The sequence below is a fragment of the Paucisalibacillus algeriensis genome (assembly GCF_000577245.1).
Taxonomy (GTDB): Bacteria; Bacillota; Bacilli; order Bacillales; family Amphibacillaceae; genus Ornithinibacillus.
In genome coordinates this window covers 518295-717245 of the sequence record NZ_CBYO010000022.1, presented here as the reverse complement: position 1 = coordinate 717245, position 198951 = coordinate 518295, and the positions used below count along the sequence as shown (strand labels likewise).

At 35.9% G+C, this 198951-nt stretch carries 231 protein-coding genes, 2 pseudogenes and 1 other annotated feature (1 of these 234 cut by a window edge); of the genes and pseudogenes, 180 read left to right on the top strand and 53 right to left on the bottom strand.

The window, feature by feature from the left end:
• The coding region (locus tag TY11_RS20955) for a hypothetical protein (protein ID WP_231495890.1) at positions 1 to 214 on the top strand (214 nt) is incomplete at its 5' end.
• A gap of 85 nt (positions 215 to 299) precedes the next feature.
• Here the strand turns inward: TY11_RS20955 and TY11_RS19690 are convergent.
• Genes TY11_RS19690 through TY11_RS19680 form a run of 3 tightly spaced genes read right to left on the bottom strand, consistent with a single transcriptional unit; the run spans position 300 to position 2067 of the window.
• Positions 300 to 1004, bottom strand: coding sequence for a YfjL-like protein (locus TY11_RS19690; RefSeq protein WP_042150296.1), 705 nt, complete (start codon positions 1002 to 1004; stop codon positions 300 to 302).
• A complete protein-coding gene (locus tag TY11_RS19685) occupies positions 1004 to 1573 on the bottom strand; it encodes a zf-HC2 domain-containing protein (RefSeq protein WP_042150293.1) in 570 nt (189 codons plus the stop codon). Before TY11_RS19685 ends, TY11_RS19690 begins: the two co-directional genes overlap by 1 nt.
• A complete protein-coding gene (locus TY11_RS19680) occupies positions 1570 to 2067 on the bottom strand; it encodes an RNA polymerase sigma factor (RefSeq protein WP_042150291.1) in 498 nt (165 codons plus the stop codon). The genes TY11_RS19685 and TY11_RS19680 overlap by 4 nt, the downstream gene beginning before the upstream one ends.
• 677 nt (positions 2068 to 2744) lie before the next feature.
• Between TY11_RS19680 and TY11_RS19675 the strand changes: the two genes are divergently transcribed.
• Positions 2745 to 4031: a Na+/H+ antiporter NhaC family protein gene (locus TY11_RS19675; protein WP_042150288.1), complete on the top strand. Its 1287-nt coding sequence runs from the start codon at positions 2745 to 2747 to the stop codon at positions 4029 to 4031.
• A 570-nt stretch (positions 4032 to 4601) separates the two neighbouring features.
• A complete protein-coding gene (locus tag TY11_RS19670) occupies positions 4602 to 6119 on the top strand; it encodes a glycine betaine uptake BCCT transporter (RefSeq protein ID WP_042150522.1) in 1518 nt (505 codons plus the stop codon).
• Between the two features lie 120 nt (positions 6120 to 6239).
• Here the strand turns inward: TY11_RS19670 and TY11_RS19665 are convergent, their stop codons facing one another.
• Positions 6240 to 6605: a VOC family protein gene (locus TY11_RS19665; RefSeq protein WP_042150285.1), complete on the bottom strand. Its 366-nt coding sequence runs from the start codon at positions 6603 to 6605 to the stop codon at positions 6240 to 6242.
• A gap of 163 nt (positions 6606 to 6768) precedes the next feature.
• Here TY11_RS19665 and TY11_RS19660 point away from each other — a divergent pair, with 163 nt between their 5' ends.
• From TY11_RS19660 to TY11_RS19590, 16 genes are all read left to right on the top strand, one after another.
• A complete protein-coding gene (locus TY11_RS19660; protein WP_042150519.1) occupies positions 6769 to 7224 on the top strand; it encodes a membrane lipoprotein lipid attachment site-containing protein in 456 nt (151 codons plus the stop codon).
• 109 nt (positions 7225 to 7333) lie between these two features.
• Positions 7334 to 7759, top strand: a complete 426-nt coding sequence (locus TY11_RS19655; RefSeq protein WP_042150281.1) for an NUDIX hydrolase — start codon at positions 7334 to 7336, stop codon at positions 7757 to 7759.
• A gap of 128 nt (positions 7760 to 7887) precedes the next feature.
• Positions 7888 to 8412, top strand: coding sequence for a sigma-70 family RNA polymerase sigma factor (locus TY11_RS19650; protein ID WP_042150279.1), 525 nt, complete (start codon positions 7888 to 7890; stop codon positions 8410 to 8412).
• Complete coding sequence (locus tag TY11_RS19645; protein ID WP_042150277.1) at positions 8405 to 9820, top strand: DUF4179 domain-containing protein; 1416 nt, start codon at positions 8405 to 8407, stop codon at positions 9818 to 9820. Before TY11_RS19650 ends, TY11_RS19645 begins: the two co-directional genes overlap by 8 nt.
• 227 nt (positions 9821 to 10047) lie before the next feature.
• On the top strand, positions 10048 to 10278 hold the full coding sequence (locus TY11_RS19640; protein WP_042150274.1) for a DUF3953 domain-containing protein: 231 nt from the start codon (positions 10048 to 10050) through the stop codon (positions 10276 to 10278).
• Positions 10279 to 10412: 134 nt separating this feature from the next.
• Positions 10413 to 10688: a membrane protein gene (locus TY11_RS19635; RefSeq protein WP_042150516.1), complete on the top strand. Its 276-nt coding sequence runs from the start codon at positions 10413 to 10415 to the stop codon at positions 10686 to 10688.
• Between the two features lie 2 nt (positions 10689 to 10690).
• On the top strand, positions 10691 to 11386 hold the full coding sequence (locus TY11_RS19630) for a DUF5694 domain-containing protein (protein ID WP_231495889.1): 696 nt from the start codon (positions 10691 to 10693) through the stop codon (positions 11384 to 11386).
• 99 nt (positions 11387 to 11485) lie between these two features.
• Positions 11486 to 12469: a phosphotransferase enzyme family protein gene (locus tag TY11_RS19625; protein WP_042150268.1), complete on the top strand. Its 984-nt coding sequence runs from the start codon at positions 11486 to 11488 to the stop codon at positions 12467 to 12469.
• A gap of 82 nt (positions 12470 to 12551) precedes the next feature.
• Positions 12552 to 12746 carry a hypothetical protein gene (locus TY11_RS19620; protein ID WP_042150265.1) on the top strand — a complete coding sequence of 65 codons (195 nt, stop codon included), beginning with the start codon at positions 12552 to 12554 and terminating at the stop codon, positions 12744 to 12746.
• A 68-nt stretch (positions 12747 to 12814) separates the two neighbouring features.
• Positions 12815 to 13033 (top strand): hypothetical protein, encoded by a 219-nt coding sequence (locus TY11_RS19960; RefSeq protein ID WP_155982749.1) that lies wholly within the window; start codon positions 12815 to 12817, stop codon positions 13031 to 13033.
• Positions 13034 to 13072: 39 nt separating this feature from the next.
• On the top strand, positions 13073 to 13483 hold the full coding sequence (locus TY11_RS19955) for a hypothetical protein (protein WP_052345914.1): 411 nt from the start codon (positions 13073 to 13075) through the stop codon (positions 13481 to 13483).
• 90 nt (positions 13484 to 13573) lie between these two features.
• Complete coding sequence (locus TY11_RS20950) at positions 13574 to 14260, top strand: YhfM domain-containing protein (RefSeq protein WP_231495888.1); 687 nt, start codon at positions 13574 to 13576, stop codon at positions 14258 to 14260.
• A 289-nt stretch (positions 14261 to 14549) separates the two neighbouring features.
• Complete coding sequence (locus tag TY11_RS19605) at positions 14550 to 15095, top strand: nucleotidyltransferase domain-containing protein (protein ID WP_042150262.1); 546 nt, start codon at positions 14550 to 14552, stop codon at positions 15093 to 15095.
• A gap of 119 nt (positions 15096 to 15214) precedes the next feature.
• A complete protein-coding gene (locus TY11_RS19600; RefSeq protein ID WP_052345912.1) occupies positions 15215 to 15700 on the top strand; it encodes an immunoglobulin-like domain-containing protein in 486 nt (161 codons plus the stop codon).
• Between the two features lie 322 nt (positions 15701 to 16022).
• A complete protein-coding gene (locus TY11_RS19595) occupies positions 16023 to 16295 on the top strand; it encodes a DUF2277 domain-containing protein (protein WP_042150258.1) in 273 nt (90 codons plus the stop codon).
• A gap of 68 nt (positions 16296 to 16363) precedes the next feature.
• Positions 16364 to 16786, top strand: a complete 423-nt coding sequence (locus tag TY11_RS19590; protein ID WP_042150255.1) for a DUF1801 domain-containing protein — start codon at positions 16364 to 16366, stop codon at positions 16784 to 16786.
• Positions 16787 to 16950: 164 nt separating this feature from the next.
• Here TY11_RS19590 and TY11_RS20575 read toward each other — a convergent pair whose 3' ends face one another.
• The 3 genes from TY11_RS20575 to TY11_RS19575 form a co-directional block, all read right to left on the bottom strand.
• Positions 16951 to 17106 carry a hypothetical protein gene (locus TY11_RS20575; protein ID WP_155982748.1) on the bottom strand — a complete coding sequence of 52 codons (156 nt, stop codon included), beginning with the start codon at positions 17104 to 17106 and terminating at the stop codon, positions 16951 to 16953.
• 371 nt (positions 17107 to 17477) lie between these two features.
• The gene (locus tag TY11_RS19580) at positions 17478 to 17879 is read right to left on the bottom strand and encodes a DUF5367 family protein (RefSeq protein ID WP_042150249.1); all 402 of its coding nucleotides are present in this window, start codon (positions 17877 to 17879) and stop codon (positions 17478 to 17480) included.
• A complete protein-coding gene (locus tag TY11_RS19575; RefSeq protein WP_042150246.1) occupies positions 17879 to 18463 on the bottom strand; it encodes a TetR/AcrR family transcriptional regulator in 585 nt (194 codons plus the stop codon). The genes TY11_RS19580 and TY11_RS19575 overlap by 1 nt, the downstream gene beginning before the upstream one ends.
• 179 nt (positions 18464 to 18642) lie before the next feature.
• Here TY11_RS19575 and thiD point away from each other — a divergent pair, with 179 nt between their 5' ends.
• Positions 18643 to 19476, top strand: coding sequence for a bifunctional hydroxymethylpyrimidine kinase/phosphomethylpyrimidine kinase (thiD, locus tag TY11_RS19570; RefSeq protein WP_042150244.1), 834 nt, complete (start codon positions 18643 to 18645; stop codon positions 19474 to 19476).
• Positions 19477 to 19626: 150 nt separating this feature from the next.
• Here the strand turns inward: thiD and TY11_RS19565 are convergent, their stop codons facing one another.
• Positions 19627 to 19857, bottom strand: a complete 231-nt coding sequence (locus TY11_RS19565; RefSeq protein WP_042150241.1) for a hypothetical protein — start codon at positions 19855 to 19857, stop codon at positions 19627 to 19629.
• 215 nt (positions 19858 to 20072) lie between these two features.
• On the opposite strand from TY11_RS19565, the gene TY11_RS20750 reads away from it, so the two are divergent.
• Entirely contained in the window at positions 20073 to 20249 is a 177-nt protein-coding gene (locus TY11_RS20750) for a hypothetical protein (protein WP_197025133.1), read from the top strand.
• Between the two features lie 108 nt (positions 20250 to 20357).
• Here the strand turns inward: TY11_RS20750 and TY11_RS20570 are convergent, their stop codons facing one another.
• On the bottom strand, positions 20358 to 20519 hold the full coding sequence (locus TY11_RS20570) for a hypothetical protein (protein ID WP_155982747.1): 162 nt from the start codon (positions 20517 to 20519) through the stop codon (positions 20358 to 20360).
• Positions 20520 to 20673: 154 nt separating this feature from the next.
• Between TY11_RS20570 and TY11_RS19560 the strand changes: the two genes are divergently transcribed.
• From TY11_RS19560 to TY11_RS19530, 7 genes are all read left to right on the top strand, one after another.
• A complete protein-coding gene (locus TY11_RS19560) occupies positions 20674 to 21309 on the top strand; it encodes a LysE family translocator (RefSeq protein ID WP_042150239.1) in 636 nt (211 codons plus the stop codon).
• A gap of 45 nt (positions 21310 to 21354) precedes the next feature.
• The gene (locus TY11_RS19555) at positions 21355 to 21804 is read left to right on the top strand and encodes a GNAT family N-acetyltransferase (RefSeq protein ID WP_042150235.1); all 450 of its coding nucleotides are present in this window, start codon (positions 21355 to 21357) and stop codon (positions 21802 to 21804) included.
• A gap of 141 nt (positions 21805 to 21945) precedes the next feature.
• Positions 21946 to 22299, top strand: coding sequence for a P-loop nucleotide/nucleoside kinase family protein (locus tag TY11_RS19550; RefSeq protein ID WP_231495887.1), 354 nt, complete (start codon positions 21946 to 21948; stop codon positions 22297 to 22299).
• A 135-nt stretch (positions 22300 to 22434) separates the two neighbouring features.
• On the top strand, positions 22435 to 23379 hold the full coding sequence (locus TY11_RS19545; protein WP_042150232.1) for an MBL fold metallo-hydrolase: 945 nt from the start codon (positions 22435 to 22437) through the stop codon (positions 23377 to 23379).
• 90 nt (positions 23380 to 23469) lie between these two features.
• A complete protein-coding gene (locus TY11_RS19540; protein WP_042150231.1) occupies positions 23470 to 23682 on the top strand; it encodes a hypothetical protein in 213 nt (70 codons plus the stop codon).
• 12 nt (positions 23683 to 23694) lie between these two features.
• On the top strand, positions 23695 to 24345 hold the full coding sequence (locus TY11_RS19535; protein WP_042150229.1) for an HAD family hydrolase: 651 nt from the start codon (positions 23695 to 23697) through the stop codon (positions 24343 to 24345).
• Positions 24346 to 24367: 22 nt separating this feature from the next.
• On the top strand, positions 24368 to 24712 hold the full coding sequence (locus tag TY11_RS19530) for an ASCH domain-containing protein (protein ID WP_042150226.1): 345 nt from the start codon (positions 24368 to 24370) through the stop codon (positions 24710 to 24712).
• A 188-nt stretch (positions 24713 to 24900) separates the two neighbouring features.
• On the opposite strand, the gene lspA is transcribed toward TY11_RS19530, so the two are convergent.
• Both lspA and TY11_RS19520 read right to left on the bottom strand, forming a co-directional pair.
• Positions 24901 to 25389: a signal peptidase II gene (gene lspA, locus TY11_RS19525; RefSeq protein ID WP_042150223.1), complete on the bottom strand. Its 489-nt coding sequence runs from the start codon at positions 25387 to 25389 to the stop codon at positions 24901 to 24903.
• Between the two features lie 243 nt (positions 25390 to 25632).
• Complete coding sequence (locus tag TY11_RS19520) at positions 25633 to 27087, bottom strand: NADP-dependent glyceraldehyde-3-phosphate dehydrogenase (protein ID WP_042150220.1); 1455 nt, start codon at positions 27085 to 27087, stop codon at positions 25633 to 25635.
• A 284-nt stretch (positions 27088 to 27371) separates the two neighbouring features.
• Positions 27372 to 27634, top strand: a binding site (T-box leader).
• Between the two features lie 87 nt (positions 27635 to 27721).
• On the opposite strand from TY11_RS19520, the gene TY11_RS20945 reads away from it, so the two are divergent.
• Positions 27722 to 27907 (top strand): hypothetical protein, encoded by a 186-nt coding sequence (locus tag TY11_RS20945; protein ID WP_231495886.1) that lies wholly within the window; start codon positions 27722 to 27724, stop codon positions 27905 to 27907.
• A complete protein-coding gene (gene lysS / locus TY11_RS19515; protein ID WP_231495885.1) occupies positions 27907 to 29181 on the top strand; it encodes a lysine--tRNA ligase in 1275 nt (424 codons plus the stop codon). The genes TY11_RS20945 and lysS overlap by 1 nt, the downstream gene beginning before the upstream one ends.
• A 234-nt stretch (positions 29182 to 29415) precedes the next feature.
• Here lysS and TY11_RS19510 read toward each other — a convergent pair whose 3' ends face one another.
• Positions 29416 to 29682, bottom strand: coding sequence for a hypothetical protein (locus TY11_RS19510; RefSeq protein ID WP_042150217.1), 267 nt, complete (start codon positions 29680 to 29682; stop codon positions 29416 to 29418).
• Between the two features lie 312 nt (positions 29683 to 29994).
• Positions 29995 to 30138 (bottom strand): hypothetical protein, encoded by a 144-nt coding sequence (locus TY11_RS20565; protein WP_155982746.1) that lies wholly within the window; start codon positions 30136 to 30138, stop codon positions 29995 to 29997.
• 210 nt (positions 30139 to 30348) lie between these two features.
• On the opposite strand from TY11_RS20565, the gene TY11_RS19505 reads away from it, so the two are divergent.
• From TY11_RS19505 to TY11_RS19495, 3 genes are all read left to right on the top strand, one after another.
• Complete coding sequence (locus tag TY11_RS19505) at positions 30349 to 31197, top strand: patatin-like phospholipase family protein (RefSeq protein WP_042150215.1); 849 nt, start codon at positions 30349 to 30351, stop codon at positions 31195 to 31197.
• Positions 31198 to 31345: 148 nt separating this feature from the next.
• A complete protein-coding gene (locus tag TY11_RS21155; RefSeq protein WP_042150212.1) occupies positions 31346 to 31600 on the top strand; it encodes an acyl-CoA thioester hydrolase/BAAT C-terminal domain-containing protein in 255 nt (84 codons plus the stop codon).
• A gap of 273 nt (positions 31601 to 31873) precedes the next feature.
• Entirely contained in the window at positions 31874 to 32308 is a 435-nt protein-coding gene (locus TY11_RS19495) for a hypothetical protein (protein WP_042150210.1), read from the top strand.
• A 202-nt stretch (positions 32309 to 32510) separates the two neighbouring features.
• Here TY11_RS19495 and TY11_RS20940 read toward each other — a convergent pair.
• Both TY11_RS20940 and TY11_RS19490 read right to left on the bottom strand, forming a co-directional pair.
• Positions 32511 to 32980, bottom strand: a pseudogene (locus TY11_RS20940) (LysR substrate-binding domain-containing protein); the annotation flags it as partial.
• 95 nt (positions 32981 to 33075) lie between these two features.
• Positions 33076 to 33990 (bottom strand): class I SAM-dependent methyltransferase, encoded by a 915-nt coding sequence (locus TY11_RS19490; RefSeq protein ID WP_042150206.1) that lies wholly within the window; start codon positions 33988 to 33990, stop codon positions 33076 to 33078.
• Between the two features lie 447 nt (positions 33991 to 34437).
• On the opposite strand from TY11_RS19490, the gene lepB reads away from it, so the two are divergent.
• The 11 genes from lepB (at position 34438) to TY11_RS19440 (ending at position 43781) form a co-directional block, all read left to right on the top strand.
• Positions 34438 to 34983, top strand: coding sequence for a signal peptidase I (lepB, locus tag TY11_RS19485; RefSeq protein WP_042150203.1), 546 nt, complete (start codon positions 34438 to 34440; stop codon positions 34981 to 34983).
• A 64-nt stretch (positions 34984 to 35047) separates the two neighbouring features.
• Entirely contained in the window at positions 35048 to 35521 is a 474-nt protein-coding gene (locus tag TY11_RS19480) for a DinB family protein (RefSeq protein ID WP_042150201.1), read from the top strand.
• A gap of 173 nt (positions 35522 to 35694) precedes the next feature.
• Complete coding sequence (locus TY11_RS19475) at positions 35695 to 36390, top strand: Pr6Pr family membrane protein (RefSeq protein WP_042150198.1); 696 nt, start codon at positions 35695 to 35697, stop codon at positions 36388 to 36390.
• Between the two features lie 508 nt (positions 36391 to 36898).
• Complete coding sequence (locus TY11_RS19470; protein ID WP_042150195.1) at positions 36899 to 37510, top strand: FMN-binding negative transcriptional regulator; 612 nt, start codon at positions 36899 to 36901, stop codon at positions 37508 to 37510.
• Between the two features lie 120 nt (positions 37511 to 37630).
• Positions 37631 to 38038 carry a VOC family protein gene (locus TY11_RS19465; protein ID WP_042150192.1) on the top strand — a complete coding sequence of 136 codons (408 nt, stop codon included), beginning with the start codon at positions 37631 to 37633 and terminating at the stop codon, positions 38036 to 38038.
• A 272-nt stretch (positions 38039 to 38310) separates the two neighbouring features.
• Positions 38311 to 38901 (top strand): histidine phosphatase family protein, encoded by a 591-nt coding sequence (locus tag TY11_RS19460; RefSeq protein WP_042150189.1) that lies wholly within the window; start codon positions 38311 to 38313, stop codon positions 38899 to 38901.
• 107 nt (positions 38902 to 39008) lie between these two features.
• Positions 39009 to 39185 carry a hypothetical protein gene (locus TY11_RS20745; RefSeq protein ID WP_197025132.1) on the top strand — a complete coding sequence of 59 codons (177 nt, stop codon included), beginning with the start codon at positions 39009 to 39011 and terminating at the stop codon, positions 39183 to 39185.
• 475 nt (positions 39186 to 39660) lie between these two features.
• Positions 39661 to 40512 carry a DegV family protein gene (locus TY11_RS19455; RefSeq protein WP_042150186.1) on the top strand — a complete coding sequence of 284 codons (852 nt, stop codon included), beginning with the start codon at positions 39661 to 39663 and terminating at the stop codon, positions 40510 to 40512.
• Between the two features lie 45 nt (positions 40513 to 40557).
• Entirely contained in the window at positions 40558 to 41472 is a 915-nt protein-coding gene (locus tag TY11_RS19450) for a GNAT family N-acetyltransferase (RefSeq protein WP_042150184.1), read from the top strand.
• Positions 41473 to 41664: 192 nt separating this feature from the next.
• Positions 41665 to 42876, top strand: a complete 1212-nt coding sequence (locus TY11_RS19445; protein WP_042150181.1) for a DUF418 domain-containing protein — start codon at positions 41665 to 41667, stop codon at positions 42874 to 42876.
• A gap of 614 nt (positions 42877 to 43490) precedes the next feature.
• Entirely contained in the window at positions 43491 to 43781 is a 291-nt protein-coding gene (locus tag TY11_RS19440) for an RNA polymerase alpha subunit C-terminal domain-containing protein (RefSeq protein ID WP_042150179.1), read from the top strand.
• Between the two features lie 66 nt (positions 43782 to 43847).
• Here TY11_RS19440 and TY11_RS19435 read toward each other — a convergent pair whose 3' ends face one another.
• Positions 43848 to 44513: a VC0807 family protein gene (locus TY11_RS19435; RefSeq protein WP_042150177.1), complete on the bottom strand. Its 666-nt coding sequence runs from the start codon at positions 44511 to 44513 to the stop codon at positions 43848 to 43850.
• 274 nt (positions 44514 to 44787) lie between these two features.
• On the opposite strand from TY11_RS19435, the gene TY11_RS19430 reads away from it, so the two are divergent.
• The 6 genes from TY11_RS19430 to TY11_RS19405 all read left to right on the top strand — a co-directional run bounded on the left by TY11_RS19430 (position 44788) and on the right by TY11_RS19405 (position 47434).
• Entirely contained in the window at positions 44788 to 45171 is a 384-nt protein-coding gene (locus TY11_RS19430) for a hypothetical protein (RefSeq protein ID WP_052345911.1), read from the top strand.
• 74 nt (positions 45172 to 45245) lie between these two features.
• Positions 45246 to 45539, top strand: a complete 294-nt coding sequence (locus TY11_RS19425; RefSeq protein WP_042150173.1) for a hypothetical protein — start codon at positions 45246 to 45248, stop codon at positions 45537 to 45539.
• A gap of 36 nt (positions 45540 to 45575) precedes the next feature.
• Positions 45576 to 45800, top strand: coding sequence for a hypothetical protein (locus TY11_RS19420; protein ID WP_042150170.1), 225 nt, complete (start codon positions 45576 to 45578; stop codon positions 45798 to 45800).
• A gap of 40 nt (positions 45801 to 45840) precedes the next feature.
• Positions 45841 to 46074: a hypothetical protein gene (locus tag TY11_RS19415; RefSeq protein ID WP_042150166.1), complete on the top strand. Its 234-nt coding sequence runs from the start codon at positions 45841 to 45843 to the stop codon at positions 46072 to 46074.
• A 30-nt stretch (positions 46075 to 46104) separates the two neighbouring features.
• The gene (paiA, locus tag TY11_RS19410) at positions 46105 to 46623 is read left to right on the top strand and encodes a spermidine/spermine N(1)-acetyltransferase (protein ID WP_042150163.1); all 519 of its coding nucleotides are present in this window, start codon (positions 46105 to 46107) and stop codon (positions 46621 to 46623) included.
• Between the two features lie 103 nt (positions 46624 to 46726).
• On the top strand, positions 46727 to 47434 hold the full coding sequence (locus TY11_RS19405; RefSeq protein ID WP_042150160.1) for a DNA alkylation repair protein: 708 nt from the start codon (positions 46727 to 46729) through the stop codon (positions 47432 to 47434).
• Between the two features lie 96 nt (positions 47435 to 47530).
• Here the strand turns inward: TY11_RS19405 and TY11_RS19400 are convergent, their stop codons facing one another.
• Positions 47531 to 48466 carry a DUF4349 domain-containing protein gene (locus TY11_RS19400; protein ID WP_042150157.1) on the bottom strand — a complete coding sequence of 312 codons (936 nt, stop codon included), beginning with the start codon at positions 48464 to 48466 and terminating at the stop codon, positions 47531 to 47533.
• A 362-nt stretch (positions 48467 to 48828) separates the two neighbouring features.
• On the opposite strand from TY11_RS19400, the gene TY11_RS19395 reads away from it, so the two are divergent.
• The 16 genes from TY11_RS19395 (at position 48829) to glnA (ending at position 68050) form a co-directional block, all read left to right on the top strand.
• Positions 48829 to 52020: a DEAD/DEAH box helicase gene (locus TY11_RS19395; RefSeq protein ID WP_042150155.1), complete on the top strand. Its 3192-nt coding sequence runs from the start codon at positions 48829 to 48831 to the stop codon at positions 52018 to 52020.
• Between the two features lie 238 nt (positions 52021 to 52258).
• Positions 52259 to 53008, top strand: coding sequence for a DeoR/GlpR family DNA-binding transcription regulator (locus TY11_RS19390; RefSeq protein WP_042150151.1), 750 nt, complete (start codon positions 52259 to 52261; stop codon positions 53006 to 53008).
• Positions 53005 to 53922 carry a 1-phosphofructokinase gene (gene pfkB / locus TY11_RS19385; RefSeq protein ID WP_042150147.1) on the top strand — a complete coding sequence of 306 codons (918 nt, stop codon included), beginning with the start codon at positions 53005 to 53007 and terminating at the stop codon, positions 53920 to 53922. The genes TY11_RS19390 and pfkB overlap by 4 nt, the downstream gene beginning before the upstream one ends.
• A gap of 26 nt (positions 53923 to 53948) precedes the next feature.
• Positions 53949 to 55817, top strand: coding sequence for a PTS fructose transporter subunit IIABC (locus TY11_RS19380; protein ID WP_042150144.1), 1869 nt, complete (start codon positions 53949 to 53951; stop codon positions 55815 to 55817).
• A gap of 329 nt (positions 55818 to 56146) precedes the next feature.
• Entirely contained in the window at positions 56147 to 56278 is a 132-nt protein-coding gene (locus tag TY11_RS20320) for a YuzL family protein (RefSeq protein WP_081755998.1), read from the top strand.
• A 259-nt stretch (positions 56279 to 56537) separates the two neighbouring features.
• Complete coding sequence (locus tag TY11_RS19375; RefSeq protein ID WP_042150141.1) at positions 56538 to 57089, top strand: alpha/beta fold hydrolase; 552 nt, start codon at positions 56538 to 56540, stop codon at positions 57087 to 57089.
• A gap of 369 nt (positions 57090 to 57458) precedes the next feature.
• Entirely contained in the window at positions 57459 to 57788 is a 330-nt protein-coding gene (locus tag TY11_RS19370; protein ID WP_042150138.1) for a PadR family transcriptional regulator, read from the top strand.
• Positions 57785 to 58210, top strand: a complete 426-nt coding sequence (locus tag TY11_RS19365) for a permease prefix domain 1-containing protein (RefSeq protein ID WP_042150135.1) — start codon at positions 57785 to 57787, stop codon at positions 58208 to 58210. Before TY11_RS19370 ends, TY11_RS19365 begins: the two co-directional genes overlap by 4 nt.
• A 1-nt stretch (position 58211) precedes the next feature.
• Positions 58212 to 58844 (top strand): hypothetical protein, encoded by a 633-nt coding sequence (locus TY11_RS19360; protein WP_042150133.1) that lies wholly within the window; start codon positions 58212 to 58214, stop codon positions 58842 to 58844.
• A gap of 210 nt (positions 58845 to 59054) precedes the next feature.
• Positions 59055 to 59687 (top strand): TetR/AcrR family transcriptional regulator, encoded by a 633-nt coding sequence (locus TY11_RS19355; RefSeq protein WP_042150132.1) that lies wholly within the window; start codon positions 59055 to 59057, stop codon positions 59685 to 59687.
• Between the two features lie 57 nt (positions 59688 to 59744).
• A complete protein-coding gene (locus TY11_RS19350; protein ID WP_042150129.1) occupies positions 59745 to 62051 on the top strand; it encodes an ABC transporter permease in 2307 nt (768 codons plus the stop codon).
• 6 nt (positions 62052 to 62057) lie between these two features.
• A complete protein-coding gene (locus TY11_RS19345; protein WP_042150128.1) occupies positions 62058 to 62816 on the top strand; it encodes an ABC transporter ATP-binding protein in 759 nt (252 codons plus the stop codon).
• A gap of 175 nt (positions 62817 to 62991) precedes the next feature.
• Positions 62992 to 63510, top strand: a complete 519-nt coding sequence (locus TY11_RS19340) for a DinB family protein (protein ID WP_042150125.1) — start codon at positions 62992 to 62994, stop codon at positions 63508 to 63510.
• Positions 63511 to 63823: 313 nt separating this feature from the next.
• Complete coding sequence (locus TY11_RS19335) at positions 63824 to 64609, top strand: helix-turn-helix domain-containing protein (protein ID WP_042150123.1); 786 nt, start codon at positions 63824 to 63826, stop codon at positions 64607 to 64609.
• A gap of 185 nt (positions 64610 to 64794) precedes the next feature.
• Positions 64795 to 66645, top strand: a complete 1851-nt coding sequence (gene asnB / locus TY11_RS19330) for an asparagine synthase (glutamine-hydrolyzing) (protein WP_042150121.1) — start codon at positions 64795 to 64797, stop codon at positions 66643 to 66645.
• Positions 66646 to 66715: 70 nt separating this feature from the next.
• Positions 66716 to 68050: a type I glutamate--ammonia ligase gene (gene glnA, locus TY11_RS19325; RefSeq protein ID WP_042150118.1), complete on the top strand. Its 1335-nt coding sequence runs from the start codon at positions 66716 to 66718 to the stop codon at positions 68048 to 68050.
• 190 nt (positions 68051 to 68240) lie between these two features.
• Here the strand turns inward: glnA and TY11_RS19320 are convergent, their stop codons facing one another.
• The gene (locus tag TY11_RS19320; protein WP_042150115.1) at positions 68241 to 68477 is read right to left on the bottom strand and encodes a heavy-metal-associated domain-containing protein; all 237 of its coding nucleotides are present in this window, start codon (positions 68475 to 68477) and stop codon (positions 68241 to 68243) included.
• Positions 68478 to 68717: 240 nt separating this feature from the next.
• Here TY11_RS19320 and TY11_RS19315 point away from each other — a divergent pair, with 240 nt between their 5' ends.
• The gene (locus TY11_RS19315) at positions 68718 to 69305 is read left to right on the top strand and encodes a DeoR family transcriptional regulator (RefSeq protein WP_042150113.1); all 588 of its coding nucleotides are present in this window, start codon (positions 68718 to 68720) and stop codon (positions 69303 to 69305) included.
• A 23-nt stretch (positions 69306 to 69328) separates the two neighbouring features.
• Entirely contained in the window at positions 69329 to 70096 is a 768-nt protein-coding gene (locus TY11_RS19310) for a FixH family protein (RefSeq protein ID WP_042150111.1), read from the top strand.
• Positions 70097 to 70156: 60 nt separating this feature from the next.
• On the opposite strand, the gene TY11_RS19305 is transcribed toward TY11_RS19310, so the two are convergent.
• Positions 70157 to 70774, bottom strand: a complete 618-nt coding sequence (locus TY11_RS19305; protein WP_369797426.1) for a DUF3298 and DUF4163 domain-containing protein — start codon at positions 70772 to 70774, stop codon at positions 70157 to 70159.
• A gap of 171 nt (positions 70775 to 70945) precedes the next feature.
• On the opposite strand from TY11_RS19305, the gene TY11_RS19300 reads away from it, so the two are divergent.
• On the top strand, positions 70946 to 71437 hold the full coding sequence (locus TY11_RS19300; protein WP_197025131.1) for a CBO0543 family protein: 492 nt from the start codon (positions 70946 to 70948) through the stop codon (positions 71435 to 71437).
• 162 nt (positions 71438 to 71599) lie between these two features.
• On the opposite strand, the gene TY11_RS19295 is transcribed toward TY11_RS19300, so the two are convergent.
• Positions 71600 to 72151, bottom strand: a complete 552-nt coding sequence (locus tag TY11_RS19295) for an NADPH-dependent FMN reductase (protein WP_042150108.1) — start codon at positions 72149 to 72151, stop codon at positions 71600 to 71602.
• 27 nt (positions 72152 to 72178) lie between these two features.
• A complete protein-coding gene (locus tag TY11_RS21025) occupies positions 72179 to 72310 on the bottom strand; it encodes a hypothetical protein (protein WP_255342711.1) in 132 nt (43 codons plus the stop codon).
• Between the two features lie 158 nt (positions 72311 to 72468).
• Between TY11_RS21025 and TY11_RS19290 the strand changes: the two genes are divergently transcribed.
• Positions 72469 to 72762, top strand: coding sequence for a hypothetical protein (locus tag TY11_RS19290; protein ID WP_042150106.1), 294 nt, complete (start codon positions 72469 to 72471; stop codon positions 72760 to 72762).
• A 31-nt stretch (positions 72763 to 72793) separates the two neighbouring features.
• On the opposite strand, the gene TY11_RS19285 is transcribed toward TY11_RS19290, so the two are convergent.
• A complete protein-coding gene (locus TY11_RS19285) occupies positions 72794 to 73222 on the bottom strand; it encodes a ferritin-like domain-containing protein (RefSeq protein ID WP_197025130.1) in 429 nt (142 codons plus the stop codon).
• 165 nt (positions 73223 to 73387) lie between these two features.
• Here TY11_RS19285 and TY11_RS19280 point away from each other — a divergent pair, with 165 nt between their 5' ends.
• The 30 genes from TY11_RS19280 to TY11_RS19140 all read left to right on the top strand — a co-directional run bounded on the left by TY11_RS19280 (position 73388) and on the right by TY11_RS19140 (position 100309).
• Entirely contained in the window at positions 73388 to 74569 is a 1182-nt protein-coding gene (locus tag TY11_RS19280; protein ID WP_042150104.1) for a DUF4317 domain-containing protein, read from the top strand.
• A 147-nt stretch (positions 74570 to 74716) separates the two neighbouring features.
• Positions 74717 to 75055: a zinc ribbon domain-containing protein YjdM gene (locus TY11_RS19275; protein ID WP_042150102.1), complete on the top strand. Its 339-nt coding sequence runs from the start codon at positions 74717 to 74719 to the stop codon at positions 75053 to 75055.
• A 186-nt stretch (positions 75056 to 75241) separates the two neighbouring features.
• Positions 75242 to 76900: a ribonuclease J gene (locus TY11_RS19270; protein WP_042150100.1), complete on the top strand. Its 1659-nt coding sequence runs from the start codon at positions 75242 to 75244 to the stop codon at positions 76898 to 76900.
• A gap of 500 nt (positions 76901 to 77400) precedes the next feature.
• Positions 77401 to 79335, top strand: coding sequence for a ribosomal protection-like ABC-F family protein (gene abc-f, locus TY11_RS19265; RefSeq protein ID WP_042150098.1), 1935 nt, complete (start codon positions 77401 to 77403; stop codon positions 79333 to 79335).
• Between the two features lie 328 nt (positions 79336 to 79663).
• The gene (locus TY11_RS19260; RefSeq protein ID WP_042150097.1) at positions 79664 to 80059 is read left to right on the top strand and encodes a VOC family protein; all 396 of its coding nucleotides are present in this window, start codon (positions 79664 to 79666) and stop codon (positions 80057 to 80059) included.
• Between the two features lie 144 nt (positions 80060 to 80203).
• Positions 80204 to 80464: a hypothetical protein gene (locus tag TY11_RS19255; protein ID WP_042150096.1), complete on the top strand. Its 261-nt coding sequence runs from the start codon at positions 80204 to 80206 to the stop codon at positions 80462 to 80464.
• 18 nt (positions 80465 to 80482) lie between these two features.
• Positions 80483 to 81001 carry a VOC family protein gene (locus tag TY11_RS19250; RefSeq protein WP_042150496.1) on the top strand — a complete coding sequence of 173 codons (519 nt, stop codon included), beginning with the start codon at positions 80483 to 80485 and terminating at the stop codon, positions 80999 to 81001.
• A 56-nt stretch (positions 81002 to 81057) separates the two neighbouring features.
• The gene (locus TY11_RS19950; protein WP_052345910.1) at positions 81058 to 81264 is read left to right on the top strand and encodes a Ger(x)C family spore germination protein; all 207 of its coding nucleotides are present in this window, start codon (positions 81058 to 81060) and stop codon (positions 81262 to 81264) included.
• 43 nt (positions 81265 to 81307) lie between these two features.
• Positions 81308 to 81802 carry a Ger(x)C family spore germination C-terminal domain-containing protein gene (locus tag TY11_RS19945; protein ID WP_052345909.1) on the top strand — a complete coding sequence of 165 codons (495 nt, stop codon included), beginning with the start codon at positions 81308 to 81310 and terminating at the stop codon, positions 81800 to 81802.
• A 199-nt stretch (positions 81803 to 82001) separates the two neighbouring features.
• Complete coding sequence (locus TY11_RS19240; RefSeq protein ID WP_042150094.1) at positions 82002 to 83273, top strand: MFS transporter; 1272 nt, start codon at positions 82002 to 82004, stop codon at positions 83271 to 83273.
• A 362-nt stretch (positions 83274 to 83635) separates the two neighbouring features.
• Complete coding sequence (locus TY11_RS20740) at positions 83636 to 84289, top strand: hypothetical protein (RefSeq protein WP_042150093.1); 654 nt, start codon at positions 83636 to 83638, stop codon at positions 84287 to 84289.
• A complete protein-coding gene (locus TY11_RS19230) occupies positions 84289 to 85047 on the top strand; it encodes a cytochrome c biogenesis CcdA family protein (protein ID WP_042150092.1) in 759 nt (252 codons plus the stop codon). The genes TY11_RS20740 and TY11_RS19230 overlap by 1 nt, the downstream gene beginning before the upstream one ends.
• Before the next feature lie 18 nt (positions 85048 to 85065).
• On the top strand, positions 85066 to 85659 hold the full coding sequence (locus TY11_RS19225) for a peroxiredoxin family protein (protein ID WP_042150091.1): 594 nt from the start codon (positions 85066 to 85068) through the stop codon (positions 85657 to 85659).
• Positions 85660 to 85698: 39 nt separating this feature from the next.
• Positions 85699 to 86382: a response regulator transcription factor gene (locus TY11_RS19220; RefSeq protein ID WP_042150089.1), complete on the top strand. Its 684-nt coding sequence runs from the start codon at positions 85699 to 85701 to the stop codon at positions 86380 to 86382.
• Positions 86369 to 87454 (top strand): sensor histidine kinase, encoded by a 1086-nt coding sequence (locus tag TY11_RS19215; RefSeq protein ID WP_042150086.1) that lies wholly within the window; start codon positions 86369 to 86371, stop codon positions 87452 to 87454. The genes TY11_RS19220 and TY11_RS19215 overlap by 14 nt, the downstream gene beginning before the upstream one ends.
• 466 nt (positions 87455 to 87920) lie before the next feature.
• Entirely contained in the window at positions 87921 to 89618 is a 1698-nt protein-coding gene (locus TY11_RS19210; protein ID WP_042150084.1) for an FAD-dependent oxidoreductase, read from the top strand.
• Positions 89619 to 89726: 108 nt separating this feature from the next.
• A complete protein-coding gene (locus TY11_RS19205; protein WP_052345908.1) occupies positions 89727 to 90074 on the top strand; it encodes a hypothetical protein in 348 nt (115 codons plus the stop codon).
• 6 nt (positions 90075 to 90080) lie between these two features.
• Positions 90081 to 90341 (top strand): metal-sensitive transcriptional regulator, encoded by a 261-nt coding sequence (locus TY11_RS19200; protein WP_042150082.1) that lies wholly within the window; start codon positions 90081 to 90083, stop codon positions 90339 to 90341.
• A 96-nt stretch (positions 90342 to 90437) separates the two neighbouring features.
• Positions 90438 to 90734, top strand: a complete 297-nt coding sequence (locus TY11_RS19195) for a rhodanese-like domain-containing protein (RefSeq protein WP_042150081.1) — start codon at positions 90438 to 90440, stop codon at positions 90732 to 90734.
• Positions 90735 to 90772: 38 nt separating this feature from the next.
• Positions 90773 to 91132 carry a rhodanese-like domain-containing protein gene (locus tag TY11_RS19190; RefSeq protein ID WP_197025128.1) on the top strand — a complete coding sequence of 120 codons (360 nt, stop codon included), beginning with the start codon at positions 90773 to 90775 and terminating at the stop codon, positions 91130 to 91132.
• Between the two features lie 255 nt (positions 91133 to 91387).
• A complete protein-coding gene (locus tag TY11_RS19185) occupies positions 91388 to 91633 on the top strand; it encodes a glutaredoxin family protein (RefSeq protein WP_042150079.1) in 246 nt (81 codons plus the stop codon).
• Between the two features lie 27 nt (positions 91634 to 91660).
• Positions 91661 to 92218 (top strand): GNAT family N-acetyltransferase, encoded by a 558-nt coding sequence (locus TY11_RS19180; RefSeq protein ID WP_042150077.1) that lies wholly within the window; start codon positions 91661 to 91663, stop codon positions 92216 to 92218.
• 118 nt (positions 92219 to 92336) lie between these two features.
• Positions 92337 to 93818: an amidase gene (locus TY11_RS19175; protein ID WP_042150075.1), complete on the top strand. Its 1482-nt coding sequence runs from the start codon at positions 92337 to 92339 to the stop codon at positions 93816 to 93818.
• 124 nt (positions 93819 to 93942) lie between these two features.
• Positions 93943 to 94158: a hypothetical protein gene (locus TY11_RS19170; RefSeq protein WP_042150073.1), complete on the top strand. Its 216-nt coding sequence runs from the start codon at positions 93943 to 93945 to the stop codon at positions 94156 to 94158.
• 343 nt (positions 94159 to 94501) lie between these two features.
• Entirely contained in the window at positions 94502 to 95677 is a 1176-nt protein-coding gene (locus tag TY11_RS19165) for an MFS transporter (RefSeq protein ID WP_042150072.1), read from the top strand.
• A 105-nt stretch (positions 95678 to 95782) separates the two neighbouring features.
• Entirely contained in the window at positions 95783 to 96991 is a 1209-nt protein-coding gene (locus TY11_RS19160) for a DUF4085 family protein (protein WP_042150070.1), read from the top strand.
• Between the two features lie 12 nt (positions 96992 to 97003).
• Positions 97004 to 97948 (top strand): Gfo/Idh/MocA family protein, encoded by a 945-nt coding sequence (locus TY11_RS19155; protein ID WP_042150069.1) that lies wholly within the window; start codon positions 97004 to 97006, stop codon positions 97946 to 97948.
• A 289-nt stretch (positions 97949 to 98237) separates the two neighbouring features.
• Positions 98238 to 98657, top strand: a complete 420-nt coding sequence (locus tag TY11_RS19150; protein WP_042150067.1) for a YbaN family protein — start codon at positions 98238 to 98240, stop codon at positions 98655 to 98657.
• 157 nt (positions 98658 to 98814) lie between these two features.
• Positions 98815 to 99906: an ethanolamine utilization protein EutH gene (gene eutH / locus TY11_RS19145; RefSeq protein ID WP_042150065.1), complete on the top strand. Its 1092-nt coding sequence runs from the start codon at positions 98815 to 98817 to the stop codon at positions 99904 to 99906.
• A 148-nt stretch (positions 99907 to 100054) separates the two neighbouring features.
• Entirely contained in the window at positions 100055 to 100309 is a 255-nt protein-coding gene (locus TY11_RS19140; protein WP_042150063.1) for a GlsB/YeaQ/YmgE family stress response membrane protein, read from the top strand.
• A gap of 22 nt (positions 100310 to 100331) precedes the next feature.
• Here TY11_RS19140 and TY11_RS19135 read toward each other — a convergent pair whose 3' ends face one another.
• Positions 100332 to 101240, bottom strand: coding sequence for a helix-turn-helix domain-containing protein (locus TY11_RS19135; RefSeq protein ID WP_197025126.1), 909 nt, complete (start codon positions 101238 to 101240; stop codon positions 100332 to 100334).
• A gap of 123 nt (positions 101241 to 101363) precedes the next feature.
• Between TY11_RS19135 and TY11_RS19130 the strand changes: the two genes are divergently transcribed.
• Both TY11_RS19130 and TY11_RS19125 read left to right on the top strand, forming a co-directional pair.
• Positions 101364 to 102698 (top strand): amidohydrolase family protein, encoded by a 1335-nt coding sequence (locus TY11_RS19130; protein WP_042150059.1) that lies wholly within the window; start codon positions 101364 to 101366, stop codon positions 102696 to 102698.
• A gap of 575 nt (positions 102699 to 103273) precedes the next feature.
• The gene (locus TY11_RS19125) at positions 103274 to 104482 is read left to right on the top strand and encodes a MalY/PatB family protein (protein ID WP_042150057.1); all 1209 of its coding nucleotides are present in this window, start codon (positions 103274 to 103276) and stop codon (positions 104480 to 104482) included.
• A gap of 273 nt (positions 104483 to 104755) precedes the next feature.
• On the opposite strand, the gene TY11_RS19120 is transcribed toward TY11_RS19125, so the two are convergent.
• Complete coding sequence (locus tag TY11_RS19120) at positions 104756 to 106582, bottom strand: M4 family metallopeptidase (protein WP_042150055.1); 1827 nt, start codon at positions 106580 to 106582, stop codon at positions 104756 to 104758.
• A 218-nt stretch (positions 106583 to 106800) separates the two neighbouring features.
• On the opposite strand from TY11_RS19120, the gene sipW reads away from it, so the two are divergent.
• Together sipW and TY11_RS19110 are read left to right on the top strand one after the other, a co-directional pair.
• Positions 106801 to 107352 (top strand): signal peptidase I SipW, encoded by a 552-nt coding sequence (sipW, locus tag TY11_RS19115; protein WP_231495884.1) that lies wholly within the window; start codon positions 106801 to 106803, stop codon positions 107350 to 107352.
• A gap of 65 nt (positions 107353 to 107417) precedes the next feature.
• Positions 107418 to 108026 carry a TasA family protein gene (locus TY11_RS19110; RefSeq protein WP_042150051.1) on the top strand — a complete coding sequence of 203 codons (609 nt, stop codon included), beginning with the start codon at positions 107418 to 107420 and terminating at the stop codon, positions 108024 to 108026.
• Positions 108027 to 108070: 44 nt separating this feature from the next.
• On the opposite strand, the gene TY11_RS19105 is transcribed toward TY11_RS19110, so the two are convergent.
• Together TY11_RS19105 and TY11_RS19100 are read right to left on the bottom strand one after the other, a co-directional pair.
• Positions 108071 to 109309, bottom strand: a complete 1239-nt coding sequence (locus TY11_RS19105; RefSeq protein WP_042150049.1) for a helix-turn-helix domain-containing protein — start codon at positions 109307 to 109309, stop codon at positions 108071 to 108073.
• A 503-nt stretch (positions 109310 to 109812) separates the two neighbouring features.
• Entirely contained in the window at positions 109813 to 110958 is a 1146-nt protein-coding gene (locus TY11_RS19100; RefSeq protein WP_042150047.1) for a VanZ family protein, read from the bottom strand.
• 356 nt (positions 110959 to 111314) lie between these two features.
• On the opposite strand from TY11_RS19100, the gene TY11_RS19095 reads away from it, so the two are divergent.
• The 10 genes from TY11_RS19095 (at position 111315) to TY11_RS19050 (ending at position 118150) form a co-directional block, all read left to right on the top strand.
• Positions 111315 to 111755 (top strand): SRPBCC family protein, encoded by a 441-nt coding sequence (locus tag TY11_RS19095; RefSeq protein ID WP_042150044.1) that lies wholly within the window; start codon positions 111315 to 111317, stop codon positions 111753 to 111755.
• Between the two features lie 175 nt (positions 111756 to 111930).
• Positions 111931 to 112392: an HIT family protein gene (locus tag TY11_RS19090; RefSeq protein WP_042150042.1), complete on the top strand. Its 462-nt coding sequence runs from the start codon at positions 111931 to 111933 to the stop codon at positions 112390 to 112392.
• A gap of 1 nt (position 112393) precedes the next feature.
• Complete coding sequence (locus TY11_RS19085) at positions 112394 to 113218, top strand: PP2C family serine/threonine-protein phosphatase (protein WP_042150039.1); 825 nt, start codon at positions 112394 to 112396, stop codon at positions 113216 to 113218.
• Entirely contained in the window at positions 113215 to 113394 is a 180-nt protein-coding gene (locus tag TY11_RS19080; RefSeq protein WP_042150037.1) for a hypothetical protein, read from the top strand. The genes TY11_RS19085 and TY11_RS19080 overlap by 4 nt, the downstream gene beginning before the upstream one ends.
• 30 nt (positions 113395 to 113424) lie before the next feature.
• Positions 113425 to 114318, top strand: coding sequence for a macrolide 2'-phosphotransferase (locus TY11_RS19075; RefSeq protein WP_042150035.1), 894 nt, complete (start codon positions 113425 to 113427; stop codon positions 114316 to 114318).
• A gap of 668 nt (positions 114319 to 114986) precedes the next feature.
• Complete coding sequence (locus tag TY11_RS19070; protein WP_231495883.1) at positions 114987 to 115484, top strand: Dps family protein; 498 nt, start codon at positions 114987 to 114989, stop codon at positions 115482 to 115484.
• Positions 115485 to 115714: 230 nt separating this feature from the next.
• Positions 115715 to 116365: an SDR family oxidoreductase gene (locus TY11_RS19065; RefSeq protein ID WP_042150030.1), complete on the top strand. Its 651-nt coding sequence runs from the start codon at positions 115715 to 115717 to the stop codon at positions 116363 to 116365.
• A 198-nt stretch (positions 116366 to 116563) separates the two neighbouring features.
• Positions 116564 to 117277 (top strand): DinB family protein, encoded by a 714-nt coding sequence (locus TY11_RS19060; RefSeq protein ID WP_042150027.1) that lies wholly within the window; start codon positions 116564 to 116566, stop codon positions 117275 to 117277.
• A gap of 220 nt (positions 117278 to 117497) precedes the next feature.
• Positions 117498 to 117692, top strand: coding sequence for a helix-turn-helix transcriptional regulator (locus tag TY11_RS19055; protein ID WP_042150024.1), 195 nt, complete (start codon positions 117498 to 117500; stop codon positions 117690 to 117692).
• Between the two features lie 56 nt (positions 117693 to 117748).
• On the top strand, positions 117749 to 118150 hold the full coding sequence (locus tag TY11_RS19050) for a hypothetical protein (RefSeq protein WP_042150021.1): 402 nt from the start codon (positions 117749 to 117751) through the stop codon (positions 118148 to 118150).
• 241 nt (positions 118151 to 118391) lie between these two features.
• On the opposite strand, the gene TY11_RS19045 is transcribed toward TY11_RS19050, so the two are convergent.
• Complete coding sequence (locus TY11_RS19045; RefSeq protein WP_052345907.1) at positions 118392 to 119054, bottom strand: FusB/FusC family EF-G-binding protein; 663 nt, start codon at positions 119052 to 119054, stop codon at positions 118392 to 118394.
• Positions 119055 to 119421: 367 nt separating this feature from the next.
• Here TY11_RS19045 and TY11_RS19040 point away from each other — a divergent pair, with 367 nt between their 5' ends.
• From TY11_RS19040 to TY11_RS18995, 10 genes are all read left to right on the top strand, one after another.
• The gene (locus tag TY11_RS19040) at positions 119422 to 120285 is read left to right on the top strand and encodes a metallophosphoesterase (protein ID WP_231495882.1); all 864 of its coding nucleotides are present in this window, start codon (positions 119422 to 119424) and stop codon (positions 120283 to 120285) included.
• Between the two features lie 233 nt (positions 120286 to 120518).
• A complete protein-coding gene (locus TY11_RS19035) occupies positions 120519 to 120869 on the top strand; it encodes a lmo0954 family membrane protein (protein WP_042150017.1) in 351 nt (116 codons plus the stop codon).
• A gap of 217 nt (positions 120870 to 121086) precedes the next feature.
• Positions 121087 to 121722, top strand: a complete 636-nt coding sequence (locus tag TY11_RS19030; RefSeq protein ID WP_042150014.1) for a PspA/IM30 family protein — start codon at positions 121087 to 121089, stop codon at positions 121720 to 121722.
• 97 nt (positions 121723 to 121819) lie between these two features.
• Entirely contained in the window at positions 121820 to 122545 is a 726-nt protein-coding gene (gene liaF, locus TY11_RS19025; RefSeq protein WP_042150011.1) for a cell wall-active antibiotics response protein LiaF, read from the top strand.
• Positions 122542 to 123585, top strand: coding sequence for a sensor histidine kinase (locus TY11_RS19020; protein ID WP_042150009.1), 1044 nt, complete (start codon positions 122542 to 122544; stop codon positions 123583 to 123585). Before liaF ends, TY11_RS19020 begins: the two co-directional genes overlap by 4 nt.
• The gene (locus tag TY11_RS19015; protein ID WP_042150007.1) at positions 123578 to 124210 is read left to right on the top strand and encodes a response regulator; all 633 of its coding nucleotides are present in this window, start codon (positions 123578 to 123580) and stop codon (positions 124208 to 124210) included. The genes TY11_RS19020 and TY11_RS19015 overlap by 8 nt, the downstream gene beginning before the upstream one ends.
• Positions 124211 to 124288: 78 nt before the next feature.
• Complete coding sequence (locus TY11_RS19010) at positions 124289 to 124984, top strand: response regulator transcription factor (RefSeq protein ID WP_042150005.1); 696 nt, start codon at positions 124289 to 124291, stop codon at positions 124982 to 124984.
• Positions 124981 to 125985, top strand: a complete 1005-nt coding sequence (locus tag TY11_RS19005; protein WP_042150002.1) for a sensor histidine kinase — start codon at positions 124981 to 124983, stop codon at positions 125983 to 125985. Before TY11_RS19010 ends, TY11_RS19005 begins: the two co-directional genes overlap by 4 nt.
• Before the next feature lie 96 nt (positions 125986 to 126081).
• Entirely contained in the window at positions 126082 to 126843 is a 762-nt protein-coding gene (locus TY11_RS19000) for an ABC transporter ATP-binding protein (protein ID WP_042149999.1), read from the top strand.
• Entirely contained in the window at positions 126833 to 128779 is a 1947-nt protein-coding gene (locus TY11_RS18995; protein WP_042149995.1) for an ABC transporter permease, read from the top strand. The genes TY11_RS19000 and TY11_RS18995 overlap by 11 nt, the downstream gene beginning before the upstream one ends.
• A 111-nt stretch (positions 128780 to 128890) precedes the next feature.
• Here the strand turns inward: TY11_RS18995 and hpaB are convergent, their stop codons facing one another.
• Positions 128891 to 130327, bottom strand: coding sequence for a 4-hydroxyphenylacetate 3-monooxygenase, oxygenase component (hpaB, locus tag TY11_RS18990; RefSeq protein WP_042149993.1), 1437 nt, complete (start codon positions 130325 to 130327; stop codon positions 128891 to 128893).
• A gap of 270 nt (positions 130328 to 130597) precedes the next feature.
• On the opposite strand from hpaB, the gene TY11_RS18985 reads away from it, so the two are divergent.
• The 3 genes from TY11_RS18985 to TY11_RS18975 all read left to right on the top strand — a co-directional run bounded on the left by TY11_RS18985 (position 130598) and on the right by TY11_RS18975 (position 132671).
• Complete coding sequence (locus tag TY11_RS18985; RefSeq protein ID WP_042149990.1) at positions 130598 to 130849, top strand: hypothetical protein; 252 nt, start codon at positions 130598 to 130600, stop codon at positions 130847 to 130849.
• Positions 130850 to 130851: 2 nt separating this feature from the next.
• The gene (locus tag TY11_RS18980) at positions 130852 to 131604 is read left to right on the top strand and encodes an AAA family ATPase (protein ID WP_042149988.1); all 753 of its coding nucleotides are present in this window, start codon (positions 130852 to 130854) and stop codon (positions 131602 to 131604) included.
• Between the two features lie 89 nt (positions 131605 to 131693).
• Complete coding sequence (locus tag TY11_RS18975) at positions 131694 to 132671, top strand: D-2-hydroxyacid dehydrogenase (protein ID WP_042149985.1); 978 nt, start codon at positions 131694 to 131696, stop codon at positions 132669 to 132671.
• Between the two features lie 103 nt (positions 132672 to 132774).
• On the opposite strand, the gene TY11_RS18970 is transcribed toward TY11_RS18975, so the two are convergent.
• On the bottom strand, positions 132775 to 133179 hold the full coding sequence (locus TY11_RS18970) for a DUF4870 domain-containing protein (protein WP_081755994.1): 405 nt from the start codon (positions 133177 to 133179) through the stop codon (positions 132775 to 132777).
• 279 nt (positions 133180 to 133458) lie between these two features.
• Between TY11_RS18970 and TY11_RS18965 the strand changes: the two genes are divergently transcribed.
• The 7 genes from TY11_RS18965 to TY11_RS18935 all read left to right on the top strand — a co-directional run bounded on the left by TY11_RS18965 (position 133459) and on the right by TY11_RS18935 (position 137853).
• The gene (locus TY11_RS18965) at positions 133459 to 133947 is read left to right on the top strand and encodes a PH domain-containing protein (RefSeq protein ID WP_042149982.1); all 489 of its coding nucleotides are present in this window, start codon (positions 133459 to 133461) and stop codon (positions 133945 to 133947) included.
• Positions 133947 to 135461 (top strand): PH domain-containing protein, encoded by a 1515-nt coding sequence (locus TY11_RS18960; RefSeq protein ID WP_042149979.1) that lies wholly within the window; start codon positions 133947 to 133949, stop codon positions 135459 to 135461. Before TY11_RS18965 ends, TY11_RS18960 begins: the two co-directional genes overlap by 1 nt.
• Before the next feature lie 67 nt (positions 135462 to 135528).
• Positions 135529 to 135729, top strand: a complete 201-nt coding sequence (locus TY11_RS18955) for a DUF6199 family natural product biosynthesis protein (RefSeq protein WP_042149976.1) — start codon at positions 135529 to 135531, stop codon at positions 135727 to 135729.
• A 114-nt stretch (positions 135730 to 135843) separates the two neighbouring features.
• A complete protein-coding gene (locus TY11_RS18950) occupies positions 135844 to 136308 on the top strand; it encodes a GNAT family N-acetyltransferase (RefSeq protein ID WP_042149973.1) in 465 nt (154 codons plus the stop codon).
• Between the two features lie 25 nt (positions 136309 to 136333).
• A complete protein-coding gene (locus TY11_RS18945) occupies positions 136334 to 136894 on the top strand; it encodes a Rossmann-fold NAD(P)-binding domain-containing protein (protein ID WP_155982744.1) in 561 nt (186 codons plus the stop codon).
• Positions 136895 to 136911: 17 nt separating this feature from the next.
• Positions 136912 to 137373 (top strand): GNAT family N-acetyltransferase, encoded by a 462-nt coding sequence (locus tag TY11_RS18940; RefSeq protein WP_052345906.1) that lies wholly within the window; start codon positions 136912 to 136914, stop codon positions 137371 to 137373.
• A 51-nt stretch (positions 137374 to 137424) separates the two neighbouring features.
• On the top strand, positions 137425 to 137853 hold the full coding sequence (locus TY11_RS18935; protein ID WP_042149967.1) for an NUDIX hydrolase: 429 nt from the start codon (positions 137425 to 137427) through the stop codon (positions 137851 to 137853).
• A gap of 249 nt (positions 137854 to 138102) precedes the next feature.
• On the opposite strand, the gene TY11_RS18930 is transcribed toward TY11_RS18935, so the two are convergent.
• Positions 138103 to 138540, bottom strand: coding sequence for a cell wall hydrolase (locus TY11_RS18930; RefSeq protein WP_042149964.1), 438 nt, complete (start codon positions 138538 to 138540; stop codon positions 138103 to 138105).
• A 158-nt stretch (positions 138541 to 138698) separates the two neighbouring features.
• Here TY11_RS18930 and TY11_RS18925 point away from each other — a divergent pair, with 158 nt between their 5' ends.
• Genes TY11_RS18925 through TY11_RS18910 form a run of 4 tightly spaced genes read left to right on the top strand, consistent with a single transcriptional unit; the run spans position 138699 to position 140561 of the window.
• A complete protein-coding gene (locus TY11_RS18925; RefSeq protein WP_052345905.1) occupies positions 138699 to 139127 on the top strand; it encodes an NUDIX domain-containing protein in 429 nt (142 codons plus the stop codon).
• Positions 139128 to 139155: 28 nt separating this feature from the next.
• On the top strand, positions 139156 to 139608 hold the full coding sequence (locus tag TY11_RS18920) for a hypothetical protein (RefSeq protein ID WP_042149961.1): 453 nt from the start codon (positions 139156 to 139158) through the stop codon (positions 139606 to 139608).
• A gap of 12 nt (positions 139609 to 139620) precedes the next feature.
• Positions 139621 to 140076: a GNAT family N-acetyltransferase gene (locus TY11_RS18915; protein ID WP_042149958.1), complete on the top strand. Its 456-nt coding sequence runs from the start codon at positions 139621 to 139623 to the stop codon at positions 140074 to 140076.
• Positions 140077 to 140093: 17 nt separating this feature from the next.
• Positions 140094 to 140561 carry an NUDIX domain-containing protein gene (locus tag TY11_RS18910; RefSeq protein WP_042150478.1) on the top strand — a complete coding sequence of 156 codons (468 nt, stop codon included), beginning with the start codon at positions 140094 to 140096 and terminating at the stop codon, positions 140559 to 140561.
• A gap of 24 nt (positions 140562 to 140585) precedes the next feature.
• Here TY11_RS18910 and TY11_RS20560 read toward each other — a convergent pair whose 3' ends face one another.
• Entirely contained in the window at positions 140586 to 140729 is a 144-nt protein-coding gene (locus TY11_RS20560; protein WP_155982743.1) for a hypothetical protein, read from the bottom strand.
• Between the two features lie 187 nt (positions 140730 to 140916).
• Between TY11_RS20560 and TY11_RS18905 the strand changes: the two genes are divergently transcribed.
• From TY11_RS18905 to TY11_RS18850, 13 genes are all read left to right on the top strand, one after another.
• Positions 140917 to 141384, top strand: a complete 468-nt coding sequence (locus tag TY11_RS18905) for a hypothetical protein (protein ID WP_042149955.1) — start codon at positions 140917 to 140919, stop codon at positions 141382 to 141384.
• A 285-nt stretch (positions 141385 to 141669) separates the two neighbouring features.
• A complete protein-coding gene (locus tag TY11_RS18900; RefSeq protein WP_042149954.1) occupies positions 141670 to 141873 on the top strand; it encodes a DUF4177 domain-containing protein in 204 nt (67 codons plus the stop codon).
• The gene (locus tag TY11_RS18895) at positions 141870 to 142052 is read left to right on the top strand and encodes a hypothetical protein (protein WP_042149951.1); all 183 of its coding nucleotides are present in this window, start codon (positions 141870 to 141872) and stop codon (positions 142050 to 142052) included. The genes TY11_RS18900 and TY11_RS18895 overlap by 4 nt, the downstream gene beginning before the upstream one ends.
• 67 nt (positions 142053 to 142119) lie before the next feature.
• Complete coding sequence (locus tag TY11_RS18890) at positions 142120 to 142575, top strand: GNAT family N-acetyltransferase (RefSeq protein WP_042149948.1); 456 nt, start codon at positions 142120 to 142122, stop codon at positions 142573 to 142575.
• A gap of 31 nt (positions 142576 to 142606) precedes the next feature.
• On the top strand, positions 142607 to 143368 hold the full coding sequence (locus TY11_RS18885) for a class I SAM-dependent methyltransferase (RefSeq protein WP_042149945.1): 762 nt from the start codon (positions 142607 to 142609) through the stop codon (positions 143366 to 143368).
• A gap of 167 nt (positions 143369 to 143535) precedes the next feature.
• Entirely contained in the window at positions 143536 to 143712 is a 177-nt protein-coding gene (locus tag TY11_RS20555; protein WP_155982742.1) for a hypothetical protein, read from the top strand.
• Positions 143713 to 143761: 49 nt separating this feature from the next.
• On the top strand, positions 143762 to 144019 hold the full coding sequence (locus TY11_RS19935) for a hypothetical protein (protein WP_052345904.1): 258 nt from the start codon (positions 143762 to 143764) through the stop codon (positions 144017 to 144019).
• 154 nt (positions 144020 to 144173) lie between these two features.
• The gene (locus tag TY11_RS18875; RefSeq protein ID WP_042149942.1) at positions 144174 to 145073 is read left to right on the top strand and encodes a tetratricopeptide repeat protein; all 900 of its coding nucleotides are present in this window, start codon (positions 144174 to 144176) and stop codon (positions 145071 to 145073) included.
• Between the two features lie 279 nt (positions 145074 to 145352).
• A complete protein-coding gene (locus tag TY11_RS20735; protein WP_197025124.1) occupies positions 145353 to 145499 on the top strand; it encodes a hypothetical protein in 147 nt (48 codons plus the stop codon).
• Positions 145500 to 145722: 223 nt separating this feature from the next.
• The gene (locus TY11_RS18865; protein WP_042149935.1) at positions 145723 to 146178 is read left to right on the top strand and encodes an SRPBCC family protein; all 456 of its coding nucleotides are present in this window, start codon (positions 145723 to 145725) and stop codon (positions 146176 to 146178) included.
• A 20-nt stretch (positions 146179 to 146198) separates the two neighbouring features.
• On the top strand, positions 146199 to 146645 hold the full coding sequence (locus TY11_RS18860; RefSeq protein WP_042149931.1) for a GyrI-like domain-containing protein: 447 nt from the start codon (positions 146199 to 146201) through the stop codon (positions 146643 to 146645).
• A gap of 28 nt (positions 146646 to 146673) precedes the next feature.
• Positions 146674 to 147183, top strand: coding sequence for a GNAT family N-acetyltransferase (locus tag TY11_RS18855; RefSeq protein ID WP_042149928.1), 510 nt, complete (start codon positions 146674 to 146676; stop codon positions 147181 to 147183).
• Positions 147184 to 147617: 434 nt separating this feature from the next.
• Positions 147618 to 148442: a DUF817 domain-containing protein gene (locus TY11_RS18850; protein WP_042149925.1), complete on the top strand. Its 825-nt coding sequence runs from the start codon at positions 147618 to 147620 to the stop codon at positions 148440 to 148442.
• 110 nt (positions 148443 to 148552) lie between these two features.
• Here the strand turns inward: TY11_RS18850 and TY11_RS18845 are convergent, their stop codons facing one another.
• The 5 genes from TY11_RS18845 to TY11_RS18825 form a co-directional block, all read right to left on the bottom strand.
• Complete coding sequence (locus TY11_RS18845; RefSeq protein WP_369797425.1) at positions 148553 to 149116, bottom strand: DUF1259 domain-containing protein; 564 nt, start codon at positions 149114 to 149116, stop codon at positions 148553 to 148555.
• A 293-nt stretch (positions 149117 to 149409) separates the two neighbouring features.
• On the bottom strand, positions 149410 to 149892 hold the full coding sequence (locus tag TY11_RS18840) for a GNAT family N-acetyltransferase (RefSeq protein ID WP_042149922.1): 483 nt from the start codon (positions 149890 to 149892) through the stop codon (positions 149410 to 149412).
• 146 nt (positions 149893 to 150038) lie between these two features.
• Positions 150039 to 150431: a cupredoxin domain-containing protein gene (locus TY11_RS18835; protein ID WP_042149919.1), complete on the bottom strand. Its 393-nt coding sequence runs from the start codon at positions 150429 to 150431 to the stop codon at positions 150039 to 150041.
• 178 nt (positions 150432 to 150609) lie between these two features.
• Positions 150610 to 151488 carry a DMT family transporter gene (locus TY11_RS18830; protein ID WP_042149917.1) on the bottom strand — a complete coding sequence of 293 codons (879 nt, stop codon included), beginning with the start codon at positions 151486 to 151488 and terminating at the stop codon, positions 150610 to 150612.
• Between the two features lie 206 nt (positions 151489 to 151694).
• The gene (locus TY11_RS18825) at positions 151695 to 152006 is read right to left on the bottom strand and encodes a putative quinol monooxygenase (protein ID WP_042149914.1); all 312 of its coding nucleotides are present in this window, start codon (positions 152004 to 152006) and stop codon (positions 151695 to 151697) included.
• A 246-nt stretch (positions 152007 to 152252) separates the two neighbouring features.
• Here TY11_RS18825 and TY11_RS18820 point away from each other — a divergent pair, with 246 nt between their 5' ends.
• From TY11_RS18820 to TY11_RS18805, 4 genes are all read left to right on the top strand, one after another.
• Positions 152253 to 153593, top strand: coding sequence for an alkaline phosphatase (locus TY11_RS18820; RefSeq protein WP_042149911.1), 1341 nt, complete (start codon positions 152253 to 152255; stop codon positions 153591 to 153593).
• A 164-nt stretch (positions 153594 to 153757) separates the two neighbouring features.
• Positions 153758 to 155176 (top strand): M20 family metallopeptidase, encoded by a 1419-nt coding sequence (locus TY11_RS18815; protein WP_042149908.1) that lies wholly within the window; start codon positions 153758 to 153760, stop codon positions 155174 to 155176.
• 43 nt (positions 155177 to 155219) lie between these two features.
• On the top strand, positions 155220 to 156644 hold the full coding sequence (locus TY11_RS18810; RefSeq protein WP_042149905.1) for a YfcC family protein: 1425 nt from the start codon (positions 155220 to 155222) through the stop codon (positions 156642 to 156644).
• A 219-nt stretch (positions 156645 to 156863) separates the two neighbouring features.
• A complete protein-coding gene (locus TY11_RS18805) occupies positions 156864 to 157892 on the top strand; it encodes a serine hydrolase domain-containing protein (protein ID WP_042149900.1) in 1029 nt (342 codons plus the stop codon).
• A gap of 47 nt (positions 157893 to 157939) precedes the next feature.
• On the opposite strand, the gene TY11_RS18800 is transcribed toward TY11_RS18805, so the two are convergent.
• Complete coding sequence (locus tag TY11_RS18800; RefSeq protein WP_042149897.1) at positions 157940 to 158863, bottom strand: DsbA family protein; 924 nt, start codon at positions 158861 to 158863, stop codon at positions 157940 to 157942.
• 192 nt (positions 158864 to 159055) lie between these two features.
• On the opposite strand from TY11_RS18800, the gene TY11_RS18795 reads away from it, so the two are divergent.
• Positions 159056 to 159613 (top strand): TetR/AcrR family transcriptional regulator, encoded by a 558-nt coding sequence (locus TY11_RS18795; RefSeq protein WP_042149894.1) that lies wholly within the window; start codon positions 159056 to 159058, stop codon positions 159611 to 159613.
• 93 nt (positions 159614 to 159706) lie between these two features.
• On the opposite strand, the gene TY11_RS18790 is transcribed toward TY11_RS18795, so the two are convergent.
• From TY11_RS18790 to TY11_RS18770, 4 genes are all read right to left on the bottom strand, one after another.
• Positions 159707 to 160228: a CueP family metal-binding protein gene (locus TY11_RS18790; RefSeq protein WP_042149891.1), complete on the bottom strand. Its 522-nt coding sequence runs from the start codon at positions 160226 to 160228 to the stop codon at positions 159707 to 159709.
• A 98-nt stretch (positions 160229 to 160326) separates the two neighbouring features.
• The gene (locus TY11_RS18785) at positions 160327 to 161616 is read right to left on the bottom strand and encodes a S41 family peptidase (RefSeq protein ID WP_042149889.1); all 1290 of its coding nucleotides are present in this window, start codon (positions 161614 to 161616) and stop codon (positions 160327 to 160329) included.
• Positions 161617 to 162339: 723 nt separating this feature from the next.
• Complete coding sequence (locus TY11_RS18775; RefSeq protein ID WP_052345903.1) at positions 162340 to 163116, bottom strand: S1C family serine protease; 777 nt, start codon at positions 163114 to 163116, stop codon at positions 162340 to 162342.
• A gap of 20 nt (positions 163117 to 163136) precedes the next feature.
• Positions 163137 to 164396 (bottom strand): FxLYD domain-containing protein, encoded by a 1260-nt coding sequence (locus TY11_RS18770; RefSeq protein WP_155982741.1) that lies wholly within the window; start codon positions 164394 to 164396, stop codon positions 163137 to 163139.
• A gap of 258 nt (positions 164397 to 164654) precedes the next feature.
• Here TY11_RS18770 and TY11_RS18765 point away from each other — a divergent pair, with 258 nt between their 5' ends.
• Entirely contained in the window at positions 164655 to 165932 is a 1278-nt protein-coding gene (locus TY11_RS18765; protein WP_042149886.1) for a mechanosensitive ion channel family protein, read from the top strand.
• A 63-nt stretch (positions 165933 to 165995) separates the two neighbouring features.
• On the opposite strand, the gene TY11_RS18760 is transcribed toward TY11_RS18765, so the two are convergent.
• The 7 genes from TY11_RS18760 to TY11_RS18730 form a co-directional block, all read right to left on the bottom strand.
• Positions 165996 to 166358 carry a Na+/H+ antiporter subunit G gene (locus TY11_RS18760; RefSeq protein WP_042149874.1) on the bottom strand — a complete coding sequence of 121 codons (363 nt, stop codon included), beginning with the start codon at positions 166356 to 166358 and terminating at the stop codon, positions 165996 to 165998.
• A complete protein-coding gene (locus tag TY11_RS18755; protein ID WP_042149871.1) occupies positions 166342 to 166620 on the bottom strand; it encodes a Na(+)/H(+) antiporter subunit F1 in 279 nt (92 codons plus the stop codon). Before TY11_RS18755 ends, TY11_RS18760 begins: the two co-directional genes overlap by 17 nt.
• Entirely contained in the window at positions 166613 to 167098 is a 486-nt protein-coding gene (locus TY11_RS18750; protein ID WP_042149870.1) for a Na+/H+ antiporter subunit E, read from the bottom strand. The genes TY11_RS18755 and TY11_RS18750 overlap by 8 nt, the downstream gene beginning before the upstream one ends.
• A 119-nt stretch (positions 167099 to 167217) precedes the next feature.
• Positions 167218 to 168708: a Na+/H+ antiporter subunit D gene (locus tag TY11_RS18745; protein ID WP_042149868.1), complete on the bottom strand. Its 1491-nt coding sequence runs from the start codon at positions 168706 to 168708 to the stop codon at positions 167218 to 167220.
• The gene (locus TY11_RS18740; protein WP_042149866.1) at positions 168701 to 169039 is read right to left on the bottom strand and encodes a Na(+)/H(+) antiporter subunit C; all 339 of its coding nucleotides are present in this window, start codon (positions 169037 to 169039) and stop codon (positions 168701 to 168703) included. The genes TY11_RS18745 and TY11_RS18740 overlap by 8 nt, the downstream gene beginning before the upstream one ends.
• Entirely contained in the window at positions 169039 to 169470 is a 432-nt protein-coding gene (locus TY11_RS18735) for a Na(+)/H(+) antiporter subunit B (RefSeq protein WP_042149863.1), read from the bottom strand. The genes TY11_RS18740 and TY11_RS18735 overlap by 1 nt, the downstream gene beginning before the upstream one ends.
• Entirely contained in the window at positions 169460 to 171871 is a 2412-nt protein-coding gene (locus TY11_RS18730; protein ID WP_042149861.1) for a Na+/H+ antiporter subunit A, read from the bottom strand. Before TY11_RS18730 ends, TY11_RS18735 begins: the two co-directional genes overlap by 11 nt.
• A 195-nt stretch (positions 171872 to 172066) precedes the next feature.
• Here TY11_RS18730 and TY11_RS18725 point away from each other — a divergent pair, with 195 nt between their 5' ends.
• Positions 172067 to 172756: a universal stress protein gene (locus tag TY11_RS18725; protein WP_042149859.1), complete on the top strand. Its 690-nt coding sequence runs from the start codon at positions 172067 to 172069 to the stop codon at positions 172754 to 172756.
• Between the two features lie 30 nt (positions 172757 to 172786).
• Here TY11_RS18725 and TY11_RS18720 read toward each other — a convergent pair whose 3' ends face one another.
• Positions 172787 to 173350 carry a tyrosine-type recombinase/integrase gene (locus tag TY11_RS18720; protein ID WP_042149857.1) on the bottom strand — a complete coding sequence of 188 codons (564 nt, stop codon included), beginning with the start codon at positions 173348 to 173350 and terminating at the stop codon, positions 172787 to 172789.
• A 250-nt stretch (positions 173351 to 173600) separates the two neighbouring features.
• Here TY11_RS18720 and TY11_RS18715 point away from each other — a divergent pair, with 250 nt between their 5' ends.
• The 5 genes from TY11_RS18715 (at position 173601) to TY11_RS18695 (ending at position 177269) form a co-directional block, all read left to right on the top strand.
• Positions 173601 to 174191, top strand: a complete 591-nt coding sequence (locus tag TY11_RS18715; RefSeq protein WP_042149853.1) for a hypothetical protein — start codon at positions 173601 to 173603, stop codon at positions 174189 to 174191.
• 469 nt (positions 174192 to 174660) lie between these two features.
• Positions 174661 to 175647: an NAD(P)H-quinone oxidoreductase gene (locus TY11_RS18710; RefSeq protein WP_231495880.1), complete on the top strand. Its 987-nt coding sequence runs from the start codon at positions 174661 to 174663 to the stop codon at positions 175645 to 175647.
• A gap of 167 nt (positions 175648 to 175814) precedes the next feature.
• Complete coding sequence (locus tag TY11_RS18705; RefSeq protein ID WP_042149846.1) at positions 175815 to 176459, top strand: YczE/YyaS/YitT family protein; 645 nt, start codon at positions 175815 to 175817, stop codon at positions 176457 to 176459.
• A 177-nt stretch (positions 176460 to 176636) separates the two neighbouring features.
• On the top strand, positions 176637 to 176858 hold the full coding sequence (locus TY11_RS18700; protein WP_042149844.1) for a helix-turn-helix transcriptional regulator: 222 nt from the start codon (positions 176637 to 176639) through the stop codon (positions 176856 to 176858).
• Between the two features lie 3 nt (positions 176859 to 176861).
• Positions 176862 to 177269: a hypothetical protein gene (locus tag TY11_RS18695; RefSeq protein WP_042149841.1), complete on the top strand. Its 408-nt coding sequence runs from the start codon at positions 176862 to 176864 to the stop codon at positions 177267 to 177269.
• A 126-nt stretch (positions 177270 to 177395) separates the two neighbouring features.
• On the opposite strand, the gene TY11_RS18690 is transcribed toward TY11_RS18695, so the two are convergent.
• The 3 genes from TY11_RS18690 to TY11_RS18680 form a co-directional block, all read right to left on the bottom strand.
• The gene (locus tag TY11_RS18690; RefSeq protein WP_042149838.1) at positions 177396 to 179015 is read right to left on the bottom strand and encodes a hypothetical protein; all 1620 of its coding nucleotides are present in this window, start codon (positions 179013 to 179015) and stop codon (positions 177396 to 177398) included.
• Complete coding sequence (locus tag TY11_RS18685; RefSeq protein ID WP_042149834.1) at positions 179008 to 179799, bottom strand: ABC transporter ATP-binding protein; 792 nt, start codon at positions 179797 to 179799, stop codon at positions 179008 to 179010. The genes TY11_RS18690 and TY11_RS18685 overlap by 8 nt, the downstream gene beginning before the upstream one ends.
• A 126-nt stretch (positions 179800 to 179925) precedes the next feature.
• Complete coding sequence (locus TY11_RS18680; RefSeq protein ID WP_042149832.1) at positions 179926 to 180768, bottom strand: aldo/keto reductase; 843 nt, start codon at positions 180766 to 180768, stop codon at positions 179926 to 179928.
• Between the two features lie 659 nt (positions 180769 to 181427).
• Between TY11_RS18680 and TY11_RS18675 the strand changes: the two genes are divergently transcribed.
• The 9 genes from TY11_RS18675 (at position 181428) to galE (ending at position 190423) form a co-directional block, all read left to right on the top strand.
• The gene (locus TY11_RS18675; RefSeq protein WP_052345920.1) at positions 181428 to 182075 is read left to right on the top strand and encodes a sugar transferase; all 648 of its coding nucleotides are present in this window, start codon (positions 181428 to 181430) and stop codon (positions 182073 to 182075) included.
• A gap of 105 nt (positions 182076 to 182180) precedes the next feature.
• Positions 182181 to 183353, top strand: coding sequence for a glycosyltransferase family 4 protein (locus TY11_RS18670; protein WP_042149829.1), 1173 nt, complete (start codon positions 182181 to 182183; stop codon positions 183351 to 183353).
• A 32-nt stretch (positions 183354 to 183385) separates the two neighbouring features.
• Entirely contained in the window at positions 183386 to 184444 is a 1059-nt protein-coding gene (locus TY11_RS18665) for a polysaccharide deacetylase family protein (RefSeq protein ID WP_042149826.1), read from the top strand.
• On the top strand, positions 184386 to 185681 hold the full coding sequence (locus TY11_RS18660; protein WP_081755992.1) for an O-antigen ligase family protein: 1296 nt from the start codon (positions 184386 to 184388) through the stop codon (positions 185679 to 185681). The genes TY11_RS18665 and TY11_RS18660 overlap by 59 nt, the downstream gene beginning before the upstream one ends.
• A 17-nt stretch (positions 185682 to 185698) precedes the next feature.
• Positions 185699 to 186421: a YveK family protein gene (locus TY11_RS18655; protein WP_042149822.1), complete on the top strand. Its 723-nt coding sequence runs from the start codon at positions 185699 to 185701 to the stop codon at positions 186419 to 186421.
• The gene (locus TY11_RS18650; protein WP_042149820.1) at positions 186418 to 187095 is read left to right on the top strand and encodes a CpsD/CapB family tyrosine-protein kinase; all 678 of its coding nucleotides are present in this window, start codon (positions 186418 to 186420) and stop codon (positions 187093 to 187095) included. The genes TY11_RS18655 and TY11_RS18650 overlap by 4 nt, the downstream gene beginning before the upstream one ends.
• A gap of 19 nt (positions 187096 to 187114) precedes the next feature.
• Positions 187115 to 187957 (top strand): GNAT family N-acetyltransferase, encoded by an 843-nt coding sequence (locus TY11_RS18645; RefSeq protein WP_155982740.1) that lies wholly within the window; start codon positions 187115 to 187117, stop codon positions 187955 to 187957.
• A gap of 61 nt (positions 187958 to 188018) precedes the next feature.
• Positions 188019 to 189302, top strand: a complete 1284-nt coding sequence (locus tag TY11_RS18640; RefSeq protein ID WP_052345901.1) for a lipopolysaccharide biosynthesis protein — start codon at positions 188019 to 188021, stop codon at positions 189300 to 189302.
• Between the two features lie 65 nt (positions 189303 to 189367).
• Positions 189368 to 190423 (top strand): UDP-glucose 4-epimerase GalE, encoded by a 1056-nt coding sequence (gene galE / locus TY11_RS18635; protein WP_042149816.1) that lies wholly within the window; start codon positions 189368 to 189370, stop codon positions 190421 to 190423.
• A gap of 414 nt (positions 190424 to 190837) precedes the next feature.
• On the opposite strand, the gene TY11_RS18625 is transcribed toward galE, so the two are convergent.
• Positions 190838 to 191557 carry a hypothetical protein gene (locus TY11_RS18625; RefSeq protein WP_042149811.1) on the bottom strand — a complete coding sequence of 240 codons (720 nt, stop codon included), beginning with the start codon at positions 191555 to 191557 and terminating at the stop codon, positions 190838 to 190840.
• Positions 191558 to 191736: 179 nt separating this feature from the next.
• Between TY11_RS18625 and TY11_RS18620 the strand changes: the two genes are divergently transcribed.
• From TY11_RS18620 to TY11_RS18585, 8 genes and pseudogenes are all read left to right on the top strand, one after another.
• Positions 191737 to 192123, top strand: a complete 387-nt coding sequence (locus tag TY11_RS18620; RefSeq protein WP_042149808.1) for a hypothetical protein — start codon at positions 191737 to 191739, stop codon at positions 192121 to 192123.
• A 34-nt stretch (positions 192124 to 192157) separates the two neighbouring features.
• Complete coding sequence (locus TY11_RS18615) at positions 192158 to 193027, top strand: alpha/beta fold hydrolase (RefSeq protein ID WP_042149806.1); 870 nt, start codon at positions 192158 to 192160, stop codon at positions 193025 to 193027.
• 287 nt (positions 193028 to 193314) lie between these two features.
• Positions 193315 to 193743, top strand: a complete 429-nt coding sequence (locus tag TY11_RS18610) for a hypothetical protein (RefSeq protein ID WP_042149803.1) — start codon at positions 193315 to 193317, stop codon at positions 193741 to 193743.
• 279 nt (positions 193744 to 194022) lie between these two features.
• Positions 194023 to 195114 (top strand): DUF4097 family beta strand repeat-containing protein, encoded by a 1092-nt coding sequence (locus TY11_RS18605; protein ID WP_042149800.1) that lies wholly within the window; start codon positions 194023 to 194025, stop codon positions 195112 to 195114.
• A 17-nt stretch (positions 195115 to 195131) separates the two neighbouring features.
• A pseudogene (locus TY11_RS18600) lies at positions 195132 to 195506 on the top strand (gamma-glutamylcyclotransferase family protein).
• 275 nt (positions 195507 to 195781) lie between these two features.
• A complete protein-coding gene (locus tag TY11_RS18595; RefSeq protein ID WP_042149797.1) occupies positions 195782 to 196057 on the top strand; it encodes a DUF485 domain-containing protein in 276 nt (91 codons plus the stop codon).
• Positions 196054 to 197598 (top strand): solute symporter family protein, encoded by a 1545-nt coding sequence (locus TY11_RS18590; protein WP_042149794.1) that lies wholly within the window; start codon positions 196054 to 196056, stop codon positions 197596 to 197598. Before TY11_RS18595 ends, TY11_RS18590 begins: the two co-directional genes overlap by 4 nt.
• Positions 197595 to 198951, top strand: the 5' portion of a protein-coding gene (locus tag TY11_RS18585; RefSeq protein ID WP_042149791.1) for a LytS/YhcK type 5TM receptor domain-containing protein. Its footprint extends 413 nt past the window's final position; the window shows 1357 of its 1770 coding nt (coding positions 1-1357); its start codon is at positions 197595 to 197597; its stop codon lies beyond the right edge, outside the window. The genes TY11_RS18590 and TY11_RS18585 overlap by 4 nt, the downstream gene beginning before the upstream one ends.

Sequence of the window (198951 nt, the reverse complement as noted above, 5' to 3'; positions counted from 1 at the left end):
AGGCAAAATTAAAAGGCAAAAGTCCGGTCCACTACCGAACTTTTGCCCAACAAGCAGCTTAAAAATATATGTCCAACTTTTTGGGGTCACTTCAAGATTAAAAATTTCTGAGCGTTTTTATTATATTGTGGTGCTACTTGTTATTTGGGGTACTAAATCTATTGCGTTATTACTTTCTATCTGTAATTTTGTACTCCAAAAGCGAACCCGATAGTGTGATAAGGTTTGTGTCCTTTTGTTTGAGGTATTTGCTCATTAAATCATAAGAACCTTCCCTACGATTCTAATCAAAACATGTACTAATTATATTCCTCTACATCCTTTTCTTTGATGCTAGAATCACCTTCAAAGCCGACACCATATTTCACATAGGAGCCAAATGCTTTATCATTCAAGTTTGCATTAATGCTTACCCGGTCATACTCGTATCCATTTTCATTAAGTAACTGTTGTATAGTTTTTGCTTTTTCCACTATAGATTCCTTCGTTAATCCTTCAGCATCTATGGTTATATGGATATACATTGGCTTTTCTAGATTTAGCTCCTTATCCCATTTGGTGTCACTAGGATAGGTTTCTTTTAAGACCTCCACCATGACATCTACTTCGATAAGTTCAGGAATATCGGATTTCATGAGCATTCCCAATTCTGAATTAGCTTCTTGCTGCAGTTTTCTTATTAAGACCTGATCTAAGTTAGCATAATAAATCGAATCATAGGAAACCTTTGTACCTAAAATGCCTGTTACGGTGAAATCGTAGCTCTCTTGTGTTGTATCGCCAATTTTCTTCACTTCAAAGTTGTAACCACTATCCTTAAAATTGAAAAACGGCTTCTCTACATGGAACTTATCTTCCGGATATTCTTCCTCTAAATACTTGTTTAGCGTAATTTTCGCAATTTGTTTCGACAATGGATTTCCATTAAAAGCATTGGATATAATTAGTACAGGAAGTGTAATTACGATAATTAACAGAATGTACCACCATTTTTTCTTACGCATTACTTATCACCACTTTCTTTAAACTTGAAGAAGAGCCAGCCAACAATTGCTCCTAAGATTGCAAATAAAAAATGGATGCCTGCCATCAGAAATGAGCCATATATAGCATCAAATACCATCATGAAAAAATTATAATCCGATTCTGTATGCTGGAAGGTGCTATAAAGCATTGTTCCTAAAAACCATAAGAAGACAGGAAGGAAAGCAATCATAACCACCAATCGATACGTTCGATAAAATAAGAAGGTGACGAGTCCTAATATAAAATAAGGTAAAATAAAACCAAAGCTTTCATTTGCAATAACAGTTCGGATAGCTAGAAAAAAGGAGATTCCAACAAAAATTAATTGGTACAACGTTAATTTCGATGTTACCTTGGCCATCATTTTGTCGTGATCTACTACCGGTCTATCTGCATCATTCATTATTGGCTCACTAGAGATACTCGCTAGCGAGTTACAGGCTGAGCAATTATTTAAATGTTCTTCCACCCATTCTGTTGTTTCAGGTTTCAATAAACCTTCATGATATAACGGGAGTAAATCCTCAACGATTGGGCATTCCTTCATGCTTTTTTCGCCCCCATTTCTGTTTTGATTTTTACCTTTGCACGGTGAAAGGTTACACGCACATAGTTTTCGGTTTTTTCAACCAGTTGAGCAATTTCCTTAAAGGAAAGGTCTCCATAGATACGTAGAATGATAATTTCTTTCGGAAGGTCATCCAATACTTGGATTTGCGTCATGATTTCCCTTGCTTCTTCGCTCACGACATACAGATCTTCTAGAGTCTTTTGTTCCGTTTCTACTTCTTTCGTTAATTTTATTTCTAAATTTCTTTTATACCATTTGGATCGGTAGTACTTTTTTAATATATTTTTGGCGATTGCAAATAACCATGTTTGAATCGTGGCATAGCCTTGAAAAGAATGAATACTTTTCATAGCTTGATAGAATACTTCCTGTGTTAAGTCTTCTGCAACCACCTGATTCGCTGTTTTCATTAAAAAAAACGTTAGAATCTTTGGGTGGAGCTCCTTATAAATGTCCTCTAACTCCTGCATGTATGACCTTCCCCCCTTCCGGCATTTACTTAGTACCATGATAGTGCTTTTTGTTACAAAAGAAAATCAAGAAAAATAAATAAAAAGCACTTTAAGAATGGAGTAACAATTTGATTAGAAGTGATATTATTTGTGGACATTTGGATTGAATAATATCAATAGATGAAATACATTCTATTAACGAATTCCTAATTCAATTGGATTTCGTTAATAAAATACTCTCCTCTAATAAACTTACCATTTAGGCTGATGTTGTAGTCTACCAAAGCTAATAGAATTTAGAAATTGATTTGAAATCTCGTGTTCTAGGAGTGAATTCAAAATTAATGTTGGATAGAACTGGTGATGTTGCTATCAAGGAATGGGAAAATAAAATCCTGAACGGTGAAATGGAAGTACCACAAACTAAAGAAGAATTAGGAGATTATACTAATAAGTAAGGGCTAGACAAAATGTACGAAACATCCTTCTTTAATTATTTTATAAATTTTTATAAAAATGCAGCCGACATAACCTTTAGGATTTAGTTTGGGATTGTTTCCTTAAAGGTCAATACTATTGTATAATAATATCTTGTGAATTTTGTTCGTGAAACTTATGGACGGACCTTTGATTTCCTCATTGGGAAACAGTGGAACCGCACCAGGCTTCACCATTTTATTTTTGGAGGTGGAACAATGAAGAAAGGGAATCTATGGGCAATGACCCCATTTGCAGTTTTTCTATTTTTATTTATTGGATCAGGGGTTATTACGGGTGATTTTTATGCCTTCCCTGTCATTGTGGCCATTGTTATTTCTGGTGCTGTGGCTTTGGTGATGAATCTAAAAGAAACATTTGCTCGGAAGGTTGATATTTTTTGCCGGGGCGCAGGAAATGTAAATGTCATGTTGATGGTTGTTATTTTTCTATTGGCTGGGGCATTTTCTGAGGTAGCAAAGGGCATGGGGGCAGTAGACTCTACGGTTAACTTTGCGTTATCGGCTATTCCGCCAAACCTTCTTGTAGTAGGACTGTTCATTATTGCCTGCTTTATCTCGTTGTCTATGGGTACATCAATGGGAACGATTGTTGCACTTGCACCAATTGGGGTTGGAATCAGCGATCATACGGATCTTGCCATGGCTTTAGTAATGGCTGCAATCATTGGTGGATCCATGTTCGGTGATAATTTATCCTTTATTTCGGATACAACCATTACGGCTGTCCGTTCACAAGGTGCAGAAATGAAGGATAAATTTAAAATGAATTTTTGGATTGTTTTGCCGGCAGCTATAGTGACAGGCATTATTTTATGGGCAATTTCCATAGGAGAAACGTCACATGTGGAGCATCTAAGTTATAGTTGGATTAAAATTATTCCCTATATTTTAGTTATTATTTTTGCATTAGCGGGTATCAATGTTTTCCTTGTTCTGGCTTTAGGGATTGTTCTTGCAGGGGCTGTCGGCTTAGTGGATGGTAGTTACAGTTTAATGGGTCTTATGCAAAAGATTGGTGAAGGAATGGCAGGTATGTATGAAATTGCCTTTCTAGCAATATTAATAGCCGGAATGGTGGAGGTTATTAAATTTAACGGTGGAATTGACTTCCTGCTTCATATAGCGACACGAAGAATTAAATCGAAAAAGGGTGCTGAGTTTGGAATAGCAGGTCTTGTTGGCTTAACCGGTTTATCAACGGCCAATAATACAATCGCTATTTTAATTGCTGGTCCACTTGCGAAAAATATTGCCGGTCAGTATGGTATTGAATCGCGAAGGTCCGCCAGTCTATTAGATATTTTCTCTTGTTCGATCCAAGGCCTTCTGCCATACGGAGCTCAATTCCTGGCAGCCGCAAGCATAGCAAGTATTTCACCAGTGAGCATCTTGCAGTACTCTTATTATCCAATCTTAGTAGGAATCTGTGGAATAATAGCAATCCTGATTGGGTTCCCACAGTTTCAAAAAATGAAGAATTAAAAGTGTGCAATAATTGGTATGTCGTTCTGTTATGGAGAACAAAAACTAAAAATGTAAACTAATGGGGATACAAATCCGTAAATGAATCGGTATATCCTTTTTCTATTGGTAGCTGTTGAAAATCTTCTGTATTACTATTTATATCATTTTTAAATATTATTACGGATAACAGCTACTAATTCAGGTATTCCTTTTTAATGGAGAATTACTCTTTATATGTAATATTCTATCATTTATGTTACACTAGAATAGTTTTCATTACTATTTTTTCGACAATATTCTATAAGTATAATCTTATACCATGTACATATTGGGTCTTTATTATTATCCGTATCAGACTATTAAACTACTAATTTACCCATGGATTACCATTTGAAGGCTATTTGCTCCACTTATTTCATGTACCGTATTAGGGATTTTTGTTCCCATTTCCCCTTGATTAATTTCAAAATCAATCTTGTTTAATAAGAGAGAAGATATCTCTAATAATTGATTGTTTGTAGCGCTTCGAAATATGGAGAGTATTGTCTATTGCCTCACCATACATAGAAGGAAGGAATCGTTTTGTTTATGAGTAAAGTATCAAAAGTTTTTTGGATTTCATTAGCAATTGTTCTTGTTTTAGTCGTATTTGGTGTTATTTCGCCAAAAAATTTTGAAGTAATAACAGGTAATATAAAAGCTTTTATTACAACGTCATTTGGATGGTATTATCTTATATTAGTTACGATCATCGTCCTATTTTGTGTGTTTCTTATCTTTAGTCCTGTTGGGGCAATTAAACTTGGAAAACCTGATGATAAACCTGCATTTTCTAAAGTTTCTTGGTTTGCTATGTTGTTTAGTGCCGGTATGGGGATTGGACTTGTTTTCTGGGGTGCTGCTGAGCCGCTTTCCCACTTCATCGATCCACCACTTGCAGAAGGTGGAACAAATGCAGCAAATAAAGAAGCCATGAGGTATGTATTCTTTCACTGGGGAATTCATGCTTGGGCAATATATGCCATTGTGGCTCTAGCATTAGCCTATTTTAAATTCCGTAAAGGGGAACCAGGTCTTATTTCTGCCACATTAAAACCTGTATTAGGAAAGAGGATGATGGAGGGCCCGGTTGGAACGATTGTTGATGTACTAGCTGTACTTGCAACGATTGTTGGGGTTGCAACCACTTTAGGGTTCGGAGCAGCGCAAATTAATGGTGGGTTATCATTTTTATTAGGGATACCGAATAACTTTCTTGTACAATTAATCATTATTTTAATTGTTACCGTACTATTCCTCTTATCGGCAATGTCAGGATTAGGTAAAGGGATTAAATATTTAAGTAATACGAATATGGTTTTAGCGATTAGTTTATTTGTCTTAATGTTTTTTATCGGGCCAACCATCCTTACATTAGACATGTTTACCGACACGATTGGTGGATATATTCAAAACATCGCACAAATGAGCTTCCGCATTGCACCGCTAAATGAAGAGCATCGTGCTTGGATAAATGATTGGACAATATTTTATTGGGCATGGTGGATTGCATGGTCACCATTCGTTGGTATTTTCATTGCGCGTGTTTCCAAGGGGAGAACTGTTCGTGAATTTTTAATCGGTGTTTTATTACTTCCATCTTTAGTCAGCTTCTTATGGTTTGCGATATTTGGTACTGCCGCAATTGATGTACAGAGCGCTGGAAGTGTAGACTTAACACAATTTGCTACAGAAGAAGTATTATTTGCGACCTTTAGTGAATTTCCATGGACTATGATTCTTGCGGTTGTAGCAATAATACTTGTTTGCACCTTCTTTATTACATCGGCAGATTCAGCAACATTCGTACTAGGGATGCAAACAACCTATGGTTCGCTAACACCACCAAATTCTGTTAAATTTACCTGGGGAATTGCCCAATCTGCTGTAGCAGTCATTCTGTTATATAGTGGCGGGTTACAAGCACTCCAAAATGCATTAATTGGAGCGGCATTTCCATTTTCGATCATTATTGTCATTATGATGATGTCGCTTTATCGGGCGTTAACCAAAGAGAAAAAAGAACTTGGATTATATATAAAACCGAAGCCACAGGATAAGGGCTGACACATGGGGAAAGAGCAGCTTCATCATAAAGAAGCAGCTCCTTCCCTGTTCTTCTTTATACGGGATTGCTAATAGATTGAAGTGCTTCCTAGTTATATTTAAACAATCTGATATGATGGATTAAATCCCCTTCATCAAAAACTTATTTCCATCCTCATCACAAAAAATAGCACTCGTCCCCCAAGGTGCCTTGTTGAGTTCCTGTTCAAACTCTACTCCACTAGCTTTCATATTTTCATATGTTCCCTCGATATCCTCACATTCAAAGACAATGGAAACCTGAGGCATTTCATAACCGCCCCTCATGGATTTCGGATAGATGACTAGGCGACTCTGTGCGTTAGGTGGTGCAACCTCTAACCAGGTAGCATCTGGCCCCATCGGATGTTCCACAACAACCTCAAAACCTATCTTTTCTGTCCAAAATTGTTTCGCTTTTAGTTGATCATCTACATAGACACCAACAGTAGCAATATTTTTAATCAATCGTAACTCCTCCTTTAAATAATAGTACTGATATAGTTCTCTATTAGATTAACATTATCCTTTATAATCCGATAAGTTTTCAGAGGTGGAATGACTATAGAAGGCCAAGGTGAAACAATATGATAAGTAAAAACGTCTTACATTTTAAAGGGGAGAGTTTATGATGATGAAAAAGATATTATTTCTAACCATACTAATGGTAATTTTAGCAGGCTGTAATACATCTGGCTCTGATAACGGTGGCCAAAATGAAGATAAACCTCCACATGCATACATAGAAATAGATGGTGAAAGATATGACACCGTGCTTGGCACCTATTGCTGGAAGAATGGATGTGTGGATACGGCTGGTGCGAAGGACTTGTTAGAGGGTAAAAGTCCGATTCCGGTTGAAGCAGGGACGAAGGTGACGTTTTGGATGGATTATGAGCCAATGCCTAATGAAGTTCATCTAAATCAAACCAGTGAAACTGGAGAAGTGGAAGTATCCGTAACGGATCATACCTTTACTGTACCTGATGAAGAAGGGCTTTACTATTATGACTATGGTGTATGGTGGAGCGATGGTGATGTGTCTGATGGGGACGCATTTTATGCGTTTGCTTTGTTAGTTAAATAGTAAACTATTGACTTATAATTAAATAAAATTTATGAAAACTATGCTAAAATTGGTATATTATTGGCTAGATGTTGACCAATTAGAAAGACAGCTATAGGGGGAAAAGTTTATGGCAGTACCAAAGCATATTATTTCAGCAGCTACCATCGTATTGAATGACAAGAATGAAATTTTACTTATTAAAGGGCCACGTAGAGGATGGGAGATGCCTGGAGGTCAAGTGGAAGAGGGCGAGTCACTGAAGGATGCTGCAATTAGGGAAACCAAAGAGGAGTCGGGTATTGATATAGAAATCACCAAGTTTTGCGGTGTTTTTCAAAATGTAGAGCGGTCCATCTGTAATACATTATTTCTGGGGAAAGCAATCGGAGGAGTTCCAACGACGAGTTCGGAGAGTTTAGAAGTAGGATTTTTTCCGATTGAAGAAGCTCTAGAAATGGTTACCTTTAAAAATTTCAGGGATAGAATAGAACTTTGTTTAGATGAAGCGTCACAACCATTCCTTGTTGAATTTTATCCTACGAAAATTTCATAGAATAACCCATCTGTAACCACTAATCTTGTCTGGTGGTTACTTTTTTATGACACGATCTTAAACGTATGTATAAATTAATGGAACTTTTTCAACCCCCATAGCCGTCAAGTATAGGAAAGGAGGTCAATATGTATACAACACATGATGTGAAAAAAGCTGTTAAAGGGAATAAAAAAGCCTTGGAAAAGATAGTGCAAGGAGAGAAACATAGGCTTTATCGAATTGCTTTCTTGTACGTGAAAAATGAAAATGACGCGGTTGATATTGTTCAGGAAACTACATATAAGGCATTGATCTCAATTGGGAAGTTAAAAGATGTAAACCAAGTGTCTGGATGGTTAAAAAGAATAACCATAAATTGTGCGATTGACTTTCTAAGACGCCAAAAGAAGATTGTCCCATTTGAAAACGGATATATAGAAATAAGAGAGGATAGAAGTTTTCATTCTGAAGAGAAGCTAGACTTATATCATCTATTAGACTATTTAAATGAACGAGATAAAACCGTTATTATTCTTAAATACTATGAGGATTTGACCAATCGAGAAATTGCGGAAATATTGAACTGTCCAGAGGGCACGATTAAATCTTGTTTGCATCGTTCTCTTAAGTTATTAAAAGGAAGGATAGAGGAGGACTATATGAATGGGTAGTGAGATACGTCACTTTAAAGAGAAGGTAAATGCGATTCCAATCCCAGAACAGAAGTTGAATCATGCCATATCGAATACCATTTCTTCTTCAAAAAGAAATAGTAGAAAAACTAAAAGGGTGTCATATGTATTTGCAGCGGCTTCAACTATATTTGTACTATTATTCGGTTCTGCTTTTGTTTCTCCAGCTATGGCTAAATTTTTGATTCAAGTTCCGCTATTCGGAAGTGTACTTTCTTATTTTGATGTTGGTCTTGAGGAGGCTTCAAAAAATGGGCTGGTTACTAAAGTGGGAGCAACCTCCATAGATAAAGATATTCCTGTAACCATTACGGAGGTTTATTATGATAATTTTCGATTAGTAATAGGATACTCCGTGCCAATATCAGATCATGTGGATGATGTAGATGCGTTAGGTACCGAATTCAACATATTAATCGATGATAAAGAGGTCCTTGGTATGAGTGGACATGGTACCGTGAAAGATGATTTATTACTTGGAACGATAGAAACAACATCTAAACTACCTGAAAGTTTTACTTTAAAAGTCAACTTTAATGAGGTTTTGGATAAAAAAGGAAACTGGAACTTCGAACTGCCAGTGTCCAAGAATTCTAGCGCCTATGCCTATGATATAAATAAAATAAAAGAAACAGAACAGTATAAGTTTGAATTATTTAATATTCAATTAGCACCAAGTGGAACAAAGATTTATATGGAACTGGATACGCCTATTAATCAAGAAGTATACTATGACTTTCGCCTATATAATAGTAAAGGTGATAGTCTAGAATTCATTGATGAAGAAAAGAAAACTATTCCTCTGGTTAATTTTGATAAGGAAGTAGTGAAGACAAATGCATTATATGAGCCATTACATGATCATTTAATTACGTTAGTCCCTGTTTTTTATGAGAACGGTGATGAAATAGAAATGGAAGAACTTGCGATTGATGTTGATCTGAGTACAGTAAAGGGAAAAGAGATAAAGCATGATACGGATAGCTATGGCTTAAGAGAATACAAGGTCAATGAGGATACTTTTTATAGAGATTATATGCTTGATGAGGCTGCTGGTGCTTTAGGGATAGAACTTGGAGAGTATATGAAAGCAGACTTAATCATTTTAAGTTTTGGATTTATAGCAGATTTTCAAGAAGAATTGGAGACAACTGGCGAGAAAGTAATAGAACCTACCGCCTTAGTTAAAGAGGATCATTATTCAACTGGATTTATCATCTATAAAACAGAGGATGGAATTAATCATGTTTATACCGTTCGTAAAGAAGGCGGTACAAACGATGAACCGGATTTACAGGAAATTAAAGGGGATTGGGAGATAACAGATCACCAATCTATCCAAGGTAAGACCCTAGTAGAAATGAAGGAAATATATAATAAAAAATAAAAGGTAACAAGAAATAAACATACCAAAACGCTATTATCTATTTAGAAATAGCGTTTTTGGTGTATTAAGACGGATTGAAATAATGATATACAGATAAATAATTTAATAAATAAGAAACTTTATATTCAGTAATTTCGTATAAATGAATAGTTTCTCTGTGTTAGAATTTGTGCAAAGTATAGAAATTTAGAATGGACTGCGTGCGCTACTTAGGTGGAAAATAACTAATGAAAATTATAAAAATCATTTTAGCCATTGCGGTTATCACTTTATCTGTTTTTAGTTTAATCAATGATAGCATTAATTTAACTTCGATTTCATCATTTTTACTGGGAGTACTATTATTAACGATAGGGGCAGAAGAAATTAAGAAGGAAGATAAAACGGTTGGGTATCTATTGATTATCGTTGCTTTCTTCAATCTCTTTGTTTCGTTAAAGGCTCTATTTTTAAGCTAAAAGGAAGGATGAACTGAAAAATTACATATACAGTTTAGATTGGATTTCAATACCGGATGAAGTGCAAATGCGTGGTGTTGGGTTGATTGATTAAAGATAAAATACCTTCATGGTGGGAAAGTAGAGGTGGTCATATGAAGACGATGTTACAAGCATTTTTTGCTTCCATTTTCATTCATATCATATATATCGGCGGCATGATATTAGTCGGTTTTATTAAAACAAAAAATTACCAACCAGATATAGCAGGTGCATGGGAGAATGTAGAGATGCTTCAAAATGAAGTAGCAATTGGATATGTTTATTCTCCTATTATTTACTTGTTCTCGATTATAGGTCTAACAGTGATTTGTGGAATTATTATACTTTTATATAAGAATTTTTTTAAATTTAACAGGGGAGTTCGATAAAATTGGAGAAGGCAAAAGTACTTGTACTAGGAACTTTTCATATGTCTGGACATGAGGGCTTATATTCTGAGAAAAGACAAATTGAAATTAAGGAAATAGTATCTAAACTAGCAGATTTTAAACCGACTAAGATTGCAGTAGAAATGGTATCAGAAGATCGTGATTATTATAATGAAAAATATAAACGATACAAAAGGGATTCCTACAAGTTAGAAATGAATGAGATATTTCAAGTTGCCTTTCGTTTAGGTTTAAGGCTGGGGCATGAACAAATTTATCCAACCGATTGGATGGGTGAGTCTGGCATGAGCTATGGCGAAGTGGAAGGGTGGCTAAAGGAAAACCAACAAGAGCTTTTTAATGAGATATTCGAAGAAATTAATTTTCCCGAACTTACGGATTCCAAGAGTGTTCAAGATTATTACAAGGAGCTTAATGATCCTACTCTACTATATGAGTTGCATAAGATGTATGTAAATCTTGCACGTGTAGGAGAGTTTAATAATTATATAGGTATAGAATGGTTAAGTTGGTGGTACAAACGGAATTTAATCATGTTCTCTAATTTAGCCCGGCTCATTGACTCTGGGGAAGAACGTATTCTATTTATCGTGGGTGTTTCCCACTGCTCTATCGTTACTAAATTTCTGGAGGAAAGTGAAATTTGTGAGATTGTGGAACCTTTGAATTATCTTTGATGTCCGTTTGGAGGCAATGGAGTTCGAAGCAGTTTAAAGTGTGCGAATATGAAGGTGATCATTTATGGTTATCTTTTTATTGTAGAGAGGAGGAGAAAGTTGGATAGGGATACTTTATCTAAAGGTGCAGAAAGATTTGATGCTGATGTATCGGAATTACAATTACTTGGTGGGTTTTCCAATAATGTATTTGAGTGTAATAGAAATGATGAGAGTTTTATCTTAAAGTTTTACCCTAGTTCGTTGTATAGAAAAGACACTATTATTGCTGAATTGGATTGGATAAGATTTCTATATTCGTCAGGAGTTCACGTAACGCCACCTTTATACTCTAAAAGTGGAAATTATTTAGAGACCATTATGTCAGATGGTGAGAAAGAATGCTATATTTTAGCATTTGAAAAAGCAAAAGGTTCTTTCATTAATCTTAAGGATACAGAAACTTGGAATAAGGATTTTTATTATACTTGGGGAAAAACACTTGGCAAAATACATAGTTTATCGAAAATTTACAGCCCTCTAGATGAAACTGTAAAAAGGCAAGATTGGAATATGGGACCTTTATTTAAAGAGAATTTAAATGGAGTTAATAAAGATGTTGTGCAAAAATGGGAAGAATTTATTTCGAAACTTAGTAAACTACCAAAGGATAGAAATGGTTATGGAATGATACATAATGACCTGCATCAAGGAAACTTCTATGTACACCATCATGAAATTATTCTATTTGATTTTGGAGATTGTGAGTACAACTGGTTTATATATGATATTGCAATTGTTTTATATCATGCTGTCCAATCTATTGATGAACATGATAGTAAAGCGAGAAAAAAGTTCGCACATCTATTTATGAAGGCTTTTTTAAAAGGTTACTTAACCGAAATTAATCTCGATGCTTATTGGCTTTCTAAATTACAGTTTTTCCTGGATTACAGACGAATTTTCTCTTACATGTATTTTGCCACGTTCTTAACAAAGGAACAAGAAAACAATAGAAGTGTTATTGATAAACTCTCTGACATGAAGAAAAAAATAGAAAGTGATATCCCCTACTTAGAAATTAATTACCATGATTTATTCTAAAACATAATTTTAATCCATTATTATAGATTAGGTTAGCCTAACAAGGGAGTATAATTGCTTATGGTATAAAGGGGGGATTTCAGTGTTTACAAGTTGGTTTGAATTGATTTGGACTTTAATTGCAATACCAGTTATCTTCTATGTTTTTTATAGACTTTCGACTATTAGTAAACAGTTAGAAGTAATTTCAAAACAGCTAAACATTAAAGATGATGAATTAGAAAAAATAAGTATTGAAGAAATCGAGAGAGAATTAGATGATAAAGTAAAGAAGTAATTATTTATTATCAAGGGGTGCAATAATGAAATGTACTGAAGCTGTTATTCCACTAATGGGGCAGAATAGTGCAGCAAGTAAGGATAGAGGAAGTACAAATTATGATTAGAGTTCTGAACCAACTAAAAGAATTTGGAGTACATAGTATAATAAGTGACGAACAAATTATCTTGGAAATATTTGAAGAAAACTTAAATCAAGCAGATCAAATCGATGGTCTTATAAAAGATCTTTTAACTGAAACGGAAAACAGCAATTTTAAAAAAAGTGTTGCTAGAATGCCCTAGAATTCAATTAGAACGATTAAAATATATACGAGTTATAAAATGAAGATAAAAGGTGAAAGAGTTATATATAAGAGGTCTTTAAGAAATCCAATAAATATTGGGATTTTAGATTACGAATTATGGTCAATTACTGAGAAGAAATCAGTTTCATTTTTATCTGAAGTAATGGATAGGAATATGGATGATGCAGAGAAATTTTTAAAGAGTATGGGAGCTGAACTGCCTTCACAAGTACAGAGAATGTTCACCATCTATATAGTTAAAAATGAACCTGTTGGAGTGGTCTTTCCTCACCTTGAACCAGATAAAGATAATGAAGGGCGTATTTCGTTAGCTAAAGGATGCGTTAGTGAAATAAAAGATCATCATATTGATGGTCTTTATTTTCGAGATGAGTATTTCGAGCGTTATTATCTAACTATAAGTTACTGCAGTAACAGGGCGGGATAGTTGAACAAGATTATGTATTAGTGCATTTGAAACAAAAATAGAAGAATGTCCGTCTAATTTGTATTAACATATAAACTTAGGGGGATTAACTTGAAAAAAATCAGTTTATTTTCGGCTCTTATTTTATTGATAATAGGTTTAATAGGTTGCCAATCACAAGTTAAAGAAGTAGAAGTAGTAAAAATTTATCAAATAGGAGATCGTCCCAATACAATTGTTATAGAAGATAAAGAAACCATTGATACAGTCAAAGAAGCAGTAAATGGTGCGAATAAGGAACCGGGTATAGTAAATATGGCGGATCCTAAATATAAAATTGAAATTGGTGAGGAAAATTATTTCCTTTGGATTGATCAAAATTCAGGCACAATTATGAATACAAAAGATAGCCATACGATTTATACTTTAAGTGATAATTCAGTAGAACAAATTTACCAACTTATTTCAGAGTCTAATAAAGGGGAAACAACAACAGTAACAATAGACAGTATTGACGCTGAAGAAGTCTTAACATTGAATCCAGATGCTGACATTTTCCAGTATGATGGAGTAATTTATGAAACTAATATCGATTGGGTTGAAGAATTGTCTTTAACAAAAGACGTTCAAATAGGTGAAATAAAAACAATAAATGATAGTAATACAGATTTCAAAAATGAGATGGCAAATAAACTTCCAATTGGTGCAAAGATTTTTTCAGCAAAGGAAAGAGGAGATATTCTAATCGTTGAATTAGAAGGAGAAATCTTGAAATACCTTGCAATAGTTGAGGGGTAATCAATAACAGTCAATGATTGTGAGAAACTACCATTTAAACTAAACCAGTTAATATAAGTTCGGTCATTACTCCACTATAGGGTGCGTTAGTTTAATAAGAGATCATCAAATGTGATGGTCTCTATTTTATAAAAATATGTTTTAAATATTATGTTAATATTTGACTATAAAGATGTTGTACTAACAGGGCAGAATTCTTCAATAAACATTACAATTTTTTCTTGCTATAGTCTTGCTATAACGGTGTAAACGTTAACTAATAAACTACATAAATTATAGGAGAATTAATTTGCTAAAAACATTATCTTTTATCGCTGACAAATTAAGTGATCATAACATAACTTGGGGAGTTGGTGGTTCACTTCTACTTAGTTTTTATAAAATAATTGATAAGCCTAACGATATAGATATTTTGGTAGATGAAGCGAATGCCACCCGGTTAAATGAAATAATATCATCCATTGGGAGAACGAAAGAAGTAATACGTACTAACCCATTTCGTACAACATATTTTTCTAAATACAGTATTAATGAAATTGATATAGATATCATGGGTGGATTTGCCATACACCATAATGAAGGAGTTTATAAATTATCACTACAACAGGAATCTATCGTAGACTATGAAAAAATAAATGGATTAGATATTCCTTTATGTTCACTCGAAGATTGGTACATCTTATACTGGTTAATTCCAAACAAACAAGAAAAAGCGATTCTTATTGAAAAGTATTTAAGAACCAATGGTGTAAAATACCCAAGATTGTTAGAAGAAGCAATGAAACAATCCTTGCCACTTGAAGTAAAAAAGAGGGTAGAAAAATTATTAAGATAACGGGTTCGATACTTATATAAGAATGATGCAACCGTTATTTAACTATCAAGGTAGTTTAGTTGTAAGTAGATTTGTAAAACCTTTTAAAGATATCTTAAGTCTACTTAAGGGGTGATTACATGAAGATATTTTTGTGTTCACTATTTTTTATGGCAATAAGTCTGACACTATTGTCAGCGTGTGATTCTGGCCAAACTGCCGAAACACAAGATTGGGAACCCACGATATATGAAACTGTCAATAACTTAGATGGAGTAACCATGATTGTAAAGGGGGAAACGGTATCTTCTACTGGATTAACCGTAACGTTAGAGAATAAAACTGACAAGCGATGCGTTTATAGTGAAGATTTTTTGTTGGAAAAGAAAATAGAGGGAAAATGGTATCAAGTCCCCATCATCAAAGGAGCTTCCTATGGATTTGGTGAACCTGGCTATGAGTTAGATTCAGATTCCTCAAATGTTAGTGATTGGACAGTCGATTGGGAGTGGCTCTATGGAAGTCTGGATATTGGAGAATACCGTATAGTGAAGAGTATACTGGATGTTAGAAAACCTGGAGACTATGATAGACACCATTTGATAGCGGAGTTTACAATTGATTAGTTAAATTAATTTATATGTAACATAGACTGTGTAAGGCTTCTACTTAAGTAAAGGGTACGATAGTTTAATGAGGTAATTCAGTTGGGCTGCCTTGTCTGTTGGCTAAATTTCTCGTTTCAAATCTTTAAAACTTGTTTATTAAAATGCTTATTGTATTAACGGTTGCATTAACGTAGGAAGGTATAGACGTTTTGAAATTTGAATATTGAGCTTATGAAGAAAGGCTAGCGGAACAAGAATGTTAGCAAGTGTCCTTTAGAATAAAAATGTGAAATTAATGGATAGACTTATGGTTAAAACGATAATGAGAAGGAGTATATATATGTGCAGAAACATTAGAACATTATTTAATTTTGATCCACCAGCAACCAATGAAGAGATTTATGCTGCATCTCTGCAGTACGTTCGAAAGATAACAGGCTATAACAAACCTTCTAAGATTAACGAAGAGGCATTTAATCAAGCAATCAATGAAATAGCTAAAGTAACTAGTAATTTATTGAATTCGTTGGAGACTAGTGCGGAGCCTCGAAATCGAGAGATAGAAGCTGAGCGTGCACGTATTAGATCAGCTAAAAGATTTGGAACAGAGTAATGCTAGAATGTAATAACGATGATAATAATGTAAACCAGTGTTTACTCAGAGAATAGGAGAGCGCATAGATGCATGAACCGAAGATGAAAGAAACAGACAATAGTGTAATTGATTTTATTGAGAGCGTGGAAAATGAGAAGAAGAAGGCAGATGCCTATCAGTTATTAGAAATTTTTGAAGAGGTAACTGGTTACGACGCAAAAATGTGGGGTCCTAGTATTATAGGCTTTGGTAGCTATCACTATAAGTATGCATCAGGACGTGAAGGTGATGCGCCTTTAGTGGGTTTTTCACCAAGAAAGGCGAAAATTAGTCTTTATTTGGACTATGAGAGTGAAGAAAGGGAAAAACTGTTAGAAAGCTTTGGGAAACACACGAAGAGTAAGGCTTGTATTTATGTAAATAAATTAGCTGATATCGATACTAATGTTTTAAAAGATTTAATAAAACATACAGTAGAAAAATATCAGAAACTTTATCCGAACGAATAGTGTTATTGCCATTGTTCTAAACCCATGTCCTACTGACTTTTTGCTCTTCTTTCGCCATCTGTATCCATGTCTCGTGAAATAGTTTATTGGTGCTTTTTCACTTCAAAAGTGAAGAGTATACATAATTTAAGAATAGCCAAAGAAAAAGACAGCTAACATAATCGTTAGTTGTCTTTTGATATATATGTTAGTGCATCATATAAATATTGAAGTAAGGAGGGTTCTAAACCTACTTTAGTTGCCAGGTCTGGATTATCAGAATAAAACAGTTCTTTATTCTTTTGAAGCTCATTGTCTTTAGGTGAAATTGTTTCCATCATTCTATTCCATCTAGCAGCAATTTTAATAACCGATTCGTCTTGAGGAGGAATGGCTTTCTCCTTTTTTCTCTTAGTTCTTCTAATATTGAATTATATTCTATTTCCCCCATTCGGATCGTAGTTTCATCAATGGAATAATAATGTTCTTGCATTATATCTATTTGACTTTGACTAAAATAATTTGGTTGATTGGCTTTCATGAGTTCGAATAGTGTTGTAAGTTTCAAGCGTATTATTAATTAGCTTTTTTACCAAATATATGTTTAGGTTATTTTGTTAGTATTGAGACAACTCTCTCTCTATTTTACTAACCTGCATCATTAAATCAAGATAGGAATCATTTATTTATTCTTGAATATAAACGCAATTAGCTATCTACTGAGACCCATTTTTCGGTTAAACATTAACGGTATAAATAAATATAAAGCATATGCAAAAGACATCCATGCTGTAAAAGCAATAACCTGTGAATCATCTAAATTTGGAAACACCAAATGATGATAGGATAAAGAAAATGTGTCTAATGATAAACCAATAATAGTACCAATTACCCCGAACCTTAACGGTGCATTGTTTGTTTGATCGAATTTAAGATACACATATGTAATACCCAACAATAAAACTGATGTTACAACTAATAATAAGAAAATGCTGATAACGAACTCATTTGTTACTGGACTGAAAAGAACGTGTTCTCCAAAAAACCTGAAAAATAATGTGGCAAATAACCACACTAAAATACCCCATAATGCAGTGAATAAATAGCCTTTCATTAATCGCCCTCCTTACTTACCAACGTATTAAGTCCGTTGATTAATTGCTCGAATTCCTTGTATGTTTTTTCAACTGGAAAATCCTTTTGTAAGGATGCTTGTAATGCCATTCCGTCGACAATAGCATTTAATAAAATTGCCCACGTCTCAAGTGAAACCCCTTCTATTGGTGATTTCGCCCAGAAGTTTGATAAATTCTCTGTTAAAGCCTTATTTTCTCTCATAATAATTTCTCCAAGTTGATTTCTTATTTTCTCATTGTTAAAACTGGAAGCAACTAATGAAAGAAACAATTTATGAAAAAACGAGTCATATGAACAACGACTTTTAGCTGATGTAATAGCTTGTTCAATCACATATTCATTTCTTTGAGATATTTCTTGCCAGCTGGTTTCACAGATGTTTTGAACAATATCTAATAACAACTGTTCTTTCGTTTTAAAATGGTAATAAATTGTACCTTGTGTAACTCCTGCTGTCTCAGCCACTGCTCTTAACGTGAATTTTTCAATACCTTTATTAACCAAACACTCCTTTGCAAATTTAATTAAATCGTCCTTACTTATCACATTTGGTTTTGCCATGTTTTCATCACCTCTAAGTTATTCAACTAACTAACTATATGTTATCAACTAAACACAATAATTACAATACTTTCATTGTTAAACTTATTACTCCACCAAATATTCCAATTTATTGTTATAATGTTATTAAGCTATTAAAACAATATTTCCACTATAAATTCCGAAGGGGAAATTCGATTATGAACTATCCATCACGAGTAATGACAATTGCAGGGTCTGCATCAGGCGGAAGCGCGGGGATTCAAGCAGACTTGAAAACATTTCAAGAACTTGATGTATACGGGATGAGTGTGGTCACAGCTATTGTTGGTCGCCATCCAAAAACAGATAAAAATGTACACCCCATGACAATAGAATCGATTGAAGCCCAGTTTGATACAGCAATGAAGCAAGTCGGAGCAGATGCAATGAAAACAGGGATGCTATTCTCTACCGAGGTGATTGAAACGGTTGCCCAACTTATTGCTGATTCATCGACCCGGCAATTAGTCGTAGACCCGGTTATGGTTGGAAAGCTTGATTCCAAGCTACTAGCTGATGATGCCATCGTAGCATTAAAGGAAAAACTTATTCCGCTAGCAACAATTATTACACCAAATATTCCAGAGGCTTCCTTTTTATTAGATGATCGTTCCATTTCGAACGTGGAGGAATTAAAACAAGCAGCAATTGATTTGCATGGATTGGGGGCAAATTATGTCCTTGTTAAAGGTGGGCGCCTAACTGGTCCAGCAGTGGACGTGCTATATGATGGTAAAATATTAACAACATTTGAAGCACCAAGAATCGATACGATTAATACAAGTGGAGCAGGCTGTACCTATTCGGCCGCTATTTGTGCCTATTTAGCAAAAGGAAAACCGGTGGAAGAAGCTGTGCACCTTGCAAAAAGTTTTGTAACAACAGCAATTGAACATGGTTTTTCCTATAATGATATGGTTGGACCAACCTATCATGCGGCTGAACGGAAATTTGGAGAGACTCATTTGATTAAGGTTGGACATGTGGAATAGATATATGGATTAAAGAAACATGAGGTGAATCTGAGTAGTTCCGTTTGGGTGCACCATGATTGAAACTGTCATAAATAATGGGCATCAAATTGTAATATAATTTGATGCTCTCTTTCTGCTAGAAGGTAAATGTAGATGGGAATTCAAATATCACCTATTGTACCTATCTTTATTAGTTTCGTAAATATTTCTATACACATATTCATCATTTTTGCCCGAAAACCATCGACTAATAAAGTTAGCTAAAAACATGAATACTCCGCCTACTATAATACCCAACATAAAATGTCCTAAGAAAATTAATACAAACGATCCGATTAGTGTTGCAACCAAAATAATTAGAAAGAAAAATTCAATTCGTTTTTTGCGTTTTTTTACCACATCTATCCCTCCCCTAACTTAGTGCGAACTATCAATTTTTAAGTTATTATTTACTACGAATTATCTAAATGAAGGTTCCACGTTTTCAAATATTATCTTACATTCCTGCATGTTGACTTTAACTACTTCAAAACGGTGTATATATCACAAATAGAACCTAATATTTTGACCGCAAAAAAATTCCCGAGATAATATTTAGTAACGAGGTGAGATTCATGAAATGTGGAGCAAAAAGATACTTAGTTCTAACAGAAGATAACGGGGAACAACAAATTAAGACAGTTATCGCACGGACACCAGCAGAAGCTCGGAAAAAGTTTCGATCAACATATGGAATCAAAGCCCAAATCATATCCGTTAAAGAAGTAAAAGGATACAATCTAAAAAGTTAGGGTATTTGGTTAATGGATCTTTAGGAACCTTGAAATGAGGGGTAAAATAAAGAGAAGACAACCAATCCAATCTAGTAGTTATCTTCTCATAATCAAATGAGATAATCTCTATAAATTTTCCGTATCAATCCTAGGGAAGTTCTGTTCAATAGCTGATTCTCTTGCATTCTTACTATGCCGTTCTTCATTGGTAATTTCATCTCTTTTACTCATTTTAGTTATCCCCTTAGAAGCTTGATAACCATTCAATTCTTCATTGTCTTTACCCACTATGTAACACCTCCTCATAATAGTATGCCCAATAATGATGTTAAATTGTGAGGGACAGTCCCCCCCTGGTAAATATAAAAATAAGTGTTGTAGAGTTTGGACGTTTGTGTCAGAATTTTAAGTATTAAATAATCTACTTAAGAGGAGTACGGAAATGGAAGTGTTTTTTACCTATGTACTGGCAGGATTGGCTATTGCAATGCCTGTTGGAACTATCACAGTGGAAATGTCTAAACAAGGAATAAAAAATGGCTTTATGCATGGTTGGGCTGTGGGGTTAGGTGGCATGACGATTGATCTAGTCTTAGTTGTTGCTCTATATCTAGGGTTGGCTTCTGTACTCCAAATCCCATTTATTCAAGTGCCCATGTGGCTTATTGGTGCGGTGTTTTTACTGCTCATTGGCTATGATTCTATTAAAAATGCCGATAAAGATATTACCCTAAAGGGGGAAAAGTCTACAAAATCCATCGTCTCGTCTTACCGTAATGGCTTTTTTGTCGCTATTTCACCCGGTAATATAATATTTTGGCTAAGTGTTTTTGGAACCGTTTTGACTAATTCGTATGACACTTCTAAGCCAACCCAATTTTTTATAATTGCTGCGGGTGTATTAACAGGGATCCTGATTCATGATATTGGCTTGTTAGCACTGGTTTCATACACTAGAAAAATGATGAACCGCTCTATGATTAAGGGATTTTCAATCGCTGCGGGGATCCTATTAATTGGGTTTTCTCTGTATTTTATGTATCAATTCTACCAAGGAATTACAGAATACATTATTTAATGGGGGTAATTGCGGTGGCTAATCTATCCAACCCACGGAGGTTCTATGGAAAGATACACAATAAGGAAAATTGACAATTTAACACAGGTCAACCTAAGGACACTGATCGAAGAAAGTCAGAAGGAAGGGTTTCGTTTTTTAAAACGATTAGTACACGAATATGAAAACGGTTCAAACATATTTGATAAACCTGGAGAGGCATTGTACGGTGTGTTTGATGAAAGAGGTAGAATTATTGCAATAGGTGGGATTAATAAAGATCCTTATAGTACGGAAGATGATATTGGGAGATTAAGAAGGTTTTATGTAGCAAAGGAACTCCGAAGAAATGGCATAGGTCGGATGTTGGTACAGAGGATTATGTATCATTCCTCTATTTTTAAGGTCATTGTTTTAAAGACGGATACGGAACAAGCAGATACGTTTTATAAATCTCTGGGATTTAGAAAAAAAACACTCTATTCTAAATCAACCCATTATCTAGAGTTAGGATAACGATTTACGGTGGAACGAGTTGGTAGAATGAGTGTAATTTGCTTGGATTGTCTCTATAAAACGGAGTGTGAAGAGGATGTTACAAAAAGACATTATTAATCTTTTAATTAGGGAAAATAGTGATTTTCATACGTCGTATTTATGTGTGGAATAGCAGGCTCCGGTAAAACTACTTTTTCCAAAAAATTAGAATCAGAAGGATTTTTACGCCTTTCCATTGATGAGGAAGTATGGTCGACTTATGGTGGGTATGGAGTGGATTACCCTACGGAGAAATACAGGGAGTATCTAGATGAATCACATAAAAAAATACGTAACAAGTTACTTAAACTTATTCAAGAAAAAAGAAAAATAGTTTTAGATTCGAGCTTTTGGAGTCGATCAGAAAGAGATGAATACAAACAGGTAATCGAAGAAAATGATGGTAAGTGGAAACTTATTTACTTGAAAGTGGATGCTGATGAACTGCAACAGAAGACTGGAAATCAGAGGTGAGCGGTTTGATGCGAATGCTGCTTTTCCAATTACGAAGGAGATTTTATCATCTTTTCTGGAGGGAATTGAAGAGCCTAAAGGTGAGGGAGAAATCGTACTAGAAAAATAGTTTGGGAGAAAAGGAGGGAATATAGAATGGAAATTTCAAGCAAACATTTCACACTTGAGAAAGTCAGCCGAAACGCCTATGCAGCAATCGCAAAAGAAGGTAGTGGTTCTGTCGCTAATGCGGGCTTTGTGGACCTTGGTGGGAAATCAATTGTTTTTGATACGTTCAATACACAGCAAGCTTCTGAGGATTTAAAGACATTTGCCGAAAGCATAACTAATCACCCAGTAACATGGGTAATCAATAGTCACTGGCATGGAGACCATATACGCGGAAATCAATCATTCAAGGAACGTACGATTATTTCCAGTGGTATTACTTTTTCAAAAATCAAAGAATTACATCCTTCCAGAATTAATACACAGAAAAATGATCTACAAGGATTATCCAACTATATAAAATCCCTACAAAGTCAACTTACCCACAGTGAAGATAAAAGACTAGCGTATCAAATCAACTTCTTAAAAGAGCTAGAAAAGTCATTACCTACATTAGAGCTTATTTTACCTAACCAAACTTTTACTAGTGAACTATCATTCCACGGAGAAAATTGCAATGCAAAGCTTTTTACTTTAGGAGGAGGGCATTCTGTTTGTGATTCTGTCCTTTATATTCCAGAGGACAAAGTAATTTTTATGGGTGATTTACTTTTTGTGAAATGCCATCCAACATTTTTCGAAGAATCGAATCCTTCTATTTGGGTTGAGATTTTAAGAAGGATTGAAGGATTGGAATTTGATATTGCTATTCCAGGACATGGTCCTGTTGGAACGAAGGAAGATGTAACTAAGCTTATAACTTACATAACTGATATAAAAGAAATTGTTATAGAAAACGATAGATTCGAAGAAGTAGAAATACCTGATACATATAAAGACTGGGAATCTCCAGAGGTTTATCAACAAAGTTTAAAAATGTTAAGCCAGGATGTAAATAGTCTTGCTTATGACGACCTGAAGAGGGAGAGTTAGTCATAGGTCATTTAATAAAAGAAACAGCATTTTTTGATTTGTATGTTTTACATGACGGTGTGTATGCTGGAATTGCAAAGGCGGGTCAAGGTGCTTGGAGTAATTACTGTACCTGTCTCCTATAAGATAAATTCTAAGAAAGATGATTTAGAATTAGAGGGGACAATAAACCTTGATTCCAATACATTGTTTATCACCACTACATGTTCCGATTGTAGAATTGCTCTGCGAAGTAATGAAATTAAGATTGAACTGAAGTGGGATGGCAATGAAGAGACGTTGGTTTTGACAAAGCAGAAGTAATGGAGGTTAATTATGACCCAAGTTCAAGAACAAGTAAAGTTTATCTTTCTAGATGCAGGGGGTGTTCTGTTTGATACCCCGATTAAAGGCGAAGGCAGAATTAGAAACCTATTAATGGGGAGAGGTTACCAACTATCAGCAATTGATGCTGCTATTACGAAGGCAAAACATCATACTAAAGCATCTTTTATTACAAACTGGAATGAGGAAGAAATCTATTATAAAAGTTTGTATGGAGGGATCGCTAGAGAAGTAGGAGACGAAAGATTAACAAATGAACTACTCTACTTAACCCACTACGCAGTTCATTGTGAGCTTTTTCCAGAAGTGATAGATTTATTAGAGGAGCTTAGTAAGAATTATAAGTTAGCGGTTATATCGAATGCTATGCCAAGTATGGATTGGGTATTTGATAAGTTAGGGATTCGACAATACTTTCACACTATTATTCTTTCAGCCTTCGTAAAAGAGGTAAAGCCCAATAAAGCTATCTATGAGATTGCCCTTGAACAAGCAAAAGCTCGTAAAGAGGAGAGTATATTCATCGATGATAAATTGGAAAACATCGAGGGAGCTGAAAGAGTGGGGATAAGAGGACTTTATTTAGATAGAGGTAAGAAGAATTTGAATGATTTGATGCATGAAGAACAGTTGCTTAAATAGTTTTAGGGGGAGAACGGAACCAATGAAAGGACTAATCATTAAATCACCATGGATTGAATTAATCTTAGATGGGCAAAAGACCTGGGAAGTCCGGGGTTCAAACACGAAAATTAGAGGAACTGTTGCATTAATTAAAAGTGGTTCAGGCAAGGTGTTTGGAGAACTAGACCTTATTGATAGTATAGAATTGACATTGGAAGCTTATCGAGAAAGTAAGAAGCTTCATGGTATACAGAGTGAAGATGCTCTGGCATTGCCATATAAGAAAACATATGCTTGGATACTTGCGAATCCAAAAATCTATAAGGAGCCAATACCTTATAAGCATCCGATGGGGGCTGTAATTTGGGTGAATCTTCCTGAGTAATGTAATACTTATTAGCTTCAAAGATGGAATTTAAAAGTTAATTTAGAGAATGAGAAACGTTTAAATGGTCATAAACATATTGAAGGTAAAAGGTTCATGACAGGAGGATAAGAGGAGGAAAAAGATAATTCAACTTCTTGTAGGAGTATTATTTGCTTGACTCTCGAAAAAACCAGCCTATATTATTTTTAATCATCTATAGGTTGTTTCTCAGGAAGTATGCCTTTTGTAATGAACATGATCCCTTTACTTTTTAACCAACTAACTAATACATAAATAATAAGCAATAGCAATCCAATCTCGATAGCATGGTCGGCTATGTTAAGAACTCCACCAGAGCGAATGATAAAATCTGTCACCTGTCCAAATACAATTCTATCCACGCCATTTCCAATTGCTCCTCCGACTAGGAATCCAAAACTACTATCGATAAGAGTGCCCTTCATATCTTCGGTTCTGCGAAGATATGAAACTAGTATCACGAACAACACCGCTACAATTCCAAAGAGACGAGCATAGCCTGGGAATAAGCTTCCTGCCATCCCACTATTCTCGATATGCGTAAATTCAATGCCCAAGAAGGTAAATCGTTCATTAATGTCAATGTAGAAACGAATGAGGTATTTTGAAATCTGGTCCAACACAACAACAAGTACTGCGATGACATAAAATAACATTTATTGTCCTACTTTCTTGAAGAATAACCTGAATCTTTAATACCAGTATAATTGGAAACATGATTCTATTCTATTATGAAGCTTTCAAAAGTAATTCTCGAATTATTGATGATTCCTACATTTCATAAAATAATCCCGTACCACTATTATCGTGGTACGGGATTATCTTATGGTTTTAAATTAGAAGAATACTCTAATTGGGGCAACTCCAAACTTTGTTTCTAGTTTTTAATCTTTGTGAACTTACTCTGATATATTAAGAATTGTTACTTTTTCACGAGTCATGGATTCAATACTTTTACGGATTCCTTGAACTCCCATACCTGATCCTTTAACACCAATAAATGGGAAGTGGTCAGGTCCGCGCTCAGTACGCCCATTAATCTGGACAGAACCTACTTCAATTTTATTAGCTATCGAAAATGCTTTATTGATATCTTTTGTAAAGATACTTGCTTGTAGGCCATATTCTGATTTATTCGTCATGCTGATTGCTTCTTCATCAGAAGACACACGGATAATTGGTAGAACAGGTCCAAATGGTTCTTCCCATGCAACCTTCATGTCTCCAGTTACATGGTCAATTAAAGTAGGGAAGATTAGATTATCTTCTCTCTTGTTGCCTGTGATTAATTTAGCACCTTTTTCTATTGCATCCGTAATCAAATCTTGAACATAGTTAGCCGATTGATTGTTAATTAAAGGAACAACTGTACAGCCGTTTTCTGGAGAACCAACTAGTAATTTTTCTATTTCTTCTTTTAATATTCCTACGAGTTTGTCTGCCACGCAATCGTGTACCAGTACTCGCTTAATTGCTGTACAGCGCTGACCAGAATAAGAAAAGGCTCCGCTGATAATATGATTGGCAGCCTCATGTAAATCTGCATCTTCTCGAACGATACCAGGGTCTTTACCACCTAGTTCAAGGACAAGCGGAATCATCGCTGCCTTTTTCGCTAAATGACTTCCAGTGTTAGTACCGCCGGTAAAGGAAATCATATTAATGCCTTTATGTTCTACAATATAATCACCGATTACTGAGCCTTTACCTGTTACTAAATTAACAAGACCTTCTGGCAGTCCAGCTTTATGCAGTGCTTCAATCATTTTCGTCCCACTGAGGGCACCTTGTGTAGCAGGTTTGAAAATGACAGCATTTCCGGCTATTAATGCTGGTGCTATTTTTGCAGCTGATAAATTTACTGGGTAGTTGAATGGTGAAATAGCTAACACTACTCCCAATGGGACACGTTCGACAATGGCAATTTTTGATTTAGAGCCACCTGGAAAACTGTCTCCTCTCATACTTTCCCCTTGCATATGTTGAGCCTCTTCAATGGTATAACGGATGAAATCTGCAGTACGCAAGACTTCATTTTTGGCATCTTTTTTGCTCTTGCCAACTTCTTTCATAATGATTTCGGAAATTTCATCTTGCATACGGACTAATTCCTCAGCCCATTTATATAAATATGTGGCACGTTGCTGAATGGATGCTTTTGCCCAATCTTTTTGTGCTTCATGTGCAAATGTAATGGCTTCATCTACTTCCTCTCTGGTAATTGCTTGTACTTCACCAATTACCTCGTGAAGATATGGTGACTTGATTTCAATGGTTTCTCCTGATTGACTTTCTTTCCATTCACCATTAATATATATTCTATTTGTTCTAGTAGTTAATTCATAAGATGTCATTTTTTTCTCCTTTAGATAAAGAATTTGATAATCTCCTCAGTAACCAATCTCCACAAGCTTACGATTACCAAGAGAAAATCATTTAACGTATATTACATTACTATCACTATATGTTTATGGTCAACTACTATGCTCAAGTATTATTACTAGGTATTAATAGTTCGTTTACTCCTTAACTAAAGTGGGACATAGGGACAGGTTTGTTGTCCCATGCTTATTTTTAAAAGATTCGATTTGACTAAATAATCTATATGTTCTACAATAGATGAAATTATTACATCGAATAAAAGGCTATGAAGAGAAGAGTAGTTTTGAATCATTATTTTCAGAGAGCTCCGGTTGGTGGGATGGAGTAATAATATTCATTACGAAAAAAGACTTGGAGCTTCGCACGGATCTAGATATGTATAGTGATACTGCGACGGGATCTCCCGTTATAGAGATAGGGTATAATCATTTATTTAATTGCCGTACCCGAAGAGGTTGATATGGTGACATATCAATAAACTGAGGTGGTACCACGGAAGATATAACTCTCGTCCTCAAGATGCATAATCTTGGGGGTGAGAGTTTTTTGTTGCTTATTTTTTTTCAAAATCGATTAAACATAAGAATAGACTGGAGGTAAATTGCAATGGGTAATGAACAAAGAAACCTTAGAATAGAGAAGTTAAAAGCATTATCTTCTCAAGGGATTTCAGGGTATCCTGATAGGTTTTCAACTAATTATGAGTTGAATGAAGTGGCCCAGTTGGCTGATGAAACTACGGGTGTGCGAGTTGCCGGAAGAATCATGAGTGTGGGGAGTTTCAAAAATTAATGTTTATCAGCATTTCAAATGTACAAGGAAGTTTACAACTGCTATTAAAGTTGGATGAAATTGGTGAAGAGCGTTATAGCCAATTCCAAAAATATTTTGATATAGGTGATTTTATTGGTGTGGAAGGGCGTATGTACAGTACAAAAACCAACGAAAAAACCTTACGAATTGAAAGCTATGAATTTCTTGGAAAAGCATTACGAACGCTTCCAGAAAAATGGCATGGGTTAAGTAATGTTGAAATCAGGTATCGGCAACGTTACCTGGATTTAATGATGACGGAAGAAACCCAGAAGCGGATGTTATCTAGAATCAACATGGTACGCGCTATTCGTAGATTCCTAGAGGATAGAGGGTTCTTGGAAGTAGAAACACCTGTATTACAGCATACTTCTTCAGGGGCTATTGCGAAACCTTTTCGAACCTATCACAATGCATTAGATACGGAAATGAACTTACGAATTGCTCCGGAAACGTATTTAAAGCGATTAATCGTGGGTGGCTTTACCAATGTGTATGAATTTGCAAAGTGTTTTCGAAATGAAGGAATAAGTCACCAACATCTTCAGGAATTTACGATGGTGGAAGGATATGCTGCTTACTGGAATTACGAGGACACCATGAAATTATTGCGGGATATGGTTTTGTTTATATTGGAACAAGTTTTTCATTCAACCAGTATTACTTTCCAAGGTTATACAATCGACTTTTCACAGGAATGGGAAATTATCTCGTTTAGAGACTTAATTTTAAAAGATACAGGAATTGACATCGACCTGTATCCGGATGTAAAGAAGCTATACGGTGAAACATTGAATAGGAGTATTGAGTTAGAATATCCCGAGATAGAAACATTAGGGAGAGGAAATTTCATAGACCTTCTATACAAAAAAGTGAGTCGACCTAAATTAATTAAACCGACATTTTTAATTCAACATCCAATTGAATTATCACCACTAGCCCGGGCGAATGATGATCAACCAGAATTGCCTGATCGGTTCCAATTAGTTGTTAATGGAGCTGAAATCATAAATGCCTACTCTGAATTAGTTGATCCATTAGAACAGAGGAAAAGACTAGAAACTCAAGCAATGTTAAAGAGTAATGGAGATTTGGAAGCAATGGAAATGGATGAAGATTATCTAGTTGCCATGGAATATGGGATGCCACCTATTTCTGGTTGGGGATTTGGAATTGAGCGGCTTCTTATGGTGTTGACAGATAGTGATTCCATAAAAGATTGTGTATTATTTCCAATTACTAAAAAGCCATAGTGGAGTGGGGTATGGGAAAAGGTCACACAAACTTTTCCCCGTGTTCCCCCATTATGATAGGTTAAGATACTAACAAGCATGAAAATAAAACACCCGGTAATCATGAAAATTTGGAATATCCTTTTATCCTTTTTATTATCTTTTATAATTATGGTGCTTACAAGGCAACTGTAGATAATTACATAAATAAAACCTAACAAGAAAATTCCCATCCATTTCTGCTATTGAGAGAAATTACGAATGCAAAGCTCTGTGAACAAGGTACATTGCATGTTCAGCGTCTTTCTTCTTAACAGATACAACATATTGTTTTTCGAAATTCTGATTCATTCCGGAACTTCCAAAGTTTCCTCTTGTTGTGCCAGTTCCTAGCCAATTTCCTGAAGAGTCGTTAACCTTGGTAGTATATTTAATGCCTTCTCTATTTAAAGCTGATCTTACCTTCGAAAATTCTTCGATGGAGTAACCTAAATAAACATCTTCTTTACTAAAGAAAAACATATCCATCCCCCCAAAATGTAGAAAACTTAATCATTTATTTGCCCTGATACTTTGCATACGAATCTAAATCAATAAACGTTTCATTACATTTACTGTAATATTTTTGTGAAAATAAAATGGAGATAAACAACCTCTCGATAATGGTAACTTTGTTGTTACAATGGGGAAGGATGCTGAAGGTAAGTGGAAGTTTGATAACTTCTATACAAAATAATAGATAAAACGGTGGTTATCGTATACTGTTAATCCCCTCATGATATTACATCCAAATGTTCATGAGGGGATATATTTATTAAGAATGGAATGGGTAAATCATTCCTTTGTATTATTTCGATCTGTCCAGGTGTATAGCTCTGGGGTGTATAGTAGAGCTGAATTAATTCTTTCCTCAATAGTTAAATCTGTATTGCGCTTACGTTTTTGATCACCATTTCTTGCTTCTATTCGCTTTTTCACTCTAATCCCGCCTTTACTTAGAAAGATTTTGATTACGGCATGCTACTATTATCTTGCCAAGTGTATAGAGAAATACTCTACTTGCCAAAGGCATGAAACAAATTTTCGTTAGAAAGTTAGACTACTTACATTTATAATAAGAGAAGAGATTGAACCAAAAGTTGGAATTTTAGTTTTATAGAAGTATTATTTCGAACAAGAGGAGATTATATGGAAAATATAGGATTAGTATTAGAAGGTGGAGGAAGTAGAGGAGTCTATACTGCAGGAGTTCTTCGTTATTTAATGGAGCGTGATATTTATTTGCCTTATATCATCGGTGTATCTGCTGGTGCCTGTAATGGATCCTCCTATGTATCGCGACAAATGGATCGAAATAGAGCGGTGAACATTGATTATATTGATCATCCTGATTATTTATCATTTCGAAATTTCATTAAAAAAAGGCAATTATTTGGGATGGACTTTTTATTTGATAGCTTACCAAATGAATTGGAACCCTTTGATTTTGAAAGCTTTTATAATGCTGAGGAAGAATTCGTTGTTGGGGTAACAGACTGTATGTCAGGAGAGCCTGTTTTTTATAAAAGGGGAGACTATAAAAAAGATATACTTACAGTCATTCGTGCATCCAGTTCTTTACCTCTAGTTGCTCCTGTAGTTCCGTTTGATGGGCGAATGCTAATGGATGGCGGGATATCTGACCCAATCCCGATTAGGCAGTCTGAGAAAGATGGTAATCGGAAAAATGTTGTTATTTTAACAAGAAATAGAGGATATTCTAAAAAACCACAATCATTTGGCTGGTACTTCCGAAAAAAATATCGCGATTATCCAGGTTTATTAAAAGCGATGGAAAATCGTCATCGGATATATAATGAAACGCTAGATTATATCTTTGAGGAAGAGATAAAAGGAAATGTATTTGTAATCAGCCCAGTCGAAAGGCTAGATGTTGGACGTATTGAGAGAAATAAAGACAAGTTAACTGCATTATACAATCAAGGGATGGAAGATGTTGTAAAACTATCAGAGTCATTAAAGGAATTTTTATCTTGAAAATATTGTATTATTATTAGCACCCTAATCACCACCATGGGAATAGATACTGTCGTTGTGCTGATTAGGGTGTATTTTTAAACCGATATTTACAGGATGAACAACAATTGGAGGAAACAGCAAATCCAATTGAAAATATTATAGCGCAATGTTGTTTTTTGCCGGAGAGGATGACCATATCCAACCTGCTGTATTTTTTACGAAACGGATTGAAGGTCAACTACAAAAACATAAGCATAAAAAACAGAATAAGTTCATCTATTATGTAAGTGCGGGGCACTTTGCTCCATTCCCCTATAGCGCTCTCAACCTCCCCCAGATCACAGGAAACAGGCAATTTAATATGAGAATGCTTTTTGGCGGAACAAAAAAAGACAATGCGATGGCGGCAAGCGACTCATGAAAAAAACGGTAGAATTTTTTAACGAGACATTGAAGGATATAACTGAATAGGATTAATTTTACAGCCAGCACTTAACTTGTATTTAGCAGGATGCTAATACAGGACTCATTTTTATCATAGGCAATCGGTCGGGATGGATTACGATTATCGATGCAAATGATCAAACTTTTTTGTGAAATTGTTTGCAGTATTATGTCAATATCAATGTATTTAAAGATGCTGTACTACCGGGCAGGTTACATTAGAATATTTCAAAATAATGAGGGGGTAATTATGAATAAAGGAAAACTTCAAGTTTTATATATTATTAGCGTTTTAGCATTGCTAATGATTTTTAGTAATAGGTATTATACCAGTATTGGAGAGCTAAATTTTATAGTACCTGTTATTATTGTTTCTCTGTTAATAGGAGTGATAGGGGTATATTTATTTGGAAAAGATATAAGACTTTATAAAAACGTGTATTTCATAAGTTATATGATTACGATAGGCCTCGTATTTGTACCGGTTCTAGGGGTTTATATTGAAGATGGTAGTTATTTTTATGGATTTCCTGCTCAATGGTTTAATTATTATTCAAATGGCTATGTTAACTTTGAATTAGGAGGATTTTTATTTAATTATTTCATAATTTATTTAATTCTTCGTTTATTAAATAAAATATTATTAAGGTTTTTTAAGGATAACTACACAGAAACCAGTAATTGATATTCAAGTAATGGGTGTGTTACCTAAATAGAATGATGCAACCGTTATTTAACTATAGTTTAATAGGAAATTTGGAAGATAAAAAAGAAAAGGAAATAATCCTGTTTAGGGAATTTTCCTTTTCTTTTTAACCTTGTTGAGCTAATTCTATTTCATGATTGTTTATTTCTTCAGTATCACTAAATCAATTTAAAACAAGCTCTTAAAATGCCTCTACTGCAGAAGACAAATACTTTTTCTTTTTGATTAGCGTATGAGAATAGATTGGATCGAATTATTCCAAATGATTTAAGACTTTTAGTAAACCACTCTATACTTCTTCTTTAATCGTAATGTAAGGCAAGACAGAAATATTACTTCTCACTAGAACGATTTTTTCTTCACCTAGTGAATTATGAATGCAATTTATAAGTTTTATTTCTGGATAGACCATGAAAGCAACATCTACCCGCCCATTAATTAAGTCAATTTGGTTTTGTCCAGGTGTACCTTGGTTGATATTAATCTGCCATTAGGATACTGTAAGGAATATTCCTTTATTATTGGAGCTAATCTGGAGATGGTTAATGACTCCGGTCCAACTATTTTTAATGCGCCTTTAACTTCATTAGTGCTTTTCGTGTTCCTAATCTATTCGTGAGTCGAAAGTAAATCTTCTGCTAAAGGTATTAACGGCGAAATCCAGGTTTTAATTGATATTGTCACATGGAAAATAATAAAAGCCACTCAATCAACATAATGATTAAGTGGCTTATTTGATTTGAAAATTATTTCTTTACAGCGTGAATATAATGAATTGTCTCGAATGCAGACAAATAATCTTTCCTATTCGTAAAGAAAAGGTCATTTATCATAGCTGGTGAAAGATGTTCGTAAATTAGTAAACCTGAATTTTCTAATAAATTCTTAATTTCATTATAAGTGAAACTCGATTTCATTGGTTCTCCACTTGCTGAAGCCATTTTTACCATATTTTCCACTCTATTAGACATTCCTTTTTCTTCAAATAGTTTTTCATCTGCGTAGTCCAAAACAATAGAGCTACCCGAGGGAACGTTAGAAAATAAATGATTGATTAAGGCTTCATTTTCTTCTTTAGTTAAATAATATGAAACACCCAAAAGGCTAAAAAATGTTTTTTTGTTATCAAACCCTTCATCTATTAAATCTTGAAGAGAAAACTTAGTTGTAAAGTCCATAGAAACAAAATGAAGATGATCCGGGATAGTAAGTTTAGCAATCTCTAACTTTTCCTTTTTAAATTCTTGTGTAGCTGGGTGATCAATTTCAAATATCTGTAAACTGTTTTTTAACTCTGGATATCGGAAACCAAAAGTATCTAAACCAGCTCCAAGTATGACATACTGTTTTACTCCTAACTTAACTTCATTAAGTAATACTTTTTCAGAATAGGCAGAGCGCGCTAATGGTGTTGGGGAAAGCTGGACTTGTGTAATCCATTTTAAAATTTCTTTTGGATTATTTTTAAATTTTTGTCCAATATCTCTGTTGAAGAATTGAATACCGTTAACCATATTCTTGCTGATAGCTGAAAACTCTTCTTCGGAAATTAAATTGTTTGCAATAAAATCATCAAAAATTTTTGGTGTGTCATATTTACTATGATATGCTCGAGCGAAAGCCGATACCAAGGAAGTTAAACTGGACTCATTTTGCTTCATACCATCGTCCTCCTAAATAAAAAAATAAGATTCCCCTGGCCAGGAGAACCTTATTATATACAATAGAAAGACAATTGTAAATTATAGCACAAATAATTTTTTTTGTCAATAATTTAGGTGGTGTTTATAGAGAAAAGATGGTAATTAGTCTAAATCTAACTCAACTTTCAGATGTAATAACTAAAGACGGTGATTAACTAGAACCGCCTTTATCTATTGATAAAAATACTAATCATATTTTTGGAATATTATGTTAGTATAGAAATAGAGCTTTAGCTAAATACAGGATGGGGAAAGAAAAAATGTCTTATTTTATTTATCGAATTATCTCCCTAAAATTGATTCTAAGGGCTATGTAATTATTTGAAGCATGTGAATTTGAGTCATTTTGGGCTACTTCTATCGGGTATTCCAGGTGAGAACTGAATTGCGAGAGGATGAATGTGAATGGCAAAAGGTAATAATGGGATTAGGGACTGGATTAAGGCACTCTTTATTGCAATTATTTTAACCTTTATTATCCGTACCTTCTTATTTACGCCAGTTGTAGTTGATGGCTTTTCAATGGAACCTACTTTGCAAGACAAAGACCGAATGATAGTAAGCAAAATAGGTGAACCCAAAAGATTTGATATAGTTGTATTTCAAAAATCGGAGAGCGAAGATTACATAAAGCGTGTGATTGGATTACCTGGAGACCGTATTGAGTATATAGATGATCAATTGTATATAAATGGAACGCCTTACGATGAACCGTATTTAGACGAATTTAAACAAAAAATGGTGGATGGTCCTCTAACGGGCTCATTTACATTAAGAGAAACTCCAGTGGGCAGTGATGTAGTTCCAGAAGGGCATCTGTTCGTTATGGGGGATAATAGACAAGGAAGTAGGGATAGTCGTCATATTGGGGCTATTCCATTGGAAAAGATAATAGGAACAACAAACATTGTTTATTTTCCTATTAGAGAAATAAAGATCATCAGTAAGTAAAGTTATACTTACCATTAGTGGGAAAACGATTTTATACCAATAACAAGGAAGGAGACGGGTAAAAATGATCCACGCTAAAACGGTATTGGTGGACCAGTTATTAGCCAATGCAAATGATCGTAGTTGGTATGCTTCCTTTCAAGAATCGGTTGAGGGAATCTCTGATCAAGAGGCAAATTGGAAGCCTGATGGGGCAAGTCATAGTATCGCTGAAATTGTTCAACATCTTATCTATTGGAATGAAGTATGGCAATTAAGGTATGAAAAATCTAACGTTCATGTCGTGCAATCTATAGAAGATAATGCAGGCAGTTTTCTTGTCCCAAAAGATAGAAGTTTTGTAGAGTTGAAAGAACAATTACTGAAGGTGCTGTTACGCTGGCAAGAATTGATAACAGAAGAGAAGCTAGAATCAAATGTAAATGGTTTCCCTGTTGAGGCTCAGTGGTGGGCTTTAATTGGAAATGCTACTACACATAATGCTTACCATATCGGTCAAATAGCCTATATACACAAAATGATAAAAAACTTCTCCTAATATGGTCCAAACTATTTTCAACGAGGATAAGAAATTACACATTACCATTAACAAGAAGGATGGCTAAATTGGTAATGAAATGTACTTTAACTTTTAGGTGCTAGAGTTAAACATACCTTTTTCATTTTGAAAGATAAATGTCTATGTTGACTATTATGAAAGGAATAAATGTGATGGGTAATTTAAACGGAAAAGAAATGATGCTTAAATTAAAGTTACTTTTACATATCTTAATCTCATTAATAGGTTTCATCAGCGTTTTATTACATATTATCTATTCACCCGCACCTTTGATATCTACAACAAAATTCACAATTCATTCTAACCTCATTGTTTCCATAACATTTTTATTCAGCAGCTTAGTCATTTTGTCGAGAAAGGATGAGATTCCACTTCTGGATTTTCTAAAAAACTGCTCCATTATTTATATGTCCATCAATATTTTAACTTATCATTTCCTTCTCGCAAGCGGAGGAGAATACAGTGGAATTCGGATTATCACTAACTATACGCTTCATTACATGATACCAATACTCGTATTTATTAATTTTATTGTCTTTGAAATCAAGAAAAAGTACAGCTATAAATTCATCTTTTATTGGATGTTTTATCCTTTACTTTATACTGTTGTTTCAATGCTGAGAGGTTTATTTGATGGTTTTTATCCTTACTTTTTTTTAAACCCTAATGGAGAAATTCCAGTCGGTGTTGGCAGTTATTCGAATGTTGCATTATTCACTATCGCTTTTTTCTTTGCTTTGATAATTTTAGGTTATTTATTGATCACTCTAAATAAGATTCTTCTATACATCAATAATAAAAACAACCCATCTTCTAAACATGATTTAAGTAAATCAAATGTGGTTTGAATCGATAAAAAAGATACTTCAATGGATTTAATTGAATAGACTCACTTACCGTAAAGGGTCCTTTAGCATTCCGTGTTAAATTTTATTTCACTAATGGAGCGGTGTAGTTGAATAAGACTGTAAGGTAGGTTGACTTTAATGGCTTTTGATGGTAGAATATTCATAATATTATGTAAGGGAGTGAGGCTATGCAATCTAGAAACTTAATGAAGTTAACCTTGGGAATTAAATATTTGCGTCTCACTCATTCGGATTCATTAAATTTTAAAAAGTGATTTTCCATTTTGATGTGCGATTATAATAAAGCATAATTGATTCGAAAACAACATTCGAGCCACAGGGTTATATTATATAATTCTGTGGCTTTTTGACTGTTTTAAATCAATAAGCTTTTTTCTTAAGATTACTTCCAACTATTATATTTATTAAATTAAATAGAGAACAAAGAAATGTGGCGCAAGTTAAACAAGGTGATCAAAATAATTAATTTTTTGAAAGGTGGATACTTATGTATATCCCTAAACATTTTAAGGTCACAGACTTTGATGAAATCAGAGAATTTATTCAGAATAACTCTTTTGGAACAATTGTAACGACAAAACAAGGAAAGCCTATTGCCACTCATTTGCCTTTAGAGTTACATAAACAAGGAGATGATTACTATATAACGGGACACTTTGCTTATGCGAATCCTCAGGTGGAAACATTGGAGGATGATAGTGAAAACGTCCTAGTCATGTATCAAGGTCCGCATGCTTATATTTCATCTTCTTGGTATAAATCTGAAAATGTACCAACATGGAACTATCAATCTGTCCATATATATGGAACAGCAACTATTATGAGTGAACAGGAATTAGAAGAAGACCTTAAACTACTACTTCAAAAATATGAGCAATTTCGTAAGGACCCTGTTTTATGGGAAAATCTTTCTTCCCAAACTAAAAAACAAATCAAGGGAATTGTTGGATTTAAAATTAAAATACAAGAATCTCAAGCTGCTTATAAATTAAGTCAAAATCGAAATGAAGAGGACTATCAAAGCATCATTGATAAACTATATGAGGAAAAAGATTTAAACTCTAAGGCATTAGCTGAAGTGATGAAAAATAGAAAGTAATTTGATTAATCTTCGAAAAGGGGGATAGCCCAACCGGAATAAATAGACTATTATTAATAATAAGAATATAGTTTGACTTACCACTCTTGTCTATGATAATTTGAAGAGGAGGTGAATAAATTGGCATTTAAATCCAAAAATATCTTTATCAATTTACCAGTAAAAGATGTGAAAAAGTCTACCAACTTTTTGACAGAGATCGGTTTTGAGTTAAACACGCAATTCAGCAATGAGAGCACATCCAGTATAATCATCAATGACAATATCTTTGCTTTAATCATGAATGAGGAACGATTCAAAGAGTTTAGTAAGAAGGAAATTGTGGATACTACTACTGCCTCCGAAGCGATTTTCTGCTTATCGGCTGAAAGTCGAGAGCAAGTGGACGAGTTGGTAAATAAGGCACTTTCAGCTGGCGGCAAAACCGATACCGAGCCTCAAGATCATGGATTTATGTATGGATGGGGTTTTCAGGACTTAGACGGTCATTTATGGGAAGTCGTTTATATGGATGAAAATGCATTGTAATCATTGATAAACTTGTAGTAAAGAGTTAGTTATTTTAAGTATTATATTATAAGGGAAGATACCTTCACAGGTATCTTTTTTTATTTAAGTATTAGTTTATGAATAAGTACTTATATAATTCTGCAAATTTGATTGAACTTGTTAAGACAATATTGTAGTATAGTTATATGCATAGAATATCTATATATATAGAATGTATATGTATATAATTGAAATTGGGAGTTTTATGAAACAAATACAATTGTTTAAATTAAATTAACTTGGGGGCTAGTATGAGAACTTTTATTTACATGGTGAGACATGGTGATTCACCAAAAGTCGGTAATGAGAGAACAAGAGGATTATCTGAAGAAGGAAATAAAGACGCCCAACGAATAACGAATATCTTAAAAAAAGAAAGTATTGATGCAGTTTTCTCAAGTCCATACAAGCGTTCCATTCTAACTGTACAAGACCTAGCAGATCAATTAGGACATAAAGTTTCGGTAGTCGAGGACCTTAAAGAGAGAATATTTACCGTAGAGGACAAGCGACTATCTGATGAAGAATTATTGACGTTTTTAAACAAGTCATTTTCTGAACCCAACTTTGCTTTGCCTGGAGGAGAGTCAAATAAGGATTGTCAGACAAGAGCTATCAAAACCTTAAAAGAAATATTAAATACTTATCGAGGACAGAAAGTAGTTGTAGGTACTCATGGGGCAGTAATGACGTTAATGATGAGTTATTTTGATAGAAAATATGATTTAGAGTTTTTGCTGCATACCTCAAAACCAGATATATACAGAATGGAATTTAATGAAAGAGAATTAGTCGCCGTAAATAGATTGTGGAATTCACATGGGGGTTTAAATAGAGCTTAAAAGGATTGAGAAAAAGTAATGTAACAATATTTTATTTTTGAAGGGATGTACGTAATCTAAATGATGCATGGGTTCACGGTTACATCATTCGATGAAGGAGTGAGATTATGGGTTTTTGGTATTTCTTACTATTAATGGTGGGAATATTATTAGTTGTTAAGGGACTACGTGGAAATAAAAAAATTAGCTTCGTATTTGTAGGAATTTTATGTATCGCCGTATCAATATTTATGTTTACACCAGGGAGTACTGAAATCATTTCGGAACTATTCAATTTAGATTAGAGTATGGAAAAGAATTTAGCTGACCACCCTAATAGGTGTAATCACGGTTGTTTTAGTTGAAGAAATAAATTGTCTGGGGCATAAAGAAAAATCAATTAAACTACTTTCCAGAAGAAATTGAAAAAGCAATTGAACAGCTAGAAAAAACTAATGATAGAGATTTATTGGAGAACGCGATTACGGAGGTTATTTCGTTCTTCGAGAGCACGGGTAACCAAAAGAAGAAATCAGTCTATGAACATAAATATATTTAAATGATGAAAGAAAAGGCTCATATTTCTTAATGTGAGACAGATCGACAGGAACCCTACGAACAATTTATCTAATTTGGACCTGATGCTCTAAGAGCATCAGGTTCTTTTTAATGGAAAAATAATTATAAAAAATTCTGAAATAAGTTATTTTTTATTGTATAGTTAGACTAGGTACTAAGAGTTAGTTATTAAAGTTATGGAAGAAGAGAGGGGATTTTTAATTGAGTAAAATTATTTTAACCACGGAAAGTGGAGCTGATTTACCGCAAGAATGGATTAGCAAACATCATGTTCACGTGGTTCCGATGCACGTTATCATGGATGATAAGGATTATCTGGACGGATCACTACCAGTAGAAGAAATATATGACTACCACGAGAAAAAGAAAAAAATCCCTTCCACAACAGCTACGAATATTCATGAATATGAAGAGTTCTTTAAGGAAATCAAAGCAAACAATCCAGAATGTGTCATTATTCATATAGGATATACGTCTAAGGCATCTTCGTCTTTCCAAAACGCTCTAGTTGCGACAGAAGACATGGATGATATTCATCTTATTGATGCGCTCAATGTTACTGGAGGATTAACTGCCATTGTCATGTATGCAGTGGACCTATTGGCAAAAGACCCTACTATGGAGCCTGTTTATCTAATAGAAAAAATTAAATCGATTGTGCCGAAATCTAGACTAGCTTTTGTACCTGGGAGTCTTGAGTTCCTAAAAGCTGGGGGAAGAGTTAGTAATCTAGCTTATCTTGGAGGAGCTTTATTAAAGATTAAACCTCGTATTGAATTGGTAGATGGAAACCTTGTATCTACTAAAAAGTATCGTGGTAACATGAGCTCGGTTACAGAAAAACTTTTCCGGGACTATTTAAACCAATATGACTTGGATAAAAGTCAAATCTACTTACTGTATTCTGTTGGGTTATCAGAAGAAATTAAGACGAGAATGACTACTATAGCAAATGAATCCGGATTTGAAATGGTAGATTGGCTACAGGCAGGTGCCATGATTTCCACTCATGCAGGACCTGGTGGTTTTGGAATTGCTGGGTTGGAAAGATAGGACCTGTTGCACTTCATTCCATAGAAATAGGAGAAATTATACGATATGAACATAGAGATAAGAAATTTCAAGCAAGAGGATATGCCGTTATTAGGTGATTTCTACCAAAAGGTAACAAAGGATAGAAAGGTCGTGTTTTGGTGGATTGGCCCGGAAGAGAATTGGAAAAATGTAATTTGTGCTTTTGAAAATGGAGAAATGGTAGGAAAAGGTCAGGTTGAGATTATTAATAGCATTCCAGATGGGCACCCGAAAGGAAGCAAACATAGTATCTATTTAAATTTGAAGACACTGCCCGATAGAGAACTAGATTTTGAACTATTGAATCGGTTATTTCAGGTATTATACGATCGTGCCTTGGAGCTGAAACAGCATCTTTCTGCTAATTACCAAACAAACTTTTGTGTAGGTAATTTTGGGACGGAAGCAAATAACAATCGCTTTTTTGTAGATGAGAAGGGTTTTAAGCCCTTTGAAACCTTATACACAATGGAAAGAGATTTACAACAACCGATAGAGCCTATTGCCTTATCTCACCCAATTCTAAAATCGGAATTTTGGAAGATGGATAGTTTGGAAGAGGAAAAGCAATATTTAGAAGCAGAGTGTGAAATTTGGCCAGATAGTGCACTAGGCCTTAAGAGATTACGTGAATATAAGAGTAATCCTTCCTGGACTGCCATTCCAGTATGGGAAAATGGAAGTATCATAGCTTGTGCGATGGCCTGGCAAGAAGATGAGATGGGTGTCGTCGAGGATGTGTTTGTTAAGGTAGCATGGAGAAAACAAGGAATAGCTAAATTTCTTTTGACAACCGCGCTTACTTATCTAAAAGATGTTGGGCTGAATAAAGCGAAGTTAATGGTAGATACAGAGAATGAAAAAGCACTAAGTGTATATAAGTCCGTTGGATTTGAAGTAATGGAGGATGAAAGAAGATTTTACATGGAACTTGTCTAATAAGGACTGTAATACAGGTGAATTCTCCTTTGTTTCAGATTAAAGAAATACCCTTTAAAATGATGGTATTAACTTTAAGGGAGAAAATCTTGTGATATGTCTAGACTTTGAAACCTTTATAGAAGTCCAAACGTAAATCTGATGGACAACAATGAAAAAGAGAGAAAAGAGACTTTATAAGGGGAAGATATTATGGGAAATTCACCAATTGCTAGTAAGGAACGGATCCTTACAATTGACATCATCAGAGGGTTTGCATTGTTTGGGATATTTTTAGTGAATATGCCATCGTTTCACAGTGCTATTTTTATGAAACAAATGCATGGTTATGAACCGGTCTATACCGGAATCGATTATTGGTTAGATGCATTCTTTACATTGTTTATCGACATGAAGTTTTTTACTATTTTCTCGTTTCTATTTGGACTAGGGTTTTATATTTTTATTAGCCGAGCTGAAATGAAGGGATTAGGTGCAACGAGTCTTTTTGTGAGAAGAATGATAGCTTTATTACTGTTTGGACTCATTCATCTTATTGCACTATGGTTTGGAGATATTTTACATACATATGCACTTGCAGGATTGTTCTTATTATTATTTTTTAAAAGAAAAATCATGACCATGTTAATCTGGGCGGGTAGTTTATTATTAGTGTATAATGTGTTCAACCTTCTAACCTTATTAATACCAAATTCCATTTTGGAGCAAATAGAAGTATCGACAACAATAATGGAAAGTGCCGTTTCAGAGTATGTAGCAGTCTACCAAAACGCTGGATACCTTGAATGGGTTAGCTATCGCCTTGGAGCAGAGTTACCAATGATTCTTCTAAATATCATTCCGGCAATGCTTCCAGTACTAGCAATGTTTCTGATTGGGTTAGCAGTAGGGAAGGCAGGTATCTTCCAAGATGTATCCAAACATGTACAGTTTCTTAAAAAGATCCGTCTAATTACTTTACTTATCAGCATTCCGTTAGTAGCATTATTAGCACTATTCACTTTAGGGATTATAGATTGGGGAATTAAACAAACGTACGTTATTCTAGTATTAACCAGTATTAGTAGTTATCCGTTATGTCTATTTTATATTTCTGCTTTGACATTACTTCTTAGAAGAGAAGTATGGCAACAGAGATTACGGTTGTTAGGCTATGTGGGTCAAATGGCTTTAACAAATTATTTATTTCAAACGATTATTTCCCTTGCTATATTTATAGGACTTGGTTGGTATGGGAGTATCAGCCTATTTATGGGAACGGTCATCTGTCTAGTAATCTTTGCTGGTCAAATAGCATTCAGTAAACTATGGTTAAAGAAGTTTCGATTTGGTCCGTTTGAATGGTTGTGGCGGTCGGTTACGTATTTGAAACTTCAACCAATGAGGAAGAGAAGAATGGGATAACAAATTGATAAGGAAAGATTTTTCTAACAACTTGCAAATGGTGATATGTCATTTGTAAGTTGTTTTTTGTTTGGCGAGTTCGGCGGGAGATCGGGATTGCCTATAGTCACGCGTTTCTTCTTTACTCTTGCGCGAGAGTTGCAAAAGGTCACGCCAAATTCATCCAAATGCGCGACTTTTAGGAACTCCTTCGCGAATCCGGCATCCAGCACAGTCCCTAATCGGGTAGAGCTAATCCGACATCTACCAAAACCTAACGACCTGGCCATCACCATTCAAAATAATAAGCCATAGATGACGGATTTCAAAGTTGTGAAAGCAAGAAGAAAAAAGCCTAGAAGTGTACATATAATTCCTATGGTTAATACAGATTTTAAGGAAAAGTGTCTTGTCACGGTAGGTCGTTTAAAAAAATAGTTTCCCATAAGAGAGTGAAACCATTATGAAGTTCATCCGTATTTAATTATGGAAGAAAATTAGGCTAGTATGTATATGTTTGATAGGGATAGTGAAAATAATTATACTTGAGTTAACAAAGAGTATTCTTGAAATAGGGACATACATAGATTTAGTCGATATTGTATAACAAATAAAATTTAATTGGAGGGAGTATTTTGACAGCTGAAAAAAGTTTAAGGATTTGTGAAAAGGGACATAAGTATTACAAGAGCAGTGATTGTAAAAGTTGTCCTACCTGCAATAAAGAGAATAAACCTAAAAATGGTTTCTTATCAAAACTAAGTTCTCCCGCTAGGAATGCTTTAATTCACGAAGGGATTGATACGGTACAAAAGCTTGCAATGTATACCGAAAAAGAAATTCTAAAAATCCATGGTATTGGACCAGCATCTCTACCGATTATGAGAAATTCATTAGAAGAAGCAGGCTTATCATTTAAAGGATAATTGTTCTCCTGATAATTGCAATTTAACACGCTTAGAATTTATTATTCCAAGCCTTTTTGCATGTAGCTAAATCAAAGACTTATTAACTTTGGAATCCGCCCTTGCTTCTTCCATCCGTATTTGTTCGAAGTATTTACTTATTGGCACGTTAGTATAAATAAATATAGCTGTAATGAGCAACCCAAAAAGCCATTCGCTTATTTGCCTATAAATAAGCATCTGATTATAACCTTCTACACCATATTTTTGTAGCAACCACATCTTCAAGCCTGCAATGAACAATCCGCGTATAATGAAAAGTATTTGTATGATTTGAAACCACTTGAAATTACCTTTCATATAAAATACAGGAGTGCTTTCGTTTCTTGACCAACCTTGCGAATAAACAAAATCAACTGCAAAGTATAATGCTAGTGGGCGTTTAATTATGAACACTATGAAATGAATCAAGGCATAAAACAACCCTAGGTAAACTCCGTTCCACAGCATTTGTTCAGCTGATCCCGACAATAGATTTACTGTTGTATTAATAAACAATGATCCAATAATAAACAATCCAGCAATATTAAATTGCCGTTCTACTACGAAGCGGTAAACGGTATAAATAAAGCCAGGAATAGTTGATATAAGCATTGCTGGATAATCACCCAATAGCTCCCTGCCGTAATTCCAAATTAAAAATGGAAGTGCGACATAGCATATCATATCAAGAAGAATAAGCTTCTTTTTCATTCGTATCACCTTTTTTGCTGGATTTTAGAATGCGGGTACGGAATCATTTTTACATTTTTACCACAGAGAAGCTTGATTTAGAAAACTGAATACTTAAAATGAATTATACAATATTTATAAACCTTGGCAAGGGATGCTGTATATTAAATCTATAGCCAAGTTGAATAACGAAAGGAACTAATTTCAATTGGACAAAATTTTGTACGATTATGTTTGTATTGAGTGAAAACTCTTTTGAATAAGAAGGAAGGAGAGATTTGTTATCAAAAAAGTAATGGTTTTTTTTATCATTTTTTTACTATTATTAGTAGGATGTAGTAGTATTCAACACAATATAGACTTAGAAAAGTCGCTTTATTCGATAATAGAAGATAAGAACAAAAATGAAATAAATCTTACATCATGGACATCTTTCGATTGGGAAAAGGCATTTTTATTTACCCCTTATACTCCACCAGAAGAAATAGAGAAGCAATTAGGTGTTGATTATAATGATCCAAGTGATATTGATTGGAGAGACGATATATATTTATTAATTTTCATGAACGATGAAAAGGTTGTTCAATATGTTGAAGTAGAACGTCAGGGAGCTGATTTTACAATAGGAAAAAAGAAGTATCTAACCCCTTCTGATGATTTGATACGTATTGAACGATAGGAAGGAATTATAAGAATAAGAATATATTCAATCATCTGTTGTTTTACCAGTTAAAGAGATTGGGGGAAATAAATATGAACTATAAGTATAGTAAATGGTCTGCTATTTTGAGTTTGTATTGTGGGATTGCGATGGCTTCTAGCTATTATTTTGCTCCTGATAAACCAGAAGGAATCATTGTACCTATTCTGTTCTTTCTATTTTACTCTGCGATCATTGCGGGAATAGTAGGTTTGTTATTTACCATTCTGGCTTTTAATAAAAGGGAAGCAGGATATTTAAAGATGGTCGGGCCAGTCGCACTTTCAATAGTTGTATTAGTATTTCTCATATCCTTTGTAGGGATAATGTTTATTGGTGAAGACTAGTTTATGAATTTAGTATATTAATGGGTGGGGAAAGAAGTGGGTCTATTATTTTGGATAACGCTAAGTTTTGTCGTGATTGGATTTGTTGTTCTTGTTTCTATGAAAAAAGGTATGGAACGTAAGGTTGCTCTCTTAAAAAGTAATAAAGAAAGTGAGAAAGATTTGACGACACCGGTAGTTTGGTGGATTATGGGGACTACAATTTGGGGGATTGTGAGTATTTTCCTTGTTGTATGGTGGTTTAATGTTAATTTGAGCTAACATTTTATGAAATTTTTGGCTATAGACAGGGAGAGGTTACATGTATTTACTGATATCAATCATATTGAGTACACTGTTAGGATTCATCTTATTGATGATGGGCGGACCAATTGTTGGTGGCATTATTGCTTTTGGGATTGTAGTAGGCTGTATTTTTAGAGGGTTGTACTTACTTAGTGATATCCAAAAGAGAATTTCAACTATAGCCCCTAAAGAAGATAAAGTTCAAAAAGCATTCAAAGAATACATAGAAGAGAAAAAGGCTATAGAATAAAAAGAAGAGGTAGAGGAGCTACATATTATTATGACTATAACTACTAAAAAATGTACCGTGGAAGATTTGCAATCCCTTCAAGAAATTAGTTATGAAACATTTAATGATACATTTAAGGAACAGAATTCGCCCGAAAATATGCATGCATATTTGGAAAGGGCATTTAATGTAAAACAATTAGAAAAGGAATTATCTAATCCTTCATCACAATTCTACTTTGTTTTTATTTATGATGAGGTTGCTGGGTATTTAAAGATTAATGTCGACGATGCTCAGTCTGAAGAAATGGACAATGAATCACTTGAAATCGAGAGAATTTATATAAAGAGCAAATTTCAGAAACAAGGGCTTGGTAAACTTCTGCTAAATAAAGCCATTGAAATCGCAATAGAACATAATAAAAAGAAAATATGGCTAGGTGTTTGGGAAAAGAACGAAAATGCTATTTCTTTTTATAAAAAAATAGGATTTGTTCAAATGGGGGCACACTCTTTTTATATGGGTGATGAAGAACAAACAGACATAATCATGACTAAAACATTGAATTAAGTTGGATTATCAAGTCTGTACCTAGCATGTAGATAAATGGACAAATTTGCTATACTATTACTAGTAACTATAGGAATTCGAGAAAAGAAGGAAGTGCAGTAGGATGGATTTACAGACTGTTATGCAAGAGCTTGAAGCCCTTGGTAAGGAAAGAACGAAAAAAATGTACATGTCCAATGGTGCTCATGAGCCACTTTTTGGTGTGGCTACAGGTGCGATGAAGCCCATCGCTAAAAAGATTAAAATAAATCAACCATTAGCAGAGGAACTTTATGCAACAGGGAACTATGACGCTATGTATTTTGCAGGCATTATTGCGGATCCAAATGGCATGACGGAGTCGGATTATGATCGTTGGATGGATTCTGCATATTTCTATATGATTTCTGATTATGTGGTAGCCGTCACATTATCGGAAGCAGATATAGCGCAAGTTGTTGCAGATAAATGGATTAGAAGCGGAGAAGAGCTAAGAATGTCAGCGGGTTGGAGTTGTTATTGCTGGCTATTAGGAAACCGCAAAGACTTTGAGTTCGACGAACATAAAATTGCTAACATGCTTGAAATGGTGAAAAATACCATACATGACGCCCCAGAAAGAACGAAAGTATCAATGAATAATTTTGTGTATACGGTAGGGATATCCTATCTACCACTCCATGAAAAGGCCGTCGAGACAGCCAAAGAAATAGGTCCGGTAGAAGTAATACGAGAAAAGAAAAAGAATAGTATCCTCAACGCTTATGAAAGTATTCAAAAGGAACTAGACAGAGGAAAGCTGGGTTTTAAACGTAAATATGTAAGGTGTTAGATAAAATGCTCTCCACTATAAACTAGTAGAGAGCATTTTCATGTTACGACTTATCTTCTTTCAATATGGTTTCTCTTTACAGCCAGAGTCAATAATTTAATCATGGGGTCTACTTTCTTTTCTTTTCCTAATAAATAAATATGTTACTGCACCAATAATCCCTAATAATAAAAGGACCGGTAAGTTTCCAACTAGGAAAACAAAAAGGTTAGAAAAGAAGGCTAGGAGCATGTTAATACTTTTCACAAATTGTTGTTTTGTTTGTTCCCATGTGTTTAAATCGTCGTCATGGATGGTTGAAAGTTTCACATTATTTTCTTGAATGTGAATGGTAATGGTTGCGAGTTCTGCTCTATTCTCTAAGTACTTCATTCGTCCTAAAACTTCCTCGATTTCTTCTTGCACTTTAGCTAAATCATTTGAAATGGTAAGGAGATCTTCTGTTTTTTCTGCTTTCTCCATGAAGGATAGTAATCGCTCTTCCACGACACGTTTTGATTTCAGACGTGATTCCAAATCAACATATTCTTCGGTCACGTCTTGACCTGAAATCGTACTTTCTAATACTTTACTACTGCCATCTTCAACTAACTGAATAAAGTCTCGAAATTGGTCCTGAGGAATTCGCACTGTAATATAACCATTTGCCATGTCATCCCCTTCGACTCCACTCATATTCGATTCCACAATATAGCCACCATAGTCTGTCACTTTCGACTGAATATGGTTGAAAGAGGGTTGAAAATCTTTCACCTCAATAGCTAGATTAGCAGTATAAATTATTTTTCGGTCTACAGCAAGGTCTGCCTTATTGGTTGAAGCTCTCTTATCATCTTGTGGTGCATCTGATTCTTCATTAACACTTTCATTTTCTGCTGAATTTGACAGACTGTAACCTTCAGACTTTTCTTCACTACTATCATAATCCTCAGCTAGTTCAGCTGAATCACCGCTTTTCGACTCGTTACTACATGCAGCTAGAAACATGAAAAAACAAAGTCCAACTAGAATCAAAAATATGGATTTTTTCATCTTGACACCCCTTTTTTGTGATTAGACTATTCTATCTTTCTAATAGGACGGCTCGAAACTGACAAATGTTCCAAAAAACTGGTAAATCATCAATTTTATGTTGTAATGCTATATAGACGGACTGTCCCCTTAATAGTTTATGAGTAGCTATTAAGTAGTATGTTCCAACAAAACCTCACTATGGCTTTTGCCTATATAAGTAGCATCTCAAACAATCTAATGTACTGGCGAGTTTTTGGACTTCATGATAAATTGAGTAAGTAGATAATTGTTCGGTGGTGGGACGAGGGGTCAGGTTTACCGTCCCAAATCAGAAGTGGGACAGTAAACCTGACCCATTGTCCCAAAGAGGAGGCGCCTTCATGCAAATTAAACTAAATCAAAAGATCATCAAAGAACGATGTGGGGCAGTCTCCTTTAAAAGAGGGGATGCCTTTTATCATAGTGGAAAGGTCATGATTGAAGAGGTAACTCCAGATACTTTAAATGCCAAGGTTCATGGGATAGAGGAATTCTGTGTCCAACTCATGAAAAATAATGAAAGCTTCACAGCGACTTGTAGTTGTCCATCGCTTTCTTCCATACAGAAGGATTGCCAACATGTTGCCGCCGTTTTAATTGCTTGGCAGCATCTTCAGCAAAAACAGATACATGATGAGTTTGTTCCTGAATATAGTGGCGGAGAACTTTCGGAAGGATTATTAGAATTATTTGAGTCTACTCCAATTCCAACAAGTGGTTACAGGCGCCATTTTGAAAATAGAACCGTGTTAAAGACGACCATTCTTAGCAAAGTGATACCTGCAGAGGATAGAACTAATATGTTTGGTATTGGCATGGTCATCGGCTCAAAGCAAGTAACAGATATTCGTGAATTCCTAGAACGAATAAGAGAAGGTAGCAAGTATGTCCACTCCAAAAGTCTGACATATGACCCAACGAAACATTGCTTTGCAGAAGAAACAGATATGGTTATACAGCAATTGATTCATATAATGGATGATGAAAAATTGTATATCCGGGCAAAGGTAAACCACCAATCAGACAATGGTATCCTACCTGTCCCATCATCCTCTTGGAAGAGGCTGGAACCATTATTAGTAAAAGCTCCACAAGTAACCTTGCAATATAAAGGAAGACATTATCAGGATTTCACAGTGTCAGATGCTCCACTACCACTAACATTTGAATTTACTGGTACTGATGATCATGGATATCGACTAATTATTGACGGATTACCTAACATGGTTATTTTAAAAGACTATGACACGGTACTTGCTGGTGGTAAAATTGTTCCGGTCAAAAGAGGGGAAGCAGAACGCTTATTTGAATTAAAACGTATGTTAGACAATTCCAGAACAAATGAAATTCCTATACCTCGGCACGGATTGAAATATTACATGGAAAAGCTTTTGCCACAGTTAAGAAAAATGGGAGAAGTTCATTTATCTGGAGAAATTACAGCCGAGATCCAAAAAACGCCATTAAAGGCAAAGCTATATCTTGATCGATTGAAAAATCGACTGCTAGCTGGATTAGAATTTCATTATGAAAATGTAGTGATTAATCCACTTGATCATAGGCAACCAAAGGTAGGCTCTATGATTATCCGTGATATGGAGAAGGAAGAAGAGATTCTTCAATTGATGGTGGATAGCCAGTTTAACCAAACGGAGAGTGGCTATTATATTCAAAATGAAGAAATAGAATATAATTTCTTATACCATGAATTACCAAAATTACAGAAATTAGTTCAAGTGTATGCAACAACTGCAGTGAGAATGCGAATTTTACCCAAAACTACGATACCGAAATTCAAGGTAAGACATTATCGGGAAAAGAATCATTTTCTAGAATTTACCTTTACAATTGATGGGATTCCAGAAGCAGAGATTAAAGAAATATTAGCAGCGTTGGAAGAAAAGCGAAAGTATTACCGACTGCGAGATGGTACGTTATTCTCCTTAGAATCCAAAGAAATGGAAGAAATTCAGCGCTTCTTACAGTCCGTCCCAGCTCAAGATGATGAATGGGAAAAGACCTTTGAAGTACCTGTTGTGGAGGGACTTAGGCTATTAAATTACTTTGAGGAAAGTAATGCCGTCTCAATGGAAGAATCTTTTCGAGAGTTTCTAGGGAAGTTGCAACATCCAGAACAATTAGAATTTGATGTTCCGTCTCAGTTAGAAGGTGTTTTGCGAAACTATCAAAAAGACGGTTTCAAGTGGATGAAGACACTTGCAAGCTACGGATTCGGAGGAATTCTAGCAGACGACATGGGTCTTGGGAAAACAGTACAGAGTATTGCTTTTATATTATCTGAGCTTTCCATGATTCGTGAATCGGGAAATAAGGTATTAATTGTTTGTCCGTCATCGGTTACCTACAATTGGCAAAGTGAAATCATGAAGTTTGCACCAGAAATTCAGACAGTAATTATGGATGGAAATAAGACAGAGCGAGTAAATCTACAATCGGATCTTGACGAGATAGACGTGCTTATCACAAGCTATCCATTGCTTCGAAGTGATATAAAGTGGTATCAGGACCAGGAATATCATGTCGCCTTTTTTGATGAAGCTCAAGTATTTAAAAATGCTTTAACCCAGACTGCCCGTGTCGTGAAAAAGCTCCAGGCAACACATCGTTTTGCCTTAACCGGGACACCAATGGAAAATAATTTAGAGGAACTCTGGTCGATTTTTCATGTTGTTTTCCCAGAGCTATTCTTAGGATTAAGAGAGTACAGTGAATTAACAAACAAGCAGATTTCCCGTAGAATTCGCCCATTTATGCTACGCAGGGTGAAGGAGGATGTGCTTGGGGAACTACCAGAGAAAAAGGAAGTTATTGATGCCAGTGATATGTTGCCAGAACAGAAGAAACTATATGCAAGTTATTTGGCAAAACTACGTCATAAAACCTTAAGGCATTTAGATAAGGATACCATTAGGAAAAATAGAATTAAAATCCTTGCTGGGTTAACCAGACTACGGCAGATCTGTTGTCATCCAGCTTTGTTTGTCGATGGTTATGAAGGTTCTTCAGCAAAGTTTGAACAATTGCTACGTATTGTGGAAGAAGCAAGAAACGCAGGACGCAGGATGCTGATTTTTTCACAATTTACCAAGATGCTGCATTTGATTGGTCATGAACTAACTGGTAGTGGAATTTCTCATTTCTATTTAGACGGACAAACCCCGTCTGAGGAGAGAGTGGAGCTGTGTAACAGGTTCAATGCAGGAGAACGAGATATCTTTCTAATTTCGTTAAAAGCTGGTGGGACAGGGCTCAATTTAACAGGTGCAGACACGGTTATTTTTTACGATAGCTGGTGGAATCCAGCCGTTGAAGAACAAGCAGCAGACCGTGCCCATCGCATGGGGCAAAAACACATTGTTCAAGTCATTAAGCTCGTAGCTAAAGGAACAATTGAAGAAAAAATGAATCTACTACAAGATAAGAAGCGGCATTTGATAGAAGAAGTAATTGATCCAAAGGATGCACAAATGGGGACCCTCACAGAAGAAGACATTCACGATTTATTGAGTTAGTTAATCAGTCAGTATCCATTATCCATGGTAGCCAAAGAGGAATATAGTGGGCAATTTAGCAAAAAATAATAGTTTAGTTTAATGTGAAGGCTTGTTGAGGAATTATTCCCTCAACAAGCTCTTTTGTTTTGGGAAATATTAAATTGGATAAATTAAAACTAGCTCTCAACGGTTAGAAAACGCATTTGATTGTTTTTGAATGAATTTGGTGGTAAAATACCGTTTTAGGAGGTGTGTGATGTTAACTGATGAAAGGTATTCCGTTATTCGAAACCTGCTTAATAAGTCTGGTATTGTAAAAACACAAGATTTGATGAGTATGTTAAATTGCTCTGAGTCTACTATTAGAAGAGACCTGGACCATCTTGAGGAACAAGGTTATTTAAAGCGCATTCATGGTGGTGCAAAGAGAATTTACCATTTGGATGAAGAGTTAACTGCTCAAGAGAAATCGTTCAAAAACACTCAAGAAAAAACAGTAATTGGAAAATTAGCTGCATCTCTTATAGAAGAAAATGACGTTATCTTTTTAGACGCGGGTACAACTACTCTAGCGATTATAGATTTTATAAAGGTTGGGAACATTACAGTAGTAACAAATGGTGTTCAACATGCCTCTTTACTATCGGATTATCAGGTCGACACCATACTACTAGGTGGAAAAATCAAAGCATCGACTAAGGCAATGGTTGGTTCGAGTAGCCTTCGTAATTTGGAAGATTATCGATTTGATAAAGCGTTTATCGGGATTAATGGAATAGATCAAGAATTTGGTTGTACAACACCAGATCCTGAAGAAGCAGCTATTAAAAAGTTAGCAATAGCTGCGTCCGCTAGTAGCTATATTGTTGCCGATCAGTCGAAATGGAATAAGGTTAATTTTGTAAGAGTGTGTGACATGAGCAATGTAACCATCATTACGAATCATAGTGATATAGATTTAACATCATTTAAAGAAAATACAACGATTTTGGAGGCAGAGAAATGATTTACACCGTAACACTTAATCCCTCTATTGATTATGTGGTAAGCGTTTCACAAGTAAACCTTGGGAAGTTAAATAAAATGGATAGGGATCTTAAATTACCAGGTGGGAAAGGCATAAATGTATCCCGAGTATTACGCGAACTAGGAATGAAATCATGCGCCTTAGGATTTTTGGGAGGATTTACTGGTAAATTTATCTCTGACTGGTTAACGAAAGACGGAGTTAATACGGATTTCATTTCGATTGAAGAAGATACGAGAATTAATATTAAAATAAAATCTAATGAAGAGACGGAAATTAATGGACGCGGCCCTTCTATTACCCAAGAAGAAGCAAATCAACTCAAGCAGAAGCTTGAAAAATTAACACAAGAGGATACGGTGATTTTATCTGGTAGTAAGCCACCAAGCCTTCCTGATGACTACTATAACCAGCTAATCCAAATAATCTCTAGTCAACAAGCTTCTTTCATTATGGATACTACTGGTAAGGATTTAATGACATCGTTACCTCTAAAGCCTTTGCTAGTGAAACCAAATAAAGAAGAGTTGCAGGAGTTATTCCAGGTAACTATAAAAGATGAGGCAGATGTGCTTCATTATGGTGAAAAATTGCTGGAATTAGGTGCAGAACATGTTATTGTCTCTATGGCTGGCGAGGGTGCATTATTATTTACGAAGAATGGGACATATAAAGGAATTAATCCTAAAGGAACGGTTAAGAATTCAGTTGGGGCTGGAGATTCTATGATTGCTGGTTTTACAGGGGAGTTTATTCAGTCAAAGAACCCTGTAAAGGCTTTTAAAATGGGAATTGCATCAGGAAGTGGAACGGCATTTTCGGATGATTTGGCGAAGAAAGATGATATTCTTTCTCTTCTTAATAAAGTTGAAGTTAAACAAGTAAGGTCATAACGACTTAAATATAAAGGGTGGTAAGAATGAAGATTACAGATCTACTAAGAAAGGACATCATGATCCTTGATTTGCAGGCAACCGAGAAAGAATCTGCAATCGACGAAATGATTGAAAGCCTTAACAGAAGCGGCATCCTTACCGATGTTGCAGAATTTAAGGATGCCATTTTAAAGCGGGAGGCTCAAACGTCAACAGGTCTTGGCGATGGAATTGCTATGCCACATGCCAAAAATAAGGCGGTAAAAGAACCAACGGTACTTTTTGCTAAAAGTAAAAAAGGGGTAGAGTATAAATCTCTCGATGGACAACCAGCATATCTGTTTTTCATGATTGCTGTGCCTGAAGGGGGAAATAACACCCATTTAGAAACGTTAGCAGCACTTTCTAGACAGTTAATTGAAAAAGATTTTGTTGATCAATTAAAAGATGCATCATCACCGGAGGAAGTTCACGCTTTATTCGCAGAGGAACAAGAGGAAGTAGAAAAAGAGGATGCTAAAGATGAGCAACCATTAGGGAATAAACCATTTATAGTTGCCATCACTGCTTGTCCAACTGGGATTGCACATACGTACATGGCAGAAGATGCATTAAAGAAAAAAGCCAAGGAATTGAATGTGGATATCCGTGTAGAAACGCAAGGGTCAGAAGGAGCTAAAAATGCTTTATCCGAAGAGGAAATCAATCGTGCTGATGCTGTTATTATCGCAGCAAGTAAAAAAGTAGATTTGGCCCGTTTTGATGGAAAACATGTTCTTCAACGTCCTGTTGCAGATGGCATCAAAAAATCAGAGGAACTAATTACGAAGGCAGTTAATCAGGATGCGCCTATTTTCCACAGTGATGGTAGTGAACGAAATGCCGATGAAATGGAAGACAAGGCAAACTCTATATGGGGAAGAATTTATAAAGATCTAATGAATGGGATATCCCATATGCTTCCATTTGTTGTAGGTGGTGGAATACTACTTGCCCTTTCATTTCTTTTTGAAAGTATCTTAGGTAGTGAGAGTACAACCTTTACTTTCCTAAATGAAATTGGTGGAAATGCTTTTAATTTCTTAATCCCAATATTTGCTGGATTTATTGCACTAAGTATAGCTGACCGTCCAGGGTTGATGCCAGGTATGGTTGGAGGATTAATTGCGGTTAATAGTAATGCTGGATTTTTAGGTGGTTTAGTTGCCGGATTCTTAGCTGGATATGTCGTACTCTTATTGAGAAAGGTTTTGCGAGGGCTACCTAAAACCCTTGAAGGCCTTAAGCCAATATTACTTTACCCGGTACTTGGATTATTCTTTACAGGAATTTTAATGTACTTTGTATTTGGACCTATCTTTGCAACGATTAATACTGCTATGGTTGATTTCTTACAAAACCTTGGAACGGGTAATGCTGTGATACTTGGCATCGTTCTTGGTGGAATGATGGCAATTGATATGGGGGGGCCATTTAATAAAGCAGCCTATGCGTTTTCTATCGGCATTTTTACAGATACAGGAGATGGAAGCTTAATGGCAGCAGTTATGGCTGGCGGGATGGTACCACCTCTAGCCATTGCATTAGCAAGTACGTTCTTTAAGCATAAATTCTCTGAGGAAGAACGAAAATCAGGTGTAACAAACTATGTTATGGGCCTTTCTTTTATTACAGAAGGAGCAATTCCTTTTGCTGCAGCTGATCCGTTACGTGTCATTGGATCTTCATTAGTGGGTGCTGCGATTGCCGGAGGATTAACTCAGTTCTTTAACACAGCTATACCAGCACCACATGGTGGTATATTTGTTACCCCACTAGCAGATAATGCACTCTACTTCCTATTATCACTAGCAATAGGAACCATTATATCAGCAATATTATTAGGCATTTGGAGAAAACCAGTCCAACCCTAAATACGGTGCCTGGCACTTCTCGAATAATGTTGAATGCGTTGTTAATTGATTAAAAAGCGAAGTGTTGTCAAGTTTGAAACAATTAGAGGTATACAGTGATATATGTTTAATCAAAATGACGGTTAATTGCTTGTTATTAACTTTTCGAATGATTTCAATGAAATATTAAATACTAAAGCATATTCCTATTTATGGGGGTGTGCTTTTTTCTATTCTCATTTACTACTGGTTTACATCTTTATGTATAATCCACGTCAGCTTCTTGGCTGCCAATTATCAAACATAATTACACTATTTTCAGAAATACTATACATGGAGGTGAATCGTGTATGTCAAAAAGAAAAGCTAATCCCTTAACAAATGGCTTAAGTTCACCAGAAATTGAAGGTCAAGGAACGACAACAAGGGAAACGGGAAGTAAGAAGGTAGATTCTTCAAGAAAAAAGAAAAAGCGTACGTAAAATACAATTAAAAAACAAACAGTTTCGGTTATGGAACGCAATAAGTAAAGGAACATCAATTAATGGGGTGCTATTAGCATCCCATTTTATATAGAAAATAACAATAATATAGATCCTAAGTAGTAAGAAAAAAAAGAATAGTAAAATCACTTAGTAAATTATGTTAGACTTAATATAGTGTTTGTGAAAGCATATTGCTTATTTTTGATGCATTCTTATTTTATTTTTGTAATTCTAAGTATAGAAGGGAGTTGTAATTATGAAAAGGACCGTGCTGTTTATACATAGTGCTGGACCACAAGGACCAAAACATGGAAGTAGTAACTTTATAACCTATCTCAAAAAAGAGCTAAGTGATAATTACCAAGTTATACATCCTAATATGCCTGAACCAGTAAATCCTAAGTATTTACCTTGGAAAGAACAGCTTGATAAGGAATTTAGTAAATTAACAGGAGAGGTCATTTTAGTTGGTCATTCATTAGGTGGATCTGTACTAATAAAATATCTTGCAGAAGAAACCTTCAATTTTAAATTATCGGGCTTGTTTGTTATTGCAGCACCATTTTGGGGATATGATAAAAATTGGCAATTAAAGGATTTTATCCTTCAAAGTAATTTTGAACAGCACCTCCATGCTATACCCCATTTGTTTCTTTATCATAGTCGTGATGAGAAAATAGTACCTTTTTCACATCATGTAGCATACGTAGAAAAGCTTCCACAATCAATCATTAGAGAACTTGAAGGTGAACAGCATTTATTTCATCACGGTTTACCAACACTAATTCAGGATATAAGGAATTTATAAATAAAAATACATATAATCTATGAAACTGCGTTTGAAAAATAACCTAAATAATAGTATACACGTAGAGGTACGAATCCATTTGTGAATCGTACCTCTACTTTTTTACTCAAAACTGAACCTGTTATGCTCAAGCATCTAAGGGGATGGATTACAATTGCTTGTTTGGGGCGCTTGTCCATTCATTGAAGCATGTTAGATAAGAAATGCGCAGTGCTGTATAATATAAAGATTTACATACAGTTTGCACTAGTTTGCAAATTATTTGCAAATAAATAAAAATTACTTTGACAGATAGAGTACATTAACATATAATTACTCTATCAGATAGAACTCTATGAGGCAAAGTACTTTGGAGAAAGGAGCAGTAACTTGATTAGAAGTGATATTATTCGTGGACATTTGGATTCCATTATTTTGCGGTTAATCTTAGAAAAGGATCGATATGGCTATGATATTTCGAAGGAGATTGCACGCCGCACAAATCAGCGATTCGAGATTAAAGAAGCGACACTGTATGCTGTTTTTCAACGATTGGAGAAAAAAGAATTAATTGAATCGTACTTTGGAAATGAATCTAAGGGTGGCAAAAGGAAGTATTACCGCATTACCACACTGGGAAAAGCCTACTTTAAAGAGACAGTTGAAGAATGGAAAGAATTGAAGGATGTAATTGATATATTTATGGAGGGATTGAATTGAAAAAGTTAACTCAGCATGTGAACGATTTGTTTAAGGACGTTCCGGATAGTGATCGAAAAGAGGTTGTCGTACAGGAAGTGCTACAAAATCTGGAAGAGAAGGTCTGGGACTTAATCGAGCAGGGAAAGGAAGAAGAAGATGCCATTAATAAAGCAATTGTTGAATTTGGAGATATTGATGAATTGAAAAAAGAACTTGGGGTTTCTGCAGAATTATCTGTCAGGAAACCAAGTGTTTTGAAAAATAGAAAACTGAGCTTAGAATATTCCATTTGGGGAAGTTTGTTGATTATTGGATTGTTTACTTTTATTAACTTTTATTATAGTCCTCAGGTCATCTGGTTTGTATATCCAACATTTGCAGTTCTATGGTGGCCTTTGTCGATGTATTATCGGTGGTTAAAATTAAAAAGGGGGGAGTAACATGAAAAAATATCAATGGGGTTTTGTTGCTACAGGCTCTACGATAACAATCATATTTTTAATCGTTGTTAACTTTATAACAAGTGAGGAGTATCCTTGGTTTATATATCCTACTGTTTTGCTGTTATTATTGCCGCTGGGACTTTACTGCATCTTTGAGAAAAAACACATCCTGTTTTCGATGGTCGGTAGTTTCATTATTTTAGTCTTTTTAATAATGGAAAATAGCATAAAAACACCAGGATATCCATGGGTTTTATATGCTGCTGCACCTATTGTATTATGGCCCATTATCTCCATTCTAGGAAAACGGAATGCTAATATGTTTGTAGCCAGCTCAATAAGTATTCTATTTATCCTTTATTACGTTTTCTTAAATATTAATCTAGCCCCATCGAATCCATGGGCCATGTTTCCGGCATTTGTTATCCTATGGTGGCCGCTGACCATCTATCACATCGAGAGAAAATCTAGTTTTGCCTTTTCTATAAGTGCAGCACTATTCATTAGTCTGTTTTTTATCAGTGTTAATATTTTCTACTCACCAAATGCCATCTGGGCTATTTATCCAATCTTTGCCGTTTTATGGTGGCCTTTGAGTATGTATTATTTCTACTATCGTAAGTTAGTTTAGAGGTGTTTATGGCTTCCTGATAGTATTTATCCAAATTAATTATAAATCGATTCAGGCTCTTGGGTGTAAATCCAAGGGCCTCTCTTTCTATAAAAGGTGTGCAACACAATATTGAATTTACAAATTTTTTACAATAAATACATAAATTCTACATAATATAGTGCTATTCTATTATAGACAGACAGTCGGTCGGTAGGAGGTGATAGTAAATTGAGAGTAGTTAAAAAGCCTGATATCCGTAAAAATGAAATACTTGATGCGGTGGATGAGCTTTTTGGTCAAAAGGGATTTGATGGTACTACGACAAACGATATTCTCGATAAAGTCGGAATTGCACGCGGAACACTATATTATTATTTCAAATCAAAGGAAGACCTAATGGATGCATTGATTGAAAGGTATAGCAATCAGCTTCTAGACACTGCAAACAAAATTGCAGCCGACAATCGTATTCCTATTATGGAACGAATTGTTCGTGTCGTTCTATCACTTAATTTAAGTGGTGGGAGTAGCAAAGAAATTATGGAGCATATTCACAAGCCACAGAATGCGTTAATGCATCAGAAAATACAAAAGGTAATCATCAATGGTGTGACACCTATCATGGCGGATATAATTCAAGAGGGCATTGAACAGGGGGAATTTAACACACCGTATCCCTATGAGTGCATGGAGATGATTGTGACTTATATGAATACTGTTTTTGATGATGATATGGTGGAAATGACAACTGAAGAGCGAGTTCGCCGTATCCAGGCTTTTGTTTTTAACGCAGAAAGGATGCTCGGTACCGAGAGCGGTAGTCTTATGGAAGTTATTCAGATATTTGGCAGCGAGGAATAAAGGTAGAGATAAATAAATTAGTAGATTCTACACTAGACATAGAAACAGAGGTGGCATATGTATAACAGAATAATCCGCAATGATATGTTAAAGAGTAAATTAATAACACTGACAACGGTGATATTTGTTGCTGCTGCGGCTATGCTTGTATCACTAGCAGCGATACTAGTTGTCAATCTTTCTGGAGCCTTAGATAACCTAATGACACAAGCCAAAACTCCGCATTTTATGCAGATGCATTCCGGTGAAATTGATAGAGAGAGACTTGCAGCTTTTTCCAAAGAGAATAGTAATGTTGATGACTATCAAGTGGTTGAATTTCTCAACATAGATGGCACACAAATCAATCTGGGTAATAATTCACTTGCCCATAGTGTTCAGGATAATGGCCTTAGTATACAGAATGATAAATTCGATTATCTTCTTGATCTTAAAGGAGATATTATCAAGGTAACCGATGGTGAGATTTACGTTCCAGTTACCTATATGAAGGACAACACAACTAAGGTCGGTGACAAGGCCCTAATAAGCGGAAAGGAATTTACCGTTGCGGGATTTCTCCGTGATTCGACCATGAATTCATCGCTTTCCGCATCAAAGCGATTTTTAGTAAGTAACCATGATTTCGCTGAATTAAAAGACCATGGAAGTATGGAGTATTTGATTGAGTTTAGATTAAATGATTACTCAGCAATAGGCGAATTTGAAACAGCCTATGCTTCCGAAGGGCTTGAAGCAAATGGGCCAACAGTTACATATACGTTGTTCAAAACAATGAATGCTATTTCTGATGGAATGATGATTGCAGTTATCCTTCTTGTAAGCGTACTTGTCGTCGTAATAGCATTAATGAGCATTCGCTTTACACTACTGGCAAAAATTGAAGATGATTACCGTGAAATTGGTGTGATGAAAGCAATAGGGCTTCGTCTTTCTGATATAAAGAAGATTTATCTTGCGAAATACGCAGTGATTGCAGCTGTAGGAAGTATTCTCGGAATCATTCTCTCTTTTATATTCAAAGGTATACTACTTGAAAATATTCGTCTGTTTATGGGGGAAAGTGAAAAATCGTCTTTGGGTTTAATTTTCGGGATATTCGGTATCCTCCTTGTATTCCTTGTAATCATTCTCTATGTAAACAGAGTATTGAAGCGCTTCAAGAAAATATCTGCTGCGGAGGCAATACGATTTGGCATATCCCAGGAGAAAACGGTTTACGCAAAACGCTTTAACCTGAACAGAAACAAGCTCTTTAATACGAATATTTTTCTAGGAATTAAAGATGTTCTAACAAGGAAAAAACTTTATGTTACCAGTTTAGTAGTTTTAGTAATTTCGGCATTTATCATTATTGTTCCACAGAACCTATATAACACGATTTCTTCCAAAGGCTTCATCCAATATATGGGGATTGGTAACTATGATCTACGCATTCAGACCAATAATGCAGACCAAACGGAAGAAATTGTGCAGACGATAGACAGTGATAATGATGTTTCAAAGTATACAGTGATGACAACAAAGACTTTTAAAGTAAAAACTAGTAATGGGTCAGAAGAAAATATAAAAGTTGAACTCGGTGACCACTCGTTATTTCCTATAGCATATTCAGAGGGAAGAGCGCCTGCTCGTGATGACGAAATTGCACTTTCCGACATAAATGCTAGTGAGATGAGTAAGAAGGTCGGAGATATTATTACACTAGTGATTGATGGTAAGGAGAAAGCTCTTACAGTAACCGGATTATACTCCGATGTTACGAACGGAGGTAAAACTGCAAAGGGTGTATTTAACGACAATTCGGCTAGCATCATATGGACCATCGTCTGTGTTGAACTTTCAGATGAATCTCTTGTCGACAGCAAGGTATTAACATATTCAAATGAATTTGACTTCGCGAAGGCTTCTGATATTGATGAATTTGTTTCTCAAACCCTTGGCTCGACCATAAGTTCTGTCGAAATGGCTTCCTACGCTTCTATTGCTATTGCACTGGCTATTATGGTATTGGTTACATTGTTATTTATGAAAATGCTTGTTGCAAAGGACAAATATTCCATTGCTGTCATGAAGTCGCTTGGATTCACGAACTCGGATGTTACGGTACAGTATGTTTCGCGCTCTGTTTTCGTGTTGCTTGTCGGTATTATTCTCGGTACGCTTTTAGCGAATACACTTGGAGAGATGCTTGCGGGCGTTGTGATATCCTCTTTTGGAGCGTCGACTTTTAGTTTTACGATCAATCCGCTATCAGCATATCTATTTAGTCCGCTTTTAATGATATGTGCAGTACTGATTGCTACATTAATCGGTACATCGGGTGCAGGGAAAATAAAAATATCCGAAAACATAAAGGAGTGAAAGCTTTTGAATAAAATTATTATCGGTGAGCATATAGTAAAATCTTTCGGGGAGGGCGATGAAAAGCACAAGGTTCTTGACGGAGTATCTGCAGAAATTAATGAGGGCGAGTTTGTTGCAGTTATGGGACCATCCGGTTCAGGGAAATCAACACTGATGTTTGCGCTGAGTGGAATGGACAGTGTGGATGGTGGCAAGGTCGTTTTCGATGGTAAGAATTTGTCAGGGCTAGGAGAGAAAGAACTTTCTGATATCCGTCGAACAAAAATGGGATTTGTTTTTCAACAGCCAACGATGCTGAAAAACCTGAACATCCTAGATAATATTATTCTACCATCTGTAAGAGATAATAGAAAAAATACGACTACTATTTCCGCGAAGGCTAAGACTCTTATGAAAAGAGTAGGTATAGCAGATCTTGAAAATCGTGATATCACACAGGTTTCAGGTGGTCAGCTTCAGCGTGCAGGTATATGTCGAGCGCTTATGAATAGCCCGAAAATTCTTTTTGGAGACGAGCCAACAGGTGCACTGAACTCAAAATCAGCTCATGAAATTATGGACATTTTTTCTGAAATAAATGCAGAAGGTACCGCAATCATGTTAGTAACTCACGATGCAAATGTTGCAGCAAGAACGGAGAGAATTATGTTTATGCGTGATGGAGCTATCTTGAGCGAAATGAAGCTTTCCAAATTTGATGGTAAGGATTGGGATAGTAGGGTTGAGAAAGTTACAATGAAGATGAGAGAAATTGGAATATAGTGGAATACCTTAAATAATACTTAGTATCGGCTATCTAATATCTAAAATTATTTAAAGTGACTAGGACAATATTTATAAGTATTGTCCTAGATTCTTTTCTTTTCAAATGAAGTATAAATACTTAATAGCAAACAGTATAATGATTTAAAAGTAGTTATTTAAAGGGGGAAATGGCATGAACTTTAATTTGTATGAGGCAATAGAAGTTTTAGAAAGAACACCAAAAACACTCGAATACTTTCTATCGAGGTTATCGGATGATTGGCTCCAGTGTCATGAGGGTGAAGGGACATGGAATGCTTCACAAATAGTAGACCATTTAATTGAAGGGGATAAGACCGATTGGATTCCGAGAGTAGAATCTATTATTCTTACAGAAAGAGACAGTCATTTTCCGCCATATGATCGATTTTCCCATCTTCAAAAGCCTGAAAGAACTATCGAGGAAAAATTGGAGGAATTTAAAGTAATAAGGGCAGAAAGTTTAGAAAAACTAAAAACCCTTATAGACTCTGAATCCAACTTTGACTTAACGGGTATACATCCTGAATTTGGCGAAGTAACGCTCAAGCAATTACTCTCTACCTGGGTCGTTCATGATTTAACTCATATTGCTCAAATTGTGCGGGTAATGGCTAATAGATATAGAACGGATGTAGGGCCTTGGGTTTCGTATTTAGGTATTTTAAAATAGCGTCTAACCTTTAAGAGGGGCTATCATATTAATTAGCGAATTAGCTAGTATATATGAAAACTTATCCTATCTCCAGTTAATAATTAAGGCAGAAATCATTGTAAAAAACTGTTGAAAAAATGATTGAAGTGAAACAGATGAAAACTATAACTGCCACTTAATATATGTAATCTTACCCAGTTTGTTGCATAGGAATAATTTGGGGTACGGATCGCTTCCTGAACATTGTTGGACGTCGAGAGTATCTGGGGAAGTGAGTCACCTTACCAAGAATTAAAGTATAGTGGATACTATCTGTAGAGAGGGGAGAGGTATGCTAGAGCTAAACCCAGAACAATTTATCTTAAAGCCAGTATTTGCCACGATAACATGCGAACCTAACTGGCAATGGAAACGAAAAGTACCTCTACCCAATTATGATTTAGTATATGTTTGGAGAGGGGAAGGGGAATTAATTTTAAATGGGAGAGAACATTCAATCAAACGAGGAAGCTGTTTTTTCTTCCATCCAGGAGACTGGGTTACGGCAACACATAATCCACAGAAACCACTGCTAATGACTTATATCCACTTTGACTTCGAAAATGAACCTATTGTAAAACCAGTGGCATACCGTATAATTCAAGATACAATTATGTTTGAATCACTTCTAACTAGATATGTCCGATTATTTTTAATGGAAACATTTGGAGCAGAAACAGAAGCGAAACTAATCCTTAAACAATTAATGATTCAGTTATTACGAGAAGAGCAACAGGACGAAAAAAATACCCCCCTCATGCAACAGACACTCTTATCCGCTATCAAAGAAGTTGCAAACTACGTCCAACAACATCCTGGTGATCATCATACAGTAGAGAGTCTCGCTACTCGTGCGAACTTCTCTCCTCGTTATTTCTCCCGTAAATTCAAGGAAATCATCGGCCAATCTGTCAGGTCTTATATAGTCGAAGTCCGGATAAAAAGAGCTGAGCACTTACTATGTTATACCGGAATGAGTGTAACCGAAGTGTCTGAAGCATTAGGTTACACGAACCTCCACTTTTTCAGCCGTCAGTTTAAACAATATACCGGTAAAAGCCCATCTGAAATTCGCTAACCTAATATATTTCTAAAAAAGAGCACCTACCAAATTGGTTTAGGTGTTTTTTATTTGCCCAAATAGATGCAAAAAATGCAAATTTTATATCAAACAGTCTAAATATTTTTAACGCTCACGATGCTAACATTTAATTACAGCCACAACAAAGAAAGCAAAAATCATAGAAAAGAGAGTGATGTTACGTGTGTGGAATTACAGGATGGATTGATTGGAAACAAAATCTAAAGCAAGAAGAATCGACCATGAAGAAAATGACGCAAACATTAGAAAAGCGTGGTCCGGATGCTACCAATGTCTTTATAGACCAACACGTGGCGCTAGGACATACCAGACTTATTGTTGTTGATCCTACTGGTGGCGCACAGCCAATGACAAGGCAATCCCAAAGAGGGCATTCTTTTACAATTATCTATAATGGTGAGCTTTATAATACAGAGGAACTTCGGAAAGAGTTATCTAGTCGCGGGTATGTATTCGGGTCCCATTCCGATACGGAAGTACTCCTCCATGCTTACATCGAATGGCGAGAAAATTGTGTGGAGCGGCTAAATGGTATTTATGCTTTTGCTGTTTGGGAACATCAACAGGAAAAACTATTTTTAGCGAGAGATCGTCTAGGGGTTAAGCCATTATTTTATAAACAAATCAATAGTACCCTACTATTTGGATCGGAGCTTAAAGCGATATTAGCCCATCCAGATGTGAAAGCAGAAATAGACCGTGGAGGCTTGCAAGAAGTATTCGGTTTAGGTCCTTCCCGTACACCGGGACATGGTATTTATAAAGGAATAAACGAATTAAGACCAGCACATATTCTCCTGTTTGATCGTAATGGAATTCAAACCAAACGGTATTGGAATGTGGAAAGCCGGGAACATACCGAAACACTGACAGAAACGGTAGAACAAGTGAGATATTTTGTGGAAGATGCTGTTGTAAGGCAGCTAATTGCCGATGTACCTGTTAGTACATTTTTATCAGGCGGGCTTGACTCCAGTGCTATTAGTGCAATTGCTGCAAATCATTTTAAGCAACAGGGAAAAGGAAAACTTCATACGTATTCGATAGATTATGAACATAATAGTGAATTTTTCCAATCAAACTTATTTCAACAAGATGAAGACCGACCATGGATAGAAAAGATGAAGCAACATATTGGCTCTGTTCATCATGCAAAAGTTATTTCTCAAGAAGTACTTGCTAATCGGTTGGAAGATGCGGTAATGGCAAGAGACTTACCCGGAATGGCTGATATTGACTCTTCTCTCCTTTGGTTCTCAGAAGAAATAAAACAAGATGTTACGGTGGCATTGTCAGGAGAATGTGCGGATGAAATTTTTGGTGGTTATCCATGGTTCTATAGAAAAGAATTATTACAAGCAGACCATTTTCCATGGATGAAATCGGAATCGGAAAGACACAGTCTACTATTACCACATTGGCAGAAAAAATTAAATCTAGAAGACTACGTTAGAGATCGATACCGGAAAACATTACTCGAGGTGCCAAAGTTAGAAGGTGAAAGTCCGATAGAAGCGCGACGCAGGGAGTTATTCTATTTAAATATGATATGGTTTATGGCTACCTTGTTGGAGCGAAAGGACCGCATGAGTATGCGTGCTAGTTTAGAAGTCCGAGTTCCATTTGCTGATCACCGGTTGGTGGAGTATGTGTGGAATATTCCATGGGAGATGAAACAATTAGAAGGTATGGAGAAAGGAATCTTACGGAAGGCTTTAGAAGGAGTTTTACCTCATTCTGTTTTATACCGGAAGAAAAACCCATACCCTAAAACCCACAATCCAGCGTATATGAAACTAGTAAAACAAATGCTTACTAGCATAATCGAAAACAATAGCTCCCCAATACTAGAATTAGTGTCCAAACATCAAGTAAAAGAAATTATTGATTCAGACGGTGCCTCTTTTAAGGTTCCTTGGTTTGGGCAACTCATGACAGGACCACAACTTATCGCCCATATAGCACAAATAAATATGTGGCTAGAATTATACAATGTCGACATCGTAGACTAATGACTACATCAAAAGCGAATCTAACAAACTAATAACAAAAAAATTAAGAAAACTATTAGGAGGAAAGAGCATGGGAAAACCATTCACGAAGGAAGAAATTTTAACAATCGCAAAACAGGAGAATGTTCGCTATATTCGTTTACAATTCACTGATTTATTCGGCTTGATTAAAAATGTAGAAATACCAGTAAGTCAGCTGGAAAAAGCCTTAAATAATCAAATCATGTTTGATGGTTCATCGATAGAAGGATTTGTACGCATTGAAGAATCTGACATGTATTTATACCCAGACATAAATACCTGGCTCATCTTTCCTTGGGAAGCGAATGAAAGTAAGATTGCTAGACTTATATGTGACGTGTATTTACCAGATGGAAATCCATTTCCTGGTGATCCAAGGGGAACGTTGAAAAAAATATTGGGGGAAGCAAAGAATCTAGGATTTACTGCCATGAATGTTGGTCCAGAGCCGGAATTCTTCTTATTTAAAACTAATGATACAGGCAGGCCAACGATGGAGCTGAATGACAATGGAGGTTATTTTGACTTGTCTCCGGTTGATCTTGGAGAAAACTGCAGAAGAGAAATCGTTCTAACCCTAGAAGAGATGGGATTTGAAATCGAAGCGTCCCACCACGAAGTAGCTCCCGGGCAGCATGAAATTGATTTCAAATACGCAGATGCAGTGGAGGCAGCAGACCAAATCCAGACCTTTAAACTAGTGGTGAAAAATATTGCAAGAAAGCAAGGGCTTCATGCAACATTTATGCCAAAGCCACTTTATGGTGTAAATGGTTCCGGAATGCACTGCCACCAGTCGCTTTTCCGTGGCAAGGAAAATACCTTTTATGACGAAAAAGATGAGCAGGGGCTAAGTGAAACAGCGAAACAGTATTTAGCAGGTATTCTTAAGCATGCTTATAGTTTTGCAGCTATCACAAATCCAACCGTTAACTCGTATAAGCGCTTAGTACCAGGTTATGAAGCCCCATGTTATATTGCATGGTCTGAGAAAAATCGTAGCCCACTTGTCCGTGTTCCGGCTAGTAGAGGGATGAGCACTCGGATTGAATTGAGAAATCCTGATCCATCTGCAAACCCATACCTAGCCATAGCGGTCATGCTTGCCGCAGGACTAGATGGTATTAAAAATAGACTGGAATTGAATAAACCTGTTAATCAAAATATCTACCAAATGTCCGAGGAAGAAAAAGAACGTATTAGCATTGGAAGTCTTCCAAAAGACCTAGAGGAAGCTGTTGCGGCCTTTGAGACGAATGAAGTAATCACTAATGTATTAGGTGAGCACATTAGTAATCACTTTATTTTGGCAAAACGGATGGAGTGGGAAGCGTATCGAACTCAGGTCCATACATGGGAAAGGGAAGAATATATAGATTATTAATCAACGAACTAATGTATTCTAACCAAAAACATTCTATAAATCTAACAATTGACTGTCTTAAAGCTATAGAATTAGTGAGAAATAAGGCACCTATACATGCTAATATAACAGCTTTTGTAGGTGCCTGTTGATTTTAAAGAGAAAGGATCAAAGGTGTGGGTTATTATAAGTATTATTTTGGTATCCGTAATTAATTCTTGATGGGTGCTTCTTTAGAAACTTTTGCTTCAAATCCCATTTTATTAATCCTATGCATGATATCACTAATGTCTGTTAATTCTTTGTTGTACGTTACATATCCATTTTCAGTTTCATAATTTACTTTTACTTGGCTTACCCCATCTAATTTTGAAACAGATCTTTCCACTTTTTTAGGACAATCCTGGCAATGCATTCCTATTACTTCTAAGTAAATTGTTTCATTCATATAGATATTCACCACCTCATCTTTTATTTAACGGTACATTATATGTTTGAATTTGATATTTATAATATGAATTCACTTCATGGGTATCTTTTTAAACATTTTATGAACTTTAGCCAATTTATCAACACTTTCGCAAAATATTCACAGAAAATTTATTGATTAGTTCTGTTAGTACTGATACATTCTTGTTAGAGTTTGTTGCAATTTGATAAAAGTCTTCAAAGTTAGGGGGCGAAATTATTGTTACCAATTGAACGGCAAAACCGTATTAAAGAATTAATTCTTGAAAGGAAAAACATGAAAATCTCCGAACTAAGTAAAGAGATTGGTGTATCAGAGATGACTATTCACCGGGATTTAAAGCCTTTAATGGAAGAAGGAACAGTAATAAAGACGTTTGGTGGAGTAATGCTTGCTGACATGAATGTTAGTAAGCGCTCTGTTTCTGATGAGTGTGTGCTTTGTAAACGGAAAGTAAACGAGCGCATGGCATATCGTTTATTTCTACCGAATAATAAAATTGAATTGGCATGTTGTGCACATTGTGGACTGCTTCGTTCCCGTCAATTGGGGGAACAAGTAATGCAAGCTATTTGTCCGGACTTTTTTAAGCAAACAACGATAAGTGCGCCATTAGCTTGGTATATTATGGATACATCTGTTCATATGGGGTGTTGCCATCCCCAAGTATTAACATTTGAGTGGAAAGAACTTGCCGATAAATTCGTGAAAGGATTTGGCGGAAAGGTTTACAGTTATAGTGAAGCAATGGAAGCAATTTTTCTAAAAATGAATGGTAATGGTTTAAATTGTAGCAAACATCATTAAAGAACTAATGGAGGAAAGCGAAAATGAGAAAAATCTGGATGGTAATGTTCGTTTTATTATTAACTATATTAACTGCATGTAACAATGATACAGAGAATAAAGCAGGACAGGAAACAGAAGAGTTAAAAATGCTAGAAGTTGATTTTGAAGTACCAGAAAAAGTTGGTGTTGGTGAAACTGTAGTATTAAAGGCAATTGTGACATATGGTGATGAAGAAGTGAAAGATGCGGACGAGGTTAATTTTGAATACTGGTTACAAGGAGACGATGATAATACTACTACGGTCGAGTCAATCAATAACGAAGATGGCACATATACTGCAGAGGTTTCTTTTGAAACAGATGGTGTTTATGAAATTTATGCCCATACAACAGCACGAGAATTACACACCATGCCCAAAAAAGCCATTACAGTCGGTAATGGTATAAGTGCTAAGCATGAGGATGAACACGAAGACCATCATGATGAAGAAGGACATGAACACGGGCATACGGATGGATTTAGTATGCATTTTGTGCAACCAGTGGATGTTAAAGTAAATCAAGATGTAGAACTTACCGTACATTTACAAATGGATAATGAACCTCTTGAACAAGCTAGGGTCCGTTATGAAATTAAAAAAGAAGGTTCAGAAACGCCTGATTGGATTGATACTGAGGAATCTGTTTCAGGAGAATACACAAGTTCTTATTCATTTGATGAAGAGGGTATATATCACATAGTCATTCATGTACAAAATGAAGAAGGTCTCCATGAGCATACGGAGCAACAAATAGAAGTGAATAGTTAGTAGGAAATTGGGGAGAATCTACATGTTATCCAGTAGATTCTCCTGGTTATTTGTCTTTGATTAATTATTCTCCGCCATTCTCCCCAGTGGACCATCCTCCCTAATAATATCCTGAATATCATAAACGGAAATTGGAAACATAGGAAAACCATACACATATGGCGTTATTTCATATAATTGGAAATAAATTACAAGTGTTTTATCAGCAATGTAGAAGTCCTGATTGGGACTTATTTCAGTAAAATCCTCGATAAGCTGGATGTCACGTTGGGCAATTTGTTGCTGAATATTTGCGGATAAAATTTCTACGTAGTTACTATCTGGTTTAAAAAGTTCTTTCAGTTCACATTTCTTTCCGGATTCTAAATCAAACGTTAACGATTTAATATATGTCATTCCGTGAGCAGCTTTATCGTGATAGGTATAATTGGTGAGGGAGATACTTAAAACATCTCGTTGGTTATTTTTTATCTCATAAGTACCTAGCATTTCTACGACGGTTGATGGCATATTAGCAACTTGCTGATTTATTAATGCTTGTGTTTCTTGAATGATAGCTTGATTGATAAATCTCTCTAGTGATTGATTTTGCATCTGAACTACTTGAGGATAATTGATAATTTTCTGGGAACCACCACTAACCTGTAAGGTAACAATCTGGACTGGAAAAGTAGGCAATGTACTCATTCCTTTTTTACTGTATCTTATTCTTAAGGAATGGGTGTGTGAGAAAAATATTAGTAACTGTTTGGTAGTTAGCCTTTCGCAATTATTTACTATATAAGAATTAAACAAAATACATAAGAATGCAGTAAATTAGCCACCCTATATTTATCGAGGTGAATACAAGTGAGCAAAAGGTTAGAAAAAACAGTTGAACTATCAGCATGGGGTGTTATGGCATTATTATTGATTAAGTTCGTTCCCAAAAATAGAATTCGAGAAGCACAAGTAGCATTTTTATTTAAACAATTAATTACATGGCTTTTTGGGTTACTAGTAGTTGAAAAAAACCTGATTTCCTATCCTTATCGTCTCTTTTTCAAAAAAACCATTAAGTCCAGTTTTACGTTTGAATACTTTGTTTATCCTGGATTATGCGCGTTGTTTAACTTGTATTACCCTGAAAAGAGGAATTACTTTATAAAACTGCTTTATTATTTTTTCCATTCGGGAGTTATAACCACGTTAGAAGTAATTCTTCTTAAGTACACTAATCTAATTAAGTATAAAAAATGGACATGGTATTGGAGTATAATGACCATGTGGTTTACGAACTATTTATCTCATATTTACTTTAAGTGGTTCTTTAAAGAACAAGTAAATTACCAACAGAAATAAAGACATTGTGGGTTGCCGATATAAAGTATACCCTTCCCGTTAAAAGTTTGGAAGAGTATACAACGTTATTCTATCTATAGAATTTATCCATAAGGGAAATCTAGTTTGAATTGATGAATTTAGGTATACTAGGTTTGATTCTATGCTTGATTTCCTTTACACCTAATCTCTCATTCGCTCTATAATGCTCCGTTGTAAGAAAATCATCTCTTCGGCTAAATGATGAATGCGCTTTGCAATTTTGTCATTGATAATTTCATCACTCTCCACATCAAAGAAATCATTATGTACGAAAACATTCGTTGATGGCACCAATCCTCGCAAGTAGGAAAGGACTGGTTTTAAATGATTTTCTGGTACAAGAAAATGTTTTTCTGAAGCTCCAGTTACAATAATTCCAGTGACTTTATTTTTAAAAGCATATTCCGGGAAGAAATCTAGTAGGTTTTTTAATACACCTGAAATAGATGCCTGATAGATGGGTGTGCCAAATACGACAAAGTCAGCGTCCAGTATTTTTTTAACTACGTTCCACGTGTCATCATTATAATAGGTTAATGGTTCTCCACGACAAAATTCAACCTCATATTCCCTTAGATCAATTAACTCTGTATGAATACTAGAATCAATAAGAGTAGCGGCTGCTAATACATCATGAACAGCCTGCGATGTCTTATTTCCTGCTAATGTTGCCGATACGCCAACAAGTTTCAAAATATATATCCCCCCTCTTACAATTAACTATTTTTCTCCCTGAAAATCGGAAGAATCATTATAATCATAACGAAATCCATCTTTTTTAGCTATTTCTTTTCCTTTTTTGTTTTGCTGTTCAAATGCATTTTTTAGTCCAGCTTTCTTGTTGTTTTTCATTTGAAATTCCTCCTATAACTTTTTTACTATTGTCTCAGGATAAAATCGTACTATTCACAGATTGTGGTATGAATGGATCAATTTTGTGGAAATAGGATTAAATGTGGTAGGGAAATGCGCATACTAATCATACCTACACTTTGCGAGAAGGTGCTCACATGAAAGTTTTATTAGTATTAGGTAGTATTATTTTTCCCTTGCTAATGTATGTTTTAAAAAAGAAATGGGTCATGATGCGAGTTGTGTTTAATCTAAGTGCAATTATTTCATCATTAGTATTTGGAAATATAGCTGCCTCGTCCATCTATCAGATCATTAAAGACAATACCGTATTAATGACAAATATCCATGCGATTTTCCTAAATCCCTATTTCCTGATTACTGGGTCTTATTTGGGAATTTATAGCCTCTATTTATTACTTGTTTTAATGGAGGAAAACCTTAAGGGCTGATGCTATTAATAGTTGTCAGCCCTTGCGTATTCTAATGTATTAGATTGTTCAATTGGTTAATATGTTCCCTGTCTTCGTTTAAATTCTCTTCTACTAACTTCCTGCTTTCTGGGTCTAAATCTCCTCGAACAATTTCTTCTGTCTTCTGAATACCCATTTGTTGGCCGTCTATTGCCGTTTTAATGATGTCGTTCGTTTCGTTCGGTATTCCTTTTAGTCTCATCATATTTTCACTAATGGAAAGCTTGAAACCATTATCATGTACTGCCTTCCCACCGAGATTCTGAATTCTTTCTGCTACTTTTGCAGCATGTTCCTTATGGTCTATTTGGATACGTTGGAGCACTGTTTTAATTTCGGCTTCCTGGGTATGGTGGATAATGTCTTCATAAGAATGTATTCCCATGTATTCCCCTTGTAAATATTCGTTGAGTTCCTTTATGACATTTTCTTCTTTCAATATGTTTGCCCTCCAAGTATTAGCTATTTTCATTATTATTTGAGAAAACATTATTCCGTATACGAAACACATGGACAAATTGATTATGATACTAATCGATTCATGTTAAAATGATAGAATGTGTGTGGAAACTATTACGATAATCTGCCTAGGAGTGTAATAACATTGAACAAAAAGGACATAGCAAATTTTAAACGACAGTTCAAAGTAAACAATGATTTATTGAAAATACATGAAATTTTTTACGTGTATATTATGAAGGAATCAAGCGATATTTATCATCATCAAAGTTTCCCATTTGAGATGCTTGAAGAAGAACAGAAAGAACTATTTATGGATAATTTTAAAAAAGTACTATCCGGTCAGTTGGATGAAAAATTATTTGAGTTAAAGTTCCAACGTGATGTAGAAGATAATAGCCAGTTGATTCTTCATCAAGGATTATTAAGTAGGGATACAGAAGAATGGAAGAGCCATATGCTTCGATTGGTAGAGAAAATGTTACATGATAAGCAATATGAGATGGATATTGTGGTTACCTTTATTCGTGGAGAATATATGAAGCCAGTGAAGCGTCGCAATGAGGAAACAGAAGAAAATGAGCGGGATACAGTATTCTCCAATTCATTTATTTTATGTAGCATGAATAGTACACAAGATCCGAAAAAAGAATTACTCTTTGACTATGTGGAGAAGCAGTTTAAATATAATATTGTGGTAGACCCCATTATCAACTTGAAGGCACCGTTATCAGGATTTCTTTTCCCTTGTTTTTCGGATAATGCTGCAGACGTCAATCATGTGTTATATTCGGCTGGGAAGAAGTATGAGTTAAGCTATCACTTCATCGATGAAGTGTTGAATGCAGAAGAAACCATGACCGCTGAGGATGACAAGATAGTCTTTGAAGAAATCGTTAAAAAAGTAGCCGGAGATAAAATTAATACATCAACACTATCCAATGTTTATGACGAAATTCATCGTGTAATTGAAGAAAACGAAGAGGAAGAAGTTCCTAAGTTAGACTATAAAGATGTTGAAAAGGTCCTAAGAACAAGTGGTGTAAAAGACGTTGATACCGAAAAAGTAGAAGAAGCATTTAAGACCGTGATTGATGATGGAAATTATGAGTTAAAGGCAAGTAACATCTTACCGAAGTATTCATCTAAATCAATAAAAGTAAAAACAAAAGTAGCGGACCTTTCCATTAGTCCACCAGAACTACGCCATGTCCGCCAAGTACATCTAAACGGAAAAATCTACCTCATGATTGAACTAGAAGAAAACACCATGATCGAAGGATTCGAAATGGTACCAGAAGCACTCTTTCAAAAAGCAGAAGAATAGGCGGTGCCTGTCACTCCCCGGATTTTCGAATGCGAAGTTCTCGGGGAGTTTCCCCTTTAGCAAAAGTAAAAACTTCCCTTTCTCAAAAAAATAGGTAGTATAGAGGGAGACTATATTGTATTAATTTTCCAAGAGGAGGGACCTGCGATGAATCTACCTAATTGCCCAAAATGTAATTCAGAGTATACATATGAAGACGGGACAATGTTAGTGTGCCCAGAATGTGGTCATGAGTGGATGGTCAATCAGGAAACAGAAAATGATGAGGATAGTAGCATAATCAAGGATGCAAATGGGAATGTCTTAAGCGATGGAGATACTATCACCGTTATAAAGGACCTAAAAGTTAAAGGAAGTTCATCTGTGTTAAAACAAGGAACAAAAGTGAAAAATATTCGCTTAGTAGAAGGAGACCACGATATTGATTGTAAGATTGATGGATTTGGCCCGATGAAACTAAAATCAGAATTTGTGAAAAAAATATGAGCATTATCAAATGAAATAGCACTTCGAAAAGAAGAAAATATGATACACATATAAGTCGATTGGTTTTGTACTCGGAACCAATCGGCTTTTTTTGCGATAATTACTATAAAAATGACAAATTTAGATAAAATTCGGGGAGTGACAGGCACCAATAAAGGGCATAATATTGTGCAGGAGGGTATGTATATGAAAAACTTGTTATCTGTGTTTGCCCTTGGTGGTTTAAATGAGATTGGGAAGAATATGTATGGCATTGAGTATGGTGAGGATATTATTCTTATTGATTGTGGGAATAAGTTTCCAGATGAGAGTTTATTGGGGATTGATTTAATTATTCCGGATATTTCATATCTGGAAGAAAATAAGGATAGGGTACGTGCCCTAATTGTTACACATGGTCATGAAGATCATATTGGTGGGATTCCTTATTTCCTTAAGAAAATCAACGTACCCATTTATGCAACAAGGTTCACTCTGGGAGTAATTGAAATTAAATTAAAGGAACATCGAATTCTAAGGGAAACCGAGCTTTATGAAATTCATTCAGATTCCGTAGTCCAACTTGGAGCAATGAGTATTAGCTTTTTCAGAGTTAATCATAGTATTCCAGATTGCTTAGGTATTGTCTTCAATACCCCTGAAGGAACGATTGTGCATACTGGAGACTTCAAATTTGATCTAACTCCTGCCAATCAAGAACGTCCTGAAATACATAAAATGGCCGAGATAGGAAATAAAGGAGTCCTATTGCTACTATCTGAAAGTACCAATGCGGAACGAAAAGGATTTACACCATCCGAACAAATGGTTGGTGAAAATTTAGAGAATATGTTTATGAAAGCGAAGCAAAAAGTTATTGTTTCTACTTTCGCTTCCAATGTTAGCCGTGTCCAGCAGGTTGTTCAAGCTTCAGAAAAAACAAACCGGAAGTTAGTACTACTTGGTAGGTCGATGATAAATGTGATTGGGGTTGCGATGGACCGTGGCTATCTAAACGTCCCCAAAGGTATGCTAATCGAACCAAACGAAATTGATGACTATCCGCCAGAAAAGGTCACTATATTATGTACAGGAAGTCAAGGTGAGCCAGGTGCTGCCCTTAGTCGCCTTTCTACAGGAAACTTCCGCGATGCAGAAATCTTACCGGAAGATACCGTCATCCTTGCCGCAGGTCCAATCCCTGGGAATGAAAAAAATATATCTGCCATTATCGACAATCTGTACCAGCTAGGTGCTCATGTTATATATGGTTCAGGAAGTAGTTCAGGTATGCATGTGTCTGGCCATGGTTATCAGGAAGACTTAAAACTCATGCTGACACTGATGAGACCAACGTATGTTATTCCAATCCATGGAGAATATCGAATGCTACATCATCATCGATTACTCGCAGAATCTGTTGGTGTAGAAAAAGAAAATGTGTTTATTTTAAAAAATGGTGACGTCGTTGATATTGAAAATTCCGTTGCCCGCAGTACCAGGTCTATCCCAGCTGGAAGCACTTATGTTGATGGGGTGGATGTGGGAAATATTGATTTTGTACTACGAGATCGTAAACAAATTTCTGAAGACGGCATGATCATGCTTATACTACCGATGAGTAAACAAGAAGGTGAAATGTTGGCAGAACCAGAAATAATTTCACGTGGATTTGTTGACAATAACTTCTCACAGTTGCGAAAAGGGATGATTCGTATCATCCATGACACCGTCGAAGAATTGCATGAGGCAAATCGATACTCGTGGAATGTGAAGAAAAAGCAAATCAAAAAACTAGTAGGGCAGTATATCAAAGAGAAAACCAGGAAGCGACCAATGATAGTGCCTATTTTGATTGAAATATAATTCCTGGAAAATAGGGCAGGTTTATAATCCTTAGGATCATGAACCTGTTCTTTTACATTACCTATTTACAAAATAACAAAAAAGTGCAATAATATAATAAATTTCGAAAGGGGTTAGGTAATCATGATGCCGACTAATTGCTAATTATTAATTGATTTTCAAATTAATAAGGATTTTTAATGCATAAGCACCTATTATTTTATAGGTTTATTTGTTATGCCAATAGAAATCAGGGCAATTTAGAAGGTTACTTACTTAATCTGAAACGGAGATCATAATCGTACGACTGGGGAAGATTTGTACCGGTTCTTGTCGTATGGGTAGTTGTATTTGCTTTTTTTCAAGCATATAGCCGCCTCATTATTTTCACGGACTATTTTAGACTGTAAGAAGTATTTCTTCTTATGGTCTATTTATTTTGCAGCTGAATAGTAGTAGGATTCTTGTTGAAGCCTGTCCAATTTGGTGTAACGGACTAAGGGATGAAGGAAGGAAATAATATGTTAGAGCTTAAATTGAATGGAATAAAAAAATATATGGACGCAACTCTTGTGTTAGAAGATGTCAGTCTGGAAGCTTACGATGGCGATAAGATTGGGATTGTAGGTGTGAATGGAAGTGGGAAATCTACTATTCTTAAAGTGATTGCCGGAATTGAGCAGATGAATTACTACCCAGGTTATCCGCAAACAACAAGCTATGGGTATGATGAAGGATTAATCCATGTACTACCCCGTGGAGCGACGAGTGCCTATTTAGAACAAGTACCGGATTACCCACATGGTCTAAAAGTTATGGACAATCTCAATCTTGCTTTTGAAGAAATAGACGCAATCGAGAAACAAATGCGCGAACAAGAAGAACAGATGAAAAAGGTGGAAGGTAGTACTCTTGAAAAAGCACTTAATAAATACAGTAGTTTAGTCCATTTGTATGAAGTGAAGGGTGGATATGAACGTGATGAAAAATTAAGTAAAGTTTGTACGGGATTAAAATTTGATGAAAGTTTTCTGCAACGAGATTTTGATTACCTAAGTGGTGGTGAGAAAACAACCGTCATCTTAGGGAAACTACTGATCCATAACCCGAACATCTTACTATTAGATGAGCCAACAAACCACTTAGACATGGATTCCATTGAGTGGCTAGAGAATTATTTAAAAAACTATAAAGGCATTGTCCTGATTGTGTCGCATGACCGCTATTTTCTGGATCATGTCGCAACAAAAATCGTTGAGATTGAGGATATGGAATCTACAAGTTACAAGGGAAATTATTCATCTTTTGTAGAACAGAAGGAAGAAAACTTGCGAATTCAATTAGAACAATACCGTGAACAACAAAAGAAGATAAACACTATGGAAAAACAAGTAAAAGACTTGAGAGATTGGGCAATTCGTGCTGATAATAATAAGTTCTTTAGAAGAGCAGCTAGTATCCAGAAAAGACTTTCGAAAATGGAACGCCTAGATAAGCCAGTACTTGAAAGAAAAAATATGCGATTGACCATGAGTGAGTCTGAGCGCTCTGGAAAAGAGACCATCAAAGCAACAGACCTTACCAAAAGCTATGGGGAAAGATTACTATTCAGGGATGCTGGGGTCATGGTTCATTATGGCGAAAGAGTTGGTCTTATCGGTCCAAACGGTAGTGGTAAAACCACATTCTTGAAAATGCTGTTAGGTGAAGAACACCCGGACAAGGGGAAAATTGAGTTAGGTTCAAATGTAAAAGTAGCCTATTTACCGCAAAAAATATCATTTAATAATGAGGAGTTGATGTTAATTGAGGTCTTTAGAGAAGATATCTCTATCGTAGAGGGGAAAGCACGAGAGTATCTTTCTAAATTTATGTTTTATCAATCAAGTGTCTTTAAAAAAGTGAAGTATTTATCCGGTGGGGAAAGAATCCGTCTGAAGTTAGCCATTTTATTATATGATGAGGTAAATCTATTAATTCTAGATGAGCCAACCAACCATCTGGATATTGATTCTATTGAGACGCTGGAAGAAGCATTAGAAGACTTTCAAGGAACGATCTTCTTTATTTCACATGACCGTTACTTTATCAATAAAATGAGTAACCGTATTATAGCAGTGGAAGACTTTTCTTTAAATAGCTATCTAGGAAACTACGATTATTATAGACATGAAAAAGAGAAGTTTAGGCAGGAACAAGAAAGTAATGCGCTTGTAACGGAAGCAAAAAAACAGATAAAGCCCGTAAAAGCAGCAAGCGAGAAAAAGCAATCGATCAATCAAGCACGATTACTAGAAAAAATAGAATCTCTTGAAAAAGAATTAGAAGCTTTAGACGAAGCCATGGAAGTAGCGAATATTGATTACAACGAGCTTAATAATCTACACAATCGAAAAGTCGAACTTAGTGAAGAATTGGAAGTGGCCACGGATTTGTGGTTGACTGCTATGGAATAAATGCTATCAAAGGATTATGTTTAGAGTATTAAATAAACTACATTTCGATTGTTGTCTTAGAACATTGAAGAGAGAAAGAATAAGAAATGAGAAGAGGCTGGGGATAACTAAAAGATAAAAGTGAAGATCCGAATAATTTTATATATTAGCTCCGGAAATATACGGAGACTCCTGTGGGAAGGAAAGTAATATAAGTTATAACGTAAGGGTAAATAAATCTCAATATAGTTAATAAATTCTTAATATTTTTACAATAATAGGAAGGGAAATCAAAACTAATATCGAATTACTAAGAGGAAATAACTAAATCAATTTGTTGGAGGTAGCGATGGGAAGACTAGTACACTTTGAAATCCATGTTACGGACATGGACCGGGCTAAGAAGTTTTATGAAGAAGTATTTGGTTGGACGTTTGAAGATTGGAGCGATTATGCCGGAATGCCTTACTTTGGGGCTGTAACTGGTGATGCAAGCGAACACGGGATAGATGGGGCATTAATGCAACGAAAAGGTGCTTCACCAGAACCAGGGCAACCGATGAATGGTTTTTCTTGTACGATGAATGTAGAAGATTATGATTCTACTGAAGCCAAGATTCTTGAAAATGGAGGCAAAGTTGCTTTGCCAAAGTATGCTTTGCCTGGTATGGCATGGCAAGGTTATTATGTTGATACGGAAGGAAATGTTATCGGTATTCATCAACCAGATGAAAATGCCAAGTAAGAAATTCATGAGGGCAGATCTGTGTTGCTTTATGAGCAATAGTAGGGCTGCCTTTTGCCATTATTTATTCATAACTTATGCTTATTTAAAAACCCGTTTATAGTAAGATTAGTAAAGCAACATAAATCGATTAGGGGGGTTTTCATGGATATATGGATTGTTATCGTCATCATTGCTGTGTTATGTATAATCGGGTTGATTGCGACACTTATGGTAATAAAGCAAGAAGAAAACCGAATGAAACAATATGAAGAGGAAGGGGACACGGCTGAGAATGCATTAAAAAGGTCCCTGGAATATGAATCGAAATCGATATCTTCGAATGTAAAAAGTTTATCATGGATATATATTGTAGCGATTGTGCTATCGCTTATTGCGTTTGCGTTATATATGTATTTTAGGTAGAGGAAAGTGGTGAATAATGTGAATAACAAGATAAATAAAATCTCAACTAATCTCTGGTTTGACCATGAAGCGGAGGAAGCAGTTAATTTCTATACTTCCATATTTCCGAATTCTAGCATTAATCGAATTACTCGTTATGGAAAAGAAGGGCATGTTGGGACAGAAGGAAAAGTCATGACGGTTGAGTTTGAATTAGAAGGTCAAAAATTTGTTGCTTTAAATGGTGGTCCAATTTATAAATTCACGGAAGCGATATCTTTCATCATTCATTGCGAGTCACAGGATGAACTGGATTATTATTGGGATAGACTTACTACAGGTGGAGATGAAAAAGCTCAAGTTTGTGGCTGGTTGAAAGATAAATATGGTGTCTCGTGGCAAGTAGTCCCAGAACAATTAAATGCCTGGGTAAGTGATAAAGATACGGAGAAGGCTGAAAGAGTGATGAAAGCATTACTTCAAATGAAGACAAAGCTTGATTTAGAGACATTAAGAAAGGCATATGAAGGTTATACAGAAATGATCTACTTTAAGTAACTGTCTCTGTATCCACGCACTTTAGAAGAAATCCTGAAGTACGAAGAACAGCTTGGATGGTAGTAAATAGTAGTGATGCAAAAAAAGTATTAGAGGCTGCACCACCTGTTGAAAATGTACCATCACTCTATTTATCCGATACACTTGATAATGCGGTACGGTTTGGTAAATTACCTAGAGAATATTTAGGGAGGTATTGGATTGATCTTTCTGATACAGGGGTAGATGCAACTCTTCCAAGGGTAAGGGTTATTAATAAATAACCGTATTCTTATTGATGGAATGGTATATTTCAAAGGAGACAAAATGATAGATAAATTCTCTCCGATAGAAATAGGAATTTATATGGCCATCAAAGAGAAGAATCCAGCTGGATATAGTGTCCCTGTTTCTCTGCCCAATGATCAAGGGGTTTTCATGGTTAAGGCAATAGAACATGAATCGAAAATTAAGACAAAAATTGAAAATGGAAAACCAAAGGCTGTGTTTGAGGTTAATGTGGAAGCAATGATTGAAGAAGAAATTGAATCCAATCAATTGGACTTGTCCTCTATCCGAGAGATTGAAAAACAAGCATCTAAAAAAGTCAATCAGATGGCTGATAAATTCTTAAAACAGTTACAAAACGATAAATCGGTTGTATTCGGATTAGGTGCCAAGATCCGCGCAAAGTATCCAAGTTATTGGGATAATACGGTCAAAACAGATGAGAACTGGGCGGAGATTTATAAGGATATGGATATTCAAATTGATTATAATGTTAGCATTAGAAGGACAGGAATGGAGTGGAAATTACTTTAGTCTATTAGGTCTTGTTATTATGACGATTAGCTGATTTCATTTTGGAATCGGCTTTTTTTGTGTAAAACCATAAGTTATCGTACGTTGCTTTCTTTATAATGAAAAGGTATGTTGCATAGTTTACATTTTAGGTATATAATGATGTAGATATTATACCCGCTGGGGTATATTGGGGTTGTAGTAAGGGGGAAACAAGTTTATGGAAAGTCAGAAAGATTTAGTTCAATCATATATAGATAACTCCGAGAAACAAAAACAATTATATAAACGCACGCTTATTATCATAATTATTGCACAGGTTCTTGGCGGTGCAGGATTGGCAGCGGGAATTACAGTAGGTGCATTACTTGCGGAAGATTTGCTTGGCTCCAACACGTTGGCCGGCCTTCCTATCGCTTTGTTTACACTAGGTTCAGCTGTCGCAGCACTAATCATCGGAAATATCTCACAACGCTATGGCCGACGTATAGGTCTGGCTTCGGGATTTATTACTGGTGGTATTGGTGCTGTAGGTGTTGTGATTTCGGCCATTTACGATAATGTTCTTCTACTTTTTATTGCTTTATTAGTTTATGGTGCGGGTACAGCTACAAATTTGCAGGCTCGTTACGCTGGAACAGATCTAGCGAGTGAAAAACAACGTGCAACTGCAGTAAGTATGGCGATGGTTTCCACGACATTCGGTGCGGTAGCAGGGCCGAACTTGGTCGGTGTGATGAGCAAGTTCGCACTATCCATTGGCGTACCATCATTAGCAGGGCCATTTATTTTGGCTGGGGTTGCTTTTATCCTAGCAGGTGTGGTCCTATTTGTACTACTGCGTCCAGACCCACTGAAAATAGCACAAGCACTTGCTGTTAATAATAAAAAAGTGGAAGCTAGAGTTAATAACCAGACAGTAGAAGCTCCAAAATTGAATAAACATATTATTGTTATTGGGGCAACCGTAATGGTGGTCACGCAAATTGTTATGGTGGCAGTAATGACTATGACTCCAGTACACATGGGAGGGCATGGTCATGGCCTTTCAGCAGTAGGGTTAATCATTGGATTTCATATCGGAGCCATGTATTTACCATCCCTAATAACAGGTGTCCTAGTGGATAAAATTGGACGTAAAACAATGGCGATTGCAGCTGGTATCACCTTGCTCATTTCAGGGGTGTTAGCAGCATATGCACCAACAGAATCATTGACTCTGTTAACGATTGCATTAATTCTCTTAGGTCTAGGATGGAATTTTGGTTTAATTAGTGGAACAACATTAATTGTTGACGGTACAACACCTTCCAATCGTGCAAAAGTACAAGGGACAGTAGACGTCCTTATAGCGTTATCAGGTGCAGCTGGTGGTGCTTTATCTGGCATGGTTGTGGCAGGTTCTAGCTTTGCAGTATTATCAGTAGGAAGCGGTGTAATATCCTTGTTACTAGTTCCAGCCGTTTTATTTGTTCTCAAAAGTGATAAATAGAAGCACTTCCATATACATCTAAATAAAGATGTTCGTTTCAAATGAATGAGAAGCTATGATAATAGTAGATTTGAACTGATGTTTGACTGATATTTCTGCTGGAAGATGCAGTAATTCATGTAGCTTTCTAATGAAATCAAAGGCTATGATGTAATGAATATGACTGCTTGCAGGTTAAAGTGGAACGACGAGGTAGTAATTTCGGAGAATTTAACTAGAACTTTTGTATGGAATCGTTTAGGTAGATATTCCAACTACCTTGATGGTTCTTTTTTTATATTTATATTACACCTTTTCATCAAACTTTCACATTAGGCGGGTACGATACAATAGGACAGAGTTTTGAAAGTGAGGAAACATGGATGTCGATAGCAAGCAAATTAACCACAATAGGTATCATAGCCTTTAGTATAGCGATTGGATTCCTTTCCTTTTATCTATTTAGTAATAATGATCTAACCAAGGACCAAAAGAAAAAACATATAGAGGAGATAATGTCGCACCTAATCAATTTTATAATCTTTATCTGGGTTGGAAAGATTGTATTAAATCTTACCATTTTTATATCCGATCCTTTATCAATTCTTGCATATCCAAGTAATTCGAAAGCATTTTATTTTGCTACTGTACTTACCGCAATATTACTTTTATATAAATCGAAACGAAAAAACATGATGGTACTGCCTTTATTGGAATCCTTTGTTCATGTATTTCTTATCGGATCGTTTGTATACGAATTTATTCAATTTGTTATAGAGGATAATCGATTTGCTTTTGGTAATTTAATCTTAATAGCACTTCTAATTGGATTATACTTTTTCCTCCGTGAGCGCATGAAGGTCAGGATGTTATTGATGGTCATGGTTACAGCTTGGTCAATTGGAATGATTCTTTTAGGGATTATTCAACCTTTCGTAACCGTCTTTGGTTATATAATGGCACCATGGTTTGTTGGGGTGTTTTTCATTACTTGTGTTATTAGTCTAGCTTATAAAATAAGAAAGTGGGATGCATAATGGGTATTATTGAGACAGATACGATGCTACTTGCTGGGATGCTATTAGCGATTGGAGCCGGAGCGTTATCTTTTTTATCACCTTGCGTATTACCAATCTTTCCAGCCTATATGTCATACATAACTGGCATTAGTGTAAAAGAATTACAGAGTAATAAGAGTAGTAGGATGGTTCGGCAGTTATTTACCCACTCCTTCTTCTTTCTATTAGCCGTTTCGTTAGTATTTCTTAGCTTAGGTGCAAGTGCTTCCTTTTTAGGGCAATGGGCACAACAACTCTTAATAGGAGATTCAGGTTTGCTGATTCAACGGATTGCGGGAGTCTTTATTATTATCATGGGCTTATTCATAGCTGGATGGATTTCTATTCCATCGCTTATGAGAGAACGATGCTTCCATTACACGAAGAAACCGGTAGGGTATGTAGGAACATTCTTTATTGGATTAGGATTTGCTGCAGGATGGACACCTTGTATCGGACCTATATTTGGTTCTATCCTGTTCCTCGCTGCTAGTAACCCTGGTCAAGGGATATTTTATACACTTATGTATGTCGTCGGTTTTTCCATTCCGTTTCTTATTCTAACGTTTTTCATTGGAAAAACGAGGTGGATTGTCCGACACAGTCAACTTATTATGAAATTCGGTGCAGTCTTAATGATTATCATGGGATTAGTTCTTTTCTTTGGATTAATGCCACGTATTTCAGGGTTTTTGTTGGATTTAGTTCAAGATACATGGTTAGCAAGATTAGGATAAATTCAGGAGGTAATCTCAATGAAAAAATGGATTCTTATAGTCGTGATTATCGGTATGTTAGGTTGGGCAGTTTTTGATTTTGTGGACTCGAAAGGAAAAATAGCAGACCAGGGTGGAAACGTAGTTGAAGGACAAGAAATAGCAGATGATACCAAAAAGGGAGAGGCCGAAGAAAACAATGAGCCAGTTATTGGGTTGAAAGTTGGAAACAAGGCACCAGACTTTCAGTTGCAAACTTTAACGGGTGATAATGTGAAACTATCAGACTTTCGTGGGAACCGTGTAATGATTAACTTTTGGGCAACATGGTGTCCGCCTTGTCGAGCAGAAATGCCCGATATGGAGCAGTTTCATCAAGATAAAGATATTGTTATTTTAGCAATTAATTTAACAGATACGGAAACTAGTATTGAAGATGTAGAGAGTTTTTCTGATGAATATAAATTAACATTTCCTATCTTAATGGATTCTAATCTTGATGTGGCAACTCTTTATATGATACAACCAATTCCAACTACCTATATGGTTGATTCCAAGGGTATTATCAGTTATAAGGCACTTGGTGCAATGAATTATGACTTAATGGTGCAAGAGTTTGAGAAGATGGAGTGATCTTCTTATATAGTATTATAATGGGCAAGAGGTGAGAGGATGAAGCAAACAATTCTAGTGGTAGAAGATGACTTAATGATTCGTAAACTAATCAGCATATATTTAAGTAAAGCTGGATACGATGTGCTAGAAGCTCCAGATGGTGAAGCAGCAAAAGATGTCTTTTTAACAGAACATCCCTGTTTAATCATTTTAGACCTAATGCTTCCTAAGGTAAGTGGGGAAGAATTTACAACTTGGGTTCGCAAGCAAGAGCGGAATGAGGTTTCCATTATTATGCTTTCAGCAAAATCGCGAACAGAGGATAAAATCAACGGATTAAATCTTGGTGCCGATGATTATTTGGTGAAGCCCTTTGATCCGGATGAACTTGTAGCACATGTAGAGGCTGTTTTACGTCGTACAGGCCAGTTTTGCCAAAAGATTGCTTACAATGGTTTATGTATAAAGCCTAGAAAAGGAGAGGTGCTGCTTTATAATCAAGAGTTAAAGCTTACGAAGCACGAATTCAATCTTCTATATTATATGATGGAAAATCCGAATACAGTTATTTCAAGAGAGAATTTAATAGACCAGCTTTATCCTTATTCTGAAAAAATTATTCTTGATCGTACAATTGATGCACATATTAAGAAACTACGAAGAAAAGTAGAAGAAGATCCTGCTTCACCTAAGCGAATTATTACCGTTCGAGGAATGGGGTATAGATTTGTTACTGAATAAAATTCAAAATGTATTGCTTCCGAAACAATTTCTTTTTCGATTGACCTTTATTAATATACTAGTCATTACTTCATTTATTGGCTTGAGTAGTTGGGCAATTTATAATACTGCCTGTATTTTAGCAGACGGTTTAGTTACGATGAGTAGCCTAAAACAAGCACAGTTCGAAGCTACCCTCTTTCAATATTTATGGATTTTTAGTATTTCAACAATCATTATCGGAAGTATGACGCATTTTTATTTGACAAGAAAGATGATTCGTCCATTGAGGGATTTAATTCAATCCACGAAACAAATGAAGCTAGGGAATTATCCAGACCCTATTCGTGTGAAACCAGAGGGGGAAATTGGAGAACTTATCCATCAATTTAACGATTTGATTAATCAATTAAAGGATAATGAGCAACATCGACAGAAATTAGTATCTGACTTTTCGCATGAATTTCGTACGCCATTATCCAATTTGAATGGGTATCTTCTTGCATTACAAAATGGAGTAATTGAAGCGGACGAAACGCTATACCAGTCACTGTATGAGGAGTCAAAGCGGCTTGTGCAATTAGTAGAGCAAATGGAACAATTAAAAGAATGGGATTACGTCTCGACCCAAACCTTTTCGGAAAAATTTCCTGTTAATTTGAAGAAACTTGTGGAGCAATCTGTAGATATGTTTCGTTGGGTTTTAAAACAAAAAAAAATAAAAGTAGAAGTAGATGTTCAATGTAGCATGGTTACCGTGAATAACGGTGCACTTTCACAGGTAATTAGTAACCTACTGGACAACGCTATTCGCTATTACGAGGAATCAGGAACCATTAAAATAATAGGAGTAATTATTCGGGATGAATACAAGCTTTCTGTAACTGGTCCTGGAAAACCCATTCCAGAAGCAGACCAGGAACGAATTTTTGAACGTTTTTATCGTATCGATCATTCTAGATCACGTGAAATTGGAGGGTCTGGATTAGGACTCGCAATATCAAAAGAAATTATTGAGCATCACCGTGGTACAATAGGTGTAAAATCAAAAGGGAATGTGCACACTTTTTGGTTTCGATTGCCGCTGGAATAGCCGTCCCCGTGGCACTTGTGCATAAACCTAGATAACATACCATAAAAATTACCAAACAAAACATCAGAGAAAAGTTCATTTAAAATTAAGAAGATAAGATGGTTGACATTTTACCCCTAGGGGTATATCATGGGTCGTGTGATTGATTTACACGAGCTAATTTAGTGAGAACATGTAAAAGGCATTCCATAAACCGTCGTTTTTATGTAACGACTATTTTATTGCTAAATTTGATACCCGTGTGGGTATAAAGGGTTGTCAGCAATTAATGTTTTTTTGAAAAAAATAGGTAACTGAATGATACACTGGCAACATTACTTGAAGCAAAAGTTGGCAAGAAAATTAGCACACGAATCCTACAGATTATTTTAGCCTTTATGATAGCTGGACTCCGGTCAAATTTTTACTTGATATATTAATGTAGGACTCAGGTTTTTATTTATAAAGTTAAAGGGAGTGCTGTATTATGGCAAAACGAATTTTAGTAGTTGGTGGAGTAGCAGGTGGGGCATCTACTGCTGCAAGAGTGAGAAGATTAGATGAGCATGCAGAAGTTATTATGTTTGAAAAGGGACCACATGTATCTTTTTCTAACTGTTCTTTACCCTATTATTTAAGTGGGATTGTAGAAAATAGTGAATCGTTAGTATTAATGGACCCAGAAACATTTAAGAAGCGTTACAATATTGATGCCAGGGTTCATAGTGAGGTAATCAAGATTAATCGTGAGGAAAAAACAATCACAGTTAAGAATTATGCAACAGATACTACTTACGAAGAGACTTATGATAAACTAATTCTTTCACCAGGAGCCTCCCCTATTCGTCCAAGTAAAATCGAAGGTATTAACAATCCGAATGTGTTTACTGTTCGAAATGTAGTGGATATTCAACAACTCAATGCTAATATGTTAGACAAAGAAGTCAAAGATATAGCAGTTATTGGTGGCGGTTTTATCGGTGTAGAAGTGGCAGAAAATCTTCGTCTAGCAGATTACAACGTATCCTTAGTAGAATTTGCAAACCAAATTATGACACCATTTGACTATGACATGGCACAAATCCTTCATAAGGAAATGATTGACCATGGTATTAATCTAGTTGTGAATGATGGTTTAGAAAAGATTGGTGAAGGTTTTATTGAAACACAATCTGGTAAAAAAATCGATGCACAAGCAGTCGTTCTAGCAATTGGAGTGAGACCTGAAACAAGACTAGCAGAAGATGCAGGACTTGTAATTGGTGAAACTGGTGCCATAAAAGTAAACGCTAATTATGTTACTAGTGACCCAGATATCTATGCAGTTGGAGATGCTATTGAGGTGTATCACCGTTTATTGAATAAGCCAACACGCTTAGCTTTAGCCGGACCAGCTCAAAAACAAGCAAGAGCGGTAGCCAATCATATATATGGTAATCCAACCAGAAACCTAGGAGTAATTGGATCATCTTCCATTCATCTATTCGATCTAAATGCAGCATCAACAGGTTTAAACGCAAGAACCGCTGAAGCTGCAGGTATTAGCCATGATTTTGTATATATCATGCCAGGAGATAAAGTTGGATTAATGCCAAATAGTAATGTCATGCATTTTAAATTAGTGTATGAAATACCAACAGGTAAAATTCTAGGTGCACAAGCGATTGGAAAAGGGAATGTCGATAAGCGTATTGATGTGATTGCTACTATGATTATAATGGATGGAACAATTGAAGATCTAAAGGACTTAGAGTTAACATACTCGCCAATGCTAGGTACAGCAAAGGATGTAGTTAATCACGCAGCATTAGTTGGATTAAACCAACTACACGGGAGATATAGTGAGGTAAAAGTTTTTCAGGTTCGTGAATTAGTTGAGAACTATGCCTTTATTATTGATGCGCGTGAAGAGAATGAATTTGCCGCAGGGCACTTAATAAATGCCGTTAATATTCCTTTGAGTGAGTTTAGAGATAGATTGGATGAAATTCCAACTGATCGACCAGTTTATGTTCATTGTCGCTCTGGTCAACGAAGCTATAACATGGTCATGGCTCTACAGAACTTAGGTTACCATAATGTATTTAATATAGCTGGTTCCTATTTAGGAGTTAATCTGTATGAGTACTATAATGATTTAGTTACAGGTAGAGAGAAAATCGTTACTGAATATAACTTTAAATAATCCCATACCACTACTTCTAATAGTTTTCATATTTACTAAAAGAAACTTGGTTATATACCTTGTGGGGTATATTGTGACTGTATCCATATTTATAATAGGTGGTGGTATATGAGTATCTATTTAAGTGTAATTGCTGGCTCACTTTTATGTATTATGTTATATAAAAGATATTTTCCTGTACTAGGTATTCCTTGTAAAAAAACCGGTGATGATAAGACAAGCATTATTGTTCTAGATATAAGGGACTATAATATTGATGTAAATCAGGACCAAAGTAATTTGCGCATTCCCTATGCCTATTTGAAACGATTTATTCAAGTAATCCCAAATCAAAACATACATGTGATTGCAAATGATCGCCTTGAACTAAATTTAGGGGTAAGATATTTATTAGCGAAGGGATATCAAGTAGCCAGTTATCAAATTAGCAATTGTCCATGCAGGGATAAGGAGTGATAATAAATGGAATATGATAAATCGGTTGTCAATCGATTAAAGCGAATTGAAGGACAGATTAAAGGCGTTTTAAGTATGATTGAGAAAAATCAAGATTGTAGAGATGTCATTACTCAGTTATCTGCTTCCCGAAGTGCAATTGACCGTACCATCGGTTTGATTGTCAGTATGAATTTAGAGCAATGTGTTCGGGAAAATATAGAAAATGGTGAAAGTACGGAGCAAGTAGTGAAGGAAGCAGTAAATCTATTAGTGAAAAGTAGATAAGTTCAGCAATTCAATGGTGAAGAAGAGTTGATGAACTTTTCTTTTTTGATAAATATATACCTATATGGGTATAAGGTATATTGGAGGTAGTTAAACATGAAAGAAATTACAGCGAAAGAATTAGAACAGATATTAGTTTCAGAAGAAAAAGTGAATATTATTGACGTTAGAGAAGATGTAGAAGTTGCAACAGGTATCATCCCAGGAGCAAAGCATATCCCACTGGGTCAAATTCCAGAACGCCTAGAAGAATTAGATGAAAATGAGCATTACTACATGGTATGTCGCTCAGGTGGGAGAAGTAGTAACGCATGTCAATTCCTAATCCAAAATGGATACAATGTAACAAACATGCTAGGCGGCATGCTTGATTGGGAAGGCGAAATGGAGTAATTTCTCCTTTCCTATTCAATAAAAAGAGGAGTAATTAAATGAATATGATTGAATGGATTTTATTAATTATAGTCATCGCTTTTTTCATTAACCGATTTATGCCTGTAAAAGGTGTAACAAATTTAAGTGTCCAAGAAACTAAAGATAAATTCAAGGATAACCATGTACAATTCATTGATGTCCGTACACCTAGTGAATATAATTCAAATCACCGAAAGCCATTTAAAAACATTCCACTTTCCAATCTATCTAACAACGTGGAAACACTAGATAAAGAAAAAGAAGTCGTTGTCATTTGTCAAAGTGGAATGAGAAGTGCAAGAGCAGCAAAAATGTTAAAGAAACAAGGCTTTCAAAAAATATACAATGTTAAAGGCGGCATGAGTGCTTGGATTTAGGAAGGGAAGAAAAAGAATGACTTTACAAGTTACACATGAAGAAGTTATGGTTATATCTGCAAACCAACTAATTGGTAATTTTCTTCCTTATTGATAAAAGTATAAATATGGCACAAAGGGCGAATAAGGTTTCGTCCTTTCTCATTTTCTTTCGACCAGTGGTATAATTAGTATGTAAATAACATATCAAAAACGCAAGAAGGTATTCTTTAAATGAATAAACGAATAACATAGAAATGTACAGAGGTAATAAACATGAATCCATACATAACAATCTATACAACTACCCTTTGTCCAGTTTGTAAGATGGTAAAGCAGTTCTTAGACACTTTTGAAGTATCCTATAAAGAGGTAAATGTGGACATCAATCCTTTGGTCTTATTAAAACTAATTGGTAAAACTAGAAAACTATCCGTTCCACAAACAGAAATCAATGGAAAATGGGTATCAGGCTTTGATCCAGAAAAGCTATTGAAGGTAATAAATGAAGCGAGGAAGTAATTCCTAAGTTTGATAGGGGAGAATGGAATGATTAACTTACGAAATAAACCTACTATTCTAGGTGATAAAATAATATTGAGACCATTTAAAGTAGAAGAAGATTTTCCTAGAATAGAAGAATGTTTACAAGATCCTGAAGTTATTAAATTAACAGGAAGCACCCCTGGATATAATCGGGAAGAAGTTTATGATTGGTATAATACTAGAAACGAACAACCAGATCGTTTAGACCTTGCTATCGCTGATAAAACAACGAATACATTAATAGGGGAGGTCGTTGCCAATCTATATGATGAAAAAAAGAGTAGTATGAACTTTAGAATATTAATTGGACCAAGAGGAAGGAATCGTGGGTTTGGCACAGAGGCCTCTCAATTGATGATTGATTATCTCTTTACACATACGGACTTAAATCAAGTGACTTTAAGTGTATTTGCATTTAACCCACGAGCAAAGACAGTTTATGAGAAAGTTGGATTTCAATTTGATAGTGTAGATGAAAAAGACTTGGAATTTGAAGGGGAATGGATTGATTCAATCAATATGAAATTGACAAGGGATTGGTGGAAAAAGAAAATAAATTAATCATTAGGCAAGGAAATCCTTGTCTTTTTTTTATGCCAAATATGCTACAATAAAGTAAGAGTTTTCCGAATGTTAACTAAATTTATGTTAATAGTCATATAGAGGGGGAGGATAATAAATGGTTTTTGATTACAAGCAATATGATGGCTTAAGTTTGGCTGAACTAATCCGAAAGAAAGAAGTAAAGGCAGAAGAAGTCCAAGAAATGGCCATACAAGAGATTGAGAAAAAGAATCCAATTCTTAACGCAGTGATCCATAAAATGTATGAGTCAAAAGATAATGGTAAGTCAACCGGTATTTTTGCTGGTGTTCCAGTATTAACAAAGAATATTTCTCAAGAATCAAAGGGGCATCCAATGTCGGCTGGTTCAAGGGTTTTAGCTGATTACAAGGCAGACAATGATAGTGAATTCGTTCGTCAAATAAAGAATACAGGTGTATCCATTATTGGCCAAACAAACGTCCCAGAATTTGCTTTGATGGGAATAACGGAACCTACTTTGTATGGACCCACACGGAATCCTTGGAATACGGATTACACACCTGGTGGGTCAAGCGGAGGCTCTGCAGCAGCAGTTGCATCTGGGATGGTTCCAATTGCTGGTGCTAATGATGGGGGTGGCTCGATTCGGATTCCAGGCGCTTTTTGTGGATTATTTGGAATAAAGCCTACTCGAGGTCGTGTACCAGTTGGTCCTGTCAGAGGACGTGGGTGGCAGGGTGCTTCCGTTGATCATATATTAAGTCGTACTGTTCGGGATAGTGCTGCCATGCTTGATCAATACCAGTATGACCGTGCAAATGCCTTTATTGCCCCACCTTTTGATGGTTCCTACTTAGCAGCGGTACAGACTCCTATTAATCGATCATTAAAAATTGCGTTTACCACATTATCTCCATTGGGTACTCCGGTAGATGAAGAATGTGAGGAGGCGGTACATAAAACAGTAAAGTTATTGGAAAGCATGGGGCATTATGTGGAAGAGAAAGAAGCTCCAGTAAATGGGAAACAATTAGCGGAAAGTTATATGATGATGTATTTTGCAGAGGTTAGTTCAACATTACGGGAACTTGAAAGTGTGATTGGTAGAAAAATTACGTTTAAAGATGTTGAACCAACAACATGGATACTTGGATTACTTGGTAAAGTTGTGACAGCAGAGGAATTCTTAACTAGCCTGAAATTCTGGGATGAGGTGGCCATCCAAATGGAAAACTTCCACGATGAATATGATTTCTACATAACACCTACAACAGCTTATCCTCCATCTAAGATAGGAGAGCTTGACCAAACAAGTTTTGAGAAAACGCTAATTCGAGTAGTTGGTGGTTTAAGATTAGGAGGAGTACTCAAAAAATCAGGATTCGTTGAGGAAGTGGCTAATAAGAGTCTTATGAGGACTCCTTTTACGCAACTTGCTAATTTAACTGGTCAACCTGCAATGACTCTTCCTATGCATTTGACGAAGGATAATCTTCCATGTGGCGTACAAGTAATGGCAAGACGTGGACGTGATGATTTTCTGTTTCAACTTGCAGGTGAATTAGAAGGAACCGAGTATTGGATAGATGTGGAAGAAAACCCTAACTATGTATAAATTAGTATCCAATTAATCTTTGTTATCTTTCATAATTTATAAGACTTTTCTCGAAGTTTCTGTTGCAATTCTTAACGCAAATGGATATAATAGGAACAAATGTTCTTGTTAAGGAGATGTAACAATGAAAAGTATCTTCCAACATTCCATTGAAACTAATCAAAAAATAGTAATCTTTTATATAGATAGTAGTAATAATCTAACACAGCGAATCATACGTGTGATTAAAATGAATGAGGATCTACTCGTGGCGTATTGTTATTGGCGTAAAAAAGTACGCACGTTTAAAATAGAAAACATTCTTTCAACAGGACCTGTGAAGAAAAGAATGGGAGCTTAAAATTAATAAAGCATCTACACAAGGATAATGATATTATGAGGCCCAAATCGGGTCTCATTTTTTTGTATCTATTATAGAGATTGAAATACTAGCATATTATAAAGCATGTCCACTTAAAGTTTTACCCGGTATGATTTTGTCTCTGTAAAAAGGTGTCTTTTAGCCATAAAATAATCACGGAGAATTATTAAAAAACTTCTTGAAATACTAGTTTTTCCTTCAAACCTTGTTATGATATAAAGGCAAGGTTTACAATAACGATATAGATACAGAAAATATCGGTAGGGCAATTCGAAATAAAGATGCTATGTTAGGCATCAGATTAACCAAGGGTGGAATTACGATGCAACTGAAAAAAGTACTACCAATTCTATTTCTCATCATGTTCCTTGTTATGGTTGGCTTTGGGATTATTATTCCTGTACTTCCATTTTACGCAGAGGACATAGGTGCCTCGCCTACTGAACTAGGATTATTAATGGCTATTTATTCATTAATGCAATTTATCTTTGCACCGATATGGGGACGCGTCTCCGATCGTATTGGACGAAAACCCGTTATGATGATAGGAATTTTTGGTTTATCCTTGTCCTTTTTCATGTTAGCTCTATCTACAGAACTCTGGATGTTATTTGCTGCACGAATCGTAGGTGGAATATTATCAGCAGCGAACATGCCGACAGTCCAAGCATATGTTGCCGATATTACATCGGAAGAAGACCGAGCGAAGGGAATGGGCATCATTGGGGCTGCAACTGGTCTTGGTTTTATTTGTGGTCCAGCAATTGGTGGAACCTTTACGAATATTAATCAACATATGCCTTTTTATATTTCTGGTATTGTTTCATTCTTTACATTAATCTTGGTCGCATTGATACTTAGAGAATCTATTCATGTATCTGGAGTTAAACAAAGAAAAGGAAGTATTTCTAGAAAAGATGTTTTCGGTGGTCCGTTAGCAATGTTATACTTTCTGAACTTTTTCGTTTCTCTTTCACTAGCAGGCTTAGAAGCAACATTTGCTTACTTTGCTGCAAGGAAAGCTGGAATCGATGCAGTTACATTGGGCTATGCTTTTATGATTATGGGGCTTGCTAGTGCGATTGTTCAAGGTTCCATGGGAAGATGGACAAAGAAATACGGGGAAGCACTTATTATTCAAGCTGGGATCTCCATATCAGCAATTGGTTTTGGACTCATACTATTTATCCAAGACTTTACGTCAGCAGCTATTTTCTTGGCGGTGTTTGGTATTGGAAATGGAGTTATCCGGCCAAGTGTCTCCTCATTATTAACGAAGAAGTTTAAATCAGGGTATGGTGTTGCAACAGGATATTTATCCTCATCCGATTCACTAGGAAGAATTATTGGACCGGTATTAGGAGGATATTTATATTCAATTAATATAGGCTTTCCATATATTTCTGGGATGTTTTTGTCGGTGCTTGCGTATTTATTATTTCAAGTTTATACTTCGCGATCTAGCATGGCAGAGCACGGTCGAACACCTGGAACCTAAGAAACCGACAATACAAGAAATCTTGGAGTTAACATTTCCCTGGATAAATTGGGATGGATACGTAACATTCAACCTGTGGCAGACTAAGTATAAGGAGGATAGTTTATGTGGAACGTGACAAAGGAAGCTAGATTAAAGTTTGAAAAATGTAATCTCTTACCTATACATGAATCGGATGAAGAATGGGAAATGGCATTAAGGGATGCCGAATTAGAAGGAGAGGACATTCAAGCACGTTTAAAAGAAGAACTGGAAGAAGTAAAGGATGACCTACTGCATGTCTTACCTAGCCGTTTCATTCCTTACCTTGAAAATGGTACATTAAACCAACCAACATTACCTAAAGTAGTTCGGGAAGATTATTTAGATTGGGTTAGAAAAAATAGTCTTGAATTTGAGCAAAAATTGGATGCTGCTTATAAGAATACACAAAATGCAGTTACGTATTTACCGAATAATATCCAAGAAATTTTTGAGGAAAGCTTACATGATGCAACCATTGAAAGAATAGAACGGGAAGATCAGACACTACACCTATTTATGAATACAGATGGTGGCTTTTCAACGAAATCCATAATACATCTTCTATTTAAAAACGTACTTACCGAGGAAGCGAATGTACCAATTCAAACTGACCAATGGCTAATTTATTATGAATTGCAAAAAACAGATGAGGGTTTTGCTTTTCGTGTTCTTTTTGATGTTCCTGATACAGAGTGGACGATTACCATGCAGGAAATGGATGGTGAGTATTACTACCGTCCAAGCATTTATACCATATTACGTGATGAGGAAAAACTGGAAATGACTTCAATAACGGAATACATTAGCGGGTTAAATTTGAAGCATCGCTATTGGTTTATAACACCAGATGTCATTTGCTATATAAATTCTATGGAGGATAGTATTGAATTAGAAAATGGTAAAATAGAGTTTCGATTAAACGACTTCATAATAAACATTGGAAATGAAAGTTACACATATAATCGAAAGGAATTTAATCCGGTTGATTTCATATACACAGATACGTATGAGGATCCTTATGGGTACTTTGAGGAGTTATTATTACCTGTCGAGGACAAAGAAGCGATAGAAGCAGCAGTTCTTGGCGATAATTTAGAATTACAGGTAAGCGCATGGAATACGATGTATGAACATCCAAAAGAACTTGCAGATAGTATTAATCTAGTACTGTCTAAAATGGTTATAACAGATGAAAACGAAATGATGCTATCCGTTTTCGTGAATGCCTTCTATCAAGAAGGTATTTTACAAGATGACATCGCAAAAAAATACCAATCATTATTAGACTAGGGGGAGAAATTTATGATTCAAATCGGAATTATTGGCCTTGGTGCGATTGGCCAACGCTTAATCAGTCAATTTACAGAATATAAGGAAATAGAAGTTGTTGCTGTCTGTGATCATGTAGCGGCACTTGCAACAAAAAAAGCAGAAGAACTTGGTGGGGTAAATGCTTACACTGATTATCAAAAATTGTTAGAAGATGAGAAAATCGATTTGGTATATGTCGCAGTACCTCCTAAATTCCATTATCAAATTGTGCTAGATGTAATCCAAGCTGGGAAGCATGTTCTCTGTGAAAAGCCGCTCGCAAACTCCTTGAAAGAAGCAGAAGCAATGCTTAAAGCTGCTCAAGAAGCAAACATTATTCATGCCATGAACTTCCCACTTAACTATGGACAAGCTTCAGCTAGGTTTGCAGAACTAATCGATCAGCAGTATGTTGGTAAACTTCGTCGTCTAAAGCTTACCATGCACTTTCCAGAATGGCCGCGCCTTTGGCAAAAGAATGATTGGGTAGGTGGACGTGAACAAGGTGGATTTGTTCTCGAAGTAGGTGTTCATTTTATCCAACAGACCCTGAAAATTTTTGGAGATATAAAAAACATTGAAACTCGACTGGAGTTGCCAGATGACCCTACAAAATGTGAAACAGGCATTATTGCAACAGCTGAACTGGAAGACGGGACACCAGTATTAATTGATGGGCTTAGTCACTTTTCTGGCAATGAATATATTGGATTTACTGCCTACGGAACAGAAGGAGTTCTCACACTTGATAATTGGGGTGAATTAAAAGGTGGGAAAAATGGGGAAGAGCTAAAAGAAATCTCATCTACATCAGTTCTACATAAGAGTTTGCTAGATGAATTGACAAAAGCCATCAAAGGGGAAGCCGCGGAAATTTATGATTTTGAAATTGGTTATAAAGCACAAGCGGTGCTAGAGCAGTTAAGGAAAAATTAAATTTAAAAGTAACAATCATTTTAGTGAGAAATCTTGATGATAATGGATTAAATACACAATAATGGATAAGGTAAACAAGGTTGTTTGAACTAGTTTTTGAGCTTATCTGACAGTATCTATCTAGATGATAGATGCTGTTTTTTTATGATTAGTTATTATGGGACCCTTACATAAGAAGCGGTGTAACGGAATATATTATCTTGATAATACCTTTCTTTGATTTAAATAAGAATTGGGTGTAAAATTATACATTGGATATGAAATCATCTGAAAAGGTAAGGTGATTACAATGAAAAATGTTAAGAGCTTTATATTTGTTGTTCTTGGTTTTATTTCGTTTGGTATCGGTGTAGCTGGTGTGGTACTTCCTGTACTTCCAGGTGGGCCGTTTTTCTTATTTGCAGCTTTTTGTTTCGGTAAAAGCTCGAAGCGAGTGGAAAACTGGTTCAAGGGTACATCGTTTTATAAAGAATATGTGGTAAGACTTCGCGAAAATAAAGGAATGACTAGAAAAGAAAAGATTCGTATTAACCTTATCGCAGATGCCTTTATCCTATTTTCAGTTATATATGTAGATATTGTTTTAGTGAAGGTAATTATGATTGTTCTTTGCCTTATTAAACACTTTTACTTTATAAAGAAAATAAAAACAATTACACCAGAAGAAGCAAAGATTATTCGTGCATCGTTAAGACAAACGGTAAATTAATATAAACCTCACAAGCTTTCGCTTGTGAGGTTTTTTATGGCGATAAGCTCCAAGATGGTTGGGTGGGTATCAGGAATCGAAATTATTTCATTTACGGAAGAGTATGTTGATGTTAAATTAACAGTATATAAAATATGAATTCTAATGGAGAAAAGTTATGGGAATAAACGACGTAATAGTTTACATAGTAATCGGGTTTTTATGTTTAGGCGCAATTGATAAAATAATAGGGAATAAATGGGGGTTAGGTAATCGCTTTACGGAAGGTTTCATGACCATGGGATCACTTACTCTTGCAATGGTTGGAATCATATCACTTGCCCCTGTGATAGCATCGATTTTAACCCCAGTAATTGCACCTGTCTACGCTTTAGTTGGTGCTGACCCTGCTTCGTTTGCGAATACCATATTGGCACTCGATATGGGGGGCTACTCATTAGCAACCGAGATGTCTCAAAGTGAAGAAGCCGAAACTTTTTCGTGGGTCTTTTTAGGGACGATGATGGGACCAACGATAGCATTTACAATCCCGGTGGCACTAGGGATTATTAAAAAAGAGGATCATCCGTACTTTGCTAAAGGAATTTTATTAGGCTTAATTACTGTACCGATTGGTTGCTTAGTCGGAGGATTAGTTGCTGGATTAGATTTATGGATGATCATTAAGAATCTCATTCCTATGATTCTACTATCGATTCTAATTTCAATTGGATTGGTTAAATATACGGATAAGATGATTACTGGATTCTCCATTTTTGCAAAAGGGATTGAAATTATTGCGATTGTCGGTCTTGCTGCAATAAGTGTAGAAACCTTTACCAATATTGTAATTTTCCCTAATATGACACCGATTGATGAAGGTGTAAAGATTGTTGCAATGATAGCAGTTTTTCTTGCCGGTGCATTTCCGCTTGTATCGTTTATATCCTATATTCTTAAAAAACCGTTGATTAAACTTGGTGGGCTACTAGGCATTAGTGATATTTCAACAGCTGGATTAGTAGCAAGTATGGCTCATAATATTCCCATGTTATCGTTGCTCAAAGATATGGACCCTAGAGGAAAGATAATAAATGTTTCCTTTGCAGTAAGTGGTGCCTTTGTTTTAGGAGGCCATCTAGGTTTTGTTGCTGGAATAAATAAAGAAATCGTATTTGCGATGATTATTGGGAAAATGGTCGGGGGAATTAGTGCCGTGCTATTAGCAGTTATAATGACTAGAAAAGGGGTAGAAGAGTCTTACGGGTAAATACCATCAAAGTCCAAGTTCAACCTTTTGCTAGCAATAAAAACCTCCTAACTCTACATAAAAAATAATACCGATGTTTAAGTTGTCCACCTTTTGGATACATATATAATAGCTTTAAAAATATATCATCACTAGGAGGAAACGCATTATGAGTTTCATTTGGAGCTTAATTGTCGGAGGTATTTTAGGTTGGATTGGTAGTTTAATCGTTGGTAAAGATATCCCGGGTGGTGTTATTGGAAATATAATTGCTGGAATTATTGGAGCATGGATTGGGACTGCACTACTAGGAGATTGGGGACCGGAAATAGGTGGATACTCTATAATCCCAGCTCTAATCGGAGCTATTATCTTAATATTTGTTGTTAGTTTAATTATGAAGGCAGCAAGGAAGGCAACATAATCATCCATACCCAACTCTCCATTCAGAGTTGGGTATTTTTCAGATACGATAAAATTTGCTGCAAGTATTGCTCGAAGTTATTAGCCATCTTAGTAGATTGTAAATCCTTTAGAATTTGGATGGAGTGGTTGATTTTGACCACACCTTCTTCTTTGTTCCCAGTTCTTATATCATAGACACCTTTGAGTTGTAATAAATGTACTCTTTCTAATAGGTTCTCTTCAGAAAGTGCAAGATTTTCAAGATAAGAAATAAACTCACCAATTTCTTTTTGATATGTAAATTCCTCATGAAATCGATTAACAGGTCCTAGCAAATAAATAATCGTATTAAAAAGAACAGTGGTGATAGCATCTTTAACCTTGTTAAAATCTTTAAAACGATTACTTTTCTGATAGGCAGTTCTCGAAAGCATAATGACCATATCGGTTTCGAGAAGCAGGAGTGTTCCATTATAAAGTGCTAACTCATAGTATCCCCAAACTTCTACCCGAAATAAATAATCGGAAAGAAGTCGAATGTCATTTTCCTCAAAATCTTCGTCTATAAACTGTTCATCCACAATTTGTCCTAACATCATAATCATTAATGCATTCCAATGATAGGTTTCCACTCCATATCTTTTCCATTTTTTCATTTCCTCGTTCTTCAATTCTTTAAGTAGTTTAGCATTCCGATTCATATAGGCCGTATTAACTGATTTAAAAAATTGTTCTAGTTTGTTAGGTTGAAAATCATGATGGATGTATAAAAACTCATCAAAACTTAGCATTAACTTTTCTAATACGCTTGTCATAAGGCCCAGGGTAATGTCAGAATCAGTCCGTTCAAACTTTGATAAAAAAGATATCGAACAGATTCCATCTGCAAGCTCTTTTAGTGTTATTCCCTTTTGTTTCCTGATTTTTCTGAGTGTTTTACCGTATGCCACCACATCATTCCCCCTAAGAAATCAAAAATTCCACTATATGACAATTTTGAAAAACTATTATAAGAATCAATATACAATAAAATCAGAAAAATTAAAACGATATATTATAGGAGGTACAAAGAAATGAGAGAATTTATTATTAAAAATGGAACAATTATTGATGTGGAAAATGGTAGTTCTTTTATCGGTTCAATTGAAGTAGAGGGAAATAAGGTAAAAAGAATTTTTAAGAAAAATGACGTGTTACCGGTGGGGATTGACACTGCTGATGCAGAAGGTAAATATATTATCCCTGGCCTAATCGATATGCATTGTCATATAAATGAGAGCTACGCACCTCATTTTGTTGCATCAGGCGTAACGACAGTACGTAACACGGCCGGAAATGTCCTACTACTTAATAATTTAATCCAGAAGCCTGACAATGCACCGACACCTAGAGTGTATGCTTCAGATAGAATGATTGACGGAACACCTGGGCAATGGGGACCAACTAACTATGGTAATTTTGTAACAGATGATCCAGAAGAGGCTAGAAAAGAGGTTCGTAGGCAAGTAGAAGTAGGGGCGAGATTTATTAAATTATATGGTTGGATTAAGAGAGATGTCATGGAAGCGGCAACTGATGAAGCGAAGAAATATGGCTTGGAAGTAGCGATTGATTTAATAAACTCGAAGGATGTAACAGCATTAGATGCAGCGAAGGCTGGTGTTACTTGGTTTGAACATGCATCTGGATTTGCACAAGAGATATATAAAGGTTGGAATACGCAAGTTGATCAAGCAGAGTGGAGTCATATTAATTGGGAAGATCCAGATCAAGAGAAAATTATTGAGCTTTGTAAGAAAATGCTAGAATGGAATGTAAAACTATGTCCAACAATGGTTCTATTTGATCAAGCAATGAGTTATCCATCCATTTGGTCACCTAAAAACAATGTGATTGAATCCATTGGAAATCTAAAGAATCTAGTACAAGAGTGGAAAAAAAATATAGCACATATAGATTTAATCAAAGAAAGTACCGCTGTCATAAACACCTTGACGAAATCTATTGCAAAAACCTACTTTGATATGGGGGGGACAGTGGTTGCTGGGACTGATACTCCGGCATTGCTTAACACGTATCCGGGGATGGCACTTCATCGGGAACTAGAGATATTTGTGGAGATCGGATTTTCAGAGTTAGAGGCATTACAGGTAGCAACAGTGAATGCGGGTAAATCTATTAATCTTGATGAAATTGGTGTTATTAGAGAAGGAAATATCGCTGATCTCGTTATTTTAAATGATAATCCATTAGATAATATTAAACATACACAGGATATCCATACCATTGTTAAGGGCGGAAAAGTCTATAGCCAAGAGGAAATATTAAGCCATATTCCAAGTGATGAGGAAATGGAGAAATCAATTGGCGAATTTATGGAAGAATGGGAAGCAGTAGGAGTGAATTAAGGAAAATGAAGTGGGAGGGACTATCCCTCCCATTATTGCTGTGAAAGTAAGTTCTCTTTTCGATAGCTTGTGATACTAGATAGTTGCGCACATTCATGAAAAGCTGCATGTATACAGCCTAGGCATCGATTATGCGAGAGCATATTCGATGGTATCACCAGTATGCTTGAAAATAAACCTCTCCAATTCCTCATACAATCCAGATACTCTGGTCCAACAGCTTAGGAACAAGCCCAGACAAAGGGACAATTCCCTATTTTTTTCTTAAAAAGGATTAATGATATTAAAGAAGTTTTCCTCTCGAGTAGTATCCATAAATGGCATCTTCCCTTTCCTGAGAATTAGTACCTTTGGTTTAAGGCTTTCATTAGGGGATGTGCTAATAAGTATTGACCGAAATAGGTTTTCTTAATAGAATTAAAACTATATAATTTAAACGCTTTCATTAATTAAAAACCGAAATATAATATGGAATTTGAGCTAAAAGAATAATAGCTTGGTATTGAGATGAAATTCTTTTCATAAACGAGAGGACTTCAGGGGCGATAAAAAATCAGAATAAGGGGACACACACAATGAAATATGATTTTACTTCATACTATGACAGGCGTAGAAATGGTTCTTGTAAATGGTTAAAATTGAACACGATAGATGAGAAGTCTAGAGACAATGTCATTCCAATGACTATTGCAGATATGGACTTCCCTACATGTCCAAAAATTGTAGATGCCGTTAAAAAATATGTTACTACAGAAGTTTTAGGATATTCCGAGCCAACTTATGATTACTTAGATTCAGTTAAAAATTTCTTTGAAGAAGTACATGATTTTTCAATTGAGAAGGAATGGGTGATTACTTCCCCTGGAATTGTACCTGCTTTATCCACATGTGTTAGAGCTTTTACACAGGAAAATGATGGCGTAATTATGATGACGCCAGTGTATAATCCGTTCTATCACGTAGTTGAAATGCAAAATCGTCGGATAGAAGAATGTGCATTAATTTTAAAGGATAATCGCTATTATATTAGTTTCGAAAAGCTTGAAAGCCTTGCTAAGAAGGACGATGTAAAAATGCTCCTTCTATGTAGTCCTCATAACCCAGGTGGAAGAGTTTGGACAAAAGAAGAACTACAAAAGTTGATAGACATTGCACTGGAAAACAATCTAATTATCGTTAGTGATGAAATCCATGCTGATATTACTTTAAAAGGCAAAAAGCATTTTATTTTACCATCTGTAGACAAACGAATTGAACGTTTGAGTGTTGTCTGTACCGCTGCATCAAAAACATTTAATATTGCAGGCCTACAAACCTCTAACATTTTTATTGCCAATCCGGAATTAAGACAGAAATTTGTAGATACAAACTTAGCTTCCGGTATTGAGAAAGCAAATGTACTTGGTTTAGTCGCAACAAAAGCAGCATATGATCATTGTCGAGACTGGATGGAAGAGATGAAAATAGTTATTGAGGAAAACCAAGATTTTGTAACAGCTTTTTTTGCCGAACTTAGCCCTAGATTTAAAGTAATGGAGCAAGATGCTAGTTTCCTAGCTTGGATTGACTATAGTGAATTAAATGTGGATGAAAAGGAATTTTATGAATTTTTAGCCCAAGAATGTAATTTCTTCGTTAATAGTGGAAAAATGTATGGAGAGGTATCAAAGTACTTTATCCGCATTAATGTCGGCATACCGACTGAACAATTGAAAAAGAATCTGGAGAGATTCAAGCGGGGAGTGGAAGGTAAGTATCTATATAGTAGTGCAGGACAAAATTGACTTTTAGTAAAAAACGCTCTTGGTGAGCGTTTTTAACTTTTACTCATTACAGTAAAATAATTAGCTTTGTTATCTGCTTTTTTTTGTTAAGGTATATGATATGACAGTTGAAAGCTTATTGGTTTGAAAACTGTGGAAAAAAGAGCAGATAAGAGACTTGATAAGATAGAAACCGCACCGCATTAAAAAAATAAAAATTAAAGGACGGTCAGTCTGTATCAAAGTAGACATAACTACTGTGAAACAGTTTAACCGTCCTTATAACAGATTAATTTATTGAACCCCTACTGCATCATATGCTGCCATAACTGTCTGTACTTCAGCAGATGGCTCTCCATTACGATCAGGATATAGGTCGCGTGCTGCTTGCACTGCTGCCTGACGCATTTCGCTAAAGTTTGAGGAAGCTGTTAGGTAATGAGTAAGCGTACGGTAAAAGATTTTTTCCGCTTTTTGCTTTCCGATTCCATTAACCGTTACCCCATAATGTGTACCACCTTCTGTAATTAAATGAGCTGCTTTATTGTTGATGCTACTATTGATGTGTACACCACCATTATCCTTTTCGCCTAGGTAACGATCATCATAATGATCAGGGTAGAAGCCAGTTTCTGTATAACCTGAAAGAGGTACAGAACCAGGATCTTTCATATCACGCAGGCCATCACCTGGTATATTTGGTGTATAAATATCTTCACCTAATAACCACAAGTCATCTCCTGACTTATCTTCGATGAATGCTCCCATAATATCCGCAAGTGATTCATTTAATGCCCCTGATTCACCCTCATAAATCAGGTTAGCCGTATGCTCAATTACTCCATGTGTCATCTCATGCCCTATAACATCCATACTACCTGATGTAGAAATCATGAGCTGACCATCTCCATCACCATAAATCATTTGTTTGCCATTCCATCCGGCATTATTATATTGTTCTCCAACATGAACGGTTGAGATTATTTTCATGCCTTCATTATCAAGTGAATCTCTGTCAAATACTTCTTGATAGTAGTCATAAACTTTTCCAGCATTGACATGTGCAGAAACTGCTGCTGGATCATAGAAAAAGCTAGTTGGTGTGGTTACTTCAAATCCAGTGAAGCCTAAAAAAGCATTGATTAGCAGGAAGTAAAACTCTGGCATACGTTCTGCATGGAATGTATGGATACCATCTGCCCTTGTACTGTCAAATAAATAACGTTCCCCGGTTTCCGTATTTAACGTAGAATTAAACGTTAAGAAGTTTCCAAATATGTCCATTCCTCTTGACGTTACGGACTCTGATGGTGCCGGTTCTTCCTTAGGAGATCCCTCTGATTCTTCACCGGAAGATGCAACTGAGAAACTATTTTTCTGTGAGTCTATCACTGGCGACATTTCATGGAAAGCATCGTAGCTTTTCATAATGTCACCACTATTGGCATCCACAAAGTAGTGAAAATAACCTGGTGCAGGTGTAGAGGTTGAAGCTTTGACTAGATATGCTAACGTATGACCTTCATTTTCAGGATACCAGATTAGCTTTGCGTCAATACCATCGTAATCTTCCACCTCACCTATATCTTTTTCAATATCATTTTTTGCAACATCTAAGGCTTCATCTTCTGAAAGCGCCGGGGCAGATGACATGGTAGAACGTGAAAGATTTGGCGTAACTTTTCCGAAATAAGTGGTTATATCATTGTTTTTGTCAAGTGCCACTGTTTGTTCAGAACCATAAATTGGAATACCGTTAAGCATTTCAACTGTTCTAAAATGATGTGTTCCTGTTTCTTTGTCACTATTTTTGTCTACAATTTCAAATTGCTTTTTAGCCTCTTTAATATATGTGTTGATATCCTTGGAGTTAAACGATCTTGTGGTACGATCTGATACCTGTGATTGAAGGAATAGATAAACAGTGTCCTCTTTACTTAATCCCTCAGGTGCATCGCTCAAGACATTCACATACGAAGGCTTTTTAAAATCCTTTTCTAATCCTACCTCTCCACTTGCGAAAACATTGGTGCTAGATAAAGTGAATCCACTGAAGGCTAACGATGCGGTTAACAATACTGGAAGTGCCTTCTTTTTGAAACCTTTTTTCTTCTTCAACATAATCACCTCTCCATTTCTTTTGCTTACACTCTCTATTATTCTTGGGCACACCCTAGACAGTCAATTGGGTTATAGAAAACCCTAATAGAATCGCATTTGATAGATTTCCCCTGATAAAAATGGTTATTTTTGATCGCTTTTGAGTGAAAAATAACCCAATTTACAATCTTCTGTCTATAGCCTACGATTGAAATATAGTCGCTTGGAGGGGGATGAAGATGATAAAAGTTGTGTTTAGGATTGTGAGGATGGTATCACTACTTTTAATTTGTATACTAGCATTTTTTGTTCTTTCAACTAAGGCTTCTGGTGGAGACCCGTCTATATTTGGACATCAAGTAAAAGTAGTCTTATCAGGTTCCATGGATCCTACGTTTAACACGGGGTCTATTATTGTAAATAAACTTGTAGGTTCTGATACGACATACAAGAAAGGGGATATAATTACCTTTCAACAGGACGGTAATTTGATTACGCACCGTATTGTAGATGTGATGATTGTAAACGGAAATCAATTATTTCAAACTAAAGGAGATAACAACAACGCAGCTGACAGTGATTATGTTCAAATGCAAAATATCGTAGGAAAGTATACAGGTTTTACCATTCCAATGATGGGATATGTAATTGGATTTGCAACATCAAAGTTAGGATCAGCACTTTTATTATTTATACCAGGCCTACTAATAGTGCTATCAGCAGGACGTTCCATTTTCCTTGCAGCTAGAGAACTAGAAGGAAAAAAGGTCAAAGAAACGGAAACGGTTTAATCCCCTATCCTTTGTTATAGAGATATAGGGTTAAAAATATAAAAAATATTAAAGGAGGAACAAAAATGAGTTTTACAAAAACAGTAAGTAAGGGACTACTAACTGCAGCACTGGGATTTTCATTAATGGGGGGAGGAACATATGCGTATTTCAGCGATACGGAAGTGGTGAATAATACATTTGCAGCTGGTACATTGGATTTATCCGTTAATCCGGAAACCATCGTGAATGTTGATAATCTAAAACCCGGCGATGAAATTTCCCGTGAATTTACGCTTACAAACAATGGAACATTAGACATTCACAAAGTATTGTTGAATACGAGCTACGAGGTTAATGATGTACTAGGTGATAATACAGAAGATTTTGCTGACCACATTAAGGTTACTATTCTTTACAATCAGAACAATGCAACCGTTCCAGTAATGGAAACAACTCTTCGTGAATTATCCACAATGACACCTGACTTAACAGAGGTAGATCGATTTATTGGTGGGGAAAGAGTACCGAATGGGCTTAAACCAGGAAATATCAATAAAATTATCGTCTTATTTGAATTTGTTGATAATGGGGAAGATCAGAACCAATTCCAAGGTGATGCCCTTCAGCTAAACTGGCAATTTGTCGGAGAACAGACTGAAGGTGAACTTGATGAAGGTCGAGTAGACGAGTAATGGGACCAACCCCCCGAGAATTTTCCTATTCTCGGGGGATTATTTTATAAATGGTCTCCAAGAACTTTTGATGCTTTCATATATTGGTTAGTCTTAATGTAGTGTTCAAAGAGAATTTTTCCATATCGCTTATAGTAAATGAAATGGTTCATCGAAGAAAAGTGGGGTAGTGCCTTTTCCTCAATAAATTGGTAATAGGTTTCATTATTTCCAAGAGCTTTTAGCTTTATTAACTGGAATAATATAATGAAATGCTTACTATCTAATTTTTGGGCTAGGGAAAGGCCTTCTTTTATTTTGTTCAATAACATATTCTTTCTGGAAAGGTTACCTTCCATACAGGAATCCAAATAATTATATAGATGTAAAAGATAGCTTGCTGAATTTGGTTCGTCTAATTGCATTGCAGCCCAGTGGCAGTTTTTTGATAAAACAAATTCATCTTTATGGAAATACTCAAATCCTAGGTTATTTAATAAAATTGCTTTTTTAGATTTAAAACCTAGCATATCACAGTTATGAATTAAATTATTGTATCGCTCTACTATCTTATGAAAGTCAACGGAATCATCGCGATTCATTTGTAGCAACATAAACGTTTCTGCATCGATAGATCGTGCGTAATTATTTGTTGACTGGAAATAACCCAAAGCCTTTTCTGCATAATAATAGGCCATAATGTGGGATCCGATTAGATGATAGGAAATTGCCAGGTGATAGTAATACTCCTCATTTCCATACTCATCTATGTTCACTTTTTCCAACGATTGAAGTGGTTTTAGATGACTTTCTCGAGAAACATTAGCTCGATCACCAATATAGTAGATTCCATAGATATGGTGTAATAGACTATACTCATAGGTGGAAAGATTTGTATATGTTTTCTTTACATCCTCAAGTATTTCAAAAGCCATTTGATTCCGCTGATGTACGATGTTATATCTTGCTTGAAGCAATCGGTAGTGGGCTGCATAGTAAGTAGAGTGAATGAATGCTATTTCTTCCAGTTCGGTCTTGATTTGTTCCATTACATCTCTTCTTCCCATAATCATCGATTGATGCCATTGTTGAAGTAGCAAATCAATTTTTTTCGCATTTTCCATCTCCTTTTTTATATCAATCGAAAGACGTTCTGAGAATAAGGTAATAAGTTCTTCGGAATATGCCGTTTTTCCTCGTTCAATTTTGCTAATATGCGTAGTCGTACAAATACCTTCTGCTAATTGTGCTTGTGTCATTTTATTTTTTTCACGATAGAACTTAATGATTTCTCCTTGAAGCATCCTTTCCCCCCTAACGGACATTATTTTTTTAATATATATAATTTTCTTATAATGGATTATAGTATATATAAAAATAAGTAACCATAGGGAAAAAGATGCATCAAATGTATAATACTTATAGGGTTTTTCATTCATTACTAATAAAATATCTATTTTAAATCTAGTAGTACCAACTAAAATGGAAAGAAAGTCATACGGCAATAAGAAATTAATAATAGGAAAACACTGGTAAAATGATTAAAAAGTATTAAACAAAAAGAACCATTAGAAAAAAGGAATCTTCTGTTAGGTCTATTTGTTAGTCACTGACAAAATGCAGCTGTTGGTTCGTCTGCCGATATTAGGCTCGGGTTTGAACATTTTTTGTATGTAAATTGTTTTCATTAAGAATCCTCCTCGTAAACTACAATAACAATTAAAATCTCCTCACCCTATATCACTTTAATGTAAACCTTAAAAATAACAGCAAACCCCGAAGTGAGATTTGCTGTATTCGAGAATGTTTATTTTCTCCTAGGAATTAAATCTGCTAAATAGTCAAAGTAAAAGGTTCTTTTCCCTTTTTTAAATAAGATGTAAACTACATGAATAAATAATACAGCCCATAATATTACAACAAATACGAGTACTGCCACTGTGATCAATGCATGATAGAGATAAAAATTTGAGTTCATATCTAAGTCAATACTATTAAAAAATTTTAAAGACCATGTTGCTACCCACGGGAAATATATTGCAATAGACCTTTTTAGTAATGACTGCCACATAGGTGATTTTCTATCCAGTTTAATGAGTTTAAAACGCATTATGTTTGTTCCGATTGTTTTTCCCTGCCCAAAAAGAGGCACAACAAAGTAAAAAATAAAAAAGCCAATCGTTGCATAAATAAATTCAAAAAAACCATTTGTTGTAAACAATCCTGCTGTTAGGTTCCAACTGAGACTTATTAATAGATAATCTATGATGACAGCCACTAATTGGGACAATGGGGGAGTGAAATGACTTTCCTGTAGCCTTTCTCCCTTGTCAATAAGGCTCTTCCTAGATGGAAACAAAGCAAGTATGACAGGACCAATAAGGAACCCAAACAAAGTACCAGTACTATTTAATATAAGGTCATCAACATCAAATATTCGATAGGCACAATTATAGATTCCGTAAATACCTGTTACCTGTGTTATCTCATAAAATAGAGATAACACAATTCCCAATCCAAGTGCCTTCTTCCAATATCGTTTTTGTTTGAAAAAATATCTTAGATAAACACCAAAAGGCAATAATAATAGAAAATTGAATGTTGCCTGCAAAAATGCACTTTGTTTGAATATTTGAATATAGGTAGAAGGCTGTGACCAAACAACTGAACTACTATTAATAACATCCCAGATAAAATAAAATGGGACAAGTGAATAATGCACCGTATTAGGTAATTGTGAAGAACAAGTATCGCGGGTATCTGGAAGAGGCAAAAGAACTAAAAATAAAGCCGATAACATATAGAAAATAAAGGAATAGGCCACAATTGAAGCCCAAAGGCTGAAGTAACCATATTTTCTATAACTATATATTAGCCAAGGGAGAATAAGGAAAAAACCTAATATGCTAAATATAATAAATGCTATCTTTATTGGGATTAAATATGAAGACATATTGGCACCTCTTTAGCAAAAATGTAAATATAAGTAAGGTTGTAAGAAAATACTTCCTTCCTTATTATTTATTTTTCTTACTATACCCTTTTGAGGAAATGATATAAGTTCAATAAGAAGGGTACAGGTATTAAAGAAAAAGAACCATACTAAGGAAAAATACCATCGGCGAAGGGTTGCTGAAGGGGCAATTAATGTGCTGGAAGTTAAGGAGTACAATTAGATTGTATTTTCTTGGGGGGAAGAACACAACGAAGAAACGATTGTTACGATTGCACTAAAGGAAAATGATAGTATTTTCATTAAAAGTAGATATAGTATAGAATTAGGAAAAAAGATAAGGTGTTGAATTTTTAATGGATACTCAAGTAACTACAAAAATGAAAATAAACAAATCTGCTAATGAGGTCTTCGAAGCTTTTATTGACCCAGTAAAAATCGGTAACTATTGGTTTTCTTCTAGTTCGGAAAGATGGGAAAAAGGAAAGAAAATTATACTAAGATATGATGAATATGGTGCTGAAGGAATAATAAATGTGTTAGAAGTTCAAGTAAACAAACAAATAGTTTTCTCTTGGGGAGAACTCAACGAAGAAACAATTGTAACAATCACACTAAAGGAAGTTGACGAGAAAAGTACTATTATTGAAGTTAATGAATCGGGATTAAAAGAAGAAGATCCTGAAGTAATAAGTAAAATGCTAGGTCAAAAAGAAGGATGGGTGTACATGCTTTCCTGCCTAAAAAGTTACTTAGAACATGACGTGAAAGATTTGAGAGCTTCTTTAGTTCATTAGTAGCGAGGATTATCTTTTAGTAATAAGGTTCCTGTCACTCCCCCAAGTTTGTTGATGGTCGACAAACTTCGGGAAGTGACAGGAACCATTTCTTTTATTTTCAGAAAAAACCTATCCAAATTCAATTTGGTGTTATATAATTTCCATAATTTACATAAGAAAAGGAGAAAGTAAAATGGGGATAATTGACAGGAAGGAAGATTGTTTTATTTGTAATAAGCATGCTGGGGTGATAGAGACTTCAGGGGCTACAATCTATGAGGATGATTATGTGTATGTTGGTCATATTGATAATAATGGAAAACCAAACTATCTAGGTCATATTATGATTGATTTGAAGAGACATGCTCCAACACTAGGTGACATGACGGAAGATGAGGCAAAGACATTTGGGGTAGTAATGGCTAGGGTTAGTAAAGCACTAATGGAATCTGAAGGGGCAGAACATGTCTATTCACTTGTCTCTGGTAATTCGGTTCCACACTTGCACATGCACGTAGTTGCACGATACCCGAATACACCGGAAGAATACTGGGGACCGATGGCAGTCTATGATTGGGAAGATGCCCCGATGGGTGTTAACAGTGAAGTTATTAAACTATGTAATCGTCTAAAAGCATATTTGGAGAACAACTAAAATGGAAAACACTTGTGAGTTTTCTTGGGTAGGAAGTGAAGATAATTGTGTAGATACTATAAGCATTCAGAATATTAACCACATAGCAGTCGGGCGTTTCGGTGGTAATTCTACTGCAGGTCAATATAAAAATGAAGACGGCTGTCTGGTTTGGGCAGAGGAGGAACAGAGATGGGAGTTTGCTGTTATTTTAGATGCTCACAATTCAGCAGAGAGTGCTGAAATAGTGATTGAGCAATTGACAAAGGGTCGAACAAAAATACAAAATCTATTAACCCAACCTTTTAATCAGTCTATTAAAAGTATGGAAGAAACAGTGTTAGGCTTGTTTTTAGAAGAAGAGTTCCTATTTAAGTGCCGAAAAGTTAAAGGTGAGACTGCTTGTTTAATAGTTTTAAGAATGGACAAATATGTGTGGTGGTTTTCCATAGGAGACTGTATTTCCTATTTATTTCATCCCGAACTTGCTAAGCTTGGACAGTATCAGCTAAATCAACGTCAGTTCTTTGAATGGGTTGGACAAGTGAATACATTTGAACAGGTGGTTCCGTGCTATAGTAGTGGTATTAGAGAACTAAGAAAAGGATTGAACCGTATCTTATTAACCACAGATGGGCTTGTTGAATGTCCGAATGAACCATTTTCTTCTCCTCATGATATTTATCATGTCATGATGGACCATGGAATGGATCATGGTGTTAGGACATTACTACAGACTATAAAAGAAAATAATGTTAGAGATAGTACAACGGTCCTTGCTTGGGATGTAACTATTGCAGAAGACGTAACAAGGCCAAGTGATGATTCTAGAGGGAAAGAAGCATGAAGAGGTTTTACAAATTTGTGCTTTGCTTTTTAATATTATTCATAATAAATTTAACAGTAAATGCGCTATTAAAACCAGACTTAGATGTTCGCACAGCATTTTCGGTTGCACTTGGTGTTTTATTGGGATATTCAGTAGTTGATTGGTACTTAAATAAAAAGTCTAAGAAAGAATAAAATGAATAGGATATAAAAGGAGGCTTATTCATGGAAAAAGGTCAAGTAGTCCATTTAGCAAGAAAATATGGACTCCAAATAATTGAGGAAACCATAAAATTTAATGAGTCAGGACTAGACTTTTTAGTTGCATTTTCTGAAGATCAAAACGGAAATGAATGGATTTTAAGAATTCCAAGGCGTGATGATGTTATGGAGCGAACAATCGTAGAGAATAATGTATTAGATTTAGTGCACAGACATGTAGCGTTCCAAGTTCCCGTATGGTCCATCTATGATAAGGAATTAATTGCTTACAAAAAATTAAATGGAGTACCGGCTGGAACCATTGATCCTGAAATACAAAACTATATCTGGGAGATGGACTATGAGAATGTACCAGAACAGTTCCATCAAACATTAGCTCAAACATTGGCTTCACTTCATAACATTCCAGGCGAAGAGGCCAGGAGAGCTGGGTTAATAATTCATACTGCAGAAGAAGCAAGAGCTTCTATGAAAGAACGCATGGAAAAAGTGAAGGCTAAGTTTGGCGTGGCGGAAGACTTGTGGACCCGCTGGCAAACCTGGTTAAATAATAAGGACATTTGGCCTCAGACTACCGGTTTAATCCATGGAGATCTTCATGCGGGGCATACGATGATAGATGAAAACACAAATGTCACTGGATTAATAGATTGGACAGAGGCAAAAGTAACTGATGTATCCCATGACTTTGTCTTTCATTTCCAAGCGTTTGGGGAAGAGGCTCTTGATAAATTAATCTACTATTACCGTGAAGCAGGTGGCATTTATTGGGCTGGAATGAAAGAGCATATTATGGAATCCATCTCGGCATATCCAGTAGCGGTTGCGGAATTTGCTATCATATCGGGACTGGAAGAATATGATGAAATGGCTAGGAATTTATTAGGAGTCGTTTAACCGTAACATTATATTGTAAAAGACTTTCCATAAGTACTTGCCTACTTCTAGAAAGTCTTTTTAGATTTTTAAGCGAAGTAACAGAGAACCACCCTTTATTATCTTTAGCCAATAAACTGAAATGAATAAATATATCCGAGTTCCACCAAATGAAATAAACATATAAATTAAATTGAGTTTCTAGATTTCCAATGACTTTATGCCACGTTCCTATCTTTATAATCGATTATATATGTAGATAGGTGGCAAACATCTTGAGAGTAATAAAGGAATATAGCTCCTAAATATCATTCTCCTCAAAATTTCCCCAAAACTTGACCTAGGTCAAGTTAATTCCAGTGATTATGATCTATGATGAGTCCATAAAGAAGACATAAATATTTCGGATTTAACCAATTCAGAATAGGAGTCGATGGCCATGTATATCCGCTGGATAAACAAAAAGAAGAAGCCAAGCTAGTGTCCTTTTAGTAATCTTTTATGCAATGAGGCTTATCCGATTTAATCGTAAAAATATGAAAGCAGAAATGGGATTAACTGTAATACCCGTCTAACTAATAAATTTCTTGTATTGGATTCATTCCCAGAAAAAATCATGATTAAGTTTCAGGAATTAAGGGTACAGGTTTACTATAGTCAAACTATTAAAAGAAAAGGGAGAGATTTATATGACAACAACACATACACATCGACAAGCAACAACTTCAACTATGGTCAACCACTTAGTGGCAAATCTAGGAGTCTTAAATGTAAAGCTTCACCAGTATCATTGGTATGTACAGGGTCCACATTTCTTTACCCTTCATGAAAAATTTGAAGAATTATATAACGAAGCAAACCAGTATTATGATGAATTTGCTGAGCGTCTAATAGCAAAAGGGGAAAAGCCATATTCTACTCTGGTAGAATACCTAGAGCATTCCTTTATAGAGGAAGAACAATATAATAACAAGATACCTGCAGATATCATGGTAGAAAATCTAGTAAATGATTACCAAACGATTCACGATATCACAGTAAAATCTATTGATCTAGCAAATAAAGAAGACGACCCAGTGACAGAAGATATGTTAATCGGCTATAAAAATTCCATAGACCAAACCATCTGGATGCTACAAGCTTTCCTTGGCAAAGATGCCAAAGACGGTAAAGATAAAGAAAATTAATATAAGGGTTTAGGAGTATATTCTTTTTTATGGGTACATGTTAAGCAAAACCGGGTTAAATTTCCCTAGATTTGGGCTTGTCCCACCTGACACACATTGTGGTAATTTCTACTAAGTAACGATTGGCGATCTCTATTTTTGCATAAGGTGAAAATATTCAAGCAACATTTTTGATAATAACTCCCCCATTTGAAACAATATATATAGTAAAAAGGAAGGGAGTATTCAAAATGAAAGTATTTCTAATCGGAGCAAATGGTCAGGTAGGAAAACATATTGTGAAATTCCTTCAAGAAAATGATAAACATGAATTAACTGCAATGGTGCGAAGCGGGGAACAGGAAGAACAACTTAAACAATCTGGTATAAATGCTGTTATTGCTAATTTAGAAGGCAGTGTGGATGAAATAGCCAATGCAATGAAGGGTTCAGATGCAGTAATTTTCTCAGCGGGATCTGGTGGAAAAACCGGCCCAGATAAAACATTACTCGTTGACTTAGACGGTGCGGTAAAATCAATGGAAGCAGCGGAAAAGGTTGGTGCAAACCGTTATGTCATGGTAAGTGCATTTAAAGCGTATGACCGAGAATCTTGGAAAGACAGTCCAATTAAACCATATATGGTTGCCAAACATTATGCTGACCTTATGTTGTCAGCAAGTAATCTAAACTATACAATCTTTGGTCCTGGCCTATTATTAAATGAGCCTGGTACAGGAAAAGTCTCAGTAGGTGATTCATTTGAGAAAACCTCCATTCCTCGTGAAGATGTAGCAAGAGCGGTTGTTGCTTCCTTGGAAGAAGAGAAGACCTATAGGAAGACAATTGGTTTAATGACAGGAGAGACTCCAGTAGAAGAGGCATTAAAGAGTCTAGAATAAGTTCCATTATTTATATTAAGGCGAGCAGTCCCTTCTATGAAGGGGTGTTCGCTATTTTTTATTTGTAAACAGAATAGTTAAATAAATATAGTAACAAAACAAACATTCGTGTTATTATCTAGGTAGATTTTATATTGCCAATTAGCAGTATGATCTTTGGACTTTGATTATAGGTTAAGAATGGGAGGAATCATTTTTATGGATATGAAACAACGCAGGGTTTGGAATGAGGACCATAAAAAACTAAAAGAGATTATTTTAAAATCCGATAAACACGAACAGGTAATTCAATTATTTCTAACACAGCACTCTTTATTATACTCATCCCTATCTAACCAAATAGATCAGGTAACATTGGAAGGTGAATTATTAAGGGGATTAGATGAAGCTATTTTTAGACAATACCCAGTAACAAATCCCGATACAAAGAACTCTATTGCATGGCATTTATGGCATATAGCCCGGATAGAGGATATGACGATGAATATTTTGGTGGCTGATGGGCAGCAGGTTTTAGAAAGTTCTAATTGGCAAGAAAAGATGAACATTCCATTTGTACATTCAGGAAATGACATGAGTGAGGAAGATGTTTCTGTTTTAAGTTCAAGCATAGATTTTGAGGCATTACTTGAGTACAGAATAGCCGTTGGTAAACAAACACAAGAAGTTATTTCTTCCCTAATACCAGGACAATTCCAAATGAAAGTGGAAGCAAAGCGAATAAAGCGACTTTTCGATGAAGATGCAGTCCTGCAGCAATCTCAATGGCTTGCTGAATACTGGAGCAAGAAAACAATTGCTGGATTAGTTTTGATGCCAGCGACTAGACATAACTTTTTGCACATAAACAAATGTATTCGAATTAAAGAAAAACTACAGAAACAAAGGAAGTCCTTACAGATGAATAAATAGCGTGTTTTGTACAATTATCAAAACACGCTTCCTATCGGATATTCATTTTCTAGTTCCTCTACTGTCATAAGTCTATCCATGAACTATTTAACTCCGATTCCACCAATAGGCACCGATATATCAATTGACGTTTTCTCATATGTTATGTAATATATAAATTACATAATGACATATATATATTGCGTAATCTTAGGGGTATGTTACAAATGAAGGTGAAGCGATGAAAAATAATGTAAGAATTTCAAGAATAAATCTGTCTATGACCCAGGAACAATTAGCCAAGAAGGTTGGTGTGACTAGACAGACAATCGGACTTATAGAGAAGGGTGAGTACAATCCAAGTCTTCAACTTTGTATGTCCATCGCAAAAGTACTAAACAAAACATTAGATGATTTATTTTGGGAGGTTAAGTAGAAAGAAAATCATGGATATCATTTTTAATTCCAAGTGATGAATATAAGGAGACAAGAATGTTGTACTTTTTAGCGGAAGGGGCAATTCTTCTCTTTCTTTCCCTTGTTGTAATGGTGATTTGTAATCAGTTCTTATCTATAAACACGGGAACAGCATTATTAATCCTGGTTGCTATTTTTCTCTTCTATGTATCGGGGAGGTATATATTATCTGGTATTGAGTATACAAATATTGCAACAGAAAGTTCCTATAAAAAAGAGATAAAACATATCTTAACTAAAACAGTTAGTTTTGTCCTAATGTATATAGTGTTATATTTAGTCTTTTCTGGCATACCCGCTAATAAAACAGAATGGGTGGAAATTATCGGGTTATTAATAAGTGTTGGATTAGTATGGTTTTTTACAAGCTTTATTTCATTAAAGCGTTCATATAATAAAAATAAGGAATTACTTTAAACAGCTATATTCTAATAGACGGAAATAGCACCCTCATACGGCCTAGTTTATAATATGATCTAGTTTTTTTGTATAGGAAAGAACAAAACAGCCATTGTATAAGTGAAAAAACGTAACTTTTCTGCATTATAACAAATGAAATGATTCCATATTCTTGCGGGTGCATTTGTGTTAGATATAGGTTAATGGTGTAAATCACTCCCCGAGATTGAGATTCGGGGAGTGATAAACCCAAAAATAACTATTTACCTAATAGTTCGATAAAGTAGTGTAATTTATCTAATGTAGTTAGGTTTTGGTTACATTTATGACTGTCCACGCAAATGTAATTACCTCGATTTGTATACGTTTCTTTTCCAGTTCTTACATTAGCCATAAACAATCCAACATCTTCATATTGATTGCATAGAGAACAAATACCTTTTATGCTCTTCATAAAAGTTCCTTGGAAACCAATCAATTTCTCATTGTGTTCAGTAACTAGAAACTTTCTCTCTGAGCGAATATCGTACCAACCTATATAAGATATTTCTCTATAATCAATCGCGTTAAGATCAGGACCTTTGAACTTCTTCACTTTCGGAAATAATTTAGTTAGAGTTTTTTCTGTTGTATTTCTAAATGGAATTACATAACTTTTTAATTCTGTTAAAAATAATTCTGCTTGGTTATGCACTTCTATATCCACAATTTTGGATAATAATGCTTGTTGATTTTCAGTTAGATTAGGCAATAAAGAAAATATCTTATCCATTGAACTTAGCTTTACGGTGTTAATAACTTCTTCATCCTTTATTGTTGAATGAGCATGAACAATAATTTTTAGTTGGAATTTAATAAAGTTATATTGATCATGTCTCAGGAATGGAATATTTTCTAATGTCATATTGATTTTATTTGTCATTTCTGTCAGCTCCTCATTTTTTTATAGCAAATGGTTAAAGCCAATTATCAGAAATGGATTTGACGATTATGTTATTTGTACCTCATACAAAGTATCGCCTTCTAATAAATTGGCTTTGCATGAGTTCCTACAAATATTGGCTGATATATAAATAATCTCGCCATTTCTATCACCTCCAAGGAATCCTATCAGAATTATACAAGGTTTTATAATGTCTGTCACTCCTTGGTATAGATCTTTCTTTGACATATTTCGAGGAGTGCCAGGCCACTGGAACCATTTGCTTATTCAGCTTCACTTGCAGATTGGGCGAAGAACGATGTTATGAGTTGGTAGAAAATTATATAACTAAGTAGGAGGATGAATTGTGATACCAAGTAAATATTATAGGATTACTTCTAATAGAATAAATAAAAAATGGATTGTGATCTCCCTTGTTTTACTATTCATCCTTATTACAGCAGGTAAAGCATATATTGACACTAATGTATTCCAAGTTAATAAAGTTCAGTTTGTGACGGACAAGATTCCGGCTGGGTCTGAAATTTCTTTTTTACAAATTAGTGATGTGCATAATAAAGTATTCGGTGACCAAAATGAAAAGTTAATAGAAACGGTCAAGCGAATAGATAGCGATTTTATTGTTTTAACCGGAGACCTGGTGGATAGAAAGACAACTACCTTTTCTAGTGTTTTCTCCCTGGTTAAGGAATTTAAAGCCATTAATCCCAACCTTTATTTCGTCACTGGCAACCATGAATGGGGAAATAGGAATACAGAAGAATTGCTAGTGGGTCTAAAGAAACGAGGTGTGACAATCCTAAACAATAAGAATACTCAGATCACCAAAGGCGATACAACTATAAATCTAGTTGGAATTGATAATGAATCAACCAATAATGAAAATCTTAATCTAGCATTTGACGGTGTAAGTCAAGAGCATTATACGGTACTACTTTCCCATTCACCTACTGTTGTGCAAAAATATCAGGATATCCCCGCTAACTTAATATTGAGTGGGCATACTCATGGAGGACAGGTAAGAGTACCATTGATTGGTGCTGTAATTGCTCCTGACCAAGGATTTTTCCCAGAATTGGATAAAGGGATATTTGAGTTTGGAAATGACCAGTACCTTTATATAGATAGTGGTTTAGGGACTAGTGTGGCACCCATTAGGTTCTGGAATCAGAGTCAGATAAGTTTGGTTACGGTTGTTGGTAAGAATTAAATAGGGGAAAATCATCCCCTAAAAAGATAACAATTAATTAGGAAAAGCTGTTTCAAAGGTCAAAAGATATTGCCTTTGAAACAGCTTTTCTTTTTACGTAAGAGTACATCTCATTCATTAAGCCTTAGACCCTTATAAGCCCTAAGTCCTAGTGGGAAATATAGCTGAGGCTCATTATCCAAACTTATTTTCTTCGGTAAGATTAAGTCAAGATCATGAAAGGAGGAAATCAGATGAGAAAATTTATGCTGTTTGTAGGGGGATTAATTGCCCTACTTGTTTTATTAACAAATTTAGGACCAATGGTGTTACTAGGGTTAAGTGTTTGGCTGCTTTATATCATCTTTAAGAAGTTCGTGAAGAGTCATTCTGTAGCAGGTAAAATTGGCTGGGTAATTCTTGGATTATTAATTCTAGGAATTGCATTTTCGAATATCTATGCAGTACTAGGAATCGCAGCTGCATTTGCACTATACTGGATAGTTAAAAACTGGAAAAAGGAAGAGCATGACACAATTATTCCTGCTGATGACAATGATCCATTTTCAAACTTTGAACGCCAGTGGGCAGAATTGAACAATTAATTGATGTGGGCATGGCTAACATACACCTGAGACCTGACTGAGTCAATGAGTCTATGAGCGTGAAGCATGCGCCCGAAAACGTGGAGTAAGCGCAGCCCCACAAGGGCACCCAAAAACGAGAACCAAGCGCCCACCACAAGAGCATGCGCCCAAAAAAGGGAATCAAGCTCCCGCCAACCAAGATAATAAAAATTAACAATTAAAAGGAGAGAATAAAATGACAAACGTATTCACCCGTATAAAAGATTCCATCGAAGCGGATTTACATGATTTACTAGACAAAAAGGAACAGAAGAACCCAGTTGGTGCATTAAATCAATATTTACGGCAAGCGGAACAAGAGGTAGAAAAGGTTCGTAAATTAATTGAGCGCCAATACAAATTGAAGGATGAGTTTTCTAAAGAATATTTAAAAGCTGCAGAAATGGCTGAGAAGCGTCAAAAACAAGCAACAATTGCAGAAAAAGCTGGCGAGGAGCAAATGCATGCTTTTGCTCAAAAGGAGCATGACGAATATCAAGCGCGTGCAGAGCGAATGAAAGCTTCCCGCCAAGAATCAATTGAACAATTAGAAGAGTTAGAGCAGAAATATGAGGAAATGAAACATCGTATTAAAGATATGCGTCTACGTCGGATGGAATTGATGGGTCGTGAGAATGTCCTTCATGCTAACCATCAAATTAATCGTGTGATGGATGAAGTATCTGATAAACCTTTTTCCAAGTTTGCTGAGATGGAGCGTTACATTGACAACTTAGAATACAAGGTAAATAGTGCATACTACAAGAGCACCTTTGATAGTAAAATTGCTAAATTAGAAAAGGAAATGGCTGAAAAAGAAAAAGCAAATTAATTGAAATGCGCAACTTTACCTAAAAATGGTATACTCATGACACAGGTCCAAGAAATTGGGCCTAAATGAGTTCATATGGATAGGGGGGATTCCTGCTATGTTCAAAAAGCTAAAAACAGATACACTCAACTGGATTATGATCGTAGGAGCAATCCTTCTTATTTTTGAAATAATATTCCATTTTGGTGGGGCTATTATACCAGCAATATTTTCTGCTATATTTGCTTATATTGGGTGGAAAAATTTCCAGCAACTTTGGGGGAAAGTGTTGTTTTGGATTTTCTTAGTCTTTTTTACCTTTTCCATCTTAAATCTTTGGGCCGTACGTTTTCTAATAGTTGTGGTAATCGTACTATGGCTTAAGGATTACTCGGAGTCAAAGAAAAGTAAAGACCTAGAACCAATTCTTCCTAGTAATGTCATTAATGATGAAAAGCTTATTAAAATAAAGCCACTCTTTGAAAATACGTTGTTTGACGATGTGCAGACAAAGGAGATGGCCTATCAATGGCGAGATGTAAACATTCATGGTGCAGTTGGTGATCGAATAATTGATTTAAGTAATACGGTGCTTCCAAATGACACTGCAGTAATTTCCATTCGTCATTTAATTGGAAATATCGAAATTTACGTTCCATATGAAGTAGAAGTTAGTATTCATCATAGCTCTGTATTTGGTAGAGCACATATCTTTGATGAAAAAGATTTGAATTTAATCAATAAGTCGCTATTATACCAAACGGAAAATTATGATACGACCTATCCTAGAGTAAAAATCATAACCTCTGTATTCTCCGGTGATATTGAGGTGAAGCGAATATGATGACAGTTCTTCGCCATATGATTATTGGAATTATGTATAGTTTGGTATTAGTAATTTTATCTGTTGGGTTAACTTTTTTCTTGCATGAGGAATTTAGTTGGTCCATGCTCTGGGAAATGAAAGTTGGAGATATCTCCTTTCTCCTAACAGTCCTTGGTATTGCGACTATATCTGGTGCGATTTTGGGGATTTCAATTGGTTGGTATTGGAAGCAACGGATAGGACACATGGATAGACAGCTAGATAGCTTAGTGAAGGGTCAACGTATTAACTCAGATGATGTTTCCTATAAGGAATTAGATAGTCTGGAACAAAAATTAGAGCAAATACAAGATAAGATAAAGAAACAAGCCGAACATTTTCAGAGCCTCGCAACCAAAAGAGCTGAAGAGCGTGAACAAAGTCTACAAGAAATTGTTGTACAAGAGCGTAACCGTTTGGCAAGGGACCTTCATGATTCTGTTAGTCAAGAATTGTTTGCTGCATCGATGATGATGTCTGCAATCAATGAAACCGCAGATGAAATGAATGACACGATGAAAAAACAGCTACAACTGGTTGAAAATATGATTCAACAATCTCAGCTCGAAATGCGGGCATTGCTTTTACATTTAAGGCCAGTAGCATTGAAAGGAAAATCACTTCTGGAAGGTGTAGAAGAATTATTAATGGAACTAAAGCAGAAGGTTCCTATGGATATCACATGGAAGGCAGAAGAATTTAAGCTTGATAAGGGTGTTGAGGATCAATTTTTCCGTATTCTTCAGGAGTCTGTATCCAATACCCTAAGGCATTCAAAAGCGACATCCCTTCATGTAATGTTAGTCCAACGTGACGATATCGCTATTTTACGTGTCAAAGATAATGGTGTTGGGTTTGATATCACGAAAGTAAAAACAGGATCATATGGCTTACAAAACATGCAGGAACGTGCATTAGAAGTTGGTGGTACCATTAAGATTATTTCCTTACCAAATCAGGGAACACAGTTAGAAGTGAAGGTTCCTATTTTACCGAAGGAAGGTGACGTTAGTGATTAGAGTACTATTTGCGGATGATCATGAAATGGTCCGTATTGGGGTGTCCGCCTATCTCTCGGCACAACCAGATATTGAAGTGGTAGCGGAAGCAAGTGATGGCGGCCCTGCTGTTGAACTTGCCTTACAGTATAGACCGGATATTATCCTAATGGATTTAGTGATGAAGGAAATGGATGGGATTGAAGCTACCAAACAAATTATAGAACAATGGCCAGAAGCAAAAATCATCATCGTAACTAGTTTCCTTGACGACGAAAAGGTTTATCCTGCATTGGAAGCTGGTGCAACTAGTTATATGCTTAAAACTTCTAAAGCAGAAGAAATAGCTAAAGCTATACGGTCGACTTATGGAGGAGAATCTGTCTTAGAACCAGAAGTAACCGGGAAAATAATGACAAAAATGCGCGAAAAGCCTGTTGTTCATCTTCATGACCAATTAACCGAACGTGAAATGGAAATTCTTCTATTGATTGCTCAAGGTAAATCGAATCAAGAAATTGCTGATGAATTGTTTATTGCATTGAAGACAGTTAAGGTTCACGTAAGTAATATTCTAGGTAAACTGGAGGTGCAGGACCGGACGCAGGCTGTGATTTATGCATTTAAGCATGATTTGGTGGAATAGTGGGGATAGTCTATCCTAACAACCCAACATCTTTTTAGATAAAATACCTTTATTAAACAAGTAGAAATGGTGATAGAATTGTTTAAAATCTTGTTAATCGAAGACGACAAGACACTATATAACGAGATACAGGAACGATTATCACAGTGGTCATATGATGTTTATGGCATCAAAGATTTTAATGGTGTAATGAAAGAGTTCATCAAAATAAATCCTGACCTTGTGCTTATTGATATTCAATTACCTAAGTTTGATGGATTTCATTGGTGCCGAAAGATTCGCGCTCACTCTAAAGTTCCGATAATTTTTCTATCATCACGAGATCATCCAACTGATATGGTAATGGCAATGCAGCTTGGAGGGGATGATTTCGTACAAAAGCCTTTTCATTTTGATGTTTTGATTGCGAAAGTTCATGCGGTATTAAGACGGGTTTATAACTACAGTGTGGAACAACAAGTAATGGTAAAGGTATGGAATTCGGCAACTGTTGATTATGTAAAGGGCACTGTTCAAAATGATGCAGGTGTAGTTGAGCTAACCAAAAATGAATTATACATCCTGAAAATTCTACTCGAGCACAGTAATCAAATTGTGAATAGAGAGGAGCTCATCAAGCGATTATGGGATGATGAACGGTTTGTTAGTGACAACACCTTAACCGTTAATGTCAATCGATTGAGAAAAAGGCTGGAGGATATTGGGTTAGGGCAATGTATAGAAACAAAGGTAGGACAAGGGTATATGGCCGTAGAAAAGGAAACAAACGAATGATAAGAAAATTTCTAGTAGAACGCCTCAGTTGGATTAATTTCTTTTGCTTTTTAATGGGTTTATTTCTTTTGGTTGGATATATTGATCCTTCAATAAACTTTAGTTCTATTCTTTATATTGCTTTTTTATCCATCATCCTGTTTTTGGGTTTTCTATTTATTCGATATAGTAGAGAAAGCTCTTATTACCAAAAACTAGAGGATTGGAATCCTGAGGTGGATGTTGACTATGTCAGTGAAGGAAATACCCCATTTGAGAGAATGGTTGAAAGGAAAATTAAGCAACAAGTCCATTTTTCCAAACAAGAAATAAGCCGTCAGATGATGCATATCGAACAAGAAAAGGATGAACTGCTTTCCTGGATTCATGAAGTGAAAACACCTCTAACAACCATGCAATTAATCCTTGAAAAAGTGGAGGATTCTGTATTAAAAGAAAAGCTGATGCATGAATGGATTAGAATTCATTTACTCCTTGACCAACAATTACATAGTCGCCGCATCCCATTTATGGAAAATGACCTTTATATTGAGCGAGTTGATTTAGAAAAAATAATCAACCAAGAGATTCAATCATTAAAAACGTGGTGTTTTCAAAAAGGGATTGGCTTTGAATTGTCGTTGGAAACGCAACAGGTCTTATCCGATGCAAAATGGCTGCCATTTATTATCAGGCAGATCTTGACTAATGCGGTAAAGTATAGTGAGCAATCGGAAATTGAAATTCAGAGTTTTAATCAGAACGGGAATGTAGTACTTACCATCCAAGATCAAGGACGGGGGATTGTTGCAAAGGACTTGCCCCGAATTTTTGATAAAGGGTTTACCTCCACATCCAATCATAAGGACCATCAGGCAACCGGAATGGGGCTTTTCCTCACGAAGAAAGCTTCTCGGCCTATGAAGCTTCATATCGATGTTGCTTCCACCGTTGGAGAAGGTACGAAAGTGACGTTAACATTTCCAAAAAAGAATGACTTTCTTGAGCTTACAAGCATGTGACAATATTGTCACATGCTTAATTGTTTTGTTAGGAGAATCGAAGGAATAGATTGGTAACTCCATTTATGATAAAGATAGAAGAAGGAGTTGAAGACAATGAGTATTTTAGAAGCAAATAAGATTGTGAAAACTTACGGGAATAAATGGAATCGGCAAGAGGTTTTGAAAGGAATTGACCTTGAGGTGGAGAAGGGTGAATTTGTTGGAATCATGGGGCCGTCTGGTTCAGGGAAAACAACTTTACTTAATGTTCTTTCCTCTATTGACCGAGTTACCCAAGGTTCAATTCGTCTGGAGGGTAAAGAATTTACTGGAATGAAGGATAAGCAATTAGCGGAATTTAGAAAACGTCATTTGGGCTTCATTTTTCAGGAATATCACCTTTTAGATACTTTAACAGTGAAAGAAAATATTATGCTACCGTTAACGGTTAATAAAACACCCAAAAAAGAAGCACAAATCATGTTCGACCGTGTGGTTAACGAATTAGGTATCGCGGAAGTTAAGGATAAATATCCGAATGAGATCTCTGGTGGTCAGAAACAACGGGCATCCGCAGCACGCGCTTTTGTTCATCAGCCTAGTATCATTTTTGCTGACGAGCCTACCGGTGCATTGGATTCCAAGTCTGCTTCTGATTTGTTGAATAAGCTAAGTGATTTAAATGAAAAGCTAAAGGCTACCATCGTGATGGTCACCCATGACCCTCTAGCTGCAAGCTACTGTAGCCGTGTGATTTTTATTAAGGATGGTCAAATTTTCACAAAACTAAATCGAGGGGATGATTCAAGGCAGGAGTTCTTCCAAGACATCATTAAAACACAGGGTGTGTTAGGTGGGGTGCAGCATGAGCTTTAAGTCTCTCATCTTTCGGAGTTTGCTGAAGAATATCAAAAACTATTATTTATATGTTTTTGCCCTCGTGTTTAGTGTTGCGTTGTACTTTGCTTTTGTCACACTGCAATATGACCCTGCGATGGATGTGACTAATGGCTCCATCAAGGGAGAAGCGGCAATGAAAACTAGCTCTGTTTTGCTAGTTGCCATTGTGACGGTATTTCTAGTTTATGCCAATAATCTATTCATTAAGCGAAGAGGGAAAGAAATTGGTTTATTTCAATTGGTTGGAATAACAAAAGGGAGTATTTTTCGGATTATCGGAGTGGAAAATTTTATCTTATATTTCGGCTCGATGATGATAGGAATATTCCTTGGCTTTGTTTCTTCAAAGCTAATTATGATGATTTTATTTAAAATTATTGAGATAGATGAGATAGCAGAGCTCCGCTTCTCTCAGGAAGCTCTTTTTCAAACGGTAATTGTTTTTGCTGCTATATATTTAGTGATTATGGCGATTAACTTCTTGTTTATTAAACGGCAACGAATTTTGACTTTGTTCCATGTCAGGTCTACCACTGAGAATAAGAAATATAAGGTTTCTATTTTTGAAATTCTGATTGGGATTCTGGGGCTTTGCTTGATTATTTTCGGATATTATTTATCGACAAAGCTATTTGAAGGTCAATTTATGATGCTGCTGTTTTTGGTTATGCTGATAATTCTTGGTTCTGTAATTATTGGTACGTATTTCTTTTATAAGGGCTCGGTTCGGTTTATTTTTCATCTGATTCGGAAAAAAAATAATGGCTATTTATCGGTCAATAAAGTATTGTCACTGTCATCAATTATGTTTCGGATGCGTTCCAATTCTTTACTTTTAACAGTCGTAACAACGGTGTCAGCTTTAGCTATAGGGTTATTATCGCTTTCGTATATATCTTATTATTCAGCAGAAAAGCAGGCTGAAGACTATGTCGTTTATGATTTTTCTATCCCAAATGCAGCCCATGCCAAACAATTTACCGAAAAGCTGGATGAGAGTGGAATTAACTACTCGAAAACGGTCATTGACATCATTAATGTGAACACGGATACGACTCATATTGTAGAAGGCGGTATGGGAGCACTGTCCAGTCCAGAGGATTTTAAGGTTCCTATGACTTTTGTGTCAGATGCTCAAGTGGGTGATCTGGATGTTTCCGAGGATGAAGCCGTCCTGTTAAATGTTCATGCTGCTATCGAAGCATTTATGACTTTCACAACAGGAGAATTTACCGTAACGGGGGAAACCAAATCATTTGAACTGGATTTAATAGAGATTCAGGATCAAAATATTATTCCTCTCCGATTGACGAATAGTGGATTTCCTGTTGCGGTAATCGACCATGAGGTATTTCAACAATTAAACACGGATAATGATTTTGAACCTGGTGTGTCTAATGAATTTAGCGTGTCAATAGGGATAGATATAGAAAATAAAAATGATTTAGAAGAGGCAAATGAAATTTTCCATTCATCTGGTGTTAGTAAGTGGGCTGGGTATGAGTCACAGCTAGATTACTTTATTAATCAAAAACTAAATATGGGACTTGCGATGTTTGTTGTTGGATTTCTTGGATTGACCTTCTTAATCACATCTGGATGTATTCTTTACTTTAAACAAATGGATGAAGGAGAACAAGAAAGACATAGCTATACGATTTTAAGGAAATTAGGTTTTACAAGATCTGATTTATTAAATGGAATCAAAGCAAAACAATTATTCAACTTTGGAATTCCGCTCGTTGTTGGACTTTGTCACAGTTACTTTGCAGTGAAGTCAGGATGGTTCTTCTTCGGTACAGAATTATGGACCCCAATGATTATTGTCATGGTGCTGTATACATTGTTGTATTCAATCTTTGGAATTCTATCGGTGGTATATTATAAGAAGCTTATTAGGGAAGCCTTATAATGATAGGGGACAATCCCTCACCACTTTAGAGTGTTAAAGTAAAAGAAGCACAGTTTATAATTGATTTATAAACTGTGCTTCTTGTTTTGCTCTATAATTCTACAGTCCCTTTTATATCAAAAACTCTCTAACACGCTTCACGTACAGTTCTTTTTCGTAGGTATAATACAATTGACTTGCCAATTTTACTGGATCACCATAGAAATACCGCTCATACTGCATTTCACGAGTACCAAAAGCACTCATGGTTAACTCCCATGCCAAGCGGAATAGTTTGACCCGTGTTTTGGCATCATCTAAATTTGACTGCAAATAATGATCTAGGTCTGCTCTTAATTCCGATTGAAATGCATTCTCCGTAGGTATTGTCATTATTCCGCTTGCACTTATCTGTTGGATGATTTCACTAAATCTAGCATAAACTTTTGGATATATGTTGCTTGCTACTTGTAATGTTTTTTGATCTGGACGTAAAACTTCCCATTCATCAAATTTTGCTTCCACCTCAGACTTGATGACCAACGCTTTTAATGTCTCTAAAGCAATGATAATCTCAGAGGTTTTTTCCTGTACATGGAGATACTCTCCGATATTAATTGAATCGATAATAGCCTGAACTAACCCTAGTACAAATTCTGTTTTTACAATTTGTCTGGAAATTGCTTGATGTATGGAAAATGGCAGGAAAGAGCTCTTTGTCGCAAAGGTATTAGAAACAAGTAAATTATCATAATAAAATACACGTTCCCATGGTACAAGAACATCATTAAATACAACAATACTGTCCATTTCTTCGTATCGTGAACTTAATGGATAATTAAAAGTGGATTCGCCACCTACAAAGGATTCTCTGCATATAAACTTTAATCCCTTTTGATTACTTGGAATGGAAAATGCAAATCCATTTGCTTTATCTTGAATGCCACCAGCTGAAAACACAACAAGTTCATCTGTAACTCCGCCCCGGGTTGCTAGTAAACGTGCTCCTTTTACGATGATTCCTTCTTCATTTCTGTCTATCACTTTTGCAGCAATCGGTTCATCATCTATATCTTCTAAGTAAAATTGCGCACGGTTTACCTGTGGATTGACAAAGGAATGGGTTAGGGATAAGTCATTCTCCCTAGCATATTCGTAGAAATTCACCAATCGCTCGGGAAAACAGTTTTCTTTACCCTTTAAAAAGGGAGCAGATGAAGCGAGTGCCATGATTACAGTATTCATATAGTCTGGACTTCTCCCCAACATACCATTGCTCGACAATGCCCATTGTTGAATCATTTTTCTTCGTTTCACCAGGTCTTCTTGTGTTTTCGGTTGTAGATAGGACGTCCCCACTAGCTGGTCAGTCAATGGGGACGTGTAGGTCATGATTTCTCTTAATGAAGTATCATGTTGCATATCGTATAATGCGGCTTGGCTCTTCATAACCCCTTTGAATGCAGTATGCTCGGAGATTTTCCCTTGTATAGGTTTGCCATCCACCCATACATCTGAATGTAGATCGTTAATTCTTTCGATATATTTTTTTCCTGTTGTGGCTGGCATACGCTCACTCCTTAAAATTTAGATAATGGCTAAATATGATTTCGTGATATTTTATTAGGATTTTATGCAGGTGGTTACAAGATAAAAAAATTGGATCTGGAATGGAATTGATAAAACACTCTTTCTCATAGTATGTAAAACAGGTAAACTAGTAGAGATGGCAGTTAAGTGGAAACGACGGAATCTACATAAACTCTCCTCCTGAAGGATCCTACTCCTACACGGAGTAAGAGGGTGTTTAATATGTAAACAAAATTAGGAGATGGTTTAATGTCAAAATATTACCTAGCAGTAACCTACGATGTTTGTGAACATCAAAGCCTGTATCAAGATATGAATGAATATCCAATTAATTCAGCTGATAATTTTGTGGATAAAGTGAAGGAATTTGCCCAACATGATATTGCTCCTGTAGTCAAAATATATGAATCATATTCTAGTAAATTCACTGATTTAAAACTATACAAAGAGTATACATTCAAAGAGTACGAGTGTAATTGTGAGAATGAGGGCAGGTTTTAATCATGCTACTAGACAAAGATACGCAATACTTGAAACGTATCGATTTAAAACAGGAAAATATAATATCCTATGATCGGTTCCCACTGAATTTACCTGTGATTAGGAATTTCCAACGAATAGCATTCCATCCCAATGTTACATACATTATTGGAGAGAATGGGATGGGGAAATCCACTTTATTAGAAGCGATTGCAATTGGTTTAGGATTTAATCCTGAGGGTGGTACACTTAATTTTAACTTCTCTAGTTATGACTCGCATTCCGATTTACATGAGTATATCCGTCTAGCAAAAGGACCATACCGGCCTAAGGACAGTTTTTTCTTTCGTGCAGAATCCTATTATAATCTGGCTACTAACATAGAAGAATTAGATCGGGAGGGTTTCGGGGGAAAAATAGTCGATTCATTTGGTGGGACTTCTCTTCACGAGCTTTCCCATGGTGAATCTTTTTTTGCAACGTTTATTCATCGCTTTAGCGAGAATGGACTGTACATACTAGACGAACCAGAAGCAGCATTGTCACCATTGAGACAGATGTCGATGCTGGCTAGGATTCATGAACTGGTAAATGGTGGATCTCAGTTTATTATTTCAACCCATTCTCCAATCATTATGGCCTACCCAAGTGCCAAAATCATTGAACTAACAGAAGAAGGATCACAAGAAATGAGATTAGAAGAAACAGGCCATTATAAGATTATGAAACAATTTTTTGAAAATAGAGATCGATTGTTACATCATCTGTTAGATTAGATTGAAAATTTATTGGACAATCATCACTAAATTTGGATAGTGCTACGAATATTGAAGAACAAGGAAGAATTTAGGGGAGAGTAGATTATATGAAAAAAGCAATTATTCTAGATGGCCACACCATAAACCCGGGTGACCTTGACTGGACACTGTTAACCGAACTAGCTGACTTCACTATCTACGACCGTACATCCTTTTCAACGAATGACACCCAATTAATAATCGAACGGTCAAAAGATGCAGAAATAATCTTAACAAACAAAACACCTATTCAAAGAGAGGTAATTGATGAACTTCCCAATCTAAAGTACATTGGTGTACTAGCAACAGGGTATAATGTCGTCGATATCCAAGCAGCGAAAGAAAGAAATATAGTAGTTACAAACATTCCAACCTACGGGACAAATACAGTGGCTCAAACGACCTTTTCTTTACTTCTTGAGCTTACTAATCATGTAGGTCTTCATCATGATGCAGTAAAACAAGGTGAATGGACCAATAACCAGGACTGGTGCTTCTGGAAGAAACCGTTAATAGAACTATCAGGGAAAACAATCGGTATCATCGGATATGGTCGTATCGGACAAGCTACAAGTAAAATAGCTCAAGCTTTCGGAATGAATGTAATCGCAAATAAACGAACTCCAAATAAAGACCTAGAAACATCTCAAATGAAATTCGCCTCTTTAGATGAGCTATACGCCAATTCAGATGTAATATCTCTGCATTGCCCACTTACAGAAGAAAATAAAGGAATGATTAATAAAGCATCCATCCGTAAAATGAAAAATGGTGTACTTATGATCAACACCGCAAGAGGGGCTTTAATTAATGAAACAGATTTAGCTAAGGCGCTAAACAATGGAAAAGTCGGGGGAGCTGCAGTGGATGTCGATTCGTCGGAACCAATCAATGAAAATAATCCACTTCTACATGCAAAAAACTGTATCATTACACCGCACATCGCTTGGGCGACTAAAGAAGCAAGACAGCGTCTATTAGAACAAGCAGTAGATAATTTAAATGCCTTTCTAGAAGGAAATTCGAAGAATAGGTTAAATTGCTAGAATATAAATTGATAATAACTTGAAGGATTGAAAATGCATACATCTCTTAAAGATAAAATAGATGGCTCAGAGGCTGTCTCTGAGCATCTATTTTAATAGTAGTTTAACCTTTCATCTTCTTCAACTGGTCCTCCGTAATATCCCCAATTATGGGTAGCTTAAATAATTTTCCTTGATAAGCCTGTATCATTAACACGATCCATAAAACTAATGAAAGTGGTGCTAATAACATGGTGATTGCCCATCCTAAGAATGGGATAAAGCTCAGTACGATATTAAGAACAAATAATGCAGTAAAGACTATAATAGATTGTAATGCATGAAACCGTACAAAGTGGCTATCTTTTTCTATGAGTAAAAAGATTAATCCGGTAACAAATCCAACCACATAACATATCAAGCCAGCAACGTTTTCCTCTAAACCAGTTGATGTTTTGTTCTTTTCTTGGTTTGAATCTTCTTCTTTTATTTCTGATTGCTCCTTGTTTTCATTCTGTAAATCTGACATTTTTTTCCTCCCCCCCATGTCAATTTATAGCTTGCTTTTGTCTTAAATGAATAAGTATATTTACTCATGCTTTACCTTATGATGGAAGTTATAGAAAAATGTGTTTCAAATTGTCACGATGGTAGAGAAGAGCTACATTCAAATGATAGAAATTATGGGAAAGTACGTCATCCCTCAAAAATTGATTTGGAAAATAACGACAAAATGAAAACTTTTTGTCTACTATTTCGTATAGAATAGAGATTAAATTATATTACTTGATTTTGGAGGCAACTACTGATGAATGAAACAAAACTAGAAAACGCTTTAGCTCATTCTTTTCCTAAAATACGTAGAATTTCAGAAACGATAGGGAATATTATCGGGCTTGTGGTTATTGGAATATTATTTTGGGTATATCATTATTTTGATTGGCCGATATGGGTTTATTGGGTTTTGGTTGGTTTAGTCATATTGACCATTATTGGATTTATCTGGTCGATTTTTGAACCTACATATCTGTACCGTAGTTGGAGTTATCAGTTTGATGATGAATATCTCCAATTAAGCTATGGAATCTTTCAGAAAGAATGGGTGACGGTACCAATGACGAAGATTCAATCCGTCACAACTAGTCAAGGTCCAATTATGAAACGATATAATGTCCGTTCCATTAAAGTGGAAACAGTTGGATCATCGCATGCGATTCCAGCTTTGGAAGAAGATGTTGCACTCGCACTAAGAGAAAGATTAGCAGAGTTCGCGAAACTGAAGGAAGTGGATGAATAATGCGATTTCATCCGTTGACTATTGCTTTTCGAATCTATCAATTGGTAAAAAGTAACCTTTTTATTGCGATTTTGTTATTTGTTATAAATAAGGGATCAGAATTCTGGCTATGGAAGTATGGAAGGTATGTATTTTTACTTTATGTACTTGTACGATTCGTTTCTATTATTACGGCATGGTTTGTGGAGAAATATGAATGGAAGGACCGAGTTTTTCAGATTCATAAAGGAATCTTTGTGAAACAATCTAGTACTATTCCGTTCTCTAAAATTCAAAATGTAACAAGGAAGACTACTGTTTTTCACAAAATTGTTGGACTGACTTCCTTAACATTTGAAACTGCAATGGATGGGGTAGAGGATGCTATTCATTTCGAGGTAATTTCCAAAAATAATGCTCAAGAATTAATTGATTTAGTTCAAGCAAAACAAGACAATCATGTACAAAAGGCAATGGAGTCTAAACATGTATCAGAAACCGAGATAGAGGAAGAAGAGGAGGAAAAGAAACAAATTCCGGTAACAAATCGGACTGTTCATTTTACACCGAGGCGTAAGGACCTGTGGAAGGCAAGTTTTACATCATTAAGTTTCCTAGCGATTATTCCGATTACGGCAGGATTATTGGATTATGTAGAGCCTTTTATTAAGGATACCAATCAGTTCGAAGGAATGTTTCGACTGTTGCTAAATAGTTCGTGGCTAATTGGTATTGTGATTGCGTTTGCGGTTATTGTTGCTGTTACGTTTGGGATTGCTAGAACATTTATTCGTTATGGTAAATATGAGATTTCCTCTGATGACACCCATATTTACATTGATAGAGGGGTCCTAAATGAAAGTTATTTTGTAATTGAAAAGAAGAAGATTCAAGGATTGGAAATGGAACAATCGGTTTTAAAACGTTTATTTGGTTTAGCGGAAGTGAAACTGATAAGTTCAGCAAAACCGAATATAGAAGATGGATCACTAAACGTTAACTCGCTATACCCGTTTTTGCCGGTAGAAAAAGCGTACCAGTTAATAGAAGAATTATTACCAATCTATCAAATAAATAGCAGATTAGAAAGGTTACCACGCATTGCGTTATGGCTTAAATTATTGAGACCGAGTTGGTTATGGATTCTAGCAACGGCTGCTTTGTTTTATTTCAAGCCAGAATTTCTTCACGTTACTTGGTGGGTGTGGAGTTTAGTTTTACTAGGGATTATTGTATTGAACAGGATATTAGATTATATTCATACAAGATATGTGGTAACTGATGATCAGGTTCAGTGGTGGCATGGTGGTTTAAATAGCCGTATGTTTATAACGAAACGAAAAAATGTAGTAGAGATGAGTTATTCTCAGTCGAGACTTCAAAAATCTTTTAATGTAGCATCAGTGACGACCATTAATCGATCTACTCCAATTCATATGGAAACAATCCAAGATATTCCGCTAGACTATGCGCTAGGGATTAGGAATTGGTATTTTAAGCGTAGAGAAGATGTGGAATTTGAAAATAAGAAGTAGTAGTATTTCAATTAAATAGGTATGAAACTTATAAATTCAAATTGAATGTATCTCAGGAGGGTATTGTATGTTGCTATTACTTTCGTTATTTGTAACGGTATTCGGTCTATGTGCCCTGTTAAAACCAGAATGGATTTGGAAATTGACGGAAAGTTGGAAGTCCAATGATGCGACAGAACCCTCTGATATATATATCTTTTCTACACGGTTTGGTGGGGTTATGAGCACATTGGCAGGAATCGGGTGCCTTCTTGTTTTCTTTTTTTAGAATAGCCCGTAGGCTGTAAGAAATTAGGCGGATCAGATTATTTAATAACCGCTTTATGGGGCAAAGGTGCACACCATATGATCTGAAGTGTCCCATTGAAATAGGGGAGAAGGAATGAATATAATATTATCGAGAACCAATTTAGATGAAACTATTCAACTTTTAGAAATACAAAAGAAAGCATTCGCAGATGATTTAAAGAAATATCAGGACCATGAAAGTAGCCCGGTAAACGAGACTATTGAGAGATTGCGCCTGAAGATAGAATCATTCTTTTATTATACCATTTGGTTTAACGATGAAATTATTGGTGGTGTAGATATTCGTGATTTGGGTGAAGGAAAATACCGTCTGAATCGAATATTCATATCACCTGAATTTCAAGGTGAAGGAATAGGGACTAGGATTATGCAACAAATTGAAGACGAATTTCCCCAAGCAGTCCAATGGAGTTTAGATACACCGCACTTAAATGCTGAAAATCATCATTTTTATGAAAAGTTAGGGTACAAAAAAGTAGGAGAACACGAAATAACCGAAAAGCTTAGATTAATAGATTATGTAAAAACGATCAACTAATTGTGTAGGTCTGGAGGGAATGATGTTGAATTGTAACCATGCATTAGTATTTGGTGGGACAGGAATGCTTGCGGAGGCTACTGGCTGGATTGTAAAACATGTCAATCACACGGTTGTGTTTGGTAGAAACAGACATCGATTAGAACGATTGAGCAACAAATATAGTGAACAGGGTCTCAAGGTACAAGAATTAGATTACTCTAATACGGAGTCTTTGAAGCACCAGATAACAAATGCATATGAGGAGCATGGAGAGATTGACCTAGTAGTTGCTTGGATTCATAGTACTGCCCCGGATGCTATACCTACCATTAAAAGACAAATAGCAACGCTTCAAGTGCACCGCCAGTGGACATTGGTGATCGTGAAGGGAAGTAGTAGTCACTTGACTAATATTGCGTTCACTGAAAATGATGTTCCGGAAAATTGTATAGTTAAAGAGGTACAATTAGGCTTTATATATAATGAGATGACTTCTAGATGGCTTAGTCATCATGAGATATCAGAAGGGGTTATAACGGGAATACAAAGTAATGAAAGAAAAACAGTAGTGGGTACACTGGAACCTTGGGACAAGAGGCCGTGATTGGAGGAGAGAAGAAAGTGAACATTAGATTAGCTGAGAAAAAAGACATAAAACAACTGATAAAAATGAGATGGGATTTTACGATTGAACACGATGAAAGCAAAGCAAATGAATCCTATAATGATTTTGAAAAAGAATGCTACGTTTTTCTAGAAAAAGCTCTTAATGGTCCGGATTGGTATATATGGGTTGCAGAAGAAAACGGTAGAGTTGTATCTCATATATACATAGAATTGATACAAAAGGTACCTCGCCCTGGTAGAATAACACATCCTTTTGCCTATATGACAAATGTTTATACTAATCCTAAATATAGAAATAAGGGAATTGGGAGTAAGTTGTTACAATCCATTAATAGTTGGATAAAAGAAAATAATTATGAGTTTGTGATTGTTTGGGCAAGTGATGAAGCCATTGAATATTATAAGAAAAATGGATACGTTCATAGTACAGAGCCAATGGAATATTTTCCTTCATGATGTTTTGCATACGTAGATCTGAAACTTAACTATTTCTTAGGGGGAATCTTTATGTTTGTTGTTAATGTAGAAGGTGCAATTTATCGTGATGGTAAATGGCTATTAATCCAACGAAGTGAAAAAGAGGAACATGCAGGTGGAGGACTTTCTCTTGTTGGGGGGAAATGTGAGCTAGAGGGTAATTCTACCGATATATTAGAAAGAACGTTACATAGGGAAATATTTGAAGAAGTAGGAATAGAGGTAACTATTATTAGGTATGTAAATAGTTCTTCATTTATATCTGATACTGGTTTGAATGTTATTGATATCGTATTTTTGTGTCAACATACATCAGGAGAACCTTATGCTAAAAGCACGGAAGAAGTTGATGATGTAATTTGGATGACGACATCGGAGATTTTAGCACATGCCGATTTGCCAGACTATCTAAAAGAAAATGTAATACTGGCTGATAAATTAGTAAGAGAAATCAACTAGATAGTAAACACGATGGTTATGTTTCTATAGAGCATCCATGTTTTGCACATAAAAATATCCTACATCAGAACTTTGTATTCTTAACTCGTGAGGCCATTTAATATGGCCCGGAAACACTTCTCATGAAATAAATATTAAGCTCTGTGAATTTCTGCAATCAAATAAATCATCATAACATAATGGGATGGTACCAATCCCTTTTTCATTCTACCACATAAAAAATCCCCACAATCTGTGGGGATTTTGTTATCATCTATAAACACTTTCACATGTATTTGCCTGAGGCTCATAATAACAATGTTGTTTAAACTGTCCTGCAAATGGTTGATCATACCATGTAGGTGGGCATGGAGCGTATGGATTAAAATACCAAAGTGCATACTTAGAGGGATGTTCTCTCCAGAAATCTAACGTTTGTTTGGCTAATCGCTTTTCAGTACTTCTAGCTCTATTATAAAATACATTCCCTTTCTGTACAGCTTCAAAAGAATAATTTCCTCCTTGAACTTGGTATATGACTTGCGGTATTGTCCTCACGTCTACAAAATCCAGGCAATCTGCCTGTGCTCGATTGACGATTACATTACCTACCATTAACATCCCTAGTTGTCCTTCACCTTCAGCTTCTGCCCTCATCATCCTTGCCATTAAAGCAATGTCACTGTCTGTATATTTTACTCGTACCATTTTTTATCACCTCTACAAGAAGTGTATGTAAAAAAGGGCAAAAAGGTTTCATGGGACAATTCCAATATCCATGTCCACTTGCAATTTTCTGTATAAGTATTAGGAATATTATGCTAACATAGTTGCAGAGATTACTTATAGATATTGGAGGAGTATTTTTGGTTCATAAATTAGCAGGTGGGGTCGTAGTAATTGAAAATAATAAAGTCTTACTGGTGAAAGACAATAATGGTTGGAGTTTGCCTAAGGGTGGAACAGAACCGGGTGAAACCTTCCATGTAGCAGCTGCAAGAGAAGGTCTAGAAGAAACGGGATACCATCTTGATGTGAAAGATGTTGCTTATATTACAGAATACACATCGAAAGAATATGGAGAATATTTGCATGTCTATTACTGGGGAGAAATTTTATCCCAGAATAAACAGGAACCCGATGAGGAAATTGTGGATGTAAGGTTTGTTACAGTAGAAGAGATACGTGATTATATATCTTTTCGACCTTGGGTAATACCATTGGAAAATTGGTTCAAGGATAGAAGGTTGGTGTATTACTGTTTTGATTTGGATAAGGTAAGTGTTGAGGTATAGATAATTTAAGTTATTGGAGCTATAGTGAATGGGTTTGTATTGGTTTATGCTTGTTTTTTGTGTTGCGGTTGTTTTGCTGGTTATTATTGTCATCCCTTGGATTGTAATAGCGCTGACAGTGGAAACAATTCGTGAACGGAAAACGAAAGCAAAGAAGAGAAAAAAGATCAAAGAAGATTATAAAGCATTTATGAGTTTTATTGTGGCAATGCTAGCCATTCTTTTACTTGCAATTTTCTTAGGATATGTGGCTGTACCGTATGTAAAAGACCTTCCATACGTTATGGAGGGGAATTATTTATCCGAAGAAGGGATAATTGATTATGTCCGGGATGTTGGGAAGGATAATAAAAATGAGATAGAAGTAGATGGAGGATTATATTATTCTACGAAAATAAAACCTAGGCACCTAGGAAGTTATATAACCTTTGATTATTTACCAAATACCAAAATAATAGTCTCTTTTGACTTAAAAGAATGAGGGTATATTACCATGATTAAAGAGATAGATATTCTCAATAAGGAAAATACAGAGCACATCTTAAGCATACAGCTGGATTCATACTTTGTTGAGGCTAAAATAATTGGTTTATATGACCTACCACCATTAAGGGACACTATTGAATCCTTACAGCAATCTGGTGAGCGGTTTTTTGGATATTATATGGACGAAACGCTATGTGGGGTAGTATCAATAAAGATTGAGAAAGAAGAAATAGATATTCATAGATTGTTTGTACATCCGAATTATTTTAGAAAGGGCATAGCCCAAGGATTATTAGATTTTCTTGAGACTAATTTTTCAGCGAAAACCATGAAAGTGGCTACAGGTTCCAAGAATCATCCTGCGGTCAAATTCTATTTGAAAAATAAATTTCAGCGGATAAACGAAATGGTAGTAGATAACCAAATCAGTTTATCCTTTTTTAAGAAAGAGTTTAGGGTATAAGGGGAGTCGTAGTGGGGATGATTAGAAAAGCTGTAGGTGCAATTGTTTTTCAAGGGGATAAATTATTAATCGTACATAAAACCAAAATCAATACTAAAGAAGGAAAACAGTCCATTAAAGGGGAATGGGATTTTATAAAAGGTGGGGTGGAGGCAGCAGATAGGGATTTACAGCATGCTATTATACGAGAATTAGGGGAAGAAACCGGTTCAAGCGAATTCAGGATAGTTAAGCAGTTAGAGGAAAAAATCTGCTTTGATTTCCCCGCAACAGTTCAAGAACAGATAGGCTATGTTAGCCAAGAAACAACGATGTTCCTCGTAGAGTTTATTGGGGACATAAATTCACTATGGCCAAATGATAGTGAAATTAGTAAGGCTACATTACTGGACGTGAATAGAGTAGAAGAAATGTTGACGCACCAGGATACGGTGGATTACTTTTGGAGAAATGTTAAAGAGATAAAGTTAACTAAAAACAGATAGGATTTACATAAAGCCTATCTGTTTCTAATGCAATTTCAATTGAACATTAGTTTCATTATTGTCTTTTAAATCCTTCAATTCTTTATCAGTGCGTTCTAATCGTTCAATGACTGGTATCATTGCTTCTTCCAGCATTGCTTTTAATCGATCAGCTTTTTGATTTTCCATGATGAGATACCTCCTATTTATCAATTTGTCTAGACTATTAATTACCACCTTCAAGTAAATAATACCAGAAAAAACCTCGGTCCTATTTGATTAGAATCACATAAAGTTTGGATTTCACTAATGAAACTTATGTAGTGTAGATAACGTAATATCCAATAGGAAGATTGTAAAAAGGAAGGAATATAATATGATTCTTCGTAACGGTGTTAGTGGATTTAATAGACCGAATGACCTTAGTGTAGATGGTGTTTTCTTTAAAAAAATCTGCTACTCCATCATTAATAATCATGGTGGGAAAATTATTTCTTTTAACGAGCCAGAAATAGCCTGTAATTATTATCAAGTCAAAATTGCGATTTTTGGCGATGATTTATATATCTTACTAAATAGTACCTATCCATTTCTTGCATTTGCTTCTTCTGTTGAGGATATTTCTGCTATTCAATTTGTTATTCATGACAAACTTTCAACCGAATTTACGCCATATTATAATATTTTACTTCCTGATGAATTAAATGAAGTGCTAGTGATAAACGAACATAGAGGAAGAATTGCTATAGAAAATGAAAATGAACTAAATGATGCGGAGCTCTATAACGTAAAACATTGGAAACCAAGAAGAGTTGGGGATGTTGTTTTTAATTTTTGGGATTAAGAGACCGGAAATATGATTTGGGCAATGGGGTATTTTATTTGCTTTATAAGTTCGATATATGTTGTGTAGTTCCTTTATAAGATAAGAATTTGCTTAATGAAAAGAGGGGAATACAATGTGGTGGACAATCCTTATTATCATGATTGCTTATCTTCCAATGTTTTATAGGATTCATAAACGACTCGATTATCTAGAAAAAGAGGTTAAGAGATTAAAAGGCGAGGATGGTATTTAAAATCAATCGGTGTACTAGAAATAATAAAAAGGTATTGAGGGGGATTTTCAATGTATGAGTATAAGTTTGTGGAAACATCACTTGGTGGATTTTTTTCTACATCAACGTATAGAGAAACGATTAAATCCAATGCATCTGATGGATGGAAATTAGTACAGGTCTTGCCACTAGAATACACTGGGTATGGAAAGCCGAAATCATATGAAATAATTTTTGAGAGGCCATTGCAGCAAGGAGGAAAGAGTGGAGAATGAAATTCAAGTACTTTATGTTGAGGGCTTTATATACTCTAATAGTTCTGTCAGGTGCGTTATTGAATTACAATAATAATTCTCTTTATGGGTATTTATTATTAGCATTAGGGATTGTTCTTATGATTGCTTGTACTTATTTTGAAATAAAGGCTAGAAAGCAGTTTGCGAAATCAACATAAGGAGATTGTCTCTAAGACTCCCTTCAGAGGCAATAGTTTGTGACTAATTTTACTGGCGGTGATATAAATGCAACTTGAATTCAAAGGAATAGATAAAAACAACTATGAAAAATGCGTGGAATTAAATGTAAATAAAGACCAAGAAGATTTTGTTGCACCAAATTGGTGGTCGTTGCTTGAGGAGAAATACGAAGATGGAGAGAAGCATCCATTATCTATTTATGATAACGGAACGATGGTTGGATTTATCATGTATAGTTTCTATCCCGCGGATGATGATTACCCACTAGATTCATGGTGGATAGAAAGATTCATGATAGATAAAGAGTTTCAGCATAAGGGATACGGCAAGGCTGCTTTAAGAAAGTTCTTAGATTATTTTAGAACTTTATATGGAAATATTGACCTAAGAATCACAACTGTACCTGAGAATGATGTAGCAACTAAACTATATGAGAATCTAGGGTTTTCCAAGACAGGTGAAATAGCAGGCGGAGAAGTTGTACTACATATCAAATTATAATAAAACACTAAAAATAGAAGGAGAAAAATGAATGCTAGGATATTATAATAAGCTATCTTCTGAAGTATATGATCTTGATAAATATATTGGTCTATCATTTGGGGATGTAGAATTTTATAGCCAAAGACTAGCTGATTGTAAAGGAAACATTCTCGAACCAGGGGTAGGAACTGGGCGAATTCTTATCCCGCTATTGGAAAATGGTTTTCATGTGGATGGTTTTGATGTTTCGGATGAAATGTTAACCATTTGCCGTAAACATTGTGAGACTAGAGGATTAAAACCAACCCTTTTTAAAGGGGAAATGGAAACCGTTTCCTTGGATAAAAACTATGAAGCAATTATCGTACCTACTGGAACATTTCTTCTCTTGCATAGAAGAGAAGATTCTATCAAAGCATTAAGGAATTTCTACAATTATCTCACAAATGGTGGCAGGCTAATTTTGGATATATTTTTACAAACCGATTTTTCCATGAACAAAGCAACAACCAGAACTTGGGAAACGAATAGTGGTGACATGATCACATTAGAGAGTAAAGTAGTTGAAGTTGACCACATCAATCAATACACGATTTCACATCATCGTTATGAAAAATGGCGTAACGGCGAATTAATTCAGACAGAACTAGAACGGTTCCCCCTAAGATGGTATGGAGTTGAAGAACTTAAAATGATTCTGGAACAAATTGGGTTTGGAGATATACAGATTTCTGCAGATTACAAGTACGGTAAATATCCAATGAAGACAAGTCAAATCATTACATTTGAGGCTGTTGCTTATAAGGACTAATTTGCATAGAAAATTTTTACTTGGTCACCTATTACTCTAGGTGTTTTAAATAGCTTTTCCCGTTGTAACATTAAGCTAATGATAACTATTATGGTCTTAGAGGTGAGCTAAATTAAAAGAGGAGAGAGATATCATTTTTCTTCGGAAAGACGAAAAGGGGATGTGAAATGGAATTTGTTTTCTTTTACATTACGCCAATAATAGCCGTAATCTTTTTTATTAATTGTGTCTCCATTGCCAAAAAGTTACATAAAGAACAGGATATTCATAATCAAACGTTTTTCACTGCTCTAATGTTTGGGTTTATTGTGCTATCGGTAATTTGGTCTGGTAACATAATATAAAAATTTTGGAGGAGATTTAGAGATTTAGATTAAAAGATTTAGTTATTATTTGGTGTGGACAATTGTTGTTGGGTTGATAATTTACTTTGGTATGAAGTATCAATATTATTTAAACGAAGCTGGTAAACGAGAATTCGATCTTATTCCTCTAGCAAAATTTGTAGCAGTATTCCCTGTTGTTATTGGCTTGGTACTCAGATTACCTAAATTGATAATTGAAATTAGAGAAAAGAAGCAATGGACATTTGATTGGATAAAATTTGTGGTAATTGGCATTCCATCGTTATATATCATTGTAATGTCATAATTGCCATACTCCACGATGGGATTAGGAAGAATTCCTATCCCAGAAATTATTTTAGAAGGAGGTCCGACAATAACTACAATAGCAGGTATTATTTTTGGATATGTGTTATTGGATAGTTTGAAAAAATAGAAGATAGTTTAGGAGAGACTCAGAATTGAAACAAGCATTAATCTATTTCGAATCCAATGAGTATGATAAAGCTTTTCAGCGGATGAAAGAAATACTGAAAAAGAATCGTTCTATAGAAAGTCTCCATAATGTAGCGTGGATGTATGTAAATGAGGAAGAGGATTTGGATACAGGGCAACATTTATTAGAAGAAGCAATAAAGTTAAGACCGTATCATCCTTTTCCTTTTGCGTTACTAGGTGAAATTTATTTGAGGAAAAGCATGTTGAATGACGCAGAAGCTTTACTAAATAAAGTGTTGGAAATGGAACGTCTTCCTGCCGTGGTTCATAACCTTGGTGTAGTCTATGCCAGAAAGAAGCAATGGAAAAAGGCGGCTGAATATTTCCAAGAAATTGCTAGGCCATCAAGTTATGAACTTTTGCTTGAAATCTATTCTCGGATTCAATTTGGTGATGATATGGCAAGAGAATTAATGTTGCAATGGGATGAGAAGCATGATGATTTTATTGGTTGGATGGAAGTGGCTGATTTATGGATTGAATTGGGAGAATTTGCATTGGCCAAAGAGGGATATGAAAAAGAATGGGATATGACTAGTCCCGGACCTTACTCATTGAATCGTTATGGTTATGTGCTGTATCAATTAGGATATGAAGAACAACTCATGATAATTCAAGAAGAAACGTTGAGACATATCGAAGAAGAATTAATAGATGTAAAGCATGAAGCTGATTGGACTGAGGAAGACCGTCAGGAACAAATACAACAATTAGAAAAATGGTATAAACAAGTTCAAGTGCTTCCTGACACATTAAAATCAGGTTTTGTACCACCGGCTGAAATTGATTTTTTTGTTGAAGGTGGTTGCTACTTATTCGGCTGTCGTCAGCATAACCATCCATTTTATAAAGAGAGAAAATAAATGGATTAGGTTGGTTAAGTGAAAGGGAGGGTACTGTTTGATATTCGAAACGTTTACCGAATTTATATATAGCTTGTTAATATGGTGGGTATTCCTATTAATCTTTCTAAGGATTAATAGTTATCCGAAAAAGTCTTGGAAAAAGGATATTTTAATATCTTTTATACAAAGTATAGTAGCTTTGCTTATTTTCTTACCTGTCTTTAATCATTTATTGAATGTATATTAGTTGAATGAAGAGTGTACAAATGATTGCAGATCTTGAATAGGGGGTCGGTTATGAGGAGTTTTGTAGATGATCTAGCTGGAGCCATTTATGATATTCTTAAATTTATTATCAAGAGCTTTTGTTATCTCTTGGCTGGTATGATAATTGTTGGTGTACCAATCTATCTATTAGCGTGGGTAATTAACTTTTTTAACTAAAACAAATCAAGATCTTATAGACAGTAGTGAGTAACATATTAGAAAGGGGACAGTAAGTATATGGAGATTTTCGCATTTTCAATTGCAACAGGAGCATTAGGGCTGGCATTGTTTGCATTTTCTAGAATAGAAAACTTGGAAAAAAGAGTAAAAGAAGTGGAAAAGAAAAATTAGTTTAGGTCAATGGGGATAGATTTCAATAAATGGCTAAAAGGAGAACGCTATGCCTGTGATTATCCATAAGCAATTTATTAAAGCGCCTTTAGTACAATGCTTTGATCTTGCTAGAAACGTAGATATACATACTAAAACTACTGCCACTACGAAAGAAAAGGCCGTGGCGGGGACTACACAGGGGTTACTAGAAAAGGGCGACTCTGTTACATGGGAAGCAACTCATTTTGGTATAAAACAAAGGTTAACAGCTAAAGTCATTTATATGGAAAAGCCTATAAAGTTCATTGATGTAATGGTGAAAGGAGCATTTCATTCTTTCACTCATACGCATGAATTTGTAGAAGAAACAGGTGGAACTTTAATGATTGATACTTTTGAGTATAAGTCACCTCTTGGGTCACTTGGCGTAATTGCAGATAAGTTGTTTTTAGAAAGATATATGACTAGTTTTCTAGCTAACAAGGCCCGGGAACTACAGATTATTGCCGAAGAAATATGTTAACTAAATTTGGAGGGGTAAAAATGCAGTGTAAAAAGGTGAAAAAAGAATTTAAGGTAGTAGGTATGAAAGGCAGTGGAGCTTTCTCTAACTTTGGAAACGATGTTCCTGCACTAGCACAGCAAGTATTGCTTCGCTCTAATGAAATCCAAAATAAGACTGATACGGAAGTAGCTTTTTTCGAGCCTAAAGAGGATGAGAACCATCTTGAAGGTCACTACTATGTGGGTTTAGCAGTGAATAACTCGGTTAATGAAGTACCTGTAGGAATGGAGTATATCGAAACAGAACAACATTACGTAACGACTAGAGGTAAGATTACTAGAATTGGAGAACTTCATTCAAGTTTATTGGGATGGGCAGATGAACAGGGTTTTAAAAGAAATCTTGACTCCTACATTGTTGAAACCTATCACCCAATGGAAGATGGCGAAGAAGAGGTAGAGATTTATTTGCCAATCCACGACTAGGAGTAATTTAGTTATTGGAGGTGTAAAAATGGACGTAACGATTTCTCTCATACCATATGAAGATAAGGTAATTCTACATAACTTAATACAGTTATACCGTTACGATAGTAGTGAATTTGATGGCCATGCTTTAACTAAGCATGGACTGTATTCTTATAAGTACTTAGATCACCAATGGACAGAGGATTACCGCCGTCCATTTATTATCGAAGTTGATGGTGAGATTGCAGGGTTTGCGTTAATTATACTTGATGTGCCTAAGGAATATGTTAAATTAAGTAATGATGAAAAGACAAACGTCATAAGCGACTTCTTTATTATGAAGAAGTTCCGCCGTAAAGGTGTTGGAAAAAAAGTAGCGTTTATTCTATTTGAACAATTTGGGGGTACATGGGAAGTTAGACAAACCGAATCGAATAAACCAGCATATTCATTTTGGAAGAGAGTTATTTCTGATTACTCTAATAGTGGAACGATTAAAGAACAGAAATTACAGGGAGAAGAATGGAATGGTCCTGTGTTTGTTTTTGAATCATAGTAAGATTCAAAAGATAGTGCAGAAGAAGAACTTGGAAATAAGCCAAGTTCTTTTTTTATTGTCTACACTACGTCAGCATATTTTTAGGGGGAGAATTACTAGATTTAATCATTATACTCTACCCTGTAAAACCATCTAAATCCTTATTCTGAATTTCATTGCATCAATATACAACAATAAAATAATAAACAAAATCAATAACTTTTTATTGTAAAACGATAAAAATTAATTTATAATCAATTTGTAAACAATAAGCGAGGTGTATGTTTCAGCGATACCGTTTAACATGGCATTAAATCAGGCTCTTAAACTGGTGAATTGCACCAACAGAAACCAAGCTTTTGCATAAATCTCTGTTCTAGCTTTAAACAATAAAGTTTAGAGTCCTGTAGAGTAATAGTTTTTAAAATAATTGATAAAAAGGGAGTTATAGAATGAGTTTAGCCATCCAACATGAAACTCAGAAACGAAAGTGGAAAAACCAAATCCTCAGATCTATAAAACAACTGACTTGTTTTGGATGGGAGCTTGCCCTTTCCTGTGTGTTTCCTGTCGTTATATTTGCCTCTTTAGCAATTACGCAAACCATTTCACTTCCATTCCTACCTCGGTATGACTGGCTGCTTATCATCTTCCTTCTGATGCAGGTTTGGATGGTGCGTTCCGGTCTAGAAACAAGGGATGAATTAAAGGTCATTACACTGTTCCACCTTATTGGGCTTGCTCTTGAAATTTTCAAGGTACATATGGGATCCTGGTCTTACCCGGAGGAAGGTATCGCTAAGATTCTTGGAGTACCTTTGTATAGCGGATTCATGTATGCAAGTGTCGCGAGTTTTTTTTGCCAAGCATGGCGGAGGTTACAGGTTGAACTGATTAAGTGGCCGCCGTTTTGGACTGTTGTACCACTTGCTGCTTCTATTTATTTGAATTTTTTCACCCACCATTATTGGATTGATATTCGTTACTGGTTGGCAGGGCTAGTCATAATTGTTTTCTGGAAATCATGGGTCTCTTACGATGTAAAAGGAACACGGTACAGAATGCCTCTCGCACTTTCCTTTATACTCATCGGATTCTTTATTTGGATTGCAGAAAATATTGCAACATTCTTTGGAGCTTGGAAATATCCCAACCAAACAGATGCCTGGAGTCTGGTTTCTCTTGGTAAGGTAAGCTCCTGGGTTTTACTAGTGATTGTGAGTTTTCTAATTGTAGCCACATTAAAAAGGGTAAAGGGAAGTTATGTTCGTTTATAATACTAGTGGAACAACAAAAACGAATAACGAAGCAGTTTCGGTAAAAGAGGAATTGAGTAGATATAATGCCATTTGTGATGTTTACTGAAAACATACAAATGGCTCGAATTTTAGAAGAGTCTTGCTTCTTTTGCAGCTGCTCTACTAGCTCTTGCAAATTCAAATGGACTCATCCCAACATTCTCCCAATGCAAATACATTAATCGTGGTTCTTCAAATAGCCAATGGTTATGAAATGCAGTTACGATAATTCCTCTTCTTCGTAATGCATCGATCATTGGATTAACCTCTTTTTGAAGGATTACTGTTTCACCTAGGTTTAGGCCGTTATCTTCGAAGGATAACATGAAAGGAAGAGCTAATGGGGAACGGGTACGGCGTCCTAAAATAGTTGCTCTAATATCCCTAAGTCGCATAACAACACAGACAGGATCTGCGGTGACTATCTCCCCTCCAATAATATCAGCTAGCTGTTGGCAAGTTGATTCATTTCTTCCTCTCACATTACGTTGACCAACCTCTCGATGCTTTCTATTTGATTTATTCATTCGGGAATTTGAACTTGATTCGAAAAAATCATCAATATCAATATACTTCGTATAGTTCGTATCATTGCTTTCAGAACCACTATAGAAATTTTGATTTCTATTATTACTAAATTTTCTTCTGTTCACTTATACCACCTCCTTCTCGGACCCTTGCAGGATAGTATATTCAGAAAATTTAAATGAGTATAGACAAGTAATCTAAGACAAAAATCCTTTTATTATAAAACCTTGTAACGATAATAGTTTATCTATCTAATAAATGAAAACATTACCCCGAGGTATAGCTAAAACTAAATAAAAAATAGCTAGTCCATTCAATGAACCTAGCCATTTATACTGTATTTAATCGAATATTTTACTATACATCCCAGATTATAAATCGTCATTAAGAATGGTAAGGGCACCCATTACTCTTTTTTTTAAGCTCCTTCTTTAAGAACCTTCTTATAAAAAACTAGGGTTGCGTTATCGTTTAATTTTTTACTAACCCCTGTTTTGTGATAGCCCATCTTTTCATATAAATAACAATTTCGTTCTTCCTCCTGTAAGGTGGCCAATTCCCATGTATTTGCCTGAGGGAACACTTCTTCCATTAAGGTTATTACCTTCTGGGCTATTCCTTTTCCTTGATGGGAGGGTAGAATAAACATAGGGCTTATCCAAAACTGTACGTCTTCTCTCCAAAAAACACAGATAGCTCCAACTAGGTTGTGATCGGCTAAAATCTTATAAAAACTACCATTGGGATTATTTATTCTCGTTAATACTCTGTCAATAGTTTCTTTTGCTGGGTTGGAATCATAATCCTTATACTTATCCAATAGTGGCTTAAACGCCTTTACTTGAATTTCAAAAATAGCTAGTGCATCATTATCTGTTGCTTTTTCTAACCGAATCTCCATATCCTCACCCAATCTCTTAATCTATTTAGATAGTAAATATAATACTAACATAATATTACAGATGTGCTATTAGATTTTTTTATAAGAAAAGACGATCCCTCTTGAGATCGCCTAGCTTACACTTTTAGCCTATTAGTTAAGCCTGCTCAGTTATTTACTACTACTTTTCCAACCATTCCTTCTTTGACATGGTACCGACATATCAGTTCATATGTACCTGGATTTTCCGGTTTCAGAGTAATGGTTTTCTCTTCACCAGGCTGAAGTTCAACATCAATTCCTAGTTTTTTTACGGTGAAGGTATGCTCTTTCTGTCCTATATTCTTTAATTGTAATTTTGTTGATTTTCCAGAAGGAATAGTGATCTCTTCAGGATTAAAGTAATCATCGTTTAACTCAACAATTATCTTATTTTCATTGTTCATATGCTGTATTAAGTCCTCGGATTGTGCAAGTACACCTTGTGGACCTGTTGCTATAATAGCCACAATCATCACAAGCAAAATAACTAGTCCTGGTAACCGATTTTTCACAGACATGTGATTCCTCCTTTCTTATGTGCTAATTTCTTCTAACCCATCAATTATTATCGCTCAAAATCGGTTATATTATTTATTCCTATAAATGAAAAGGAACACAACAACTCTAGATGTAAATAAATGAAGTATAAAAAAAGCGATAGTTTAGCTCAAAACTTGCTAGACTACCGCTAAATAGTTATGTATTTCTTAACGTCCTTTTCCTATGAAAACTCGGCTTTAATTCCGCAATAAGAATTGCCATCAGAATTAATACAGCCCCTGTGATCATCCGTCCAGTCAAGACCTCATGTAGGAATATGACGGATAAGACCATTCCAAAAAATGATTCCATGGAAAGGATGATGGCTCCTTTAGTGGCTGTTGTATACCGGAAAGCAACGTTCTGGCAAACATATGCAATCGTTGTTGAAAATAAGGCTAAATAGACAATCGAATAAACAGCTTCTTTTTCAAGTGTTGTTGGTATATCACCTTGTATGAGCACTGCAACAACACCAATGACTGAAGCAGTGATAAATTGCATGATTGTTAGCGAAATAGCATCTTCTTTTTTAACAAAAAGATTGGTGTAAAAGATATCAAATGCAAAGGCCACGGCACAGGCTAAAGATAGTGCATCACCGATATTGATTGTTATAGAGCCTTGTAAGGATAAAAAGCCAATACCGACAATGGCTATGACGGATCCCAAAATTTCATATCGATCAATTTTCCGTTTATAAATAAGGTAGGCAATGATTGGTACAATTACGACATTAACTGCTGTTAAAAAGGCATTTTTAGATGGTGTTGTGTATTCTAAACCAACCGTTTGTAAGGCAAATCCAATATATAGAATAGTTCCTAAAATAGCACCCTTCCATACGATAGACTTTGTGAATGTTTTAAACTTCTTTCCAAATATAAGGGCGAGTATTATCGTGGCTAATATAAATCTTCCGGCCATTACTTGATAAGCAGTTAAATATTCAAGGGCTATAGCAGTTACGACAAATCCACTACCCCAAACAATAGCTGTGATAAGGAGCATCCCGTCTCCGACGTATTGTTTCATTATACTTCTCCTGTTCCCTCGCTCTTCTGATCTCTTCCTAACTAATTAAGAATAGTCCTGAGTTGCAATTTTTAATTATTAATAAAGATTATAGAACATAATAGTTGAAATTTGTTATATTTCGTTTTGATACTATTCGAAATGGTAAGTTCTAGAACTAAAAAAGCGATCATAGTGGTGACCGCCTTGGTTTAGCTAATTTTAGCTTAAGATAGAATACCTTTTCCACCTTTTGTTTCTAGTGTACTGATTCTTTCCATCCCAGTAATAATCGGCTTTGCACGGCTTATTAATGCTTGAGTAGATTCAAGTGATAGTGAAGCTTGATGTGCATTTTCATTACTCCATACCTCATAAACGTAAACACAATTTGGTTCGTTATCAGATGTACTTACGAGGTAAATCTCACACTCTTCAAGGTTATTCAATGATTCTGCAGCCTCTAATAAAATCTCTACCAGCTTATCTTGTTGGCCTTCTCGTACAATAAACTTACCAAATATACTAAACTTACTCATCAACGACACCCCTTATATAAGATAGTTACTATATTCTCCATTATAATTCTATACTCCTTTATATTTATTAAATTATCTCCAAACCACAGTTGAACTTGATTACATAAGAGATTGTACTAGTTACAGTGAAAAAGTAATAGGTATATTGTCTGAAATTTCTTTATTGAATATTTACTATCGCTTAATCTTACTTCAATATCTATCAATTATTCTATTAGTGTAGTAAAAATTGAGAGGAGAGATTATATGTTTAAAAAGCTAGGAGTAGTTGCTTTAAGTGGAGCCTTAGTATTTTCAGGATTAAGTTTAAGTTCGGTAGATGCTGCGAAGCCGGACCATGCTGGTAAAGGAAAAGGGAATAATGGTAAGGTAGAGAATGTTATTTACATGATTCCTGATGGATTTAGTGCTGACTATGCAACCAACTATCGAGTGTATAAGGGCGAAGACGCAGTTTGGGATGAGTATTTAAAAGGTATGTATACAACTAATTCTGCTAACTCTGCCATTACAGATTCTGCAGCTGCTGGCACAGCAATGGCTACCGGTGTAAAAACAAACAATGGTGTTATCGGACTCGATCCAGAAGGTAATGAATTAGAAACAATCCTAGAAGCGGCTGAAAAAGCTGGTAAATCTTCAGGACTTGTGGCTACTTCAACGATTACCCATGCTACTCCTGCCTCATTTGCGGCACATGTTGATAATCGAAATAATGAAACAGAAATTGCTAAACAACTAGTTGCTAGTGATGTAGATGTTATACTTGGTGGAGGAAAAAATAACTTTCTTCCAATATCACTAGGTGGAAAGCAAGCAGAACTTAATCTAGTAGAACAAGCAGAAGAGAAAGGTTTTAATTTTATAGAAACTCGTGATCAATTAAAGAATATTGAGGACTTAGATGTAGAAAAGGGAGATAAGTTACTAGGTTTATTCGCGGGTGATGCGCTTGCACCTGAATTACATCGCGCTGAAACAGAAGAGCCAAGTCTAGCGGAAATGACTGAGACAGCTATTAATGTGCTAGAAGAGGATAAAGATGGATTCTTCTTAGTAGTAGAAGGTAGCCAAATTGATTGGGCTGGACATGATAATGATTCAGCTTGGGCAATGTCTGATGTTGCTGCTTTTGAAGGAGCAGTAGAAAAGGCGATGGAATTTGCTAAAAAAGATGGTAAAACAATAGTAGTTGTTGCTGGTGACCATGATACAGGTGGTATGACTACTGGTGCATATGGTTCAATGGAATTGAATGCCAATGTATTAAGAAATGTAACTGCAACTGGTGATTATATGGCTACGCAATTAAATAGTAATCGTTCTAATGTGAAGGAAGTTGTTGAAGCTCATACCGGATTAGAGTTATCAGAAGAGGAAGTTCAACGTATCCAGAAAGCTCAAAATGCATCTATGGAAATCAATACTGTAGTAAGTGAACATGCACGTATTGGCTGGACAAGCACGAACCACACTGGTGCTGATATTCCACTTTATGTGTATGGCCCACAATCCCAAAAGTTTGTCGGCTTCCATGATAATACAGACCTTCCAAGAATAATAAAAGAAGTAATGAAGTTAAAATAGGGAACTGGTATTTTAAAGTAAGTAGTTATCGAGTGCTAATCGAAGTGATTAGCACTTTTTTATTTGTTTTGAGTAATGACAAAATTTAAATTGACACTTCCTAATAAAGTTTCTATAATTATTCATTATAATGAATTATTATGTGCCAACTAATTATTACATAAATGGGAGTGTCTACTGTGCATCACACTATAGAAATAGACGAAATAATTGAGAGAAAACGAGATTTATATATTAATATAAGCGAAAAAATATGGAACTTTGCTGAAATGAGCTACGAGGAAAAAGAATCAGCTGAATTACTTTGTAAAAGCTTGGAAGAACAAGGATTTGAAGTGGAAAGAGGGGTAGCTGGGATAGATACAGCTTTTATCGGGAGTTATGGAAGTGGTGGTCCTGTAGTTGCTATTCTAGGAGAATTTGACGCATTAGCGGGTTTGAGTCAGGAAAAAGGGGTAGCGGAGTATAGGCCTCTATCTAAAAATGGTAGTGGGCATGGATGTGGTCATAATTTGCTTGGGACAGGAGCCTTTGCAGCTGCTGTTGCGGTAAAAGAATATATGCAGGAGAATGGTCTTTCCGGTACAGTTCGGTACTATGGGTGTCCAGCAGAAGAAAGTGGTGACGGTAAAACCTATATGGTACGTGAAGGCTTGTTTGATGATGTTGACTTTGCTCTGACCTGGCATCCGATGTCAGTTAATGCGGTAAGCTATATGAATGCTCTAGCAACCTATCAGGTATATTTTCGTTTCAAAGGTCGTGCTTCCCATGCGGCTACGTCGCCTCACCTTGGTAGAAGTGCGCTAGATGCAGTAGAACTGATGAATGTGGGTGTGAATTATTTACGCGAGCATATTATTGATGATGCAAGAATTCATTATGCCATTACAAATACAGGTGGATTTTCCCCGAATGTGGTACAGGCGGAAGCCGAAGTACTATATTTAATCCGTGCGCCAAAGGTTGGAGAAGTAGAGAACATTTATCAGCGAGTTCACAAAATTGCGCAGGGCGCAGCGTTAATGACAGAGACAGAACTAGAAATAGAATTTGATAGCGGCACCTCGGATCTCATTAGAAACACGACGTTAGATAAGGTAATGTTGGAAAACTTCCAAAAGCTAGGAGTACCTGAATTCACCGAGGGTGAAATAAACTTTGCTGAAAAGATTCAAGCAACCTTGACAGAAGAGGAACTAGCAGATCTATGGGACGATAGTCTACGTGGGAAAGCATTAACAGATGTTATCTTACCGCTACAAGGTGAAGAAAAAGCATTTGGATCAACCGATGTAGCAGACGTGAGCTGGGTTACGCCAACCGCACAAGTACATACAACCTGTATTGCAAATGGTACTTCGCTTCATACATGGCAGGTAGTGTCACAAGTCGGGACATCGATTGGACATAAAGGAATGTTACATGCAGGTAAAGTAATTGCAGCAACAGCAGTAGAAATGATGCAAAATGAAGACTTGATTCAACAAGCAAAAAAAGATTTACAAGCTAAATTAGGTGGGAAAAGGTATGTTTCTCCTATTCCTAGTGATGTAGTTCCGCCAATTAATAGAAAAAATTAGATTAATAGATAAACTAATTCGGGAATGAGAAGGGGAAGTTGACATGGCTATAGCAGCAAAAAAAGAATTAGAAGGACAGAATAAGAAAAAGAAGCGGTTTTCCTCACCACATCCATTTATTATTCTTTTTTCTGTTATCGTACTAACCGCGATAAGCACGTATTTTATTCCGGCAGGACAGTTTGAAAGAACGACGAATGAAGTTGGACAAACCATAGTAGTAGAGGATACCTACCAAACAGTAGAATCCAACCCAACGGGATTATTAGAAATTTTTCAAGCCGTTCCTAAAGGAATGGTAGAAGGTGCATCGATTATCTTCTTTATATTTATTGTGGGTGGTGCGTTTAATATTTTCCGAGCAACAAATGCAATTGAAGGGGCACTCGGAAGTATTTCGTCGAAGGTAAGTGGCAAAGAAATATATATTATTCCTGTCGTGATGTTGTTTTTTGGATTAGCTGGTGCATCTTTTGGGATGTTTGAAGAGGCTTTTCCTTTCATATTAGTGTTGGTTCCAATTGCAATTAAATTGGGGTTTGATTCTATCGTAGGTGCGGCCATGGTATTAGTTGGTGTTTCGGCAGGATTTACTGCTGCTTTCTCCAATCCATTTACGATTGGGGTTGCCCAAGGGATAGCAGAGTTACCAATCTTCTCAGGGATGACCTTACGAATAATTTACTGGTTACTATTTATGGCGGTAAGTATTGCGTTTGTCATGAGGTATGCACATAAAGTGAAGAAAGATCCGACGAAAAGTATTATGTACAAGGAAGGAAAAGTTACGTCTACTGAAACTGAAGTTGAAAAGCAGGAGAAGTTAACAAAAACGCAGGCTGTCATATTAGGTGTATTATTACTGACGTTAGTCGTTCTTGCTTATGGTGTACTAGAATATGGCTGGTATATTATTGAGATTGCCGCATTATTTTTGATTTTTGGTATAGTAGTAGGTCTTATTAATCGAATGAAAATTAATGAGATAGCAGAGAACTTTGTGAGAGGATGTAAGGAGCTAGTTGTCGGGGCACTCGTTGTTGGCTTTGCGTATGGTGTTCTAGTATTATTACAGGATTCTAACACAATCGATACAATACTGTATGGTATTACAAATGCAATTTCAGGAATGCCTAGTGAACTAGCAGCCCTAGGAATGTATGTGATGCAAGGGTTAATGAACTTTATTGTAACTTCAGGAAGTGGTCAAGCTGCATTAACCATGCCAATCATGACACCACTTGCAGATTTACTGGATGTAAATCGTCAGACAGCAGTTCTTGCTTTCCAAATGGGAGATGGAATTTCTAATATCTTTGCACCAACAAGTGGTTTATTGTTAGCGGGAATTGCAATGGCTGGAATTTCGTATGGAAAGTGGTTTAAGTGGATTTGGCCATTGATATTAATCCATTACGTAATGGGTGCGATTTTTGTGACGATTGCACATATGTTTGTTTGGGTTTAATACTTACTAAGTAGAATTAAAACGCTTGGGGCTTCTAACTAAAAGGAAGTGCCCCCAAGCGTTTTTTTATTGTTATCTAGTAGACTATGATTTTGTTAACTTAATAGGGATTTATAGCTGTTTCACATCATAATATTACCATGCTAAATTAAATTTTTAAAATATTTTTTATAGGAACATACATTCGTGATATAATCTCACTAAAGGCGGGGATGAAGAATGAATAATGGGAAAATAAACTTAGAAGAGCGGATGGAGTATTATAAGGTACCAGGATTAACAATCACATTAATGGAGAATGGTCAAATTGATACGATAGAAAACTACGGAGTACTTGAAGTAGGGACTAATAGAAAAGTGGATATTGGGTCGGTATTTAGTGCGTGTTCTATTAGTAAATTCGTAACGGGAATGCTTGTGATGAAGCTAACGGAAACCGGGGTTCTCGCTTTAGATGAGGACGTGAACAAGACGTTGCATGGTTGGAAGGTTCCGGAACATCAATTTAGTAGTCCAGTAACTTTACGACAATTACTCAGTCATCAATCAGGAATAATGGATCCGGACGGTAGTTTTGGAGAATTTGCTTCTGGTGTAAATACTCCTCCAATGGTAGAGATTCTAGAAGGGAAAACCCCTTATTGCGTTTCTCCTATAAAGGTAACACATGAACCAGGAAGTGAATTTCATTATTCAGATGCCGGATTCTGTATTATTCAACAGCTAATAGAAAACGTAACCGGAACATCCTTTGAAAAGGTAATGAGGGAACAGATTTTTCAACCACTAGAAATGGAAAATAGTACATACATAATGAATATATTAGAAATCGGAAATAGTAATTTTTCATGTGGTCATAACAAGAATGGTGAAATCGTAAATGGAAAATATCCAATCTACCCCTTTCCAGCAGCTTCAGGTCTATGGACAAATTCCTCCGATCTAGCCAAATTAGTTCTTGAATTATTACATGCGGTCAATGGAAAAAGCAAGTTAGGCTTGTCAACAACCATAGCTAAGGAAATGATTACCCCACAGGGAGGAAAAGATTGGGCTGGACTAGGAATTTTTCTAGACCGTTCAGATGAAAAATTAGAAGTGTCATCTCTAGGTTGGGGAGTAGGGTTCCAATGTATGATGGTAGCCAAGCCTTTTCTAGGTAAAGGCGCCGTAATTATGACAAACGCAGAATTAGGTGTGCATCAGATGGAAGGGTTAATTGGGGAGATATACAAATCAATACTGTAAGGAATGAAAGAATCCGTAAAGCCTCGTGGATTTACGGATTCTTCTAGTTAGCTTAGATTCACAAAATATTTTTCACCAAGAAGTTCCTTTTCCTCATACGTACCATTGGTTAGATGTTCTTCCACATAATTTGAAAGCTTCGGTGGTTCAACATCATACATGACTTCAATTTCTTTAGCAAATAATAGTTTTTCTTCTTTTAACAATTCAGAAAGAGATGGTTGTTTTTTAGGCTCTGGAGTATCATCTAAGGCTTGAGCTAAACCTGATACATAATATTCAAATGGACGGCCACCAACAATTTTTACACCTTTATTATCTTCGTCAACCATGATGATCGTTGGAAAACCTCTAGCGCCAAGTTTTCTGGAAAGAGCGAAGTCTTCCATAAGTAAATTATGTCCGGATTTCTCGTGCGCTTCTTTAACAATTGCCTCTCCATCTAGGTCCATCTTATTAATAATTGCAATCATGACCGCATTCTCACCAATGTTCTCATTAAAAGCAAATAGTGCTTCTCTTGCACGACGTAAGTATTCAAATGCTTTTTCATCACCATGCTGTTTTTGGATAATCTTAAATACACGAGATGGAGGGAAAGATGATTGTACAGGGTTGTCAATCATCAGTGATCCATCAATTGGCATACGTGTGTGATCTCCAACTTCTCGCCAGTGACCGGCAACATCTGCTGGTTTATAGATACCATTTGCAGGGTCAATTGGCCCATCATGCCATTTTTCCAGTAGTCCACCCATTACAGTGTGAAAGTTGAAATAGTGACCATATTGTTCTTTAAAGCGGCGAAGTGTAGGTTCAATTGCCCAACAATGGGAACAAATCGGGTCAGTTACATAGTATAAATCTACTTTTTTGGTTGGCTGGTTAAAATCAATGATTTCCATTTCTTCGTCACCAGCTTCGCCACAAATTCCGGTTTCTAAATCACAAATCATATTTTTGTTGCTCATACCTTAACTTCCTCCTAATATTTTTATATAAGTACTACTTAGAACGCTTTATTTTCGAAATATTAAGCCTGCTGTTTGCTTCCTAAGGTTAGTTTATAAGATAATAAAAACTAAGAACACCAATAGTTCGGCTGAAATGTTGGATATCCAACACATCGGAAAAACTGTTGGAAAAATAGGAGGGTTTTCGAGTTGACTGAGGCAAAAACTGATCCCCGGATTCTTCGGACTCGTAAATTAATAATGGATTCTTTTATCGACCTTTCCAGTAAAAAGGAATTCAAGGATATTACGATAAAAGATATTACCACAGAGGCGATGATTAATCGGGCAACGTTTTATTATCATTTTATGGATATCTATGATCTTCTTGATAAGGCATTAACGGAAGTATTACTAGTCAATTTGAATGGGAAAGAATATGAAAATAGTGAGCTCAATGAAAAGACTCTTGTAAGTTTATTCACTGCGATTACCGATTTTCAAACTTCCTTATCGACTCGCTGTCATCGAGGTTATGAAGATACCATTGCACGTATTATTCGAGACCAGCTAGAAGTAATATTCTTCAGAATGCTTGAACGTCAGCATCCAGAAGAAGTAGAGGAAGGACTAAAGCTTTCCGCAACCATGTTAAGTTGGGGGCTTTACGGGGCTTCGATGGAGTGGAGAAGAAGTAGTGATTCTGTTTCACCGGAAGAATTTATTAGGGCAGCCATTCCTTTTATACAGAATGGGATTGGAAACTAGTTCATTAGAATAGATTAATAGCTACGTTTGTGAAATTCAAAAGCACCTTAAATGCTATTTCCTAGACATTTAAGGTGCTTTTACCGTGTTTTTTTATACTAGCTGCATGGTCGTAATACAAGTTTTATCTCCTTCAAAAGTTGAGATTACAGACTCAGCAACTTTACCATTATGTTCAATGGTTACATTAAATTTCTTATCACGAGGTAACCATAAATCAATGAAGCCATTCTCGAATGTAGTCATTGTTTTATCCACCACAACATTCCCATCTTCATCTTCAATATGGACTTGGAAATCCTTTTCCACTAATTCCCCTTGGCAACCAGTCAAGCTATGGATGGCACATTCATGGGTTGTGGTTTCAAAAGGTGCTATGGAGACAAAAAATTCATCCTCCGGTAGATCATAGGTTGTTTCCTTATTATTTTGATCAGTTACAATTAGTTCATGTGATGTAATGGAGGCTGTGATGTCTTCAAAATCACCAACACTGTACTCATGAACCATTTCTTTGATGTCTTTCTCTTGATTGTTCTCTGAAGTCTCATTATTACAAGCAGCCATAATAGAAAGAAGTAGTACTGCTAGAAAGGATAATCGTAGTATTTTCATTTAAAGTCGCTCCAATACTAAGTTTAATACCTAGTATTTTACCATAATAAGCGCTTTTATAACCTAATGTCACGAAAAGTTCATAAGGATAAATGGCTCTATCCGAGAGTTAATTTACTACTTTTATGAAGAAGATTTAGGGCTTTTTCCATGTCGATGTCCTTTTCTAAGTGCTCTGGTGTCCACGGTATGTAGATATGTGGTTTTATTCCTTGTTCATGATTTGGATCACGATTATCTAGTTGATCCAATCTAGATGTTGGGTATAGAAAATTAAACTGATTGTTCAACGTAATTGCATTTAAGTTCGCATAATCATTGATTCCCATAGTAGGACGACCAACCACGGTGACTTTTGGTGATTGTTTGCATAAGTAAACAAAAGTATCACCCGCGCTACCACAGTAATTATCGGTTATGATGATAATATTCTTCGGGTATTCATGGCCATCGATTTCGAAATCATGATCACTTGATTCATCTCTGAAACTAATAAATCCTTTACCACGATTCTTCACCCAAGGTTCTTTCCATTGTTGTAGTCCTTCTCGATATTGTTCATTATCAACCCTCTCTAATTCTTTATTTATGGACTTAATAGTTAAATCTGCATTTCTTTCCGTGCAGTTAAATTTCATGTTGTAGAAACTACTATCAATCCTATTTGTGCCAGCAGGGAAAATGTACTTTGATAAATTCATATACAATAAATCTCCGCCACCATTATTTGTTCGTACGTCTATGATTAGATTTTTTATGTTTTCTAGGTCTTCTTTGTGCTTATTTATTAGGGTATCTATGGGTGCAGGTTCAAAAAAATCAGAAAGTGTCATACATAACGTATCTGGATTTATTCTTTCGATAGTATGGACAGGCTTATATGGTGATTTCTCGTATTTCTTTAATTCAAGAAGACGACTGTTACCACTCGAATCTATTACCTCTGCCATACTATATTTTGAAATAATACTTCTCCAATCTTCTCGTTCTGCTTTTGTTTCCATTAATTCTCGTTGATGTTTTCTAACTAACTGAGGGATAGGAATATGATCTAATGAAATGATTGCTTCACCAATTTGAACACGGGTTTCCGTCGAAAACTTTGTAACGTATAGCTTGTCCTCATAGCGCCTTACACGAAAGCCATTATCAAATTCCTGTTGTGTTTCTGATTTAATAAGGTTGAACAATATGTGAGGATCCTTAAAATCTAGTATGTAATCTTGTACAATTTCAGCAAAACGATTGGCAGTTAACTTTCCTTCATTCTCTAAATCTACTATCTTTTTCTCAAATTCTTCAGGATTATCCCAACCTCTTTTGTCTATGTAACCAGCATAGTCATGATGCAAGATGTCCACAATTTCACGAAATATATCAATATACATGGTGTTCCCCCTTGTTTAACTTTTCTAAATTAATTGTAATGTATGGATTGTTTATTCACAATACCGCTCTGAGATGATTTGTTCTCGTTCTTGAGGTGGAGAAGGAAAGGTCTTGCCCCCGGTAATTGAAAGCATGTGCCCTTTTTATGAGAGCATCGTACTGAGAGTGAGGAGGAAGAGCCCGAACCAAATAAGCATCGCCCCTAGTGTAGGGAGGATGCACCCAAAACAAACTAACATGCTCCCAATGGTCAGAAGCATGAGCCCAAGTCCAGCAAGTGTCGTCCCAAGCCGAGTGACCATGAGCCCAAGTCCAGCAAGTATCGACCCTAGCCGAGTGACCATGAGCCCGATTCCAGTAAGTATCGTCCCAAGCCCAGCGACCCTGAGCCCGAGTCCAGCAAGTATCGTCCCAAGCAGAGTGACCATGATCCCGAGTCCAGCAAGTATCGACCCAAGCCGAGTGACTATGAGCCCAAGTCCAGCAAGTATCGTCCCAAGCCCGGCATCCATGAGCCCGAGTCAATCAACGATCGTCCCAAGCCCGGTGACCATGAGCCCAATTCAAGCAACGATAGTCCCAAGCCCAGCGACCATGATCCCGAATTCAGCAACGATCGTCCCAAGCCCAGCGACCATGAGCCCGAATTCAGCAACGATAGTCCCAAGCTCAGCGACCATGAGCCTAATTCAATCAACCATCAACCAAATCCCAACCCAACCCTAATCCACCCCTGGCAAATCTACCATCGGGGTATCAGACCACCCTTTAATCATCGACAACACATTCATAATTGGAATACTAAATCCGATAGTCCCAACATCGGATGCTGCCGAATTTATCCCAATCACCTCGCCTGTTTTACCATGGAGGAGTGGGCCACCACTATTTCCTGGGGCAATGGGTGCGGAGATTTGATAGAGGTCTTTGTAAGAGTATGGTTCAATTTCTAAATCGCGGTTTACTCCACTAATAATTCCTGTTGTAACCGTATTGTCTAGACCAAGGGGACTACCTAATGCGAGTATTTCTTCACCAATTTCAGCCTTTTCCATCCGTATTTTCAATGGCTCCATTCCACGTAAGCCATCCACTCTTACAACTGCAATATCAATATCAGTGCTAATACCTATAACTGTCCCAGTGAACCGCTGTTCATCTGAAGTAATGATGGTAACCTCTTTAACGCCACTAACGACATGGGCATTTGTAATGATGTCGCCCATGTCGTTATATAAAAAACCAGAACCGATAGAACCATTCTCGAGTTCAATCTTTACCACTTTCTTTTGTGCATCTTGAATGATATCTTTGACTTCTTTTGTATCGACCTCAACGGCTGTTTCATTCTTTTCCGGGACAACAGAACCTTCCGCTAAGATAGTGGAAGGTTCATCTAATTTATTGGACATATGTCCTTTAATGAAAAATGCCCCAAATATGCCAACACACACCAGTACAAGGGTAATCAACAAACTGATTAGCCAGCGTTTATTCATTACGGTTTACCATCCTTTCCTTATTCATCGAAATACCAAGTGGCATGGTACATTTCTACTGTTGCTTCTTGATCCACACCGGATATTATGGCAGAGAAAGACCCTTCATCGCCTGGCTCTAATTGGTTTGGTTCTACGTTCACGCTTCCCTCTAGTAAAAACTCGCCATTTGTGTCGTATACCGCATAATAAAGAACAATGGTGTAAATTGGGATGGTTGCATTACTTTTAATAGTACCTTCGATCGAAATATCACCGTTATCTTCCAGATTTGCTGTAAACGTAAGTAGTTCCACTGCAGCAGTACGATTATGCAAATCTTCTTCAGCTGCTTGTTCTTCCATAGCGACTTTTTCTTGTTCTATTTTTTCTTTCAGCTGGAGTAGATCTTCATCATCTGTCTTATAGCTTAGTCCCTTATTCACAACATTTAAAGCCTCAGCAAATTGTCCATTTGCTAGAAAATCTGTAGCTTCCGTGCTCGTTATTTGAACAATCTTATCCAAAATTTCCGAGCGAACACTTTCTGCCTCTGGTGATGACAGGCTTTCAAGCTCACTTAATTTACTAGCCAATTCATCGATAGTATTTATACTGGCAACTTCTTGCATTAATTTACCAATGGATATCCGTTCTTCTTCTTTAGTAATGCTAGCTTGAAAATTGGTAAAGAGTGGGCCATTGTTGGTATTAACCTGTTCTTTTAGAGTTGCTAGCAATTGTTCTGCTCCTGCAAAGTCCTGTGAGGAAATGGATTTACTAACTGAATCTAGTTGGGCAGAGAATTCTTTTGCTTTGTTGGTTTCCTCTAAATTTAACTGCAGTATTTCGTAATCGGGTCTTAATTCAATAGCCTCATCGAACGCCTTTATTGCAGCATCATAATTTCCGGCTAGAGCTTCACTTTCACCGCTTTTTTGCAGATCTAGAACCGTATTGTTATTCTTTTGTTCGGTTGTAAAAGAGATTACTAGTACTACTGTAACGATAATGAAACTTAGTAATGGGACAAGAAAGGGTAGAATAGATTTAAAGGTTGACTCTTTTTTCGGGGATTGTTCGGGTTGATAAGTATGTTGGCTAATTGGTGGTGATGGCTGGATATTAGTAGGTTGTGTCTGTACTTCTTTAGTTTCAGCAGGTTGCTCGGGAACAGGTTCTTCAGGTGCTTCTTTGGGGTGGTTAGCAGCTTCTTGAACTGGCTTAACTTTTGAGCCACAAGTATTACAAAAGCTCGAACCCTCTAATAATTTTTCTCCACAATGGTGACAAAACAACAACGTCATCCTCCTAATCTCATGATTTTTTTGAAAAGAATTCAAACAACATAACCTATTATATGAGCGCCTGGGCAATAAGTTCCATGAAATTTATAGGACAATGGAAATATTAATTAGTTGATTATCAAATAGCATGACTCACGACTCAAAATGACCTTCTTGCTCATAGAAGGTAAGCATTTTCTGTTATAATAGAAAGAAATATTTATTACATCGTAAATCTCTTTTCAAAGGGCTTACACATAATGGAGGAGAAAAATGGATTTTATAGTGGAACAGCTTAACAATTTTGGAATTGAGAATCCCAAAGCAGTTAAAGCACTTTCTGTAACGATAATGATTTTGTTTATAGCGATTCTCTGTATTATTGCCAACTTTATTGCAAAGCATATTGTAATTAGGATTATCACACATGTTGTCAAAAGGAACAAATTTCAATGGGATGATATTCTTTTAGAAAGAAAGGTCTTCCGGAAGTTATCACATATTGTTCCAGCAATTATAATATTCTCCTTTGCTGACGCAGAGACATTTCCGAATTATGAGGATTTAATTAAACAGTTTGCCATTGCTTATTTAATTATTGTTGGGATTACGATTATCAATAGCTTTTTAAATGCAATCAATGATATTTACCAAACATATGAAATATCTAAGATTAGACCGATTAAGGGATATATTCAGGTCGTTAAAATTGTAGTGATCATTATTGGTGTTATTTTAGTGATTGCAAGCTTAATAGGGGAAAGTCCACTTGTATTCTTGAGTGGTATTGGTGCGCTTTCGGCTATATTTATGTTAGTATTTAAAGATTCAATTCTAGGGCTTGTTGCAGGGGTCCAGTTGACAGCGAATGATATGGTTCGAGTGGGTGACTGGATTGAAATGCCAAAGTATGATGCAGATGGGGATATCATTGATATCTCGTTAAATACCGTTAAAGTGCAGAACTGGGATAAAACGATTACCATGATACCTGCCTATGCACTTATATCGGACTCTTTTAAAAACTGGAGAGGGATGCAAACCGCTGGTGGGAGAAGAATTAAACGATCTATCTTTATTGACACGACTAGTATTGCTTTCTGTACGGAAGAAATGGTTGAGAAGTTTAAACAGATTCAGATTCTAACGGAGTATATTAGTAAACGGGAACATGAGATAGTGGAGTATAATGCGAAGAATCATGTTAATCGAAATAATCCTGTTAACGGAAGAGCAATGACAAATATTGGAGTATTCAGGTCGTATATAAGTAATTACATTCAACGCCATCCTGGTATAAATAAAAATATGACCTTAATGGTAAGACAACTTGCACCAACAGAACTCGGACTACCTTTAGAAATTTATGCTTTTACAAGTGACATTAGATGGGATGTTTATGAATCGATTCAGGCAGATATCTTTGATCATCTATTTGCCGTTGCTTCGGAATTTGAATTGAGGATATTCCAGAGTCCATCAGGAAATGACATGAGAAGCATGGTAGAAGGCGAAGGAACAGAAGGAAGAGAAAGAGATAGTGCAAACTAGATAGGGGGACAGTCCCTCACCGCTTTACAGTGCTAAATCGGTGAGGGGCTGTCCCCTTAAGCACTATCCTCTTTCTTTTTCATGTTCTTGAAAATAATCTTTCAATTCATCTTCAACACTAGACTTTGTTAACGGAACATTAGCACGGTATGCAGCACGACTTATGACATGAGCTCCAACAGGTGCTGTTAAAAATACGAAGATAATTCCTAGTATTAGTCGAATGCTAAAATAACCCTCTGAAATTAAGAAATAAAGCAATGTACCTATCAGGATAAATAATACACCAACTGTGGAACTCTTTGATGCAGCATGTGAACGAGTGTAGACATCTGGTAGGCGAACCAACCCAATTGCACTAATTAAACTAATGATGGTTCCTAACAGGATGAAGACCCCAGCAATGACCTCAGCGCTTTCTTTCAATGACGACACCTCTTTCAATAAACCTTGCAAATGCAATTGTTCCAATAAAGGATAGGATGCCGATTAATAAGATTAATTCAAAGAATGCGTGTGTATCAAGATATACGGAGAAAATAGCAGTACCCGCAATTAAGTTTATTCCAATTGCATCTAAAGCCTGAACTCTGTCCACACTCGATGGTCCTTTTACTACTCGGTAAAAATTAAACAGAATGGTTATCGTTAAAATAACTAATGATAAAATCATTAAAATCTCAAACATACTTTCTTGTCACATCCTTTATAGCGCGTTCAAATATAATTTGGGACTTAAGTACAGACTCTTTTGAATCGGGAATATCCATCGCATGAACGTACAAGCTTTTTCCATCTGGGGTAACCTCCATCACAACCGATCCAGGAGTTAAACAGATAAGAAGGGAAAGCAAGGTAATCTCCACATCACCTTCTAAGTCTGTCTCAATCCTAAAAATTCCAGGAGTTATATTGATCTTGGGACGGAGTATTTGTCCAATCACTACAATTGCCGAACTCACTAACTCCCTCGCAAAAACGAATAATAGTTTTAAAGCAGCCCAGACAAAGAACAGATAAAAGGGCTTTTGAAAGAATCTACGGATAAAGAATAGAATAATCAGACCGACAATATACCCACTTAAGAAGGACAGAAAATTCCACTCATCCTGAAAAAACATCCAAAGAAAAGCAATAAATATATTAACTAATATTTGAAAAGGCATAACTGCTCTTCCTTTCTACAGTAAATTGACTAAATACTTTATATCGGTTTGGTATCTATATAAAACACTCCCGAGTGTATTCGCGCCACGGGATAGGCTAGAAAGTGACTTATTTATTTCTAAGGAATCTCATTCCCACCAAACACAGCATCAATATAAATCTGTGGATTCATCAGACCCTCCACAGCAGTCTCCACATAAGAATTAATAAACTCAGGTCCAATACCTAAAGCAAACGTTAAAGCCGTTAATAAAACAACCGGTAGCATAACCCCTTTTGTGGTTCCTTTTTCTTCTGCCTCACTTAATACAGTCTCACCCCAGAACGCATTCATGAAGATCTTCATGACGGAGTAGAGAATCATCAGACTCGCAATCAAACCAATAAACCCTAACCAGTAATAACTAGCTTCAAACGTACTTCTAGTTATAAAGACCTTGCCAATAAAGCCGCTTAATGGTGGAATTCCGATTAAGGATAACGATCCAATAAAGAACATCCATCCTAGATATGGATGGTTTCTGATTAATCCACTCATCTCTTTTAAATTGGTTGTGCCTGTTAAATAAACAATAACACCACCGATTAGAAAAATAAGTGCCTTCACAATCATGTCGTGAATTAAATAATAGATGGAACCAAGTGCACCATTTTCTGTAAAGGCAGCAATTCCGGCCAATATAAAGCCCGCTCCTATTATAACGTTATACGTTAGGATTTTGTTGATGTCTGAATAGGCAACTGCCCCAATCCCACCGAGAACCATAGTGAATGCGGCTAAAATACCAAGAAGCAAATGGGTTACTTGTGGTTCATGATAGAATACCAGGGTATACATACGAATAATCGCATATATACCCACCTTTGTTAAAAGGGCAGCAAATAGGGCAGAGACTGCTGTTGGAGGTGCACTGTAAGAGCCTGGTAGCCAGTAGAATAGAAAGAGTCCTGCCTTAATTCCAAATACAAGTAAAAATAATATGGCAACGGTTGTGATAAATCCGTCTTGTCCAGCTTCTGCGATCCGAACGGAGATATGTGCCAGGTTTAATGTTCCTGTAATTGAATAGATATAAGCGATTCCTACTAAGAAAAATGCAGAAGATAGAACATTAATAATGACATATTTCATGGTCTCTCTTAACTGTATCTTCGTCCCGCCTAATGAAACTAATACATACGAAGCAAGTAGAAGTACTTCAAAGAAAACATATAAATTAAATAAGTCCCCTGTCATAAATGAACCATTTACACCTGTTATGAGAAATAAGAATAAGGAATAAAAATAATGCCTTTCTCGATCTTTACCGATGGTTCGAAATGAGAAGATAACACAACAAAATGCAACAATACTAGTGGTTAAGACAAGGAGCATGGAGAACATATCTGCTACTAAGCCAATCCCAAATGGTGCTTGCCAGCCACCAAGCTGCAAGGTTTGAATGCCACTTACTGAAATTTGATTCATAATCGCTATGGTAATCCCCGCAACCATAGCGAGTACAACGACACTAATAACCCGTTGCAAGCGAATATGATTACGTAATAGGATAAATAGAAGTCCAGCTATTAAGGGTAATATAACTGGCCAGATTAATAGGTTATTCATGTTCATGTCCCCTTAGTTGGTTCATATCATCTGTGCCATGCTTTTTATATGTGCGGTAGCTTAACACAAGTAAAAATGCAGTTACCGCAAAGTTAATCACGATTGCTGTTAGAATCAGAGCCTGTGGAATAGCATCAGTAAAGCTTTGGAAAGTTTCTGATAGTAATGGGGGACCGCCAGTTTTGAGTCCCCCCATCACCATAATCATCAGATTAATTCCGTGACTAATTAATGAAAGACCAAGGATAATCCGTAGCATCTGATTGGATAAGATTAAATAAGTGCCAATGGAAAACAGTATTCCAATTACAATAGCTATTAGTGTTTCCATTACAGTTCATCCTCACTTATGCTTGTTATGATGGTAATAGCTGTTCCGATAACCGCGAATGCTACGCCAATATCAAATAGTACTGCTGTTGCAAGCTCTGTTTCACCAAATACTGGTAAGTCAAAATAACCAAATGCTTGCTCCAAGAAATTATCCCCATATATCATGCCCCCCATCCCTGTAGCAACAGAGATTAACACACCGAGGGCTGCCATCTTTTTATAATCAATCGGCAAATTAGTCTGTATTCGTTCAATATCAAAGGATAAATAGAGTAAGACGATTCCTGCAGCTGTCGTTAATCCACCGATAAACCCTCCACCAGGAAAATGGTGTCCTGCCCAAAATAGGTCGATCGAAAATGTGAAGATGATGACAGCAGCGAGTTTTGTAACGGTATGCAAGATGACATCATTAGGTTTAGGCTTCATCATTTTCACTTCCTTTTGGTCTGAGCTTAATTAAGGTATAGACTCCTAAACCAGCAATCAATAATACCGCTATTTCTAACATTGTATCGAAGCCTCTGAAATCAACTAATATCGCATTAACGATATTTTTTGCCCCGGCAAGTTCATAAGCATTTTCAAAGAAATCCGTAATAGGAACACTGATTTTATGGCCAGTTGCAATTAATGTCATCAGAGTAACAGTTAAGCCTACACCGATTGACATAATTAAATTAGTTACTTTAAATTTCATTTTTTCTAATCTTTTTCCTAGTTTAGGAAGATGATAAAAACATAGTAGGAATAACACTGTTGTTACGGTCTCCACAACCATCTGAGTTAATGCTAGGTCGGGTGCCCGGAAAATAACAAATAACATTACCATTAAATATCCAACGGCACCAAGGGAAACAATAGCAGTTATCCTATTCTTCGTTAATAGGGTTGTCATTGCTGCAGCAACCATCGCAACTAAAATACCAATATCGTAAACAGAAATTTCCTCTTGGCTTGAAAGGTTAAAGGACAGCGCCTCTAAACCAATCAAGGATCCAATCATGATAACCGTGATAAACACAAATATATAAAGTAAGTAGTGACGGATGTTCCCGGTCATATAACGGTTCGTGAACGATTCGGATCGTTTTTCCATACTCTCTATACCTGTGTTGTATAATTGATTTAAACTTAGTTTTTCTGGGTAGACTCGGAGAACAATATTCCATTTTTTAATCGATACAAATAAGAGCAACCCGATGATGATGACACCAATCGTCATCCAAAGTTCTGTACCTAGTCCATGCCAAGCTTTTATTTCAAATAGTTTACTATCCATAGAAACGTTCGGAACAACAGATACTAAAGCCGGTTTTAAAATATAGTTCGCCAATACGTTTGGGAAAAAGAAAATTAATATCACTAATGAACCTAGAATGGCAGGTGGAACAAGCATTCCGAATGGTGCTTCATGCACATTGTCTTTAGGAAGCTTTTCACGATGAAGTTTTCCTAAGAATGGCTTCACCAACAATATCATGCAATAAATAAAGGTAAAGACGCTTGCGACCCAGGCGATAATAGGGAAGAGAATGGTAAACCCATCTAATCCAAATACAGTTACTTCCGAAGCTCTAAGCATCCCCGTAAAGAACATTTCCTTACTTAAAAAACCGTTAAAAGGAGGTAGACCGGCCATGGAAAGACTCCCGATTAATGCGATTGTAAATGTCACAGGCATGATGGACATTAATCCACCAAGCCTCCTAATATCACGAGTTCCTGTTTCATGGTCAATGATTCCCACAACCATAAACAATGCACCTTTAAAGGTGGAATGATTAAAAAGATGAAAAAGAGCTGCGAAAACTGCGAAAGCATAAATCTCCTGTGCATTTCCAATATTAAAATATAGTGCTGCAGAACCTACTCCAAGCAAACTCATGATGAGACCCAGCTGGCTAATGGTTGAATATGCCAGCAATGCTTTTAAGTCGGTTTGCCTTACTGCTCTAACGGAACCATAAATTAATGTGATGACTCCAATTCCTCCAACCAGCCAAAACCAACTTTCATTCCCACCAAAAATGGGTGTCATCCGGGCAATTAAATAGATTCCGGCTTTCACCATCGTTGCCGAGTGTAAATATGCACTTACCGGCGTAGGAGCTTCCATTGCATCCGGAAGCCAGATACTGAATGGAAATTGTGCTGACTTGGTAAACGCTCCAAGTAGAATTAGTAGCATAGCTGGTAGGAAGAGGGAACTTTCAATGATAAGGTCAACATTTGCGACCATTTCTCGTATGCTATACGTATCGGTAATCATGGCTAACATAATCAATCCTGCAAGCATAGCAAGGCCACCGAATACAGTAATTATCATTGCTTTCAGAGCACCAGAGCGAGACCTTTTTCGTTCATACCAATAAGCAATTAATAAGAAGGAGGATACGCTAGTTAGCTCCCAGAGTGTGTAAAGAACTAATACATTATCTGAGCTTACGAGACCCAGCATAGCACCCATAAACATGAGAAGATAAATGTAAAAGTTATGAAGTGCCTCACGTTCTTTTGCCATATAAAAGATGGAATAGAGCACTACTAATGCACCAATTCCACTAATAATTAACGCGAACATCAATGCTAAACCATCTAGATAAATGTCAAAATTAATTCCTAAAGACGGAATCCACTCTAAGGAAATAGAAATAGTTTCTCCATTTGAGATGGCTGGTATTTGTAATAATAGATTGATAAAAATAAAGAGGGGAACAATGATAACGAACCACCCAGTATGAAGGGATGTATTCCACTTTTTATATATAAAAGGCACGAATAATGCTGCGATAAAAGGTAATAAAATAATAAAGTGCATAAAACTCAAGATTTCCACTCCCTGTATGAAAAAAGACTTTTTTCACAAAATTACTGATTTCAATTATTGCATTGACATTTAACAACAACATGATATAGTCATACATAGTTTAAATATAAAGTCATATTTTATTTACGGTTTTAGGTGTATTACGAAGAAAAACTAATGGAAGCTTTTAAAAAATTTTTACGAGGTGAATATATTATGGAAACTAAAAATGGTCGTTTGGATGAAAGTATACTTGTATGTGTACACTATGGTCCAAATGGCGAACGTCTTATTAGAAGAGGCCTCAAAATTGCCAATATGCTAGGCTGTCCGTTATATATTCTTACAATAGATACTAAGCCATTTGATGAAATGGATGCAGAGAAGACATTCTATATTGAACATTGGAAACAGCTAGCTGACGAACACGAAGCTTCCGAGTTTATGATGCTAGATAATGAGAAACGATCTGTCTCAAAGGTTATCGCTCAAGTTGCTAGAGAAAAACATGTTACGCAAATCATACTCGGTCAAACAGCACAAAGTAGATGGGAGCAAATTACAAAAGGCTCGTTAATTAATACTCTACTTCATGAAATCCCATTTGTAGATTTGCATATCATTTCTGTTACTCGTTATATACGCAACGAAAATGGACAATTCCAAAGAGGTTGTCGAGCATATTTGTCGAAGGAAGAAGACCATTATCGCTTATCCTTTAAGCATTCCAATTCCGTTGACTATGAGGGGATTTTCTTTAAAGAGCAAGGTACTGATTTTGATAATGGTATCTTCAAGTTTATGAGAGATAAGGAAATGTATAAGGTTCAAGTAACAGATGGTACGGTTAAGGAATTAAAAAAAGTTGAAATGAACGTAGATTACGAACAAGAAAGCAAATCATAAGGATGACTCTCCAATTGGAGAGTCTTTTTTTTATAGGTTCACATCTACTCTAACCTGATTTTTCTCTTCATCTGTAATACCAATATAGTTTAAGGTTTCCGTTCTTGAATTATGATGGAACATATTCATTAAAATGGAGATGGTAACACCTTTACGGTAGGCGTGGTAGCCAAAAGTTTTTCGTATGGAATGAAGACCAACTTTCTCTTCAATGCCCGCCTTTTTGGCTGCATGATTAATAATTCGATAGGCTTGTTGGCGTGTAATTGGCTTTTCGTTCTTTTTGGATTTGAATAAAAAATCATTTTGATCTAGATGGTATTTCCCAAGGTATTTATCTAAAGCACTATGAACTTGGTTGTTTAGAAAATGTGCCCGGACTTCAGAAGTTTTTTCATCATGTACATACAGAAACTCATTTGTCTTTTTACCATCCCAAATATCTTCCACTTTTAAATTCAATAAAACCTGTGCACTAATACCGGTATTAATACCGAGGACAAATAGGACAAAATCTCTCAATGAAGAGGCTTCTAATATATTTTTCATTGCATTAATCTTTGAAATATCCTTTATAGGGACAACATATTCCATAGTTTTATTCTCCATTAATGTAACATAACTTTATAATAACATAGGTTATGTAACATCCACAATTGTGATGAATGTGACAGAAATGTGAAAAGGATTTGTTTTATCCTTACATTTTATTGTTTTCCTTCTATAGTTTTTTATGAATCGAAATAAAGTAAAACAGTTCTGAATGGGATAATTATTCTAAATATTTAGCTTGGGTTATGGTACACTGGTTATTAGAAAGGTATTGGACCTTAGGGGGTTTTTTATGAGGAGAATATCTATGGATAGGGTGATTGCTGGACTATTAATTGTTATAGTCGGGATAGTAGTATTGTTTTGGATTGGTCAAATGGCTAGTCTTTGGATAACTGGAATTAGTAAAATTGCAGATGACGTGGAGGACTATTATTATACATCCATTCCGGTAGATGGAGAATATTCGGTAGAAATAAATCTAACTGATTTAGAGAGTAATGAAGGAAAAGTCCTGTTTGATGATGGGGAAAATCAAATTTATGTAAGAGAAGTACTATTTCGGAATGAAAATTATGAACTATACTTTCGGTCAAGTGGAAAGTTTGATTTTGGTGGAGCTAGTTTAGTTTCGGCCATCGAGCATACTAGGTCCGAATTTGGGTTCACGGATTATATGAGAGCAGAGGCTGAAGGAACCTATAATGGGAAGACATTTAAAATATGGACTGCTGGATCTTCTGGCTTGAATTATCGGGACGGAGATAGTTTTGGTTTTTATTTAATTCCAGAGGAAGCAGAAATTGAACTTCATTTGGAGAAAGAATCTGTAATGACCGTGACAGTTTCTAATTTGTATACAAATTTATGGGTAAAGAAATAGGGGGGGATGAATAGATCAGATTTTATTGGTGCTATTTTTTTAGTTTCGGGTGTTGTTTTGTTTGAACTTATGAGACTTGCGATGGCTAATTATTTTACTTAAAGTGGAGGGCATGGGGAAGGTAGCCCATCGGATTTAGATGAAATTGTGCGTCATACATTGATGAATGAATTTCCTTATAAATTGAGTATTGTGTTCATAGTGCTAGGTCTAATCTTCTTGTTTTATAAAGATTTGAAAAGAGTGTTTACTAGATTATTTGTGGATGAAGCTTGATAGTAGCTAATCCACATAAAGGGAAAATGATTACTTCAATCAAGCAAAATTAAGAATATATTTCTATAAAAGGCCAGTTGCTCCGAATCAAATGGAGTAGCTGGCCTATTTAGGCTAAGGCATGAGTGCCAGGCACCATATATCCAGGCAGAAAATGTTATACTTACATTAAGATAGCTAACAGAAAAAAGGAGTGTTTAGGTTGAAAGCTGTCCTGATTGATGAAAATACGAAAAACTTATATATTGGGCAGACCACTGAACCAGTTTGTGGTGAAAATGAATTAATCGTACGTGTAAGAGCAACATCATTGAATCGTGCAGATCTATTACAACGTGAAGGTAAATATCCACCACCTAAAGGGGAAAGTACAATACTAGGATTAGAAATGGCTGGTGTTGTGGAACAGGTCGGGGAGCAGGTAACCGAATGGAAAATTGGTGATCGTGTCTTTGCATTATTACCTGGTGGAGGCTACGCAGAAAAGGTAGCTATTCCCGGAAAGATGGCGATGAGAATTCCGGACAATGTCTCATTTACAGAAGCAGCGGCTATTCCTGAAGCATTTTTAACGGCATACCTTAACCTTGTCACGTTAGGGGAGATAAAGGAAAAGGAATATGTTCTCATTCATGCAGGAGCAAGTGGTGTCGGAACTGCTGCCATCCAGCTTGCTAGAGAAATGGGAGCTACTACCATTGTTACTGCAGGCTCTAAGGAGAAATTGGATTACTGTTTATCTCTGGGGGCAGATTTTGCCATTAATTATAAAGATGGCGATTTTAGCGGTAAAGTCATAGAAATCACTGAAAATCATGGTGTTGATCTAATACTAGACTTTATCGGAGCTTCTTTCTGGCAATATAATGTCAACTCTGTTTCAATTGATGGCAGATGGGTGCTGATTGGTATGCTAGGAGGACATGAAGTTAGCCATGTTAATATTGGTGCCTTCTTAGCCAAACGAATAAAATATATGGGTTCAACTTTAAGAACAAGAACACCTGAATATAAGATAGAGCTGACGCAAGCCTTTCAACAGTTTGCTCTAGATAAATTAGAGGAAGGCAAGATCAAACCAGTTATTGACAAGGTATATAATTGGACAGAAGTAGAAGAAGCACATAGGCGAATGATGGAAAACCGTAATATTGGAAAATTAGTTTTGGAGATTGATTGAGTTAACTAGGAAAGATTCAATGGAATGCATAACGAGTGAGAGTGTTCAGCTCGTTGTGCATTCTCCTTGTTTTATGTATGAACACTTGCCAGGTGCTTTTGTTTTCGACAAAATTAAGCTAAAACACTGGGAGTGACAGGCACCACTTAGTAGAAAGAAGGAATATCATGATTCGTTCGATTCGATGGTTTTTTTATATGGCCGGTTTAATATTCTTTAGTTATGGGATAACGATTGCATTAAAAATGCAGTATCTTGGGGTGCATCCATGGGATGTATTAAATGTTGCTTTATATGAAAGACTTGGCTTAACGATTGGTTCTTGGGCAATTATTATATCAATTTTTCTAATTTGTGTATCGTTGGTATTAGATAAAAGTTATGTGAAATTAGGTACGTTTCTCAATGCAATCCTGGTTGGAGCCTTTGTTGACCTGTTTTTATGGATTGATTTTTTACCAAGTGCAAGTCATACGTGGACAGATTATCTTATTATGATTATTGGAATTATTACCATGGGCTTTGGTGGTGGTCTGTATAACTCTGCTGAGATCGGCGCTGGTCCGCGTGATGGTTTTATGTTATCCATATCAGATAAACTTGGCAAATCAGTTGGGTTGGTACGGATTGTTGTGGAAACGTTGGTATTGGTAATTGGATTATTGTTAGGAGGTCCGGTGTTCTTATTCACTTTTATATTTACGTTTGTACAAAGTCCAGTATTTGCTTATACATTGAAGAAGTTTAAGGCAATTATTGTTTTAATTGAAAGGCGATATGATAGACATCAGTATTCTAAATCAAGTGCCTAATATAGTTTAAAGTTCAATAAAAGACAGTCTATGATGTTATCATAGGCTGTCTTTTATGTTGTTTTTCAAAGGTGAGAGAAAGTAGAAAAAATAAGTAAAGATATCTTTACATTGGAGTGATTTTATTATATATTCAATGTAAAGATATCTTTACTATTCAAAGAAGGTGTTTATTCCTTGAGGGTTATCAATCATATTAAAGAAATCAGAATGAAGAGGGGAATTACGCAAGTTAAAATGGCAGAAGACTTACAGATTACAAGACAAACAATCAATGCCATTGAGAAAAATAAATACAATCCAAGTCTGGAACTAGCATTAAAGTTGATTGCTTATTTTGATGTGCCGATGGAAGAAATGTTTTACTTAGAAGAAGAATTTAAACCAAAGGGGGAATAGGTTGTGAAAAAACGTAATGTAATACTTGTCTATATCTTTATTATGGCGATGTTTATAATCGGCGGGTTATTAGGAGTGTATTTAATTGGAAAAGAGCAAGGCGTATTTGATTTTGGATTAGCTGGTGCTGTCATCGGTGGTTCTGTAGGTGGAATTATAATTAGTCTACTTTTTACAAGATGGCGTAAAAAAAGAAGAGGCAATGTACCAGAAGTGGATGAGCGAAGTTTAGTATTGATGAAAAGGTATTTCTTAGTTGTACTGTATGTGGTTCTTATTGGAAGTGGCGCTCTGCTACTAGTCCTATATGGAGTAGGTATACAGTACATAGAAACTGGAATGCTTATTGTATACATGATGATATTATATGTGTTAATTGGTATCGGGGCAGTAGTTGTCAAGCTGTTCTAATGGTTATGACTAATTTATTCGACAAAGTTCCCTTAAAGTCGGGGAGTGACAGGCATCCTATAAAAAAAGGGCAGTCCACTACACCGCTTTAATGCGGTGAGGGACTGTCCCTTATTATGTTAACTTCTATTTAAAGATGATTTTCCATAATACAACGGTTAGAACAATTAGAAGTCCTAAGTAGATGTAAATGGCATATGGAATGAAGGAGATGATGAGATGGATTATGGTAAATGCTGCGACGATGAGCATCATTACGATAATCTTTCCAGTTGCTCCTCCACCTTGTTGTGCAGATTCAATCGGTTCTGTAAATGGATATTTTCCGTTATTAAATAGCTTGTAGGCTATTAGTATTAGTAATAAGGCAGTAACAATCACAGCTAACAAATCGGGTACAATACGGAATGAAAATATCCAGATGTACAATATGGATAGTACCAATATTATAGGCAAATATAGTTTCATGTAGAAAGCCTTTAATGTAGCACTATAAACAAGTGTCTGTTTTTGTATCGGTGTTGTTTGAAAAACCCAAGCACCTTTATATTTGGCTGAAAACTGAACCATATAAACTACCGTACCTACTATAATATTTGTAAAATATATCGTTAAAAAGGATCTTCCTTGCCCCAATTCTTCGAAAGACTGATAGCTTAAGTTGTTAAATAAAAATATTAAAGGAAAAACAAGTGCCATTCCCAATGAGGGATATACTTTTAATTTAAAATCCCTTTCACGACTAATCATAATAGAAGCGAAACGGTAAAATATTTTTTCTTCACGGCTAAAGCAGACTACTTTTTCAAAAAGGTCATTTAGACTGCGTTTTTTCCTCTTCTTAGTACTAGATTCTTCCATTAACTTTTGTAAATTACGTTCAAATGAAGGCATTAATAAATAATATAGAAAAATTGAAAGAATTGGTCCGAATACTGCTAACAAGGAAAGTATAATAATTTCACTTGAATAATTTTGATTTAACACCAACTCAAATGGCGCTCCAAACCATACTGGAGGAATCAATACATGCCACCAGCTATAATCATATACATATTCTAGACCTACTACATCAAATAATCGAATGATTATTTGGTAGCCAACAACCACGGCAACAGCTAGTATGATCTGAACATAATTAATAATATCCTTCAACTTTTCCCCATCGAAAAATTGTAATACAAACATGTAGATTAGTGCTGTAAAAGCTAGAACGAATAAATCAATCAGCAAGATTGTGATTACAAAAAGCAGAAAGAAAAGAAATCCTTCTACAAATAGAAAAACGATTGCCGGAATTGCTATAAATGCTCCTGTGAGCAAGGTTAAATAGATTGCGATATGTAGAATTTTTGCAGCATTTATGGTTCTCGTATGGACTGGTTTTGTATGTAATATCACTTTATCCCGCACATCTAGAAGAACAGAAGAAAAGTCAGAAATCATTGAAGTCATTAAAATGAACATAGCGATTCCAGCCATAATACTAACTTGGAATAAATAATTATCGCCAAGAAAAACAAATGGGACAAGGAGGAGACCATATAATGCATAAATCCATAACGATTTAAGAAATTGATTTCCTTCCTTTTTCTTAGCGTTTTGACTGAGAATGGTTGGAATACGCCGCTGGTCCATTGTAAGTTTAACTTCCAGAATTTTTCGCATCACACCATAATCAATATTCATTTTACGAAAGACAGATTGGAACGGATCAAGAACTCTTAGAATACGGATTTCACCCATCTTGACCATCCCATGTTACAATGGAGACGATTTTTTCTGCGGTTTCCTTATGTTCATCAAACCCAGTTAGTTGATTGAATATACCTTCCAATGATCCTGCTTTACTTTGCTCTTTCAGATCGTCAAAAGAACCGTCCGCAGCTATTTCACCATTGACTAGTAGAACAATTCGATTACTTATCTTTTCCACCACATCCATAATATGAGAAGAATAAAAAATAGTTTTCCCTTGATTAGCTAAAGCTTCAAGCATGTCTTTGATCACCATGACACTATTTGCATCCAGTCCACTTAGCGGTTCATCAAGAAAGATTAAATCAGGATTGTGGAGGAGACTGGAGATAATGAGTACCTTTTGACGCATTCCTTTAGAATAAGATGAGATTCTTGAATGAAAAACGTCACCCATATCGAATTCATCCAATAGCTTCAATGCCTTTGTTGTCGCCTCATCTCGTTTTAAACCGTAAAGCTCCCCAATAAAGGTTAAATACTCTGCTGCTGTTAGATTATCGTAGATTTCTGCATTTTCTGGAACGTAACCAATTTTATGTTTATATATATGATCGTTAGTTGCAATACTCTTTCCAAAGATTTCTACTGTCCCACCATAGCCTTCCACTAACCCGAGCATGACCTTTAATGTAGTACTTTTCCCAGCACCGTTCGGCCCAATATAGCCAATGATTTGCCCTCGATAGACATCAAGGTTAATTCCGTTTAAAACATCCTTACCGGAATAACTCATGGTTAGATTTTGCAATGATAATACTTTCTCATTCATACCCTTAAAACACCCTTTCTATCAATCTATCTTCTTCTAACATATCAATGTGTGATTGCTAATGCAATGGATTTTAGGATAAAAAAATCCCTACTCAATAAAGGAGTAGGGAGGTTAACATTCGTATTAAAACTCTTCATATACAGCAGGATTTTGACCTTTCATTCTTCCATCTGGAAGGGTGAGCTCTGCAATTGTTTGCATGGCATGGTCGTCTAATGAAAAATCAAAGATAGATATATTCTCTAGTTGTCGATTAGATGTAGCTGATTTGGGGATCGCAATAGCACCAAGTTGGTAATGCCAGCGCAAAATGATTTGTGAAACAGTTTTATTATATTTTGTTGCAATTTCTTGTAATACTTTGTTCTGGAAAACATCATTTGCTCTAGCAAGTGGACTCCAAGATTCTGTAACCACACCATGTTCTTCATGCCATTTTCGTTGTTCTTCTTGGTTGAAAAAGGGGTGAAGTTCAATTTGATTAATAGCTGGTAAAACACCAGTTTCATCTTGAAGGCGTTTTAAATGCTCCGGTAAGAAATTACATACACCAATGGAGCGAATCAATCCCCATTTTTTAGCATCAATCAATGCTTGCCATGCTTCAACATATAGATCACGATTAGGATTTGGCCAATGTATGAGATATATATCATAGTAATCCAGGTTGGCACGATATAGAGATTCCTGAATCGTAACGACAGCGTCTTGGTAACTATGATAACGCCCTGGGAGTTTAGAGGTAATGATTAATTCCTCTCTCGGTACAGAAGTTCGACGAATTGCGGCGCCAACTGTTCCTTCGTTTTCGTAATTATAAGCGGAGTCTAGTAGTCGGTACCCATGGTTGATGGCACTTTCAATTGCTGCGGTACCTTCATTCCCTTTAAGCTTGTATGTACCAAAGCCAACTGCGGGAATTTTATTGCCATCGTTTAGAATAATTTCTGGAATTGAAGTTGTCACTGATTTCACTCCTATAGTTAAAATCTATACTTATAAAGAAGTTTACCATATTAAAATGAGATGATTCGATTTAGTTGCTCATGAGAGTGTCTGTAATTGTATAAGTTTTCTAGAATCCTGCTTTGATAGATTAGATATAGGATATAGGAATTGTCCTCCAATTGGAGAAATCTGTCATTAATATGGACATCACGAATACAATAGGAATAAGGTCTCAATATATATATTTGTTGAAGGAAAAACCTTAGTGAAAGAACAAGCAATTCTCGTTAGGATATTTACATGTTTTAGAATTATTTGAACTAGTACCATTTCCATTTTTAACAGATATGTAGCAGCTAGATTACAGGCTGTTCATGTTATGTTCCTTATTAAGAACAATTGGCGGCAGTGTCTACTTTACTATTATTCTAGTAGCCACTCGACCATGCTGTGGGTTGGGATAAACCTTAGACGTTAGTCGTCAATAGTGTGGTGTGAGGAGGGGGTAAATGCCAACTTTTCTTGCGGGAATTTAGTTTCGCTTTTCATGAAATGAACGATATGTATGACATAAATAAGCTGAGACAAATCACATGTATATTATCTCCTAGTATTCGTACTAACGTTTAGAATACACCAATCTAAAATAACTAAAGGGGGGTAATCAATTGAAAAGTATTTCAAATCCAGACTACTATCTTAAAGAATATGCTGGAACAATTGCTAGTATAAAACATGACCACATTTCATCATATCGAATAATGAAAAGAATGATTGACATTTCTTTTGTATTTTTAAGTTTACCTATTGTCCTTCTCATTATCGTTGTCTTTATTATTCTAATAAAAATGGAGACATCTGGACCTGCATTTTATGTACAGAAAAGAGTTGGACTTTATGGACGGTATTTTAAAGTTTGCAAACTTAGATCCATGTATGTCGATGCGGAAAAGGAAGGGGCAAAATGGGCCGTAGAAAATGATCCGAGAGTTACCAAGGTTGGTTCCTTTATGAGAAGAACTAGAATTGACGAACTTCCCCAAGTGTTCAATATAATAAAAGGAGAAATGTCATTAATTGGTCCACGCCCAGAACGGCCAATGTTTACAGAAGAATTTGAGGAAAAGTATCCTGGGTTTAAACAGAGATTATTGGTTAAACCAGGTCTGACAGGTTTAGCTCAAGTTAATGGAGGTTATAACCTTACACCGAAGAAGAAACTAGAATTAGACATTAATTATATTGAACAACAAGGATTAAAAATAGATATAAAGATTTTCATAAAGACAATAAAGATTGTGTTCTCAGGGGATGGAGCAAGGTGAACATTTTTTTAGGTCTAGTTGTTCTTTAATTAGAACAATAATCTATATTTGTTCGTTTAATAGCTCACATATTGAGACAATAACAAGAGCAAAGGGGGAATTTATTTGAAGTGCCTTATAGTGACAACTTTACAAAGGCAGGTACAGCTATTCTTATTACCTCATGTGCGTATGCTTCAGGAAATGGGCTATCACGTTACCATTGCTACCTCCATAACAGATCAAGAACAATTAGTAAACCAACTACCAGAAGTAACCCTTTATCATATTCCATTTTCAAGAAGAATCTATAGTTCTTCGAATCTGAAAGCTTATGTAATGATGAGAAAGTTGTTTAAAAAGGAACAGTATTCATTGGTTCACGTTCATTCCCCAATTGCATCATTCGTCACGAGAATTGCAGTACCAAAAACGACAAAAGTTGTCTATACCGCACATGGATTTCATTTTAATGAAAATGGTTCAACACTCAGTAATCGCATTTTTTATTTAGCAGAAAAATTAGCTGCCAAAAAGACAGAAGGATTAATTGTGATCAACCAAGATGATTACCAGAAAGCAAAAGGATTATTACCTGAAGAAAATATTCATTATATCCATGGTATCGGTACTGATGCGACTAATTTTAATCCAGAAAATTATTCTTCTCAATATAAGCAAAGTATACGAGATTCTCTAAACATCTCGGATAACAAAATAGTTATTACCCATGTTGCTGAATTTAATGGGAATAAAAGACAAATTGATATTATCCATGCGGCAGAAAAACTAAAGGAAGTTAGTCATAATTTTATCATTCTCTTAATTGGTGATGGAGTACTATTAGAGGAAATTCAATCAGAAGTTATAAACAAGGGGCTAACGGAACATGTTCGTTGTTTAGGGTTTCGGACAGATATTCAAGATGTATTAAGTGTTACCGATATTGGATTATTAGTATCACTTAGGGAAGGCCTCCCAAAATCGGTGATGGAAATGATGGCTATGAAAATACCTGTAGTAGTTACCGATATTCGTGGAAATCGGGAGCTTGTGAAAGAAGGAAAAACTGGTTTTATTATTCCGGTCAGAAGCCCGGATGTTCTGATGAAGTCCTTAAACAAACTAATTCATAACAAGGAGCTTAGAAACGTAATGGGGACAAACGGTAGGAAGGTGGTCTTAGAAAACTATGAGTTATCAATCATACTGAAGGAAACGAGAAAAGTTTATGAATCGATTGGTCTAAATGCTATCAAAGATAGCGTTACGCTTCATCAGGATATGGTTAAGCTTTGAAAATGAATAATGAAAGTTATTGGTGGTGTAAAATGAACCGGAGAAAAAACGGTAAATTTGTGATTTCCCTTGATTTGGAATTGAATTGGGGAGTTTTCGATGTATTTACCATCGAGCAGTACAAGGAAAATTTACTTGGTGCCAGAGAAGCAGTTCCACAATTGCTGAAACTATTCAGGAAGCATAACATTCATGCAACATGGGGGATTGTTGGATTCTTATTTTTTGATAATAAAAAGGATTTATTGAAAGAGGTACCTGATGAATTACCAAATTATGATGACACTTCCTTGTCTGCCTACCAGCACATCGAACAGATTGGAGAAAACGAAATAGAAGATCCTTTTCATTTCGGAACCCAACTTATCAATCAAATAAAGCAAGTTCCAAATCAAGAAATAGCAACCCATACATTTAGTCATTATTATTGTTTAGCAAAAGGTCAATGCGCCAAACAATTTGAGGTGGATTTAATAAAAGCGATAGAAGTTGCAAAAAAACATAACATATCCATCAAGACTATTATTTTTCCACGTAATCAAATTAATCCTGACTATTTATCTATCTGTAAAAGTCATGGGGTAAAGCTGTATAGAGGTTGTGAGAAACATTGGTTATACAAGGTAACTGGGAAGCAGGATAGTAAATTTAAAAGAGTAATCAGATTGATGGATAGCTATATGAATCTCTCAGGCCATCATGTTTATGTATTAGATGACCTTGTACAGAAGGATGGAATCATTGATATCCCATCCAGTCAATTTTTACGACCATATGTCAAAAGAATGAGTGTAATGGAATCATTGAAGCTAAGAAGAATTAAAGCAGGAATGGAAATGGCAGCAAAGGAAAGAAAATTATATCACTTATGGTGGCACCCACATAACTTTGGTGCTGATTTGAAAGAAAGTATGAACATGCTAGGTGAAATTATCACATATTATCAAAGGCTAAATGAACAATATGGAATGGAAAGTGTCTCCATGGGCGAATTGGCGAATACCTTGTTGAAAAAGTCATACAAGGTAAAACATGATGAAGATTCTAATGAAAATCGTGGTGTTTCCCATGCTATCAACCAGATGGCTTGATTTTACTTTAATTGCGTTTGTGATTCTATGCTTACCCTTAATGTTCCATTTAGATGTCATGATAACTTTGAACGTTTCCTTTTCAGATATTCTAATGGTTTTGGTGATGTTTTGGTTAATTACACATCAGGAAAATAGGGAATACTTAGCGATTGTCTTACGGAGATATTATTTAATCATTCTATATATGCTTCTATTTATCTATTTCTGTATTGTTAGCATGGTCAATTATGTAACCAATATTTTCATAGATTTTCCTTATGGAATATCTGCCATTTTAAAGCTTTCCGTAAACTTTATCTATGTCGTTGTATTTTTAATCTTTTTTGAAAAGTATAAGGAAGAATTATTATTGCTACTATTGCGATGGTGGAAGATTGCTGCACTGATTATATCGTTTCTATGTATTGGGAGTGTCATTCTTTATCAGATGGGAATTGATAATGCTTATAACTTACAAGGTCGTGCTCAGGCCACGTTAAATGATCCGAATTTAGCGGCATTATACCTTATTATTTCACTTTCTTTAATAACTGTATTACGTATACTTTCTGGTAAAAAAGTGATTATCAATCTGCCAGTTTTGATTATCTTACTGGCACTGACTTTTACAGCATCACGTGGTGGAATTTTAAGTCTAGTTATGAGTGTAGCCATTGTACTATTTCTAAGCTTTTTATCGGCACGAATTAAAGAATTGATTCTATTTTTAGGCATTGCATCTTTTGTTTTTTTCACTATTCTCTGGATTAATCAATCTACGGATGTTTTAAATTTTGCATTGGAGCGCTTAGTAAATATAGGTACAGAAGGGGATGGGACCTCATACCGCCTGTTTTTATGGAAATCGGCATTTGATATGTGGACAAAGAATCCTTTTATCGGTGTTGGTATTGGCCAATTTATTCCGTATTCAACGGAGATGTATGGAAATACATTTTATAATATCCCGCATAATACGTATTTATCCTTTTTAACCGAAACAGGTGCATTTGGTCTTATGGCATTTATGTGGTTTCCAGTTTTTATTTTGTTTCGCTTGATATCGGGATTAGTAATTAGAGGAGAAAAGACATATTTTTATTTATTAATAGGATTAATCGCCCTTTCAATACAGGCGCTCACAATCAATATTGAAAATATCCGATTTGTTTGGCTATTTTTAATGATTATTTTTGTGATGATGAAAGGTTTTCACGCTAACCAAGAAGAGCCCCTAGTCAAGACTGAACAGTAAATGGAGGTGACATAAAGATGAAGGATATGCTATCGGTCCAAGATATCCTATTAAATTTGAAAAAGAGGCTGCTTTTAATTCTTTCGCTTACAGTAGGTCTAGTTATGATCGCGGCTTTTGTTAGTTATTATGTGATGACACCGACCTACCAATCAACTTCTCAATTTATTGTCATTCAACAACAGAACGATAATATGCCGATTAATATCTCCGAGGTTGAAACTCAGCTAGAGTTTATAAATACATATAAAGAGATTTTAAAGAGTCCATCCATTCTGGAACAAGTTATCGAAGACATGCAGTTAACCATCACACCAGAAAAATTAGGAAAACAAGTACAGGTAAGTAGTGGAGAAAATTCACAAGTTATAACGGTATCAACAACGGGCTCTAGTCCCGAGTTCGCAGCGGAACTTGCCAATTTAGTGGTGGAAAAGTTCCAAAGTACGATTATATCTATTATGAAGGTAGAAAATATTTATATTTTGTCAAAAGCAAATCCTTCGTTAGCAAAGGACCCTATCCAACCAAGGCCACTTATTAACATGATTGTAGCAGGATTTATCGGTATTGCATCTGGTATAGGTTTGGCCTTATTAATCGAATTTTTGAATACCAAGGTAAAGACTGAAAATGATATAGAAGAACTTGGAATAACGGTGTTAGGAACGGTTGCTCTGTATGGGAAAAAGGCTGGTAAACGGGCAAAAAAAAAGAGAAAGGGGAGAGATGATTTATGAAAGGCAAAAGGAAGAAGGCTGAACGAGCAAATTTAATCACGATAGAGCGTAATAATACACAAGCTGCAGAACAATTCCGTTCGATTCGCTCCAATATTAATTTTGCTTCGGTCGATAGGCAGCTTAGAAGTCTAGTTATTACATCTTCTAGTGCTGGGGATGGAAAAACGTCGACTGCTGCTAATTTGGCTATTGTGTTCAATCAAGGGGGAAAAAGGGTTCTATTAGTGGATGCCGATATGAGAAAGCCCAAAGTCCATCTTATCTTCCGGCAAGCAAATCTATTTGGATTGAGTAATTACCTAATCGGACAAAAAGAGATTGATGAAATCATTAATGGAACATATAGGACTGATTTTGACATAATCACCAGTGGTATTCTCCCACCTAATCCAGCAGAATTACTTGGTTCCAAGCAGATGATGAAATTCATTACTACGGTCATGGACCGGTATGATGTGGTCATCTTTGATACGCCACCGGTTTTGGTTGTGACAGATGCTACATTAATAGCCAATCAATGTGATGGTACCTTATTGGTTGTTAGGGCAAAAAAGAATGAGGTAAAGGAAGTAAAAAAGGCCAAGGAACAGCTTTGTTTTGCTGGTGCCAATTTAATTGGGGCAGTTTTTAATGGGAAAAAACAACCCAAAAATAATACGGATTATTACTAACGATTTGGGAGTTGAGGGTATGGTTGAAGTTCGTTATAAGCGAGGACTTGTTAACATGATGGACATTTATGGATCTACGAAAATAGCTCATGGTGAAAACGTAGATATCCTAATTGCCTCCAAGGTACTATTTCCTAATGATGAGCCGGAGGAAATCCTATCTCATAAACGATTCATTCACAGTTATGGAAAGACGTTAGTCATTGACTTGGAGCAGACAGAAGAGGAAATATTTAGAAGTATTCACAAGAATGCAAGATATAAAATTAATCGTGCAAGTAAAAGAGACCCGCTCCATTATCAGGAGCTAAAACATCCGACAGACGAAGAAATAAATGATTTCATTCAATTCTTTGATCGATTTGCCAAGCATAAAAAACTACCAAAAGGTAATAAGGAGAGATTACAGCATTTAAGAGACCAAGATGCTCTAATTATTTCCTATATGACGGATAAAGAAGATAATGTGCTTTGCTATCACGCCTATGTAAAAACGGAATCATATTGTTCAATGCTTTTTTCTGCTTCTGCCCGATTTGAAAATTCAACGATTCGTAACATGATTGGTCGTGCAAATCGATACCTTCATTGGCAGGATATGAAAAGCTTCCGAAACATGGGGCAAAAATGGTTCGATTTTGGAGGATTATTTGTTGAATCGCTCGAAGATGATGAAGAACATATTAACCGGTTTAAAAAAGAATTTGGCGGAAAAACAGTTGATGTAGATAAGAGAATTTACCCCTTAACACTGATAGGCAGAATAACAGCTCTCGTATTTTGGGTGAAAATGCGCAAAAGACCTGAGTTCTTACGAGCAAGAAGCCTTAAAGGGAAACGATATATATCGAAAAACGCATAAGGGATTTCAGTACATGAATGACTCGGTTTTATTTTAACCTAAGAAAAATGAGGGGTACTACGTGGTAATAAAAAAACTATCACTCAAAACAAATATGACCTGGACATTAGCAGGTACTATTATTTATTCCTTAACACAATGGTTACTATTAATCGTAATCGCCAAGCTTGGAACGCCAGAAATGGTAGGAAAATATGCCCTTGGTTTAGCGGTTACAGCTCCTATTATCATGTTAACCGAAATGAGACTCCGGTTAACGCTTATTACAGATGCAAAAGGCAGTTATGGGTTTCATCATTACCTTGGTACCAGGATCGTTTCTGTACTGATTTCTTTTCTTATAATCATAGCGATAGTCCTCGTAATAGGCTATGAATTTCAAACTTCCATGATCATTATTTTAATTGGAATTGCGAAGTTACCTGAATCAGTGAGTGATATCTTACATGGAAAGTTGCATAAATATGAGCGGATGGATTTTATTAACATTTCTAGTGTTTTGAAAGGAATATTAACTGTAATCGTCTTTTCATGGATTCTCTATACAACAAACAGCTTAATGATGGCGATTATTGGTCAGATTTTAGTATGGACTGTGATACTACTATTCTTTGATTGTCTAATTGCAAAAAGATATGGATCAATAAAGCCAAGTTTTAACGTTACGAAAATGAAGCAATTAGTCAAACTAACGATTCCATTAGGTATCATGGGACTATTGACAACGGTAAACACCAATCTACCAAGCTATCTGGTGGAGTATTTCCTTGGAAAAGAAGAACTTGGCTACTTTGTTGCACTTTTCTATATATTACTTGCTGGAAATCGAGTAGTAAATGCTTTGAGGCAACCTGCAGCACCATTACTAGCAAGCCTATATGAAGAAGGCAATCTAAAAGGATTTAATAATCTATTATTAAAGCTACTTGGTATTGGGGCCATTATTGGTGTTTTAGGACTTATAACTACTTATATTTTTGGTGAATTCCTATTGTCTATTATTTATACACCTTCCTATGCTGCGTATTCTGGACTGTTCGTTGCGATTATGGTTTCCGGTTTGTTTAGTTATCCAGCAGCATTCTTAGCTAATGGTGTTATTGCAACTCGGCATTTTAAGTCACAACCATATCTTGCTGGATTATGGGTCCTGACAAGTGTTATAGGGTGTATCGTATTCATACCAAAACTTGGGGTTTATGGAGCAGCTATTGCAGTGATAATAGCTTCTTTCGTAGAACTAATTAGTTTATACCTTGTATTGGTGCGAATTATCAAGAATGACCGAAATTCTACAGATCACCACAATGAGAATGCTAGTTTAGTAAAGAAGGTAATGTATTGAGTTATTACGATTAAACGCAATGAAAGTGTTTCAAAAGTTATATAGAAGCTGTAGGGGGTGTTGGTTTGGCTATTCTTGTTACTGGCGGTGGAGGATATATTGGGACACATGTATGTGTTGAATTATTAAACCATGGTTATGATATTGTCGTTGTTGATAATTTTTCTAATTCTAGTAAGGAAGGAATAAAACGGGTAAGGGAGATTACAGGTAAATCCTTTAAAGTCTACCAGATAGATTTACTAAGTAAGCGAAAATTACTTGATATATTTTTACAGAACTCTATCGATTCGGTCATCCACTTAGCAGGGTATAAATCGGTGGGGGAATCAACAGAAAAGCCAATTAGATATTATGCAAATAACATTATAAGTACTGTTAACTTATGTGAAATAATGAAAATATTTAATGTGAAACAGATCGTCTTTAGCTCATCTGCAACTGTTTATGAACCTTCCGAACATTACCAACCCATCTCTGAGAACTTTCCGCTTGGGGCCACTAATCCATATGGTCGTACGAAGCAAATAATTGAACAGTTTTTTTATGATTTAAGCCAATCAGATTCTAGTTGGAGTATTGGTATTCTAAGATATTTCAACCCAATCGGTGCACATACAAGTGGTTTGATTGGAGAAGACCCAAAAGGGATTCCAAACAACCTTGTTCCGTATTTAGCACGTGTAGCAATTGGTAAACTACCAGTACTTTCTATATACGGAGATGATTACCCAACAAAGGATGGCACTGGTATTCGTGATTACATCCATGTTGTTGACTTGGCACTAGGACATGTATATGCTCTACGAAAAGTAGAATCAACCCCTGGAATAGATGTGTATAATTTAGGGACTGGAAAAGGGTATAGTGTTCTAGAGATGATTCATAATTATGAAAAAGCCTCAGGCAGAAATATCCCTTATGAAATCGCACCACGTAGAAAAGGGGATGTTGCCGTATGTTATGCTGATGCATCAAAAGCAAGAAACGAATTAGGCTGGGAGGCAAAAAGAGGCTTAGAAGAAATGTGTCAGGATTCATGGAGATGGCAACAAAAAAATCCAAACGGTTATCCATCTATGGGGACAGTCCCTCACCACTCTAACGTGGTAAAGCAGTGAGGGGCTGTCTCTTCCTGCGAAATCAATTCTTGAATAGGAGTTTGATTAATTTTATCCCAATCAGGGCACAGATCCATAATATCATGTTAAAGAAATTTAGTAAGAATATAGAGCCGTACATAGATGGAAAGTCTGAAATGAATGAGGCCAAGAATATCCCAATGATGTTCCCTACAGAGACCATCATAAAATAAAGAATAGGATTATACCATTTAGAGAAATGCCTAAAAAATACCAATATACTCGGTACTAGCAAATTTACCCCTAAGTACCCTAAAAGAATGGCATCGGTAAATTCAATCAACCCATCTTTATCTAAGGGCGTAGCCGGTAAAATAAATACTGAAGAAACTATAGCATAGAGAAATAGAATCCAAAGCGTACATGCTTCTGCCTTTTTCGAATTAGTTCGAATCATGTTGTCCTTTTTTTCCTAGACCTCTTCCTGAACACCCTCCGGCATCCAAGCGGGAAAAGGATAACAGCCTGCTCTTTTCCTACATGTTCTGTTACTACATCAACAGGTGATCCATCAACTTGTGAAAAATCTATTTCTGCGTATCCCGCCGACCGGATAGCCTTACTAAGGTCCTGTTGCGTGTAAGTTATACTTACTTTGTTTCTTAAATAGTCTATCCAGTTTTGAAGGTCATTTGACTTCCAAAATGTTTCCACGAACGTACCATCTTTGTGCAAAATAAAAAGGATGGCTTCAAATCGATAATAGCTTATGGAACCGTTCATACCTGATCTGCGCATACGGATGTGAACAGGGTTCATCCCAATTAAGACTTTATTCACTTGAGAATATGGAATGATATTTCGTTTGGTTTCACCGGTTTTTGTATTCTCCCATTGTTGCAGAATTCTTTCATCTCCAAGCTCATAACGATAAATCTCCTTCCTTTGAAGAGGCAATCCTATGTATGCAAAGAACCCTAGGATTACTGCGATAGGAAGGGAAAAGGCTAGAACCCACCAATCACCATCCATTGAACCAAGATAAATACCAAGAATTATTGAACCTATGGCAGGTAATCCAAATAAAGCTGTAAAGAGATAACCTGATGTAGTTGGTTTTACTTCGTTAGTATATGTTATGGGCTTTTGTTTTTTGTCTAGCTTATCCATCATGATTAGTTCCACCTCTCCACACTAATCTTCTAATAAATACGCATGAGTCCTCAAAAAGTTTCAACATTAGGAGGAAAGAACTAAATACTTAGAATCTTCCTGAAATTAACATTACTGATCTTGTGGAACTGGTATGATGGATTTGTGAATATCAATTCCTAATAATTGGAGGGCTTTAGATGAAGGTGACAGTAAGGGTTGCTGAAATTCTATTAGGTGCGATTTTTCTTGGAGCTGGGTTAAATGGGTATGTTGTATTGTTTGGACTTGAACCGTTTGCACCAACAAGTCCAGCCGCAACGGAATTTCTTGGAGATGGTTATCTTCTAGCAATGGAAAAGGGTGTTGAGATTATTGCGGGGGTATTATTATTAATTCGTCGGTTTGTTCCATTAGTACTTGTTGTCCTCGCTGGTATCGTAATCAATATTTTAGCCTTTCATATTTTTGTTGATTCTGAATTAATTCTTTTAGCAATATTTGTTATGTTGTTGGAAGGGTATTTAGCTTGGCAATATCGGGAAAACTTCAAAGGGTTACTGCAGAGCAAGCCACATAGAAACTGATTTATTTCGTAGTTTATACAATAAAGGTGAATCCATGGAAAATATACATTTAACAGCAAATGACGGGCTAAAGTTATCTGTAGTACTCTTTGAAGCCCATGAAACAATGGGATTGGTACAGATAATTCACGGCGCTCAGGAACATAAAGAACGCTATTATGATTTCATAAACTACTTAAATACCAATGGATTTACCGTAATCATATCTGATAGTCGCGGTCATGGAGAATCCATAAACGAGCAGTACCCTTTGGGTTTTATGAATGGTGTAGAGGAAATCATCCAGGACCAGGTGATGATAACCAACTATATCAAGCGTCGTTTTCACAATAAGGATCTATCCTTGTTTGGTCATTCCTTGGGCTCGCTATTTGCGAGATGTTATTTACAAAAGCACGATCAGGAAATAAAAAAGCTGGTACTAAGTGGAACTGCAAATTATGTACCCTTGGTTAGTCTTGGAATTATTCTGGGGAAAGTAATCACATATTTCTCCGGAGTACATGGGTATAGTAAAGTGCTTCGTAACTTAAATAGAAACAGCAAGGACGACTCCTGGCTTAGTACGAATCAGGACAATATTGTAGCATATCAAAATGATCCATTATGCCAATTTTATTATCAGAATAATGGTATGTTAACAGTTTTTGAAGCGGATTGGAATATGCACCAGTATAAAAAGTATCAATGCAACAATCCGGAGCTTGAGATTCTAAGTGTAGTTGGGGAAGACGACCCCGTAACTGGTGGAGAAGAAGGGTTACATGATTCATTTCATTCACTTAGAAAAATAGGTTATAAACATATAATTAACAAGGTGTATCATGGGATGAGGCATGAAGTGTTGAATGAGGTTGAGAATCAGATTGTCTATGAAGATATTGTCCAGTTTCTAAAGCGGTGAAGTTTGGATTTGTTTTAGAATAGTTTGACAGTATAATAATAAAATTCTATACTTATTTCAAGAAAAGAAACTTAGTAGTTGGCACTAATAAGCGCCACAACTACTCACCGCTAAGAGTGGTTGACCGTTAGAAATAATCGCAAACTTAATCACAAGGCCGGTTACATATTCGTAATACTATATTCTTAATACTATATAACATTAAAACCATTACAAGAGATTCTATTGTGATGGTTTTCTTTTTACATTCAAGTACTGGATAAGTTTTATTTTATAAGGGGGAGAACATGGATAGTAGAAAAACCAAGCTATATTTTACTATATTTGTCGTTGCTGCTTTAGCAATCTGTTTAATATCCATTTTTGTATTAACGAACAAAGTATCTAATTTAGAAAATCGCATGAGTGAGATGGTGGGTTTACAGCATAATGTGTTGAACAATGTAGATAGTCAAAGTCACAGTATCCGTAGTGCTTTGGAGGATTTTCAAAAACAACAAAATTGGTTAGGAGAAGTGGATGTAATTGAAGAAGTTTATCTATTAGAATATTCAGGTCAAAAGCTAATCAATGAAGTGGAACTTGATTGGCATGATGGTACAGAAAACACTAGCATTTTCCGGATTGAAGATGTCGAGAAACGTGATGACTTGAATCATATATTAAAGGTTGTCTATCCGAATGGAGAGGTATTTGAGAAGGAATTGAAGCTCTAAAAAAGGGGGTAATTCCCCCTCCTTGTGAATTACATAATGTAAATAATTTCTACTCATACTCACCAAAGGTTATCCCTATTTTTTAATTCCTTCCAGATAAGCCTGTATAGTGCACAAGGGGAACGAGATTGTAGATTGCTAAGTCAGTTTTGCTTGTGCAACAGGAGGCAGTTTCTCCGTCTCCAGACGGAGAACAATTACTTCTCGAGATACTTGTCTCCCTTATAATTTCTTATAGACTAGTAGGTAATAACAAAATAGAAATCGGAGTTGGATTGGATGAGAATAGAAAAGACAGTTGGGTCCGTAGTTAACCGGGTTATAAGAAATGCGAAGCGTTCTATTGTCAAAGAAGAAGTCATTCAAAAGGAAAGAATCGATTACACTAGTTTAAAGGAAATACATATTATAACCTCTAGTCTTAATGTCGAAGTTATAAGTCATGATAAGCCACACATAGATATTGTATTGAAAACATATGAAGATGGACCAGAAATGAAGATAAACCTATCTAATCATGTTTTAGAAATAACAGTGTTTAAACCTAGTCAACAACAGACATTTTTTGGACTCTTCCCATCCACGAAAATGCAACTTTTCGTGCCAACTTCAGTAACGGAAACTTGGGATGTACGAACAGGCTCTGGTGATGTTAGATTTTCAAAGGTAATTATGAATAAGCTTGCCATCAATACTGGTTCTGGAGATATTGATTTGTCGGATATAGAAGCAGGCCAAATTAGTCTTCGATGTGCATCTGGGGATGTAAAGGCAAATAATATGAAGTCAGACAATTTTTATGTGAATTCATCTTCTGGAGATATGGTGTTCCGTAGACTCACGGTTAGTAATGTTAGGGCGGAGGTAAATTCTGGTGACATTTTAATTGCAGACTTACTAGGAGAAGAACTTGAAGTTAAGATGGCCACTGGCGATGTGAATCTAAAAAATATCCATATCGCAAAAGGAACCATAGTATCACGTTCCGGTGATGTTGATGCCAATTATGTTCAAGCAGAAATGTTAATGGTAAACACTACAACAGGTGTTTTGAATATTAATGACTTTTCAGGAAGCCTAAATGGATCGGTTGTATCAGGAGATTTAAAGCTCGGCGTAAAAGAGAATTGTACTATTAATTTAGATGCAAAAAGTGGGGATATTGCGGTCGAATTAGGGAATGAAGTAGGATTAAATGCTACAGTGGATATCACCAGCAACTCAGAAGAAATAACGACAAACCTTCCATTACAATTAAAGAGTGATTCCATAAGGTTAATAGGTGTTACTGGGGATGGAGAAAATACCATTCGTATTAGTTCCGAATCTGGTGATGTTAAAGTATATATGCAAGAAACGGCAAACGTATAGAGCAGGAGATGAAAGGGATGCATAAAGTCTTTGTTTATGGCACCTTACGAAAAGGCGAACGAAATGACTATTTATTGAAAAATGCAACCTGCATTAAAGAACATTGTTGGACGTTTGGTGAACTATACGATACCGGATACTGTTATCCAGCTATCAAACTTTCAAATGAAGCCCGGGTTTATGGGGAACTTTATGAGGTTTCAGATAGTGAATTAATAGAGTTGGATCAACTTTAAGAGTACACTGAGGGTGCAAAGGATAACTTATATGAACGTGTGGTTCAATCAGTTGAGATAGAGGAAGGGACTATTTTTGCATATGTCTATATTACTGCTAAAGAAAATCTATTAAATAAACGGATAGTTAGTGGAGATTGGAAATTAGATCAATAGAGTTTTGTGGGCATGTTCAAAGAAAGCATGCCCTATTTCTTTTGGCAAATAGGATAGTATAAAGATCTTTCTCGTGGTCTCTCATTCATCATTTCAATCACAACCCCGAGTTAAAAAGATGTATAACAAACCCTCATACATCATTCAAAATACCAAAGGGGACCTTGTACCCATCTTCTACAAATACCTTTACATTCCAATATATTTTAGTTATTTTAGAATTAATATAATTAACGGACTTTTTAAATAAATTCATTCTAGGTGGAGGAATGGAGATGGATGAACGTGTATTACACTTGATTCAATCGAAAAAGCGAATACTGGTACCGACTATTATTCTAGTATTATTGTTTTACTTTATGCTTCCTTTGTCACTAATCTTTTTTCCTGATGCCATGAATCAGACAAGCTTTATCCCAGGAGTGACATGGGCTTGGGCTTATGGTTTCCTACAAATTCCGATGACCTGGTTGATCGGTTGGATTTACCATATAAAAGCGACAACGTTCGACCAACAAATCGAAAAGATTAAGCGGGAGGAGTTGTTGTGAACCTTACCTATTTTTTATTTTTCATTTGTATTATTGTTTGCACCTTAATCATTACCTATTGGTCGGCTAAACGTAGTAATACAACCAATCGCTTCTATATTGCGGCGGGTAGCTTAACAGGATTTCAAAATGGCATGGCGATTGCTGGTGATTTTATTAGTGCGGCCTCTTTCCTTGGCATTGTTGGGATGATTGCGATTAATGGCTATGATGGCTTTCTTTATTCCATTGGCTTTTTAGTATCCTATTTAGTGGTCTTGTTTCTAGTAGCAGAGCCTGTCCACCGTCTTGGGAAATATTCGCTTGGTGATGTCATTTGTTCTCGATTTCCGAGTAATAAAATGCGGTGGATCATGGCGATTGGTGCCTTTACCATTTCCATTCTTTATATGATTCCGCAGCTAGTTGCATCCGGTTATTTATTACGTCTATTACTCGATATTGATTACTCCATTTCTGTTTTAGTGATTGGGGGATTAATGACAATCTATGTTGTTTTCGGGGGAATGGTTGCGACTTCCTGGGTACAAATTGTAAAAACTGTTGTTCTGATGTCGGGGACATTTTTATTGTCGTTGATTGTTTTTTCTAATTTCAATTGGAATGTATCAGCGCTGATTGACAGGGTAAAGGAGGGAACACCATTAGGAGAGGACTTTTTCTTTCCCGGACATTTATTCGGAAACCCACTAGAGTTTTTCTCCTTACAACTTGCATTAGTACTCGGTACAGCGGGTTTACCTCATATCTTAATACGACTATTTACAGTCCGAAACACATTGGAAGTTAGACGCTCATTAATTAGTTCAACTTGGATTATTGGTGTTTTTTATGTCATGACATTAGTGTTAGGATTTGGAACAGTTGCATTACTAGGCTATCAATCACTAACAGAAACGGATCCTACTGGAAACTTAGCAGCACCACTTCTTGCAAGGGAGGTTGGGGGAGATTTCTTGTTGGCTTTTGTTTCGGCTATTGCATTTACAACAATTGTTGCGGTTGTGGCTGGACTGGTAATATCTGCAACAACAGCATTTTCGCATGATATTTTCCATCACATTTTGAAAAAAGGTAAGTCTACGGAAAAGGAACAATTGAGAGCAGCGCGTTGGACTGCTTTAGGAATAGGTTTGATTTCTACATTATTTGCTTTGCGGTTGGAGACCATTAATGTGACCTTTCTTGTTTCAATGACTTTTATTGTCGCAGCGGCTAGTAACTTTCCGGTCTTGCTATTAACGATTTATTGGAAACGCTTTACTCAAGTCGGGGCAATTACAGGTATGGTTAGTGGACTTCTAGCATCCTTAGTATTAGTAGTTTTAGGACCGCATATCATGAATCTGGATGGTGGTTGGATTGCAAGGGAGGCTATTATTTCGCTTCACAACCCAGGAATAATTGCGATTCCAATTGGCTTTTTAGGAGCATATTTAGGGACATTATTTTCGTCAAAACAAACACAACCACTAGGAGATTTTAAGCAATTTTATATAAAGTCGCAAACTGGTATAGATTCAAGGAGAGAGAGCTCATGAAAGATTTAACGATCATGTTGTTTGAACGATTGGGCTTGCTTCTTGTAATTGCTTTTGTTTTGACGAGAACACCTGGATTCAAGTCACTACTGTATAGAGAGTTTAGCTGGAAAATGTCGCTAGTCCACGCAGTTGTGTTTGGAATCTTTGGGATTGCAAGTACGGTGACGGGCATCATGATTACGGAAGAAGCAGAAATCCTTCGTGCATTTGTTGTTTTTCCTGTTGAGGATGATCAATTAATTGTTAGCTTAAGTCTAGTGGCAATTGTTATTGCTGGTTTACTTGGTGGTCCAATTGTAGGACTTGTAGCGGGACTAATTGCTGGAATCCATGTCATGTTTTTAGGAGGAGTTGGCTGGGTAGCAAATGGTTTAGTTAATCCGTTAACGGGTTTATTAGCTGGCATGACAGCAAGATTCTTTTCCAATGAGCGGGTTATATCCCCATTAAAGGCTTTATTTATCGGAGTTTTTCCACCAATCTTACAAATGCAACTTCTCCTTATTCTGTATACTGATGGGGAAGAGATGGTGGATATTGTGGATCAAATTGGCTTGCCACTTGTGTTATCCAATAGTCTCGCCATTGCCATCTTTACAACGATGATTGGGGTTGTGATGAAAGAACAGGAAAATGAAACAGCGATGGCGACAAGGCAGGCCTTAAAGATTGCAGAAGAAGCGTTACCTTTCTTGAAAAAAGACTCGACCATGGATGTTGCAGATGGCTTGGCAGATTTACTATATGAACGTTTGAAACTTGCGGCTGTTTCGGTAACAAATACACAGGAAGTGTTGGCTCATAAAGGGTTAGGGGATAAGCATCACCGAAAAGGGGACCGGATTATTACGCCGCTTGCCTTACAGGCGATTGAATCGAAAAGGATACAAGTAAGTTCCTTGAAGTCGGATATTCCTTGTGATGATGAAAAATGTCCGCTGGAGGCAGGTATAATCATTCCAATTACGGAAGCAGAAGATGTCACTTACTTAATCACCTTTTATTTCCGAAAGTCTCAGCATATATCACCGGTTGAGTTGATGATGGCCGAGGGATTGGGGCAATACATCTCCAATCAATTAAATGTACTAGCCACTGAAAAATTAAAAGCACATATTCGAGATGCAGAACTACGTAATCTACAAGCACAAATTAATCCACATTTCTTATTTAATACCCTCCAGTTAATCGCATCGCTATTTAGGGAGGACCCAAAATTAGCACGCCACCTAACATTGCAGCTGGCAAGCTATATGCGGTTTAATCTGCGGTTAGTGTCCAAGTCACTCGTAGAACTGGAAAAGGAATGTGAGCATGTACTGGCATATACGACAATTATTCAGGAACGGT

What these genes read in the sequence shown, in the direction of transcription:
- TY11_RS19690 (WP_042150296.1), bottom strand. Translation starts at nt 1,004, where the DNA reads ATGCGTAAGAAAAAATGGTGGTACATTCTGTTAATTATCGTAATTACA.
- TY11_RS19685 (WP_042150293.1), bottom strand. Translation starts at nt 1,573, where the DNA reads ATGAAGGAATGCCCAATCGTTGAGGATTTACTCCCGTTATATCATGAA.
- TY11_RS19680 (WP_042150291.1), bottom strand. Translation starts at nt 2,067, where the DNA reads ATGCAGGAGTTAGAGGACATTTATAAGGAGCTCCACCCAAAGATTCTA.
- TY11_RS19675 (WP_042150288.1), top strand. Translation starts at nt 2,745, where the DNA reads ATGAAGAAAGGGAATCTATGGGCAATGACCCCATTTGCAGTTTTTCTA.
- TY11_RS19670 (WP_042150522.1), top strand. Translation starts at nt 4,602, where the DNA reads ATGAGTAAAGTATCAAAAGTTTTTTGGATTTCATTAGCAATTGTTCTT.
- TY11_RS19660 (WP_042150519.1), top strand. Translation starts at nt 6,769, where the DNA reads ATGATGAAAAAGATATTATTTCTAACCATACTAATGGTAATTTTAGCA.
- TY11_RS19655 (WP_042150281.1), top strand. Translation starts at nt 7,334, where the DNA reads ATGGCAGTACCAAAGCATATTATTTCAGCAGCTACCATCGTATTGAAT.
- TY11_RS19650 (WP_042150279.1), top strand. Translation starts at nt 7,888, where the DNA reads ATGTATACAACACATGATGTGAAAAAAGCTGTTAAAGGGAATAAAAAA.
- TY11_RS19645 (WP_042150277.1), top strand. Translation starts at nt 8,405, where the DNA reads ATGGGTAGTGAGATACGTCACTTTAAAGAGAAGGTAAATGCGATTCCA.
- TY11_RS19640 (WP_042150274.1), top strand. Translation starts at nt 10,048, where the DNA reads ATGAAAATTATAAAAATCATTTTAGCCATTGCGGTTATCACTTTATCT.
- TY11_RS19635 (WP_042150516.1), top strand. Translation starts at nt 10,413, where the DNA reads ATGAAGACGATGTTACAAGCATTTTTTGCTTCCATTTTCATTCATATC.
- TY11_RS19955 (WP_052345914.1), top strand. Translation starts at nt 13,073, where the DNA reads ATGAAGATAAAAGGTGAAAGAGTTATATATAAGAGGTCTTTAAGAAAT.
- TY11_RS19600 (WP_052345912.1), top strand. Translation starts at nt 15,215, where the DNA reads ATGAAGATATTTTTGTGTTCACTATTTTTTATGGCAATAAGTCTGACA.
- TY11_RS19595 (WP_042150258.1), top strand. Translation starts at nt 16,023, where the DNA reads ATGTGCAGAAACATTAGAACATTATTTAATTTTGATCCACCAGCAACC.
- TY11_RS19590 (WP_042150255.1), top strand. Translation starts at nt 16,364, where the DNA reads ATGCATGAACCGAAGATGAAAGAAACAGACAATAGTGTAATTGATTTT.
- TY11_RS20575 (WP_155982748.1), bottom strand. Translation starts at nt 17,106, where the DNA reads ATGATGGAAACAATTTCACCTAAAGACAATGAGCTTCAAAAGAATAAA.
- TY11_RS19580 (WP_042150249.1), bottom strand. Translation starts at nt 17,879, where the DNA reads ATGAAAGGCTATTTATTCACTGCATTATGGGGTATTTTAGTGTGGTTA.
- TY11_RS19575 (WP_042150246.1), bottom strand. Translation starts at nt 18,463, where the DNA reads ATGGCAAAACCAAATGTGATAAGTAAGGACGATTTAATTAAATTTGCA.
- thiD (WP_042150244.1), top strand. Translation starts at nt 18,643, where the DNA reads ATGAACTATCCATCACGAGTAATGACAATTGCAGGGTCTGCATCAGGC.
- TY11_RS20750 (WP_197025133.1), top strand. Translation starts at nt 20,073, where the DNA reads ATGAAATGTGGAGCAAAAAGATACTTAGTTCTAACAGAAGATAACGGG.
- TY11_RS19560 (WP_042150239.1), top strand. Translation starts at nt 20,674, where the DNA reads ATGGAAGTGTTTTTTACCTATGTACTGGCAGGATTGGCTATTGCAATG.
- TY11_RS19555 (WP_042150235.1), top strand. Translation starts at nt 21,355, where the DNA reads ATGGAAAGATACACAATAAGGAAAATTGACAATTTAACACAGGTCAAC.
- TY11_RS19550 (WP_231495887.1), top strand. Translation starts at nt 21,946, where the DNA reads ATGTGTGGAATAGCAGGCTCCGGTAAAACTACTTTTTCCAAAAAATTA.
- TY11_RS19545 (WP_042150232.1), top strand. Translation starts at nt 22,435, where the DNA reads ATGGAAATTTCAAGCAAACATTTCACACTTGAGAAAGTCAGCCGAAAC.
- TY11_RS19535 (WP_042150229.1), top strand. Translation starts at nt 23,695, where the DNA reads ATGACCCAAGTTCAAGAACAAGTAAAGTTTATCTTTCTAGATGCAGGG.
- TY11_RS19530 (WP_042150226.1), top strand. Translation starts at nt 24,368, where the DNA reads ATGAAAGGACTAATCATTAAATCACCATGGATTGAATTAATCTTAGAT.
- lspA (WP_042150223.1), bottom strand. Translation starts at nt 25,389, where the DNA reads ATGTTATTTTATGTCATCGCAGTACTTGTTGTTGTGTTGGACCAGATT.
- TY11_RS19520 (WP_042150220.1), bottom strand. Translation starts at nt 27,087, where the DNA reads ATGACATCTTATGAATTAACTACTAGAACAAATAGAATATATATTAAT.
- TY11_RS20945 (WP_231495886.1), top strand. Translation starts at nt 27,722, where the DNA reads ATGGGTAATGAACAAAGAAACCTTAGAATAGAGAAGTTAAAAGCATTA.
- lysS (WP_231495885.1), top strand. Translation starts at nt 27,907, where the DNA reads ATGTTTATCAGCATTTCAAATGTACAAGGAAGTTTACAACTGCTATTA.
- TY11_RS19510 (WP_042150217.1), bottom strand. Translation starts at nt 29,682, where the DNA reads ATGTTTTTCTTTAGTAAAGAAGATGTTTATTTAGGTTACTCCATCGAA.
- TY11_RS19505 (WP_042150215.1), top strand. Translation starts at nt 30,349, where the DNA reads ATGGAAAATATAGGATTAGTATTAGAAGGTGGAGGAAGTAGAGGAGTC.
- TY11_RS21155 (WP_042150212.1), top strand. Translation starts at nt 31,346, where the DNA reads ATGTTGTTTTTTGCCGGAGAGGATGACCATATCCAACCTGCTGTATTT.
- TY11_RS19495 (WP_042150210.1), top strand. Translation starts at nt 31,874, where the DNA reads ATGAATAAAGGAAAACTTCAAGTTTTATATATTATTAGCGTTTTAGCA.
- TY11_RS19490 (WP_042150206.1), bottom strand. Translation starts at nt 33,990, where the DNA reads ATGAAGCAAAATGAGTCCAGTTTAACTTCCTTGGTATCGGCTTTCGCT.
- lepB (WP_042150203.1), top strand. Translation starts at nt 34,438, where the DNA reads ATGGCAAAAGGTAATAATGGGATTAGGGACTGGATTAAGGCACTCTTT.
- TY11_RS19480 (WP_042150201.1), top strand. Translation starts at nt 35,048, where the DNA reads ATGATCCACGCTAAAACGGTATTGGTGGACCAGTTATTAGCCAATGCA.
- TY11_RS19475 (WP_042150198.1), top strand. Translation starts at nt 35,695, where the DNA reads ATGGGTAATTTAAACGGAAAAGAAATGATGCTTAAATTAAAGTTACTT.
- TY11_RS19470 (WP_042150195.1), top strand. Translation starts at nt 36,899, where the DNA reads ATGTATATCCCTAAACATTTTAAGGTCACAGACTTTGATGAAATCAGA.
- TY11_RS19460 (WP_042150189.1), top strand. Translation starts at nt 38,311, where the DNA reads ATGAGAACTTTTATTTACATGGTGAGACATGGTGATTCACCAAAAGTC.
- TY11_RS20745 (WP_197025132.1), top strand. Translation starts at nt 39,009, where the DNA reads ATGGGTTTTTGGTATTTCTTACTATTAATGGTGGGAATATTATTAGTT.
- TY11_RS19450 (WP_042150184.1), top strand. Translation starts at nt 40,558, where the DNA reads ATGAACATAGAGATAAGAAATTTCAAGCAAGAGGATATGCCGTTATTA.
- TY11_RS19445 (WP_042150181.1), top strand. Translation starts at nt 41,665, where the DNA reads ATGGGAAATTCACCAATTGCTAGTAAGGAACGGATCCTTACAATTGAC.
- TY11_RS19435 (WP_042150177.1), bottom strand. Translation starts at nt 44,513, where the DNA reads ATGAAAAAGAAGCTTATTCTTCTTGATATGATATGCTATGTCGCACTT.
- TY11_RS19430 (WP_052345911.1), top strand. Translation starts at nt 44,788, where the DNA reads ATGGTTTTTTTTATCATTTTTTTACTATTATTAGTAGGATGTAGTAGT.
- TY11_RS19425 (WP_042150173.1), top strand. Translation starts at nt 45,246, where the DNA reads ATGAACTATAAGTATAGTAAATGGTCTGCTATTTTGAGTTTGTATTGT.
- TY11_RS19415 (WP_042150166.1), top strand. Translation starts at nt 45,841, where the DNA reads ATGTATTTACTGATATCAATCATATTGAGTACACTGTTAGGATTCATC.
- paiA (WP_042150163.1), top strand. Translation starts at nt 46,105, where the DNA reads ATGACTATAACTACTAAAAAATGTACCGTGGAAGATTTGCAATCCCTT.
- TY11_RS19405 (WP_042150160.1), top strand. Translation starts at nt 46,727, where the DNA reads ATGGATTTACAGACTGTTATGCAAGAGCTTGAAGCCCTTGGTAAGGAA.
- TY11_RS19400 (WP_042150157.1), bottom strand. Translation starts at nt 48,466, where the DNA reads ATGAAAAAATCCATATTTTTGATTCTAGTTGGACTTTGTTTTTTCATG.
- TY11_RS19395 (WP_042150155.1), top strand. Translation starts at nt 48,829, where the DNA reads ATGCAAATTAAACTAAATCAAAAGATCATCAAAGAACGATGTGGGGCA.
- TY11_RS19390 (WP_042150151.1), top strand. Translation starts at nt 52,259, where the DNA reads ATGTTAACTGATGAAAGGTATTCCGTTATTCGAAACCTGCTTAATAAG.
- pfkB (WP_042150147.1), top strand. Translation starts at nt 53,005, where the DNA reads ATGATTTACACCGTAACACTTAATCCCTCTATTGATTATGTGGTAAGC.
- TY11_RS19380 (WP_042150144.1), top strand. Translation starts at nt 53,949, where the DNA reads ATGAAGATTACAGATCTACTAAGAAAGGACATCATGATCCTTGATTTG.
- TY11_RS20320 (WP_081755998.1), top strand. Translation starts at nt 56,147, where the DNA reads ATGTCAAAAAGAAAAGCTAATCCCTTAACAAATGGCTTAAGTTCACCA.
- TY11_RS19375 (WP_042150141.1), top strand. Translation starts at nt 56,538, where the DNA reads ATGAAAAGGACCGTGCTGTTTATACATAGTGCTGGACCACAAGGACCA.
- TY11_RS19360 (WP_042150133.1), top strand. Translation starts at nt 58,212, where the DNA reads ATGAAAAAATATCAATGGGGTTTTGTTGCTACAGGCTCTACGATAACA.
- TY11_RS19350 (WP_042150129.1), top strand. Translation starts at nt 59,745, where the DNA reads ATGTATAACAGAATAATCCGCAATGATATGTTAAAGAGTAAATTAATA.
- TY11_RS19340 (WP_042150125.1), top strand. Translation starts at nt 62,992, where the DNA reads ATGAACTTTAATTTGTATGAGGCAATAGAAGTTTTAGAAAGAACACCA.
- TY11_RS19335 (WP_042150123.1), top strand. Translation starts at nt 63,824, where the DNA reads ATGCTAGAGCTAAACCCAGAACAATTTATCTTAAAGCCAGTATTTGCC.
- glnA (WP_042150118.1), top strand. Translation starts at nt 66,716, where the DNA reads ATGGGAAAACCATTCACGAAGGAAGAAATTTTAACAATCGCAAAACAG.
- TY11_RS19320 (WP_042150115.1), bottom strand. Translation starts at nt 68,477, where the DNA reads ATGAATGAAACAATTTACTTAGAAGTAATAGGAATGCATTGCCAGGAT.
- TY11_RS19310 (WP_042150111.1), top strand. Translation starts at nt 69,329, where the DNA reads ATGAGAAAAATCTGGATGGTAATGTTCGTTTTATTATTAACTATATTA.
- TY11_RS21025 (WP_255342711.1), bottom strand. Translation starts at nt 72,310, where the DNA reads ATGAAAAACAACAAGAAAGCTGGACTAAAAAATGCATTTGAACAGCAA.
- TY11_RS19290 (WP_042150106.1), top strand. Translation starts at nt 72,469, where the DNA reads ATGAAAGTTTTATTAGTATTAGGTAGTATTATTTTTCCCTTGCTAATG.
- TY11_RS19275 (WP_042150102.1), top strand. Translation starts at nt 74,717, where the DNA reads ATGAATCTACCTAATTGCCCAAAATGTAATTCAGAGTATACATATGAA.
- TY11_RS19270 (WP_042150100.1), top strand. Translation starts at nt 75,242, where the DNA reads ATGAAAAACTTGTTATCTGTGTTTGCCCTTGGTGGTTTAAATGAGATT.
- abc-f (WP_042150098.1), top strand. Translation starts at nt 77,401, where the DNA reads ATGTTAGAGCTTAAATTGAATGGAATAAAAAAATATATGGACGCAACT.
- TY11_RS19260 (WP_042150097.1), top strand. Translation starts at nt 79,664, where the DNA reads ATGGGAAGACTAGTACACTTTGAAATCCATGTTACGGACATGGACCGG.
- TY11_RS19255 (WP_042150096.1), top strand. Translation starts at nt 80,204, where the DNA reads ATGGATATATGGATTGTTATCGTCATCATTGCTGTGTTATGTATAATC.
- TY11_RS19950 (WP_052345910.1), top strand. Translation starts at nt 81,058, where the DNA reads ATGGTAGTAAATAGTAGTGATGCAAAAAAAGTATTAGAGGCTGCACCA.
- TY11_RS19945 (WP_052345909.1), top strand. Translation starts at nt 81,308, where the DNA reads ATGATAGATAAATTCTCTCCGATAGAAATAGGAATTTATATGGCCATC.
- TY11_RS19240 (WP_042150094.1), top strand. Translation starts at nt 82,002, where the DNA reads ATGGAAAGTCAGAAAGATTTAGTTCAATCATATATAGATAACTCCGAG.
- TY11_RS20740 (WP_042150093.1), top strand. Translation starts at nt 83,636, where the DNA reads ATGTCGATAGCAAGCAAATTAACCACAATAGGTATCATAGCCTTTAGT.
- TY11_RS19230 (WP_042150092.1), top strand. Translation starts at nt 84,289, where the DNA reads ATGGGTATTATTGAGACAGATACGATGCTACTTGCTGGGATGCTATTA.
- TY11_RS19225 (WP_042150091.1), top strand. Translation starts at nt 85,066, where the DNA reads ATGAAAAAATGGATTCTTATAGTCGTGATTATCGGTATGTTAGGTTGG.
- TY11_RS19220 (WP_042150089.1), top strand. Translation starts at nt 85,699, where the DNA reads ATGAAGCAAACAATTCTAGTGGTAGAAGATGACTTAATGATTCGTAAA.
- TY11_RS19210 (WP_042150084.1), top strand. Translation starts at nt 87,921, where the DNA reads ATGGCAAAACGAATTTTAGTAGTTGGTGGAGTAGCAGGTGGGGCATCT.
- TY11_RS19205 (WP_052345908.1), top strand. Translation starts at nt 89,727, where the DNA reads ATGAGTATCTATTTAAGTGTAATTGCTGGCTCACTTTTATGTATTATG.
- TY11_RS19200 (WP_042150082.1), top strand. Translation starts at nt 90,081, where the DNA reads ATGGAATATGATAAATCGGTTGTCAATCGATTAAAGCGAATTGAAGGA.
- TY11_RS19195 (WP_042150081.1), top strand. Translation starts at nt 90,438, where the DNA reads ATGAAAGAAATTACAGCGAAAGAATTAGAACAGATATTAGTTTCAGAA.
- TY11_RS19190 (WP_197025128.1), top strand. Translation starts at nt 90,773, where the DNA reads ATGAATATGATTGAATGGATTTTATTAATTATAGTCATCGCTTTTTTC.
- TY11_RS19185 (WP_042150079.1), top strand. Translation starts at nt 91,388, where the DNA reads ATGAATCCATACATAACAATCTATACAACTACCCTTTGTCCAGTTTGT.
- TY11_RS19180 (WP_042150077.1), top strand. Translation starts at nt 91,661, where the DNA reads ATGATTAACTTACGAAATAAACCTACTATTCTAGGTGATAAAATAATA.
- TY11_RS19175 (WP_042150075.1), top strand. Translation starts at nt 92,337, where the DNA reads ATGGTTTTTGATTACAAGCAATATGATGGCTTAAGTTTGGCTGAACTA.
- TY11_RS19170 (WP_042150073.1), top strand. Translation starts at nt 93,943, where the DNA reads ATGAAAAGTATCTTCCAACATTCCATTGAAACTAATCAAAAAATAGTA.
- TY11_RS19165 (WP_042150072.1), top strand. Translation starts at nt 94,502, where the DNA reads ATGCAACTGAAAAAAGTACTACCAATTCTATTTCTCATCATGTTCCTT.
- TY11_RS19160 (WP_042150070.1), top strand. Translation starts at nt 95,783, where the DNA reads ATGTGGAACGTGACAAAGGAAGCTAGATTAAAGTTTGAAAAATGTAAT.
- TY11_RS19155 (WP_042150069.1), top strand. Translation starts at nt 97,004, where the DNA reads ATGATTCAAATCGGAATTATTGGCCTTGGTGCGATTGGCCAACGCTTA.
- TY11_RS19150 (WP_042150067.1), top strand. Translation starts at nt 98,238, where the DNA reads ATGAAAAATGTTAAGAGCTTTATATTTGTTGTTCTTGGTTTTATTTCG.
- eutH (WP_042150065.1), top strand. Translation starts at nt 98,815, where the DNA reads ATGGGAATAAACGACGTAATAGTTTACATAGTAATCGGGTTTTTATGT.
- TY11_RS19140 (WP_042150063.1), top strand. Translation starts at nt 100,055, where the DNA reads ATGAGTTTCATTTGGAGCTTAATTGTCGGAGGTATTTTAGGTTGGATT.
- TY11_RS19130 (WP_042150059.1), top strand. Translation starts at nt 101,364, where the DNA reads ATGAGAGAATTTATTATTAAAAATGGAACAATTATTGATGTGGAAAAT.
- TY11_RS19125 (WP_042150057.1), top strand. Translation starts at nt 103,274, where the DNA reads ATGAAATATGATTTTACTTCATACTATGACAGGCGTAGAAATGGTTCT.
- TY11_RS19120 (WP_042150055.1), bottom strand. Translation starts at nt 106,582, where the DNA reads ATGTTGAAGAAGAAAAAAGGTTTCAAAAAGAAGGCACTTCCAGTATTG.
- sipW (WP_231495884.1), top strand. Translation starts at nt 106,801, where the DNA reads ATGATAAAAGTTGTGTTTAGGATTGTGAGGATGGTATCACTACTTTTA.
- TY11_RS19110 (WP_042150051.1), top strand. Translation starts at nt 107,418, where the DNA reads ATGAGTTTTACAAAAACAGTAAGTAAGGGACTACTAACTGCAGCACTG.
- TY11_RS19105 (WP_042150049.1), bottom strand. Translation starts at nt 109,309, where the DNA reads ATGCTTCAAGGAGAAATCATTAAGTTCTATCGTGAAAAAAATAAAATG.
- TY11_RS19100 (WP_042150047.1), bottom strand. Translation starts at nt 110,958, where the DNA reads ATGTCTTCATATTTAATCCCAATAAAGATAGCATTTATTATATTTAGC.
- TY11_RS19095 (WP_042150044.1), top strand. Translation starts at nt 111,315, where the DNA reads ATGGATACTCAAGTAACTACAAAAATGAAAATAAACAAATCTGCTAAT.
- TY11_RS19090 (WP_042150042.1), top strand. Translation starts at nt 111,931, where the DNA reads ATGGGGATAATTGACAGGAAGGAAGATTGTTTTATTTGTAATAAGCAT.
- TY11_RS19085 (WP_042150039.1), top strand. Translation starts at nt 112,394, where the DNA reads ATGGAAAACACTTGTGAGTTTTCTTGGGTAGGAAGTGAAGATAATTGT.
- TY11_RS19080 (WP_042150037.1), top strand. Translation starts at nt 113,215, where the DNA reads ATGAAGAGGTTTTACAAATTTGTGCTTTGCTTTTTAATATTATTCATA.
- TY11_RS19075 (WP_042150035.1), top strand. Translation starts at nt 113,425, where the DNA reads ATGGAAAAAGGTCAAGTAGTCCATTTAGCAAGAAAATATGGACTCCAA.
- TY11_RS19070 (WP_231495883.1), top strand. Translation starts at nt 114,987, where the DNA reads ATGACAACAACACATACACATCGACAAGCAACAACTTCAACTATGGTC.
- TY11_RS19065 (WP_042150030.1), top strand. Translation starts at nt 115,715, where the DNA reads ATGAAAGTATTTCTAATCGGAGCAAATGGTCAGGTAGGAAAACATATT.
- TY11_RS19060 (WP_042150027.1), top strand. Translation starts at nt 116,564, where the DNA reads ATGGATATGAAACAACGCAGGGTTTGGAATGAGGACCATAAAAAACTA.
- TY11_RS19055 (WP_042150024.1), top strand. Translation starts at nt 117,498, where the DNA reads ATGAAAAATAATGTAAGAATTTCAAGAATAAATCTGTCTATGACCCAG.
- TY11_RS19050 (WP_042150021.1), top strand. Translation starts at nt 117,749, where the DNA reads ATGTTGTACTTTTTAGCGGAAGGGGCAATTCTTCTCTTTCTTTCCCTT.
- TY11_RS19045 (WP_052345907.1), bottom strand. Translation starts at nt 119,054, where the DNA reads ATGACAAATAAAATCAATATGACATTAGAAAATATTCCATTCCTGAGA.
- TY11_RS19035 (WP_042150017.1), top strand. Translation starts at nt 120,519, where the DNA reads ATGAGAAAATTTATGCTGTTTGTAGGGGGATTAATTGCCCTACTTGTT.
- TY11_RS19030 (WP_042150014.1), top strand. Translation starts at nt 121,087, where the DNA reads ATGACAAACGTATTCACCCGTATAAAAGATTCCATCGAAGCGGATTTA.
- liaF (WP_042150011.1), top strand. Translation starts at nt 121,820, where the DNA reads ATGTTCAAAAAGCTAAAAACAGATACACTCAACTGGATTATGATCGTA.
- TY11_RS19020 (WP_042150009.1), top strand. Translation starts at nt 122,542, where the DNA reads ATGATGACAGTTCTTCGCCATATGATTATTGGAATTATGTATAGTTTG.
- TY11_RS19005 (WP_042150002.1), top strand. Translation starts at nt 124,981, where the DNA reads ATGATAAGAAAATTTCTAGTAGAACGCCTCAGTTGGATTAATTTCTTT.
- TY11_RS19000 (WP_042149999.1), top strand. Translation starts at nt 126,082, where the DNA reads ATGAGTATTTTAGAAGCAAATAAGATTGTGAAAACTTACGGGAATAAA.
- TY11_RS18995 (WP_042149995.1), top strand. Translation starts at nt 126,833, where the DNA reads ATGAGCTTTAAGTCTCTCATCTTTCGGAGTTTGCTGAAGAATATCAAA.
- hpaB (WP_042149993.1), bottom strand. Translation starts at nt 130,327, where the DNA reads ATGCCAGCCACAACAGGAAAAAAATATATCGAAAGAATTAACGATCTA.
- TY11_RS18985 (WP_042149990.1), top strand. Translation starts at nt 130,598, where the DNA reads ATGTCAAAATATTACCTAGCAGTAACCTACGATGTTTGTGAACATCAA.
- TY11_RS18980 (WP_042149988.1), top strand. Translation starts at nt 130,852, where the DNA reads ATGCTACTAGACAAAGATACGCAATACTTGAAACGTATCGATTTAAAA.
- TY11_RS18975 (WP_042149985.1), top strand. Translation starts at nt 131,694, where the DNA reads ATGAAAAAAGCAATTATTCTAGATGGCCACACCATAAACCCGGGTGAC.
- TY11_RS18970 (WP_081755994.1), bottom strand. Translation starts at nt 133,179, where the DNA reads ATGTCAGATTTACAGAATGAAAACAAGGAGCAATCAGAAATAAAAGAA.
- TY11_RS18965 (WP_042149982.1), top strand. Translation starts at nt 133,459, where the DNA reads ATGAATGAAACAAAACTAGAAAACGCTTTAGCTCATTCTTTTCCTAAA.
- TY11_RS18960 (WP_042149979.1), top strand. Translation starts at nt 133,947, where the DNA reads ATGCGATTTCATCCGTTGACTATTGCTTTTCGAATCTATCAATTGGTA.
- TY11_RS18955 (WP_042149976.1), top strand. Translation starts at nt 135,529, where the DNA reads ATGTTGCTATTACTTTCGTTATTTGTAACGGTATTCGGTCTATGTGCC.
- TY11_RS18950 (WP_042149973.1), top strand. Translation starts at nt 135,844, where the DNA reads ATGAATATAATATTATCGAGAACCAATTTAGATGAAACTATTCAACTT.
- TY11_RS18935 (WP_042149967.1), top strand. Translation starts at nt 137,425, where the DNA reads ATGTTTGTTGTTAATGTAGAAGGTGCAATTTATCGTGATGGTAAATGG.
- TY11_RS18930 (WP_042149964.1), bottom strand. Translation starts at nt 138,540, where the DNA reads ATGGTACGAGTAAAATATACAGACAGTGACATTGCTTTAATGGCAAGG.
- TY11_RS18920 (WP_042149961.1), top strand. Translation starts at nt 139,156, where the DNA reads ATGGGTTTGTATTGGTTTATGCTTGTTTTTTGTGTTGCGGTTGTTTTG.
- TY11_RS18915 (WP_042149958.1), top strand. Translation starts at nt 139,621, where the DNA reads ATGATTAAAGAGATAGATATTCTCAATAAGGAAAATACAGAGCACATC.
- TY11_RS18910 (WP_042150478.1), top strand. Translation starts at nt 140,094, where the DNA reads ATGATTAGAAAAGCTGTAGGTGCAATTGTTTTTCAAGGGGATAAATTA.
- TY11_RS20560 (WP_155982743.1), bottom strand. Translation starts at nt 140,729, where the DNA reads ATGGAAAATCAAAAAGCTGATCGATTAAAAGCAATGCTGGAAGAAGCA.
- TY11_RS18905 (WP_042149955.1), top strand. Translation starts at nt 140,917, where the DNA reads ATGATTCTTCGTAACGGTGTTAGTGGATTTAATAGACCGAATGACCTT.
- TY11_RS18900 (WP_042149954.1), top strand. Translation starts at nt 141,670, where the DNA reads ATGTATGAGTATAAGTTTGTGGAAACATCACTTGGTGGATTTTTTTCT.
- TY11_RS18895 (WP_042149951.1), top strand. Translation starts at nt 141,870, where the DNA reads ATGAAATTCAAGTACTTTATGTTGAGGGCTTTATATACTCTAATAGTT.
- TY11_RS18890 (WP_042149948.1), top strand. Translation starts at nt 142,120, where the DNA reads ATGCAACTTGAATTCAAAGGAATAGATAAAAACAACTATGAAAAATGC.
- TY11_RS18885 (WP_042149945.1), top strand. Translation starts at nt 142,607, where the DNA reads ATGCTAGGATATTATAATAAGCTATCTTCTGAAGTATATGATCTTGAT.
- TY11_RS20555 (WP_155982742.1), top strand. Translation starts at nt 143,536, where the DNA reads ATGGAATTTGTTTTCTTTTACATTACGCCAATAATAGCCGTAATCTTT.
- TY11_RS20735 (WP_197025124.1), top strand. Translation starts at nt 145,353, where the DNA reads ATGAGGAGTTTTGTAGATGATCTAGCTGGAGCCATTTATGATATTCTT.
- TY11_RS18865 (WP_042149935.1), top strand. Translation starts at nt 145,723, where the DNA reads ATGCCTGTGATTATCCATAAGCAATTTATTAAAGCGCCTTTAGTACAA.
- TY11_RS18860 (WP_042149931.1), top strand. Translation starts at nt 146,199, where the DNA reads ATGCAGTGTAAAAAGGTGAAAAAAGAATTTAAGGTAGTAGGTATGAAA.
- TY11_RS18855 (WP_042149928.1), top strand. Translation starts at nt 146,674, where the DNA reads ATGGACGTAACGATTTCTCTCATACCATATGAAGATAAGGTAATTCTA.
- TY11_RS18850 (WP_042149925.1), top strand. Translation starts at nt 147,618, where the DNA reads ATGAGTTTAGCCATCCAACATGAAACTCAGAAACGAAAGTGGAAAAAC.
- TY11_RS18840 (WP_042149922.1), bottom strand. Translation starts at nt 149,892, where the DNA reads ATGGAGATTCGGTTAGAAAAAGCAACAGATAATGATGCACTAGCTATT.
- TY11_RS18835 (WP_042149919.1), bottom strand. Translation starts at nt 150,431, where the DNA reads ATGTCTGTGAAAAATCGGTTACCAGGACTAGTTATTTTGCTTGTGATG.
- TY11_RS18830 (WP_042149917.1), bottom strand. Translation starts at nt 151,488, where the DNA reads ATGAAACAATACGTCGGAGACGGGATGCTCCTTATCACAGCTATTGTT.
- TY11_RS18825 (WP_042149914.1), bottom strand. Translation starts at nt 152,006, where the DNA reads ATGAGTAAGTTTAGTATATTTGGTAAGTTTATTGTACGAGAAGGCCAA.
- TY11_RS18820 (WP_042149911.1), top strand. Translation starts at nt 152,253, where the DNA reads ATGTTTAAAAAGCTAGGAGTAGTTGCTTTAAGTGGAGCCTTAGTATTT.
- TY11_RS18815 (WP_042149908.1), top strand. Translation starts at nt 153,758, where the DNA reads ATGGGAGTGTCTACTGTGCATCACACTATAGAAATAGACGAAATAATT.
- TY11_RS18810 (WP_042149905.1), top strand. Translation starts at nt 155,220, where the DNA reads ATGGCTATAGCAGCAAAAAAAGAATTAGAAGGACAGAATAAGAAAAAG.
- TY11_RS18805 (WP_042149900.1), top strand. Translation starts at nt 156,864, where the DNA reads ATGAATAATGGGAAAATAAACTTAGAAGAGCGGATGGAGTATTATAAG.
- TY11_RS18800 (WP_042149897.1), bottom strand. Translation starts at nt 158,863, where the DNA reads ATGAGCAACAAAAATATGATTTGTGATTTAGAAACCGGAATTTGTGGC.
- TY11_RS18790 (WP_042149891.1), bottom strand. Translation starts at nt 160,228, where the DNA reads ATGAAAATACTACGATTATCCTTTCTAGCAGTACTACTTCTTTCTATT.
- TY11_RS18785 (WP_042149889.1), bottom strand. Translation starts at nt 161,616, where the DNA reads ATGTATATTGATATATTTCGTGAAATTGTGGACATCTTGCATCATGAC.
- TY11_RS18775 (WP_052345903.1), bottom strand. Translation starts at nt 163,116, where the DNA reads ATGAATAAACGCTGGCTAATCAGTTTGTTGATTACCCTTGTACTGGTG.
- TY11_RS18765 (WP_042149886.1), top strand. Translation starts at nt 164,655, where the DNA reads ATGGATTTTATAGTGGAACAGCTTAACAATTTTGGAATTGAGAATCCC.
- TY11_RS18755 (WP_042149871.1), bottom strand. Translation starts at nt 166,620, where the DNA reads ATGTTTGAGATTTTAATGATTTTATCATTAGTTATTTTAACGATAACC.
- TY11_RS18750 (WP_042149870.1), bottom strand. Translation starts at nt 167,098, where the DNA reads ATGCCTTTTCAAATATTAGTTAATATATTTATTGCTTTTCTTTGGATG.
- TY11_RS18745 (WP_042149868.1), bottom strand. Translation starts at nt 168,708, where the DNA reads ATGAATAACCTATTAATCTGGCCAGTTATATTACCCTTAATAGCTGGA.
- TY11_RS18740 (WP_042149866.1), bottom strand. Translation starts at nt 169,039, where the DNA reads ATGGAAACACTAATAGCTATTGTAATTGGAATACTGTTTTCCATTGGC.
- TY11_RS18735 (WP_042149863.1), bottom strand. Translation starts at nt 169,470, where the DNA reads ATGAAGCCTAAACCTAATGATGTCATCTTGCATACCGTTACAAAACTC.
- TY11_RS18725 (WP_042149859.1), top strand. Translation starts at nt 172,067, where the DNA reads ATGGAAACTAAAAATGGTCGTTTGGATGAAAGTATACTTGTATGTGTA.
- TY11_RS18720 (WP_042149857.1), bottom strand. Translation starts at nt 173,350, where the DNA reads ATGGAATATGTTGTCCCTATAAAGGATATTTCAAAGATTAATGCAATG.
- TY11_RS18715 (WP_042149853.1), top strand. Translation starts at nt 173,601, where the DNA reads ATGAGGAGAATATCTATGGATAGGGTGATTGCTGGACTATTAATTGTT.
- TY11_RS18705 (WP_042149846.1), top strand. Translation starts at nt 175,815, where the DNA reads ATGATTCGTTCGATTCGATGGTTTTTTTATATGGCCGGTTTAATATTC.
- TY11_RS18690 (WP_042149838.1), bottom strand. Translation starts at nt 179,015, where the DNA reads ATGGGTGAAATCCGTATTCTAAGAGTTCTTGATCCGTTCCAATCTGTC.
- TY11_RS18685 (WP_042149834.1), bottom strand. Translation starts at nt 179,799, where the DNA reads ATGAATGAGAAAGTATTATCATTGCAAAATCTAACCATGAGTTATTCC.
- TY11_RS18665 (WP_042149826.1), top strand. Translation starts at nt 183,386, where the DNA reads ATGAACCGGAGAAAAAACGGTAAATTTGTGATTTCCCTTGATTTGGAA.
- TY11_RS18660 (WP_081755992.1), top strand. Translation starts at nt 184,386, where the DNA reads ATGATGAAGATTCTAATGAAAATCGTGGTGTTTCCCATGCTATCAACC.
- TY11_RS18655 (WP_042149822.1), top strand. Translation starts at nt 185,699, where the DNA reads ATGAAGGATATGCTATCGGTCCAAGATATCCTATTAAATTTGAAAAAG.
- TY11_RS18650 (WP_042149820.1), top strand. Translation starts at nt 186,418, where the DNA reads ATGAAAGGCAAAAGGAAGAAGGCTGAACGAGCAAATTTAATCACGATA.
- TY11_RS18645 (WP_155982740.1), top strand. Translation starts at nt 187,115, where the DNA reads ATGGTTGAAGTTCGTTATAAGCGAGGACTTGTTAACATGATGGACATT.
- TY11_RS18625 (WP_042149811.1), bottom strand. Translation starts at nt 191,557, where the DNA reads ATGATGGATAAGCTAGACAAAAAACAAAAGCCCATAACATATACTAAC.
- TY11_RS18620 (WP_042149808.1), top strand. Translation starts at nt 191,737, where the DNA reads ATGAAGGTGACAGTAAGGGTTGCTGAAATTCTATTAGGTGCGATTTTT.
- TY11_RS18615 (WP_042149806.1), top strand. Translation starts at nt 192,158, where the DNA reads ATGGAAAATATACATTTAACAGCAAATGACGGGCTAAAGTTATCTGTA.
- TY11_RS18610 (WP_042149803.1), top strand. Translation starts at nt 193,315, where the DNA reads ATGGATAGTAGAAAAACCAAGCTATATTTTACTATATTTGTCGTTGCT.
- TY11_RS18605 (WP_042149800.1), top strand. Translation starts at nt 194,023, where the DNA reads ATGAGAATAGAAAAGACAGTTGGGTCCGTAGTTAACCGGGTTATAAGA.
- TY11_RS18595 (WP_042149797.1), top strand. Translation starts at nt 195,782, where the DNA reads ATGGATGAACGTGTATTACACTTGATTCAATCGAAAAAGCGAATACTG.